At 37.2% G+C, this 230,686-nt stretch carries 213 protein-coding genes, 2 tRNA genes, 7 pseudogenes, 2 riboswitches and 3 other annotated features (2 of these 227 running past the window's edge); of the genes and pseudogenes, 26 read left to right on the forward strand and 196 right to left on the reverse strand.

Annotation, left to right across the window (positions count from 1 at the left end):
- Together secDF and OR571_RS14210 are read right to left on the reverse strand one after the other, a co-directional pair.
- On the reverse strand, positions 1-1,472 hold the 5' portion of the coding sequence (gene secDF / locus OR571_RS14205) for a protein translocase subunit SecDF (RefSeq protein ID WP_282243658.1). Its footprint begins 799 nt before the window's first position; only the first 1,472 of its 2,271 coding nucleotides appear in the window; its start codon is at positions 1,470-1,472; its stop codon lies beyond the left edge, outside the window.
- 75 nt (positions 1,473-1,547) lie between these two features.
- Positions 1,548-1,862, reverse strand: a complete 315-nt coding sequence (locus OR571_RS14210) for a post-transcriptional regulator (RefSeq protein ID WP_282243661.1) — start codon at positions 1,860-1,862, stop codon at positions 1,548-1,550.
- A gap of 91 nt (positions 1,863-1,953) precedes the next feature.
- On the opposite strand from OR571_RS14210, the gene OR571_RS14215 reads away from it, so the two are divergent.
- Positions 1,954-3,480 (forward strand): oligosaccharide flippase family protein, encoded by a 1,527-nt coding sequence (locus tag OR571_RS14215; RefSeq protein ID WP_282243663.1) that lies wholly within the window; start codon positions 1,954-1,956, stop codon positions 3,478-3,480.
- Here the strand turns inward: OR571_RS14215 and OR571_RS14220 are convergent.
- The 8 genes from OR571_RS14220 to OR571_RS14255 form a co-directional block, all read right to left on the reverse strand.
- Positions 3,464-4,102, reverse strand: coding sequence for a DUF421 domain-containing protein (locus OR571_RS14220; protein WP_282243667.1), 639 nt, complete (start codon positions 4,100-4,102; stop codon positions 3,464-3,466). The two genes, OR571_RS14215 and OR571_RS14220, sit on opposite strands and share 17 nt — an antisense overlap.
- Before the next feature lie 73 nt (positions 4,103-4,175).
- On the reverse strand, positions 4,176-4,439 hold the full coding sequence (gene yajC, locus OR571_RS14225; RefSeq protein WP_282243669.1) for a preprotein translocase subunit YajC: 264 nt from the start codon (positions 4,437-4,439) through the stop codon (positions 4,176-4,178).
- Between the two features lie 43 nt (positions 4,440-4,482).
- Positions 4,483-5,622: a tRNA guanosine(34) transglycosylase Tgt gene (gene tgt / locus OR571_RS14230; RefSeq protein WP_282243671.1), complete on the reverse strand. Its 1,140-nt coding sequence runs from the start codon at positions 5,620-5,622 to the stop codon at positions 4,483-4,485.
- Positions 5,623-6,663 (reverse strand): tRNA preQ1(34) S-adenosylmethionine ribosyltransferase-isomerase QueA, encoded by a 1,041-nt coding sequence (queA, locus tag OR571_RS14235; RefSeq protein WP_282243673.1) that lies wholly within the window; start codon positions 6,661-6,663, stop codon positions 5,623-5,625.
- Between the two features lie 17 nt (positions 6,664-6,680).
- Positions 6,681-7,691, reverse strand: a complete 1,011-nt coding sequence (gene ruvB / locus OR571_RS14240) for a Holliday junction branch migration DNA helicase RuvB (RefSeq protein ID WP_282243676.1) — start codon at positions 7,689-7,691, stop codon at positions 6,681-6,683.
- Between the two features lie 56 nt (positions 7,692-7,747).
- Positions 7,748-8,368, reverse strand: coding sequence for a Holliday junction branch migration protein RuvA (gene ruvA, locus OR571_RS14245; RefSeq protein ID WP_282243678.1), 621 nt, complete (start codon positions 8,366-8,368; stop codon positions 7,748-7,750).
- Between the two features lie 162 nt (positions 8,369-8,530).
- Positions 8,531-9,448, reverse strand: a complete 918-nt coding sequence (locus OR571_RS14250; protein ID WP_282243680.1) for an aminoglycoside phosphotransferase family protein — start codon at positions 9,446-9,448, stop codon at positions 8,531-8,533.
- Complete coding sequence (locus OR571_RS14255) at positions 9,382-10,188, reverse strand: LysM peptidoglycan-binding domain-containing protein (RefSeq protein WP_282243682.1); 807 nt, start codon at positions 10,186-10,188, stop codon at positions 9,382-9,384. The genes OR571_RS14250 and OR571_RS14255 overlap by 67 nt, the downstream gene beginning before the upstream one ends.
- 136 nt (positions 10,189-10,324) lie before the next feature.
- Here OR571_RS14255 and OR571_RS14260 point away from each other — a divergent pair, with 136 nt between their 5' ends.
- A complete protein-coding gene (locus tag OR571_RS14260; RefSeq protein ID WP_282243684.1) occupies positions 10,325-10,858 on the forward strand; it encodes a transcription repressor NadR in 534 nt (177 codons plus the stop codon).
- A 316-nt stretch (positions 10,859-11,174) separates the two neighbouring features.
- On the opposite strand, the gene pheA is transcribed toward OR571_RS14260, so the two are convergent.
- From pheA to OR571_RS14425, 33 genes are all read right to left on the reverse strand, one after another.
- Positions 11,175-12,047: a prephenate dehydratase gene (pheA, locus tag OR571_RS14265; RefSeq protein WP_282243686.1), complete on the reverse strand. Its 873-nt coding sequence runs from the start codon at positions 12,045-12,047 to the stop codon at positions 11,175-11,177.
- 160 nt (positions 12,048-12,207) lie between these two features.
- Positions 12,208-12,663 carry an ACT domain-containing protein gene (locus OR571_RS14270; protein WP_282243688.1) on the reverse strand — a complete coding sequence of 152 codons (456 nt, stop codon included), beginning with the start codon at positions 12,661-12,663 and terminating at the stop codon, positions 12,208-12,210.
- Between the two features lie 18 nt (positions 12,664-12,681).
- A complete protein-coding gene (obgE, locus tag OR571_RS14275; RefSeq protein WP_282243690.1) occupies positions 12,682-13,971 on the reverse strand; it encodes a GTPase ObgE in 1,290 nt (429 codons plus the stop codon).
- A 5-nt stretch (positions 13,972-13,976) separates the two neighbouring features.
- The gene (locus OR571_RS14280) at positions 13,977-14,510 is read right to left on the reverse strand and encodes a Spo0B domain-containing protein (protein WP_282243691.1); all 534 of its coding nucleotides are present in this window, start codon (positions 14,508-14,510) and stop codon (positions 13,977-13,979) included.
- Between the two features lie 106 nt (positions 14,511-14,616).
- The gene (gene rpmA, locus OR571_RS14285) at positions 14,617-14,907 is read right to left on the reverse strand and encodes a 50S ribosomal protein L27 (protein WP_142538627.1); all 291 of its coding nucleotides are present in this window, start codon (positions 14,905-14,907) and stop codon (positions 14,617-14,619) included.
- 12 nt (positions 14,908-14,919) lie between these two features.
- Entirely contained in the window at positions 14,920-15,255 is a 336-nt protein-coding gene (locus OR571_RS14290) for a ribosomal-processing cysteine protease Prp (protein ID WP_282243693.1), read from the reverse strand.
- Between the two features lies 1 nt (position 15,256).
- Entirely contained in the window at positions 15,257-15,565 is a 309-nt protein-coding gene (gene rplU, locus OR571_RS14295; RefSeq protein ID WP_142538629.1) for a 50S ribosomal protein L21, read from the reverse strand.
- 12 nt (positions 15,566-15,577) lie between these two features.
- Positions 15,578-15,656: a sequence feature (ribosomal protein L21 leader region), on the reverse strand.
- 51 nt (positions 15,657-15,707) lie between these two features.
- Positions 15,708-16,304 carry a metalloprotease gene (locus OR571_RS14300; RefSeq protein WP_282243702.1) on the reverse strand — a complete coding sequence of 199 codons (597 nt, stop codon included), beginning with the start codon at positions 16,302-16,304 and terminating at the stop codon, positions 15,708-15,710.
- On the reverse strand, positions 16,297-16,842 hold the full coding sequence (locus tag OR571_RS14305) for a hypothetical protein (RefSeq protein ID WP_282243703.1): 546 nt from the start codon (positions 16,840-16,842) through the stop codon (positions 16,297-16,299). The genes OR571_RS14300 and OR571_RS14305 overlap by 8 nt, the downstream gene beginning before the upstream one ends.
- Positions 16,843-17,133: 291 nt before the next feature.
- On the reverse strand, positions 17,134-17,934 hold the full coding sequence (gene minD, locus OR571_RS14310) for a septum site-determining protein MinD (RefSeq protein WP_142538632.1): 801 nt from the start codon (positions 17,932-17,934) through the stop codon (positions 17,134-17,136).
- Between the two features lies 1 nt (position 17,935).
- Positions 17,936-18,607 (reverse strand): septum site-determining protein MinC, encoded by a 672-nt coding sequence (minC, locus tag OR571_RS14315; protein WP_282243705.1) that lies wholly within the window; start codon positions 18,605-18,607, stop codon positions 17,936-17,938.
- A gap of 37 nt (positions 18,608-18,644) precedes the next feature.
- Positions 18,645-19,172 carry a rod shape-determining protein MreD gene (gene mreD / locus OR571_RS14320; RefSeq protein WP_282243706.1) on the reverse strand — a complete coding sequence of 176 codons (528 nt, stop codon included), beginning with the start codon at positions 19,170-19,172 and terminating at the stop codon, positions 18,645-18,647.
- Positions 19,169-20,071: a rod shape-determining protein MreC gene (gene mreC / locus OR571_RS14325; protein WP_282243707.1), complete on the reverse strand. Its 903-nt coding sequence runs from the start codon at positions 20,069-20,071 to the stop codon at positions 19,169-19,171. Before mreC ends, mreD begins: the two co-directional genes overlap by 4 nt.
- A gap of 13 nt (positions 20,072-20,084) precedes the next feature.
- Entirely contained in the window at positions 20,085-21,104 is a 1,020-nt protein-coding gene (locus tag OR571_RS14330) for a rod shape-determining protein (RefSeq protein ID WP_282243708.1), read from the reverse strand.
- Positions 21,105-21,198: 94 nt separating this feature from the next.
- Positions 21,199-21,897, reverse strand: a complete 699-nt coding sequence (gene radC, locus OR571_RS14335) for a RadC family protein (protein ID WP_282243709.1) — start codon at positions 21,895-21,897, stop codon at positions 21,199-21,201.
- Entirely contained in the window at positions 21,894-22,496 is a 603-nt protein-coding gene (locus OR571_RS14340) for a Maf family protein (protein ID WP_282243711.1), read from the reverse strand. The genes radC and OR571_RS14340 overlap by 4 nt, the downstream gene beginning before the upstream one ends.
- Before the next feature lie 94 nt (positions 22,497-22,590).
- Positions 22,591-23,229 (reverse strand): hypothetical protein, encoded by a 639-nt coding sequence (locus OR571_RS14345; RefSeq protein WP_282243713.1) that lies wholly within the window; start codon positions 23,227-23,229, stop codon positions 22,591-22,593.
- A gap of 86 nt (positions 23,230-23,315) precedes the next feature.
- Entirely contained in the window at positions 23,316-24,071 is a 756-nt protein-coding gene (locus OR571_RS14350) for a prepilin peptidase (RefSeq protein WP_282243715.1), read from the reverse strand.
- A complete protein-coding gene (locus OR571_RS14355) occupies positions 24,064-24,852 on the reverse strand; it encodes a hypothetical protein (RefSeq protein WP_282243716.1) in 789 nt (262 codons plus the stop codon). Before OR571_RS14355 ends, OR571_RS14350 begins: the two co-directional genes overlap by 8 nt.
- Positions 24,849-25,436, reverse strand: coding sequence for a hypothetical protein (locus OR571_RS14360; RefSeq protein WP_282243718.1), 588 nt, complete (start codon positions 25,434-25,436; stop codon positions 24,849-24,851). The genes OR571_RS14355 and OR571_RS14360 overlap by 4 nt, the downstream gene beginning before the upstream one ends.
- A gap of 2 nt (positions 25,437-25,438) precedes the next feature.
- A complete protein-coding gene (locus OR571_RS14365) occupies positions 25,439-25,597 on the reverse strand; it encodes a hypothetical protein (protein ID WP_282243719.1) in 159 nt (52 codons plus the stop codon).
- Between the two features lie 56 nt (positions 25,598-25,653).
- Positions 25,654-26,406, reverse strand: coding sequence for a type IV pilus biogenesis protein PilM (gene pilM, locus OR571_RS14370; protein ID WP_282243721.1), 753 nt, complete (start codon positions 26,404-26,406; stop codon positions 25,654-25,656).
- 114 nt (positions 26,407-26,520) lie between these two features.
- On the reverse strand, positions 26,521-27,060 hold the full coding sequence (locus OR571_RS14375) for a type II secretion system protein (RefSeq protein WP_481900393.1): 540 nt from the start codon (positions 27,058-27,060) through the stop codon (positions 26,521-26,523).
- 29 nt (positions 27,061-27,089) lie between these two features.
- On the reverse strand, positions 27,090-28,295 hold the full coding sequence (locus tag OR571_RS14380) for a type II secretion system F family protein (RefSeq protein WP_282243723.1): 1,206 nt from the start codon (positions 28,293-28,295) through the stop codon (positions 27,090-27,092).
- Positions 28,295-29,335 (reverse strand): type IV pilus twitching motility protein PilT, encoded by a 1,041-nt coding sequence (locus OR571_RS14385; RefSeq protein ID WP_282243725.1) that lies wholly within the window; start codon positions 29,333-29,335, stop codon positions 28,295-28,297. Before OR571_RS14385 ends, OR571_RS14380 begins: the two co-directional genes overlap by 1 nt.
- A 10-nt stretch (positions 29,336-29,345) precedes the next feature.
- On the reverse strand, positions 29,346-31,010 hold the full coding sequence (locus tag OR571_RS14390) for a GspE/PulE family protein (RefSeq protein ID WP_282243727.1): 1,665 nt from the start codon (positions 31,008-31,010) through the stop codon (positions 29,346-29,348).
- 28 nt (positions 31,011-31,038) lie between these two features.
- A complete protein-coding gene (locus OR571_RS14395) occupies positions 31,039-32,421 on the reverse strand; it encodes a VanW family protein (protein ID WP_282243730.1) in 1,383 nt (460 codons plus the stop codon).
- Between the two features lie 255 nt (positions 32,422-32,676).
- The gene (locus tag OR571_RS14400; RefSeq protein WP_282243732.1) at positions 32,677-34,326 is read right to left on the reverse strand and encodes a pilus assembly PilX N-terminal domain-containing protein; all 1,650 of its coding nucleotides are present in this window, start codon (positions 34,324-34,326) and stop codon (positions 32,677-32,679) included.
- Between the two features lie 2 nt (positions 34,327-34,328).
- A complete protein-coding gene (locus OR571_RS14405; RefSeq protein WP_282243734.1) occupies positions 34,329-34,760 on the reverse strand; it encodes a PilW family protein in 432 nt (143 codons plus the stop codon).
- A gap of 532 nt (positions 34,761-35,292) precedes the next feature.
- A complete protein-coding gene (locus OR571_RS14410) occupies positions 35,293-36,033 on the reverse strand; it encodes a sensor domain-containing diguanylate cyclase (RefSeq protein ID WP_282243736.1) in 741 nt (246 codons plus the stop codon).
- Positions 36,006-36,995 (reverse strand): hypothetical protein, encoded by a 990-nt coding sequence (locus OR571_RS14415; protein ID WP_282243738.1) that lies wholly within the window; start codon positions 36,993-36,995, stop codon positions 36,006-36,008. The genes OR571_RS14410 and OR571_RS14415 overlap by 28 nt, the downstream gene beginning before the upstream one ends.
- 96 nt (positions 36,996-37,091) lie before the next feature.
- Positions 37,092-37,670, reverse strand: a complete 579-nt coding sequence (locus tag OR571_RS14420) for a glutamate ligase domain-containing protein (RefSeq protein ID WP_282243740.1) — start codon at positions 37,668-37,670, stop codon at positions 37,092-37,094.
- A complete protein-coding gene (locus OR571_RS14425; protein WP_282243742.1) occupies positions 37,639-38,322 on the reverse strand; it encodes a bifunctional folylpolyglutamate synthase/dihydrofolate synthase in 684 nt (227 codons plus the stop codon). Before OR571_RS14425 ends, OR571_RS14420 begins: the two co-directional genes overlap by 32 nt.
- 88 nt (positions 38,323-38,410) lie before the next feature.
- On the opposite strand from OR571_RS14425, the gene OR571_RS14430 reads away from it, so the two are divergent.
- Together OR571_RS14430 and OR571_RS14435 are read left to right on the forward strand one after the other, a co-directional pair.
- A complete protein-coding gene (locus OR571_RS14430; RefSeq protein WP_282243744.1) occupies positions 38,411-39,289 on the forward strand; it encodes an ATP-grasp domain-containing protein in 879 nt (292 codons plus the stop codon).
- A complete protein-coding gene (locus tag OR571_RS14435) occupies positions 39,286-40,143 on the forward strand; it encodes an ATP-grasp domain-containing protein (RefSeq protein ID WP_282243746.1) in 858 nt (285 codons plus the stop codon). Before OR571_RS14430 ends, OR571_RS14435 begins: the two co-directional genes overlap by 4 nt.
- A 503-nt stretch (positions 40,144-40,646) precedes the next feature.
- Here OR571_RS14435 and OR571_RS14440 read toward each other — a convergent pair.
- The 17 genes and pseudogenes from OR571_RS14440 to OR571_RS14525 form a co-directional block, all read right to left on the reverse strand.
- Positions 40,647-43,289: a valine--tRNA ligase gene (locus tag OR571_RS14440; RefSeq protein ID WP_282243748.1), complete on the reverse strand. Its 2,643-nt coding sequence runs from the start codon at positions 43,287-43,289 to the stop codon at positions 40,647-40,649.
- A 43-nt stretch (positions 43,290-43,332) separates the two neighbouring features.
- Positions 43,333-43,561: a binding site (T-box leader), on the reverse strand.
- A gap of 223 nt (positions 43,562-43,784) precedes the next feature.
- Positions 43,785-44,420, reverse strand: coding sequence for a hypothetical protein (locus OR571_RS14450; protein WP_282243752.1), 636 nt, complete (start codon positions 44,418-44,420; stop codon positions 43,785-43,787).
- A gap of 70 nt (positions 44,421-44,490) precedes the next feature.
- Positions 44,491-45,069 (reverse strand): 5' nucleotidase, NT5C type, encoded by a 579-nt coding sequence (locus OR571_RS14455; protein WP_282243754.1) that lies wholly within the window; start codon positions 45,067-45,069, stop codon positions 44,491-44,493.
- A pseudogene (gene ribD, locus OR571_RS14460) lies at positions 45,066-46,171 on the reverse strand (bifunctional diaminohydroxyphosphoribosylaminopyrimidine deaminase/5-amino-6-(5-phosphoribosylamino)uracil reductase RibD). Before ribD ends, OR571_RS14455 begins: the two are co-directional and overlap by 4 nt.
- A complete protein-coding gene (locus OR571_RS14465; protein WP_282243756.1) occupies positions 46,164-46,922 on the reverse strand; it encodes a GTP cyclohydrolase II in 759 nt (252 codons plus the stop codon). Before OR571_RS14465 ends, ribD begins: the two are co-directional and overlap by 8 nt.
- A 1,024-nt stretch (positions 46,923-47,946) precedes the next feature.
- Complete coding sequence (gene hemL / locus OR571_RS14470) at positions 47,947-49,239, reverse strand: glutamate-1-semialdehyde 2,1-aminomutase (protein WP_282243758.1); 1,293 nt, start codon at positions 49,237-49,239, stop codon at positions 47,947-47,949.
- Positions 49,239-50,222, reverse strand: coding sequence for a porphobilinogen synthase (gene hemB / locus OR571_RS14475; protein WP_282243760.1), 984 nt, complete (start codon positions 50,220-50,222; stop codon positions 49,239-49,241). The genes hemL and hemB overlap by 1 nt, the downstream gene beginning before the upstream one ends.
- On the reverse strand, positions 50,219-50,983 hold the full coding sequence (locus tag OR571_RS14480) for a uroporphyrinogen-III synthase (protein WP_282243762.1): 765 nt from the start codon (positions 50,981-50,983) through the stop codon (positions 50,219-50,221). The genes hemB and OR571_RS14480 overlap by 4 nt, the downstream gene beginning before the upstream one ends.
- The gene (gene hemC / locus OR571_RS14485) at positions 50,976-51,905 is read right to left on the reverse strand and encodes a hydroxymethylbilane synthase (RefSeq protein ID WP_282243764.1); all 930 of its coding nucleotides are present in this window, start codon (positions 51,903-51,905) and stop codon (positions 50,976-50,978) included. The genes OR571_RS14480 and hemC overlap by 8 nt, the downstream gene beginning before the upstream one ends.
- A gap of 95 nt (positions 51,906-52,000) precedes the next feature.
- A complete protein-coding gene (locus OR571_RS14490; RefSeq protein ID WP_282243766.1) occupies positions 52,001-52,831 on the reverse strand; it encodes a cytochrome C assembly family protein in 831 nt (276 codons plus the stop codon).
- Between the two features lie 229 nt (positions 52,832-53,060).
- Positions 53,061-54,425: a glutamyl-tRNA reductase gene (gene hemA, locus OR571_RS14495; RefSeq protein WP_282243768.1), complete on the reverse strand. Its 1,365-nt coding sequence runs from the start codon at positions 54,423-54,425 to the stop codon at positions 53,061-53,063.
- Positions 54,426-54,849: 424 nt separating this feature from the next.
- A complete protein-coding gene (gene yihA, locus OR571_RS14500; RefSeq protein ID WP_282243770.1) occupies positions 54,850-55,434 on the reverse strand; it encodes a ribosome biogenesis GTP-binding protein YihA/YsxC in 585 nt (194 codons plus the stop codon).
- Positions 55,431-57,755 (reverse strand): endopeptidase La, encoded by a 2,325-nt coding sequence (lon, locus tag OR571_RS14505; protein WP_282243772.1) that lies wholly within the window; start codon positions 57,753-57,755, stop codon positions 55,431-55,433. Before lon ends, yihA begins: the two co-directional genes overlap by 4 nt.
- 177 nt (positions 57,756-57,932) lie before the next feature.
- Complete coding sequence (gene clpX, locus OR571_RS14510; RefSeq protein WP_282243773.1) at positions 57,933-59,201, reverse strand: ATP-dependent protease ATP-binding subunit ClpX; 1,269 nt, start codon at positions 59,199-59,201, stop codon at positions 57,933-57,935.
- A gap of 380 nt (positions 59,202-59,581) precedes the next feature.
- A complete protein-coding gene (gene tig, locus OR571_RS14515; protein WP_282244184.1) occupies positions 59,582-60,862 on the reverse strand; it encodes a trigger factor in 1,281 nt (426 codons plus the stop codon).
- Between the two features lie 136 nt (positions 60,863-60,998).
- The gene (locus tag OR571_RS14520) at positions 60,999-62,003 is read right to left on the reverse strand and encodes a hypothetical protein (protein ID WP_282243775.1); all 1,005 of its coding nucleotides are present in this window, start codon (positions 62,001-62,003) and stop codon (positions 60,999-61,001) included.
- Between the two features lie 73 nt (positions 62,004-62,076).
- Positions 62,077-63,261 (reverse strand): CDP-glycerol glycerophosphotransferase family protein, encoded by a 1,185-nt coding sequence (locus OR571_RS14525; RefSeq protein WP_282243777.1) that lies wholly within the window; start codon positions 63,259-63,261, stop codon positions 62,077-62,079.
- 150 nt (positions 63,262-63,411) lie between these two features.
- On the opposite strand from OR571_RS14525, the gene OR571_RS14530 reads away from it, so the two are divergent.
- The 3 genes from OR571_RS14530 to OR571_RS14540 are packed head-to-tail and all read left to right on the forward strand — an operon-like array spanning position 63,412 to position 65,750.
- Positions 63,412-64,635 (forward strand): glycosyltransferase, encoded by a 1,224-nt coding sequence (locus OR571_RS14530; protein ID WP_282243779.1) that lies wholly within the window; start codon positions 63,412-63,414, stop codon positions 64,633-64,635.
- The gene (locus tag OR571_RS14535; protein ID WP_282243781.1) at positions 64,604-65,374 is read left to right on the forward strand and encodes an HAD-IIB family hydrolase; all 771 of its coding nucleotides are present in this window, start codon (positions 64,604-64,606) and stop codon (positions 65,372-65,374) included. Before OR571_RS14530 ends, OR571_RS14535 begins: the two co-directional genes overlap by 32 nt.
- 37 nt (positions 65,375-65,411) lie before the next feature.
- Positions 65,412-65,750 carry a hypothetical protein gene (locus tag OR571_RS14540; RefSeq protein WP_282243783.1) on the forward strand — a complete coding sequence of 113 codons (339 nt, stop codon included), beginning with the start codon at positions 65,412-65,414 and terminating at the stop codon, positions 65,748-65,750.
- Positions 65,751-65,896: 146 nt separating this feature from the next.
- Here OR571_RS14540 and OR571_RS14545 read toward each other — a convergent pair whose 3' ends face one another.
- The 22 genes from OR571_RS14545 to OR571_RS14650 form a co-directional block, all read right to left on the reverse strand.
- On the reverse strand, positions 65,897-66,454 hold the full coding sequence (locus OR571_RS14545) for an integrase (protein ID WP_282243785.1): 558 nt from the start codon (positions 66,452-66,454) through the stop codon (positions 65,897-65,899).
- Between the two features lie 392 nt (positions 66,455-66,846).
- A complete protein-coding gene (locus OR571_RS14550; RefSeq protein ID WP_142538675.1) occupies positions 66,847-67,296 on the reverse strand; it encodes a KGG domain-containing protein in 450 nt (149 codons plus the stop codon).
- Between the two features lie 202 nt (positions 67,297-67,498).
- Complete coding sequence (locus OR571_RS14555) at positions 67,499-68,626, reverse strand: zinc-dependent alcohol dehydrogenase family protein (protein WP_282243789.1); 1,128 nt, start codon at positions 68,624-68,626, stop codon at positions 67,499-67,501.
- 208 nt (positions 68,627-68,834) lie between these two features.
- A complete protein-coding gene (locus tag OR571_RS14560; protein WP_282243791.1) occupies positions 68,835-70,286 on the reverse strand; it encodes an aldehyde dehydrogenase family protein in 1,452 nt (483 codons plus the stop codon).
- A 28-nt stretch (positions 70,287-70,314) separates the two neighbouring features.
- Positions 70,315-71,151 carry an AhlS family quorum-quenching N-acyl homoserine lactonase gene (gene ahlS, locus OR571_RS14565; protein WP_282243793.1) on the reverse strand — a complete coding sequence of 279 codons (837 nt, stop codon included), beginning with the start codon at positions 71,149-71,151 and terminating at the stop codon, positions 70,315-70,317.
- Between the two features lie 56 nt (positions 71,152-71,207).
- The gene (locus OR571_RS14570; RefSeq protein ID WP_282243794.1) at positions 71,208-72,302 is read right to left on the reverse strand and encodes a zinc-binding dehydrogenase; all 1,095 of its coding nucleotides are present in this window, start codon (positions 72,300-72,302) and stop codon (positions 71,208-71,210) included.
- A 224-nt stretch (positions 72,303-72,526) separates the two neighbouring features.
- Positions 72,527-72,709, reverse strand: coding sequence for a KGG domain-containing protein (locus OR571_RS14575; protein ID WP_142538679.1), 183 nt, complete (start codon positions 72,707-72,709; stop codon positions 72,527-72,529).
- Positions 72,710-72,796: 87 nt separating this feature from the next.
- A complete protein-coding gene (locus tag OR571_RS14580; protein WP_282243796.1) occupies positions 72,797-73,270 on the reverse strand; it encodes a VOC family protein in 474 nt (157 codons plus the stop codon).
- A 195-nt stretch (positions 73,271-73,465) separates the two neighbouring features.
- Entirely contained in the window at positions 73,466-74,932 is a 1,467-nt protein-coding gene (locus OR571_RS14585) for an alanine/glycine:cation symporter family protein (protein ID WP_282243798.1), read from the reverse strand.
- A gap of 51 nt (positions 74,933-74,983) precedes the next feature.
- Complete coding sequence (locus OR571_RS14590; protein WP_282243801.1) at positions 74,984-76,582, reverse strand: amidohydrolase; 1,599 nt, start codon at positions 76,580-76,582, stop codon at positions 74,984-74,986.
- Between the two features lie 274 nt (positions 76,583-76,856).
- A tRNA-Arg gene (locus OR571_RS14595) sits at positions 76,857-76,930 on the reverse strand.
- A gap of 230 nt (positions 76,931-77,160) precedes the next feature.
- Positions 77,161-77,234: transfer RNA gene (locus OR571_RS14600), tRNA-Arg, on the reverse strand.
- 171 nt (positions 77,235-77,405) lie between these two features.
- Positions 77,406-77,900 (reverse strand): metallophosphoesterase family protein, encoded by a 495-nt coding sequence (locus tag OR571_RS14605; RefSeq protein WP_282243802.1) that lies wholly within the window; start codon positions 77,898-77,900, stop codon positions 77,406-77,408.
- Positions 77,901-77,909: 9 nt separating this feature from the next.
- Positions 77,910-78,512, reverse strand: coding sequence for an XTP/dITP diphosphatase (locus OR571_RS14610; protein ID WP_282243803.1), 603 nt, complete (start codon positions 78,510-78,512; stop codon positions 77,910-77,912).
- Positions 78,509-79,267: a ribonuclease PH gene (gene rph / locus OR571_RS14615; protein ID WP_282244186.1), complete on the reverse strand. Its 759-nt coding sequence runs from the start codon at positions 79,265-79,267 to the stop codon at positions 78,509-78,511. The genes OR571_RS14610 and rph overlap by 4 nt, the downstream gene beginning before the upstream one ends.
- A 75-nt stretch (positions 79,268-79,342) precedes the next feature.
- Entirely contained in the window at positions 79,343-80,140 is a 798-nt protein-coding gene (racE, locus tag OR571_RS14620) for a glutamate racemase (protein ID WP_282243805.1), read from the reverse strand.
- A 9-nt stretch (positions 80,141-80,149) separates the two neighbouring features.
- Positions 80,150-80,608 (reverse strand): MarR family winged helix-turn-helix transcriptional regulator, encoded by a 459-nt coding sequence (locus OR571_RS14625; RefSeq protein WP_282243806.1) that lies wholly within the window; start codon positions 80,606-80,608, stop codon positions 80,150-80,152.
- A gap of 77 nt (positions 80,609-80,685) precedes the next feature.
- Positions 80,686-80,910: a helix-turn-helix domain-containing protein gene (locus tag OR571_RS14630; RefSeq protein WP_093266715.1), complete on the reverse strand. Its 225-nt coding sequence runs from the start codon at positions 80,908-80,910 to the stop codon at positions 80,686-80,688.
- 65 nt (positions 80,911-80,975) lie between these two features.
- Complete coding sequence (locus tag OR571_RS14635) at positions 80,976-81,425, reverse strand: acyl-CoA thioesterase (RefSeq protein ID WP_282243807.1); 450 nt, start codon at positions 81,423-81,425, stop codon at positions 80,976-80,978.
- Between the two features lie 296 nt (positions 81,426-81,721).
- Positions 81,722-82,498, reverse strand: coding sequence for a succinate dehydrogenase iron-sulfur subunit (gene sdhB, locus OR571_RS14640; protein WP_282243808.1), 777 nt, complete (start codon positions 82,496-82,498; stop codon positions 81,722-81,724).
- 2 nt (positions 82,499-82,500) lie between these two features.
- Positions 82,501-84,258 (reverse strand): succinate dehydrogenase flavoprotein subunit, encoded by a 1,758-nt coding sequence (gene sdhA / locus OR571_RS14645; protein ID WP_282243809.1) that lies wholly within the window; start codon positions 84,256-84,258, stop codon positions 82,501-82,503.
- Positions 84,259-84,306: 48 nt separating this feature from the next.
- Complete coding sequence (locus OR571_RS14650) at positions 84,307-84,918, reverse strand: succinate dehydrogenase cytochrome b558 subunit (RefSeq protein ID WP_282243810.1); 612 nt, start codon at positions 84,916-84,918, stop codon at positions 84,307-84,309.
- Between the two features lie 288 nt (positions 84,919-85,206).
- Between OR571_RS14650 and OR571_RS14655 the strand changes: the two genes are divergently transcribed.
- The gene (locus OR571_RS14655) at positions 85,207-85,620 is read left to right on the forward strand and encodes a YslB family protein (protein WP_282243812.1); all 414 of its coding nucleotides are present in this window, start codon (positions 85,207-85,209) and stop codon (positions 85,618-85,620) included.
- Positions 85,621-86,138: 518 nt separating this feature from the next.
- On the opposite strand, the gene OR571_RS14660 is transcribed toward OR571_RS14655, so the two are convergent.
- From OR571_RS14660 to zapA, 13 genes and pseudogenes are all read right to left on the reverse strand, one after another.
- Positions 86,139-87,359 (reverse strand): aspartate kinase, encoded by a 1,221-nt coding sequence (locus OR571_RS14660; RefSeq protein ID WP_282243813.1) that lies wholly within the window; start codon positions 87,357-87,359, stop codon positions 86,139-86,141.
- A 92-nt stretch (positions 87,360-87,451) separates the two neighbouring features.
- Positions 87,452-87,631, reverse strand: a riboswitch (Lysine riboswitch).
- Between the two features lie 57 nt (positions 87,632-87,688).
- Positions 87,689-89,464, reverse strand: a complete 1,776-nt coding sequence (uvrC, locus tag OR571_RS14665) for an excinuclease ABC subunit UvrC (protein ID WP_282243814.1) — start codon at positions 89,462-89,464, stop codon at positions 87,689-87,691.
- 50 nt (positions 89,465-89,514) lie between these two features.
- Positions 89,515-89,829, reverse strand: a complete 315-nt coding sequence (trxA, locus tag OR571_RS14670; RefSeq protein ID WP_142538709.1) for a thioredoxin — start codon at positions 89,827-89,829, stop codon at positions 89,515-89,517.
- A gap of 175 nt (positions 89,830-90,004) precedes the next feature.
- On the reverse strand, positions 90,005-90,982 hold the full coding sequence (locus tag OR571_RS14675; RefSeq protein ID WP_282243816.1) for an electron transfer flavoprotein subunit alpha/FixB family protein: 978 nt from the start codon (positions 90,980-90,982) through the stop codon (positions 90,005-90,007).
- A gap of 42 nt (positions 90,983-91,024) precedes the next feature.
- Positions 91,025-91,798 (reverse strand): electron transfer flavoprotein subunit beta/FixA family protein, encoded by a 774-nt coding sequence (locus OR571_RS14680; RefSeq protein WP_282243817.1) that lies wholly within the window; start codon positions 91,796-91,798, stop codon positions 91,025-91,027.
- Positions 91,799-91,823: 25 nt separating this feature from the next.
- Positions 91,824-92,597: an enoyl-CoA hydratase gene (locus OR571_RS14685; RefSeq protein WP_282243818.1), complete on the reverse strand. Its 774-nt coding sequence runs from the start codon at positions 92,595-92,597 to the stop codon at positions 91,824-91,826.
- Between the two features lie 18 nt (positions 92,598-92,615).
- Entirely contained in the window at positions 92,616-93,197 is a 582-nt protein-coding gene (locus OR571_RS14690) for a TetR/AcrR family transcriptional regulator (RefSeq protein ID WP_282243819.1), read from the reverse strand.
- A gap of 166 nt (positions 93,198-93,363) precedes the next feature.
- A complete protein-coding gene (locus OR571_RS14695) occupies positions 93,364-95,061 on the reverse strand; it encodes a long-chain-fatty-acid--CoA ligase (protein WP_282243820.1) in 1,698 nt (565 codons plus the stop codon).
- Positions 95,062-95,304: 243 nt separating this feature from the next.
- Positions 95,305-95,718, reverse strand: a complete 414-nt coding sequence (locus OR571_RS14700; protein ID WP_093266761.1) for a DUF350 domain-containing protein — start codon at positions 95,716-95,718, stop codon at positions 95,305-95,307.
- Between the two features lie 69 nt (positions 95,719-95,787).
- Positions 95,788-98,150: pseudogene (locus tag OR571_RS14705) on the reverse strand (endonuclease MutS2).
- A gap of 15 nt (positions 98,151-98,165) precedes the next feature.
- A complete protein-coding gene (gene polX / locus OR571_RS14710) occupies positions 98,166-99,869 on the reverse strand; it encodes a DNA polymerase/3'-5' exonuclease PolX (protein WP_282243821.1) in 1,704 nt (567 codons plus the stop codon).
- A 73-nt stretch (positions 99,870-99,942) separates the two neighbouring features.
- Entirely contained in the window at positions 99,943-100,485 is a 543-nt protein-coding gene (locus OR571_RS14715; RefSeq protein ID WP_282243822.1) for a CvpA family protein, read from the reverse strand.
- A gap of 4 nt (positions 100,486-100,489) precedes the next feature.
- The gene (gene zapA / locus OR571_RS14720) at positions 100,490-100,750 is read right to left on the reverse strand and encodes a cell division protein ZapA (RefSeq protein WP_282243823.1); all 261 of its coding nucleotides are present in this window, start codon (positions 100,748-100,750) and stop codon (positions 100,490-100,492) included.
- Between the two features lie 78 nt (positions 100,751-100,828).
- Between zapA and rnhC the strand changes: the two genes are divergently transcribed.
- Positions 100,829-101,770, forward strand: a complete 942-nt coding sequence (gene rnhC / locus OR571_RS14725) for a ribonuclease HIII (RefSeq protein ID WP_282243824.1) — start codon at positions 100,829-100,831, stop codon at positions 101,768-101,770.
- Between the two features lie 880 nt (positions 101,771-102,650).
- Here the strand turns inward: rnhC and OR571_RS14730 are convergent.
- The 5 genes from OR571_RS14730 to OR571_RS14750 form a co-directional block, all read right to left on the reverse strand.
- Entirely contained in the window at positions 102,651-103,088 is a 438-nt protein-coding gene (locus tag OR571_RS14730; RefSeq protein WP_481900394.1) for an SRPBCC family protein, read from the reverse strand.
- A 5-nt stretch (positions 103,089-103,093) separates the two neighbouring features.
- Complete coding sequence (locus OR571_RS14735) at positions 103,094-104,158, reverse strand: NAD(P)H-dependent flavin oxidoreductase (RefSeq protein ID WP_282243826.1); 1,065 nt, start codon at positions 104,156-104,158, stop codon at positions 103,094-103,096.
- A gap of 71 nt (positions 104,159-104,229) precedes the next feature.
- Positions 104,230-104,766 carry a GrpB family protein gene (locus OR571_RS14740; RefSeq protein ID WP_282243827.1) on the reverse strand — a complete coding sequence of 179 codons (537 nt, stop codon included), beginning with the start codon at positions 104,764-104,766 and terminating at the stop codon, positions 104,230-104,232.
- Positions 104,759-105,319: a ribonuclease FAU-1 family protein gene (locus OR571_RS14745; protein ID WP_282243828.1), complete on the reverse strand. Its 561-nt coding sequence runs from the start codon at positions 105,317-105,319 to the stop codon at positions 104,759-104,761. Before OR571_RS14745 ends, OR571_RS14740 begins: the two co-directional genes overlap by 8 nt.
- A gap of 16 nt (positions 105,320-105,335) precedes the next feature.
- Positions 105,336-105,569 carry a hypothetical protein gene (locus tag OR571_RS14750; RefSeq protein ID WP_282243829.1) on the reverse strand — a complete coding sequence of 78 codons (234 nt, stop codon included), beginning with the start codon at positions 105,567-105,569 and terminating at the stop codon, positions 105,336-105,338.
- A gap of 175 nt (positions 105,570-105,744) precedes the next feature.
- Between OR571_RS14750 and OR571_RS14755 the strand changes: the two genes are divergently transcribed.
- Positions 105,745-106,887: an MFS transporter gene (locus tag OR571_RS14755; protein ID WP_282243830.1), complete on the forward strand. Its 1,143-nt coding sequence runs from the start codon at positions 105,745-105,747 to the stop codon at positions 106,885-106,887.
- Positions 106,888-107,064: 177 nt separating this feature from the next.
- Positions 107,065-108,360, forward strand: a complete 1,296-nt coding sequence (gene rpoN / locus OR571_RS14760) for an RNA polymerase factor sigma-54 (protein ID WP_282243831.1) — start codon at positions 107,065-107,067, stop codon at positions 108,358-108,360.
- Between the two features lie 89 nt (positions 108,361-108,449).
- On the opposite strand, the gene hutH is transcribed toward rpoN, so the two are convergent.
- From hutH to hutU, 8 genes are all read right to left on the reverse strand, one after another.
- The gene (gene hutH / locus OR571_RS14765) at positions 108,450-109,988 is read right to left on the reverse strand and encodes a histidine ammonia-lyase (RefSeq protein WP_282243832.1); all 1,539 of its coding nucleotides are present in this window, start codon (positions 109,986-109,988) and stop codon (positions 108,450-108,452) included.
- Positions 109,989-110,010: 22 nt separating this feature from the next.
- Positions 110,011-111,180, reverse strand: a complete 1,170-nt coding sequence (locus OR571_RS14770) for a M20/M25/M40 family metallo-hydrolase (protein ID WP_282243833.1) — start codon at positions 111,178-111,180, stop codon at positions 110,011-110,013.
- A 27-nt stretch (positions 111,181-111,207) separates the two neighbouring features.
- Complete coding sequence (gene hutI / locus OR571_RS14775) at positions 111,208-112,461, reverse strand: imidazolonepropionase (protein WP_282243834.1); 1,254 nt, start codon at positions 112,459-112,461, stop codon at positions 111,208-111,210.
- Between the two features lie 59 nt (positions 112,462-112,520).
- Positions 112,521-113,870, reverse strand: coding sequence for a YjiH family protein (locus OR571_RS14780; protein ID WP_282243835.1), 1,350 nt, complete (start codon positions 113,868-113,870; stop codon positions 112,521-112,523).
- Positions 113,871-113,952: 82 nt separating this feature from the next.
- Positions 113,953-114,675, reverse strand: coding sequence for an amino acid ABC transporter ATP-binding protein (locus tag OR571_RS14785; protein ID WP_142606624.1), 723 nt, complete (start codon positions 114,673-114,675; stop codon positions 113,953-113,955).
- Entirely contained in the window at positions 114,672-115,328 is a 657-nt protein-coding gene (locus tag OR571_RS14790) for an amino acid ABC transporter permease (protein WP_282243836.1), read from the reverse strand. Before OR571_RS14790 ends, OR571_RS14785 begins: the two co-directional genes overlap by 4 nt.
- 71 nt (positions 115,329-115,399) lie before the next feature.
- Positions 115,400-116,215, reverse strand: a complete 816-nt coding sequence (locus tag OR571_RS14795; RefSeq protein WP_282243837.1) for a basic amino acid ABC transporter substrate-binding protein — start codon at positions 116,213-116,215, stop codon at positions 115,400-115,402.
- 107 nt (positions 116,216-116,322) lie between these two features.
- Positions 116,323-118,041, reverse strand: a complete 1,719-nt coding sequence (gene hutU, locus OR571_RS14800) for a urocanate hydratase (RefSeq protein ID WP_282243838.1) — start codon at positions 118,039-118,041, stop codon at positions 116,323-116,325.
- Between the two features lie 353 nt (positions 118,042-118,394).
- Here hutU and OR571_RS14805 point away from each other — a divergent pair, with 353 nt between their 5' ends.
- Positions 118,395-120,116 (forward strand): sigma-54 interaction domain-containing protein, encoded by a 1,722-nt coding sequence (locus tag OR571_RS14805; protein ID WP_282243839.1) that lies wholly within the window; start codon positions 118,395-118,397, stop codon positions 120,114-120,116.
- A 47-nt stretch (positions 120,117-120,163) separates the two neighbouring features.
- On the opposite strand, the gene OR571_RS14810 is transcribed toward OR571_RS14805, so the two are convergent.
- The 9 genes and pseudogenes from OR571_RS14810 to OR571_RS14850 form a co-directional block, all read right to left on the reverse strand.
- Positions 120,164-120,466, reverse strand: coding sequence for an AtuA-related protein (locus OR571_RS14810; protein WP_282243840.1), 303 nt, complete (start codon positions 120,464-120,466; stop codon positions 120,164-120,166).
- Positions 120,453-121,781: an acyclic terpene utilization AtuA family protein gene (locus OR571_RS14815; RefSeq protein ID WP_282243841.1), complete on the reverse strand. Its 1,329-nt coding sequence runs from the start codon at positions 121,779-121,781 to the stop codon at positions 120,453-120,455. Before OR571_RS14815 ends, OR571_RS14810 begins: the two co-directional genes overlap by 14 nt.
- 10 nt (positions 121,782-121,791) lie before the next feature.
- Positions 121,792-123,086 (reverse strand): annotated as a pseudogene (locus tag OR571_RS14820) (CitMHS family transporter).
- Between the two features lie 261 nt (positions 123,087-123,347).
- Positions 123,348-124,211 carry a sigma-54 interaction domain-containing protein gene (locus tag OR571_RS14825; protein ID WP_348775053.1) on the reverse strand — a complete coding sequence of 288 codons (864 nt, stop codon included), beginning with the start codon at positions 124,209-124,211 and terminating at the stop codon, positions 123,348-123,350.
- Positions 124,208-124,684 carry a PAS domain-containing protein gene (locus tag OR571_RS14830; RefSeq protein ID WP_282243842.1) on the reverse strand — a complete coding sequence of 159 codons (477 nt, stop codon included), beginning with the start codon at positions 124,682-124,684 and terminating at the stop codon, positions 124,208-124,210. The genes OR571_RS14825 and OR571_RS14830 overlap by 4 nt, the downstream gene beginning before the upstream one ends.
- Positions 124,685-125,015: 331 nt before the next feature.
- A complete protein-coding gene (locus tag OR571_RS14835; protein WP_282243843.1) occupies positions 125,016-126,467 on the reverse strand; it encodes an alanine/glycine:cation symporter family protein in 1,452 nt (483 codons plus the stop codon).
- Between the two features lie 481 nt (positions 126,468-126,948).
- Positions 126,949-128,106 carry a M20 aminoacylase family protein gene (locus OR571_RS14840; protein ID WP_282243844.1) on the reverse strand — a complete coding sequence of 386 codons (1,158 nt, stop codon included), beginning with the start codon at positions 128,104-128,106 and terminating at the stop codon, positions 126,949-126,951.
- Positions 128,107-128,182: 76 nt separating this feature from the next.
- Positions 128,183-129,409, reverse strand: coding sequence for a diaminopropionate ammonia-lyase (gene dpaL, locus OR571_RS14845; protein WP_282243845.1), 1,227 nt, complete (start codon positions 129,407-129,409; stop codon positions 128,183-128,185).
- 10 nt (positions 129,410-129,419) lie between these two features.
- Positions 129,420-129,800 (reverse strand): RidA family protein, encoded by a 381-nt coding sequence (locus tag OR571_RS14850; protein ID WP_282243846.1) that lies wholly within the window; start codon positions 129,798-129,800, stop codon positions 129,420-129,422.
- Between the two features lie 342 nt (positions 129,801-130,142).
- On the opposite strand from OR571_RS14850, the gene OR571_RS14855 reads away from it, so the two are divergent.
- Positions 130,143-130,805 (forward strand): GntR family transcriptional regulator, encoded by a 663-nt coding sequence (locus tag OR571_RS14855; RefSeq protein WP_481900395.1) that lies wholly within the window; start codon positions 130,143-130,145, stop codon positions 130,803-130,805.
- Between the two features lie 139 nt (positions 130,806-130,944).
- Here the strand turns inward: OR571_RS14855 and OR571_RS14860 are convergent, their stop codons facing one another.
- The gene (locus OR571_RS14860) at positions 130,945-131,829 is read right to left on the reverse strand and encodes an AraC family transcriptional regulator (RefSeq protein WP_282244195.1); all 885 of its coding nucleotides are present in this window, start codon (positions 131,827-131,829) and stop codon (positions 130,945-130,947) included.
- A gap of 114 nt (positions 131,830-131,943) precedes the next feature.
- Between OR571_RS14860 and OR571_RS14865 the strand changes: the two genes are divergently transcribed.
- Positions 131,944-133,191 (forward strand): Zn-dependent hydrolase, encoded by a 1,248-nt coding sequence (locus OR571_RS14865; protein WP_282243847.1) that lies wholly within the window; start codon positions 131,944-131,946, stop codon positions 133,189-133,191.
- A gap of 160 nt (positions 133,192-133,351) precedes the next feature.
- Here the strand turns inward: OR571_RS14865 and pheT are convergent, their stop codons facing one another.
- The 4 genes from pheT to OR571_RS14885 form a co-directional block, all read right to left on the reverse strand.
- Positions 133,352-135,763 carry a phenylalanine--tRNA ligase subunit beta gene (gene pheT, locus OR571_RS14870; protein ID WP_282243848.1) on the reverse strand — a complete coding sequence of 804 codons (2,412 nt, stop codon included), beginning with the start codon at positions 135,761-135,763 and terminating at the stop codon, positions 133,352-133,354.
- A gap of 12 nt (positions 135,764-135,775) precedes the next feature.
- On the reverse strand, positions 135,776-136,813 hold the full coding sequence (gene pheS / locus OR571_RS14875; protein WP_282243849.1) for a phenylalanine--tRNA ligase subunit alpha: 1,038 nt from the start codon (positions 136,811-136,813) through the stop codon (positions 135,776-135,778).
- Positions 136,814-136,991: 178 nt separating this feature from the next.
- Positions 136,992-137,227, reverse strand: a binding site (T-box leader).
- An 808-nt stretch (positions 137,228-138,035) separates the two neighbouring features.
- A complete protein-coding gene (locus OR571_RS14880) occupies positions 138,036-138,284 on the reverse strand; it encodes a DUF3006 domain-containing protein (protein ID WP_142540253.1) in 249 nt (82 codons plus the stop codon).
- The gene (locus OR571_RS14885; RefSeq protein WP_282243850.1) at positions 138,271-139,461 is read right to left on the reverse strand and encodes an MBL fold metallo-hydrolase; all 1,191 of its coding nucleotides are present in this window, start codon (positions 139,459-139,461) and stop codon (positions 138,271-138,273) included. The genes OR571_RS14880 and OR571_RS14885 overlap by 14 nt, the downstream gene beginning before the upstream one ends.
- A gap of 129 nt (positions 139,462-139,590) precedes the next feature.
- Positions 139,591-139,635, forward strand: a riboswitch (PreQ1 riboswitch).
- A 7-nt stretch (positions 139,636-139,642) separates the two neighbouring features.
- Between OR571_RS14885 and OR571_RS14890 the strand changes: the two genes are divergently transcribed.
- Positions 139,643-140,125 carry a QueT transporter family protein gene (locus OR571_RS14890; RefSeq protein ID WP_282243852.1) on the forward strand — a complete coding sequence of 161 codons (483 nt, stop codon included), beginning with the start codon at positions 139,643-139,645 and terminating at the stop codon, positions 140,123-140,125.
- A 40-nt stretch (positions 140,126-140,165) separates the two neighbouring features.
- On the opposite strand, the gene OR571_RS14895 is transcribed toward OR571_RS14890, so the two are convergent.
- From OR571_RS14895 to OR571_RS14930, 8 genes are all read right to left on the reverse strand, one after another.
- Complete coding sequence (locus OR571_RS14895) at positions 140,166-141,059, reverse strand: glycine betaine ABC transporter substrate-binding protein (RefSeq protein WP_282243854.1); 894 nt, start codon at positions 141,057-141,059, stop codon at positions 140,166-140,168.
- Positions 141,060-141,065: 6 nt separating this feature from the next.
- Positions 141,066-141,710: an ABC transporter permease gene (locus OR571_RS14900; RefSeq protein WP_282243855.1), complete on the reverse strand. Its 645-nt coding sequence runs from the start codon at positions 141,708-141,710 to the stop codon at positions 141,066-141,068.
- Complete coding sequence (locus OR571_RS14905) at positions 141,711-142,673, reverse strand: ABC transporter ATP-binding protein (protein WP_282243856.1); 963 nt, start codon at positions 142,671-142,673, stop codon at positions 141,711-141,713.
- Positions 142,674-142,789: 116 nt separating this feature from the next.
- Positions 142,790-143,803: an LLM class flavin-dependent oxidoreductase gene (locus tag OR571_RS14910; RefSeq protein WP_282243857.1), complete on the reverse strand. Its 1,014-nt coding sequence runs from the start codon at positions 143,801-143,803 to the stop codon at positions 142,790-142,792.
- 136 nt (positions 143,804-143,939) lie between these two features.
- Positions 143,940-145,673 carry a methyl-accepting chemotaxis protein gene (locus OR571_RS14915; protein WP_282243858.1) on the reverse strand — a complete coding sequence of 578 codons (1,734 nt, stop codon included), beginning with the start codon at positions 145,671-145,673 and terminating at the stop codon, positions 143,940-143,942.
- Between the two features lie 231 nt (positions 145,674-145,904).
- Entirely contained in the window at positions 145,905-146,882 is a 978-nt protein-coding gene (locus tag OR571_RS14920) for a ring-cleaving dioxygenase (RefSeq protein ID WP_282243859.1), read from the reverse strand.
- 162 nt (positions 146,883-147,044) lie between these two features.
- A complete protein-coding gene (locus tag OR571_RS14925; protein WP_282243860.1) occupies positions 147,045-148,028 on the reverse strand; it encodes an ornithine cyclodeaminase family protein in 984 nt (327 codons plus the stop codon).
- Between the two features lie 79 nt (positions 148,029-148,107).
- Complete coding sequence (locus OR571_RS14930) at positions 148,108-149,454, reverse strand: MFS transporter (RefSeq protein ID WP_282243861.1); 1,347 nt, start codon at positions 149,452-149,454, stop codon at positions 148,108-148,110.
- A gap of 167 nt (positions 149,455-149,621) precedes the next feature.
- On the opposite strand from OR571_RS14930, the gene OR571_RS14935 reads away from it, so the two are divergent.
- Complete coding sequence (locus OR571_RS14935; protein WP_282243862.1) at positions 149,622-150,134, forward strand: helix-turn-helix domain-containing protein; 513 nt, start codon at positions 149,622-149,624, stop codon at positions 150,132-150,134.
- 89 nt (positions 150,135-150,223) lie between these two features.
- Here OR571_RS14935 and OR571_RS14940 read toward each other — a convergent pair.
- Positions 150,224-151,818: pseudogene (locus OR571_RS14940) on the reverse strand (long-chain-fatty-acid--CoA ligase).
- Positions 151,819-151,835: 17 nt separating this feature from the next.
- Complete coding sequence (locus OR571_RS14945; RefSeq protein WP_282243863.1) at positions 151,836-153,044, reverse strand: CaiB/BaiF CoA transferase family protein; 1,209 nt, start codon at positions 153,042-153,044, stop codon at positions 151,836-151,838.
- A 180-nt stretch (positions 153,045-153,224) separates the two neighbouring features.
- Here OR571_RS14945 and OR571_RS14950 point away from each other — a divergent pair, with 180 nt between their 5' ends.
- Positions 153,225-154,661, forward strand: coding sequence for a phospholipase D family protein (locus OR571_RS14950; protein ID WP_282243864.1), 1,437 nt, complete (start codon positions 153,225-153,227; stop codon positions 154,659-154,661).
- Positions 154,662-154,718: 57 nt separating this feature from the next.
- On the opposite strand, the gene OR571_RS14955 is transcribed toward OR571_RS14950, so the two are convergent.
- The 11 genes from OR571_RS14955 to OR571_RS15005 form a co-directional block, all read right to left on the reverse strand.
- Positions 154,719-155,477, reverse strand: coding sequence for an alpha/beta hydrolase (locus OR571_RS14955; RefSeq protein WP_282243865.1), 759 nt, complete (start codon positions 155,475-155,477; stop codon positions 154,719-154,721).
- 12 nt (positions 155,478-155,489) lie between these two features.
- Entirely contained in the window at positions 155,490-156,374 is an 885-nt protein-coding gene (locus OR571_RS14960; RefSeq protein WP_282243867.1) for an alpha/beta hydrolase, read from the reverse strand.
- Positions 156,364-157,149: an ABC transporter ATP-binding protein gene (locus tag OR571_RS14965; protein ID WP_282243868.1), complete on the reverse strand. Its 786-nt coding sequence runs from the start codon at positions 157,147-157,149 to the stop codon at positions 156,364-156,366. The genes OR571_RS14960 and OR571_RS14965 overlap by 11 nt, the downstream gene beginning before the upstream one ends.
- A gap of 10 nt (positions 157,150-157,159) precedes the next feature.
- Positions 157,160-158,191: a FecCD family ABC transporter permease gene (locus OR571_RS14970; protein ID WP_481900396.1), complete on the reverse strand. Its 1,032-nt coding sequence runs from the start codon at positions 158,189-158,191 to the stop codon at positions 157,160-157,162.
- Positions 158,184-159,191 carry a FecCD family ABC transporter permease gene (locus OR571_RS14975; RefSeq protein ID WP_282243869.1) on the reverse strand — a complete coding sequence of 336 codons (1,008 nt, stop codon included), beginning with the start codon at positions 159,189-159,191 and terminating at the stop codon, positions 158,184-158,186. Before OR571_RS14975 ends, OR571_RS14970 begins: the two co-directional genes overlap by 8 nt.
- A 23-nt stretch (positions 159,192-159,214) precedes the next feature.
- Positions 159,215-160,213 (reverse strand): ABC transporter substrate-binding protein, encoded by a 999-nt coding sequence (locus tag OR571_RS14980; protein ID WP_282244198.1) that lies wholly within the window; start codon positions 160,211-160,213, stop codon positions 159,215-159,217.
- An 826-nt stretch (positions 160,214-161,039) separates the two neighbouring features.
- The gene (locus OR571_RS14985; RefSeq protein WP_282243870.1) at positions 161,040-161,591 is read right to left on the reverse strand and encodes a GNAT family N-acetyltransferase; all 552 of its coding nucleotides are present in this window, start codon (positions 161,589-161,591) and stop codon (positions 161,040-161,042) included.
- 21 nt (positions 161,592-161,612) lie between these two features.
- On the reverse strand, positions 161,613-161,939 hold the full coding sequence (locus OR571_RS14990) for a YnfA family protein (RefSeq protein WP_282243871.1): 327 nt from the start codon (positions 161,937-161,939) through the stop codon (positions 161,613-161,615).
- 33 nt (positions 161,940-161,972) lie between these two features.
- Positions 161,973-162,449, reverse strand: a complete 477-nt coding sequence (locus OR571_RS14995) for an NUDIX hydrolase (protein WP_282243872.1) — start codon at positions 162,447-162,449, stop codon at positions 161,973-161,975.
- Between the two features lie 2 nt (positions 162,450-162,451).
- The gene (locus OR571_RS15000; RefSeq protein ID WP_282243873.1) at positions 162,452-162,922 is read right to left on the reverse strand and encodes a YbaK/EbsC family protein; all 471 of its coding nucleotides are present in this window, start codon (positions 162,920-162,922) and stop codon (positions 162,452-162,454) included.
- A gap of 92 nt (positions 162,923-163,014) precedes the next feature.
- Positions 163,015-163,170 carry a DUF1540 domain-containing protein gene (locus OR571_RS15005; RefSeq protein WP_142540271.1) on the reverse strand — a complete coding sequence of 52 codons (156 nt, stop codon included), beginning with the start codon at positions 163,168-163,170 and terminating at the stop codon, positions 163,015-163,017.
- Between the two features lie 119 nt (positions 163,171-163,289).
- On the opposite strand from OR571_RS15005, the gene OR571_RS15010 reads away from it, so the two are divergent.
- Positions 163,290-163,667, forward strand: a complete 378-nt coding sequence (locus OR571_RS15010) for an SLAP domain-containing protein (RefSeq protein ID WP_282243874.1) — start codon at positions 163,290-163,292, stop codon at positions 163,665-163,667.
- Between the two features lie 428 nt (positions 163,668-164,095).
- Here the strand turns inward: OR571_RS15010 and OR571_RS15015 are convergent, their stop codons facing one another.
- Positions 164,096-166,303, reverse strand: coding sequence for a bifunctional diguanylate cyclase/phosphodiesterase (locus OR571_RS15015; RefSeq protein WP_282243875.1), 2,208 nt, complete (start codon positions 166,301-166,303; stop codon positions 164,096-164,098).
- Between the two features lie 179 nt (positions 166,304-166,482).
- A pseudogene (locus OR571_RS15025) lies at positions 166,483-167,372 on the reverse strand (phosphate/phosphite/phosphonate ABC transporter substrate-binding protein).
- A 229-nt stretch (positions 167,373-167,601) separates the two neighbouring features.
- On the opposite strand from OR571_RS15025, the gene OR571_RS15030 reads away from it, so the two are divergent.
- The gene (locus OR571_RS15030; protein WP_282243877.1) at positions 167,602-167,886 is read left to right on the forward strand and encodes a phospholipase; all 285 of its coding nucleotides are present in this window, start codon (positions 167,602-167,604) and stop codon (positions 167,884-167,886) included.
- A gap of 52 nt (positions 167,887-167,938) precedes the next feature.
- Here the strand turns inward: OR571_RS15030 and OR571_RS15035 are convergent, their stop codons facing one another.
- The 5 genes from OR571_RS15035 to OR571_RS15055 form a co-directional block, all read right to left on the reverse strand.
- Positions 167,939-168,136, reverse strand: coding sequence for a cysteine-rich CWC family protein (locus OR571_RS15035; RefSeq protein ID WP_282243878.1), 198 nt, complete (start codon positions 168,134-168,136; stop codon positions 167,939-167,941).
- 10 nt (positions 168,137-168,146) lie between these two features.
- Positions 168,147-168,740, reverse strand: coding sequence for a GGDEF domain-containing protein (locus tag OR571_RS15040; RefSeq protein ID WP_282243879.1), 594 nt, complete (start codon positions 168,738-168,740; stop codon positions 168,147-168,149).
- Between the two features lie 134 nt (positions 168,741-168,874).
- Positions 168,875-169,168, reverse strand: coding sequence for an RNA polymerase alpha subunit C-terminal domain-containing protein (locus OR571_RS15045; RefSeq protein WP_282244204.1), 294 nt, complete (start codon positions 169,166-169,168; stop codon positions 168,875-168,877).
- Positions 169,169-169,398: 230 nt separating this feature from the next.
- Positions 169,399-169,902, reverse strand: a complete 504-nt coding sequence (locus OR571_RS15050) for a GNAT family N-acetyltransferase (RefSeq protein ID WP_282243880.1) — start codon at positions 169,900-169,902, stop codon at positions 169,399-169,401.
- A 22-nt stretch (positions 169,903-169,924) separates the two neighbouring features.
- Positions 169,925-170,929 (reverse strand): glutathione S-transferase family protein, encoded by a 1,005-nt coding sequence (locus tag OR571_RS15055; RefSeq protein ID WP_282243881.1) that lies wholly within the window; start codon positions 170,927-170,929, stop codon positions 169,925-169,927.
- A 238-nt stretch (positions 170,930-171,167) separates the two neighbouring features.
- Between OR571_RS15055 and OR571_RS15060 the strand changes: the two are divergent.
- A pseudogene (locus OR571_RS15060) lies at positions 171,168-172,533 on the forward strand (PepSY-associated TM helix domain-containing protein).
- A 72-nt stretch (positions 172,534-172,605) separates the two neighbouring features.
- Here the strand turns inward: OR571_RS15060 and OR571_RS15065 are convergent.
- The 15 genes from OR571_RS15065 to OR571_RS15130 form a co-directional block, all read right to left on the reverse strand.
- On the reverse strand, positions 172,606-175,191 hold the full coding sequence (locus tag OR571_RS15065; protein ID WP_282243882.1) for a polynucleotide kinase-phosphatase: 2,586 nt from the start codon (positions 175,189-175,191) through the stop codon (positions 172,606-172,608).
- A complete protein-coding gene (locus tag OR571_RS15070) occupies positions 175,188-176,549 on the reverse strand; it encodes a 3' terminal RNA ribose 2'-O-methyltransferase Hen1 (protein ID WP_348775047.1) in 1,362 nt (453 codons plus the stop codon). The genes OR571_RS15065 and OR571_RS15070 overlap by 4 nt, the downstream gene beginning before the upstream one ends.
- 13 nt (positions 176,550-176,562) lie before the next feature.
- Positions 176,563-177,258, reverse strand: coding sequence for a DUF421 domain-containing protein (locus tag OR571_RS15075; protein ID WP_481900397.1), 696 nt, complete (start codon positions 177,256-177,258; stop codon positions 176,563-176,565).
- A 294-nt stretch (positions 177,259-177,552) separates the two neighbouring features.
- Complete coding sequence (locus OR571_RS15080; protein WP_282243884.1) at positions 177,553-179,010, reverse strand: GntP family permease; 1,458 nt, start codon at positions 179,008-179,010, stop codon at positions 177,553-177,555.
- A gap of 16 nt (positions 179,011-179,026) precedes the next feature.
- On the reverse strand, positions 179,027-179,467 hold the full coding sequence (locus OR571_RS15085) for a MaoC/PaaZ C-terminal domain-containing protein (protein WP_282243885.1): 441 nt from the start codon (positions 179,465-179,467) through the stop codon (positions 179,027-179,029).
- A gap of 152 nt (positions 179,468-179,619) precedes the next feature.
- Positions 179,620-181,158: an acyl-CoA carboxylase subunit beta gene (locus tag OR571_RS15090; RefSeq protein WP_282243886.1), complete on the reverse strand. Its 1,539-nt coding sequence runs from the start codon at positions 181,156-181,158 to the stop codon at positions 179,620-179,622.
- Between the two features lie 12 nt (positions 181,159-181,170).
- Entirely contained in the window at positions 181,171-181,965 is a 795-nt protein-coding gene (locus tag OR571_RS15095) for an enoyl-CoA hydratase (protein WP_282243887.1), read from the reverse strand.
- On the reverse strand, positions 181,958-182,878 hold the full coding sequence (locus OR571_RS15100; RefSeq protein WP_282243888.1) for a hydroxymethylglutaryl-CoA lyase: 921 nt from the start codon (positions 182,876-182,878) through the stop codon (positions 181,958-181,960). The genes OR571_RS15095 and OR571_RS15100 overlap by 8 nt, the downstream gene beginning before the upstream one ends.
- A 12-nt stretch (positions 182,879-182,890) precedes the next feature.
- Positions 182,891-183,103, reverse strand: coding sequence for an acetyl-CoA carboxylase biotin carboxyl carrier protein subunit (locus OR571_RS15105; RefSeq protein ID WP_282243889.1), 213 nt, complete (start codon positions 183,101-183,103; stop codon positions 182,891-182,893).
- Positions 183,104-183,116: 13 nt separating this feature from the next.
- Entirely contained in the window at positions 183,117-184,472 is a 1,356-nt protein-coding gene (locus OR571_RS15110) for an acetyl-CoA carboxylase biotin carboxylase subunit (RefSeq protein ID WP_282243890.1), read from the reverse strand.
- Between the two features lie 39 nt (positions 184,473-184,511).
- A complete protein-coding gene (locus OR571_RS15115) occupies positions 184,512-185,303 on the reverse strand; it encodes an enoyl-CoA hydratase (protein ID WP_282243891.1) in 792 nt (263 codons plus the stop codon).
- Between the two features lie 16 nt (positions 185,304-185,319).
- The gene (locus OR571_RS15120) at positions 185,320-186,876 is read right to left on the reverse strand and encodes an acyl-CoA synthetase (RefSeq protein WP_282243892.1); all 1,557 of its coding nucleotides are present in this window, start codon (positions 186,874-186,876) and stop codon (positions 185,320-185,322) included.
- Between the two features lie 226 nt (positions 186,877-187,102).
- Positions 187,103-187,441 (reverse strand): AAA-type ATPase lid domain-containing protein, encoded by a 339-nt coding sequence (locus OR571_RS22800; RefSeq protein ID WP_481900404.1) that lies wholly within the window; start codon positions 187,439-187,441, stop codon positions 187,103-187,105.
- The gene (locus tag OR571_RS15125; RefSeq protein ID WP_348775049.1) at positions 187,393-188,463 is read right to left on the reverse strand and encodes a sigma-54 interaction domain-containing protein; all 1,071 of its coding nucleotides are present in this window, start codon (positions 188,461-188,463) and stop codon (positions 187,393-187,395) included. The genes OR571_RS22800 and OR571_RS15125 overlap by 49 nt, the downstream gene beginning before the upstream one ends.
- A 947-nt stretch (positions 188,464-189,410) precedes the next feature.
- Positions 189,411-189,917, reverse strand: coding sequence for a YehS family protein (locus tag OR571_RS15130; RefSeq protein WP_282243893.1), 507 nt, complete (start codon positions 189,915-189,917; stop codon positions 189,411-189,413).
- 242 nt (positions 189,918-190,159) lie between these two features.
- Here OR571_RS15130 and OR571_RS15135 point away from each other — a divergent pair.
- Positions 190,160-190,653, forward strand: a pseudogene (locus tag OR571_RS15135) (L,D-transpeptidase family protein).
- Positions 190,654-190,718: 65 nt separating this feature from the next.
- Here the strand turns inward: OR571_RS15135 and phoU are convergent.
- The 8 genes from phoU to OR571_RS15175 all read right to left on the reverse strand — a co-directional run bounded on the left by phoU (position 190,719) and on the right by OR571_RS15175 (position 200,100).
- Positions 190,719-191,378, reverse strand: coding sequence for a phosphate signaling complex protein PhoU (gene phoU / locus OR571_RS15140; RefSeq protein ID WP_282243894.1), 660 nt, complete (start codon positions 191,376-191,378; stop codon positions 190,719-190,721).
- Positions 191,379-191,390: 12 nt separating this feature from the next.
- The gene (gene pstB / locus OR571_RS15145) at positions 191,391-192,161 is read right to left on the reverse strand and encodes a phosphate ABC transporter ATP-binding protein PstB (RefSeq protein ID WP_282243895.1); all 771 of its coding nucleotides are present in this window, start codon (positions 192,159-192,161) and stop codon (positions 191,391-191,393) included.
- 83 nt (positions 192,162-192,244) lie between these two features.
- Positions 192,245-193,072 (reverse strand): phosphate ABC transporter permease PstA, encoded by an 828-nt coding sequence (gene pstA / locus OR571_RS15150; protein ID WP_282243896.1) that lies wholly within the window; start codon positions 193,070-193,072, stop codon positions 192,245-192,247.
- A gap of 1 nt (position 193,073) precedes the next feature.
- Positions 193,074-193,988 carry a phosphate ABC transporter permease subunit PstC gene (gene pstC, locus OR571_RS15155; RefSeq protein WP_229677455.1) on the reverse strand — a complete coding sequence of 305 codons (915 nt, stop codon included), beginning with the start codon at positions 193,986-193,988 and terminating at the stop codon, positions 193,074-193,076.
- Positions 193,989-194,045: 57 nt separating this feature from the next.
- Positions 194,046-194,888, reverse strand: coding sequence for a phosphate ABC transporter substrate-binding protein (locus OR571_RS15160; protein ID WP_282243897.1), 843 nt, complete (start codon positions 194,886-194,888; stop codon positions 194,046-194,048).
- A gap of 1,012 nt (positions 194,889-195,900) precedes the next feature.
- Positions 195,901-198,258 (reverse strand): polyprenyl synthetase family protein, encoded by a 2,358-nt coding sequence (locus OR571_RS15165; protein ID WP_282243898.1) that lies wholly within the window; start codon positions 198,256-198,258, stop codon positions 195,901-195,903.
- 166 nt (positions 198,259-198,424) lie between these two features.
- On the reverse strand, positions 198,425-199,486 hold the full coding sequence (locus tag OR571_RS15170; protein WP_282243899.1) for an LLM class flavin-dependent oxidoreductase: 1,062 nt from the start codon (positions 199,484-199,486) through the stop codon (positions 198,425-198,427).
- 23 nt (positions 199,487-199,509) lie between these two features.
- Positions 199,510-200,100, reverse strand: a complete 591-nt coding sequence (locus tag OR571_RS15175; protein ID WP_282243900.1) for a TetR/AcrR family transcriptional regulator — start codon at positions 200,098-200,100, stop codon at positions 199,510-199,512.
- Positions 200,101-200,254: 154 nt separating this feature from the next.
- Here OR571_RS15175 and OR571_RS15180 point away from each other — a divergent pair, with 154 nt between their 5' ends.
- The gene (locus OR571_RS15180) at positions 200,255-201,025 is read left to right on the forward strand and encodes an SDR family NAD(P)-dependent oxidoreductase (protein ID WP_282243901.1); all 771 of its coding nucleotides are present in this window, start codon (positions 200,255-200,257) and stop codon (positions 201,023-201,025) included.
- Positions 201,026-201,147: 122 nt separating this feature from the next.
- On the opposite strand, the gene OR571_RS15185 is transcribed toward OR571_RS15180, so the two are convergent.
- From OR571_RS15185 to OR571_RS15205, 5 genes are all read right to left on the reverse strand, one after another.
- Positions 201,148-202,305, reverse strand: coding sequence for a glycosyltransferase family 2 protein (locus tag OR571_RS15185; protein WP_282243903.1), 1,158 nt, complete (start codon positions 202,303-202,305; stop codon positions 201,148-201,150).
- A gap of 749 nt (positions 202,306-203,054) precedes the next feature.
- Entirely contained in the window at positions 203,055-203,723 is a 669-nt protein-coding gene (locus tag OR571_RS15190; RefSeq protein WP_282243904.1) for a vWA domain-containing protein, read from the reverse strand.
- A 253-nt stretch (positions 203,724-203,976) separates the two neighbouring features.
- Complete coding sequence (locus OR571_RS15195) at positions 203,977-205,161, reverse strand: DHH family phosphoesterase (RefSeq protein WP_282243906.1); 1,185 nt, start codon at positions 205,159-205,161, stop codon at positions 203,977-203,979.
- A 204-nt stretch (positions 205,162-205,365) separates the two neighbouring features.
- On the reverse strand, positions 205,366-206,310 hold the full coding sequence (locus OR571_RS15200; RefSeq protein WP_282243907.1) for a DMT family transporter: 945 nt from the start codon (positions 206,308-206,310) through the stop codon (positions 205,366-205,368).
- 401 nt (positions 206,311-206,711) lie between these two features.
- A complete protein-coding gene (locus tag OR571_RS15205) occupies positions 206,712-207,611 on the reverse strand; it encodes a LysR family transcriptional regulator (RefSeq protein WP_282243908.1) in 900 nt (299 codons plus the stop codon).
- Between the two features lie 153 nt (positions 207,612-207,764).
- On the opposite strand from OR571_RS15205, the gene OR571_RS15210 reads away from it, so the two are divergent.
- Together OR571_RS15210 and OR571_RS15215 are read left to right on the forward strand one after the other, a co-directional pair.
- Positions 207,765-208,253 carry a PaaI family thioesterase gene (locus OR571_RS15210; RefSeq protein WP_282243909.1) on the forward strand — a complete coding sequence of 163 codons (489 nt, stop codon included), beginning with the start codon at positions 207,765-207,767 and terminating at the stop codon, positions 208,251-208,253.
- Between the two features lie 149 nt (positions 208,254-208,402).
- A complete protein-coding gene (locus OR571_RS15215; protein WP_282243910.1) occupies positions 208,403-209,680 on the forward strand; it encodes an MFS transporter in 1,278 nt (425 codons plus the stop codon).
- Between the two features lie 312 nt (positions 209,681-209,992).
- Here the strand turns inward: OR571_RS15215 and OR571_RS15220 are convergent, their stop codons facing one another.
- The 17 genes from OR571_RS15220 to OR571_RS15300 all read right to left on the reverse strand — a co-directional run bounded on the left by OR571_RS15220 (position 209,993) and on the right by OR571_RS15300 (position 230,024).
- On the reverse strand, positions 209,993-210,370 hold the full coding sequence (locus OR571_RS15220; RefSeq protein ID WP_282243912.1) for an SET domain-containing protein: 378 nt from the start codon (positions 210,368-210,370) through the stop codon (positions 209,993-209,995).
- A 213-nt stretch (positions 210,371-210,583) separates the two neighbouring features.
- Positions 210,584-211,948 carry an MFS transporter gene (locus OR571_RS15225; protein WP_282243913.1) on the reverse strand — a complete coding sequence of 455 codons (1,365 nt, stop codon included), beginning with the start codon at positions 211,946-211,948 and terminating at the stop codon, positions 210,584-210,586.
- 109 nt (positions 211,949-212,057) lie between these two features.
- Positions 212,058-212,975 carry a LysR family transcriptional regulator gene (locus OR571_RS15230; protein ID WP_282243915.1) on the reverse strand — a complete coding sequence of 306 codons (918 nt, stop codon included), beginning with the start codon at positions 212,973-212,975 and terminating at the stop codon, positions 212,058-212,060.
- An 879-nt stretch (positions 212,976-213,854) separates the two neighbouring features.
- Complete coding sequence (locus OR571_RS15235; protein WP_282243916.1) at positions 213,855-216,914, reverse strand: MMPL family transporter; 3,060 nt, start codon at positions 216,912-216,914, stop codon at positions 213,855-213,857.
- Positions 216,915-216,937: 23 nt separating this feature from the next.
- A complete protein-coding gene (locus tag OR571_RS15240; protein ID WP_282243917.1) occupies positions 216,938-217,441 on the reverse strand; it encodes a MarR family winged helix-turn-helix transcriptional regulator in 504 nt (167 codons plus the stop codon).
- A 181-nt stretch (positions 217,442-217,622) separates the two neighbouring features.
- A complete protein-coding gene (locus OR571_RS15245; protein WP_282243918.1) occupies positions 217,623-217,898 on the reverse strand; it encodes a DUF1450 domain-containing protein in 276 nt (91 codons plus the stop codon).
- Between the two features lie 475 nt (positions 217,899-218,373).
- Positions 218,374-219,618 carry a hypothetical protein gene (locus OR571_RS15250; RefSeq protein WP_282243919.1) on the reverse strand — a complete coding sequence of 415 codons (1,245 nt, stop codon included), beginning with the start codon at positions 219,616-219,618 and terminating at the stop codon, positions 218,374-218,376.
- Positions 219,608-220,147 carry an RNA polymerase sigma factor SigX gene (sigX, locus tag OR571_RS15255; protein WP_282243920.1) on the reverse strand — a complete coding sequence of 180 codons (540 nt, stop codon included), beginning with the start codon at positions 220,145-220,147 and terminating at the stop codon, positions 219,608-219,610. The genes OR571_RS15250 and sigX overlap by 11 nt, the downstream gene beginning before the upstream one ends.
- 52 nt (positions 220,148-220,199) lie before the next feature.
- A complete protein-coding gene (locus tag OR571_RS15260) occupies positions 220,200-221,978 on the reverse strand; it encodes an ATP-binding protein (RefSeq protein WP_282244208.1) in 1,779 nt (592 codons plus the stop codon).
- Complete coding sequence (locus OR571_RS15265) at positions 221,971-222,687, reverse strand: response regulator transcription factor (RefSeq protein ID WP_282243921.1); 717 nt, start codon at positions 222,685-222,687, stop codon at positions 221,971-221,973. The genes OR571_RS15260 and OR571_RS15265 overlap by 8 nt, the downstream gene beginning before the upstream one ends.
- Positions 222,688-222,857: 170 nt before the next feature.
- Positions 222,858-224,036 (reverse strand): c-type cytochrome biogenesis protein CcsB, encoded by a 1,179-nt coding sequence (gene ccsB / locus OR571_RS15270; protein WP_282243922.1) that lies wholly within the window; start codon positions 224,034-224,036, stop codon positions 222,858-222,860.
- A 3-nt stretch (positions 224,037-224,039) separates the two neighbouring features.
- Entirely contained in the window at positions 224,040-225,689 is a 1,650-nt protein-coding gene (gene resB / locus OR571_RS15275) for a cytochrome c biogenesis protein ResB (RefSeq protein ID WP_282243923.1), read from the reverse strand.
- Between the two features lie 13 nt (positions 225,690-225,702).
- A complete protein-coding gene (gene resA / locus OR571_RS15280; protein WP_282243924.1) occupies positions 225,703-226,239 on the reverse strand; it encodes a thiol-disulfide oxidoreductase ResA in 537 nt (178 codons plus the stop codon).
- Between the two features lie 98 nt (positions 226,240-226,337).
- Entirely contained in the window at positions 226,338-227,072 is a 735-nt protein-coding gene (locus OR571_RS15285) for a pseudouridine synthase (RefSeq protein ID WP_142537244.1), read from the reverse strand.
- Between the two features lie 601 nt (positions 227,073-227,673).
- A complete protein-coding gene (locus OR571_RS15290) occupies positions 227,674-228,612 on the reverse strand; it encodes a D-alanyl-D-alanine carboxypeptidase family protein (RefSeq protein WP_282243927.1) in 939 nt (312 codons plus the stop codon).
- A 73-nt stretch (positions 228,613-228,685) separates the two neighbouring features.
- Positions 228,686-229,273, reverse strand: coding sequence for an SMC-Scp complex subunit ScpB (gene scpB, locus OR571_RS15295; protein ID WP_481900398.1), 588 nt, complete (start codon positions 229,271-229,273; stop codon positions 228,686-228,688).
- The gene (locus tag OR571_RS15300; RefSeq protein ID WP_282243929.1) at positions 229,245-230,024 is read right to left on the reverse strand and encodes a segregation/condensation protein A; all 780 of its coding nucleotides are present in this window, start codon (positions 230,022-230,024) and stop codon (positions 229,245-229,247) included. Before OR571_RS15300 ends, scpB begins: the two co-directional genes overlap by 29 nt.
- Positions 230,025-230,078: 54 nt before the next feature.
- Here OR571_RS15300 and OR571_RS15305 point away from each other — a divergent pair, with 54 nt between their 5' ends.
- Both OR571_RS15305 and OR571_RS15310 read left to right on the forward strand, forming a co-directional pair.
- Positions 230,079-230,432 (forward strand): DUF309 domain-containing protein, encoded by a 354-nt coding sequence (locus tag OR571_RS15305; RefSeq protein ID WP_282243931.1) that lies wholly within the window; start codon positions 230,079-230,081, stop codon positions 230,430-230,432.
- Positions 230,432-230,584: a hypothetical protein gene (locus tag OR571_RS15310; protein WP_282243933.1), complete on the forward strand. Its 153-nt coding sequence runs from the start codon at positions 230,432-230,434 to the stop codon at positions 230,582-230,584. The genes OR571_RS15305 and OR571_RS15310 overlap by 1 nt, the downstream gene beginning before the upstream one ends.
- A gap of 1 nt (position 230,585) precedes the next feature.
- Here OR571_RS15310 and OR571_RS15315 read toward each other — a convergent pair whose 3' ends face one another.
- Positions 230,586-230,686, reverse strand: the final stretch of a protein-coding gene (locus tag OR571_RS15315; protein ID WP_142537249.1) for a GNAT family N-acetyltransferase. The gene runs 259 nt beyond the window's last position; the window shows 101 of its 360 coding nt (coding positions 260-360); its start codon lies beyond the right edge, outside the window — the gene reads right to left on this strand; it ends in the stop codon at positions 230,586-230,588.

Here is a 230,686-nt window from a genome sequence, read left to right on the forward strand (position 1 = left end):
TCTACTCGAGTACCTTTCGAGAAATCGATTCCTAAGTTCAATTTTAACGTACTTAAGAGAATAATCCCTGCAACCGTTAATGCAATCGATAAAATATAGAAAACTTTACGAGTGTGCACAAAATCTATACGGTCAAACTTAGTAGTTAAATCGAGTGTATCTACTTCCTCTTCAGGAGCATGTATTCGTTTCTTAGGAATACCAAACCAACCCGGCTTATTATCGAAGAAACCACTGTGTACAAGTAACCCCAATAATATTCTAGAAGCCCAAACTGCTGTAATGAAAACTACGATAATACTGATAATCAGTAAAGTTGCAAATCCCTTAACAGAGCTTGTCCCAAAATAGAATAATACTGCCGCTGCTAGTAGAGTAGTGATATTCGCATCAAAGATAGCTGTGAAAGCTTCTTTTGCTCCAGTATCAAAAGCTTTTTTGACAGATTTACCAACCCGTAACTCTTCCCTTATACGCTCATATGTGAGGATATTGGCATCTACAGCCATACCTACTCCTAGGACGATCGCTGCGATCCCTGGAAGTGTTAATACACCGTTAATCCAATCAAATACTACAAGGATTAAGAAAATGTAAACAACTAGTGAAATTACTGCTATTAAACCTGGTAGGCGGTAGTAGAAAAGCATGAAAATAAAGATTGCGGCAACCCCAATAATTCCAGCTAATATTGTACTACTTAATGCTTGTGACCCAAACTGCGCCCCAACTGATGTAGAATAGATTTCATCCAAATGTACAGGTAATGCTCCTGCATTTAGTATTCCAGCTAAATCTTTTGTTTCCTGTACAGTAAACGAACCAGAAATTTCTACGCTATCTGAACTAATTCGCTGAGAGACTCTTGGATTCGATGTAAATTTAGGTTTTTCTTTTAGCACTTCTTTTGCGTAAGAATCTACACCCTCTTCAAAATCCAACCAAATAACTAGAACATTATCTGGTGCAGGTTTTGCAGCTATTTCAGAAGTAACCTCTGCGAATTTATTAGCATCTTTTAATTCTAATGTAACAATCGGTTGCCCTTGTTGATTAAAAGCATCCTTTGCTCCACCTTCTTTTAAATCTGCCCCATCCAGCATAATATTATCTTCTGAATCACGGAAAGTTAGATTCGCCTGTGTAGAAAGAAGTTCCCTTGCCGAGTTCTGATCCTCCACTCCAGCAAGCTGAACGCGAATACGATGACCGTCTTCGATTTGAATACTAGGCTCACTTACACCTAATACATCAATTCGGTTCCTAAGAGCAGATGCAGTAGCTGTTACCACTTCATCCGTTATCTTTTGACCATCTTTTAAAGGCTCCACTTGATAAAGAACTTCAAATCCACCTTGTAAGTCCAATCCAAGTTTAATATTATTTAATACTCCACTAACAGTAGGACTGATTGTCCCTGCAAAAATAACTAAGAGTAATAAAAACGCAACTATACGCCCTCTAGTTTTCATATGTATGTTCCTCCTCAAAAAAACGCAACAAGTTTATTATGAAACACGATGCGCTCACTGTCAAATAACGGTTACTTATGCATCGACATTTTTTGGCTTTAATAATAGTTGAAGTTCTTCTTGATTGATCTCAGAGAACCAATTTTCCGTTTTAAAATGATCAATTTGTTCATACGTCATATATTCTGCTGGTGACACAGAAAGTATATCATTAACAATTTGGTATAAAGGCAATTTAGCAATGTCTTTTTTACGCCATTTTTTAGACACACAATATTTCCAAATATCATTTTCCAAAACTGTGGCATATTGATACACTTCAAATTCACTTTTTTTACTTTCTAAAGCAGGTAGCACGTGCGTATAAATATCTTCATATTTGTTTTCCAAAATACCGCACCCCTTTAACGAATAATATACGAGACTTGAAGCATATTGTTATTGTAAACTATGTTCCTGTATTTGAGAAGGAAGTGTTTATTTGTCGACTTTTTTAAAAGGTTCTCTCGTGTTAATGCTTTCCATTTTTTTGTCTAAGTTTCTAGGATTTATTTATCGAATGCAATTTGTCCGGTTAACGGGCGAAGAGGCAGTTGGGATTTATATGACTGCATACCCAGCTTTTATCTTTTTCTTGTCGCTCATTCAACTAGGAATCCCAATTGCCATTGCTAAAATAATTGCTGAATTACGTACGCGAAATGCAATTTCAAAGTATTTCACCGTCATGCGGACTTCTGTAATTATTACCGTTATTTCTATCCTAATTTTTACACCATTTTTTTTATTTGTCACGCCTTTTATTTCTGGTGAGTTATTGAAGAACGATGCTATTACGATGACTTTGTATGTATCGATTGCGATTGTACCATTCGCAGCTGCAAGTGGCGTTATTAAAGGATTTTTCCAGGGTATTGCTCGTTTAGAAGAAACAGCTGTAGCACAATTGTTGGAACAAATTATTCGAATTTTGCTCATCACCTTTTTGTTACCATTATTACTCACTTCCTCTACACCTCAAGAAGCAGCAGCCTATGCAATGTGTATGACATTACTTGCTGAAGTTGCTTCGTTACTCTATTTGCAATGGAAGTATAATAAATGGAAAGCAAAGCAACATTATGAAAAAGAGAAAAAGCATTATCCACTATCCCCAATATTCTCGATTGCTCTACCATCTTCAGGGAGTCGATTATTCGGATCTTTCACTTGGTTCTTAGAGCCGATTATTTTCATCAAAGCTCTCGCTGTAACAGGTGTTACAAGTATTGCCGCAACTACATTATATGGGGTCATTTCTGGAGTATTAATACCGTTATTACTGTTTCCTTCTTTCATTCCATATGCGCTTTCCATCGTATTAATACCAGCTGTAAGCGATGCATTTGCAAGAAGAGATCATTCTCTTTTAAAAGAACGAATACATTTATCGTTAAAATTTTCAACATTAACTGGCTGTTATGCTGCCACATTGTTTTATCTGCATGGTGGTGAGTTAGTATCGACTCTTTTTCATGTAGAGGATTCCACTGTTTACATGAAAATATTGGCACCAATTTTTTTCTTTTACTATATTCAAAGTCCGTTATTTTCTATCCTACAAGCATTAGATAATTCAAAAGCCGCCTTTTTAAATTCATTATATGGCGGCGTTGGTAAATTATTGTTATTGTTTTTTCTAGCATCACAGGTTTCTATTCAGGAAAAAGGGGCTATTGTTGCGATTGGTTTTGGCGTATTAATCACGTCGTTTTTACATATCGCTTCTTTGAAAGAAAAAAAAGAAGCACAAATTGGTTTCTCATTTTTTGTGCTACCTTACGCTGTTTTTTTAATCACTATTATTGCAAGACCACTTCTGTTTCCTATTGGCGATCAATCCTTGATAGTCGATTGCTTGTACACATTACTATTTTTAACAATTGGTTTAGTTTTATCTAGACAGATAAAGCGAAAAGAAATAGCCGTGATTCTTAAAATAGCTCGAACAACTAAAAGGAAGTTTTAAGCTGTATATAAAGCGCATCTTCTTCATAGCTGCAGTAAAATATCTTTTCTACACTTTTGATTGATTGCTTTTCTAGCTCTTCCATTAGCCATTTTTCACTTTTTCCGATTCTTTCTAAGTGCTCTTGCTGGACATCTCCATCTATAATAAGCGGAAAAACGTATTGTTCTTCTTCTTTTTTAAATACGGATAAATTTCCAGAAGGCTCTAAAAATGCATATGAAACAGATCGGATAGATCCAATTTGCTGTTCACGTAATTGTTGCAATAAATCATCTAAATTATATCGTTGCTTTCGCATTTCCTTTTCATTGATAATCCCTTCTTTCATAATAATCGAAGGTTCACCTTCCATAGCGTCTCGAAACTTTTTACTTTTTAATGAAAAATAAGAAACACCAATTTGTATAATCAATAAAATAACCATTGGCACTAACGCATGAATAAAGTTGCTATGTGGATCATCTAAAGCAAAGGCACCAACCTCGGCTATTAATAAAAAAACGACCAAATCGAAAATACTTAGCTCTCCGACTTCTCTTTTTCCCATTATTCGTAGAATACCTAGTATAATCCAATATAGCATAATCGTACGTAGCACGATGATAAGTATATCTTGCACATAATCACCTCATCCTTACTGTGCCCAGAAAAAAAAGAACTTACTCATATATTTTGAGTAAGTTCTTTTACTTTTATTTTGCTTCTGATACAACTCGTCCAACTGCAACGCGCTCGAATTGTAAACGAGTACCATCTGCAACTACTACGAAGATTGTTTGATCATCCACTGCATCTATCTTCCCGTGTAAACCACCAACTGTAATGATTTGATCTCCACGTTTTAGACTATTTTGCATTTGTGCTGTAGTTTTTTGACGTTTTTGTGCTGGGCGAATGATGAAAAACCACATCACTGCAAACATCGCAACTATCGGTAATAAGCCAACTAAATCCATAAATTAATTCCCCTCCTTCTTACCTCTTTCTAGTATACAAGAATCAGAAGTTTTTTGCATTTGGTTTATTATACCCATATTCTTCAAAAAATTCTTCTTTGAAATCTAGTAAACGATCTTCACGGATTGCTTGTCGTACATTTTCCATTAGTTTCATTAAGAAATGAAGATTATGGTACGAAGCTAAACGAAGTCCAAATGTTTCATCCGCTTTAAACAAATGGCGAATATACGCTCTTGAATAGTTTTTACAAGTGTAGCAATCACACTTTTCATCAATCGGTCCAAAGTCGCGAGCAAATGCCGCTCCTTTAATAACTAAACGACCTTTCGATGTCATAAATGTACCATTACGAGCTATACGAGTCGGTAACACACAGTCAAACATATCTACACCGCGAATAGAGCCATCTATTAACGAGTCCGGAGAACCAACCCCCATCAAATAACGCGGCTTGTTGTCAGGCATTAAAGGCGTGGTGAAGTCAAGCACACGATTCATCACATCTTTTGGCTCGCCGACCGATAACCCCCCAATCGCATATCCTGGGAAATCCATCGAAATTAAATCTTGTGCAGATTGGCGACGTAACTCCTCGTATTCCCCACCTTGGATAATTCCAAATAAACCTTGTTTATCCGTATTTGTATGCGCTGTTAAACAACGCTCGGCCCAACGAGATGTACGCTCTACAGATGCTTTCATATATTCAAAGCTAGCTGGATACGGCGGGCATTCATCAAATGCCATCATAATATCTGAACCTAATGCATTTTGAATTTCCATTGATTTTTCGGGACTTAAAAATAATTTATCCCCATTTAAATGATTGCGGAAGTGAACACCTTCTTCTTCAATTTTACGCATATCACTTAAACTAAATACTTGGAATCCACCAGAATCGGTTAAAATAGCGCGATCCCAGTTCATAAATTTATGCAGTCCGCCTGCTTCTCGAATGATATCATGTCCTGGACGAAGCCATAGGTGATACGTATTACTTAATATAATACCTGCTTTCATCTCTTTTATTTCTTCTGGTGCCATCGTCTTTACTGTAGCTTGTGTTCCTACAGGCATAAACGTTGGCGTTTCAAACGAACCATGTGGCGTATGCACGATACCTAGACGAGCGCCAGTTTGTTTATCTTTTTTTATTAATTCGTACGTAATTGCTGACATTTAATAATTCCTTCCTTTTATAAACATTGCATCTCCAAAACTAAAAAATCGGTAGCGCAAATCAACCGCTTCTTTGTATGCTGACAATATGAAGTCTCTTGAAGTAAGTGCGCTCACAAGCATTACAAGCGTTGACTTCGGCAAATGAAAATTAGTAATCATTCCATCAATACATTTAAATTCATATCCTGGATAGATGAATATAGATGTCCATCCACTATCTTCCTGCAATACTCCATCAAACTTAGTTGCAACTGTTTCAAGCGTTCTGGTAGAAGTAGTTCCTACTGCAACGATTTTTCCACCTGCTGCTCTCACTTCATTTATCGTATTTGCAGTTTCTTTCGACAGACGATAAAATTCCGAATGCATTTCATGATCATCGATAGAATCCACACTTACAGGACGGAAAGTTCCAAGTCCTACATGAAGTGTCACAAATGCTATTTTAACACCTTTTGCTTGAATTTCCTCTAATAAGTTTTCAGTAAAATGAAGTCCAGCTGTTGGTGCCGCGGCCGAACCTTGTTCTTTCGCATAAACTGTTTGATAACGATCTTTGTTTTCCAGCTTTTCATGAATATATGGTGGCAAAGGCATTTCACCAAGTTGGTCCAATACTTCAAAAAACACACCGTCATATTCAAAACGGAAAATACGTCCGCCATGCTCTTTTATCTCGGTACAGACTGCACGCAGTAGACCATCACCGAATACAATAGTCGTCCCTATCTTAACACGCTTTGCTGGTTTAACAAGCGTCTCCCAATGATCCCCTTCAATTTGTGTCAATAACAGTACTTCTACGTTTGCACCAGTCTCTTCCTTCACTCCCATTAAACGAGCAGGCATTACCTTCGTATCGTTTAACACGAGACAATCCCCTTCGTTTAACTCATCCAAGATAGCAGAGAAGTGGGTGTGCGTAAATGTCTTCTTGGGATAATCAGCGATTAATAGCTTGCTACTGGTCCGATCAAGTAATGGCGTTTGTGCAATCAGTTCTTCTGGTAAATCAAAATCAAAATCTTCTACTCTCATATGGCGTACATCCTTTATCAGTCGTTTCTTTCTATCGGTAACGGCATTCCTAAATGCTCGTAAGCAGATGGCGTTACTATTCTTCCCCTAGGAGATCGTTGTATAAACCCAATTTGCAATAAATAAGGCTCGTACACATCTTCTATCGTTGTCGATTCTTCTCCAATGCTTGCTGCAATCGTATCTAAGCCAACAGGGCCACCTCTGAACCTTTCAATCATAGCCATTAATAGCTTATGATCGATATGGTCTAATCCCCGTGGATCCACTTGAAGTAGCTCCAGTGCTTCTGTTGCTAGATTTAATGAAATATGACCATTGCCGCGTACTTGTGCATAATCACGGACCCGCTTTAATAAACGGTTTGCAATACGAGGCGTCCCTCTCGAGCGTCTTGCAATTTCACCAGCAGATTCATAGTCAATAGAAGCATTGAATAATTCTGCGCTTCTTTCAACAATCGACGTTAATGCATGTTCATCATAATAATCCAATCTCAGCAAAACACCGAAGCGGTCCCTAAGTGGAGCTGATAGTGAACCAGCTCTTGTTGTTGCACCGATTAGCGTAAATGGTGGCAAATCTAACCGAACACTTCTTGCCGCTGGACCTTTTCCTACTACAATATCTAAACAAAAATCCTCCATTGCAGGGTATAGCACTTCTTCAATGGAACGATTCAGCCGATGTATTTCATCGATAAATAATACATCTCCCGGTTCAAGCGAGCTAACGATAGCCGCTAAATCACCAGGTCGCTCAATTGCGGGCCCGCTTGTCATCCGAATTTGAACGTCCATTTCGTTCGCGATAACGGAGGCAAGTGTGGTTTTACCAAGTCCTGGAGGTCCATACAAAAGACAGTGATCCAAACTCTCGCTTCTCATTTTTGCTGCTTCAATGAAAATCTCTAGGTTATGTTTTATCTTATCTTGTCCAATATATTGTTTTAATAATTGTGGACGAAGCGATTGCTCATACGGTTCATCATAATTAGAAATCTCGCTCGAAATCACACGTTCCGTCATGCCAAGAATCTCCCTTCTTTATTATCCAGTTTTAGCGACATAGACTTGCGCCTTACTTATTTCCCAGAAAATAATAATTGCAATGCTTTTTTCATAAATTCATCAGTTGTTTGAAGTTCTTTGTTGTCTTTTAACTTCGGACGAACTTTGGATAATTCGCGTTCAGAATAGCCAAGTGCTGTAAGTGCAAGCATAGCTTCTTCTAGTTCATGGTCGGCAGTGCTATCCACAAATAATGTCGGTTCATCGTCTATAAATTCGATTTGCTCCAAATCGATGAGATCATGTAATTTTCCTTTTAAGTCTAAGATCATTTGACGAGCTGTTTTCTTTCCTACACCCGGGAACTTCACTAAAAATGTCTCATCTTCTCGTTCAATTGCGTGAATGACATGCGTCGGTTCACCACTTGCTAATATGGCAAGCGCTCCTTTAGGCCCAATTCCAGAAACGAGAATAAGCTTTCGAAACAACTCTCGCTGCGCTAAGTTTGAAAAACCCATTAACTGTTGCGCATCTTCTCGCACATGAAAATGAGTAAATACTTGAATTATTTCTTCACTCTTTCTAAAAGCAAATGGATTTGGCGTAAATAGCTGATATCCTATCCCTTGCTGCTCCAACACAACATACTCAGGCGTCACTCGTGTAACCTGTCCTTTTATGTAATCATACATACTTAAATCCCTCACAATCAATACATCTAGTATACCATAATGCTCCAAAGCAAAAGCCTTTGTCTTAGATGAACACATTCTACAGACTAGGTGCTGGAGTCAGAATGTACAAACAAAGAAGGCCGCTCTTAAAACGAGCGACCAACTCCAACTAGATTTGACTCAAAGCTTACTCAAATTATAGCATAAATTAGGCCATTCCGTTAACGCTTTGTTCGTATATGGTACTAACTGTTCGATAAACTTTTGTTTTCGTTCTACAGGTAACGCGAAGGCATATAACCACTCTCTATACAATTCATTCGGATACATCATCGCCTCTTTATGCTGACGCACGATTTTTTCGAGCATGGGGAATTCATTCATTAAAAAATGAATATCATAATCTATTTCCGATAAGACACGATGCATCCACAAAATACTTTCCATCTCTTTTGGTCCAATTACGGCAAGATCAAAATCAATTATTTTATAAGCAGAACCGTCCGATAAGAAGTTATGATGTACAACATCTCCATGCAATAATGTCCGGTCCCTCATGTCGAATGGTTTCATATCTTTTAACGCCATATCACCATACATCAATAGTATTTTCGTGTTGTTAACACCTATCAAGGATTCAACGAAAAAAGAAATTTCTTTCATTTTTAATAAACGATTTTGCCATTTAGATATTAAATTAAATGCATAAAGAACCTTGCTATCTTCCCAATCAATTATTTTTTTCGTTTCATGCAAACGAGTAAGAAGTGAGTATACGGCTTTCCGATCTTCCTCATTACTGTAATTTACAGTATGTGTCCCTTGAAACCATGGTTGTATAATGAAATCCAGTTGAGGAGATTCTACTACCGGCAAGACAAAAGGATCTTCTATATATTGTAATTTGTCGTGAATAAAACGAATTTTTTCCGCCTGTTGTTCCGAAGGATATTTCTTAACAGAAAATACCCCGTTTTCATTTCTCCATTTCCATACGTTTTTTTTAATTTGTTTAATATAATAACTCACTATTAAAAGTGGTGGTGATGGTGGTATGGTGGGCATGGATATACCGGTACATAACAAATCTGGACGCATGGGCAACCACCATAATGTGCTTGCATATGTGGGTGCATACCCGGATGCATTTGTGGGTACATACATGGGTACATATAGGAAAAATCTTGTTCTGGCGGGCATGGATACATTTCTTCGAATACAGGGGACGGCTCTTGCGCTATTGGTTGCGTTTGTTGAACTGGTGGTGCTGGCGGCGGCGGTGCTGGTTTTTCACGCTCCGTAAAATTTGCTTGAATATGAATAGATGTTGACTCCACTAGTCTCCAGCCTTGTGGAGATGGGGTCATATCTAAGTCTGGAACTGGCATCATGTGATATGGCAAAGAATAAGATGGAATCGGTTGCGGTCTAACAGGTGGTGCTGGCGGTGGTACAATTGGGACCGGTTGCACCGGTTGAGCTTTGGGTGGTACCTGTTGTGCTTTTGGCGGTACCGGCTGTGCCTTCGGTGGCATCTGTTGTGCTTTTGGCGGAACTTGTTGTGCCTTCGGTGGTACCTGTTGAGCTTTTGGTGGAACAGCGTGCGGCTTCATTTCCTCCTTCTTCACCATTTCTTTTTTAACTGGGCGATTCTCGCTATATGGATGATTGACGGATTCCATGTTTTTTGTATCTGGAATAAATATCTTCATACCCGGAACGATGTATTCCGGATTTGCGAGATGTGCATTTAATCTTTTTAATTCTTCAAAAGAAACACCGTAGCTTCGTGAAATTTTCCATAGCGTGTCACCTTTTTCGACAATATGAATTTGCACAGTCTTCCTCCTTCCCTTCTCCTTAAACTATGTGCAACTACCTAAATTGGACACAGATTTTTTAGAAAAGCACTTCCCTTCATGATAAACTTATGAATAGAAGCTAGGTCGTTATGCAAGTTGGGAGGAGTTATTATTGAAAAAATTAAAAGGTGCAGAACGAAGAAATTGGATACTTTCCTATTTAGTAGAACAAGAACAACCAGTTACGGGCTCAGATCTTGCCAAACAAGCAAATGTCAGTCGACAAGTGATTGTAAATGATATTACGCTGTTAAAAGCAACGAATGTTCCAATTGTTTCGACAAGTCAAGGATATATGCTAATGCAAAACAAAGAAGCTGGGGCATATGTTCAAAAAAAAGTGGCATGTAATCACCAATCAAAAGATTCAGAAGATGAGCTACAAACGCTTGTAGACGTTGGTGTGACAGTAGAAAGTGTAACAGTAGAACATCCAGTATACGGAGAAATTACTTCTTCAATAATGGTATCCAATCGCCATGATGTAGAGATGTTTTTAAAAAAAGTGAGAGAAACAGAAGCCTCATTTTTATTAGAACTTACTTCTGGTATACACCTACACCTACTTTCTGCCCCATCTGAGGAAGTATTAAATCGAGGTATAGAAGCACTTAGGAAGAAAGGGTATTTAATAGAAGAATCATAAAAACGGCAGTGCCTTGCCCACTGCCCCAATATGAGCACATACAAAGTCTGAAATGATGCACAAGGTACTGCGTCGCCCGGTGGTAACCGCTTGGATTTCCGCGGCACTATTACATATAAATCTAATAAATGGATTAGGGCAACCAACCAGTCATGGAAAGCAACTATTTCCGTATCGAAAGCAATTAAATCAGCATGAGAGCAACCAAATTGTCGATAAAAGCAACCAACTCTTAAAAAGCTTTACATTGTCTTATATTAAAAAACGCAAGGCAGAAAATGGATTATTTTCTACCTTGCGTTTTAACTATTGTATATTAGTCTGCAGATTCTTTTGTTTCATATGTATAGTAAGATCCAAGTGACTTCACTTCACATCCTAGAGCCGCTAACTCTTCCATAGCACCTCGCATCATAGGAACCTGATCATTTTCTAATATGTCCATAATAAAAAAGTATTGGCCCAGTCCTGTTTTCAATGGTCTTGACTCAATTTTACTTAAATTGAGCTTTCTCCATGCAAAAACAGAAAGCACTTGATGTAATGAGCCAGATCGATCATCTTTTGGCAATGTAAGCATGATAGTCGTTTTTACTTGTTCTGTATGACCTGCTCGTTCGATACTACCATTCTTTTTAGAGAGTACAAAAAATCTCGTATGATTAAAATGAAAATCATGAATATTGTGCTCCATAATTTGAAGGCCATATTCTGTTGCAGCAGAAGTATTTCCAATCGCCGCAATACAATTCTGTTTATTTTCCGAAACATACTTTGCAGCAGCTGCAGTCGAAGTCGATTGTTCAAGCGGAACTTTGCCAAATCGATAAGACAAATACTTATGACATTGCGCTAATGCATGTGGATGAGAATAGATTGTCTGAATGTCTTCCCATTTGTTTGCATTAGATGGATGCACCATTAAATGTTGTTGAATCGGTGCGAGTATTTCCGCAATAACTGAGACATTTGCTTCATGATATAAATAATCGATTGTAAGTGGTACGGTGCCTTCTAAAGCATTTTCAATCGGTACGACAGAAATATCAACTTTTCCACTTGTAACCGCTTCAATACATTCTGGTATCGTCCGCAGCGGTACTAGCTTGTCATGTTGAAATAAAACTTGCGATGCTAAATGGGTAAAAGAAGCTTCCGGTCCAAGGAAAGCCACTTGTTGAGTTGCCATTCAAAATCCCCCTTATGTCTAGCTCTAGCGCTTTTCTTTGTCTAGCTCCAGCGCCTTGCCTCTCGGGGTCAAATAACCTTTCCCCAATGAAGTCAAAGTGCAACTTCTTTGGGGAAAGAACATTTGCCTGTCGAGGCAGACATAGGCGCTTGCGCTTTTCTTATAATGCGCCGGAGCTAATCACTTCTGCTGATTCTACAAAATCTAGTCGCTTCATTTCATTTAAAAACTCATCTAATTCTTTCGTCATTGCGGTTACATCTAGAGATAATGTAACGCTAGCTCTTCCTTGAATCGGTATCGTTTGATGAATCGTAAGTATATTAATCGATGACCCTGCTACAAGTTGAAGTAACCTTGCAAGGGTTCCCTCTCGATCTTCTAACTGTAAAAATACCGTTAATATGCGTTCTTGAACAATCGAATGGAACGGAAAAACCGCATCACGATATTTGTAAAAAGCACTTCGGGATAAATCTACTTCCTTTACTGCATCCCAAATCGAAGATACTTTTCCAGATTGGAGAAGATGCTTTGCTTCCAAAGTTTTTTGCATTGCTTCGGTTAAAACATCCTCTCGTACTAAATAAAATCGCTGGCCAGTTACATCTTTCATGCGGTTCCCCTTCTTTCCCTACTCGATAAATTCAAATTCAAATTCTAATAGTCGTACCGTATCGCCATCTTTTGCACCGCGCTCGCGAAGTGCATCATCGATTCCCATTCCTCGAAGTTGTCTTGCGAATCTGCGGATTGAATCTTCTCTGCTGAAATCAGTCATTTTAAATAGTCTTTCTACTGATCCACCAGATAATACAAATGCCCCATCATCATCTCTTGAAATTTCGAAATTCTCTTTTGTAGATTCATGCTTGTACATAACAGATGTTTCCGATTCTTCCTCTGTTAAATGTTCTAATGGGAATTCTGGTGCCACTTCTAACAAGTCTGCTACAGCAAATAATAGCTCCTGCAATCCCTGACGAGAAATTGCTGAAATTGGGAACACTTTCAAATCTGGTCCCACTTTTTCTTTAAAAGCTTTTAAATTTTCTTCTGCATCAGGCATGTCCATTTTGTTTGCCACAATAATTTGAGGTCTTTCCGTTAAACGTAGATTATACTGCTTCAACTCTTCATTGATCGTTAAATAATCTTCGTATGGGTCTCGGCCTTCCATTCCCGACATATCGATTACGTGTACGATTACTCGTGTACGTTCTATATGACGAAGGAATTGATGTCCTAATCCTACTCCCTCAGACGCACCTTCGATTAGTCCTGGTAGATCGGCCATCGCAAAGCTACGATGATCCTCTGTTTCGACCATTCCTAAATTCGGAACAATTGTTGTAAAATGATATTCGGCAATTTTCGGTTTAGCTGCGGAAACAACGGATAATAAAGTGGATTTCCCAACGCTTGGAAAACCTACTAATCCAACATCCGCTAATACTTTTAGTTCTAATATAACATTTAACTCGAAGCCTGGCTCCCCTTTTTCAGAAAGCTCCGGAGCTGGATTAGCTGGCGTGGCAAATCGTGAATTTCCTCGACCGCCTCGTCCACCTCTTGCAATTATCGCTTTTTGTCCATGCTCGACCAAATCTGCAATAACAACTCCAGTTTCTTCGTCCGTTACTACAGTACCCGGTGGAACTTTTACAAATAAATCATCTGCATTTGCACCATGCATATTTTTACTCATTCCGTGTTCCCCACGAGTTGCTTTAAAATTACGTTTATAGCGGAAATCCATTAATGTACGTAAACCTTCATCTACAACAAAAACAACGTCTCCACCATTTCCTCCATCCCCACCAGCAGGACCGCCCATAGGAACATACTTTTCACGACGGAATCCTACCATTCCATCTCCGCCGTCTCCACCTTTTACATAAATCTTCACGTGATCTACAAACATTTATTTCACTCCAATCTTTCACTTGCAATTAACTTAAATTTAAGTTCGTTTTCTGTATTTACCTGCTTTTCTATTTGGAAAAGAGTCGTAAATGATTCTTCCATCCAAGCTTGGTAAGACCAATCACCTTGGACTTCTATTTGTATTTCTAGCTGTTCATCCATCTTAATATGAACTTTAAGTAATTGCTCTTGATATCCTCTAAGATTCGGGTAAATGGATTGAAGAAAACATTCTAAGTATTCCCGAAGTGCAGCATCATATTTATTTGCTCCGCTACTTAAAAGAGATGTTTGAACAACTAAAGTCATTTTATTATATCTCATACTAAACGTTTGTAACCATTCGTTTGTTTTGGATAAACCAATATTGTTGATATCAAAAAACTGATTACATTTGGAAGAATAATTACTTATTAAATTTTTGGCCTCTTCAACCCTGCCCATATCTAAATTCATTTGTATTAAATGTAAGCTATTTAGAAAATCATGCATAGAATGGCGCAGTACATTGTTTATTGTTATCTCTTTATCGTTCATTTTACCACGCTCCTATTATGCTGTTGTCTAATAGTATAACAGGAATAGCTTGTTATTGCTCTAACCTAAAAAAAAGGACCGCATAAATGCAGTCCTTTTCTTATCATCAAGCTTCTTGAGCTACAGGATATACACTTACTTTTTTCTTGTCGCGGCCGAAACGCTCAAAGCGCACTACACCGTCAACTTTCGCAAAAAGTGTGTCATCTCCACCACGTCCAACGTTTTCACCAGGGTGAATTTTAGTACCGCGTTGACGGTATAAAATAGATCCGCCTGATACGAATTGTCCGTCAGCACGTTTAGCGCCTAGACGTTTCGCTTGAGAGTCACGACCGTTACGAGTCGAACCTACTCCCTTTTTGGATGCGAAAAACTGAAGATCTAATCTTAACATATGTTCCACCTCCTACTTTTTGAAGGTTATTTTTATATACTTACCATAATCTTGCTCAATCGTTTGTAAAGAAACAATCATTGACTCTAAAATTAGCTGCACGTTCGCTGCCTTTTCAGAATTTGAAATGCTCGGTACTTCGACGTATAAATAGCCGCCGTCCCCTTTTTGCTTTAGTTTAGGTGTAATTTCTGTAAGTGCTATAATCGCATTCACTGCACCAAATGATACAGCAGAAGCTCCTGCACATACTAAATCTTTCCCATGTTCCGCAAAATCAGCATGTCCTTTCATTTCGAATGAATGAATCAGACCTGATTGATCTCTCATTATTATCACCTTAATCATCTTATAAACTAATAGATTCTACTACTAATTTAGTGTATGGTTGACGGTGACCTTGTTTTTTACGGTAATTCTTTTTCGCTTTGTATTTGAAAACGATGATTTTTTTAGCTTTGCCGTTTTTTACAACTTTCGCTGTAACTTTAGCACCTTCCACGAATGGAGCACCAACTTTAACATCATTTCCACCTACGAATAAAACTTTGTCGAAAGTTACAACTTCATCAGCGTTTACATCTAATTTTTCAATGTAGATTTCTTGCCCTTGTTCAACTTTGATTTGTTTACCACCAGTTTCAATAATTGCGTACATACTTGCACCTCCTCTTAGACTAAGACTCGCCCTCAATAGGTGACTCGATAAATCGAATACTTAAACCTTTTCAGTGCGGTTGTAGCAACGGGTGCTGCTACAAACAATAACATTTGAATATTATCATATATAAAACTCCGCGTCAAGTAGTTTTCGTTATTCTATCAAATGCTAACTTATACTTTCGAAATCTCCAATAAGTAATATTTTGCAAAACGATAAACAAAAAAATGAACGAAGCCGATACAGCTCTTGGAAAATAAGCTAAGCTAATGAAAAAAATTAGGCTACTAATCCAAATGGAATAGCCAATTAGCATCTCATACTTATCCGGAAAAAGCGCATCTAAAGCCCGTCCACCGTCTAGTGGATAAATGGGTAGCAAGTTTAAACCTAGAATAATTAATTGTGTCAAAAAAATAAGTCGATCTTGCGGAAAGTCGATGAAATAACTAAAAACCAATATTAAAAGGGTACAAAAGGGACCACCAAAAATAACGAAAAGCTGTCCACTTTTTGGCACTTTCGAAAATTGTTCCATCTTAATCTCTCCGCCATACGGTAATATGGTACAAGTACGGACTTTTACCCCTACTATCTTTGCTGCGATTAGATGTCCAACTTCATGAATGAGCAAGGAGCCGAATACGATTGAATAGATAGCGATTTCTCCTGACAAATAAAAAAAAAGGAAAAACGGAATCATAATAGGATGTACTTTATATACTGACTTATTCATAAGTCGCTGCTAGCCAATCAACAAGTTCGCTCATCTCTAATTTTTTTCCGTCTTTCACCACTTCAATATATAGTAATTCGTTCTCAACCGTCGCAAATATATCTCCAGGACTCACCGTTGTATAAGGGAGCTGATGAAATTCAGCTACAAAACCAAATGACGCCGTTTCCCCTGTATCATATAAAATAGACATCGTTTTACTTGTATCTTTTTTATATCCAGTAAAAATAATCAGTCCATTTTCTGAAGCATACAAATCCTGTGACTGTTCAACAGCTAAAATGGCTCCGTCACCAAAAGGTTGAATAGATTCATATTGGATTAAAGGAGGGTTCGCCACAGGTGCACTCACTTTAATTTTTTTATCCGATTGGTCCACCCATGCTCTAACTTTTTTATACATCTCAGCTGGCTTTTGAGGCTCTAATAACGTTGTTGTATAGTTGGTAGATAACGTATTATTATCCTCTAAATATGCCACTATAAAAAAGACTGATACAAACAGTAACGCAAGCGCCCATTTTCGTTTTGAAAGCATAACATTCCCCCTAGTAGGAATGTATGATGGCAAGTACAAAATCATGAACAAAAAAGTGGCGAACGCTAAATATATTAACCCGTTATTTTCACTTCTAAGCCTCTTTTCGCCTCGGAGGAAATAAATCCATCTCCCCTACCATTTAAGCGAAAAAACGCCTGATTTTAAAGCATATATATAAAGTATATACGCTCATTTAAGGAATAAAATAAATACCAGGTTGTTACTAGCACTGCTAGCCAACCTGGTATGAAAATATCAATAATTAAAGTTATTAAATTACACTTGCAATTATTTAGCAAATATAGATTTAAGCTTAGACATTACACCTTTTTTAGGCGTGTCCATAGACATTAATGGTACCGATTCGCCTAATATACGACGTGCAATATTTCGGTATCCGAGCGCTGCTCTATTGGATGGATCCATTACAACAGGCTCTCCCTTATTGGAGGAAGTGATGACACTTTCATCATCCGCTACGATACCTAATAGATCAATAGATAAATGCGTTGTGATTTCATTAATATCTAGCGCTTCGCCTTTTGTCATTAAATGCTGACGAATACGATTGATGATTAACTTCGGTGGATCGATAGCTTCTTCTTGTTCTAATAACCCAATAATACGATCCGCATCACGAACCGCTGAAATTTCCGGTGTCGTTACGACAATCGCTTTATCTGCACCCGCAATCGCATTTTTATAGCCTTGCTCAATGCCTGCCGGACAATCGATTAATACGTAATCATAATCTCGTTTCAGCTCATTTACAAGGTCTTTCATTTGCTCTGGATTTACCGCATTTTTATCCGTTGTTTGGGCAGCTGGTAATAAATATAATTTATCTTCAAAACGTTTATCTTTTACAAGTGCTTGATGTATTTTACAGCGGCCTTCCACAACATCTACTAAATCATAAATAATTCTATTTTCAAGCCCAAGAACAACATCTAAGTTACGTAACCCGATATCTGTATCCATTAAGCAAACTTTTTTTCCTTGTAGAGCCAATGCAGTTCCAAGATTTGCAGTTGTAGTCGTTTTACCGACCCCACCTTTCCCAGAAGTTATTACGATTGCTTCACCCACATTAGCTTCCTCCTTTAAATGTCGATAGATTTGGTCTTAATAAACGTAGTTCTTGCAGGCGATCAATTGCGATCGACCCATTTGTATGTAAGTAAGCACATTCCATTTCCGGTTGCTCGGAAAGAACGGTTAACTCGTCTGTCATCGTTTCTATGACATTATCAATTATCAAATGTGTTGCTTCTAACCACGAGGCAGCAATAACCGCATTTCGATTGCCATTTGCCCCTGCATGGGCAATTCCTTTTAGCCGTCCGAGCACAAATACATTCCCACCAGCAATAACTCGTCCATTTGGATTTACATCTCCTATGACGACCAGATCGCCAACGGCTGTAATTATTTGGCCAGATCTCACAATTCCTACATACGTCTCGGACTGATTTTCTAGTAATCTTCTATTACATTCTTCGACGGTCATTACATCACTTTGAATTTTCGTCACGCGAAGATGCTCCGTCTGCTGCACACAATTGATAATTTCTTTAGCCTGTTCATCATTGCAATACCGATATCCTAGATGCAATAGCACTTCTGCTTGACCTTCAAATCCTTCATCAGATACCTTTTTCACCAACTCTTCTAAAAGCTCTGTATATGAACACTGATCATCTAGACGTAATACAAGCCCTTCTTTTGTACCTTTAATCGATATTAACTGCTTTTTCGTCAATCAAGTCACCTCAGATCTACTGTCTAACCAAAAATGATTATTTTTGAAGCAGTAATAATTTTTGATTAAACCGATTTAGAAGAATATATTTAAACAACCATCCAAACATTAAGACAAATACACCATTAGCAATCATCGTTGGAATAAGATTAAATTGATAAAAATTCGCAAACGTCAGCGATTTAATCCCAATGGATGTATAAAATAAGAATAATATAATTTCCACTGCAGCTACTAGTAGAAGCGTCAAAACAGTCGCAACTAATAAGTGATGATGTATAAACCTTACGATAAAGCTAGCTACTAGACACATTAATGGAAAAATAAAAGAATATAATCCAATAATATCAATGAAAAAGACATCATACAAGAGTCCAAAAATCAACCCATAAAGCATTGCTCGTTTTCGATCATAATAAATAGCAATAAATATTAAATAGATAATTAAAAAACGAGGAACTAGCACATAAAAATGCCCGTTCAATTCAATAGGCGAAAAAAGTCCAAAAATCGGTTCCATATAAAACAATAGAACCGAAATAATCATTATTACATAACGAATCATGATTCTTCCCCTGCGCCTTCTGTTAAATCAGCTTCCGTATTTCCGCCATCTATCCCGTCTACAGGGTTAATAGTTCGCTTCGATATAATGACATGATCTAAAATAGAAAAGCTTGCAGCAGGTTTTACATACGCAAGTTGAGTTAAACCATAATCATCTGTTGTGACTTCTGTAACTTCACCGATTAAGATACCTTTAGGGAAAATTCCACCTAAACCAGAAGTAGTTACTTTTTGACCTTTTTTCACTTCAAATTCGGAATCTATTCTTTTTAGCACAAGTTCTTTACGCTCTATATCATATCCTTCAATTAATCCAAATACTTCCTGTTCATCTGCAATAACCGCTGAAACACGATAATTGGGATTTTGGGTAGATAAAAGTTCTACTGTAGATGTGTATGGAGTAGTTAAAATGACTTTCCCTATTAATCCTTGGGACGTCATTACTGCCATATTAACAGCTACACCGTGTATTTCCCCTTTATCAACAATAATCTTTTCTTCCCATTGATCCGGATTACGCGCGATTACAGTAGATTGGATCGGATTAAAGTCACGAATATTTTCTTCTTTATCGACAATTTCTCGCAATTCTTCATTTTCTAACTGCAAGTCATTTACACTAGCTTGTAAGGTGGCATAATCTTCTAATCTTGCTTTCAACCGTTTATTTTCATCATATGTATTAAGTAAAGATTCAACATTATTAAAAATCCCCGTAACATACTGGGTCGGCTTGGAAAACATAGTTTGTCCAAAACCGACCACATCTTTGATTAATTGCTCAGGCAAGGATGCATGATTTCGATCTCGCAAAGAAAAGCTGATGAGTGCCACAAGAAATATCATCCCTACAAGCAGCAAAACTAATCGCTTATTTGAAAAAAATTGTGGCATAGCTCAGTTCTCCTTAACTTTTAGTTTGTTGACGCTTTAATAAGCCCATATGATCAAGTGCTTTTCCTGTTCCGATAGCTACACAATCCAAAGGATCTTCTGCGATAAATACTGGCATATTTGTTTGATCACTAATTACTTTATCTAAATTTCTTAGTAATGCTCCCCCACCGGTTAGCATAATACCACGTTCCATTACATCCGCTGACAATTCTGGCGGAGTTTGTTCTAATGTTTTCTTAACGCCATCAATAATAGAAGCGATAGATTCACGCAATGCATTTGCAATTTCAGTTGATGTAATATCAATTGTTTTCGGTAATCCAGTTACTAAGTCACGTCCACGGATATCCATTTTTTCTTCTGCACCAGTTACTCTTGCAGAACCAATTTCCATTTTAATCGCCTCAGCTGTGCGTTCACCGATTGTTAGGTTATACGTTTTACGGACATAGCTAGTAATCGCTTGGTCCATTGCGTCTCCACCTACACGGACAGATTCACTTGTCACGATACCGCCAAGTGAAATAACTGCCACTTCAGTTGTTCCTCCACCTATATCAACGACCATACTTCCTGTAGGTTCCCAAACAGGTAAATTTGCACCGATTGCAGCTGCAAAAGGCTCCTCAATTGTTACCGCATCACGAGCTCCAGCTTGTTTCGCTGCATCGATCACTGCACGCTGTTCAACTGAAGTAATACCAAAAGGCACACAAATCATGACATTCGGCTTGCTCCATGACATACCAGATGCTTTAATCGCATTTTTTAAATAATATTCAATCATGGCAGAAGTCGTATCAAAATCAGCGATAACTCCGTCTTTCATCGGACGAATCGCTACGATCGAACCAGGCGTACGACCAATCATATTTCGTGCGTCATTACCTACCGCCACAATAGAACCATTTTGTACATTTTTCGCCACAACAGAAGGCTCTCTTAATACAATTCCTTTGCCTTTAATAAAAACAAGGGTATTCGCTGTTCCTAAGTCAATTCCTAAATCTCTAGCTCCAAATCCAAACACTATATTTACTCCCTTTCTATCTCAAACAAGTTTTACTTAATTGTTTTAAAGTCATAACTCTCATTATAACGGATAGAAAGAAAAATGCACAGTGTCACATGTACCCCTTTTCTTTAAGACTTATAAATTGATGATCACCAATGATCAAATGATCGATAATTTCGATGCCCATTATAAGCCCTGCTTCTATTAAACGTTTTGTCACATCAATGTCTTCAGGAGATGGCGAAGCGTTGCCACTAGGGTGATTGTGGGCGCAAATAATCGAGGCGGCAGAGCGTTTTACGGCTTCTCGAAACACCTCTCTTGGGTGTACGATGGAAGCATTAAGAGAGCCGATAAAAATAGTTTGTTTATGAAGGATTTGGTTTTTGACATTAAGGAAAAGAGCAACGAAATGTTCTTGTTTTAGTGAAGTCATATCTGGCATTAAATAATTTGCGGCATCTTTCGGAGAGCGTATTGTAAACTTTTCGTCTGTTTGTTGTAGAGATAATCTTCTACCTAATTCTACTGCTGCGAGAAGCTGTACAGCTTTTGCTTCTCCTATACCTTTTACAGACATTATTTCTTCTAATGTAGTGTTTTTAAGTTCTTGAATTTGTTCGATAAAGTTGAGGACTCGGTTAGCTAGATGGAGAACAGACTCTTGCTTCGTACCAGTACGAAGCAAGATTGCTATTAATTCTTGGTTGGATAGACTTTGTGCACCTTGTCTTACAAGTCTTTCACGAGGTCGATCGGCTATATGAACATCCCGAATCATTAAAGAGGATGGTACATCAAGAGTCATTTGCTCAACTCCTTTTCAAACGTGAGCACTTCAAGTGTCAGTAACGTTTGAAACAAACGACTAATCGGAAGGCCTACAACATTATTGTAATCGCCTTCGATTTTTTGGACGAATAATCCTCCCATCGTTTGAATACCATATGCACCTGCTTTGTCCATTGAATCTCCGGTAGCTACATAAGCATCTATTTGCTCATCTGTTAGTTCATAAAATGTCACAAGCGTGGTTTCTGCAAAACTGATACTTGTCCCTGCTCCTTGAATGGAAACGCCTGTCACTACATGATGTGTGCTTCCTGAAAGCTTTTGTAAATATTCTTTTGCTTGTTCTTTACTAGTCGGTTTCCCTAACACTTCTTCCTCTAAATAGACAATCGTGTCTGCTCCAATAACAATAGCATTTGGATTACTTTCAACAATCGGCACCGTTTTTTTATACGCAATAGAAATTGCCATGTCTTCCGGCGTAAGTTTTCCTTCTGCAACTTCTTCAATTTTTGCAGGCTGCACTTCGAAAGGAATAGCTAATTTACTAAATAACTCTTTTCTTCTTGGCGACTCACTCGCTAGTATAAATGAATAATCAGTTGTTAGTTTCAATTTAAATTCCTCCTTTTCCCTAGCATACAGAAAAATTGGAAAAAGGGAAATTGTTTTAAAAGTAGAACAATGAGAGAGTTGCTCTGTATTTTGCTTAGAAACTTAATTTTACACATGTGTTCTGTTCTGCATAATGGGTAAAAACATGTAATCTCATAACGGACGAAACATCGGAAAACGCTGATATAGCTTGCACTATAGTCATTAAATCATCCGGATAATCTTCTTTTTTGGCAATTGACTCAAAAAAGTTTTTCGAAATATTATCTTCTTGTAAAATATTAATAAGTTTTTTTACTTTTGGATTTTCACAACCGCTAGTAGAAACATGTACCGTTTTATTGAAACTAGGAAGAGACTCCGATTGTGGAGTAGGCACGTCATTTAAAAATAAATCACTCCACACAAAAAACTGGTTTTCAACCTGCACGATACCTGCTCTCTCTAACGAGGGCTGCGTTGCCATAAAGGAAATTGCACTATCTTTCGAAGAAAACATTCCATATTGTTTTACATGAAATGATAATACGCCATCTGCAGCAACCTCTACTTTTTCTTCTTGTGATTGAGCCCCCGCCGGTGTCGTATCTTCTTCCTTAGTAACCTCTACTTTTTTATCATTTGCTAAATTAAGTATAAAACCAAAAAGTAAAACACCGACAACCCCAAGGACAAGCCCTTGAACACCAGCTAATATTATCTTCTTTCTTGGATTTCGCCTTCTAATCGGCATAACATCACCTCTTTTTTCACAACCTTATCACGAACAACATAAAAAAAGACGAGACCTATGTCGGCTCGTCCTAAAAATTTATCGAGTTAAAAAAACAAATTCACATACCAATCGACAATCGATTCTCCGTAAAAATAAGAAATAATCGCGGCAATCGCAATCGATGGTCCAAATGGGATCGGAGTCTTCCGTCCTTTTTTCGCTTTTTTTAAAGCAATGACACCAAAAAAGGTTCCAATAAGAGAAGCTAAAAATAATGTCAATAAAGTCGGAACAAGCCCTAACACCATTCCAATTACAAAAAATAATTTAATATCTCCACCGCCCATACCGCCTTTTGACAGCACAGCGATTAAAAGCAATACTCCAAAACCAGCCACAGCACCCAACAAACTACCCCACCAAGGGGTTAACGGCGAAAAAATGCGGGCAATGATTAAAGGAATTAAAAAGAAAAGCAATATCTTATCCGGAATAAGCATATACGCTAAATCAGAAACAGTAATAATAACAAGCATAGAAATAAATAATATCGCAACAATTAGCTCTATAGAAAAGCCTAACTGACTATACGCAAACGCAAATAATAATCCAGTTACAAGTTCCATCACCGGATATATCCAATGAATCTTCGTGCCACACCCCCTACATTTTCCTCTCAAAAATAGATAAGAAAACACAGGAACTAGATCCACAGCAGTTAAGTTTCGGTCACAAACCGTACAATGCGAAGGCGGCTTTACAATCGATTCTCCTTTCGGTACACGGAGACCGACTACATTGAAAAAGGAACCGAATATTATGCCGTATATGAAAAATAATAACGTGTACACACTAGTCATTTCCATTCTCCGCTATTGTTGCTTGTTCGTCATGATAAAAAGTAGTCAGCTGTATCGTAGCAGCTATATCGTCCTCTTGATCCTCATCCAAAAGCTGTTCCTCACCAGGTGCTGACAAAATAATCTGATCAACGCGATATATTCGTTTCAAGTTCTCTACTTCTTCTACGAACAGAACAAGCTGATCATAATTTTTTGCCAAAATAGAAATATTAAAAGTAATTAATTTTAATTTTTCAGGAAGAACAATTTCAGAAACAGGAGAAACGGGCGGTTCTTCGGATGCTTCACCTGTAGTAGAGGTTGTTTCATCTGTCATTTCTTCCGTCGTTTCGTTCGTTTCTTCGGTTTTTGTGTCTTCTGTTGGTACATCATTGCCTTCTGCTTCAGTCTCCGCGTTTTCCTCTGAAGTCTCCGGTAACAACTGAGACTCTTCTAGCGTTCCATCATAATTATTAAACTCTACAGAAAGAATTTTTGAATCACTTAGTAATTCAACCTCTTCAATAGAACGAATAAGCTCATTTAATTCACGGGTCAATGGCACCTGGGTTTTTAAAAAGAATGTATTCTCTGAGGTATCTTCCTCCGACTGAGCAGAAGAATATTCTTCCTTCAAAGCAGCAACCTCACCCTGTAAAACCTGTACACTTATTTCTTTCGATGCCCTTTCATCTTTTAACGGTTGCAGGACAAAGTAGTAAACTGCCCCTAACAAAACGACCACAAGAGCAGCGATTAATATAAAGGCCGTTCTTTTATTGCTAACTAGTTCATTCATGGAGTGATACCTCCATTTTCCAAGTAAGTTTGATCAATATCTAAATTTAAAATTGCTGAGTAGCGTGGAATAATCTCATATTTTTTTTCTGTATTTTCCTCTGAATTGGAAAGCTCAAAGTTAGTGACACTCTCCACCTTTATATCTGAAAAATAATCGCTAATTAGTAGTTTATCCACGAATAAAGACAGACTCTTCATCGTTTCTACATCTACAGAGATATGGATACTTCTTTCTACAAATTCATATTGCCGTAAATATGTATGTGGCTCGAGTAATGCATTCACTTCTATAAGTAAAGGACTTACAGGATATGAAACACGTTCAGCAAAAGTCACAGAGGTCTGCAGATCCCCTTGTCCGGATACTTTTAAATCGGTTACTACCTGTGTGAGGTCATCTCTTTCTGCCGTCGAATAAATTTCATCAGCAGTAAGGGTTTCTATATCTCTCTTTACGGTTAAATATTGAATAAAGAACAACACAAGAATAGTGAGAATTAAAATTAAACTAATAACAAGCACTAAAATAGAATTGGACTTTTGCCGCTCCCTTTTAGGCAATAAATTTATCTCTGGAACCATCATCAAGCCTCCCTATATATAAGTCCAATAAGTGGAATATGCTTAGACTTCAAATTAGGATGATAATTTTGTAATTGAGAATCATCTATATATGTAACAGGTGTGACAAAATTCACCGTCATCTCAGAAGCAATATAATCCATTTCTGGCGAGTCTCCCAATGTAATTATTTCATCTACCGCTTTTTCTCCCTTATATAAAGAGAAACGATAAAAGTTTAGAATTCTTCAATCTCAGCAATTTGATCGATCAATTGCGCGCGATATTCCTCAATCTCTCCATCATAAACAAAACTGATTTCATCCTTTTCACTTTTACTTTGCCACTTTTCTTTAAATGTATCAATAGATTGATAGCGAAGGAATTCAACATTTCCTCCCGTATAAATGCTGATCGAAACACCTGAGATAGACCATTCACTTATTAAATAACTCTTATTTTCCTCCAAATCAATTGTCTTTTCTAAAAAGCGAATTGTGGCTAATGCTCTAACATCTGCTGTAACCGGCTCTAAATGTAAATCGTCTAATAACCCAGCTATTTTGTTAATTTCTTCGGAGGGTGCAGCAAACAAAACCGCCTCTCCATCATTAGCTTTAAAATCATAGACATCTATTAGCGGTTGAGAGAATGGCAAGTGAATTGTTTGTCCCAGCTCCATCTCCACATATCCTTTTAATTTCGCTGTCGTCACATCGGTAGGATGCTCAAAAGTTTTCATCATCACAGTACTGTCTGGCACAAAAAAGCGTACATCATAACGCTTAATACCCCACTCATGGATGAGTGTCTTCAACGTTTCATACAACGCCATTTCATCTTCTAAAATATCCCCATCAAAAATACCTTTCTCCAAAGGGTACTCATAAACAGCTGACTGCGCAATATCGTTACCAGTCATCACTATTGCTCTTAGTATGTATTCATTTAAATCTAAAGCAACATAGCGCTTTAGTTTCTTTTTAAACATATTCTTCTCCCCCATATTCGGCAGTAATTAGTTTTATGGTTCAGAAAATGAAGTATTCATTTGCTCAATAATAAAACTAAGGGACTACAGCAGCGGTGGGCTGCTGCAGAAAGATTATTGATTCATTGCTTTGTTAAGTGATTTTTCTTGGATTGAAGTTGTACCTACAGTATAAGCAGCTATACCATTAGCTGCATCTGCTGCTACTGAAAACTTAGTATTACTTACGTTTCCTAGTTTAGAATAAGTAACAGTCCATATTGCATCTGCACTACTAGTAGCTTCTGTTTTTACAACTTGGTCACCAGTTGCTAAAGTTATTCCTTCAACATATGGTTTTAGCTCATCTTTATCGCAAGTAAGGCCAGTTGTATCAGCAGCTGTTTTTTTACATGCCCCATCAGTCATAGCCAACTTTGCCGCTGACAGAATTGTTGAAGCATCAGCGAAAACCGCTTTATCCCTTGAATTTTGAATAATATTACCGATAGCTGGCACAGCAATTGCAGCAACAATTGCAAGAATTACGATTACCGCTAGTAACTCGATTAGCGTCAAACCTTTTTCATTTTTTAATAACTTTCTCATTTTTTTCATATGATTAGCTCCTTTATTTGTAATTTCATTTGGCTTTTTCATTTCATTCATCATCATATAATTTCACCTCCTTCTAATGGAAAATATTAAATTTGTTCATATATACTAAACATAGGTATCATAATGGCCATAACAATAGTTCCTATAATAGCAGCGAGGAAGACAATCATTAAAGGCTCGATTAATGATTTCAACGTATCTACAGTACGGTCAACATCATCCTCATAAAAATCCGCTATTTTTTCAAGCATATAATCGAGAGAGCCTGTAGATTCCCCGATGGAAGTCATTTGCGTAACTAAAGGAGGGAAAATCCAGCTTTTTGCTAGTGGAGCGGATAATGTACTCCCTTTTTCCAAGCTTGTCCGTGATTCCTTAACTACCTTACCTACGACTGGGTTTCCAATTACTTTTTCTACAATAGTTAGAGCCTGTAAAATAGGTACTGAACTGCTAAACAACGAGGATAGTGTTCTTGTCATACGAGCAATTGCTGACTTTTGTAGCAACTTTCCAAATACAGGTAGCTTTAAAAGTAATAAATGAACTGAATAATTAAATTGTTCATTTTTCTTATACAGGTAATTGAAAACAATAACTATAATTAAGAAAAGTATCGAATATATATACCAAGATGACTGTAGTGATTCACTTATCCCCATTACTACCCTTGTGATCGTTGGTAATTCTGCCCCCATATCCTCAAACATAGAAACAAATTGAGGAACAATTGTAAGCATCAAAAACACCGAAACAACTATCGTCAGAAATAGCAAAACAACAGGATAAGCTAACGTTGATTGAACTTTTTTCTTTAGGTTAAACTGTTTTTCATAAGAAAAAGCTAGTCTCTCTAGTGATTCATCCAAATTACCAGTCGCTTCACCAGCGCGGATCATATTTACAAACAAAGCTGGAAAGACTTTTGGGTTTTTAGCTGCTGCATCAGAAAAAGATAATCCTGACCGAACATCCTCTTCCACATCCTGCAGTCCTTTTTTTAATGGTTTACTAGACGTTTGCTCTGCTAAAATTTTTGTAGATTCTAGTATAGAAACCCCTGCTCTAATAAGCGTGGCAAATTGTCGACTATATATAACAAAGTCCTGATTTTTTACTTTACCACCTAAAGATAACTCTTTATGAAGAATACTTTTCGACTCTTCTATTTCTCGCGGATTTATACCTTGAGTACGTAGTCTTGAAATGGCCATCTGTTTATTGGTCGCGTCTATAATTCCTTTTTTTACCGTACCTCTAGAGGTTCTACCGACATATTTATAGACCACCATTAGTAGTCACCAACGTTCATATAAGGTCGGGCAGATTCTAGAGAAATCTTGCTTGTTGAGACTAATTGCTGAATAGATGATTCTAGTGTGTGCATCCCAAGAGCTCGACTCGTTTGCATGACATTTTGGATTTGATGTACTTTTTCATTTCGAATAAGATTGGCAACAGATGGTGTTTGCATCAGAATTTCTGTAGCAGCGACACGACCTTTTTCATCTTTTCGAATAAACAATCGTTGGGATACAATCCCTTGTAGTACATTTGCCAACTGTATTCTTATTTGCCCTTGCTGATATGGTGGAAACACATCAATTATTCTATCAATTGTAGTAGGCGCACTGCTCGTATGGAGTGTCGCCATTACTAGGTGTCCAGTCTCAGCAGCTGTAATTGCTGTGGAGATTGTCTCTAAGTCTCGCATTTCTCCAACAAGAATAACGTCTGGATCTTGTCGTAAAGCTGCTCTTAAACCATTTGAAAAACTTTGTGTATCCGAACCAACTTCGCGCTGATTGATAATAGACTTTTTATGGTTATGCACATATTCAATCGGATCTTCCAACGTAATAATATGCTTGGATGTAGTAGAGTTAATATAATCTATCATCGAAGCTAGTGTTGTTGATTTACCAGAACCAGTTGGGCCTGTCACTAAAATAAGCCCTTGAGGTTTATCTGCAAGTGTGTAAAGTACATTTGGCATACCTAACGCTTCAATAGAAGGAATTTTAGATTCGATCATTCTAATGGCAATTGCAATATTGTTTTGTTGATGATAAGCATTGATACGAAAGCGACAAAGCCCTGGCAAAGCGTAACTAAAATCGATTTCTCCTTTTAATTCGAACTCTTCCATTTTGGCAGGTGATAATAAGTCCTCTAGCATTCTTTTCGTATCTACTTCTTTTAATAAATACTCACCATAAGATTTAAGCTTTCCATTTACGCGAAAAACTGGCGTTACCCCTACTGTTAAATGAAGATCAGAAGCCTTATCATGAAAAGTTTTTTCTAATAATTGAATGATACTGATTTCCATTTATCTCACCTCAATTAACTGTAGCTACACGAAGTACTTCTTCTGTTGTCGTAAGTCCTTCTTTTACTTTTAGTAGTCCATCCTCTAGTAAATTTAAATACCCTGTTTCTTTCATATAATCTCTAAGATGAGCTGGACTTTTTCCAGTTAGAATTGTCTCTTTAACGACCTCGTCTACCATCAATACTTCATGAATAGCGATTCTTCCACGATATCCCGTCTTATTACAAGCTGGACAACCTTTTCCTCTTCGAACCTTCTCCACAGACATTCCATGCTCGGCGAAGATTTCTTTCTCTCGTTCATTTGGTTCTCTATTCTCTCCACAGTCTCTACATACTTTTCTAACTAAACGTTGTGCAACTATTCCAACCAACGAAGAAGAAAGCAAAAACGGTTCAATCCCCATATCTCTTAGTCTAGAAACAGATTCTACAGCACTGTTTGTATGAAGCGTACTTAATACTAAATGTCCTGTTAATGAAGCTCGCACGGCAATCTGTGCAGTTTCTAAATCACGTATCTCCCCTACCATTACAATATCTGGATCTTGACGTAAGATAGAACGAAGACCTGCAGCAAAAGTAAGATCAACTTCTTCCCTCACTTGAATCTGATTGATACCTTCCAATTGATATTCGACTGGATCTTCTACAGTGATAATATTGACGTTTTCATTATTTAGTTTATTTAAAGCAGCATATAGAGTGGAAGATTTACCGGATCCTGTTGGTCCTGTTAGTAACACAATTCCATTAGGATTTTCAATCATTTTATTGAATGCCAATAAATTTTTTTCATTAAAACCTAATTTATTTAAATCATTTAACGCACTACCCATATCTAGAATACGCATAACTACTTTTTCACCATAAATTGTGGGAAGTGTCGAAAGTCGGATATCGATTGCTCTCATATTTACCGTCGTTTTAATACGTCCATCTTGAGGTATTCTATTTTCTGTAATATTAAGGTTCCCCATAATCTTAATACGAGCAATTATGACATTTTGCATATATTTTGGTAGTGCACGTTCAGTCTTGAGCATACCATCAATACGATATCTAACCTTTAACTCTGTCTCTTGTGGGTCAAAATGGATATCACTCGACCTTTGCGCCACACCATTTGCGATTATCTGATTCACTAATCGAACGATTGGGGAATCTTCATCAGTAATTTGGTTGTCATTTTCTATTTCAGTTGGCGTCATATCTACCAAAGCTTGATCCATTGATTCTTGTAAATCATAATATTTAGTTATCGTTCGATATAAATCATCTTTTGCAGCAATACTAGTTTCAATTTGACAGCCTGTAGCCATCCGTACTTCTTCTATAGCAAAATAATCCATTGGATCAGCCATCGCTATCAAAAGTCTATTTTTATTTTTCTTAAGTGGCATTACATTTGCACGTTTTGCCAATTCTTTAGGAACTAATTGAATAAGCTCCGGTTCAATAGAATATTGATTCAGATTGACATGGGGGATACCTAGCTGAAACTCTAGTACCTCGATAAGCTGCTGTTCGGTGATTAGGTTTTCACTGATTAAATAATCTCCCAATTTTTCATTTTTATTTTTATGGGACAATGCAAATTGCAGTTGCTCATTGTCTATAATTCCTGATTCAACTAGTAGATCCCCAAGTAGTTTACGAGTATTAGTTTTCACGACGCCTCATCCTAACCATTTAATTCATTTATTTTGGTGTAATGATATTTCCTGCCTTATCATAATAGCTACCCTTTGGCAACGAATCTAAATCATCCTCTGAATAAGATTTTCCTGATTCTTCATCAGCGCTATTATTATCTGAGCTATTGTTACCAGGGTTATTATTATCAGATGTATTACTCTCGGAATTACCGTTTTCCATATCCGGCAAGCCATCAGCATTCAAATCAATTTCCAAATCTGGATCGACTACAGGGTTTGTTTCAGGTGTTAAAGAAGATTTCAATACTATTCGATGAGTCGGCGAATAATAATCTTGGCTTATAATTTCTTCTTTCTCAAAAGGTCCTTTTTTATCAGATATTATTCGATAAACAGTTACTCTCAATCCTGGGATACCTTCTTGAATAAGACTTTCTTCTCCGGCTTTTAAATCGGAGGAGTATCGATAAATTGTTCTTGGTTTTACAAGTTCACTTTCCCGTACTTCATACTTACCTACTGTTTCAACGGGAAGAGAGTATAACTCAACTAATAAGCTAGAATCCTTTGAACTCACCTTTAATACTGCAGGGTTACCCTTATTTAAAAACTTCAGGTCTTTGTTAGCATTTAGGTCGATATCTGCCTCAATTCCTGGCTCTAAATAATTTGGTACAGTTCCTTGAGAGTGTCGTTCCACAATTTCGAAATTAGTTTTTAAAATTACGCTGTATAATAACGAAGCGACAAAATCGGCAGTCTCATCGTTATATACAACACCTAATTCTTTAATTTTCTCAGAAAAAGAGAACACATCCCCTGTAGAAATAACCTGTTCATTCAATGTTGCAATAATTTCAGATAAACCAATCGCATTTACAGATACGTCTTCAAGTGAAAAAGCAATACGATCTGATTCTAAAGCTGTTAGGTCCACTAAAATGGCTTCGACAGGCCCTTTTGATAATTTGCCAACTTGTTCTTTAATGTTTTCTATAGTCTTCTCTTTATTCAATAGCGATTTTTTTTCAATTAGCTCTAATAACTCAGAATCTATTGTTAATTGAAGAGGAATATGTACGATGGAATCGGATTTCCAAAATGCATACCAAGGCTTTTGCGAAGCATTTAAGTATTGATTTACAGAAGCTTCTACATCAAAAACAAAGTAATTAGTATCTAATGTTAAATTTATTCCTTCACCTTCTAGCGCTAACTTACTATCTCGTTTCCAATCTTCAATAGCTATTTCTAAACGACTAGTTATTTCCTTTTTATTTAAATTTTCTATTTCTATTCCACCGATCGTAGAACCACCCGATTTTGCATCTACACTTAAAAATGCAATATTATTTTCTGGTAATAATAAATAAATAAAGAGCGTGATTAAACAGATAAGAGTAATAATTTTTGTAAGTATTTTCATCATCATTCCTCCGATCAAGACCATTTCTTCTATTGAATCCTAGTTTAAACACTGTAATTATAATACAATAATGCAACCTTCATTGTATACGACTTTTTTCATACGTTAACATAAAATTTATAAATAAATAAAATTCATTTAGAACTTTAGAAATATCAACAAACCAATATTCAGTCTTATAGACCTATTTTGTGTGTTTAATAGTTCCAATATATGTTTTATATTTTATAAAATAGATTCTTTATAATGATATGACTAAATTTCGATCAGAGGCTCTCTTTTAGTTAAATCGGGATTCGGAGCTTTGGTTGGCGGTGTTCCAGGCGTACTTGGTGTACCCGGAGTCCCAGGAACCCATGTATTATATTGTGGTTCTCCAAAATGTATTAAACCCTCTCCTTCCATGCTTATCGAATTACCAATAATTGTTCCTGTCACTTTCCCGCTATTTCTAACTTCAAAATGAGCATTAGGAGCAAAGTATAAAGAAGGACCAACTTTTCCTTCACCTCTTACAATAAATGAGGTGCCACCAGAGAGAATATTCCCATAAATTCTAGTACTAGAAGCAATTTCTACATTGGCTTTTTGGGCATATAGAGAAGCGTATATCTCTGCACCTCCTCCAAAGTTTTTCCCCAAAACTTCACTTCCTGAGTAAAAGATTTCTGTGTTTTTATTCGAAGATTGCACATTAAATTTTCCACTCCCTGTTACATAAAATTTATTTTTTACATACATAGTTAACTTACCGGTCCCTCTTACAATTACTTGAGCGCTACCACTAATCTCCAAATTATCTAGTACAATTTCTCTGTCGCTATCGCCTATATCTATTGTCAATATATGACTTCCCGATACTTTTAAAGTCCCCATTAAAGTATTGTTTTGCACTTTTAAAGAAGAAGATCCATCTTCTGGTGATATATAGTTACTCGAAAGCTTATAACTCGGAATGGATGGAAACGGTGGTAGATCTGGTAAGCTTCCCATCTTAGCACCATTTACTTGAGGGGAAAACCCCATAGAGGCCGGTTTCGTTAAAGCAGTCGCTTCTGAACCGCTAGGTACGAAAAATGAACCATTGATAGCAGGGACACCCCAGTCAATCGTTATACTTTTTGCTCCTGGTTTAAGAGTTGCAATATTTCCAGTTACTGTTGAACTTTTTATCATTACTTCATTTTTCACCATAATTGCTGTATTTTCGGGCAAACCTTCTACTAGGCCTCCCCCATGTCCTGGCGTTCCTGGGGTACCCGGTATCTCTGGAGTTCCAGGATCTCCAAGATTTCCAACTTTTAAATTGACGATCAATTTTTGTTTAACGGTTCGCTCTTTATTGCCGATTGAACCGACCGATGTGAGTTTATACTCAAGAGCATCACTAGTTTCCTTTTCTCTGGTGATGGTTACTGTTGCGATTTGATCGGTTCTAACATCACCTTCATCATAGTTCTCTTCAAAAATGAATCTATCTTTAAAGTCAATGCTATCCGATTTTACTATTCGGGATTTTGGCAAGTCTGTTTTTACCTTAGCTATATAGTATTTTTCTAATGTAGTTGCAAAGTCAAACTTAAACCCTGTTTGCTCTTTTAGGGGACGTTTATAATATTCATCTTCTGCTTTTTTATAGTCCTCTCTAGTTTTAAAGTATGCATAGTCGTATGCCAGTTGCAATTTATCCTCCATATCTTTTCTAGTTACAACAATCCCAGCTTCAGCTATATAGAAAGTGGATTGATCAGTACGTTCATTACCAGATAATTTTAAACTATTATTAGCCACCGCTAATATACTTACCCCTAAAACACTAAAAAGAACTAATATCATTAATACACCTAAAAGTGTAAAACCATTTGAATCTAAATTCCAAGCCTTTTTGAAACTTTTGAATTTCAAACTTACTCATCACCTTTCCTAAGATAGACTTCAGTTTTTTCAGTCTTTTCTACTCCTGCTCGATTAGAACTTTCTATTTCGATAAACCACTTATCGTTTTCGCTTGTCACTTGAAAGCGTTTAATGGAACTAGCTATGACAACACCATTTCTAGTAATTGTGTTACCATCAAGTGAGTAGTTGATACCATCTAACTTTATTTTGCTATTACTGATTATTTGAGGATTTTCTGTTTTTCTTATATCTTTTGTAATCATTTTTAAAGCATAAGAGATATCGGTTAGTTGATTGTTTTTCTCAAGTTGATTTTTGTATTGTTTGGTACCAGACATTAGCAAACTATAAACTAACAACATCACAATACTAGCAAGCACAATAGCTGCAAGAAGTTCTACTAGCGTGATGCCTTTTCCATTATTCAAGTGTTTGCGCATAATTTATGACTCCCATTCCAAAATCGTTTCCATTTTAGCTCTCGGTCGTTTCCCATTCTCCTGTTCAAAAACTTCTATTATAAGATAAGACATTCCTGGATAATAATGATTTTTTAATTTTAGATTAATGTATAACCCATTAGTCTTCTTTGAAAATATATATTCGTTTGGATTAGTTCGTTTGTAATTTAACCTATTTACTATTTCCCCAACTCCATTGTTTAAATCTCCCTTTTACTAATCTCGTATATTTTTTCCATTTCCGCTTGTGCTATATAAGTTGCATCTACCACCTCTTCAGAAGTTTTACCGGTTCTTGCAGACTGTATAAATAATGAAAAGAATGTAGTTATAATAATAGTAATTAAATGATAGATACTAGAATTTCAATAAGAGTTAATCCCTTTGTGTTTAAACGAACACTAAACTTCATTATTTTTTCATTCCTTTTTCCTAGGGTTTTCATTTATGGGTATTAAAAAAACCAATTAGCATAATCTAATTGGTTATTGGTTCTATTTCACTATAGCATTTACCTAACATACTCCGCAACTCGATTCCTACCCGCCTGCTTCGCACCCGTATACAACGCACGATCCGCATTTCGAAGAAGCGACATACCTTCGTCGCTGTCTTCAGGTGCGGTGGAAACACCGATACTTGCTGTGATGAAAATGATTTGCTCACCAGCCGTTTGGTCTAGGTCAGATTGGACGATGAACGGTGTTTGTTCTATTTTTAGACGAAGCTGTTCGGCGACATGGAATGCTTCTGTTTTCGTATAATTTGGAAGTAAAATGACAAATTCTTCTCCACCATATCTTGCAACCGTACCGCTACTACCTATTTCCCTTTTGATAATTTGGGCAAATTCTTTTAATATGAGATTTCCGCTATGATGGCCAAACGTATCATTGACTGTCTTGAATTTATCGATATCCATCATGATGAGTGACAAAGTACTATGCTGACCGAGCGATAATTTTTCCATATCTGATTCAAGTTGCCTATCCAGGTATCGGTAATTATGCAATTTTGTTAATTCACAACGTTCACTTTTAGCAAGTGCAGCTCTTACATATTTAGCCTTTTCTACAGAAACCGCAAAATAAGAACAGAGTAAATGAACGATTTTAAGTTGATATGCTTCAAATGAGTATTTGTTGCGAGATGCTAAGACTAAGACACCTTCTATTTTTTTATTTCGATAAACAGGCACACACATGACACTCTGCATCTCTAAACTTAAAATGGTGGTTTTATATGAATCCATTCACTTTGCTTATTATATAAGGTAGGAACCCCTTTTTCGTAAACAATTCCTGCCAGGCTCTGTTCCAGCTCTTCATGTGCAAAGTGTAGATCTTTGTTTTCTCCATCTTCAATTGCCCTTAAAATTTCAAAGCTTCCATATAAATCATCGACGATATAAGCAGCATCGATCGGAAACATATTAGCAATTCTTTCGATGAACATATCGATAATCTCTTTGCTGGTCATCCGCTCCGCTAGTTCATGTCCGAACTCACTAGCTTTGTTCAAATCACTATTCACTTTTTCCGAATCACTATAAAGCCTTATTAATATGGTGATTAATATAAAGGGTATCCCGAGCAGCCAAAACGCACTTGTTCCAACATAGCTTTGCAGAAAATATAAGCTTAAACCAAAAGGCAATGTCATCAATAATCCTATAAGGTCCCACCCAAAATCTTTCGTGAGAAATTTTGGCTTTAGACCTGTCACTACATCACGCACATATAAAAATAAATGATTAAGAAGTACGTATAAAGAAGCATAAATAGAACCGTAAATTAATATGTCTTTTACGACTAATGAGCCTAATTCAAACCCAAGAACATGAACAATTGTCCCACATAAAATAGACACTAAAAAAAACATAAAGGAACTATAAACAATTCGGTACACATTCTCTCGATTTGTTTTCATATGATAAGCAATTGGTATTAAACATAATTGCATCACAAGCAATTCCGCAAAGATACCATAATTCAAAAAGATTGCTAACGTAACCCACTGCACAAGAAACATCGTAGTTCCAGAAATAAAAAACGGAAAAATGGTCGTTAATAACCCCAAAAGGATTAATAAAGACAAAGTTCCCCAATCAATTTGTCGTGTCGGCGCGTATTCATAAGCTAAATATGTCCCAAGAGGCACTAATAATAGCCATAAAATATAAATATTCTTTTTTGCCTTATTCGAAATATTCATAGAACTATTTTCCACCTCGTTAGTATATTCTAACCATTCCAAATAGCACGTTTTTTCTTCACCTTCATTGTACACGAAATTTATAGAATATTTAAATTACCATTTAACTATTTTTGCTCTTATTTCTGTAAGGAAATATAGAGAACCTGTGACAATAGTTATATCGGAATTATCATTATTCTTTAAATGTATTTTACTTATATCTTTAGTAATACATTTTTCACTGTGTAAACTGTGTTTGTATAAAATGGAAGCCGATAGTGCTCGCTCATGATGAAAGTTCACAAATTGAAAAGAGGTTGCAACTTCCTCTAATTTTCTTAGCATATATATATAATCCTTGTCTTTCAAGATGCCAACGATAAAGTGGATATTTTTGTTCGGAAAAACATCTTTAATTGTTTCTACTAATGCATCTATACTTGCCTCGTTATGCGCACCATCAAAATAAACGTTTTCTTCTACTCTTTCCATTCTACCTAGTAAGCTTGCTTTTTTTACAGCTTGTTGAACAGCACTTTCCTTTAACAAAACTCCACTTTCTATAAGTGCAGTGATTGCTAAGGCCATATTGGATAATTGATGTTTGCCTAACATTTGAGGATATAAATCTGTGAATGTAGTAGTTTTTCCATATCTATACTTATTTTCGTGTATAGAAAAGTTTTTTTTCAAATTCCAAAATACTTGCGTTTTGTTCTCTAGCAACTTCATGAACAATATGTTTTGCACGCTCTGAAAGTGCACCTATTATTAATTTGCTGTTAGCTTTAATTATCCCTGCTTTATGCCAACTTATTTGTTCGATCGTATCTCCTAAGAAATTCGTATGATCGATAGATATGCTCGGAATTACGGCGATAGATTGTTCCATAACATTGGTACTGTCCAATCTTCCCCCCATGCCCGTCTCGATAAAAACTAAATCTAGTTGGATTTGTTCAAAAACGAGAAATGCAATGACAGTTAACAATTCAAAATCAGTTAACATGCCACTTAGCTCAGCCAATTGCATTTTTCGAAATGCCTCGTCCATCTGTTGCTCCGTTACGTTTTGTCCGTTTAGCTGAATTTGATCATGCACATCTATAATACTCGGGGAAGTAAAGGTTCCATAAGTAAGACCATGTTCTTTGGCAAGCGCACTTAAAAAGGCAATGGTCGATCCTTTTCCATTTGTACCAGCCACATGGATAACACGATGCTTATTTTGTATATCTCCTAGTTTTTTTAATGCTTTTTGTATGGATTTAAGCCCTGGTTTTATCACTGTTTCACTCTCTATATTCCACTTTTTTTTGTACATATTAAAATTTGTTATTTCCATGCACCTTACCCTACTTTCGTGTTTGTTCTTTTCGTGCTAAACTTCTTATGAACACCATTATAACACGCAATCGAAGGGGTCTTTCATTATGCAAACATGTTGGATTGTATACAACGGTAGTCTTACTCATGATAAATTTATCGAACAAGCGCTCCTCCTTCAAGAAGCTGCTGAAAAACAAGGAATCCAAGCAATATTAGTGAAGAACTATGAGCTGCTTATCAATGTCCAGGAATACTTATCAACGAGACCTGATTTTGTCGTCTTTCTCGATAAAGATATATTACTGGCCAAATATTTAAAAAACCAAGGCATTCCTGTTTTTAATGATCCGAATGTCATTGAAATTTGTGACAATAAAGCGCAGCAATATCTCGCTTTAGCTCAAGCATTAGTGCCAATGCCCTTAACAATTATTGCACCGAAAGTGTATCCCGAATTTTCGATTGTGCACACAGGTTATTATGAACAAGTGATAGAAAAATTGAAACTTCCTATGATTATAAAAGAAGCACACGGATCATTTGGAATGCGTGTCTATTTAATCGAAACTAGAGAGCAATTTTACGAGAAAGTAGAAGAACTTAGAGGGATTGAATACGTATTCCAACAATTTATTGAAAACAGTCGTGGACGAGATATACGCGTAAATGTTGTCGGCGGAGAAGTTGTCGCTTGCATGCATCGTCAATCTGAAACTGATTTTCGTGCCAATATAACAAACGGCGGATCTGCCTCCCCTATTATTTTGACGGAAAGACAAAAAGAAGTAGCCATTCAAGCTGCCGCTGCATTAAACGCTGAATTTGCGGGAGTCGATTTGTTATTTGGCGAGGATGAGGAACCATTAGTATGTGAAGTGAACGGCGTTGCCCATATTCGCAATCTTTATAATGTGACGGGTATCAATGTTGGAGACTATATGATTAGTTATATACTTTCTAAAGTTGGAGCAGTTACGATATGAACGGCTTATTGATTTATGAATTAAAAGAAATCGAGCGAAATAGAAGTTTTATAGATAGACTAATTACGGCCGCAAAGAGCCATGGAATCACTCTTACAGTTATAGAAGATCAAAACCCAGTAATTCCAGAAACTGATTTCATCTTTTTTAGAACTAGGCATCCTAAGCTTGCTAAGAAATTAGAGCAACTCGGGATTCCAATATTTAATCGGGCAGAAGTTAACGTGATAGCTAACAATAAATTAAAAGCCATTCAGCTAGTACAGCTACTAGGAATAGCCACTGTCCCAACAAAGAAAGTACAGAATATATATGATATCAGCGAATATCCAATAGTATTAAAAACGGTTGATGGATATGGTGGAACACAGGTAGAGCTTAGTCAAACAAAAGAAGATGCCCTACTCTTCCTAGAAAAACACGAAACGCAAACAATCATCGCACAAACATATATCGAAACAAACGCAACAGATGTACGCGTATTTATGTTAGGCGATGAAGTTGTTGGTGCTGTAAAACGCATCGGTGCTGAAAATAGCTTCAAATCTAACTTCACACTTGGCGGTACCGTCGAAAAATATATACTAAATAATGAGCAAGCTACAGATGTTCAAAAAATCGCTAAGGCTTTGAAGAGTGATTATATCGGAATAGACTTTCTTCTTCTTCCAGATGGAACTTGGTTATTCAATGAAATCGAAGATCCGGTTGGAGCAAGGTCCTATTTCGCAACGACTGGTGAAGACATTGCGATCCCGATTATGAATCATATAAATAAAAAATTAACTGAAAAAAGAGCGCGCCGATTGATAATTGGCCGCGCTCTTTTTTTACCAGAAATATGGATATTATAACTAAATGCGTTATTTTTACAACTAAATCATCCAAAATTCCAACTAAACCTCAAAATTTCCAACTAAAACCTCTTTTTTTTACAACTAAACTCGATTCTCTATCTAAAGTAGAATCTAGTCGGTTAATAAGTGGCTGTACTCATTTTAACGCGCGCTCTTTTTTTACCAGAAATATGGATATTACAACTAAATGCGCTATTTTTACAACTAAATCATCCAAAATTCCAACTAAACCTCAAAATTTTCCAACTAAAACCTCTTTTATTACAACTAAACTTGATTCCCTATCTAAAGTAGAATCTAGCCGGTTAATAAGTGGCTGTACTCATTTTAACGCGCGCTCTTTTTTCACCATAAATATGGATATTACAACTAAATGCGCTATTTTTACAACTAAATCATCCAAAATTCCAACTAAACCTCCAAATTTTCCAACTAAAACCCCCAAAATTCCAACTAAAAAGAGTGAGCGGGCATACTTTACGCCCACTCACTCTTTTTTCTCATAGATTTTTCAATTCTTCTAAACGCTTTAACACAGTTGCGTGTTTTTCTAGATAATCTTGTTCTTTTGCACGTTCTTCGGCGACAACTGCTTCTGGGGCTTTGGATACGAAGCGTTCATTGGATAGTTTTCCTTGAACTAGCTTCACTTCTTTTGCCCATTTTTCTAATTCTTTTTCTAGACGAGCTTTTTCTGCATCAATATCGATTAATCCTTGAAGTGGAAGGTATAAAACTGCTCCAGTTACAACAGCAGACATCGATTGTCCAGGTGCTTCTAAATCTTGCCCGATTACAAGCGGTTCTGGGTTACAGAAGCGCTCTAAATATTTTGCGTTTGCTTCAAGTACTGCTAGCGTATCTGTATCTTTTGCAGAAATGTATAACGGTACTTTTTTGCTCATTGGCGTTTGTACTTCTGAGCGGATATTACGTACTGCACGAATAATTTCTGCAAGTAATTTCATGCTAGCTGCTTCTTCTTTATTGGAAAGGGCTTCGTTTACAGTCGGCCAAGCTGCTAATGTAATAGACTCCCCTTCGTGCGGTAGGTTTTGCCAAATTTCTTCTGTGATAAATGGCATGAATGGGTGAAGAAGTCTCATTGTATTATCTAAAACATATGCTAATACAGAGCGAGTCATTTTCTTCGCTTCTTCATCGTCTCCGTTTAGTGGAAGCTTAGACATTTCAATATACCAGTCACAGAAATCATCCCAGATGAAGTTATATAGCGCACGGCCTACTTCACCGAATTCATATCTGTCTGAAAGTCTTGTTACTTGCTCGATCGTTTCGTTTAGACGTGTTAAAATCCATGCATCGGCAACTGATTTTTTGCCATCTAGATTGATTTCTTCAAATTTCAAACCGTCCATATTCATCAATGCAAAGCGAGATGCATTCCAGATTTTATTGGCAAAGTTCCAAACTGCTTCTACTTTTTCTGTAGAATATCGCAAATCTTGGCCTGGAGATGAACCTGTGCTTAAGAAATAACGTAGAGAATCGGCACCGTATTGGTCGATTACGTCCATTGGGTCTATACCGTTACCAAGCGATTTAGACATTTTCCGTCCATCTTCTGCACGAACAAGTCCGTGGATTAAAACGTCATCGAATGGACGAGTTCCTGTAAATTCAACCCCTTGGAAAATCATACGAGAAACCCAGAAGAATATAATATCATAACCGGTTACAAGTGCATTCGTTGGATAGTACTTTTTGAACTCTTCGTTTTCAGCGTTCGGCCAGCCGAGTGTGGAGAATGGCCATAGCGCAGAGGAGAACCAAGTATCTAGCACGTCTTCGTCTTGATCCCAGTTTTCTGCGTCAAGAGGAGCTTCGTGTCCAACATACACTTCGCCTGTTTCTTTATGGTACCAAGCTGGAATTCGATGACCCCACCATAATTGGCGAGAGATACACCAATCGTGAATATTTTCCATCCAGTTTAAATAAGTTTTTTCAAAGCGGTCAGGTACGAAGTTTACTTTTTCTTCAGCTTGTTGTAACTTAACTGCTTCTTCTGCAAGCGGCTGCATTTTAACGAACCATTGTAAGGATAAATACGGCTCTACAACTGCTCCACTACGCTCTGAATGCCCAACTGAGTGAAGATGTTCTTCAATTTTGAATAAAACACCTGCATCCTGTAAATCTTTGACGATTTGCTTACGACAATCAAAACGATCCATTCCGTCGTAGGATGCTGCGTTTTTATTCATCGTACCGTCTTCATTCATAACTAGGATTCGTTCTAAATTATGACGATTTCCAATTTCAAAGTCGTTCGGATCATGTGCAGGTGTAATTTTCACTGCTCCACTACCAAATTCCATATCTACGTAGTCGTCTCCAACGATTGGAATTTCACGGCCAACGATAGGTAGCTTAACTGTTTTACCGATTAAATGTTTATAGCGTTCATCTTCAGGATGTACGGCAACTGCAGTATCACCAAGCATCGTTTCTGGTCTAGTTGTTGCAATATCAATAGAACCAGTACCATCCGTTAGGGGGTAATGCATATGATAGAATGCACCCTGTACATCTTTATGAATTACTTCGATATCAGATAGTGCCGTTTTTGTTGCAGGATCCCAGTTAATAATGTATTCACCACGGTAAATTAGACCTTTGTTGTACAGCTTAACGAAAACTTCTTTTACAGCATTCGATAAACCTTCGTCTAATGTGAAACGCTCACGTGAATAGTCTAGACCAAGTCCGAGCTTTGCCCATTGCGAACGGATATGACCAGCATATTCTTCTTTCCATTTCCATGTTTCTTCGACGAACTTTTCACGACCTAAATCATAGCGAGAAATATTTTCTGAACGCAGTTTTTCTTCTACTTTTGCTTGTGTAGCAATACCTGCGTGGTCCATTCCTGGTAACCAAAGTGTATCGTACCCTTGCATACGTTTCATACGTGTCAGAATATCTTGTAGAGTAGTATCCCAAGCGTGGCCTAAATGTAATTTTCCAGTTACGTTTGGTGGTGGAATTACGATTGTATATGGTTTCTTATCACTTTCTGGGTGTGCTTCGAAGAATTTCCCTTCTAGCCACCACTCATATCGACCTTTTTCAATCGACTGAGGATCGTACTTTGTTGGCATCGTCGTTTCATTTGTCATAATTTTTCCTCCTAAAAAAGAATATAAAAAACTCCTGTCGTCATTAAAGGACGAAGGAGTTTGTTCGCGGTACCACCTTTATTCGCAGATGCCAAAAAATGCGCATCACGCTCTCAATTCGATAACGGCTTCAAACCGGCATTTGCTACTATTAGTTCACAAAGGCTGCTCATGGGCTACCTTCAAATGGTAGTTAACAGAAACATTTCAGCAAGTTGTTTCCTTTCTTTTGATAACCAAGTCATTTTACTCTTCCCATTCATTGCATCATTATTTAGATGTCAATATTGTACCTAATCTTATCATATGTCGTCAAGTCAAGTCTCGTGAAAGGAGAATATTATGAAAAGAAAAGGCTATAACCCTTATTTGTTACCTGATTGGTTGCGCAAAACACGTTTTTATTGCAAAGGTTTCATCATTCCTATTTGTGGTTTTCAGCTAATACGTGTATTAATCGTACCTACCACTTGGGATTTTCTATTACTTGTTTTGTTACTCCTCATCTGTTTTCTGTTTTACAGAGACATAATTTGATGGATAGGAAACCTTGGAGTAACCATCGGCTAAATCTAAAATGAATTGAAGTTCAGACTCTTCTCTTGTTGTGCTTTCGTTTTCATTCGTGTCTTCTGTATTTTTTTCTTTAACATCTTTTTCTTCCAGAATAGGTTCCAATTCTATTTTCTTTTCGATCTCAATTTCGATCTCTACTGCTTCCTCATTGGGACCTTCAAATTCGCAATTAACAGACCATGCAATTTCAATTGCTGCATGCTCTGTGGTTTTCGCATTTACATGTTGAACATTCAAAGTAGGTGAACTGCCTGCCCGTAATTTTTCTTTTGGAATATCTATACTCATTGGTACGGCATATTCAAAATAACCGACTTCGCCTTGTACATCTAAATCTTCAATTTCTGTAATTTCACTTGTTGCATGATGGGCATGTTCACCTTCTTCGAACTCAACATGACAGGTAATATGATAGATCCCCACTATTTGGATCGATTCTTCTGTTTCTTGTTGTTCAAATTGTGGAGTAACTGCCACCGTTCTTATATCTTTTGGCACACCGAAGCTTGCAGGAAAAAGAAACTGTTCTTTTACATCCCAATTTTTCACTTCCATTTGTCATCCTCCTTCATATAGGACAACTTATGAAAAAGAAGGTACGAATAGAACAGCGATTCTTTAGCAATTATCTTAAATTTTCAGCTTCCCCTATTAGCTGCTTCCATTCGGCCCAATCTGAAAATCTTGGAATGGTTAGATGCTCATTATAGGATTGAGTTTTCACAAATACTTTCGTGTCACAGTTAGCCAATGTATTTAATACATCTGGTTTGTCATCGAAATAATAATCTAACTGCAATTTTTTAATAATATTTACTTTTTCTTGATCTTTCATTCCACAATAGAAATTTTCATCTTTCACCGGAAAACCTTGTTCTTCTAGCCATTTTTTTGTTCGCTCCCCATGTTCAGGCGGGCGAGCAGTAATATAAAAAATATCATGTCCTTCTTTCGTTAATTGTTGCAACAATTCCACTGCACCTATATAAGGTGGACAGTTAGTATAATATATTTCTTCTAAAGAGCTGTTCCACATCTTGGAGCCTTCCTCTGCAGTCATACCAAAAGGCTCGTGTATTTCCACTTTATTTAACGCATGAAAAATTTCAAGAGCAATGTTTTGATTGAGTATTTTATTATAAACGTGGAAAGCGTGCTCCCGAAGGTTAATCAATGTATCGTCAATATCAAATCCAAATCTCATTCTGTTATCCCTCTTTTATAAACTGGATATCCGACAAACTTAAAATCTTTTCCGATTTTAACAACGTCCGTATCCACTAGTTCTACTGCATCGTTCATACTTTCGATGCCGGTACCTCCCATAAATGAAGGAGCATTAATCCCACCAATTAATTTTGGAGCAATATAAATAATTGCCTTATCGATTAATTTGTTTTCCAAAAATGCAGCATTAATTGTGCCTCCACCTTCTATAAGTAAAGAAGAAATCGATTTTTCTCCTAAAATGGTGACGACTTCAAGTGGATCTACATGCTTTGGAGTAGAAGTATGGAATATAGATATACCTATTTTTTCTAGAGCCTCTTTCTTTTTTTCATCATAGCTTGCACTAGTGAAAATCCAAGTATCTGCAAGCTTATCTGTAACTAATTTTGATTCTAGGGGTATTTTCAATGAAGAATCCAGTACAATTCGGAGTGGATTTCGTCCATTCGGGATACGAGTCGTTAACTCAGGATTGTCTGCAATAACCGTGTTAACCCCTACTAATATTGCCATATGCTCATTGCGTAGATGATGTACGTCGTGTCTAGCCTCTTCTGAAGTAATCCATTTACTATGGCCTGTATGAGAAGCTATTTTACCATCTAGAGTAATCCCCGATTTTAAAGTAACGAATGGTTTATTTTCTACGATGAATTTATTAAACACCTCATTCATCTTGCGTGAAGCCTCTTCTTCCACACCAACAATAACGTCAATACCCGCATCTTCCAAGATTTTGACTCCTCGTCCAGATACGATAGGATTCGGATCTAACGTTGCAATGACTACCGTTTGTATACCTGCTTTTACGATGGCCTCTGCACATGGGCCAGTTCGACCGTGATGAGAGCAAGGTTCGAGCGTTACATAGATAGTAGCCCCTTTTGTTTTATCTCCCGCCATTTGAATTGCATGAATTTCTGCATGAGGTTCGCCCGCCTTCATATGTGCCCCTACACCAACGATACGATTATCATTACAATCACCGCTCCAACGAGTGGATTCGGATCTGTTTGTCCTTTCATCGCTTGCGCATTTTGAAGCGCAAGATTCATATAAAACGCATGATTAGTCATGTAGGAATGTACCTGCTTCCTCCAAATGTCCAGAGCGGTTGATTTTCGTTTGTAAGTATGACTCATTATATTCCGATATATCACCCCATAAAGGAGTACGACCAGAAACGGGAAGTCCTGCGTCTTGCAATGCTTTTAACTTTTTCGGATTATTGGTGATCAATGTTACTGGTTTTGAACGCAATGCTTTTAGCACTTCAATTGCATCGCTATAATTTCTTGAATCATCGACAAAACCTAGTTTTTCGTTTGCTTCTACTGTATCGGAACCATTTTCTTGAAGGATATAAGCCATTGCCTTACTAAACAAGCCAATTCCTCTACCTTCGTGATTGGCTAAATAAAATAATGCTCCTGATCCATTGTCCACAATCATTTGCATCGATTGTTTCAATTGGAAGCCACAATCACATCGTTTGCTTCCAAAAATATCGCCAGTATGGCAAATGGAATGCATACGGATTAACGCCTCTTCATCCTGCTGGAAATCCCCATAAACGAGAACACTCGATTGTTGATATTCAGCCAAATTAGCAGAAGATAAGTTGTCTATAATTTGTCCGATATCCTCTGTTTCTTCCTTGCTATTTAACCAGCAATACCACTGGAAAATCACTGTTTCTCCATGTAAGTTAACAGGCAAGCGAATTGGTCCAACTAAGTAGATCGATCCTTCTGTAGCCTTAAGTACTTGTATTTTATCTTTTAAAACATTAATGGCATCGTTTGTAACGGTTTGAATATTAACCATGATTAATTCCTCTTTTCTTCGTAACTAAATTGCATTTTCATTTATAGTATTCTTCATTAATTACTTTTCGTAAGCAATTATATTTTAGTAATCATATTATGTCAAATATGTTTGACTAAAAAACTTAAAGGGCTTACTTTGTTTGGCATTATAGGGATAAAGTGTCTTAGAGGTTGAATGAAATGTCCGCTGGAATTTTCGCTACAGGATGGACGCTTTCTGCGGGTACGGCTTCCATCTCCTCGTCGCTCTGAAAACAAATGCTCCTGCTGTTACTCGTCGCAAAGACATTGGTCAAACAAAGTTCGACCAATGTCTTTCCTGCGGGGCTTTTAGCTCGTACTTTTCCCGCTGGAGTCGCCATCCTTTCGCTCCAATCCAGTAGAGTTTGCCACTTATTCAGAAATAATGCACTAAATCCAAACTTATCTCACATTTACTATAAGTAAAATCACATGCAAAGTTGAATGGGACAGACTATCAAGCAATGGATATCAAGTTATTGGAAGCTATTTCTTCTTAAATGACTAATAGTAACAATATGCTATATTGTTTTACTAAAACACTACCAGGTGGATGCTCCTAAACTTAGTGTGCTATTTATATACAAAGTAGTCTGCAAGTTCCATTGATTGAAGCGCAAGGCGGCGACACCTGTGGGATCAGCGGGACAGGTTAGACCCCGCAGGAAGCGCTAGCGACGAGGAGGCTCACCGCCCGCCCCACGGTAAGCGTCCGCCTGAAGCGCAAATCTTAGTATCTTTATAATGCAATATCCCCATAATATGAACTACCTCGTTGCACTATTATCCAGTTAATGACTAAGAGCAATCAATTCTATTCGGAATCAACTAAATCAGCATAAGAGCAACCAAATCACTAGTGAAAGCAACCATTTCATAAAATCAGAGTAAGATGAAGATGCAGATAATTACATTGCTGTATCCCTATATAATACCAGACCTTCTTCTTCCTATCCCCAAAAAGATAAAAAAGGACCTTGCATTTACAAGGCCCTTCGTTATTATCTTGCTAATTTTTCGAATACTGTATGGAATGCTTGTACTGTTTTTTCAATATGTGCTTCTGTATGGGCACTTGATAAGAACAAGCCTTCAAATTGAGAAGGTGGTAGATAAATACCTTCCTCTGCCATTAGACGGAAATACTTAGCGAATAGCTCCAGATCAGATGTTTTTGCTGTATCAAAATTAATTACGTTTTCATTTGTAAAGAAGAACCCAATCATTGAACCAGCACGATTTACTGTATGGGGAATATTATATTTGGTTGCTGCTTCTCGGAAGCCTTTTTCTAATTGGTCACCTAGTTTAATGAAATAGTCATATGTTTCCTCATTTAAACGAGAAAGTGTTTCGTACCCTGCTGTCATCGCAAGGGGATTCCCAGAAAGTGTACCAGCTTGATATACAGGACCGCTTGGTGCAATCATTTCCATGATTTCTCGCTTTCCACCAAAAGCACCAACAGGTAGACCGCCGCCGATTACTTTTCCAAGACAAGTCAAATCTGGTGTGATTCCAAAATAACCTTGTGCACAATTATAACCAACTCGGAATCCAGTCATTACTTCATCAAAGATTAACAAAGTTCCATTTTGCTCTGTTAACTGGCGAAGCTCTTCTAAAAAGCCTTCAACTGGTGGAACAACGCCCATATTTCCTGCTACAGGCTCTAAAATAACTGCTGCTAAATCATCACCAAAGTTCTCGAATACGTGACGAACACTTTCTAAGTCATTATAAGGTACCGCAATCGTGTTTTTCGCAATCGATTCAGGAACACCAGGACTATCAGGTAAACCAAGCGTAGCGACTCCAGAACCAGCTTTAATAAGGAGGCTATCTCCATGACCGTGATAACTACCTTCAAATTTCAATATTTTATTTCTACCTGTATATCCACGAGCTAAACGAAGTGCACTCATTGTCGCTTCTGTACCAGAAGAAACCATGCGAACCATCTCGATAGAAGGTACTCGGTCCATTACAAGTTTAGCAAGCTTGTTTTCGATTATTGTCGAAGCACCAAAGCTTGTACCAGTTTCCGCTACTTTTTGGATAGCTTTCACTACGTTCGGCTCTGTATGGCCTAAAATAAGGGGACCCCATGACAATACATAATCGATGTATTCATTGCCATCGATGTCTGTTAAAATGGCACCTTTACCACTTTCCATGAAAATTGGATCCATATCAACGGATTTAAATGCACGAACTGGGCTGTTTACGCCGCCTGGCATTAGTTCTTTTGCTTCTGTAAACGCTTGTTTAGATAAGTCATATGATTTTGTCATTATTTCTCCTCCAACCAACGTGCAACGTCTTTTGCATGATATGTTAAGATAATATCTGCTCCGGCACGTTTCATTCCTGTTAACGTTTCTAGTACTGTTTCTTTTTCGTTAATCCAGCCGTTAATCGCAGCTGCTTTGACCATTGCATATTCCCCGCTTACATTATAAGCAACGATCGGTAAGTCAAAGTTATTTTTCACATCACGGATAATATCTAAATAGGAAAGGGCTGGCTTCACGATTAACATATCCGCACCCTCTTCGATATCAGATGATGCTTCACGGATTGCTTCCATGCGATTAGAGTAATCCATTTGATACGTTTTGCGATCTCCGAATTTTGGCGCTCCATCAGCCGCTTCACGGAATGGGCCATAATACGCGGAAGCATATTTCACCGCATAAGACATAATTGGTACATCTGCGAATCCTGCAGCATCCAAACCGTGACGAATAGCCGTAACAAAGCCGTCCATCATATTCGAAGGGGCAATAATGTCTGCACCTGCTTCTGCTTGGCTTATTGCTGTTTTAGCTAATAAATCAAGAGAAGGATCATTCAAAATACGCTCATTTGCATCTACTACCCCACAATGTCCATGGTCTGTAAATTCACATAGACAAGTATCTGCGATGACTACCAAGTGAGGATGACGTTCTTTTATGAAACGGATTGCTTTTTGGACAATTCCGTGATCGTGATATGCTTGTGTTCCAACTGCATCTTTTTCTGCAGGAAGTCCAAATAGAATAACAGAAGGAATACCTAGTGATACTACTTCATCTATTTCCTCTGCTAGACGATCTAAAGAAAATTGGAAAACACCAGGCATAGAAGCTACTGCGTTTTTAATATTTTCCCCATCTATTACGAAAATCGGGTAGATTAAATCTTCTTTATGTAAATATGTTTCTTTGACCATTGCTCTTATACCAGCTGTTTTTCTTAAACGACGGTGACGTTGAAATACTAATTCTGTCATTGTGCTCTTCCTTTCCACTCTGCTAATTTATTTACTACATCTAATAACGTGTATGTCTTCGGCATGACTTGTACGGTCGCCCCTAATGATTCTAAATAGTTTTTCGTAATATGACCAATAGTACATATGGTGAATCGATCATAACCTGTATGAACTCCTATACTTCGATGAAATACACTTGCAGTAGACGGACTTGTGAAGATAATTGAACAACCCTCTCCACTTTCCAGTAGTGCTCGAACTTGTTCCGAGTTTTCATCTACTTCCACCGTTTCGTATATTGTCCATGTATCAATTACATTTGATAACCCATCAACTATGGTGTTTTTAGCCAGATTGCCTTTAAAGAACAGACAATTTTCATGTGCTGCAGAAACTGTTGGAAACTCTTGTACAAAAACATCTGCACTAAATACAGTAGGTGTAAAACTTACTTGAAAACCTAGGCTTTCTATGGCACATGCCGTTTTTGAACCAACAACTGCAATTTTAGATTTAAATGAAGATGCATCTAATTCATATTCTTTTATTTTTGAAAAGAATGCATGCACACTACTTTGACTCGTAAAAATCAACCAATCATATTCGTAACAAGCAAGTAATTTCTGTTTGTCATCTACCGCAACGATTTCCTGTGTCGTGATTAAAGGAGCAATTACTGGATTGCCTCCTAATCGCAACGTTAAATCGACTGCGTCCGAGGATCTTAGTATTCCAGTAAAAATGACATGCTCGCCTTTTAAGGGTTGCCCATTAGTCATTTAAATCTGCCTTTACTTGTTGGATTAAATCATATGCTCCTTGCTCTGTAACTAGGCGCGCTACTTCTTTTCCTACTGTTTCGGCATCCGTTCCCGTTACTACTTCTTTATACACGACAGATGCATCCGGCGCCGCAACTAGTCCGGTCATCGTTATTTTATCGCCATCAATAACCGCATGTCCTGCTATAGGCACTTGGCATCCTCCATCCATAGCAGCCAAAAATGCACGCTCCGCATGTACAGCATCCCAAGTTTCTTTATCCGAAAGCTTCGCAAGCTCTGCAAGCAATTCTGCATCATCTTCGCGACATTCGATTGCTAAAGAACCTTGTCCTACTGCAGGAACACAATCCTCGTGTGACAAATATTCCGTCACTACTTCGTCACTCCAGCCGAGGCGCTTCAGACCCGCTGCTGCTAAAATGATCGCATCATACTCGCCGTCTTGCAGCTTTTGAAGTCTTGTATCCACATTTCCACGAATCCATTTAATCTCGATATCTGGTCGCATTAATAGTAGTTGAGCACTTCTTCTTAAGCTGCTCGTCCCAACAACTGCTCCTGCAGGTAAATCTGCAAATTTCACATGATTTGTTGAGATAAATGCATCTCTTTCATCTACTCGTTTTGGTGTGCAACCCATTACCAATCCTGGTGGCAATACGGAAGGCATATCTTTCATGCTATGTACAGCAAAGTCGATTTCTTTGTCATATAATGCTTGTTCAATTTCTTTTACAAAAAGTCCTTTTCCACCAACTTTAGATAGCGTCACATCTAGAATTTGGTCTCCTTTTGTTACAATCTCTTTTACTTCAAACTCAAAAGGAGCACCCATATCTTTCATTTGCTGTATAAACCAGTTTGTTTGTGTTAAAGCTAACTTACTTCTTCTTGAACCTACAATAATTTTACGCATCTTTTCGCTACCTTTCTATCAATTACGCCTTGGCATAATTACGTCTAAATTTTAATGTGTTTATTGCGCTTGCGACAAGCTTTGGTTGCCCTTCGTTAATACCATAAATGGAATTGGGAGAATTGACTACCCAATAAAAAATTGATCAAAACAAATAAAAATGCATATATATGAACCCAAGCATAGTTTGTTCCAATAAATTTTGCTCGTTTTTTTATTATTAAAACGACAATATATACAACCAATAAGAAGAAAGAACTGATAATTTTAAAATCAGCGATAGAAAATACTTCTAGGGATACATATGCCCATTCTAACCCAAGAACCAAACTTACAAACAACAAAGGAATCCCTATTAAAATAGATAACGTCATTCCTGTTTCTGCTTGTTTTAAAGATGGCAATCTAGAAAACTGATTTGTCCATTTTTTCTTTTTCAGCACACGATATAAAATTAAGTATAATGTCGAAAAAACAAATGATAAAGAAAAAGCGACATATGCCAATAGAGCAAATGTAATATGAATAAATAATAGCTCTGATCGCAATGTGTCACCAACTGCTGACTGTTCAATCTGATTTGGCGCAAAGGTATGAATCGTCATAAAGATAAACCCAATCACATTCAAAAAGAACGCGGGTAAATCTAATCGGAATATAAGCTGCAACACTAAGGATAATAGGATGATTAACCACGCATAAAAATATATTCCTTCAAACAAAGATAGTATTGGAAACCGCTTCGTTTCGACTATGTACAACACTAAAAACACCGTTTGCAATATCCAAACAATAAAGAGCAGCCGCACCGCAATTCGGTGTGCATGACGATCTTTATTCAAATAATCGATAAAATAAAAAACAAGACTAACGGATTGGAGGACGACCATTATCTCGTGCAGCCTTGTCATCGTCAAATCTGCCATATCAAATCTCCCTCTACATAAGAAATGCCCTAGCGCCTAATGTAATCCTATGCGCAAGTCCACTAGCCATCACAAGCGATTTTCTTTTTGACGAGCTTGTGAAGGACAAGGTGCTAGAGCTAGATCGATACTAAGCAAAAAAGCTATTGCCTTTGTATCTACATATAAAAAAGGCGTTTAAAATATCTATTAGTTTCCATATAGATATAAAACGCCTCCTTTTACTTGGTTAAAATGATAAATTTTCTTTTAAATGTTGAGATTGGATAATTGTTTGCTTTAAGTTAATTTTCGCTTTTTCAGCTTGGTCAATGATTTCCTTTTGCACCTCTTCTTCAATCCCAAAAATTTGTTGGAATAATTGAAGTTGTTCCACCGAATCTTTAGCTGTGGATAATTCTTTCACTTGTAAAATCGGCTCTTTTAAAAGCTGATTAATAATAGATTTTGTATGCTTATTTAGAATTTTACGCTCACGCTCGGTTAAATCAGGCATTTTGTTTTCAATAGAAACCATTGTTTCGGTTTGTATTTTGTTTGCTTTTTGACGAAGTGCGGAAATAATTGGAACAACTCCAAGTGTAGCTATCCAATCGTTAAATTGTTCTACTTCGGTTCCGATCATTTTCTTAATTTGCCCTGCTGCTCGTTCGCGCTCTGCTAAATTCGCTTCCACAATACCTTGTAAATCATCGATATCATATAAAAAGACATTTGGTAAGTCACCAATACGTGGATCTAAATCACGTGGTACCGCGATATCTACCATAAATAATGGTTTGCCCTTACGTAAACGTTCTACAAATTGCATTAGTTCAAAGTCAATGACGAAATCTGTTGCACCTGTTGAGCTGATTAAAATATCCGCTTCTAACAAAGCACATTGTAGCTCGTCCATCGGTTTTGCATTTCCTTCGAATTTCTCTGCAAGCTCTTTCGCTTTTTCAAAAGTACGATTAATAACTGTTACTTTTTCTGCACCGCTACCGTGCAAGTTTTGAATAGCAAGCTCTCCCATTTTTCCAGCACCTAAAATAACTACATGTTTATGTTTTAACGTACCGAAAATTTTCTTTCCAAGCTCCACTGCAGCATAAGAAACGGAAACTGCATTTTCACCAATTGCTGTTTCAGAATGTGCACGTTTTGCAAATGTGACCGCTTGTTTAAATAATTGATTGAAAACTGTTCCTGTTGTACCATTTTCCTGACCATTTAAAAAGCTTTTTCTCACTTGACCTAATATTTGGGTTTCTCCAAGCACCATTGAATCTATACCTGCCGTAACTCGGAACAAATGATTATTAGCATCATTATCCTCATGGATAAATAAATAGTTAGATAAGTCTTCTAATGGGATATCAAACCAATTTGCTAAAAATTGCTTCACATAGTATTTGCCTGTATGTAATTGATCTACAGTCGCATATATTTCTGTACGGTTACAAGTAGATACAATGACATTTTCGAGTATGCTTTTTTGTCCTTGTAATGCTCGCATTGCATTCGGAAGCTCTGTTTCGACAAATGATAGCTTTTCTCGAATTTCAACTGGAGCAGTACGATAATTGACACCTACCACGATTGTATGCATGGAATCATGTCTCCCTTTCACGTTCATTTCATTAGTCCTATTATATCATAGCTTTTCCTCAGGTTTTTAGCCATTTGTGAACAAGCTATGAAATCTTATTTAGAATGATTATAAAATAATATTAACAAACAACTTGACCCATTACAAGGCAATAGCTTGAATGCGAAATATGCAGAAAATTAGCAAATTGAACACAACATAAAAAAGATTACGTAGAAATATATTACCCTACATAATCTTTTTTAATCACTTATTTAATCGTGTTGTGGTTATATAATATCCTATTTAATGAATAACCAAAAGTTCGCAGTATGAACTTTGTATTAATAAGCAAGGAACGCATGATAGAAAGCGATAAGGTGCCCGAAATTGCATCTTCGGGAACTTACTCTTTATATAAAAAGGTTGATCAACAGAAGTGATGTTATTGTATTCTGCTTTCAATCTCCGCCCAAGCCGTGTCATAACCTAGACCTGTTTCAGATGAGAAAACGACTAGCGGATCGCCTTTTTCCATCTGCAGCTCCTCTTTGACAATTTTTTTATGCTTGTCCCATTTGCCTTTAGGAATTTTATCGGCTTTTGTAGCAACTACGATACATGGAATATTATAATGCTTTAAAAAGTCATACATCATGCAATCATCCGCTGTTGGAGAATGACGCAAATCTACAAGTAGCACGACCGCTTTTAATACATCACGGGATGTGAAATATGTCTCAATCATTTTCCCCCATGCCGCACGTTCTGTCTTAGATACTTTCGCGTAACCATACCCAGGTACATCCACAAAAAGTAAATCTTCCTCTAATTTATAAAAATTTAATGTTTGCGTTTTTCCCGGCTTCGATGAAATCCGCGCCATACTTTTTCGACCAATCATTTTGTTGATAAAAGATGATTTCCCAACATTCGAACGTCCTGCTAACGCGAATTCTGGTAAGCCCCCTTCTGGATATTGCGCTGGTCTTACAGCACTTATAAGTAGCTCGACGTTATTAATTTTCATTTTTTTGTCTCCTCCAATGCTAATTGAAGCACCTCTTGAGCATCGGAAACAAAATGAAATGTTAATACTTCACGAACACTTTCTGGAATATCTTCAATATCACGCTCATTGTCTTTAGGGCAAATAATTGTTGTTAACCCTGCGCGATGTGCACTTAATGTTTTTTCTTTTAATCCACCAATTGGCAATACTCTACCTCTTAGTGTTACTTCCCCTGTCATGCCAATTTCACGTTTGATCGGACGTTTGGACAAAGCTGATACAAGTGCGGTAACAATTGTAATTCCCGCTGACGGTCCATCTTTTGGAACCGCTCCTTCAGGTACGTGAATATGAATATCTTTGTTTTCGTAGAAAGATGCATCAATACCAAATTCATCTGCTTTCGAGCGAACATAGGATAACGCTGTTTGCGCGGATTCTTTCATGACATCCCCGAGTTTACCAGTTAGTTGAAGTTTCCCGCTACCTGCAGATAAAGATACTTCAATTTGCAAGGTATCGCCACCAACCGTTGTATATGCTAGTCCAGTAGCTACACCTATTTGGTTTTCTGTTTCTGCTAGTCCGTATCTGAATTTTCGTTTACCGATTGTATCTTCTAAATTCTTCGGTGTAATAGTTATCCGTTTTTTGTCACCAGAAACAATTTGGAGTGCCGCTTTTCGGCAAACATTTGCTAGTACACGGTTTAAACCCCTTACCCCTGCTTCTCGTGTAAAATAGCGGATGATATCTATAATCGCATCATCCTTCAATTGAAGCTGAGACTTTGTTAGACCATGTTCTTTTATTTGCTTTGGCAATAAATGATTTTTGGCAATAGAAAGCTTTTCCAATTCCGTATAACCTGCAAGAGAAATAATCTCCATTCGATCTCGTAATGGTCCTGGAATCGTGCTTAAGTCATTCGCAGTAGCAATAAATAATACATTAGATAAATCATATGTTTCTTCAATATAATGGTCACTGAATGTATTATTTTGCTCTGGATCCAATACTTCTAGCATAGCAGCAGAAGGGTCTCCTCTAAAGTCGTTCGACATTTTATCGATTTCGTCTAACAAAAATAATGGATTTATAGTGCCTGCTTTTTTCATTCCTTGAATGATGCGTCCAGGCATGGAACCTACGTAAGTTCTACGATGCCCACGAATTTCTGATTCGTCTCGAACCCCACCCAACGAAATACGAACAAAATTACGGCCTAATGATTCAGCAATAGACTTTGCAAGTGAAGTTTTTCCAACACCAGGAGGTCCTGCTAAACAAAGAATTGGTCCCCGCAATGATTTCGTTAATTGGCGAACAGCCAAATATTCTAAAATTCTTTCCTTTACCGACTCTAATCCTTCATGGTCTCGATTTAATATTTGTTCAGAACGTTTAATATCTAATTGATCTTCTGTTGCTTTTGACCAAGGAATAGAAACAATCCAATCGATATAATTACGAATAACACCACTTTCTGGTGCTTGAGATGGTAATTTTTCATAACGATTTAACTCTTTTAATACATTTTTTTTAGTTGTTTCAGGTAGTCCGGCTTCATCAATCCGCTTTTTCAACTCTGCTACTTCACCAGTTTTACCTTCTTTTTCTCCCAGCTCGGTTTGGATGGCTTTCATTTGCTCACGCAGATAAAATTCTTTTTGTGTTCGTTCCATCGCATGTTTGACACGTGTATTAATCTTTTGTTCGAGGTTGAGTATTTCCTGCTCATTGTATAATCGGGCGATCAGTAACTCTAATCGCTCTTTTACATCCATTATTTCTAAAAGTTCTTGTTTGCCAGAAATTTTTAAAGGTAAATGAGACGCAACCATATCAGCCAATCGTCCTGGTTCTTCAATATCTAACACTGAATTATATGTTTCTTCTGATACGCTCTTGGATACCTTTGAATAATTTTCAAAATTATGTAGTAACGTACGCATAAGTGCTTCGTCTTCCTGATCTGCTTTTTCTGGTTCAATGTATGCAGACACAGTTACTTCATCGAACGTATCCGTTTTTTTATAATCATCCCAAATCGCACGCTGCAATCCTTCTACTAAAACACGCATCGTTCCATTTGGTAGCTTCACCATTTGTTTTACAATTGCAATAACCCCAACATCATATAAATCTTCCATCGTCGGTTGTTCAATCGTCATATCTCTTTGTGCAGATAAAAACAACTTTTCTTCACGTAACATCGCTTCATTTAAAGCCGCGATTGAACGTTCACGCCCTACATCGACATGAAGAATCATTGTTGGAAATACTAATAGCCCTCTAAGAGGTAATACTGGATAGTATGTCGTATTTTTGTTTGCCATTTCGGGAAGTCACCTCCAACTTATTCTGTCCGAATCGTATGAGAAAAATACGGTTCAATCTCTCTATTCCGCTCTTCCCTAATTTCACCAAAAGGAAACGTAAGAAGAAAAAGCTGACATCCTTGCTTGCGCTAAGCACGCGCAGGTTGGAAGCCAGCTTATATTATCAACATCAAGTTATGCAGATGTTTTTTCGTTATCTTTTTCTACTTCAGTGCCGTCTTCTAACAATAGTCTTGGACGAGCTTTTTCTGTAATAGCTTCTTTCGTGATGACACACTCTACAATATCTTCACGAGACGGTAACTCGTACATCACGTCTAACATGATATTTTCAATAATAGAACGAAGACCACGAGCTCCAGTTTTACGCTCAATCGCTTCTTTCGCAATTTCAATTAATGCATCATCTTCAAATGTTAGTTTTACATTATCTAACTCAATCATTTTTTGATATTGCTTAACAAGCGCATTTTTAGGCTCCGTTAAAATTTGTACAAGCGCTTGATTGTCTAACTGTTCTAAGCTTGCAAGTACAGGTAAACGACCGATAAACTCTGGAATTAACCCAAATTTCAATAAATCCTCTGGGATTAACTGGCTAAGGACAGAACCCGCCTCTATTTCCACTTTGTTTGGATCTGCGCCGAAACCAATTACTTTTTCACCTAGACGGCGTTTAATAATTTGTTCGATTCCGTCAAACGCACCGCCAACAATAAATAAAATATTCGTTGTATCAATTTGTATAAACTCTTGATGTGGATGCTTACGACCGCCTTGCGGTGGAACACTAGCAACAGTACCTTCTAATATTTTTAAAAGTGCTTGTTGAACACCTTCACCTGAAACATCTCTAGTAATAGAAGGATTTTCAGATTTACGCGCTACTTTATCTATTTCATCGATATAAATAATCCCTTTTTCTGCTTTTTCGATATCATAATCCGCAGATTGGATAAGTTTTAAAAGGATGTTTTCAACATCTTCCCCAACATAGCCCGCTTCTGTTAAAGAAGTCGCATCTGCAATAGCAAATGGTACGTTCAGTATACGTGCTAATGTTTGTGCTAGTAATGTTTTACCACTACCTGTAGGTCCAATCAGTACTATATTCGATTTAGATAATTCCACTTCATCGATCACGCTATTTGAATTGATGCGTTTGTAATGGTTATACACTGCAACTGCTAGTGATTTTTTTGCTCTTTCCTGCCCAATTACATACTCATCTAAAATAGTTAAAATTTCCTTTGGTTTTGGAACTTCTTTAAACTCTACTTCTTCTTCGATACCAAGCTCTTCTTCTACAATCTCAGAACATAAGTCGATACATTCATCACAAATATAGACTCCTGGTCCTGCAACTAGCTTGCGAACTTGTTCTTGTGGTTTTCCACAAAAAGAACATTTTAAGTTCCCTTTTTCATCATTGAATTTGAACAAAATATTCACCCCTATTCAAGCAATTATCTTACAAGATTCTCATTAAGTAATCAAATAATACGTTTATGTTTTATAACCGTGTAACCTATGTATGGTATAAAACAAGGCACAGACATTGCTGTACCTTGTTTTATATTATAACGCTTCCAGGTATGAATAAGAAAGTATAAACCCTTTTATCCATTATCTGATCAGTTCCAATGACTAGCCCCTCAGGGTCAAATACCCTTCACTCAAAGAATTAAAAGCACTTTTCTTAAGTGAAGAATATCCACCTGTCGCAGGTAAGCAGTGTGTAGGTCATGTAGTTAAAGCGCAACATTGTCGCTAACTTAAGCTATATGCTTACTACACTGGAACTTGCACATTTCTAATGTAAATTATGAAATTTTAGCGTTGTCTACTAAGAACTCAACTGTTTTTTGGAAACGAATGTCGTTTTCAAGCACTGCTGTACCACCAAGAGCTTTTTTAATATCTTCAGCAGACATATTGAATTGTGCAGCCATTTTTTCAAGTTCAGCATTTACATCTTCTTCTGTAGATTTCAATTCTTCTTGTTCAGCGATTGCTTCAAGTGTTAAAGAAACTTTTACGCGGCTGTTTGCATCTTCTTGCATTTGAGCACGTAATGCTGCTTCGTCTTGACCAGAGAATTGGTAATAAAGATCTAAGTTCATCCCTTGTTGTTCTAAGCGTTGACCAAATTCTTGAAGCATGCGATCTGTCTCAGACGCGATCATTGCTTCTGGAATGTCGATTGTTGCATTAGCTGCAGCTGCTTCTACTAAGTTGTCGCGAAGTGTTTGTGCTGCTAATTGTTTTTTCTCTTCAGCAGCAACTTCTTTTAGTTTTGCACGTAAAGCATCGATACCTTCTACTTCAGCATCGATTTCTTTTGCAAGTTCGTCGTTTAGTTCAGGAAGTTCTTTTCCTTTAACTTCTTTCACAGTTACTTTGAAAACTGCTTGTTTACCTGCTAGTTCAGCAGCATGGTATTCTTCTGGGAAAGTTACATCTACGTCTTTTGACTCGCCAGCTTTTACACCAACTAGTTGTTCCTCGAAGCCTGGGATGAAAGAGTTAGAACCGATTTCTAGTGGGTAGTCTGTTCCTGCTCCACCTTCAAATGCAACGTCATCAACGAAACCTTCAAAGTCGATTACAGCAGTATCGCCTTCTACGATTGCATCTTCTTTTACAACTAACTCAGCTAAACGAGTTTGTTGGCTTTTTAGTTGCTCTTCGATTTCTTCGTCTGTAACAGTTTCGTCTAATTTAGTTACTTCTAAACCTTTGTAATCACCTAAAGTTACTTCTGGTTTTACAACAACTTTTGCAGTGAATACTAAAGGTTGTCCTTTTTCCATCGTTACGATATCGATTTCAGGTTGATCTACTGGGTCAATACCAGCATCTTCAACAGCATGCCCATAAGCATGTGGAAGAATAACGTCTAGTGCATCTTGGAATAAAGATTCCACACCATACATTTTTTCGAACATTTGACGTGGCATTTTCCCTTTACGGAAACCAGGTACATTTATTTGTTTTACAACTTTTTTAAACGCTTGGTCTAAACCTTTTGAAACTTCTTCTGCAGCTACTTCTACAGTTAATAAACCATTATTGCCTTCTTGTTTTTCCCATTTTACTGACAAATCCATTGACATATATTCTACCTCCAAAAATTAATTTACAATAATTTAGCAGCCTGTATTTTTACATACAGGGCGATTATACACTAATTATATTGACAACTTGTATATTATAGCATAGTTGAATAGACTTTCAACATTATTCATCCACGATTACATCTGTTGATTCTTCCAATAATTTTATGAACTCATTCAACTCATTTGGCTGAACACTTTCGTTTCCGAATAAAGTTTCAACAAAATTTACATATTCTCGTGCAACATCTTCATCGCTATATGCTTCCCAGTCTAATGGAAATAATGCATATGCATGGCTATGTACTAATCCTGTAGTCAACTGCAATTTAGTAGGGTCTTTCTCTAAAATACTATTAATATGTTGAGTAACAGACTCTACTCGTTCCATCGCATTTGGGCTAGGTGGGGAAACTGGATTGACTATTTGTTTTAAACCAAACTTTTCAATTAGTATATTGGTTGTTACACCATTAGATCCTAGTAGTAAAAGAGCAAGCGTTTGAATAGTAGGAGACACTTTTTTACTTTGGATAATTTCAATAATATTAGTGATTACTTCTTTTATATCTTGGTGGAAAGCTTCTTGTATCAACGCTTCTTGCTTTGAAAAGTGTAACTTTTCAAACTCCTCAATCGCAAATTTCTCTTTGTCAGCGCTTGGGTTTGGCTCAGTGCTACTCCCAAGAAAGCTATCCTGCTCTTTAGCAAGTCGCCCACTTAATTCTTTTAACTGTAAAAAGTTTTTCTTTCTTTCATTCGTAAATCTTTTATCTACAAGTAATTTATTTAACACGCTGTCCACTTCATGATAAGCTTTTAAGTCGAGTAAGATAGTTAAGTAGAGTTCCACTATTTGTTCGAACAAAGGTGACTTTTTATTTAGTAGATCCTCACAAATAAGTTTTGCTTCTGGTTGACGATTAGTTTCTAATAGAGAAAGTATGTATACAATTAATATCGTGTCGTCTAGTTCAATATGTTCCTTTGCTTGATCAAAGCATTTAGCCGCTTCTATATGATTATTTACTTCTGCAAAAGCTAATCCGTCTTGTATTAGCTTTTCAACCATTCCCGGAAAGAAAATAATATTTTCTTTCGTTTTAGGAACATGTTGTTTCTTTTTCATTTTACTCGCCTACCTTTGTCTTAATATATACTTATTATACTATATCAGTTTATAGCTTTTTACTATATCCCGCTTACCTTTTTCTGAAAATTTCCACAGCAAGCCTCTTACAGTTATTTCTGTCGAAATAGTCTATGTAATTGGAAGCTATAGTGTAAAAGGGATTTTCTGTATGATTACGCTCAGTTATATGAGACATGAATTCTATCACTTCATCTATTGTATTGGCTTTATACCCATACAAGTCTTTATCCAAATCTAGATAAGAACCTCTCATTTTTAAAAATTCCTCTTGATCAAAAGTAAAAAAGATGATGGGCTTATTCATATATAAAAAATCCCATGAAATACTAGAATAATCAGTAAGTAACATATCTGCTTCTATAATCTCATCCCCAATAGATATTTCATCAAAGCTATAAAATTTCACTTCTCCTCCGCTAATATCAATATTCCTAAAAAGGTGTTCAAATTTCTTCATAAATGGGTGCAACATTACTTTAAGATGAAGCTGCCCAAAAGAGATAAGTGCTTCCATTCGTTTATCTTGAAAGATTTTCAATGTGGATTGAAAATAATTACTCGCTAAAAATTCCTCCTCTGATAAATCGAATAACGTTTCTCTCCAGGTGAACATTACCAGAATATGCTTTACCTTTTTTGAAGGCCTGTTTGGACCAAACCGGTCGAACCTTGCCATCCCTGTCACTATAAGTTTCTCTTCTGGTATCCCCCATTCGTGAAGCTTAATGTTTTTTTCGTATTGGGATGCACAGTTGAAGAAATTGCATCGGGCTAGTAAAGGTACGTCTTCTTTTTGAATAAGAATTTTTTTAAAGCATTCAATTCCATGACTAATATGAATCATTATCGTTTTCTTGTTTAAGAATATGTACTTGTCGATAGAAGGTGCAATGTCATAAGCAATCGAATGACCGTGAATCGAATAATTTGCCTTAAAAAAAAGCAAATAGTTCCGAAAGCTACCTAAAGCCACAGCATTTGGTATACGTTGCTCTTTTATATAAGTTGTTTTCGGATCATACATCCAATAGATATCCATCTCTTCACGATGATGTTCTATTAAATACCGATGAAACACAGAGGCGTTATCTTCATACTTCTCCCCTAAGTTCCCTCCGACTAAAACAATACTTTTTGTCTGCTTACCGAAAGACAATTTCGATAAAAGAAATGCTCCCAATACTTTTACAAATACTATTAACGGATCAAATGTCCCCTTAGTCTTCAATTCCATTGGTTTACTCCTTTCTTTCTAACACTATTTTTCCTAATCCTACAAAATAAAACATAAATACGTTTAAGTTTTCAGAATTCGGGAATAGTAATCTAATAACTTAATAACCTAATTTAGTAGTTTCAAAACATAGGAAAGGGGAAACAGTATATGAATAATAATATTTTATTTATCTCCGATCATGGAGATCCATTGGCGCCCTTAGGCAGCGAACAAGCTGGCGGGCAGAATAATTATGTGAAACAACTCGCTTTAGCTCTTCAAAATGAAGGAAACACTGTAGATGTGGTTACACATTGGAGTAATCCACTAGACCCTCCTATAGAAAACTTTGGCCATTCTTGTCGAGTTATCCGAATAGGTGCAGGAAACAGAAGTTTCGTTCCAAAAAATGAACTATATAATTTATTACCAGCTTTTTATGAAGAGATGACGACAATCCTACCAATTTCAACATATGATCTAATTCACACACACTATTGGCTCTCAGGATTGTTAGGCTCTTTTTTAAAGGCTGAATATCATATACCTTGGATTCATACAAATCATTCATTAGGAATTGCAAAAGAATCAGCAACGGGAATTGCGGAACCCTTAAGACTCTATACAGAAAAAATGATTTTAAGTTCTGCTGATTATATTGTTGCCACAACAAAAAGTGAAAAAAGCTTGATAAATAAATTTGTCGAAAATCCTTCCCCAGTTAAAATTATTCCTATTGGGGTTGATCGAGCTTTCCGTCCTTTTCATCTAAAAAAAGAGGAAATCCTGCATCCTTATTTTGCATTTGCGGGAAGATTGCAAACTACAAAAGGAATTTACACTTTAATAGATGCTTTCCGTCTGCTGGTGGAAAAATACGATATTCATCCGACTACTAAGCTTGTTATAGCAGGCGGTGAATCAAATTGTGTTGACTTTCGCAACAAATTACCTAAGGATAATAAGTTAAAAGCTGCAATTCGAGGTCTAGAGGATAGAATTGACTTTTTGGGAGCGAAATCTCAAAAACAACTCGCCTCTATATTTAATAGCGCTACTGCTGTAGTAGTTCCTTCTTTTTATGAATCATTTGGTATGGTTGCCGCCGAGGCACAAGCTTGTGGTTGCCCAGTTATCGCCTCAAAAGTAGGTGGTTTAACAGATATAGTAAAAAATCGAGTTACAGGTTTGCATGTTGAAAAAGGAAATGAAAATAATTTAGCACAGGCAATGAAAACAGTAATATCCAATAAAAATTATTCAAAAAAACTTGGAAAAAGTGCTGCTGTTTTTGCAAATCGAGAATTCAATTGGTCCATTCTAGCCAAACGGATGGATAGTTTATATGAGGTGGTAATTGGTGAAAGAAAAAGCTTTCGTGTTGGCAACTGACCTTGACGGGACACTGGTCGGTGATAACACCGCACTACACACACTACTAAGCTATTACGAGGAATCTAGTCTTGATATAGCTATTATTTATATTACAGGGAGGCATCTAGCCTCTTCCCTTTCCTTAATAACAGAGGAGAATTTACCACAACCAGACATTCTAATTACAGATGTCGGAACTGCTATCTATACATCTCTAAGTCTAACCGAAGAGGCGCTATGGACAGAAAAGATGCAAAGCGATTGGTATCCCCAAAAAATCATACGTATTGCTGAGAATTTCCCTCTTCTCAAAAGACAGGTTCTTCCAACCGATAATCGCATTTCCTATACTGTCCTTCAAAACGAGGAAGTGGTTAGAGAATTTAAACAAGCATTATGTGAAGAGAATATTCCTCACAAGCTCATTTTCAGTTCCAATCGCGATGTGGATATACTTCCTCCGAATAGCGGTAAAGGAGAAGCATTATTATATGTCCTTCAAAATTATTTTCACAAGGAAGTTCAAGTGCTCGTTGCAGGAGATTCGGGAAATGATGTAGAGATGCTCTCTCTCGGCTACCCATCTGTTATCGTAGGAAATGCCCAGCAAGAACTAATCGACATGACTAGCCATCCTCTTCTTTACCGAGCCTCTAAGCATTTCGCGGGAGGTATTCATGAGGCTTGGTTACATTTTTTTAATAAGAACAGCACAAGTGCCAATGTCGCCTGTAATAAGGAAACTGCGCGGTTGTGAGTTGAATGAAGTGTTCGCCATTTCCATGGGGTGAGCGATGAGCAATCCCCGCCGCTTAGTCGTACGTTGGGGTGACTCATTAGCCCATGTGGAACAAAGGTTAAGAACGCCAAATCGTGTGGCAACGCCTTTGAAATCAACATCCTGTTGCCCTCCACAGGAGTCGACGCCTGAGCGAAAATCAATTGTAATTGCTTATTTATTTATTATCGACTTGCTAAAAACAAAATCTCTAACAGTTATTGGACTGGGTAAATCCAATAAATGGCTAAGGGCAATCAAACAGCTGTCGAAAGCAACCAATTCTAGTCTGAAAGCAACCAAACGACTGTTGAGAGCAACTATTTCTAGTCTGAAAGCAACCAAATTCCTCTAGAGAGCGCAATCAATTTTCATAAAACAAGTTTACTTGGAGTGAGACGACGGTAACTACCACGCAGTTTCCCTAGACCAAGTTCGAACAAATTTCTTAAATACAAAAAAGCCAACCAGAAATGTAATATCCGGTTGGCAATATATTTTCTAAGCAATTTGTACACTTTGTAAAGCAACAAGCTCCTCGTATAAATGTAAATCCTCTTCATATAAGCTTTTATATGTTTCAAGGCTATGAGCTTTAACAGCTTCTAATATCTCCTCATCGACCAATTGAAAATCCTTATTAAGGTTCTGGGCATTTTCCCATGCTGTCTCTTCAAAAACGATATTCATCTCATGTTCCTCAATAAGCATGGCAAGTAAATCTATATTATTATAAAGCTCGTATAATGAATGGCTCTTCTTTGTATCAAAAATTTCGAGAGTCCGAGATAATGTATTTAATAATGCATCACGGTCAATTGCATGACCTAATTCATGCATAGTAATTATTTTAATATATAATTCAAGAGAAATCGGTGTTTGCATCTCTTTGCTTGCTTCTAGTAAACGATCCACGTCAAATCCAACATAATCACCAATAAAATTATAACTCATATTTATTCCAGAGTTATCTTGTTTCAATTCAACGTCCATTCCGACAGCTTGCATAGTGGATTTGATCAAACGTTGAATATATTTCTCGTTGTATTTATTTTTCATTTATTGATCTGCTTCTCCTCGCATCTGATATATAAAACCTTTTTATCCCGCATTAACGGGCAGTAAGACTCCCACTTCAAGATTTAGATTTAAAAAAAGCGATAAAGATAAGTGGGAGATCAACTGCCCGTAAAAGCCCGATTGGTTCAACTAACCATCAGTGGGGGATGAAGAAAACCCCCACTGATGGAAATTTCACTTTATAGTATATGATAAAAAGAATTATTTTTTTCAACAGAAATAAATATATAACAATATTATTTTTAATTCAACGAAGACGAACTGAGTTTTCAGAGTGAGAAGAAACAAGAAAAGACACGCTTTAATCAAAAATCGATTAAAGCGTGTCTTTTTTCATACTTATTAAGTTGTATTATATATCAATCTATTACTTAATCATTATCATCTTTGTTATTGCGTTGTTTACTCCGTGCTTCTCCGCCTTTACGTCCGGCTTCTTCTCTACTCATTTTGCCATCGTCATTATCATTGTTGTCGTTGTCGCGTTGATTACTCCGCGCTTCTCCGCCTTTTGATCCAATTTCTTCATAAAAATCTCGGTCATGGTTTTCCGAAGTAGCTTCTCCGCCCTTGCGGCCAATTTCTTCGTAAAAGTCTCGATCATGGTTTTCTGAGGTAGCTTCTCCGCCTTTACGACCGATTTCCTCGTAAAAGTCTCGGTCATGGTTTTCCGAAGTAGCTTCTCCACCTTTTCTTCCAATTTCTTCGTAGAATTCACGATCATGATTTCTGGAGGTAGCTTCTCCGCCTTTACGTCCCGCTTCTTCGACAGTCATTTTTTCATCATTGTTTCTGTTGCGATTGTTTTGCTTATTAGCCATTATTCAATTCCTCCTTTAGATTTTTATCAAGCTTGTAATCAAGCTTACTCTTTATATTCCCAGCTTCTATAAAGCTAAACATGTAGTTTTAAAATTTTCACGGTTGTTAGTTAACCTTATTTCATGAGTAAAAGCTCACAAAAAATGCGTAGGGATGCGATAAAAACTCATCCCTACGCATGAAGATTACGGATTCTTCCGCTCAATCCATTTTAATAATAATACGCGAGGCATCTCCTGTAGCAAGTAAATCAAATCCCTCATTAATCTCCTCTAAAGAAATTATATTAGAAAGAAGTCGATCGACTGGTAGTCGCCCTTGCTCCATTAAGTTGATATAATTTGGAATATCTCTTTTTGGAACACAGCTTCCTACGTACGATCCCTTTAACGTCCGTTCTTCAGCAGTCAAAGTAACATAAGGAAATGCAAATTTATGTTCAGGATGGGGTAGTCCAGTTGTCGTCGTTACTCCTCCGCGTTTTGTTACACCGTATGCAACTTCCATTGCAGCAACAACTCCTGCCGTTTCAAATGCATAATCTACTCCTCCATCCGTGTAAGCACGCACTTGCTCCACAACATCTGGATCATTCGAGTTAAATGTAGCAGTAGCTCCAAGCTCTTTTGCTTGTTCCAACTTCTTCTCATTAATGTCAATGGCAATGACCTCATTAGCCCCCGCTGCAATCGCCCCAAGTAATGCGCTCAATCCAATACCACCAAGTCCAATAACTGCCACTTTACTCCCTAAAGTAACTTCCGCCGTATTTACTACAGCACCTACTCCTGTTATTACTGCACAGCCGAATAAAGCCATTTTTTCGAAAGGCAAATCTCTATCTACTTTAACTAAGGAATTCTGCGCAACAACCGCATATTCGGAGAATGCGGAAACCCCAACATGGTGTCCAATGCTCTCTTCGCCATTATGAATACGCATACCGCCTCCGAGAAGCGTGCCCGCCCCATTTGCTTGGGCACCCGGTTCACATAACGCTGGTCGGCCTTCTGCACAGGGAATGCATTGACCACAGCTTGGTACAAATACGCAAATAACCTTGTCTCCAGGCAGGAAGTTTGTTACACCTTCCCCCGTTTCAACTACGACTCCTGCTGCTTCATGACCAAGCGCCATAGGAAGGGGGCGTGGCCTGCTACCATTTATCACGGACAAATCGGAATGACATAAGCTTGCGGCTTTTATTTGTATTAATACTTCTCCAGCTCCAGGAGAATCTAGGTCTACTTGCTCAATTTTAATGGGTCTACTAGATGCATAAGGTCGCTCTGCACCTGATTCACGTAAAATAGCAGATTTTACTTTCATAAAACTCACTCCTTTATGATAAAGTGAAACTTCAATCAGTGGGGGTTTTTCGACGCACAGGACGTGCTAGTGGGGACGGTGCGACATGGACGTCGCGCTTTTAGTCCTCGTCATCCCCCACTGATTGTTAGTTGAACCAATCGGGCTTTTACGGGCAGTTGATCTCCCACTTATCTTTTCGCTTTTATTATATCTTGAAGTGGGAATCTTACTGCCCGTTAATGCGGGATAAAATTTTCATTCCGATAAATTTAAGGTCCGTCATCTCTTCGATTGCATAATGAATTCCTTCTTTGCCGATACCACTTTCTTTTACCCCACCGTACGGAATATGATCGTATCGTTTAACAGAAGCTTCATTAATCCATACTCCCCCGGTTTCTAAGGATTCTGCTACTCTCATTGCCAGATTAATATTATTCGTAAATACTCCTGCCTGTAGCCCGTAGCGTGAATCGTTTGCATAACTAATTACTTCTTCTTCCGTCTCAAATGGCACTATAGCGATAATTGGAGCAAAAACTTCCTGACAAACAACCTTCATCTCCAAATTAACGTTTTCTAAAATCGTTGGTTCTAAGAAAGTACCGTTTCTTGTTCCACCCGTACGAATAACCGCTCCCGCTTCAACAGCTTCTTGAATCCATAATTCTGCCTTTTTGGCCGCCTCTTCGGTAATCATCGGTCCTAACTGAGTCGATTCTTCTTTAGGATCACCAATTCTCAGAGCAGCTACCTTCTCTGTAAGTTTATTTAAAAACTCGTCATAAACGGATTCATGAACAAAAATACGTTGTGCCGATACGCATGCTTGGCCTGCGAAAGTAAAGCCGCCCATCAGGATGGAAGATACGGCATTATCTATATTTGCGTCATCAAAAATAATATTTGGCGCATTGGACCCTAATTCAAGTGTCACTTTTTTCCCTTTAGCCATCTCATGGATTTTCCACCCCACTGCTCCACTACCAGTAAAAGTTACTTTTTTGACAAGTGGATGGGTCACAAGTGGCTCTACTAAATTCTGCCCTGGACCTTGAATGATGTTCAGCGCACCAGACGGTAACCCAGCCTCTAGAAATAATTTATATAAGGCAACGGTAGAAAATGGTGTTTTTTCCGCAGGCTTTATAACAATTGTATTTCCTGCGGCGATTGCAGGCGCAATTTTATGCAATGCCATATTTAATGGGAAATTAAAAGGCGTTATTGCAGCGACAACTCCAAGTGGAACACGCTTGGAAAAACCAAATTGTTGCTCTCCACCGATTGCATTATCAAGAACTATTTGCTCCCCGTGAAGATTTTTCGCTCCCTCTGCAGCAAAATGTAAAACTTGAATCGCCCTTGCTACCTCACCTCGAGCTTCTACGATTGGTTTACCAGCTTCTAATGTTAAAAGCTCTGCAAATGCTTCTTTTCTTAACTCTAACAAATCTGCCGTGTTGCGTAAGATTTGACTTCTTCTATGCGCCGGCATTTTCTTCATCGTATGCTGAAATACTTCATGCGCATTTTCCACCGCTTGGACTACTTCGTCCCTAGTAGCACAAAAAATATGTCCTATTTTTTCTTGATTGTATGGATTTAGAACATCGATTACATCTCTTTCACCTGCTATTAACTCCTCTGAATCTATGAAAGAACCGTTTATTAACATATGTTCCCTACCTCCTAAAATAAGATTATTATTCGTAGTACCCCTCCGTAGATTTAATCAATGTTTTGAATTGTTTTTCATCATGACCAAACCAAATGGTCGAGTTATTCTCTTTTGCGAAGCTTCTAATTCGTTCAACTGTGGAATTATAACCAACCGAATCATATAGAATTCCTGGTGGTTTAACCGGTGGTCCTAGACTTTCTGCCGTATACAAGGCGTCTGAAGCTAATAATAAATTCCCAGTGCCAGGCAATTCAATATGCAACCCTAGCATCCCATATGCATGCCCAGGCCCAAAGTTAATAATTTTAATCCCTTCCACTAAATCCACTTCTTTTTCATTTGGTTTAATCGTTTTCCAGCGTAGCTCATTTTTAATCCACGCCATAACATCTCCCCATATATAAGCGCCCATGTTACGGGTCATCGCAAATGTCTTCATCACATTTTGTAATTCGGAATCATGTACGATAATTTCTGCATTTGTAAACAGCTCTAAACAGCCAGCATGATCTAAATGCAAGTGAGAAGCTACTACATACTTAATATCTTCAGGACGTACCTTTAACTGTTCTAATCGGTTGATCAGATAACATTCTTCATTTTGAAACGCCGGGAAAAGTTGCTGAATCCCTTCAGGCCAACGCCCATCGTCCCCCATACCTTCCGGATTACATCCTGTATCAAACAAAATCTTCCCTTCCGGATGGTCGATTAATACAGCGAAAACCGGAAACTCCACAAATTCTGCTTTTGGACTCGGATTAGCTACACTCGCAGGGTTGTGCATGGAAATCATATAGTTTTTATCCATCTTCATCGTACCTGTATCCAGCACGTAAACTTTTTTAGAATTACACATTATATATTCCTCCAATATTTTATATTTCCTTCATTTAATTGAGAAAAAACTATATTTCAATTGTTGTGTTCAATTTCAATTGATGCTCTCGTCACTCCACGATTAAAGGAAGCATCTAGAGCTTTCGATAGATCCTCTAAGGTGAAATCACAAGCGAGAATCTCACTAAATGGATATTTGTCAATATTCGAGCTTAAGAACTTTAACGATTTATATAAATACCAAGGCTCATAACGAATTAAACCCAATATGGAAATATTCTTTCTTGTCATTAAACCCGGATCAAACTCAGTTAATTTGCCAGGTGAAATATTACCAATAGAAACATATTTTCCACCGGATTTAATGAGATGAATACCTTCTGATAGAGCCGCAGGAACCCCTGTAAGTTCCATCACAACATCCGCACCGACTCCGTTTGTTAGCGACAATATTTTTTCCACACGCTCCTCAACTGTTTTATACTTGTCCATCGATATTATTTCGTCAGCGCCGAATCTTTTTGCTAAGGCAAGACGATTAGGTACTGTATCAATAACAATCACTTTAGCCCCAAACATTTTTGCAACTGCCGTAGCATTTAATCCAAGTCCACCAGCACCTTGAATAACAACTGTATCTCCATATTTTAGCCCTGACTTTTCAATGCCAAAATATACTTGTGACAGGGCACAGTTTGCACCAGCTGCTACTTCATCTGGAACATTGTCTGGTACTTTATAAAAATATTGATTGGGATGAATATAATAATGCGTAGCAAATGACCCATGAAAATGTGGATACTCATGCGCCTCTTTGCTCCAATATTCATATGCATTTTCACATAAGTTCGCATATCCCTGTAAACAGTTTTTACATCTTTTACAAGTTAAAAAATATGCTGCTGCAATACGATCACCTACACGTACAGGTTGTCCTGCATAATCAGTAATAACACCCTCACCTAGCTCAACAATTTCACCCACCATTTCATGCCCCATAACGCCGGATTTTTTCGTAGGATGTAACCCTTTCCAAATATGCAATTCCGATCCACAAACATTCGTCCTTCTGACACGGACTAGAATGGAATCTTTTGCTGCCTTCGGTAATTCATATTCTTCAAAAATCATCTGTTCCGGCTCTGTCATTACTGCAACTTTTCCCTTCAACTAAAAACCCCCGATCTCATATTAAAAAATGGCCAAAACAAATAAGGAAAATTGGCTATTTCTTAATCTATTCAAAGACTTTCCAAAATATCTCTTCATTTCGAGAAAAGTTTTATGGAGAGATTTTTACATGCTACAAAGAAAAAACACTCTTTCGTCATTTTTTCATGACAAAAGAGTGTTTTTTCGTGTTGCTCCTATTTAAGGAATATTTTATTTACTGTTTAATTTTTGTCTTTATTATTGTCACGTTGTTTACTACGTGCTTCTCCGCCTTTACGACCTATCTCCTCGTAAAATTCGCGACCATGATTCTTAGAGGTAGCTTCTCCGCCTTTACGTCCCGCTTCTTCGACAGTCATATTTTGGTTGCTGTTTTTGTTGCGATTGTTTTGCTTATTAGCCATTACTAAATTCCTCCTCTAAATTTTAATCAGCTTGAAATCAAGCTTACTCTTTATATTCCCAGTCAAATTAGAAGTAAACATAGAAATTCAATCTTTGTTGGCATACATAGTTTCCGTACTATGATTATAAAGTTCAATTATATTCCCATAAGGATCTTCGCAGTATACTAAATAATAAGGCTTGCCTTTCCAGACATTCCATATATCGCTACATCTTTTACCACCCGAATTTTCTATTTTTTCAGCAAGTCGTTCAATATTATCTGTTAGTAGACAAATATGAAAGAAGCCTTCATATTCTTTTGCTTCTCTGTTTTTCATTCGGGGTTCTTGAAATTCAAACAGCTCGATTCCTACTTGATTACCCGTCATCATATGTGCATTTCTCATTTTCATAATATGGTCACCAAGTAAATCATTGGTCATATTATGCTTGTTTTCTTCTTCTGCATTAAAAGAATAAGGACCTGCTATTAACTTAAATTCCAAAATTTCTTCGTACCATTTAATTGCTTCTTCGATATCTGGCACGGACAAACCTATATGTGTAATTGCTATCATCAGTATCCCTCCTATTAAAAAGGTTCCCCTTCTAAGTAAAATGATAAACAAATGATTTTTGGACTGAGTTTTAGTGGCATAAATCTTATGAAAATATAAAAGATCTCATTCAAACTTCTTCCAAGTTTAAACGAGATCCTACAGACTTTTATCATTGTATCGGAACTTACTCTTTCTAACTAATAAATGAAGCCTCTAATTATCTTTACGATTCTTCCCTTTTTCTTCATAAAATACACTAAAATTCGGATCAATGGTGCCTATATTTAAATACCTTGCTTTATAGTCTCGAAGTAATTCAAAGAACTTTTTACTCAGTATTAAAATCACGACTAAGTTAATGAATGTGGGAATGGCTGTTGTAATATCCGCAAAATACCAAACTGCTTTTCCAGGAAGATTATACATAACTGCATAAACTACCATTAACAAGCCAGGGATCGGATATAGCCACTTGAATAAAGCAAGTATTTTATATTTTAACGTAATTTTCTTTTCATTTTTAAACAAATGCCTTAGCAAAATCTCATAGTACGTATACCATCCAGTAGAAGTTGTAAGACCAAATAGGAAGATGGAGACCGTTATAATGTAGCGCCCGATTTCCCCAATACCTATTTCAAATGCAGATAATGTTAATGCTGCCCCGTCTAAGCCGGATGACCAAACGCCAGTGATAATAATTGTAAAAGCGGTAATTGAGCAGACGATTATTGTATCAACAAAAACTTCGACAGCTCCCCACATTCCTTGTTTAATAGGATGAGTCGTTTTTGCAGTAGAATGAATCATTGGAGAAGTTCCCCAGCCAGCCTCATTGCTATACACTGCCCGTGCTACCCCCATACGAATTACTTGGGCAATAACTGCTCCAGTGAAACCTCCAACAGCTGCCATCCCAGAAAATGCACTATCAAAAATTAAAGAGAATACTGGAATAATTTCAGAGTAATTTTTGAGAATAATAAATAATCCTGCTAAAACATAAAACATACACATAAAAGGAACTAATCTACTTGCTATTTCTCCGATCCGTTTAATCCCACCATAGATAATGATATATATGAGTGTTAAATAAATAAATGATGCGGGTATCATTCCAATATCAAATGTGGAACTTAATGCCTCGGAAATTGTATAGTTTTGTAGTGTGATGAAAAACGTCGTAAAAATTCCGAATCCAAAAAGAATTGCAGGCACTTTCCAATACTTAAAATTCTTTTCCTCACCGAGCCCTTTTTCCATATAGTAGGTAGGCCCGCCATATGGATTTCCTTGTTCATCTGTATTTCGATAGTAAACGGACAATGTTACTTCTACGGTTTTAGTAATCATACCTAGAAACGCTGTAAGCCACATCCAAAATACAGCACCAGGGCCACCAATTGCAATGGCAGTTGCTACACCGCCGATATTTCCAACACCAACACTGCCTCCAATTGCTGTACTCACTGCCTGAAATGGTGTTAAAATTCCTTTTGAATCCTCTGATTTGTCTCTTTTGGAAAACACTTTTCCAAAAGTCTGTTTAAAAATGTGTGGTAAATAACCGAACTGAAATAGCTTGCTACCTATTGTGAAATATAAACCGACGAATAAAACAGTGAAAATAAGTGGTAATCCCCATAACCAGCCGACAATCGTTTCAAGTATGGCATCCACTTTCCTCTTCCTCCTTTATTTATTATTGTCACCGCTTTCATTAATCTCTTCTCATCCTCTTCGGTACTTCAATTCTCCACCAATTACCGTCATCTCTGCGTTCGTATTCAAAAGTTCATCTGCATCCTCCATTATAAAAGGATTTCGGGACAATACCGTCATATCACACAGCTTCCCTATTTCAAGAGTACCTTTTTCTTTCTCCTCGTTTGTTGCGTATGCACCTCCTAACGTAAATAGTTGAATAGCTTCGTACATCGATAATCTCTCATGTTCATTGTATCCGTTATGTGTTTCTCCTTTTTTTCTACGAGTAACAGCTGCATGAATACCAAGGAGAGGGTTTAATGGCTCGATTGGCGCATCTGAACCACCTGCACACCATACACCAGCCTGCAAAAGTTTTTTAAATGGATAAGAGTAATTAGCTCTCTCTTCTCCTAATCTCTCCGTAATCCAAGGGTAATCACTAGAGACAAACTTGGGTTGCACATCTGCAATGCGATGAGGGGTTTTCAATCTGCCGATTAGCTCCTCATTCAAAACGGATACATGTATAAGACGATCGCGTATTTTTGCTGGTTGGAATTGGTCTAGGTTGTCTAAAACATTTATTAATGCTTGATCACCAATGGTATGAACTGCAACTGGCATATCATTTTTTCTAATATCTTTGAAAATATGGTAGAGCTCCTCGTTTTCGTACATTGCATTTCCTGAATTATTAGTAGCGTCCTCATACGGACGTGAAAGTAGTGCAGTCCTTCCTCCTAAAGCACCATCTGCAAAAAGTTTTATAGCCCCAATCATTACTTTATTATTTCCGTATCCCGCATACATACCTAATGCAATCAGTTCTTCTAAATAATCGTAGTCGATCAAAAGGTTACTTCTAGGACCAATACCTTCTTTATTCACGAGTTCATCAAAAAGCTTGTATGTTTGAAACGCACCACCTAAATAATTCGGATCATTGGTATGAATTCCCGTCAATCCTAGAGATACTGCATCATGCAATGCAGTTTTTAAAGCATGTTTTAACTGGCTAAAGCTTTTTTTAGGTATATGGCTTGTTATGATTGTTGAAGCAGTTTCAAGTAACAGTCCAGTTGGTCTTTTAGTAGAAGGATCTAATACAACTGTGCCGCCATAAGGAATTGTTATTTCGGAATGATAGCCACTCAGCGTAAAGGCTCTACTATTGACTAAGGATGCATGTCCACATATTCTAGGTAAATAAAGCGGGGAAAATGGGGCTACATGATCCAATTCTTGTATAGTAGGTATTTGTTTATCCGGGAAAATATTTTCATCCCACCCGCGACCTAATATCCACTCACCTGGTTGCAATGAAATTGCCTTCTCTTTAATTGCTTTCAAAAGGGCATCTTTTGACTTTACACCAGTAAGATCTAACTCTTGCGAATTTATGCCAACACTAGAAATGTGTAGATGACTATCTATCAAACCCGGAATTACCGTTTTTCCTTCCAAATCGATAATGTTTGTCTCATTTCTTCCCCATTGGAGATTCATATTCTCATTCGTGCCCATGTCTACAATTCTTCCATCCTGTGCAACAATGGACTGCACTACAGGTTCATCAGAATTCATCGTATAAATATTGCCGTTAGTATAAATTGTCTTCATATTAAGGTAGGTCCCCTTTCCTTTTCTTTAAATAGTAGAATGACTATGTTTCATTTTCTGTAAAATGGATATTAGATTTCCGTATCTATATTATAAAGGAAATTTTAGCTATCTCACAATATATTTTGAATCTTCTAAACTTTTTGTTTTAAAAGAATATGAGGAATCAAATAGGAATAGAACCAAATGAGTTGGGTAGCGAGGCTACGAACATTTTCCAAAATAAAAAAAGCAGTAAATGTTGAATTACAACATTTACTGCTTTTTTCTTTTACGTCCCAGGAGAGATTCGAACTCCCGACCGACGCCTTAGAAGGGCGTTGCTCTATCCAGCTGAGCTACTGAGACTTATGTATTGCGAAAGTAATTAATCGAATAACCAAAATTACCTTCTTTTTTATTATAAAGGAAATTTATCAAAATTCAACCTTTAAATGAATTTTTTTATACCAAACTTACTATTTCTATATTAGGTAATCAAAATACCTGCGTCACTAATGTTTAAACCCTAAATGACTGAGGTTTTCCTTTATCTAAAAATCCCTTCTAATATAAATATTAGAAGGGATTTTCTAATACGTCCCAGGAGAGATTCGAACTCCCGACCGACGCCTTAGAAGGGCGTTGCTCTATCCAGCTGAGCTACTGAGACAAGTACTCCCCCACCACACAGATAGGAAAGACAAGATTTATTATATAATTATATTTGAACAAAGTCAACGTTTTCTAAAAAATTTATATAATTTTTTTATTTAAACTTAAGTCAATTTCGTTCAAGGGTTTTTGCGTCATCTTCTTAGGGGTATCCCTATGTTCAATAAAATCAAAAACTGATACTTTCTAGAACCTCATGCTCCGTAGAGTAAAAGTTTACAAGCCATGTATCTTCGACTTTTTCTACAATTGCATAACTTTTCTCTTTACGTCCACGAGGCATATGTAAGCTCCCTGGATTAATATATAAATGGCCGTTTTGTAACTCTGCTCCAAGCAAATGAGAATGTCCGAAGCAGACAACAGTGGCTTGCACTTCTTCACCACGATATTTAAGCGGCATGAGCGTTGTTTTTACTTGATGCTTATGACCATGAACAACTAATATTCTTTCGTTCCCAAGTTCAATTATTACTTCCTCCGGAAACTCCTCATCGAAATCACAATTTCCTCGTACAATATGAATTGGCTTACTTTCAAAATAAGAAGCAGGTAATTCACTATCTCCGCAATGAATTACAGCGTCCACTTCTTTCCAATGTTCTATTACTTGTTCCATTGTTGCTGTGTCACGATGCGTGTCACTCATCACTAATATTTTCATCGGTATATCTTACGCTTTCCCGACTAACTCATCTAAATTCGCTGCAAGTAATTGGAGCGCATTACCCCGGTGAGAAATAGCCCCTTTTTCTTCCGCTGTCAGTTCAGCCATCATCTTGTTTTCAGAAGGAACAAAAAAGATTGGATCGTAACCAAATCCATTCGTGCCTTTTCTTTCTGAAGCAATAACTCCTTCACAAGTTCCCCTTACAGTAAATGGTTCACTTGTTGGAGACACTACCGCAATGGCACAAACGAATCTTGCTGTTCTTTCTGATTCTTTGACGTCTCTCAGCTCTTCTAGTACTTTATCGATATTTGCCTCATCGCTCTTCTCTTCACCCGCATATCTGGCAGAATAGATGCCTGGGCGTCCGTCTAGGGCATCGATTTCAAGTCCACTGTCATCTGCTATAACCATTGTTTGTAAACGGTTAGAAAGGGCGGTAGCTTTTAGTAATGCGTTTTCTTCAAAAGTGGTTCCCGTTTCTTCTACATCCATGTCATCTGCCACATCATGGAGCGTTAGTACCTCGTATCCAAGTGGACCAAAGAGTGCTTCAAAATCTTTTGCTTTTCCTTTATTTTTCGTTGCAATAATTATTTTTTTCATGCTGTTTCCGTACCTCCCTCTCCAATTTTAGTTGCTAATTCTCCTAGAGCTGCTTGTTGGATGTCCATTAATCGTTTAATACCGATTTCTCCTAAATCCAGCATTTCCATTAATTGTTTCCGAGAAAATGTTGCTTCTTCTCCAGTACCTTGCAGTTCCACATATTCACCACTACTCGTTTGAACGATATTCATATCAACGGAAGCAGTAGAGTCTTCTTCGTAATTTAAATCTAGTACACCACCAACGTTTTCCAAAACCCCAACACTTGTTGCAGCTAAATATTCACGAACAGGAAAATAGGCTAGCTGCTTTTGTTCATTTAGTTTTCCTAGCGCAATCGTTAGTGCAACAAATGCACCTGTAATACTTGCAGTTCTTGTACCGCCATCTGCTTGAATGACGTCACAATCGATCCAAATTGTCTTTTCCCCAATTACTTCTAGATCGACAACCGAGCGGAGTGCTCGTCCAATTAGACGTTGGATTTCCATCGTACGGCCCGTCACTTTTCCTTTAGATGATTCTCTTTGGTTACGGGATTCTGTGGCGCGTGGCAGCATGGAATACTCTGCAGTAATCCATCCTTTCCCTTGTCCCCTTAAAAACGGTGGCACACGGTCTTCAATCGTCGCATTACAAATGACTTTTGTTCGTCCAACCGTTATTAATACAGAGCCTTCCGGATGAATTAAATAATCAGTTTCTATTTTTACATCTCTTAGTTCATTTACTTTTCTTCCATCAGTTCTAATCATAAATTTCTCCTTTAGTCCATTCCTTTACGCAAAAGAAGACCCCGTTATTTAAGTCGTCTCAAGCTAACAGGGTCATTTGAATGAAATTGTTCGTACATCTGCATTTTGTAACTCTAACCATTTTTCCACTATTGTTTTAAAAATCGGGACCGATCCCGTTGTATAAAAAACAGGTGTTTTTTTCTCCTCAATTGGATGATGCATATGATGATAATCTAAATACTCATTAACATCCTGGGCAGTTTCTTCGGCAGAGGAAAGTACTTTTACATGCGGGCCAACTGCCTCTTCAATGTGCTTTTGTAGTAACGGATAATGCGTACACCCGAGAATAACTGTATCGAATTGTTCCTTTTTTAACGGCAATAATGTCTCCATTACCATATTCCTTGCAAACTCGCCTTCATATTCATTACTTTCAACGAGTGGAACAAAGGTAGGGCAAGCAAGTGGAATAACTTTGCTAGAAGTATTTAAAGCTGCTATTGCTTCTTCATACGCTCCACTTTTAATCGTACCGCTTGTACCTAGCACTACGATTTCATTTTTCTTTGTTGCTTTGATCGCTGCCCTTGCTCCTGGAAAAATAACACCTATAACAGGAAAAGGCATTTTTTTACTCAATGAATTAAGTGCTACAGCCGTTGCCGTATTACAGGCAATAACGAGCATTTTTATATTCATTTTAGCAAGCGCAGTAGCGAGTTGCCATGTAAACTTGCGCACCTCTTCACTTGACCTTGGTCCATATGGACATCTTGCTGTATCTCCTATATAAATAATTTCCTCATTAGGTAGATGTCGCATAATTTCTTTTGCAACTGTTAAACCACCTACTCCAGAGTCTATAACACCAATTGGGGCTTTCACGTTAATTCCTCAGTTCTTTTTCATCTCTTGATGCAATTTTTCTAGTAAAATCGATAAATTTGCTACTTCTTTTTCGTTAAACTGACCAAGGATATCTTTTAAGTATTGCTGTCTTTTATCAATAACCTCTTCAATAATACGTTCACCTTCCGCAAGTAAATGTATACGCACTACACGGCGATCTTGTTCATCTCTCACTCGTTGAACTAGTTCACTTCTTTCCATACGATCGATTAAATCAGTCGTAGTACTAAAAGCTAGATACATTTTAGTGGAAAGATCACCGATAGTCATGTCTCCAAGCTCTAGCAGCCACTGAAGGGCAACAAACTGCGGTGGTGTGATTGTATATGCATTTAAAATTTGACGGCCTCTTTGTTTAATGATTCCTGATATATGTCGAAGCTCTTTTTCTAAAAAAGCAACATCTTCTTGATTATGTTCCGTATTTATTCTATCATCTGCCATATAATCCTTCACTCCTCAAAACAATTCTACATATTTATTATTGTGACGTGTTCTGAGGAAAATGGCAAGGATTCAGGTTAGTTCAACGATAGTTCGCCTAGTCTTAATAGTTCCACAATTGCTTGTGACCTTCCCGATACTCCTAATTTTTGTATCGTGTTAGAAATGTGATTTCTGACCGTCTTTTCACTAATTGATAACTGAATTGAAATTTCTTTTGTAGAATTATCTTCTACAAGTAACTGAAAAATTTGACGTTCTCTGTTCGTCAAGATTGATCGATGCTGATTGTTATCGTACAATGCCTTAGCCCCCTATCCACTCTCCTTCTAACGTATGTAGCACCGGGATAGTAGGTGACGGCTAGTTAGCACTGTTTTTGAAAAACTTCTCGTTCTTTTTCATTCCACTTGGAAGCTTTACCTGTTTTTTTGTCAATTTGAACGACAGAACCCCTGCCAGTAAAGACAATCTCACCTTTTTCATTTTTCGCCATGTAATGTATATCTACAGAAGAAGAACCTAGCGTATTTGCATTTACATATATCCGAAGTTTTTCGTCGAAGAATACTTGTTTGACATAATCACATTGTAAATCCGCAACAACTGGGATTTTTTCTCCCTTGGGATTCAACCAGTCGCTCATGAGATGGATATGTTTGAAATATTCAATTCGTGCATATTCAAAATAAGCAAACGTTACTGTATTATTCAAATGTCCATACATATCCGTTTCTGAAAAACGTACACTTACTTCCACAAAAAAAGAAAATTCCTGTTCCCAACTCGCAACATCTTCTATGTAATTAGCTCGCATAAAAACATTCCCCCATAAATGAATTTTTATTCATTTATTGTAACAGAGAAAGAAAAAATCTGCATAGAACATTTCATTCTACGCAGATTTTTCATGATGATTCAAGAGAAAGTGTTAACTTTCCTACTTAGTTATTGTCCAGCTGCAGCGCCTTACCCCTCGGGGTCAAATGTGAAAAAGCTGCTCCTGCGCAAAGCTCGTCGCAAACAAAATCGCTTGTGGTGGCTGAAGAGCTGCCTCCTCGCTTTTCCTCATTTGCCTGTCGGGGCAGACATAGACGCTTCCGCATTTCTATATTAGTCAACCATATGATCGCTTCCGAAGAAGTTTTTAAACATTTGAACTGTTGTATCACGGTTCAATGCAGCAATAGAAGTAGTTAAAGGAATACCTTTTGGACAAGCAACAACACAGTTTTGTGCGTTACCGCAGTTTGCAAGGCCTCCATCTCCCATAATAGCATTTAAGCGTTCATCTTTGTTCATCGAACCAGTTGGATGTGCATTAAATAAACGTACTTGTGATAGTGGAGCTGGTCCCATGAAAGATGCACCACTATTTACGTTTGGACAAGCTTCCAAACAAACACCACAAGTCATACATTTAGATAATTCATATGCCCATTGACGTTTACGTTCTGGCATACGTGGTCCTTCACCAAGATCATAAGATCCATCGATAGGAACCCAAGCTTTAACTTTTTTCAATGAATCAAACATACGAGTTCTGTCTACTTGAAGGTCACGAACTACAGGGAATGTTTTCATTGGCGCCAGTTTAATCGGTTGAACCAATTGATCGATTAATGCAGAACAAGATTGACGTGGTTTTCCATTGATAACCATCGAACAAGCTCCACACACTTCTTCTAAACAACTCATATCCCACGCTACTGGAGTAGTTGCTTTTCCATCGGCATTCACAGGATTTCGACGAATTTCCATTAGGGCTGAAATAACGTTCATATTAGGTCGATAATTCACTTCGAATTTTTCCCAATATGGTGTTGATTCCGGAGTATCTTGACGATAAACTTCAATTTGAACTTTTTTAGTTTCAGTTGCTGTTACCATGATTAATTTTCTCCCTTCGTAGAATAATCACGTTTACGAGGTGCAACAAGCGATACGTCAATTTCTTCATAATGAATAACTGGAGCTCCAGTTGCTGGATCAAATTTTGCCATAGTTGTTTTCATGAACTCTTCATCATTACGCTCAGGAAATTCAGGTTTGTAATGAGCTCCACGGCTTTCATTACGTTGAAGAGCACCTAGTGTAATTACACGAGCTAACACAAGCATATTTTTCAACTGGCGAGTAAAGGATGCACCTTGGTTAGACCATTGTTGTGTATCATCCATGTTAATATTTTCATATCGTTCAAGCAATTCTTGGATTTTTTTGTCTGTTTCTTCTAACTTATCATTGTAACGAACAACCGTTACGTTGTCAGTCATCCACTCACCTAATTCTTTATGAATTAAGTAAGCATTTTCTGTACCTTTCATCGCAAGCGTCTTATCCCATTTTTCTTGCTCAAGTTTCACTTCAGCTTCGAAAATGGAGTCGTCCATATCGATCGCATGAGTTTTTAATTTACTCATGTAATTAACTGCATTTGGTCCAGCAACGCTTCCGCCGAATACAGCTGATAGTAGAGAGTTTGCTCCTAGACGGTTCGCACCATGTTGAGAATAATCACATTCACCAGCAGCAAATAGACCTGGAATATTCGTCATTTGATCTTCATCTACCCAAAGTCCACCCATTGAATAGTGAACAGCAGGGAAAATCTTCATCGGAACTTTACGAGGGTCATCACCAGTGAACTTCTCATAGATTTCGATAATTCCACCTAGTTTAATGTCCAGTTCGTGTGGATCTTTATGTGAAAGATCCAGATAAACCATGTTTTCCCCGTTAATACCAAGTTTTTGGTTAACACATACGTCGAAAATTTCACGTGTTGCAATATCACGTGGCACTAGGTTACCGTATGCAGGATATTTTTCTTCTAGGAAGTACCAAGGTTTTCCGTCTTTGTATGTCCAAATACGTCCACCTTCACCACGTGCAGATTCTGACATTAAGCGTAGTTTATCGTCGCCAGGGATTGCAGTTGGGTGAATTTGAATAAATTCTCCATTTGCATAGTAAGCACCTTGTTGATAAACGATAGAAGCTGCAGAACCAGTATTGATGATAGAGTTAGTCGTTTTTCCGAAAATAATTCCAGGACCACCAGTTGCCATAATAACAGCATCTCCGCGGAATGCACGAATTTCCATTGTTTGAAGGTTTTGTGCTTTAATACCGCGACAAACCCCTTCGCTATCTTTTATAATTCCAAGGAATTCCCATCCTTCGAACTTCGTAACTAGACCATCTACTTCAAAACGACGCACTTGCTCGTCTAAAGCATATAGCAATTGTTGACCAGTCGTTGCACCAGAAAATGCTGTACGGTGCATTAATGTGCCACCGAAACGACGGAAATCTAATAAACCTTCTGGCGTACGGTTGAACATAACACCCATACGGTCAAATAAGCTAATAATTCCAGGAGCAGCATCAGTCATTGCTTTTACTGGTCTCTGGTTTGCTAGGAAGTCTCCACCATATACAGTATCATCTAAGTGTACTGCCGGTGAATCCCCTTCCCCTTTTGTATTTACAGCCCCGTTAATACCGCCTTGTGCACAAACAGAGTGTGAGCGTTTTACAGGAACTAATGAAAATAGATCTACGTGCGTGCCATCTTCGGCTGCTTTCATTGTTGCCATTAATCCAGCTAGACCACCGCCGACAACAATAAGTTTACTTTTTGCCATGCTATTCTCACTCCTCGATTTTATGGTAGTTGAATGTATATAAAGTTCTTATACAAATGCTAGAAGAGCTTGTACACCAACTACAGATAACGCTAAGAAGATTACTAATGTTACATATGTAGCAATTCGTTGTGATTGTGGTGATTGTGTAATTCCCCAACTAACTAAGAATGACCAAATACCGTTAGCTAAATGGAATGTTGCAGAAATAACCCCTACAATATAGAAGCCTAACATCCATGGATTTGATAAAATTTCAGCCATCATGTTAAAATTAACTTCTTTCGCACCAATCGCTGCTTGAAACCTTGTCTCAAAAACATGCCATGCGATGAAAACAACAAGAAAAATCCCAGTAATTCTTTGTAAAATAAATAAATAGTTTCGTAGCGTCCCGTATCTCTGTGGATTGTTTTTTGCGGTAAACGCAATATATATACCGTAAAAAGCATGGAACATTAATGGTAAATAAATGACGAAAATCTCCAACATTAATCTAAATGGAAGACTTTCCATAAAATGTGATGCACTGTTAAAAGCATCTTCTCCTCTAGTAGCAAAATGGTTTACTACTAAATGCTGCGCCACAAATAATCCAACTGGAATTATTCCTAATAGAGAATGTAAGCGGCGCCAATAAAATTCGCGATCTTTCGACAAAACAGTTACCCCCCTCAAATTTACATTTGCTCTGCATAAAAACTATTCTAGTAGAGTAGTTTTTATACGTGGTTCACATCATCATGTTACGAATTTATGACATATCTATTGTACTCTCATCATTTTAGAGCGTCAAGGCATCTTTAGACTTTTCAATATTCTTCTCGATTCATTTTTGAATAATAATTCGTTTATTTTTTCACAAACTATTCCATTACCACCAAGAAATTATTTATGATAAAATAGACGAGGACAATGATACTCACTTTTTGAAAGAAGGGTTGCTACTTGAATGATAAGGAACATTCACATGTAACTTCCTTTGGATATGAATTACTAAGAGACCACGTGCTTGCTTCTATTCTCGGAAAACATGAAAAAGATATTTTATATTGGGCTGGAAAAGATCTTGCTCGCAAGTTTCCACTTTACTCGATGGAAGAAGCCATTACATTCTTCCAACAAGCAGGTTGGGGAACATTAGAGTTAGAGAAAACAACAAAAGACTCTGCATTTTATACCTTACATACGTTTAATTTACCTCAAAGTGGAAAAATAAGAAGCCACCGATTAGAAGCAGGCTTTTTAGCCGAGCAACAACAGAAAATTGGCGGTTATTTAACAGAATGCTACGACGAAGAACCAAATAAAAACGGAACTGTTTCCTTTCAAGTAAAATGGGATGTAAAAGTTACTAAATAAGCATTGGATGGTTGGTGCCATCTAGTGCTTTTCTTTTTATCTCTATGTTAACAAGATTTAGCTGGTGGAGTTTTGCTTTCTCGCGGCGAGGGACTAGTCTTCTCGCAAGCGTCTCATGCCAAAATGATGTGGTTACTGAATAAGTAATTCCTAAAAATGGCTAAGAGCAACTAAGCGGAGTTGAAAGCAACCAATTTTTCATATTACAAATTTACTTGAAATGAGACAGTAATGATTATGACGTATTATTCTTACTCACTTTAATAGCGACTATAAGCACCCATAATATAGCAGAAAGAATCCGCTTGATTGGCTTTATCGTGTTGTAGTATGAAGCGTTCACAGTATGTCTTATTTCTCCCTGCCATTTATTAGACATTTCCTTATATATTTACCATAAACCAATTTAGATCAATCTAAGTCAATAGCTACTCTTTGGATCCGAGCGGACACTCCAAGCAAAGCAAACAAGGGCCATAACACTGTCACGACCCTTACACTCCTAGTTGTTTGATCTGTTATTGCTTGATCGCCAAATCGAATTCATCATGCAGAGCATTGGCTGCCTGGATCATAGAATCCTGAGGAACAACAACAGAAACTTTTATCTCGGATGTACTTACCATCTTCACCGGAATATTTTCTTTTCGAAGTCGATCGAACATTTGCGCGGCAACTCCTGGATTGGAGACCATTCCGGAACCAACAATGGAAACTTTCGCTAAGCCTACCTCAAAGTCCGCAAATGTAAAGCCGAGCGTTTTTTTGTGAGTTTCAAGAACCGTAATTGCTTCTGCTAACGACTCTTTTTTGATAGAGAATGAAACAGCAGGTCTTACACCATCTACAATGGATTGTACAATAATATCAACATTAATATGATTTTCTGCAAGAGTCGTAAAAATGGATGCTAGTGAACCATTAAATGGTACATCATACTCAATTGTTAATCGCACTATATCTGATTCAAATGCTACCCCACGTACTACTAAATTATTTTCCACATCTACTTCCTCCTTTAAAATTGTTCCTTCATTTTCTGAAGAGCTTGAACGTACTCTTAATGGTATTTTATAGTTTTTTGCAAATTCGACTGCTCTTGGATGAAGTACTCCAGCACCTAGATTAGCAAGCTCAAGCATTTCATCGTATTCTAATTGTTCTAGCTTTCTAGCATTTGTAACGTATCTTGGGTCCGATGTAAATACCCCTTCTACATCTGTATAAATATCACATACATCCGCTTCAATCGTTACTGCAATGGCAACTGCGGTTGTATCTGACCCACCTCTTCCCAGAGTTGTGATTTCTCCATCATTTGAAACCCCTTGAAAGCCAGCAACAATTACGATCTTATCTTCTTTCAATAAGTCGTTTAATTTAGAGCCATCCATTTTCTCTACTCTTGCATTTTTATGTACATTATCTGTCACGAGGCCTGCTTGCCAACCAGTTAGAGAAACGGCGTCTAGACCTAGTGCATTTAATTGGATCGCTAGTAATGACATGGTCACTTGTTCTCCAGTAGAGAGTAGCATGTCCATTTCGCGTTTAGATGGATTTTCTGTTATTTCATTCGCTAAATTTACCAATTCATCTGTTGCTTTGCCCATTGCTGATACGACTACAACAATATCATGCCCTTTTTCTTTCTCTTTACTGATTCTGTTTGCTACGCTCGCAATTTTTTCTGTAGTTGCTACAGAAGTACCACCGAATTTCATCACAATTTTACTCATGGATATTCTCTCCCTTGTTTATCTGTAAGGATTAAAAAATGCTTTCCACATATTGTGAAAAGCATTGTCTCATACACGGTCAAATAATGTCCATGTGAGATAGCCCTCCAGAATACTGAATTCTGACAATCCTACATTTCTTCAATGCAGAACCAACCTAGAACAGGAAAAGCTATACTAGGTTTCGGCAAATGACCCTTTCCTTTAGCGATTAACGGATCTTTTCATCCTCCCGCTAAGTACTCTTGTCAGTTTGCACCTCTATCTTCACTTCATGATAGTGAATATTAAATTGTATCAACCATAACACAAGAAAATTCAGAAGACAATTACTTTTTCTGAAAATGTTCCACCATTGTCTCTGCTAGCTTGCTAGAAAGCCCTGCTTCTATAAATTCTTCCTTCGTCGCTGCCTGCATTTTCTTGATTGATCCGAAATGCTTTAATAGTACTTTTTTTCGTTTCGGACCTATTCCTTCAATACCATCTAAAGAAGAAGCAATTGTATGTTTTCCTCTTTGTTGGCGATGGAATGTAATAGCAAAGCGGTGTACTTCGTCTTGAATACGCTGTAACAAATAAAACCCTTCACTCGTCCGCTTCATTGGAATTATATCAATAGGATTTCCGTATAGTAGCTGTGAAGTTTGGTGCTTTCCATCTTTTGCAAGCCCAGCAATAGGAATTTCTAAGCCTAACTCATCTTCTAAAATTTCTCGAGCAGCTTCTATTTGCCCTTTTCCTCCATCGATAATAATGAGATCTGGTAAAGGTAGATTTTCTTTCAACACGCGTGTGTATCTTCTGCGAATGACCTCTCGCATCGCTCCGTAATCATCATGTTTGGCAGCAGTTCTCGTCTTATATTTTCGATAGTCCTTTTTATATGCTTTACCATCTACAAAGACAACCATCGCTGAAACAGCGTCGGTTCCATGTATATGAGAATTATCAAATGCTTCAATTCGGTTTGGAGTGGCAATCCCCATTACATTACCTAATTCCTCCACTGCTCCAATCGTGCGCTCTTCTTGTCTTTCAATCAGTTGGAACTTCTCACTTAAAGCAAGTACTGCATTTTTCTTTGCAAGATCTACTAAGTTTTTTTTCAAGCCTTTTTGAGGAGTGAACACTTTCATCTCTAATAATTCAGAAGCTAAATGGACATCTGTATCATGAGGAACGAACACCTCTTTAGGTTTAATATGCTCTGGCTTTGCATAAAACTGACCTAAAAAAGTTAAAAACTCTTCTTCCGGATCACGATATAAAGGAAAAAGCGATACATCTCGTTCGATTAGTTTTCCTTGTCGGATAAAAAATACTTGGACACACATCCAGCCTTTATCGACGGCATAACCAAATATATCACGACTCGTAAAATCGTTGATTGTAATTTTTTGTTTTTCCATAACCATTTCAATATTAGATATTTGGTCTCTATACTCTTTTGCACGTTCGAATTCTAAGTTTTCTGCTGCCTCTGTCATTTTCTCCGTTAATTCTTTTTTTACATCTGTATAACCACCGTTTAAAAAGCTCGTAATTTCATCCGTTAACTTTTTATAAGTGGAATCCTCTATTTCCTTTACACATGGAGCTAGACATTGCCCTAAGTGGTAGTATAAGCAAACACGATCTGGTAATTTTGCACACTTTCTTAATGGGTATATTCGATCCAATAGTTTTTTTGTCTCAAAAGCTGCATGTGCATTTGGATAGGGACCAAAATATTTCCCTTTATCCTTTTTCACTTGTCTTGTAATGATTAATTTTGGATTTTTTTCTGCAGTTATTTTAATGTATGGATACGTTTTATCGTCCTTTAGCATAATATTATATTTTGGATCATGCTTTTTGATGAGATGAAGCTCTAGAATAAGGGCTTCTATCTCTGACGATGTGACGATATATTCAAAATCAACTATTTCTTGTACTAATCTTTGCGTTTTCCCATCATGTGAACCTGTAAAATAGGAACGTACACGATTTTTCAATACTTTTGCTTTGCCGACATAAATGATGGTTCCTTGGCGATCTTTCATCAAATAACACCCAGGATCACCTGGTAATATGGCACATTTTTGTTGTATCAAATCATTCATTTTATCACCCGTTTAAAAAAACCGGGCACCTTAGAGGACCCGGTTTTATATTATGCGTTTTTTTCTACAAATTGAACTAGTGCTTCTTTCGGTTGGAAACCAACAGCTTTGTCTACCGGTTGACCATCCTTGAATAATACTAGAGTCGGGATAGACATAATACCAAATTGACTAGCAGTTGCTTGGTTTTCATCTACATCCACTTTAACTATTTTTACTTTATCGCTCATCTCAGCGTCCATTTCTTCAAGTACAGGAGCAATCATTTTACAAGGCCCACACCATGTTGCCCAAAAATCTACTAATACTAAACCTTTCTCAATCTCTTGTGAGAAAGTCTGATCTGTTCCATGAACTATTGCCATTAAAAATTCCTCCTTTAGTTACCTATAAATAGATTATAGCAGACTCATATTGCTACATCTACATATTAGCTTGCACGAAAAGTGAAAGCTAATATGTCTGCCTCCGAGGGGCAAGGTGCTGGAGCTTTATCAATACAAGTAAAAACTCGGCTCCAAAAAAGAGCCGAGTCATTTATTAAGCATTTACTTTCAATTGTTTGAACTCTTCCGTAAGTAACGGGATAACTTCGAATAGATCGCCGACAATGCCGTAGTCCGCCACTTTGAAAATGTTTGCTTCTGGATCTTTGTTGATTGCCACAATAATTTTCGAGTTCGACATACCAGCCAAATGCTGTATAGCACCTGAAATACCTGCCGCTATATATAGATCCGGTGTTACTACTTTACCAGTTTGCCCAATTTGTAGGGAGTAATCACAGTAATCAGCATCACAAGCTCCACGAGAAGCCCCAACAGCACCACCTAGTACGTCCGCTAGCTCTTTTAATGGAGCAAAACCTTCTTCGCTCTTCACTCCACGTCCACCAGCGATGACCACTTTTGCTTCAGATAAATCTACGCCTTCAGATGATTTACGAACTACTTCTTTAATAATTGTACGAAGGTTTGTAATATCTACTGATAATGCAGATACATCTGCTGATTTGCTATCATCTTTTGCAAGTGGTGCAATGTTGTTTGGACGAATCGTCACGAATTCGATACCGTCTTTCACTTTCACTTTCTCGAATGCTTTACCGGAATAGATTGGACGGATGTAAACAGCAGCGTCGCCTTCTCCTTCGATTGCAGTTACATCTGATACTAAACCAATTTGCAATTTACTTGCGATTTTTGGAGAGATATCTTTCCCTAAAGCAGTATGTCCGAATACGATTGCTTGTGGGTTCTCTTGTTCAATTACAGCAAGCAATGCTTGTCCATAACCGTCTGATGTATATTGTTTTAAATGTGGATGTTCTACCGTGATTACACGATCTGCACCATATTTACCAAGTTCAGCTGTCAAACCTTGCACTGTATCTCCTAATAGAACACTAACAACTTCCCCGCCATTTGAAATTTGTTTTCCAGCAGCGATCGCTTCATAAGAAACATTACGTAGAGCACCTTCACGCGCTTCCGCAAGTACTAATACTTTTTTAGACATATTCTTTTCCTCCCGTTTTGTTGAGTATTAATTCAAATAACATTAAACGACTTTTGCTTCCGAATGAAGTAATTGAACTAACTCTTTTACTTGGTCAGCTAGCTCCCCTTCTAATACTTTTCCAGCTTCCTTTTTAGGAGGTAAATAAATTTCTAATGTTTCTGTTTTCGCTTCTACATCATCTTCATCTATATCTAAATCATCTAGCTCTACTTCTTCTAAAGGCTTTTTCTTCGCTTTCATGATTCCTGGTAAGGACGGATAACGAGGCTCGTTCAATCCTTGTTGTGCTGTAACAAGAAGTGGTAAGGAAGTTTCTAGAACCTCTGTATCTCCTTCTACATCACGCTTGATCGAAACAGTTGTCCCATCGATTTCAAGATTCGTGATAGTTGTTACATAGTTGATGCCTAGTAACTCTGCAACACGTGGTCCAACTTGTCCAGACCCACCGTCAATTGCAACATTTCCTGCTAAGATTAAATCTGGATTTTTATCTTTTAAGTATTCCGAAATGATTTGAGCAGCTGTGAACTGATCCAGCTCTTCTACATCATCTTCTATATTAATAAGAACAGCTTTGTCGGCTCCCATAGCAAGTGCTGTGCGAAGTTGTTTTTCCGCATCTTCTCCACCCAAAGTAAGAACCGTTACTTCTCCACCTTGTGCGTCGCGAACTTGAATTGCTTCTTCAATCGCATATTCATCATAAGGATTGATGATGAATTCTGCTCCGTCTTCTTGGATTTTACCGCCACTCACTACGATTTTTTCTTCTGTGTCAAATGTGCGTTTCACTAAAACATAAATATTCATTTAGTTATCCTCCCTTAGCATCTAATTACTTGCCTTTAAAAACAGGTTCTCTTTTTTCTAAAAATGCAGAAATACCTTCTTTTGCATCATCTGAAACAAAAACGCTTCCAAAAACATTCGCTTCTGCTCGCACACCTTCATAATAAGATGCTGACTTAACATATTGGAGCATGTCTAAGGCTGCTTTTACAGCGATCGGGCTTTTCTTTGCAATTTTGACTGCAAGTTCCTGCGCACGACTAAATAGCTCTTCTTCGGGATATGCATGATTAGCTAAACCAATTTTAGCTGCTTCTGTCCCGCTGATTGGGTCACTCGTTAACAGCATTTCTGCCGCTTTCGCAAATCCAACATAGCGTGGAAGACGCTGAGTTCCAGCAAATCCAGGTATTAAACCTAATTGTAATTCTGGAAGTCCAAGTTTAGCATTTTCTGAAACTAGTCGTATATGACAGCTCATCGCTAATTCTAGACCACCACCTAGAGCAGCACCATGAATCGCTGCGATGACCGGCTTCGAAAACCTTTCTAATCTTTCAAAGATCATCTGTCCGCTTTCAGCCAACTCGGAAAATTCTTCTCCTGTAGAAACAGAAGTAAATTCTTTAATATCCGCACCAGCAGAAAAGAATCTACCTTCACCTTTAAGCAAAAGAACACGAACTGCGTCATCATTTTCAACTGCATCTAAAAGGTCATTAATTTCTAGAATTACCCCTCTTGCAAGTGCATTTGCTGGTGGACGATTTAGTGTAACTGTAGCTACACCTTCTTCGATTTCCCATGACAAAAATCCCATTCAATCACTTCCCCTTTGTTATACTTTTATAGCATTTAATAATAGACGATGTACTTTAGGAGTTAAGTCTATAAGATTATATTTATATTCATTCATCACCCAAGTTGTTGTCGTCTCATCTATTGTACCAAAAATCATTTGTCTTGCTAACCGAATATCTATCTTTTCATTAAATTCTCCATTTTCAATACCTTCTTTTAAAATGGAATCTAATAGCACTAAATAATTTTTTAATATGGCATTAATCCGTAAACGTAGGGCCAAATTCGACTGCCTTAACTCTAATTGAGTAACGGTTGCTAAATGATGATCACTCGCAAGTACACTAAAATGATTTTCAATCATCTTGAATAATTTCTCTGAAGCACTCGCATCTATTTCAATTATTTGCTGTAGATTTTCTGCGAATACCTCCATCTTTTCTTCAAATACGGAGATTAATATGTCTTCTTTATTCTTAAAATATAAGTAGATCGTTCCATCTGCCACGCCTGCCTGTTTAGCAATTTTAGAAACCTGTGACTGATGATATCCATTTTCGGCAATGACGATTATGGCAGCATCTATAATTTGCTTATATTTCGGCTTATCTTTTTTCAATATGTTCACCACCAATACTCAATTACGTCGATAGGCAATACTTTCTTCGACCAAAGTTTTTAACATTCGATAAAAATAAAAATATGAATGATGATTCATTCATATTTTTATATTATATTTAATTTTCAGTAATGTCAATATGTGAATCTCTACTTTCATAATATATCTAGGATGTTTGTTCTTGTACTACTTGCTTTAATTTTTCTTCCTCTATTAAAGTTCTTCTTAATATTTTTCCAACCGCTGTTTTTGGTAGCTCTTTTCTAAACTCATAAATTCTTGGCACTTTAAAAGAGGCTAAATTTTCACGACAGAATGTATTTAACTCTTCTTCGGTGACAGACGCCCCTTCTTTTAATACGATATACGCCTTTACTGTCTCCCCGCGATATGCATCCGGTACTCCCGCTACTACACATTCTTGGATCGCTGGATGTTCATATAGTACTTCTTCCACATCACGCGGATAGATATTATAGCCACCTGCAATAATCATATCTTTTTTTCGATCTACGACATAAAAGTAACCGCTTTCATCCATATAGCCCAAATCACCCGTTAAAAGCCAACCATCGCGCATAGTCATCTCCGTTTCTTCCGGACGATTCCAATAGCCTTTCATGACCTGTGGACCTTTAACTGCTATTTCTCCAATCTCTCTAGGAGGAAGAGGAGTTGTTGACTCTAAACTGAAAATGGCTGCATCTGTATCCGGCCACGGTATACCGACTGAACCCTTCACTCGATTCTCGCTATAGATTAAATTGGCATGAGAGACAGGGGAGGTTTCTGTTAATCCATAACCCTCTACTAATCTACCACCCGTCACTTGTTCAAACTTTTCTTGCACTTCTAAAGGTAGCGCAGCAGATCCACTCAAGCAAGCTACAATAGAAGATAAATCATATTTTTCTACATCCGGATGATTCAATATGCCAATGTAAATGGTTGGTGCACCAGGAAATAGAGTCGGCTTTTGCTTGTCGATCGTTTTAAGGGCTGTTTCCACGTCAAACTTTGGCAATAATATCATTCTATTACCTAACATAACAGCCAATATTAAGACAGTCGTCATCCCATAAACATGGAAAAATGGCAAAATGCCCAGTATACTTTCTTCACCTTTCTTGCATTTATACAGCCATGCATCACACATCGATGCATTCGATATTAAATTTTTATGCGTTAACATAACTCCTTTTGGAAACCCGGTAGTTCCACCTGTATATTGTAAAAGGGCAATGTCCTCCTCAAAGTTAAAAGGCATATCAATTGGATTTGCTTTTGCTACTTTCATTATTTCAGGGAATAAATGGTTGATACCCCTATGCTCTACCTTTACACTAAATCCATATTGCTTCTTTTGGATAAAAGGATACACGAAATTTTTGGGGAAAGGAAGATAATCTTTAATGCCCGTCAGAATAATATTTTCGAGATTCGTATCTTTTATTACTTTAGAAATCCGAGGATATAGTATATCCAATGCTAAAATTACTTTCGCACCCGAATCTTTCATTTGGTATGAAATTTCTCGCTCTGTATATAACGGATTTGTTTGCACTACTATTGCCCCTGCATACAAAGCACCATAATAGCCAATAACCGCTTGCGGGCAATTTGGTAGCATAATAGCTACTCTGTCCCCTCTTTGAATGCCAAGCATTTGTAAATAGTTCGCAAATTTCAAGGAAGATTCATAGAGTTCCTTATAGGTCACATCTTTTCCCATGAAATGAATAGCTATTTTTTCCGGAAATTTGTGATACGTTCTTGTTAAGTATTCTTGGACTGGAATAGATTCGTAGGTAAGCGTATGTGGGATCTCAGGTGGATATTCGGAAAGCCAAATCTTCTCTGTCATTCTTATGCCCCCTTATTTCATAATCGTTCGAACATTCATATTTTCATTATAAAGAAAAATGAATGACAATTCAATTTATTTAGTATCAAAAAAAGACTGTTGTGATTATTTTATCTCAACAGTCTCTAAAATGAGCTGTTCACTCATTCTATTAATCCATTACCACATATATTATTCCGACAAGGACAAAAAGTATGCCTACAGCAATTAAAACTTTCGACAATTTTTCCATTACAATCGCTCCTATGAAATGCTCGCTCCGATAACAAATGATAGGCCAACGGAAATAATAAGGGAAATAAATCCGACGGAGCGATTATCATTTTCTATTTCTTTATCCACATTAAAACTTGGGGTTAAAAATTCAAATAGCCAGTATGCGATGATTAGCAAAGTAAAACCGAATAATCCCCAACCAATCATTTGAAAAAATGAATTATGCTGTTCTATTGAATACTTAAAAATATTGCACACTCCAAAGATTTTTCCGCCAGTTGCCATTGCAACAGCGACATTCCCTTTTTTAATTTCTTCCCAGTTTTTATACTTTGTAACAAGTTCAAATATAACCATGGAAACAACTAAACATAAAATAACGACACTAAAATAACCAGCTGACTCCACTAGTGGGTTTGCCCAAAAACCAGAAAGCAACATGCTAAAAACCCCTTTAAATTTTCCTTACTATACGTGTGAATAGATAAGAAGTTTCAAATTCTTTTTACTTTATTTTAATTCGACTACTGTAACTCCGTGACCGCCTTCTCCAGCTTCACCAAAACGGTAGTTTTTCACCCGCGAATGGTTTTTCAAATACTGCTGAATGGCTTGTCTTAATACGCCTGTTCCTTTTCCGTGAATAATAGAAACACGAGGATAATTTGCTAAAATGGCATCATCTAAATATTTTTCTGTTCGAATAAGCGCATCCTCATATCGTTCTCCACGAAGGTCAAGCTCCAATTTCACATGAGAATCTCTGCCACGAACTGCATTGACAGAAACGGTTTGTTTTTGCTTTTCCGGTTTAATATATTCTAAATCAGATTCATCTAACTTCATCTTTAGCATACCTATTTGCACTGACCATTCAGACTTCGAAAGTTTCTCTAATAAGGTACCTTTTTGTCCAAAGCTTAGTACTTTTACTTCGTCTCCAGCTTTTAACTCTTTTGCACGCTCGTTTAATTTCTTTTGTTTTTTTAATACCGGATTGGAAGGAAGTGCTGCGCCAATTTTTTTTTAGCTTCGATTAGTTCATGATCTTTTACTAATTTATGCGTATTTGCTTGCATTTTGCGAAGGTCACTGATAATTTCATCTGCTTCGCGTCTAGCGTCTTCTATAATCTTTTTGGCTTTGTCTTTTGCTTTTTGCTCTAATTGCTCTTTCTTTTGTTCTAGCTCTGCTAGCCTTTGTTCTAAATCCTCTTTTACTTGTTTTGCTTCTTCTAGCTGCTCTTCTGTTTCTTCTGCATCTCTTTCAGCTTGTCTTCTACTTGCTTCTAAAGAGGCAATCATCGAATTAACTTCACCACGATCTGCTCCTGTGTATGTTTTCGCTTGAGAAATAATATACGACGGTAGACCAAGTCGTTCAGAAATCTCAAAAGCATTACTGCGTCCAGGAACCCCTATTAGCAGTTTATAAGTTGGACTTAACGTTTCCACGTCGAACTCAACACTGGCATTCACAACACCTGGTCGGTTGTATCCATATGCTTTTAGTTCAGGATAATGAGTTGTAGCCATCACTCGTGCTCCAGTTCCATGCACTGCATCTAAAATAGAAATGGCAAGGGCTGCTCCCTCTTGTGGGTCAGTTCCTGCACCAAGCTCATCAAAAATAATTAAGGATTTTTCATCATATTTTTTCAAAATGTCTACAATATTCACCATATGAGATGAAAATGTACTTAAGCTTTGCTCAATCGACTGCTCATCACCTATGTCTGCAAATACCGATTCAAATAACGCTACTTCAGATCCATCTAGCGCCGGAATCGGAATTCCACTTTGCGCCATTAATGTACAAAGTCCAACTGTTTTTAAAGTTACTGTTTTACCACCAGTATTTGGTCCAGTTATAACGATTGAGGTGATATCCTTTCCAAATTCAATCGTATTCGTTACAGCAGTGTCCATCGGGATAAGTGGATGTCTTGCTTTTACTAAACGAATATAGCCCTCGTTATTAATCATTGGCATCGTACATTTCTCTGCTTGTCCATATTTAGCTTTTGCCAAAATCACGTCTATTTCACCTAAAATATTGACTAATAAGAAGATGTCATGGCCGACTATTTCTACTTCTGCTGTCAACTTGATCAATATGCGTTCGATCTCTTCTTGTTCTTTTACCTTTAAACTACGGATTTCATTATTTATTTGTACAACAGCTGACGGTTCGATAAATAAAGTTTGACCAGATGATGATTGGTCATGAATAATCCCACCATAATGACTGCGGTACTCTGACTTCACCGGGATTACATATCGATCATTTCGAATCGTTATGATAGAATCCGAAAGCATTTTCGATGCATTTGCACCTCTTGTATAGCTTTCTAATTTTTCTCGTACGCGACTTACTTGAATACGCAATTGTTGACGAATCGAACGCAGGCTACTACTTGCACTATCTAATACAGCACCGTTTTCATCGATACAATCATTTATCTCATGCTCAAGCGCGGTCAGTATAGGCATCGATTCTTTTTTCTCTAGAAAATGGGGAATCGCTACATCTTCTGACTCTGCTACATTTTCTAAAAACTGACGTAAAATTTTACTGGCACGAATAGTACTTGCCGTTTCCATTAACTCGATTGGGCTTAACATACCACCTATTTGCGCTCGTTTTGCATGTGGGCGGATATCTGTAATGCCTCCCATCGGTACATTGCCTCTAAGACGAAGAATAGACAATCCTTCATCCATTTCTTCTAAAAGCTTCGTTACTTCAGCAAAATCGACAGAAGGCACTAGCTTGTCTATATGGTCTTTACCTACAGAAGAAGTACAATATTTCGCCACTTCTTCTCGTATTTTATAATATTCTAACGTTTTCAGTGCTCTTTCAGCTATCACTGTGGCACCTCCTCATTATTTCTTTATAAATTGTTTAAACTTTTCTAACGTCCAAGTATTTACAATTGTTTCTTTGTGTAACCATGCTTTTTGTGCATAGCGTACACCAATATCCATATATTTTAATTGAGCGATATGATGGGCGTCTGTATTGATCGCGATAGGCACGCCTTTTTCTTGTGCTAGCTTTAAATATTCTGTTTGCAAGTCAAGTCGATACGGGTTTGCATTTAATTCTAATACTTTTCCGTTTTCCCTTGCCCATTCGATTAATGTCGGTACATCTGGATTATATCCATTTCGTTGCTCGATAATTCTTCCAGTTGGATGAGCAATCATGTGGACATATGGATTTGTGATTGCATTATATAGTCGTTCCATAATTTTTTCTTGCGGCTGACTAAAGCTTGAATGAATGGAAGCAATGACAAAATCCAATTGTTTTAATAACTCATCCTCAAAATCGAGCGATCCATCTGGAAGAATATCCATTTCAGTTCCAGCAAAAATTTCGATATCCGAGTATTTATTCTTTAATTCGTGAATCGTTTCGATTTGTTTCAATAACCGCTCTTTGGACAATCCATTAGCTACTTTTAAATAATCGGAGTGATCCGTAATTACGATATGCGAATATCCTTTTGCTCGACTAGCTTCCACCATTTCTTCGATAGAATGGGCACCATCCGACCAAGTGGAGTGCATATGAAAATCGCCTTTTATATCCTCTAATGTAACGAGTAATGGTAATTGGTCCAATTTTGAAAACTCCGAGCCATCTTCTCGAACAGTAGGTGGGATAAATGGCAAGTCGAAATATGCATAAAATTCCTCTTCAGAATTGAAATGCTGCATGGAACCATCTTCAAGTTCCACACCATATTCACTTATTTTCTTACCATGTTCTTTTGCAATTTGTCTCATTTTAATATTATGGTCTTTCGAGCCTGTAAAATGATTTAATGCAGAAGCATATTGATGCATTTCGACTAACCGGAAATCGACGTCGATTTCGTTCTCTCCATCTAGTGTAACAGAAACCTTCGTATCTCCCGCTGCAATTACTTTTAACACTGGTAGTTCGTTTAAAAGTACTTCTCTTACCTCTTGTGGGGATTTTGTAGCAATGATAAAATCAATATCTTTGCTTGCTTCCTTGACTCTTCGGTAGGAACCTGCAACCGAATATCTTTCAATCGCCTGTATAGCAGCTAGCTTGCTTTCGATCATTTCTACAATTGGTTCTAGTTGCCATACTGCAGTACGCTCTGGTTTAGATTGTAAGTTCTCAATTTCTGCGAGAATTTTCTTTTCTGTTTTCGCTGCAAATCCGGCTAATGTTTGCACTTTACATGCTTCACATGCTAATTTTAACGCATCCATCGAATCGATTTGTAATTCTTTATATAACTTCGCAATTTTTTTGCCACCAAGCCCTGGAATTTTCAGCATCGGCAGTAAACCACTAGGTACTGTTTGTTGAAGCTCTACTAGCAAGGAGGAAACTCCTGTATTTAATAAATCTTCAATAACTGCACCTGTGGAGGCACCTATTCCTTTTAACTTTAATATGTCATCCATCTCTGATAGGCTACGCGGATCTAGTTCTAACACTTGTGCTGCTTTTCGGAAAGCGGACACTTTAAAAGAATTTTCTCCTTGTAATTCCATATATAATGCAATTTTTTCTAATGTTTTAATGATTGTTTTTTTATCCATGACAATAGCTCCTTTTGAAAATCTATTACATCTACTGAATGAAGCTAAAAAAACTTCCCTCTAGTGAGAGAAGTCATTTTTCTATATAGATATACCACCAATTCTTCACTAATTCCGATAAAATCGGCGTGTGTTCCAACATCCACCCAGTTAAGATGGAATTTGATATTAAGTTTTGAATAAAATCGATTGGTAACAGGGCACACACATATAATAGAACAAACAAGATAAAGTAAAATTCGATAAAACCTAATACAGCCCCAACAAGATTACTTACAAAGCCAAGAATAGGCAAATATTTCAAGAAATCAAACATAGATGCAATCAACTGAAGCACCAATTTCACCGCTATAAAAATAAGAACAAAAGCAATAACACGATAAAAAGTTTGGTCCAATTCCAAATTCTCTACTGCAATTGTCAGCTTCGATCCAGCCGTAATTGCTGGAAATGGAATCCATAGAACAAATTTGTCTGCCAGTGGTTTATAATAAGTGTACGCAACGAAAAGTGCGATGATAAAACCAGTCATATGAATGAGTTGGACAATTAGCCCACGTTTTGCACCGGTAATCAAACCGGCAACCAATAAAATTAATATAAGAATATCTAACATTTTTTCAGTCCTTTAATTTTTTCAATTCAGCTTCTAGTAATTCTAATTGCTCTTTTACTTTTATGTAATCGTTTACGGCATTCACAGCAGTAAGTACCGCAAGTTTTGGAATATCTAGCTGCCTATTATGTGCTTGTATCTCTCGCATTTTATCATCCACCATGGAGGCTACAAGACGCATATGACCAGTAGTTTCGGAGCCTACCATTTTATAAGTTTGCCCATATATTTCAACAGAAATTCTCGTTTTTTGCTGTTCTGACAAAGTCATACCCTCCCCGCAAAAATCCTAATTACAATAATAACACGAAATAGATTACGATGTGAAGAAAGGAACAACCGAATGTCAAACGAAGTATTATTGATGAAACCCGAGGAAATCCAAAAAGTCAAAGTGCATTATGCCAAATATAAAGTAGAAAGATCAGCTCCTGGAGTTGTTTTTGCTGCTAAGTTAGCAGATACCGCAGTCACCGTCTATAAATCTGGTAAAGTCATGTTCCAGGGAAATGGTGCAGCTAGAGAGGCTTCGCTTTGGAGTGGAGTTTCAAATAAACAAGTGGAAAAAGTGTTCAGCGGGAATACAAAAGGAGATACATTACCTGAGCAATTTGAGAGCGCTTCTGTCGTTGGTTCCGACGAAACAGGAACTGGTGACTATTTCGGACCCATTACTGTTGCGGCTTGTTATGTTCGAGAAGATCAAGTAGAGCTAGTAAAAGAACTAGGCGTAAAAGATTCCAAAATGCTGACAGATGATATTATGCGAAAAATGGCCCCAGATTTAATGGTCACACTCTCACATAGTGTTTTAGTATTAAAAAACGAAAAATATAATGACATACAAAGTCGTGGATGGTCCCAAGGGAAAATAAAAGCACTTATGCATAACCAAGCGCTAAAACATCTATTAAAAAAAATGGCCCCTGAAAAACCAGCCTATATATTAATCGATCAGTTTGCAGAACGCGGTATTTACTATAATCATATTAAAGCGGAAAAAGAAATTATTCGTGAAAATGTACTATTTTCTACAAAAGCTGAGCAATTACATGTTTCCGTTGCAGCTGCTTCCATTATTGCAAGATATGCATTCTTAAAAGAAATGGATCGTCTGACAGAAATAGCTGGCACGACCATCCCTAAAGGAGCGAGCAGCAAAGTCGATGAAATTGCAGCGAAAATTTATTTGAAACATGGAGCCGATTTTTTGAAATCGATCACCAAGTGGCATTTTGCGAATACGGGGAAAGCGATGAAACTTGCTAATAAGAAAAGGTTTTAACTGTCTAAGGTCGATTTTTATTCATTAAAGCATAAAAGTGCTAAAGCTCCTGTCTCCGATCCAACTTAATTCAGGGGAACTATAAATTGAATATTGCACATAATAGGGAAACTGCGCGGTAAGATACTAAGATGTCCGCCATGATTTCCGCTCCAGGCGGACGCTTTCCGTGGGGCGAGCGGTGAGCCTCCTCCTCCGCTAACGCTACGTACGGGGTCTCACCTGACTCGCTAATCCCAAAGGAGTCGTCGCCTTGCACTCCAATCAATAGAACCTACTAATAATCCCTATAAAGTAAGTCTTATTCCATTAATCATATGTTTTTCCTATAGAAAAACAATATAGTACTAGATTTAGTGGATCATTTCTTAGTAATTAGCAGAGCTACTGGATTGTAGCGAAAGGGTGGCGACTCCAGCCGGAATAGCTTGAGCTGAAGACCCTGGACTGAGCGTAGCAAAATTTACTTTTGCGACGAGCTTGCGCAGGAGCAAAGGAAGCGGCTGAAGCCAAGCCGGCGGAAAGCGCCCGCCCTGCAGCGGAAATCCTGAGGACACTTTATTCAACTCACTATTTCGCTGTTTCCCTATAATGTGAAGTATCATGGTGCGCTATTCTTCTATAGTTTACTAACCAATAAAATCTTTTTTCCAACAGCTTAAAGAGAGGAAATTTTTTTTAATTGTTTTTTCCTTCTTTTTATAATTTGTACTTCTATTACTGGTGAAGAAAATAGTGTTTTTCATCATCTATTTGTTGCTTTATTTGCGACTGGAACTTTTGCCTTTGTTCATTGGACATTCTATTCAAGAAAAAACGCCGGAAGAAAATGACTTATTTTTCCTTCAGGCGTTTTCTTAATAGATTTATTTGTTTTTTATTACTTTGCCAATCCAGTTCTTAATGTACTCACACCAGACTCCAAATAGCCTTTTAAACAGGTTAGCATGAATACCCAACCTTCTTTATTGTCAATAAGCTGGTTGAGAAAATCTGAATCACCTTCTTTGAAACCTTCCTCGCTTACTTCCACTATCGTACTTAAGCCATCCTGTTCTGTTAGCGAAATCGTTACAGTACGTTCTTGTCCTGGTTCACCCCATTGAAACACGATTTTTTTATTGGCCATGATTTCCATTACTAGAATTTCAACAATTGCATCATATTCTTTATACTCTAGCGTAATTGTTCTGTCTTGTTTCCATCTTTCTGAGCTTGAAGAGAACCAAAAGTACCCTATTTTTGTTGGATCTACGAATGCTTCAAATACTTCACTTGCTGGCTTTGCTATCTTCATTTTTGTAAGGTTGTTAACCATCTAAATCATCCTTTTTCGGCGCGTTTAATAATTCGTTGTATGAGCATTTCTACTGTTTCATTTTTTGCTAGTGTTGGACTTTGACCTGACCAAAGCGACATAAAATCTTTATTATTTTGTGAGGATGAAGCTTTTCGAATCGATTGTGTGAATGTATTTTGGACTGGGAATGGCAGGATATCGGCCTCATGCTTTTGCATTTCGGTTGTAAATTTGTTTTGAATACCTCTTGCCCATTTACCAGAGAATGCACGGGTAAAAATTATATCTTCGTCTTTCGCTTGTAATATTGCTTCTTTGTGAACTGGATGCGCACCACTTTCCTCACAAGTTAAAAAGGCTGTACCCATTTGAACTGCTTTTGCTCCTAGGTATAAAGAAGCTAATAACCCTCTTCCATCCATTATACCTCCAGCCGCAATTACTGGTATTGAGACATGGTCTGAAACTTGTGGAATCAACGACATTAAACCAACTAAGCTTTCCTCATGATTACTTATAAAGTTACCCCTATGTCCCCCTGCTTCACTTCCTTGCACTACAACCGCATGCATCCCTAATTTTTCAATAGCTTTTGCCTCCACAACTGATGTAGCAGTACCTATTAAAATGATTCCATGTTGCTTTAATTGTGAAATAATTTCAACAGAAGGAACACCGAAAGTAAAGGAACAAATGGGTACTTTTTCTTCCATGATGACTTTAATTTGCTCATTGTATACTTCGAATGCATCATCCTTATTAGGAATCACGCTTTGTTCATTTTCAATGTTTAATTGGGCTTGGAATTTATGCAATAACTTACTTGCTACATCTATTTCATCTTCCGTTACCTGAAAATCGTTCGGCACAAATAAGTTAACCCCAAAGCTTTTGGATGTCAGTTCCTTTACTTCCCGAATTTGTTCCTGTAATTGGGTAGGACTTAAATATCCGGCCCCAATCATCCCAAGTGCTCCATTATTTGAAACAGCGGCTACTAATTTGGAAGTAGTAATTCCTCCTGCCATTGGCGCTTGAATGATAGGATAGTCTATCTTTAACAGTTTTGTGAGTAGATTCGTTAACATATTTACCTCCCGTTTAGCAATTCAATTGATAACTCGATTTCTTTTGATAACTAAAACATACGAACAAAAAATTATTGTGTTCGCTCACTTTTATCCGCAGATTTATACCATCTAAGTGCATCTCGTTCAATTTCCGATGCTAGTTGCTCTTTTCCATTAATATACGATTCAATATCGTATGGAAACTGCCTAGCTAATGCTTCTTTTAAATCTCCATACTTCTTTTTAACATTTGGATGTGTATTCAAGTAATCTCGAAAAGCAAGATGTCTTTCAATCCCGGGATTGCCAACTTCATACATGTGGACATGATGCGTCCGATCATTACCTCCCTTTTGAAAATACCTTCTGCCAGGAAGATCGTTTTCACCTTTTGGTTCATACCCATTAGCAATCATTGCCTTATTAAAGTGATCAATTTTTGAAATATCCCGTACTACTGGCATCATATCAATAATTGGTTTGGCACTCAATCCATCAACCGACGTGCTTCCAATATGATGAATCCGTTGAATTTCGGTTCCCAAAATCGTTTGAAGCAATAATGCTTCTTCCTCAAATCTAACCTTCCAATCTGCTGAATATGCTTCTACCACTACTTTACGCATGTTCATTTTCCGCCTTTTTCAACTGTCCTTCTAACACTTTTCTATGAATTTTTGAAAGGTCAAGTAGATTAAATTGATTTTCCTTTAAACAAGTAGTAATCCTAGCAGCTTCATGCTTTGCTAAATCATACATCTCCTGATTGATACTACCGCTTTCAAGCGCTTCCTCTAATTCCTCTTCATCTAATTGAAATACTTCTCCGGAAGGTAAAACAACAATATCTAGAATTAAATCATCCATCCAAGGAATATTATTCTCTAAACCTACTTCATGGCAGATATCGATATACCATTGCACGATTTCCCCCATAGCATCAAACATCGTAGTGACAGAATAATTTCTCCCCAACGGAAAATGCTGTAGCCACGTATAAGCATTATCTACTATACAAATTTTCTTTTCTCCGTATTGCACCCAAAGCGGCTCTGTAACTTGAAGTAGATTTAAAAGAGAAATGTATCCTGTAAAATCTTTTGACTCAACGTAAGATTGTGCATACTCCCTTTGAATAATTCGTTTCCAATCGGAACGATCCCCATATTTCCTAAACATCCTTATTCCACATCCTTTAGTCTCTTCGCTCATTTCCTCTTTTAAAGTTACCTGTTATTTTCGCTAATATTAATTGCTCCTCTTTTTCGTCCTCTGCATCTTCTATTCTAGTTAAAAATTTTTCTGCCTCCTTGCCTTTTAAAATTTTCACTCGTTTCCCATGAAATAAGATGAAGACTGTATCCTCTTTGGTAATTTGATAACTAAATGGATTCTCATTCAGTCGATTTCTTTTATCTATATTACTCATCGTGTACCTCCAAGATTTTCTTATTATTCATTTTCTCTATAAGGAAGGAATTTTCCTCTTTACGATTCTATAAGTTAGTTAAATATGCTATGATATCCCTTCTGAATATTTTATTCACTACCATAGTCAGATACAATTAAAGGAATCATTTTCGTACTAAGTAAGGAGAATTCATTTGAAAGTACATGTTTTATTAAAAGGATATAACTTTTTATTTTTCGGCTTGCTTGCACTCTTTATTCCTTTTTTACCAGTATATTTAGGACAACAAGGTTTATCGGCTAGTGAGATAGGTTTAATCGTTGGAACTGGAGGTTTTGTGACGCTAATTGCACAACCGCTATGGGGCTTTATAAGTGATAAAACGAAAACAATTCGTAAAGTAATGCTAGTGCTCGTTTGTTTTACTGCTGTTTCGGGTTATTTTTTGTTTAACGTAAATAGCTATGTATTACTTATCGTTTTTGCATTGCTCGTTTATTTTTTCCTCATGCCACTAGATCCACTGACCGAGAGTTTAAATTTCACGGTTTCTGAAATGGCGCGCATCAGCTACGGTTCCATTCGCACATACGGAGCACTCGGATATGCTGTGTTGTCGTTAATTGCAGGTTTTGCGATGGATTATTTTGGTATGAGCAGCATTGCGATACTATTTGTTTTGCTAGGCCTTATATCATTCGGCATTATTTGGTTTATGCCAAATGTTCAAGCTTCATCGAAACCAATCACAATGGCCGGACTTAAACGAGTATTATCAAATAAAGAAATGCTATTATTTTTACTCTTAGTATTTATTAGTTCCGTTCCAGCACGTATGAATGATACATTTTTAGGAATTCATATGCTAGCACTCGGTGGTGACGCTTCATTAGTAGGGGTTACTTTCTTCCTATCTGCCACTAGTGAAATTGTTATTTTTGCTTTAAGTTTCTGGTGGCTTCGAAAAGGTAAAGAGCTTGAGATGATTACGATTGCGACATTTTTCTATTTTGTCCGTTTCCTAGCATCTGCCTTTGTCAACAGTCCGCTGCTGCTAACCGCGGTTCAAATATTGCAAATGGTGACATTCCCTATTTTTTATACTGCCGCAATCCAATATTTATACCAAATAATGCCGAAAGAATGGAGAGCTACAGGCCAAACCGTTCTTGCGCTTTTGTTCTTTGGATTGTCCGGTATTATTGCGTCTTATGCTGGAGGATATATCTACCATGAACTAGGTGGTCATTCATTTTATTTCATAATTTCGAGCATGTCATTTATCGGTGTTTTGTTTGGTATTTTCTTAATGGTTCGTAAGCGTAAAAGAGGTTAATATGATTCTAATGGAGCTAGGCAAACAAAATCGCCTTGCTCCATTTTTTACACTACTATATCATACTATTAAAAATATTCTATTTTCGGATCGCCAATCAAACAAATCCGTAGTATAATAGGTAATAATTAAAAGAAAACGCTTTCAAACCATTAAGATTTTATGAGGGGGATAACTATGGAACTCGTTCTCAATCAAAGACAAGAACAAAGTTTAACAATGACTTTTCAGCTAAGGCAAGCCATTGAATTATTACAATACTCCACTTATGATCTTTATCAATATATAAAAGAAAAGGAATTAGAAAATCCACTAATAGAGCTTGAAGAACATTCGAAGGATTTTTCATCGGTTGAAAAGTCCACTAGAAACGTATCCTCCAGTTCGACTAAACAACTTATTGACTATGTAAAAGGCCGAGATATATGTAAGAGAGAAAAGCTATACCAGGAAGCTAAGTTATATTATAAAAAGAAAGAGGATCAGCAACTTCTTTACCATATCATTTATAATTTAGACGATAACGGCTATTTTCATATAACAGATCAAGACCCTTTTAACGAGAAAGCAATAGAAAGAGGTATTCATCTTCTCCAACAGATAGGACCAGTTGGAATTGGCGCTAGAAGCTTGCAGGAATGCTTGATGTTACAAGTAATATATGAGTTTCCAGAAGAAAAATTAGTTCAAACTTTACTTGAAAATCATTTTGTTTTATTAGCAAATAGAAAATGGAACGAAATTGCACGGCTTATGAAAATCTCTTTGGCAGATGTAAAGGAAATGTATGATTTCATTCAAGCACTTGATCCGAAGCCAAGTTTCAGTAGCTCTGATGATTCCATAGAATATGTAAATCCAGATATCATTGTGGAATATAAAGAAGGTAATTTCACGTATTATTTAAATGATGGTTACCTACCTGAAATTCACTTTAACAATGAATATGCAGGATTGCTTCAAGAAAAAGATGAAACGTCCAAATACATAAACAATCAATACACTCAATATAAATGGTTGTTAAGTAGCATTGAGCAACGGCGTTCAACGATATTAAAAATAGTGAAAGTCCTGCTAGAAAAACAAAAAAAGTTTTTTACAGAAGGATATAGTTCCTTAAAGCCCCTGACCTTAAAGGAAGTCGCAATGGAAATAGATATGCATGAATCCACTATAAGTCGTGCAACGATGCACAAAGTCATCCAGACACCACGTGGTTCATTTGATCTCAAGTCATTATTTACATCCAAGTTAGAAACGGCAGACGGAAGTTCTATTTCCCAAACCGAAGTAAAAGAGCTTTTAGCCAATTTCATAAAAAACGAAAACAAAACAAAGCCATTATCCGATCAAAAAATAGCCGATTATCTAAACACAGAAAACGGGATTAATATATCTAGACGAACAATCAGTAAATATCGTGAAGAACTCAATATTCCATCTTCTAGTTTGCGGAAGGAAATAAGTATTTGAATTTCATTGTTTTCTTATATTAAAAAGGGTCAATGGATTTTCCTCCATTGACCCTTCTTTTCATTTGCCACCATTTTTTAGAATGACAATTATTTTAAATCATCTGCTCGTAAAATAAATTGTGCTAGTTCCTCCATTTGGTCTGAAATTGCTCGGTCACTTTCTAACGGAGGGCATATTTTTCTTACCCTTTCTAGGTATTTTCTTGTCGACGTAGCCAGTTGGTTTTCAGCCTTTTCCAAATAAATGGCTTGTGAAGCACATATTAACTCTATAGCTATTACTCTTGCACTGTTATGAATAATTTCTCGAGCTTGCCTGGATCCGATTGTCCCCATACTAACATGGTCTTCTTGGTTTGCGGATGTCGGAATAGAGTCAACACTTGCGGGGTGAGCAAGTACTTTATTCTCGGAAACTAGTGCTGCTGCTGCATATTGTGCAACCATCAAACCGCATTCCAAGCCTGGATCCATTGCTAAGAAAGGTGATAAGCCACTTAACTGCGGATTAACAAGTCGCTCTGTCCTACGCTCGGAAATATTCGCCCACTCAGCTGCTCCTACTTTCAAGAAATCCATTGCTAGTGCAATTGGTTGACCATGGAAATGCCCGCCTGAAATGATTTCTCCACTTTCTAAAATAATTGGATTGTCCGTCGCCGAATTTATTTCCACTTTCAATCTATCTTCTACATAATTGAACGCTTGCCAAGAAGCCCCGTGTACTTGCGGTATGCAGCGAATGGAGTAGGCATCTTGCATACGCACTTCCCCTTGGTGCGTAATCCGTTTACTACCTTCCAACCATTTTCTCATTCGTGAAGCAACAAATTCCAATTCAGGATGCGGGCGCACTGCTAATAATTCCCTATCGAATGCAGAAATGATTCCTTGAAGCGCTTCCATTGTGAGACATGCAGCCATATCTGCAGCTAAGCCAACACGCTCTGCTTCATTTAGAGCAACTACGCCAACAGCAGACATTGCTTGGGTTCCATTAATTAAAGCAAGCCCTTCCTTTGCTTCTAGCTTAACTGGTTTTAACCCTGCACGCTTTAACGCTTCCTCGCCTGAAAGAACTTCCCCTTCGTACTCTGCTTTTCCTTCACCGATTAATACGATTGCAATATGAGATAACGGCGCCAAGTCACCGCTTGCACCAACGGAACCTTTACAAGGAACAACTGGATGAACACCTTTATTAATCATATCGACTAACAATAAAAGCGTGTCTTCTTTAATTCCTGAAAATCCTTTCGCTAGTGCATTGGCACGAAGCACCATCATCGCTCTTACTACTGGTTTTGGTAATGGTTCCCCAACACCTACTGCATCTGCACGAAGTAAATTCAACTGCAATTTCGCAATATCGTCTTTTTCAATTTCAATATCACTTAATTTGCCGAACCCAGTATTTACTCCGTAGATGACCTTCCCGTCTTTCAATTGTTTTTCAATTCGTTCACGGCTTGCTCTAACTCGAATTAAATCCGCTTCGGGTACGACCACTTTCGCATTTCCAAATACAACACTTTCTATTTTATGTCTATCTAACGTAATCCCATCTAGTTCTACTAATGTGTTTACTTGCGGTCTTTCTAGCTCAATTGTTTTTTCACTTTTCATCATTGTCCACTCCCTCTAATCGTTAAGCTTGTTTATGAGTTTCATACCATTGTTCTATTAGTGCTGCAGTAAGTCTGCCAGTGTTTATTAAATTTTCTATACTAATACATTCTCTAAATGAATGGATATTTTGAAATCCATTTCCTAACGTTAAACATGTCAAACCATTTTCGTTCAATACATTCGTATCAGCTCCACCAAGTGTTTCTGTCAGGTACGGTTTTACGTTTATATTATGAGAAGCCGATTCAACTGTTTTTGTTAGTACATGATCTTTCGGAATATCAAATCCACTATATTTCTTTTCAATTCTAATATTGACGTTACCGCCATTTTTCTCTGCTGCTTTTTGCATTGCTTCTTCCATTTGTTTTAGCTGTAGCTCCAATTTTTCTTTTGAAAAACTGCGAACCTCACCTGCTACTGTCACTGAACCAGGTATAATCGATGTTAACTCGCCACCTTCCATAATTCCTATATTCGCAAGTGTCTCTTCATCAATCGTACCAAGTTTCATGTTTAACAATCCTTCTGCAGCGATGAGAAATGCGCTGTTTCCTTCTTCCGCGTTTAGAGCAATATGTGCGGCATTCCCTTTCACTTCCATCCAAATTCGACTACTATATGGTCCTTTTAAAATGATTTGACCTACATCCCCACTACTATCAAAAATATAGCCAACTTTACTTCTTGCCTTACTATAATCCAGATGCGTAGCTCCGACAAGACCACGTTGCTCATTTACTGTTAATATTAGCTCAATCGGACCATGTGGAACACCACTTTCAATAATTGCACGAACGCCTTCTAAATAGGCTGCCAAAGCTGACCGGTCATCAGCCCCTAATATTGTCGTGCCATCTGAATAAATAACACCATCTTTAATAACCGGCTGTAGTTTTTCAGTAGGTAATACCGTGTCCATATGAGTAGAGAAAAATAATGGTGGAATCGATGAATCGGTCCCTTCTTTCCAAGCGATTAGATTACCGACTTCTCCATTATAATTATGGTGCGCATTATCAAACTCAAGTGTAAATCCTAGTTCGGTTAGAGCCTTCACTAAAAAATCCGCTACTGGTTGTTCCTTCATACTCGGACCATTTATTTTCGCAAGTTCCAGAAATAGAGTTAGTAATCGTTCCTCATTTACCTGTTCTGCAGCAGTAGTGGATAATTGATTTTTTGTCATTGTAATTCCTCCAATTTTTTGATAAATTTACCTTCTAACTACGACTTTGCCATCTTTAATAACTGTTTCCACAATATTTGTCCCAAGTTCATATGCAACATGCTTATAAGTTGGAATATCCCAAATTTGCAAGTCTGCTAATTTACCAACTTGAATCACTCCACGATCGTCTAAATTAAGGGCAAGCGCTCCACCATAAGTTGCGGCTTTTATCGCCTCTTCTACTGTGAACTTATATAATCGACAAGCAAGATTAATAACAAACTGCATAGATTCTGTATAACATGCCGGACAAAGATCTGTTGCGAGTGCTATATTCATACCTAAGTCGAGCATTTTCCTTGCTTCAAAGGGTTGCTTATGTCCAACTGCAAAATCAAGTGCCGGCATTAATACACCAGTTACTTCCGACTTTGCTAGCTTCTCCATCACATCGACAGGTGTGAAATTCAGATGATCTACAGAAACCATGTTCATCTCCACAGCTAGATCAGAACCACCAATATATGAATATGCATCAGCATGTAATTTCGGTTTCATCCCATGTTGTAATCCTGCTTGTAAGATTTTCTTAGACTCTTCTGCTGTAAAATATCCCTCATCACACCAAGCATCACAAAATTCAGCAAGTTTTAACTCTCCAACTTTTGGGATCATTTCATTGATAATGATTTCGAGATAATCACTTTTTGTCATACCTTCCGGGATACCATGGGCCCCCAAAAATGTATTTAATACGTCCACTGGTGTTTCCCTATTAAGCCTTCTTCCTACTTCAAGTATTTTAATTTCACTTTCCGTCGTCAAACCATATCCACTTTTACTTTCGATTGTCGTAATGCCATAATCTAACATTGATAACATTCTTTTTTTCGCTTGTTGAAATAATTCCTCTTCCGCTGCATGACGTGTTAATTCGATCGTTCTGTTCGGTCCAGTTGTAATTCCAAGTTCCTTCAAGTTCTCAGCAACATTGCCAGCTAGTTTTGCCGCATATTCTTCTACTCGCGAACCATTAAAAACAAGATGTGTATGACAATCAACAAACCCCGGTGCAACAACTTTTCCAGAAGCATTAATATTAGCTGAATTGTCTATGTCAAATTGGTTGTTTATCTCTTCTTCAGATCCAACCCCAACAATTTTGTCGTTTTTAATAGCTATCCATGCATTTTGAATAACTCCAATTTCTTGCATACCGTTTCCAGTGCAGGTAATTACTTCAGTTGCGTTACAAATGACTAAATCTACTTTTGTTTTAACTTTGGTTTCTGTATTCATTCAAATACCTCCATAAAAAATATTCAGAGACTTATTTAATCAACAGTGCGTATTAACTCTCAAAGGAACAAAAATGCAAGTGGTGTAACGATGATAAGTGTTAACACTGTTCTTAAAAACCAAATTGCCAGTATATGACTCATCTTGATCGGTATTTCCGTAGAAAGTATGCAAGGTATCAACGCTGAAAAGAAGAGTATGGTTGAAATAGATAGAGAGCCAATAATGAATTTAGTTTCTAAACTTGCTTGCAACACTACTAGCGACGGTAAGAACATGTCTATCAAGTTAATAGCCGCAGCTTTTGCAGCGAGAAATGGTTCCGGAATTTGAAGAACCCATGTTAATGGATAAAAAATATAACCAAGATAATCAAATACTGGTGTCTGATTGGCCAAGATTAAACCTAATAACCCAATGGACATAATGGATGGTAAAATACCCATCGCCATCACTAATCCATCTTTAACGTTTACATATATATTTTCTTTCAACTTTGGTGCATTATGAGCCGTAGTCATGGCTTGCTCCCACGCGTGCCTTATACGATTTTCCTTAATAATTTCTTCCGGAAATCCTTCTTCAGTATAATAATCATCACTTAGTTTATTAATCGGCCAGATCCTCACAGTAATAGCTGTCACTACAAAGGTAACTAAAAAAGTAAGCCAAAAATACAAATTCCAAATATGCATTATATCCAGAGTCTTAGCCACAACAATCATAAATGTCGCTGACACAGTAGAAAATCCGGTTGCAATGATGATTGCTTCTCTCTTCGTATACTTTCCTTCTTTATAAATCCGGTTCGTTATTAATAAACCTATCGAATAACTACCTACAAAAGAGGCTACTGCATCAATAGCTGATCTTCCTGGAGTTCGCCAAACTGGCCGCATAATCGGTTGCATGAAAATACCGATAAATTCCAGTAACCCATATCCGACAAGCATTGCTAGAAAAATCGCTCCAATTGGAACTAGAACCCCAATAGGAATAAGCAAACTATAGTACCAATAAGGTCCCATATCCTCGGCCATTAACCATGCTGGACCGATTTCAAACAGTACTAAAAATGCTGCAATGGCACCTAATACTTTAAAACCAGATAGCACCATCTCAACTTTACTTTTTCGCCAAGTTTTTTTGTAAAATGGGTAAACCGCTCCTAATAAGACAAGAATCATCGCATAGTATGCACTCGCAGTACTCGACAATGATCGAAGCCATGTAACTAGATGATCTAATGGAATAGAGCTTTTGTCGTTTAATTCAATAGGAATAAAAAACATAAAGATACCAATTGCACTGAAAAAGAAAAATCTGAAAATATTTCGAAACTGGTAAACACTTCTATCTTCTCTAGTGGCTATTGGAGAATTATCAATAGTTTCTTGAAGATTATTCATATTTTCACCCCATAGATTGTATTAGCTAATTTAGAAAGAGAGTACACATTTTCTTGTTTTTTCGAATAGTCAAACTTATAATTTATAAAACCTTACTTAAAAAAGATTTTGTTCGATCATGTTGCGGGTTTTCAAAAAGTTGTTTCGGTTCATTTTCTTCCACAATGTAACCGCCATCCATAAACAAAACACGATCACCGACTTCTCGTGCAAAACCCATCTCATGAGTCACAACCACCATCGTCATTCCTTCAAGTGCTAGTTGTTTCATAACTTCTAGTACTTCACCAACCATCTCAGGGTCAAGTGCTGAGGTTGGTTCATCAAAAAGCATAATTTTCGGCTCCATTGCAAGAGCTCTAGCAATTGCAACTCGCTGTTTTTGTCCTCCAGATAAGGAATCTGGGTAAGCATCTGCCTTCTCTTTCAATCCCACTTTTCGAAGAAGCTCTAAACCTTTTTCTCTAGCTTCTTCCGCAGATAACTTTCTTACTCTCATTGGGGCAAGCATAATATTATCAATCACGGTTTTATGTGGAAATAAATTAAATTGCTGAAAAACCATGCCTACCTCGGTTCTTACTTTATTAATATCTGTTTTCTTATCTGTAATATCAACACCTTCAATCGTAACGTGACCCGCTGTAATGGATTCAAGTAAATTAAGACATCTTAAGAAAGTAGACTTTCCTGATCCGGAAGGGCCAATAACTACCACTACTTCCTTTGGATTTATGAATGCGTTAATGTCCTTTAATACTTCGTTACTCCCAAATGATTTTTTCAAATTTTTTACTTCTATCATTCTGTCGCTAACCTTCTTTCAAGACGATTTAATAAGTAGCTTAAAGAGGTAGTTAACACTAGATATATAAGTGCAGCCGTGAGATATGGTTCCCATACTCGGAAATACTGGCTTCCTAACGCCCTCCCATAATACATAAGCTCAGGAGCCGCCACGAGAGATGCCAGTGAAGATTCTTTTATAAGAACGATGAATTCGTTCCCAAGGGGAGGAATCATTCTTTTAAAGGCCTGAGGCAAAATAACATCTTTCATAGACTGAACATGATTCATACCTAAAGAACGGGCTGCTTCCATTTGCCCCTTATCAATTGACTGTATGCCAGCCCTAAAAATTTCTGATATATATGCGCCAGCAATCAAGGAAAGTGCAATAATGCTTGCAAGTATCCCATTTGTATTTCCAGTTAACAAGGGCACTACACCAAAATGAATTAATAGTAATTGCACGTATAGTGGGGTTCCACGAAAAAAAGTAATATAACAACTACAAAGAAACGCAATCGGTTTATTTCGCATCATTTTCCCTAAACCGATTAATAATCCTAGTACTGTTCCAATCAAAATCCCAACCAATGATAACCCGATTGTCAGTAATGTCCCCTTCACAAAGAAAGGAATATATTCTACTAAGATGTCAAATCTAAAATCCATTGATTTCCCCCCTTATGTAAACCAAAATTGCGTAACTACTTATTAAGAGTTACGCAATTAGATTTATCCATTTACTCCTGTTCTGCTAATATCGTTTCTACATCAGGTTCAGCACCAAACCACTCTTCATAAATTTTTGCATAAGTTCCATTTTTGAGTACTTCAGTAACAGCTACATCAAAATCTGATTTAAGGTCACTACCTTTTGGAAACATAAGCCCATAAAATTCTTTTTCAAAACCTTCCTCATCTTTAATTATGGATAATTTTTTATCGGGATTGTTTTTTGCATATTCTTGAACTACTGCATTGTCAGCTACAACAGCATCTGCTCCGCCACTTAATAACTCCAAAATAGCTAGATTATTATTATCGAATTTCTTAATATCCTTATGGTTTTTGCCAAGAATGCCTTCAACCGCTTCCTGACCTGTAGTACCCCCTAGAACAGCTACAACTTTGCCCTTTAAATCAGCAGCACTTTTTATATCACTACCTTCGGGTACCAAAATTTCATTTGTTGATAAATAGTATGGAACAGAAAAATCATAGGTTTGTTCACGTTCGTCATTTATCGTAATTGCACATATACCTAAATCGGAAAGCTTATCTTTAACTTCGACAAATAATGGATCCCATCCAACATTTACAAGTTCAATTTCGTAGCCCGCTTCTACTGCAACAGCATTCATAAAATCCACGTCAAAACCTGTTATCTCCCCTTTATCTAAAAAAACAAATGGCGCATAGTTTGCTTCAGTCGCGATTTTAAGTTTTTTCTTTTCACCGCTTGTTCCATCGGCTTCAGCATTTGTCCCACTTGAACCACAGGCTGCAAGAATTAAAGAGATGATCATGACAATGATTAGAATAGAAAACTTTTTCATTCAATTGTCCCCTTATATTTAATAGTTTTCGATTACTGTTTGTGAGCCATTAAAAAAAGGTAGAGAAAATAATATTTACTTGTTCTCTACCTTTCCATTTTTCCTACTTACGCATTTACTTCTTTCTTCACATCTTTTGGTCCAAATGTTGCTTCTCGTTTCCACCACAATGGAATTTTGATACTTTCATTCGTTAGTTTTCCTTTACCGTTCGCAACATCCTGCGCAGTTTCATAGCCGGCTTGTGCATGTCGTACAACGCCAATCCCAGAGTCTACCGTCATTGCAACTTCCAGTCTCATATCAGATTCTGCCGTTCCATCTGCCACCATTGTTACACCTGTATGAACAGCTTCTCCCATTGAATAGTTTGCTTGAATTGCGATTAAATCACACATACCAACTGCGTTTAAAAGACCATTTAACATTGGCCAGTCAGAGATTAAATCACTGCCATCTTTCATATTTTCAGATTCAAAAGTTGGATTTACAATAGAACCAGAGTCTAAGTTGTCACGAGAGAATGCGACCGGACCAGACAATTCACCACGTCTAATCATGTCATTTACTTCAAGCGCAAATGCTTTACGTTGTCCGAATCCCATATAACAAATACGTGCAGGTAAAGCTTCAATTGGAATATGCTTTTTCGCTAATTTAATCCAACGTGTAACGAGCTTATCATCGCTAAATTTTTCTAAAATCATATCGTCAATTTTACGTAAATCTTCCGCCTCTCCAGATAAGCAAACCCAACGGAATGGTCCGCGCCCTTCGCAGAAAAGTGGTCGGATATATTCTGCTACGAAACCAGGAAGACGCTTTGCTTCTTTTTCATCCATACCAGCATCAATACATTCTTTGCGGTGACTTGTGCCGTATTCAAATGAATGAACACCTAAATCCATGAATTTAATAAGTGCTTTCAATTCACGAACCATCGTTTCACGTGCTTTTGCCAAGTACAATTCACGGTTCGTATCACGGAGCTCTTCTGCTTCTTGCACTGTGTATCCGGCTGGCAAATATGAAATTGGATCATGTCCAGGCGTCATCGATGTGGAAATATCCGGTAGCCATCCCTTCTCCAGGACTTCTTCATAAATGTCCGCTGCATTACCTACAACAGCAATACCAAGTGGTTTTCCAGCTGCTGCATATTCTTTTGCTTTTGTAATTGCTTCCTCTAGCGACCCAGCTAGCTCATCGATGAACCCCTTGTCTATACGACGTTGGATGATTTCCACATTCGAATCACAAAGAATAGCTACTCCACCGTGCATTGTCATTGCACGTGTCTGATTTCCTCCCATTCCCCCTGCACCTGCTGTTAAAAGAATTTTCCCAACAAGCGAATCATCATAATGTAAGCGTGCTATTGCAGAAAGTGTTTCAAAAGTACCTTGAATAACACCTTGCGTTCCGATGTATTCCCATGGAGCAGCTGTATAATTCGCGTAAATTGTTAAGTTTTTATCTTGTAGATCATAGAACGTCGGCCAATCAGCTTTCATAATATTCGTTGTAGCCATCACAACTGTTGGCGCATATTTGTGGGTTTTAAAAATTGCAACTGGCATTCCAGATTGCACTACAAGTGTCTCATCGTCTTCTAATTCTTTTAATGATTTCACAATTGCATGGTAAGATTCCCAGTTACGGGCAGCTTTTCCGATACCACCGTAGATTACAAGCTCTTCTGGTTTCTCGGCATTTTCCATATTATTTTCGAGCATTCGTAAAATCGATTCTTGTCTCCAACCTTTACAACGTAACTCCGGTCCCCTTTGTGCTTTTACGGAATATAAAATTTCTGGTGTTGTCATTAATAATTCCCCCTAAACTAATTTAATTGGTTTCACACTTTTATATAATGCAAGTCTCGTGCCAACTTTTAATTGAAAGGTGTAAAATTTAGTTTCATTGTAGGAATTCATAGTACTAACAACAATTCTGTGAAAGAAATATTTTTGAATTACTAATTTCGACTTCAACTATTACGATACAAAACAAAATTAATAGCAGATATTTTTTCAATCAGCAAATTAATTTGCAAATAAATAGTGCAAAATCCTTGAGTTTATTGGTTGTCCTATATGCAGATATATTTTGCATGCAGACTCTTCTAAATTATCAAAATCGTGATACAATAATCATAGTTTTATTTAGTGAAAGGAGTATGAGTAATTTGTCTGTCTCTTTAATCGGTTCATTCATAAGAAGTTTTGTAAATGGAATTATTGTATTAGATGAACAACACAAAATCCTTTGGCATGATATTGAAGGAGAAATGCCTTTTGAAGTCTCAGTAGGTACTTCGATTTCTAGTTATTTTAGCTTGGATAATATTAGCTTTAGTAATAACGAAACTTTTCCACTTTCGCTAAACGGAAAGCGTTTTTCAGTTGAAGTAAAACTCTTTTCATTGGAAACCACCTATATTTTTTTATGCTTCAAAGAATGGAAGACAAATTTAGTAGATTTAGAAGAACGATTATATTGTTTGGAAAGAATTATTGACTCACTTGATGAAGGGGTTATGATGAGTAACTCTGAAGGCGAGATTATTCTCTATAATGAAGCGCAGGAAAAAATGGAAGGATTAAATAGTCAGGATATTATAGGAAAACATTTGTGGTCTGTTTACAATTACAATCCACAATATTCTGAGCATAGGCACACATTTAAAACAGGTAAACCAATATACTCTAGATATCGGGCACACTCTACAATAAACGGAGTTCCGAAGTATGTTAATTATAGTACTTTTCCAATTCAAAAAGACGGGCATATCATTTCTGTTTTTTCATTAAGTACAAATGAATCAAAACTTAAAGATCGACTACACCAAACAATTGAGTCAAAAAGACAAGCAAATGTTACTGCACAAGAGAAAGTTTATGCAAAGAATGGCACGATATATACATTCAAAGATATTAAAGGGAAAAGTCACGCATTATTAAACCTTATGAGGGAAGCACAAAACATAGCCATACACAATACTGATACCTTAATAGTTGGCGAAACAGGTACAGGGAAAGAGCTGTTCGCACAAAGCATGCATAACCATAGTAAACGAGCAGATAAACCATTCGTTGCTATAAATTGCGCCGCAATTCCTGAAAACTTATTGGAAAGTACTTTGTTTGGTACTGTTAAGGGCGCATATACAGGCGCAACAGATCAGATTGGGCTATTCGAATATGCGCAAGATGGCACTTTATTCTTAGACGAAATTAACTCTATGCCTATGACGTTACAATCCAAGTTAATGCGAGTATTACAGGAACGTTTTGTACGAAGGGTAGGCTCTAATGAAATGACTTCTGTAAAGTGTACAGTCATTAGTGCATGCAATGAAGATCCCGAGCTACTAATTATTGAAAATAAAATGCGCCTTGACTTGTTTTATAGAATTGCCCATACAAGTCTTTACATCCCACCACTTAGAGAACGTACAGAAGATGTTCATTTTTTTATAAATTACTTTCTCACATATTATCAAACAAAGTTATCTAAGAAGGTTCCAGAGTTATCGGATATACTGCAGAAAAGTTTGCTACAGTATCCTTGGCCAGGTAATATTCGTGAACTGGAACATTTAATAGAAAACCTAATAATTCGTGTACCTGAAAATGCTGAGGAAATTGATGTAGATCATCTGCCTTCCTATATGCGCACAAAATTAATCCCATTGTATGCAATTGAATCATCACAACAATCTGAAGCAATTCAAAGACCACTAAAGAAAATTTTCAATAATACTGAAAAGCAGTTAATCGAATCGACTTTGAAACTAGTAAACTGGAATGTTTCCCAAGCCGCTAAAAAATTGGGAATCACCAGACAAAGCTTGCAATACCATATAAAAAAACATGAGCTTGAAAAACCAACTATTTAAAAAACCTCAACCCGAGAGTTTATAGTACAAACTTTCGGGTTGTGTGTTCAACCTATTTCTAACTCCAACAAAGCAAAGCTTAACGACTTCCCGTGTGTATCTAGTGTCAAAGAAGTAGTGACCCCTGTTACCAGAGCTTCGGAACAGACGAACTGGAGCGCCTGAATGTTCTTAACGTCGTATCTTTTTACTTCCCCTTCTACAATTCCTTTTAAATGCTGCTTTACAACATCTGCAGTCAATCTCTCTTTTAAGAATTCATAATTAGACTCTTCATAAGGGATGACAGATAACGTAATAGAGTTCCCTTTATCCCCTGTTCGACAATGTGCAATATCATAAAGTTTCATTTGCTACATACTCCTTCAACTGGGTTTGGAAGCGGACTTGTTCTCGATCTATAAAAGTAGAAACTACACCAATCACTTCATTTACCACTTTCCTCGCACCGCCACCACCTGCTGGGCCATTCGTATAAAGTGCTTCTACTTCTTCTCCTATTATTGCAGCTTCTGCCGTCGATTTTGCTTTTCCAACAACTCTTAAACGCACTTCATAAGGATCTGTCTCTCGAAAGCTCTTCCGGTGACAAGCATTCACTCCAATTAGATCAACTCTAAATTCCCCGAGTAAGTGTCCAATTCTTTCTTCAATAATATCTCCTGCAAGTCTCGCCCTTGCCGTTGCATTGGGACCTGCATAAGAGATTTCCCCTTCTCCAATATAACCAGCTTCATAGCCGATACTTACTTTTAGCTTTTGCGGCTTAGAAAGTCCTACTGCCCCATCTACTTTTATCCGCCCTTCGGATAATTCCTCTAGCTTAACCGAAGTAAAATCTGCGATAACATCAGGGGTAATATAGGCATTTGGATCAATCACTTCATATAGTAATTGCTCTTTTGCTGTACGAAGCGTGATTTGTCCCCCTGTATTCTCTACTTTACTGAATGTCGCCGAGCCGTCCGCTAATATATCCGCAAAGGGAAATCCTAAATTCGCCATATCCTTTATATCTTTTTTTCCAGGGTCTGCAAAATATCCACCTGTTAGTTGGCCAGCACATTCCAATAAATGTCCGATTACCGTTCCTTTAGCTAGTATGTCATAATCATCTAATGACCAGTTAAATTCATGAATCATGGGTGCCAAAAATAAGGACGGATCTGCAATTCGACCTGCAATAATAATTTGTGCATCTGACTTTAGGGCATCTAACAGGGCATCTACACCTATGTATGCATTAGCCGATACTATTGATCCGTGTTCTTTTAGAGGTTCTCCTGTTTCCCAAGCTAGATCATCCGGAGAAATTTTAGTCAGTACATCGTCTCCTGTTACAGCGGCAACTTTTACGGTTATATTCAACTCTTTCGCAATTTCTATTATTTTATTTGCTCCGGCTATCGGATTTGCAGCACCCATATTTGTAATAATCCTTACTTTTTTCCCCGAAATCTTTGGTATCAAAGATCTCATGCGTTTTTCTAACAGTACGTCATATCCAGAATGTGCATCTTGTTTTTTTCTTTTTTGTGCTAAAGCAATTGTTCTTTCTGCCAAACATTCTAATACTAAATAGTCTAAATTTGCATGCTCCACTAATATTTCTGCTGGTTCAATACGGTCCCCCGCAAAACCAGCACCTGATCCAATTCGTATCATTTCATTCACCTCAAATTGATATTGCGCCTGTAAGTAGTGCAACAATTGTCATGACAATCGTTGTACCAAACGCCCATTTAAATATAAATTTCTGATGTTCAAACAAGTCAACCTTCGTTAAACCAATTAATATAAATGTCGCTGCTGTTAAAGGACTTAATGGAAAACCAACAGTCATTTGACCAAGAATTGCTGCACGGCCAATCTCATGTGGATTAATCCCTAAATTTGAAGCAGTTTCACTAATGATTGGCAATACGCCAAAATAGTACGCATCCGGTGTGAAAACTAAACTTAAAGGCATACTCGTAATAGCTACAATAGTAGGTAAATAATTACCTAATGATTCTGGTATTAAACGAACAAGTGCGGAAGCCATCTCACCAATCATGCCAGTTCCATTTAATATTCCTGTGAAAATACCTGCTGCAAAAATCATTGATGCAACTAATAAAACATTACCTGCATGACTTAAAATACGTGCTTGCTGATCCGCATTTTTTGGATAATTCACCATTAACGCGACAATAAACCCTACGATAAATACAACAGGCATTGGAAGCCAAACTAGTAACAAAGCACAAAGCATTAGTAATGTAAGTAATAGATTAAAGTAAAATAGTTTAGGACGACGAATCCTTTTCGTTTCTTCATCTAGCTCCAAATTAAAATCTATTTTCTCTATATCAATAATGCCTAAACGTTTCCTCTCTTTCCGTCCGATTAAGTAACTCGCAACCAACACCCAAGCAATCCCTGCAACCATCGCTGGTATAACAGGATTAAAAATATCTACTGCTTCTGCATTTAATGTGGTCATCGCACGTGCAGTTGGCCCACCCCACGGAATTATATTCATAACTCCTGCTCCAAGCGCAACAACTCCTGCCAAAATAAGTCGATTCATTCCCAACTTTTCATATATAGGCAGCATAGCTGTAACAGTAATCATAAATGTGGCAGATCATTACCGTCCATGTGAACAATCATTGCTAAAAAAACCGTACCCATTACTACTTTTAGCGGATCTCCTTTTACGATTTGAATAATCTTTTTAATCATTGGATCAAATAAACCGACATCCATCATTAAACCAAAATACATAATTGCAAAAACTAACATAATTCCCGTTGGAGCTACTTGTATCAATCCATCAAGCATTAACCCTCCAATTTCTGCTCCAAATCCACCTATAAGTCCGAAAATGATTGGGATAATAACTAACGAAACGATGACAGATAGTTTTTTTGTAAAAATAGCTAATAAAAATACACCAATCGTCAAAAATCCTAATAAAGCTAACATCTAATTTCTCACTCCCTTATGTAATACACCCCTTCGTGCAATTTAGTGATATGCAAGTTCTGTGCCAACTCAGAAAACCTTTCGTCTTTGCTATTTTTCAATTTTTCGTCGTCTCGATATTCTAGTTTTTTAGAATGAAAGAATCACTTTATTGTCTCATCATAATAAAAGCGCAATTTCACTATGGAAATTACGCTTTTAAAACATCATTCTAAAATAATAGAATGATTACTATTTATTCTATTATTTTAGAATGAACTTTTAATCAAGTTCATATTTACGTATTTTATTATATAAACTCGCTAAAGAAATGCCTAAATTATTTGCCACTAATTTTCTACCTTCAATATTCTTTTCATATCGCTTAAGCATTTGCTTTATGTACCTAGCTTCTGCTGATGCAACTACTGATTTTAACGTCCCATCAGTTTGAATGTTATCTTCTATTATTTGATTTTTCATAACTTCAGGCAAATGATCCATTTCTATTATTCCATTATCCGCTAAGCAGGAAGCATAACTTAACATATTTTTTAATTCACGTACATTCCCCGGCCAACTATAGGACTGTAAAAACTGCATAACATCCTTACTTAAACGATAGTTGGGCGGTAAAAAGCGTTCTACTAGAAATGGGATATCTTCTCTTCGGTTACGTAAAGGAGGTATCGTTAAATGAGCAACATTTAATCTAAAATATAAATCTTGTCTAAATTTATTTTTCTGTGCCATTTGATTTAAGTCTTGATGTGTTGCGGCGATAATTCGAACATCTACATCTATCTCCGTTGAACCCCCTATTCTTCGTACGGTTCCTTCCTGTAATACGCGAAGTAAATTTGCTTGTACATTATAGGATAAGTCACCAATCTCATCTAAAAACAGTGTGCCTTTATTAGCCATTTCAAATAATCCCACTTTACCGCCTTTTTTCGCACCCGTAAAAGCCCCGTCTACATATCCAAACAATTCACTTTCAATAAGTGTGTCTGGAATTGTAGCACAGTTTACAGCAATGAAGGGATGATTTCTTCTATCACTGGCTTCATGAATAGATTGTGAAAACAGCTCTTTTCCTGTACCACTTTCTCCAATTAGTAATACTGGTAAATTGGAATTCGCTATTTTTTGGCAATATTTTTATTGTCGATCATCTCATCACTTTGCGTAATAATTTGGTCGAATGTATATTTTACACTAGATAGCGTTGAAATCTTTTCTTGTAATTCGATCACTTGCTTTACCTTCTGATTTAGTTCCTTAGATAGATCCTTTACTTCATTAATGCTTTTACAAACAGACACTGCTCCAATAATTTTACCGTTTTCTTCAATAGGAGCCATGTCCACTACGTATGCACGACCATTGATCTCACGATAAACACCAACTCTCGTTTTCCCGTCCTTCAGTGTTTCCGGTAATTGAGCGCCTTGTCTATATGCAGAAAGTAGCTTTCCTATTATTTCTTTCCCGACCCCTGTAATTCGGGAATATTCCGGGTTAATAAATAGAACTTTTTCAAACTCATCGATGACTAAAATTCCATCATTTATCGATGTAATTACTTGTTCCCACCATTTGTTTGAATAAATTCTCATGATTCCCCTCCTTACTGCAGTTAGATACTAGATAACTATAATATAGCATCTTTTTAGTATACCCGTTATTGCTTAGCCCCAGTTATTCGGGTAAAAAAACAGTACCAGTTTCTAACACACCTCCGATTTGTGTTAGAAACTGGTACCTAAAATTATTGCCTTCCATTATCGCGGATTTATGCCCCACAAAACAGGATTGTTCGTTAAATTATCAGTGGCGTCATCTTCAAGGTATCTAGTAATGATTTGGTAAATCTTTTGACGAAGCAACTACTCATTTGAATGAACATAAAAAAGTACGTGATTGGGATATTTAGATGGATAATTCAAATTATACTACTTTTTTATTTTTAGTCTCCACATCTGTTGATTCCTTATAATGAGGTTCATCTACATATGATAAATCAATTTTTGTAATATCTAAATCATAATTCCATCTAGGATTATCGTTGCCTTTTTCAACTTCTCTAAAATAATGTTGATAAATATATCTAACGTATTTAAAAAGAAGCAGTAAAGATATAACATTGATAAATACAATCATTCCTAAGATTAGATCGACAGCTGCCCAAATGACATTCAATTCTACAACACTTGCCATAACAAGGATAACAGCTAGTACGACTCTGTATGATAAAATAGGGTACTTCTTCTTATCTTTAAAAATATAAGTTAAATTGGATTCACCATAACGCATATCTGCTAATAGTGTCGTAAATCCGAATAAAAACATCGCCAAAAATACAATCCAACTTCCTAAATTCCCCAAAACAGAACCAAAAGCTGTTTGCAATAATAATATACCATCCTGGCCTGATTCTAATGATCCCGTCATCAAAATTGCTAATGCAGTAGCTGTACAAATAATAATGGTGGTGATAAAAGTACCAATCATCGCTAAAAATCCTTGGTCGACTGGATGTTTAACATCAGCAGAAGCATGCATCATTGCAGCAGAACCATTCCCTGCATCATTAGAAAACATTCCCCTAGCAACACCACTTCTAAATGCCTCTGCAACAGTCCACCCGACTACTCCACCAACTGCTGACTTCCCTGTGAATGCGCTTTCAAATATAGCATCAAAGATAGTTGGGATATAAGTAATGTTAATGATCACTATATAAAGCACAACTGAAAAGTAAACAAATACCATAAAAGGGACAATGAAAGTCGATACATTTACTAATCTTTTCATTCCCCCGATGGTTACTAAAAATGCCAAAATCACAACAATTATTCCAGGAATAATCGGATTAATATTAACGACGCCCGTAAAAGCGTTTGCAATTGAATTCGTCTGAATAGAAGCGATGGCAATACCTATACCAAACACATAAAGAAGTGAAATTAGAATAGCCAATGGCTTATTTCTCAAGCCTTTTTCAATGTAATAAGCCGGTCCCCCTTCGTAATTTCCGTCTTTATCTTTAATTCGAAAAGCTTGTCCTAGAACCGTTTCACTAAAACTTACAATCATACCAAACAACGCAGTCATCCACATCCAAAAAATGGCACCAGGACCACCTATAAATAATGCGCTACTCACACCCACTAGGCTCCCTGTACCTAATTGACCGCCGAGTGCAGCCATTAAAGTACCAAATCCAGATAGTCCACCTTCGTCACCTTTTAAACTCTTTTTCATGGTACTAAAAGCCCGAATAAAATGTTTTATCTGAGGGAAACCTAGTTTAATAGTGAAGTATAAACCAACACCTAGTAAAGTGTATCCGATTACATTTGCCCATAGCCAATCAGTTATAGTATAGATTATTTGCATAATTCCAACCCCTTCTATTTTCTACTTTATCCCACATTAACGGGCAGTAAGACTCCCACCTCAAGATTCAAGAAAAGCGATAAGATAAGTGAGAGATGAAGAAAACCCCCACTGATTGAAGTTTCACTTTATTGGACACAGAATCAAATGAAGATACAGCGTTGTAGATTTGCTGCATCACTTGTCATTGTCATAACGTTTATTAACAATTCTTCTTTCATATACTTGAGATACTGCAATAATAATGAATCTCGATGTGAAAGTTTTATACTCCCCACTATATTGATCATCTAGAGGTTTCCAATATTTTCAGATTAGTAATTCCCACAGTTTTACAATTATATTTGAACCCTTAACCAAGTCTATTTCATATATTATTAATTCATAATCGGGACAAGTAATACGAGAACCTTTAAGGAAGGAAAGAGGCTTACATAAACATAATGATTTGCAACCCCTTACATTCTTGTACAACGATACCTCAAATTGGTAATTTTAAACGAACGATTTCTGCAAAAAATTCTGCACCCAGAACTAAATTTTCATCTTTATAATCAAACTTAGCATGGTGAAGAGGATATACTTCTTCTCCCTCACGCTTACCACCTAGAAAGACATAGCATCCTGGTACTTTATCAATAAAATGCCCAAAATCCTCTGAACCCATCATCGGTAGTGCATTATCCACGACATTTTCTTCTCCAAGTACATTTATAGCTGCTTGCACGACTGTATGATGACATTCCTCCCAATTAATCGTTGGGGAAAAAGAGTTTCTATAAGTGAATTCGCAGGTTGCCCCGTTAGCTTCACAAATACTTTCACAAATGGCTTGCATTCTCTCTTTAATAAGAGATTGAACTTCTGGTTTGTAGCTTCTACAGTCACCAGTTATGACGACATTAGTAGGTATTACATTAACTGTCCCGTCAGTATGAATTTCAGTACAAGAAACAACCGCTGTGTCAGTCGGATCAATATTTCTTGCTACAATGGTTTGTAATGCTAGTATTATTTGGGAAGCGATCACCAATGAGTCTACCCCCATGTTCGGAGCAGAAGCATGTCCTCCTTTCCCTTTTATACGAATTTCGAAGTTATCTTCACTTGCACAAATTCCTCCAACTTTAGAATGGATTTGCCCCTCCGGTAAACCAGGCATATTATGTAACCCATAAAATTCATCAATTGGGAATCGCTCAAATAAGCCATCTTTAAGCATTGCAAGTGCCCCTTCACCATGTTCCTCCGCAGGTTGGAAAATGAAACGAACGGTTCCATTAAAGTTTTTTCGATCCGCAAGTAGTTTTGCTGCACCAAGTGCGGTGGCAACATGTCCATCGTGCCCGCAGGCATGCATCTTACCAGGATATTTCGAAGCATATGGTAGATTGGTTTCTTCCTGAATGTTTAAAGCATCCATATCCGCACGAATTCCGATAATTCCTGTGCCATTGCCGTTTTTTAATGTACCAACCACTCCGGTTTTTCCAATTCCCGCAACCACTTCATAGCCCATTTCTGATAATTTTTCTGCAACAAATTGAGATGTATTTTCTTCTTCAAAAGCAGTTTCAGGATGCGAGTGAAGATAGTGCCTCCAATTAATAAGCTGATCCTTTAAATTTTCATTGCTCATATTAACTACTCTCCCCTATGACTTTTTTGGTGATTAACTTTTACTAAAATCCTCTGTAAAGTCGCTCTTTCCTTACTTATATGGATGGACATGCCCCGTCCCATATTACTTTTCTAAAATGATCTGGATCCGTGTCACCTTCTGTGCTTATAATAAGAATTTTCGAATCCTCATTTAAATTCAATGCATTTTTCATATCATGGAGCATATCATTTTCAGCCAGTAGACTAGCTAAGCCCACACCAACTGCACCTGATTCTCCTGAAATAATATGCTGGTCACTACCTAATGGGTTTGCAAGAATTCTCATACCTCGTGCAGCTACGTAATCCGGACAAGAAACAAAGATCTCAGCATAATCTTTTAAAATACCCCAAGAAGTTGTACTCGGTTCCCCACATGCTAAACCAGCCATTATTGTAGACAAAGCGCCCGTTACTGAATGTGGCTCTCCATCCCCGACATCAATGGATTTGTATAAGCATGCTGCTGCATCCGGTTCGATGATAACCGTAGTAGGACGTTCATCTCCGAATCTATCTACTAAGTATCCAAGCATGCTACCAGCAAAGGATCCGACCCCAGCTTGTAAAAACACATGCGTAGGTTTGTCATCACCAGATTCAGCAACCTGATCTATAGCTTCATCCAGTAGAGTTACATACCCCTGCATTATCCAAGTTGGAACCTTTTCATATCCATCCCAAGCTGTGTCCTGTAGCAAAACCCAGCCATTTTCTTTAGCCTTCTGACTAGCCAGACGAACAGTATCATCATAGTTAAGATCTGTTATCGAAGCGTCTGATCCTTCTTTTCGTATATTGTTCAATCTTATTTCTGAAGACCCTTTTGGCATATATACGACTGATTTTTGTCCCAACTGGTTTGCAGCCCAAGCTATTCCTCTGCCATGATTTCCATCCGTTGCTGTTACAAAAGTAATCTCTCCAAGTTTCTCTTTTACTTCTTTACTTCTCAGTTTTTCAAAAGAAAGAGCTGAAATATCAACGTTTAATATTTCTGACAAATATTTACCAACAGCAAATGACCCTCCTAATACTTTAAAGGCATTCAGTCCAAATCTATAAGATTCGTCTTTCACCCAAATACGGCTAACTCCCAATTGTTTAGACAACTTATCTAAACTGTGAAGTGGAGTTACCTTATACTCTGGAAAGCTTTTGTGAAAGTTTCTTACCTTTTCAGCAATTTCACCACTCATAAATTCAACCGATGCTTTCTCGCTATCTGTTCTTTCTGCACTTTTATTGATAATATAGTTAATTTCCATTAAATTTTTCATTTTTAATCTCCTATTCTAAAATGGCAATGACTTCTATTTCTACACCGACATCTCTAGGTAACCTAGATACCTCAACACAGCTTCTCGCAGGATAATTTCCTTCAAAAAACTCTCCATATATTTCATTTACCGCAGAAAAATGAGATAAGTCTTTTAAAAACACTGTTGTTTTAACAACATTTTCTAAAGAAGCACCGGCTTTCTCTACTATTTCTTTCACATTTATTAAAGATTGTTTTGTTTGTTCTTTTATATCCTCCGAAATTTCACCTGTTTTCGGATTTACAGGAAGTTGACCAGATACAAAGATCAACTTATCCTTTTTTATCGCTTGGGAATACGGTCCAATAGCTCCCGGTGCATTTTCTGCGATAATTACTTCTTTTACCATAATTGAATTCCTCCTTTGGGTTTCTTATTATTGTCTAATCATATTAAGCTTCACACTTATCGTAAGAAAAGAGTTACTGACTGAAGCAAAAAATAACATTAGAATATATACGCTTCCAAATTGACTTTGCGTATTTTTTTCTCCAGCTATAATTTATTTTTATAAGAGTAATATATCACACTTCACATACTAGTCAACACAATTTTTTTCATTCGACAAAAAATTTAAATAATTTATTCTAATTGTATTCCCCTTCCCCTATTCTCCTTAAAGCTTATAAATTGAAAGCAAATTGTGGTATATTACATATTAAGAATGATTTTTCCAGCGAGGTGCTAGAAGGTGACAATTGAGAAGAATGAAACTAAATTAAAGCGGACGTTTATGAAGGATGAGGTATACAATAAGCTGCGAACGTGGATTGTAACTGGAGAACTTGAACCGGGCACAAAATTAAGAGATCAGGATTTATCTGAACAGCTAGGCATTAGCCGCACCCCTATCCGAGAAGCTTTACTTAGATTAGAAAGTGATGGGCTTGTGGTGACTAAGGCTAATAGGTGGACGTTAGTATCTCCAATTGATTTAAATGGAGCTAAAAGTATCTATTCCATTGTATGGACACTGGAGCGCTTAGCTTTGGAACAGGCCCTTCCTCATTTTTCTTCCATAGACATCGAAGAATTGGAGCATCTTAATGAAAGTTTTAAAACAGCCATTGCAACCGGAGATATTTATGCAATACTTCAGGCAGATAACAAATTTCATCATAAAATTATTCAGCTATCAAATAATTTAGAATTACCTCCATTACTCTCGAGTTTAAAAGTAAGGATTCAAAGAATAGAAATACATTATTTCAGTCATATCGATGCCAAGTACACATCCTATCATGAGCATCAACAAATAATTGATGCCATTAAAAAACAGGATTTACAACTTGCAATTGATACTATTAAAGCAAACTGGAAAAATAGCTTAGATCGTATTCAACTAGATAACTAAACAGGAAAAGTAGCTCCAAAATAGTTTTACTTTCTCTTTTTTATTTGTAAGGCTTTATTAAATTAGATTTTTCAACAAAAAGAGTGAGGATTTCTTCCATATGGTTATTATCACATGGTAAAATCCTCACTCCTTTTCACTATTGTCTATTAATTTTAGTATTTTTGTATTCTAGCGGAGTCATGTTTATAGAAGCTTTGAATTTATTAATAAAATAGCTTGTACTATTAAAGCCTACTTGATAAGCAACTTCAGTAATAGTAGCATCACCCTGCTGCAATAAATATAGACTTTTTTGAATACGATAATCTATAACATAATTTAATGGAGTACTTTTTAAAAACCGCTTGAAATACCGGCAGCATTCGGAACGGCTCAGCTGACCAGCCCTCGCAATATCTTCTAACATCATTTTTTCTGCATAATGCTCATGTATCCAACTTAACATTTGCTTCACTCGCTGATTTTTTAATATTTCTGTTTGAATATATTCTAATTTACAACCATTATTAATTAATTTTTTCCAAATTAAGGCTAGTTGAATCGTTATATCGATTTCATAGTATTGGAATTTTTGCTGCATACATTGATAGATTTCTAATATAGCGTCTAATATATTTTTCCCCCATAACTCATTTGCTTCAATGTACAAGTAAGGTAAATTAGTCGCTTGAATATAAGGCTTGACGTAAGTAGTATAGAGTTCTTGTGATAAAACAAAATTAGGAGAAAGATTTAAACATATATAGATGCAGCCTGAATGCTCCTTATCTTGTGCCATATGCAGGCTTCCGCTATTTATAAACAGTCCATCACCTTCTCGAACCTCTAACCAATCCTCATTAACTTGAAAGATTGCTTCTCCCTTTACGACTAAAACAAATTGAATTTCGTCATGCCAATGAAGTGGAATATAGCCATGAATATTTTGATCAATGGTGATTTTATAACATGCAAGGGGCATCACAACTGTATTATGCTTCGTTAGATCTTTTAAACTATCGTCAATAACAAAATTTTTCATTTGCATCATGAACACCTCAATATATTTCTATTATTCTATTCAATAATCGTATTATTCAAACAAATATTCCATTACTATAACATTATCATTTCATTTTTAAAAGGAGACTTAAACATGATCAATACTCAATACAATCTATCCATCAACTCCAAACGTCTATTCGGCCACCTTCAAGAGCTTGGGCTAATGGGGGTAGACAATGACAAGAAACGAACCAGATTAGCTGCTTCAGATACGGATAAAGCCGGACGTGACCTATTCGTCAATTGGTTGAAGGAAGCAGGATTGGAAGTTGAAATCGACAGAATCGGTAATATTTTTGGGATCTGGTATGGTAATGAAAATAGAAAGGAAGCACCACTATTATTAGGCTCGCATATCGATACAGTCATTAACGCAGGTATGTACGATGGATGCTATGGTGTACTTGCTGGTCTTGAAGTTATAACCACTTTAAAAGAAAAAGGTTTTATACCAACTCGTCCAATTGCAGTTGCAGCATTTACTAATGAAGAGGGAGTACGATATCAGCCCGACATGATGGGATCCCTCGTGTACGCTGGTGGGCTCTCAGTGGACGATGCACTTGCATCTAAAGGCACGGATGGCACACGATTAGGCAAGGAACTTGAACGTATTGGATATGCCGGTACGAAGGAGCCTGGCTTTTTAAAGCCACATGCTTATATTGAGCTTCATATTGAACAAGGACCAATTCTTGACAAAATGGGTATCCCAATCGGAGCTGTTGAGAATCTTCAAGGCATTACTTGGCAGCGTATCACGATAGAAGGTGTTGCAAACCACGCAGGTACTACACCGACTGATATGCGACGTGATGCAGGACTTGCTGCTGCGCGGGTAATAACATATTTACGCGATCTCGCGAACAATTCAAATGGATTGACGGTTGCAACAGTTGGAACTATTGATTTTAAGCCCAATGCTGTTAATGTCATCCCCTCTATGGCAACATTCACAGTTGATTTGCGTAATCCAAACGAACAGAGATTGCAAGAAGAGGAGCAAGCACTTGCAGGCTACCTAAAAGAACTAGCGACATCTGAAGGAGTTTCCATTAGATCCGAACAACTAGTACGTTTTAACCCTGTTACCTTTGACCAAACAATTGTTCAATTGATAGAGCAAGTTACTAGCGACCACGGCCTCCAGTCAAGACGAATGACATCAGGTGCAGGGCATGATGCCCAAATGATGGCTCGCATTTGCCCAACAGCTATGATTTTCGTCCCAAGTATTGATGGTATTAGTCATAATCCAAAGGAATATACAAGAGATTCAGACTTAATAGTTGGAGCTAATGTTTTACTTAACGTAGTTAGCCAGCTTACAGGCAAATAATCATTTATGTCCAGATTTTTCGAACGCACTTGAAAAGTCTGGACGTCTAGTGCTCAAATATAAATACGAATGTGCTGTAGTAGTATACGATGGACAAACAACGGGTCTAGTTGAACGAAAAAAAGGAACAACACCATTATCGGTGCTGCTCCTTTTTACATTATCCTCTAAGTTCTGCTCCTGCTTGTTCTGCAAGTGCTTTTAATACTTTGTTATGGGCATTTACCACTTCTTCATCCGTTAATGTACGTTCTGGATCGAAATAAGTTAGAGAGAATGCAACCGATTTTTTACCTGGCTCCATTTTTTCTCCTTCGTATAAATCGAATAGATGTACAGCTTTTAATAGACGTCCACCAGATAATTGGATGATTGCTTGGAGTTCTCCAGCCGCTTTTTCGCTGTCTACTACTAAAGCAATATCTCGTGTGATCGATGGGAATTTAGAAACTGGTGCATAGTATAAGGCTTCTACTTCTTTGTTTAATACTTTTGCTAAGTTTAGTTCTACTACATACGTATCTTTTAAATCACGTACTTTCTGTTCAGACGGATGCAATTGTCCGATTAAACCAATTCCTTCTCCTGCAAGTTTAATCGATGCAGTACGTCCCGGATGTAATCCTTCTACTACTGCACGTTCAAAAGTAAGTTCTTTTGAATGACCAAGTAGCTCCATTAATCCTTCGATGATTCCTTTTAGTACGAAGAAATCGACTGCTTTTTTCTCACCTTGCCAGCTGTGGTCCACCCATTTACCAGCAATTACTGCTGCTAAATGTTCTTGTTCATGAGGCAGACCCGATTCTGTTTCACCTAAGAAAACAGAACCAACTTCATAAAGAGCCACTGTATCTGCTTGGCGAGCAGTGTTATACGATACGGCATCTAGTAAATGCGGGATTAAACTTTGACGAAGCGTGCTGCGTTCTTCACTCATAGGCATTAATAGCTCTGTTACTGGTGCAGTTTCTAATGCAAATTTTTGAGACATTTCTTTTGAAGTTAATGAATAAGTGATTGCTTGATAAAGGCCTGCACCCTCTAAGTAAGCACGAACTTGACGACGTTTTGCTTGGTAAGACGTTAGTCCGCCTGGTTTAGATTCTTCTACTGGAAGTGTCATTGGGATTTCATCATACCCGTACATACGCGCGATTTCTTCTACAATGTCTTCTGGAATCTTAATATCTTGACGACGAGTCGGTGCATTAATGTATAAATAACCATTTGCCGCTTGGTGATCAAATTTTAATCTCGTTAGAATAGAAGTCATATCTTCTAATGAAATTTTCATCCCTAAACGATTGTTGATAAAGTCTGGAGATACAACAACTTCAACAGGTGTTTTGTCTAATTCATCTACCACAACAGACCCTGCTAGCACTTCTCCACCAGCTAGTTCAGCAAGTAGACTTGCCGCACGCTCTGCCGCTAAAATAACACGATTCGGATCAACACCTTTTTCAAAACGAGCGCTTGCATCACTGCGTAAATTTTGGTCTTTGGACGTTTGACGAACAGACCCTCCTGCAAAATAAGCAGATTCAATGGCAACCGTTGTTGTACCGTCATGCACTTCTGAATTCGCTCCACCCATTACCCCAGCGATAGCGACTGGCTCTTTACCATTTGTGATGACTAAATTATTCGATTTAAGCGTACGTTCTTGATCATCTAGTGTAACAATCTTTTCCCCTTCATTTGCAAGACGAATGACAAGTTCCTTTGTTTCTAGACGGTCATAGTCAAATGCATGAAGTGGTTGGCCGTATTCCATTAATACATAGTTTGTAATATCGACTACATTATTGTGTGGACGAACTCCAGCTGCCATTAGTCGGTGCTGTAACCAAAGTGGTGATTCTTTAATTTGTACATTTTTTACTACTTTTGCTACATACATCGGATTTTCTTCGATTGCATCTACACGCAAGCTTAAGTAATCCGAAGCTTTTTCATCGCTTTCTGTGTACGTTGCTTCTGGGTATTTCATATCTTCCGATAAAATAGCTCCAACTTCGTAAGCAACTCCAAGCATACTTAAAGCATCCGAACGGTTTGGTGTTAACCCAAGTTCAAGAATCGTGTCATCTAATCCAAGTAGTGGAAGTGCACTTTCCCCAGGAACGGCTGTTTCTGGAAGCACATAAATACCTTCTGCATAAGCTTTTGGTACGAGTCTTCCTTCAATGCCAAGCTCTTGAAGTGAACAAATCATACCATTCGATTCTTCTCCACGTAGTTTTGCTTTTTTTATTTTGATTCCACCAGGAAGTACTGCTCCTGGACGTGCAACGATTACTTTTTGCCCTTCTGCCACGTTTGGAGCTCCACAAATAATTTGTGTTGTTTCTTCTCCAACGTCTACTTGGCAAATATTGAGTTTGTCTGCTTCCGGATGTTTAACACATTCCTTCACATATCCTACTACTACATTTGTCATCCCTTGTGTACGGTCAATTACTGCATCCACTTCGATACCAGAGCGAGTAATTTTTTCCCCTAAATCTTTTGGATCAAGTCCTTGTGTATTCACATATTCTGCTAACCATTTCGTAGAAACTAACATGTCATTTCCTCCTTACACTTCTGTTCGGTGGAATTGCGATAAGAAACGCACATCATTTGTATAGAAATGACGAATATCTTCCACTCCATATTTCAACATTGCAATACGTTCTGGGCCCATACCAAATGCAAAGCCAGAAAGTTTTTTCGAATCATATCCAGCCATTTCTAAAACATTCGGATGCACCATACCAGCACCTAAAATTTCAATCCAGCCTGTTTTCTTACAAACATTACAACCACTGCCGCCACATTTGAAACAAGAGATATCCATTTCAACAGATGGTTCTGTGAATGGGAAGAAGCTTGGACGTAGGCGGATTTCACGATCTTCTCCAAACATTTTTTTCGCAAATACAGAAAGTGTTCCTTTTAAATCACTCATGCGAATATTTTCGCCAATAACAAGCCCTTCGATTTGTGTAAATTGGTGAGAATGCGTCGCATCATCGTTGTCACGGCGGTATACTTTCCCCGGGCAAATAATTTTAATTGGCTTTCCTTCTTTTGCTTCCATCGTACGAGCTTGCACTGGTGATGTGTGTGTGCGAAGCAGAATGTCCTCTGAGATGTAAAAAGAATCTTGCATATCACGAGCCGGGTGACCTTTTGGTAAGTTCAACGCTTCGAAATTGTAGTAATCTTTTTCTACTTCTGGACCTTCTGCGATTTCATAGCCCATGCTAATGAATAAATCTTCAATTTCTTCTACCACACGAGTTAGTGGATGATGATTTCCTGTTTTCACAGGGCGACCTGGTAATGTCACATCAAGTGATTCTTTTTCTAATTGCGCTTGAATCGCTTGTTCTTGTAGAAGAGTCATGCGAGCTTCTAGCACTTCTGTTACCTCTTCACGAACTACATTTACAAGAGCTCCCATTTTAGGACGTTCTTCTGCAGGAAGTTTACCCATTCCTTTTAATAGATCCGTAATCGGTCCTTTTTTCCCTAAATATGCAACACGCACATCATTTAATTCTTTGACATTCTGAGAAGCTTCAATTTTTTGTAATGCTTCTTCTTTTAACTGTTGAAGTTGTGCTTCCATGTTTTGTTGATCTCTCCTTCTCGTTCAAATTCGCCTTGGCGTATTTGTGTCTAGATTTTGCATCGAGCTCGCCTCGATGAACTCCTTTACAAAATCTATGACATCCGCCGGAGGCTGTCTCATTTCAATCAGCATGCCTTTAGCTGATTGAAATGAGACAAAAAAACCCCGCCCCTATAAAAGGGACGAGGACTAATTTCGCGGTACCACCCTGATTATTGCACTTTCAAATTTGTGCAATCACTCAATTCGACTAACGGCTCTACACCGGCACACCTTTACAGTCAATGACTGGTCCCGGTGGCAGCTAGCGGGGTGAACTTCTATATGCATTCTCTATTTACACTTTCAGTCAAGGTGTAAAATTCCTTTTTTCAAATCGGCATATATACTTTTCCCGATGACAGCTTTTATATATCAAGTTATATTCATTATACGAAGTTTTAAACGTTACTTCAAGTGTGATTTATTTTATATTGCGCATAATAGGGAAACTGTGCGGTAGTGAGTTGAATGATGTGGACGCTTGGATTTCCGCTACAGGGTGAACGCTTTCCGCGGGTACGGCTTCAATCTCCTCGGAGCTCCGTAAACAAATGCTCCTGCGGTTACTCGTCGCAAAGACATTGGTCAAACAAAGTTCGACCAATGTCTTTCCTGCGGGGCTTTCAGCTCGTACTGTTCCCGCTGGAGTCGCCACCCCTTCGCTACAATCCAATAGAGTTTGCTATTTACTCCATAAGGAGACACTAAATTTTCTATGGGTGAAAACCTTTGATTAGTTGAAAAGATATACTATCTAGCGATTGTTATCTATTGTTGGGAACCATTACTTGAATAGCTAATAGCTACTGTACATAAAATGATTTTAAATAAGAAACAGCTGGACAGTGGTAAATAAATTAAAGAGCTTTTTTGCATTTAATTATGGATTAGTCAGCAAGTTCTATTGATGGGAGCGCAAGGCGGCGACACCTGCGGGATCAGCGGGACAGGTGAGACCCCGCAGGAGCGTGCGACGAGGAGGCTCACCGCCCGCCCCGCGGTAAGCGTCCGCCTGGAGCGGAAATCAATTGCCTTTGCCGTATCTCTTACGTCGCAGTTTCCCTATAATGTTACTCGAAAAAAGTTATCCACATGCTAAGTCTTCTATAGTTTCCTAACCAACAAAAATACAGTTATGTTACCTGGTATCCGTAACATAACTGTATCAATAAAAAGTTTACTTTTGCTGATTCTTCAGCTTTTCTAATAAACCACGTACTTTTTCTCTTTGTTTCTCTGTGTCTGCTACTAATCTTTCCACTTTATATGTGTCATTTTCGATAGAGATAAGGACAATATCCCCCTCTTTTACTTCTTCATCAAGTTCAGAAATAGGAATGTGCAATCTTTCTGTCTCATTTGGGTATTTTAAAAATACTGCGAGCTCTCCTTCTACTCGATCAAGTGTGTATTTATTTGAGTTCACTCATCACTACCCCTTTCTCATTTAATAATTGCGCTGTATCTCCTTCGTTTCTCCACATTTGTCTATTCGTCCATTTCAAATGTATACCGTCTTCTTTTGCTTCAGGACCGCTTGTTACATATAAAGTTTCACCCGGCTGAATAGATATATCTGGAAAGTTATATACTTGATTGCCCGCTACGGAAACCAGCTGCCAACCTTCCATGTTCACTGCTGCATTTCCTTGGTTTGTAATACCAACGATTTCTTCCCGAACATCTTTCTCTGATATGAAAAGCGGTGTTTCTGCTACTGTTTCCTTTTCAGCAGGAAATGAATCCGCCGAAACATTATAATCTCTTCCATCTGTCTCCACTACAATGTTTCCTAATTCTGCTGTACTATAAATTTCTGCGTTCGCTTTTTTCAATCTCGTCACAACGATAGGAGTAGGGTGACCATACATATTATTTTCCCCATAACTTAAAATTGCTACTTCTGGTTGAACCTCACGGATAAAAGCGTCCGAACTACTTGTATCCGAACCATGATGTCCCGCTTTTAATACAGTAGATTTTAGGTCATATTTTTTTATCATGCTTTTCTCCACAGCTGCATCAGCGTCCCCAGTTAACAAGAACGACACGTCCTTATATTGGACCTTCAACACTATAGAAGCTTCATTATTTTCGTTGGCATCATCACTCGTATGCAAGACAGTTATTTCTACATCCGAATCTAAAGGAATTGTATCACCTATACTTGGTACAACAAATGGGATATGCTTGTCCAAAATAAGCTGTAGCATCTGTTCATACGTGTCTGTACTATGCTCTTTTCCTGAATCTACAAAGTTTTTAATGGAAACAGAGTTTAATACGGAGAGTAGTCCACCAATATGATCCGCATCTGGATGAGTTGCTACCACATAATCTAACTTCTCCACTCCCTGTTGCCGTAAATAATTCACTACGTCCTTTCCTTTTTCTTTTTTCCCTCCGTCAATAAGCATATTCTTCCCTGCAGGAGATTGAATGAGTATAGAATCTCCTTGTCCAACATCTATAAAATGAACGCTCATTTCTTTTTTGGCGTTTGTTTCTACGTTTTTTTCTTGGCTTTTATTTTGCATTTCCATCGTGCAGCCAAATGTTATGAAAATCAAAAAAGCACTTATGATTGATATTATATATTTCATTTTTTACCTTCCTTTTTTAGCCTTACTATTTTACCATAGAGATATTCATTGTTGGAACTCCACTTAATGAGTTTTAAAAATCCCTTGACAATCGCCCCATACTTGTCATATAATCATCAACTGTGATTATAAAATGTGGTTCGAGAACCTCCCACATAAAAAAACTAAGGAGAAATGAATAATGAAAACAAAAACACTAGCAATAAGTGGTATTATTGCGGCTTTATATGTTGCTGTTTCACTTCTAATTGCGCCTTTTGCATTTGGTCCGTTACAGTTTCGTATTGCTGAAATGTTCAACCACCTAATTGTCTTTAATAAAAAATACTTTTTTGGAATAGTATTAGGTGTAATCGTAACGAATATGTTTTCCCCTATGGCTGCATATGATCTAACTTTTGGGGTAGCACATTCAATCATTACGTTATCACTTACTATTTTTGCTTCGAAGTTTATTAATGGACATATGGCACGCATGATATTCAATACGTTAATCTTTACGTTCACGATGTTTATCATTGCATTCGAGTTAAAACTTGCATTTGATCTACCGTTTTTCTATACATGGTTAACAGTTGCAGCAGGTGAATTCGTAGTTTTAGCAGTAGGAATTCCTATTGTAGCTGCTTTAAACAAACGATTAAATTTCAAATCATTGATTTAAATAACGTGCACCCGATTCTAACTAGAACCGGGTGCTGTTTTTATTTTTGTATCAAACCTTTCTCCACTAAGAAATCATGCGCAACGTCTTCCGCTTTTTCTCCGTCCATATCTACTTTTGCATTCATCTTTAACATATCCTCTTCGGAAATTTTCCCTGCCAGTTCATTTAATACTTTTTCGAGTTCTGGAAACTTTTCCAACGCATCTAAACGAATAACTGGTGCAGCATCATACTTAGGGAAAAATCCTAAATCATCTTGTGTTGTCTGTAATTCAAAACGTTCAATGCGCCCATCTGTTGTAAATGCCGGAATCACATCGACTTCCCCATTTTTTACAGCCTCATACATAAGATTTGGATCGAGACTTTTCGTTTCCGTGAATGTGAAGGGATAAGAATTGATTAAATCATCAAAACCGTCTCCTTGTCGTTCATAAAAAGCATGAGGCGCCCCAAAGACCATATCCCCAAACCTAGAGACCTCTACAAGATCTGAATAAGTCTTTGCGTCATAATCTTTGTCTTTCGCATAGGCTAAAGTATACGTATTTTCAAATCCTAGTGGGGTTAACCAAGTTGCTTGGAATTTTTCTTCATACCCTTTTTTCACTCGCTCCAACACACTTTCGGAGCTTTCTCCAACCTCAGATTCTTCTTTTAGAACATCCTTTAAACCTGTACCTGTATATTCTACATATAAGTCTATATCGCCTTTCTCAAGAGCTGGTGTCATAATCGCCACTTCTCCAAGTCCTTCTTTATACTCCACTTGATAATCTGTATGCTCTTCAATATATTGTCCTAAAATTTGTGGCAGTATATATTGTTCCGTCCAAGGTTTTCCACCAATAACTAGTGTTTCCTCTGAATTCGTACAGGCACCCAATAAAAGAGTCGATGCAACCCCTATCGTAACGAACATTTTCTTCATACGTCATCATCTCCCAGTCTTTAATCCTTTTGGTGTCGCTTTTTTCTCAATCCACTTCAAGATAAGATCAAACAAAATGGCTAATATTGTAACAGGTAATGCCCCTGCTAAGACGAGCGCATTATTATATGATTGCAAACCTCTATAAATAACATCACCTAATCCACCTGCCCCAACAAAAGTAGCAAGTGTCGCAATACCCACCGTCAAAACGGTAGCTGTTCGAATTCCTGCCATGATAAAGGGTAAAGCTAGCGGAAACTCAATCTGACGCAACAATTGACCTGTCGTCATTCCCATTCCACGACCTGCTTCAATAATAGAATCATCGATTGTTGTAATGCCTGTATATGTATTTCGTAAAATAGGTAAAAGTGCATAAATGATTAAGGCAATCAGTGCAGTCATAGTGCCTATTCCAATGAGTGGTACTAGAAAACCAAACAACGCTAGACTAGGAATAGTTTGAAAAATAGCAGTCACTCCAATAATCGGTTCCGCAAGTCTTCGATACCTAGCTACAAAAATTCCTAGCGGTAATGCGATACCAATACCTATCGCTAAAGCAATAAAAGATAAATAAATATGTTGTAAAAATGCTTCTTGTATTAAATCACTTCTACTGAAAAATGTGTCTAAAAATGTTTGCATTTACGACACCTCTTCCTTTGTGAGCATTGCACGTAGAAGAGTGGATTGGTTTACAAAGCCTAATTCCTTATTTCCTTTTTTTACAAGCAAGCTTTCGATTCCTACGTTTTCTAATAAATTGATCGCTTCTTCTACTAATATGTTTGCTTCCACGATTAAATAGGAGGATTGTTCGCTTCGATTAAATGAAGGGATTAAATCTTGTAGCTCACGCTTTCCAATTGATTTTTTTTGATTGATACGCTCAATACCTATGAAGTCCTGAACAAATTGATTGATGGGGCTCTCTATTAGTTCAGTAGGTGTACCTGTCTGCTCAATTTGACCGTTTCTCATGATGACAATTGTATCTGCTATTTTTAATGCTTCATCCATATCATGTGTAACAAATACGATTGTTTTCTTCAGTTTTTTTTGTATATTTTTTATTTCCATTTGTAATTGCTCTCGACTAATAGGGTCTAATGCGCTAAACGGTTCATCCATCAAAACGATATCTGGATTTCCGGCTAACGCTCTTACTACTCCTATTCGCTGCTGTTGCCCTCCGCTCAGCTCTAGTGGATATTTAGACAAGTATTCCTTCGGATCGAGGCCAACCATTTGCATTAATTCATAAACCTGTTCCGTTTTTTTTGTTTTTGTCCATCCTTTTAAATTTGGTACAAGCGATGCATTTCTTTCAACAGACATATGTGGAAACAAGCCAATTCGTTGAATAACGTAGCCAATTGTTTTTCGAAGCTCCACTGCGTCCACTGAAGAAACATCTTTACCACCTACATATACTTCTCCGGAGGTTGGAATTTCTAGCCGATTTATCATTTTCATCAATGTTGTCTTTCCGCAACCACTTGGACCAATAAGGACCACTAACTCTTCTGTGGGAATCGTTAATGAGACATCCTTTAGAGCTTCTGTCCCATCCCCAAACACTTTCGTTACCTTGTCAAATTGGATCAACTAATCTTTCCCCCTTATTACACTATATTTAACTGTTATTATATATACCCTAAAATGTCTGTTTGAAGCATAAAAAAACCAGATTCTCAATGTTATAGAATCTGGTTTGGTTCTTATTATTTCATCCCTGTCACTTCTGCTACAATTTCATAGGATCTTAAGCGAGCTTGATGGTCATATATCGTTGAGTTAATAATTATTTCATCTGCTCCAGTTTCCTCTAAAAATGCTTGAAGCTTCTCTTTTACTTCTGCTGGATTTCCAACAATAGTCGATTTTAATTGATGAAGAATACTATCTTTTTCAAGTGGATTCCAAATCCCCTCCATTGTTTCTACTGGCGGTTGTATCTGACTAGGCATATTTCGAATAAGACTTAAAAACTGTTGTTGATGGGTTGTAGAAAGTATTTTTGCTTCTTCTGTTGTATCCGCTGCAATGACATTAACACCAACCATTGCATATGGTTTATCTAAGACTGCTGATGGCTCAAAATAATGACGATATCTTTCAAGCGCTGGCAATGTATTTTCCGGTGAAAAATGACTTGCAAATGAAAAAGGTAGGCCTAACTGACCAGCTAATGTGGCACTAAAGCCACTCGATCCAAGAAGCCAAATTGGTATATCCTGTCCTTCTCCTGGAATAGCTCGGACTCTATTGTGTTTAGAATTTGCATCTAAATAACCTCGAAGCTCCTCTAATTGCTGAGGAAACTCATGTCCGCTGCTTCTAGAATCACGTCGAAGAGCCATCGCGGTTGTCTGATCCGTTCCTGGAGCTCTACCTAATCCTAAATCTATTCTACCTGGGTACATAGCTTCAAGCGTTCCAAATTGCTCTGCTATAACAAGAGGTGCATGGTTTGGCAGCATAATACCACCTGATCCGACGCGGATTTTTTCTGTGGCTGCAGCTACATATCCCATCACGACAGAGGTTGCTGAACTTGCAATCCCCGGCATACTATGATGCTCCGCAAGCCAGACACGATTATATCCCCACTTCTCTGCATGCTGTGCTAAATCTTTCGTATTTTGAAAGGCTGCTGCTGGAGTAGCCCCTTGAATAATGGGCGCTAAATCTAATACAGAATATTTGATTTGATCTAATGTTTTAGTTGCACTCAATTATCTCGTCTCCTTACTTCTAATTCATCGTACTGCATTAACGATAGCGTACAACGAGATAAAAGAAAAATAATTGAACTTAAAAAGAGCAGATTCATACACCTTATCCTCGTGTAAAAAATCTGCTGCTTTTTGCTTAATTCAATTTAAAATCGGAAACTACATCTTGAAGTTTCTCAGACATTTCTGCTAAAGAACGGGATGCTGCTGTCATTTCAATCATGGATGCATATTGTTCTTCCGCTGCTGCAACAACATTTTGTGTGTAATCCGTAGATTTTTCTATAACATCTTTTGTATTGTTTACTTGTGTTACAAGAACTTCCGCATTACTATTTATTCCTTGAATTTCTGATGAAATAATAGATAATTTACTATTAATAGTATTTATGTCTTCGGCTATTTTTTCGAACGTTTCACCTGCGTTTGAAACGTACTTCATACCATTTTCTATTGTTATTTTTCCTTCATTTACGGTTTGGACAGTATGAGTTGTATCTATTTGAATCTCATTAATAAGCGAGGAAATATTTTTTGCTGCATTTCCTGATTCCTCTGCTAACTTTCTTACTTCATCAGCCACTACTGCAAAACCTTTACCATGCTCGCCTGCTCGAGCAGCTTCAATTGCAGCGTTCAGAGCTAGTAAATTCGTTTGCTCTGCAATGCTCGTAATTACATTAATAATTTCCCCAATTTCTTGAGATTTTCTTTCTAATACAATCATCGCTTCTGTTGTTACCGTACTTTGATTGTTAATTTGATTCATCTGTTCCACGGTTTGTTTAATCACTTCATTACCAGAAAGAGAAATTTTAGAAGTTTCAATGGATAGGTCATTTAACTCTTTAATATTGGTTGTTATTTCTGTAATGCTAGATGAAATTTGGGAAACAGAGTTTTTCGCTTCCTGCACTCCAAATAACTGACTTTCTTGTCCGGAAGAAATTTGTTGGATAGACTCCGTGATTTCCTCTGATGCTCTACTAGTTTGTTCACTGCTGGCAGTCAGTTCTTCAGAGGTAGCTGCTACTTGCTGTGCCGACATAGATACCGATTCAATTACTTCTCTTAGATTTGTTGTCATTGCATTTATTCCACTAGCTAGATTACCTAGCTCATCCTTATTTTTGACCTTTATATGCTCAATTGCTAAGTCTTGTTGAGCAATCAAATTTACACTATCAGCGATTAATTTAATTGGATTACCCAGATGTCTTGCGAACAATACAATGACGATTAAACCAATTATCGTACTTAAAACTAGTGTAGTCACAATAGTCATAAGTATGGAATTAATCCCCTTATTAAAATCTTCCATATATGTTCCTGCGCTTATGACCCATCCCCAATTTGGATCTATTGTATTATAGGTGATTTTTGTTGCCGCAGTTTCAGGCTGATTTGGTAAGTCCCATTTATAATAATAATAACCTCCTCCCGCTTCTGCAATTTTAATCATGTCCTGAACAATGTATTTCCCATCCATGTCTTTCGTTTCCCATCCATTGGTTCCTTCTATAGTAGGATGGGCAATTTCTTCTCCGTTCTTTCCATAAATCACAAAGTAACCATTTGCTCCTAAGTCTACTTTGCTCGTTATGGCCCGCTTCCCATCACTTTGTAATTCACCAATTAAATATTGCTTTACTTGTTCTTGCGCTTCTTCTAGCGTTAGATCACCGTTTTCAACGGCCTCATTTTTAGAATCAATTAGTATTAGTGCCATTTCTACGCCATTCTTAAGTGTTTTTTCTCCTAGCTCATCAAGATTTTTTTTAGCCGAAGTATAACCACTAACTCCTATTATTAAACTAGGTATCAATAACAGACATATAGAAATGATAAAAAGCTTTGAACGTATTTTCATTTGTTTTTCCCCTTTGATAAAATTATAAGCAATACATGGTAGTCCTTCTATTGCATCAAAATCTCAACAATTGTATGTATTTTTCGACTACAAGTAATTTATCGACAAAAAAATATAATCTTTAATACCTAACTCATAGTAAATGTAACCTATACAATTTTCCAGTTGATTTACAAATTTCAAACAAAAGAGATCATCCCTATTTAAAGGAAATGATCTCTTTTTTCACTCTTATTCTTTTACAAAATCAATTGTACTTCTTACCGTATCGATTGGACGAACTAAGCTTTCTATTTGTGCACGCTTTGGTTCTAAAAACGGTGGTAACGATAACTTTTCTCCAAGCGTTTCATAAGGTTCATCTCCCATAAACCCTGGACCATCTGTTGCAAATTCAAACAAAATGCCATTTGCAACTCTTGCATATAAACTTTGGAAGAAGAAACGATCCACAAAACCAGATGTTTGGAATCCAAAGCTCTCCATTCGATTCGTCCATTCATCTAAAACTGAACGATCTTCTACACGGAATGCTGCATGATGGACTGTTCCAAAACCTTGTCTACCAGGAGGGAGAATAATATTTTTCTCCACAATTACTTGAGCACCGTTTCCTCCTTCTCCAACTTCAAATAAATGCAAAGATCCTTCCTGTGCAATTTCTTTAAATAGCATTACTTTTTCTAACACTTCTTTCATATAATCGAACTCAGCAATTCGAATATGAATCGGTCCTAGTCCTGTAATAGCATACTCTAAAGGAATTGGTCCCTTTTGCCATGGTGTTCCAGATGCAATTCCTTCATTATTTTCATCTGACACTAATTGATATTGTTGGTCATCAAAGTCTACAAAAGAAAGAACCTTTACACCGAATTGTTCTTGAATTCCAGTATGCTTCACTTCTAACCGATCAAAACGCTTTACCCAGTAGTCTAGGGCAGCATCACTTGGCACGCGGAAACCTGTTTTATATATTTCATTTGTTCCATGAGTTCCTTTTGGGATACCTGGGAAATCGAAAAATGTCATATCTGTTCCTGCTCCACCTACATCATCGGCAAAAAACAGGTGGTATGTTTGAATATCATCTTGATTTACTGTTTTTTTAACTAAACGCATACCTAATGTATATGTGAAAAATTTATAGTTTTCTTCTGCACTACTTGTAATTGCAGTTACATGGTGCATACCTTTTAAATGATTCATATTAAATTCCTCCATTTTATATTACCTTTAATTAAAACTTCTCTAATTCGAAGTAATTTTAACATGATAAAAAATCCATGTCAAACAAATAGAAACTGTCCTCAAAACTTTAAAGCATTGGGACAGTTTCTAATGTTATTATGGTCATATTTATTAGAAACATTACACGTCTATTTCTGTTCCTATTTGTTGTTCTTTTGCTTTTGCATATACACCTTTTGCAACTGCCAAATCAAAATAAGCAGCTCCTACTGATTTGAAAAAGGTGATTTCTTCCTTATTCTCTCTACCTTTTATAGCACCAACGACAAGCTGACTAATTTCTCCATAGACTTGTTCAAAAGACCATTTACCTCGTTCTTCTGCATCTATAAGCTCTCCTGCTTCCTCTTTAACACCCGCTAAGTCATCCACAACAATTTTAGCTGCACGAGTTATTGTTGTGAGATCCACTTCATGCATATGCGGTAAATAGGAGCCAACACCATTCACATGGGCGCCAGCTTTCAAATCATCTCCATCAAAAACAGGTTCAATGGCACGAGTCGCACAGTTAATAATATCGGCTTGGCGAACAGCAGCTGCTACATCTTCTATTACCTCATAGGCTGTTTGCACTCCAAACGCTTTGAGTTTTTCGCCAAATGCTTTTGCTTTTTCTAAGTTTCGGTTCACGAGTAGAATGCGTTCGATTGGACGGACAGCAAGTACACCAAGCACCTGTTCAAATGCCATCGCACCTGTACCAATTACTGCCAGCACTTTTGCATCTTTTTTCGCTAAATAATTTGTTGCTATTCCACTTAATGCCCCTGTCCGAAGTCTTGTTAAATAAGAGGCATTTAACATAGCTAAATGTTCTCCATTGGAAGCATCTGAGAGTAAAATGACCCCTTGGGTTGTCGCTTTTCCGTTCGCCGGATTATGCGGAAAAATAGTAACAACCTTTACCGCCGCTACTTCTCCTACTAAGTCAGCACTTGGCATATATAACGCCGAGGCTTCATATGGCGGAAATTCGATTACTGTACGATGAGGGCTTGCAATCTTTTTGGCTTCCTTCCCTTTTAATACTTCCGTAACATCTTGAATGGCATCTTTCATAAGATATGTATTGATAATTTGTTGTTCATTTACTATTAACATGCAAAAACCTCCATTAATAAAAAAACTCGTCTTTCATTAACACGAGCGAAAGACGAGATATTTTCTATTATCGCTTTATTTATTGTGCTTTGCCCAATGTATTGGAAACCTTAGACTGTTCTTTTGTGCTTTCTGTATCTACTTTGCTAATGTCATCTAAATGCTCTTGACTACGATCTTTTACTGCCCATATTGCTAACAAAGAAATAACAGCAGTGAATATAATGTAGCAGGCAACTGGAATATATGAATCATTAAACTTCAACAGTAAACTTGCCGCAACGAGCGGTGCAGTACCACCAGCCACCGCTGCACCAATTTGGTACCCAAGCGTAATTCCTGTATATCGCACTTTTGCATCAAAAATCTCGGAAAACATCGTCCCTAATACTGCAGTAATCGGTGACCAAATGATACCTAATCCAATAATCGTCGCAATAACTAATAGTGCAACTGATTGCTGATGTAACATCCAGAAGTATGGGAAAGCAAATACAATCATTCCAATAGTTCCAGCGACGTATAGCTTTTTACGGCCTATTTTATCAGAAAGACTTCCCATAATCGGTATTAAAATCGTAGTAACTATTGTAGCTATCATAACGGAATTTAACACGGCTGTTCTTGAGAAACCTAGATTTGTTGTCCCGTAAGATACAACAAACGTACCGAATATATAGAATGGTGCTGTTTCTACTACTTTTGCACCGATTGCGATTAGTACTTCGCGCCAATGATACTTTAACGTATCTACTATTGGCAGTTTAGGAATTTCTCCTGATTGTTGTACCTTTTTGAAGGATGGTGTTTCGTCAATTCCTTTACGAATCCATAACCCAAAAACAACTAATAATGCACTAAAGATGAATGGAATACGCCAACCCCAAGTCATAAATGAACCTTCAGGCAGCAAGGTCATGATCGATAATGCAACAGTCCCTAGAACCATCCCTATAGTTACACCCATTTGAGGAATAGCGCCATATAATCCGCGTTTTTCTTTCGGCGCATACTCTACTGCAAGAAGTAAAGCTCCTCCCCATTCTCCTCCAATACCTAAGCCTTGAACGAGACGTAGCGTTATTAAAAGAATTGGAGCCCAAACACCTATCGCTTGATATGTAGGAAGTAATCCCATCCCAAATGTTGCAATCCCCATTAGACTTAACGTAAGAACAAGCGTCTTCTTCCGTCCAATTCTGTCGCCAATATGACTGAAGATAACTCCTCCGAATGGACGTATAAAGAAAGCCAGTGCAAATGATGCATAAGCAAGAATAGTTCCAACCGATGGATCTTCCGTAACAAAGAATAATTGGTTAAATACAAGGGCTGCTACCGTTCCATACAAAAAGTAATCAAACCATTCAATCGAACTTCCTACTAAACTAGCAATCCACACTTTCCTCATTTGTTTTGAATCCATTTTAACTCTCCCCTTTATTAAAATTGAAGTGACACTTTAATTCTCCCATTTTCATTGTAAGTAGTTTGAAATTTTCTGTCAATATACGTTACAAATTATTTGCAATGGGCGTTCCGTAAAAAGTAATGTATGATTTACTTAAGAGTATTATAAAAGGGGTATTAAATATGTCTTCACATTCAATAGGACAGATATTAAAACAATTACGAAAAGAACGGAAGCTTACTTTAAAAAGTCTAGCAGAACTCACGGGTGTCTCAATTAGCTTCTTATCCCAAGTAGAGCGCGGTAAATCGAGCGTCACCTTAGAATCCTTGAAAAAGATTGCAGATGCATTACAAGTAAATCCTACTATATTTTTTACCGATCATTCACAGACAGATGATTTAAATTCCATCAGACAGCAATTTTTTTACCAAGATTTATCGAATGGGATTCTTGATGCTTCCTATTTACCTATCTTAGTCACACTGCAGCCAGGGGAAAATGAAGGAAATGCCTTTGCTCATAGTGGCCATGAATTTTTATATGTTATTGAAGGTACTCTAACTGTAGTAGTAGACGAGAAAAAAGAAGAATTAGGGGAGCAACAATCTACCATGTTTGATGCAAACAAAACGCACTATTGGTATAACTTAACGAATAAACCGGTACGATTTTTAGTCGTATCCTCGAAGTAACATACATGCAAAAGGAGTGAGTACAAGAAACTCACTCCTTCTTAATATTTCAGTTTAACTAAGTTTCTTTACTCTGGGCAGTACACTTTTCAATTTACTTTTTTAACCCCATTCCAGTACATTTCTCGCAATAAGAATTTTTGGAGCTTCCCAGTTGCTGTTTTTGGTAATGTCTCTACGAATTCAAATGATTTTGGAACTTTGAAATGTGCCATAACGGATCTGCAATAGTCGATCATCTCTTGCTCCGTCACATTCTTTTCTTCACGAAGCACAACAATCGCTTTAGGGACCTCTCCCCATTTTTCATCTGGTACAGCATAACAGCTGTCTCTAAAACATCCGGATGCTTATATAATACCCCTTCAATTTCCGTAGATGAGATATTCTCCCCACCAGAAATAATCATGTCCTTTATACGATCTTGAATTTCGATATACCCATCTGGATGTGTTACTGCCAAATCACCCGTATGGAACCAACCGTCTACGATAGCTTCTGCTGTTTTTTCCGGATCTTTGTAATAGCCTTCCATGACGACATTCCCACGCGTGATTATTTCACCAATTTCCTTCCCATTCCAAGCAACTTCTTTTCCATCTTCCTGACTGACCACTTTTGTTTCCCCATTAAATGCTAGTTCAATACCTTGTCTAGCTTTTATCGTTGCTTGTTCATCCGGTGATTTATCATCGAATTCTTTTTTCCATTCGCTATATAGAATGAATGGAGATGTTTCGGTCAGTCCATAAACATGCATCATATTTAGTCCAAGAATCTCTTGCGCTTTCCCTATAAGTGCTGCCGCTGGTGGCGCTCCTGCAGTGCCCATTCGAGGATTTGTTGTAATCTTCACTTCTTTTGCTTTTGGTTCATTCACTAGCATATTTACAACGGTAGGTGCACCACATAATAAGCTTATTTTATGTTTTTCAAATAAATCCAAAATAAGCGGTGGATCTACCTTACGTAAGCACACATGTGTTGCTCCAGTGGCGGTAATTGCCCACACCCCACCCCAACCATTCGCATGGAACATCGGCAATGTATGAAGATACACATCATCATGCTTTACACTTAGATGATACATAAAGTTCGCTGCATTTAAATAATTACCTCGATGTGTTAGCATAACCCCTTTTGGTTTGGAAGTCGTACCACTTGTATAATTTAAAGTGAGCAATTGATTTTCATCTATATCCACTTTAGGAAGTGAAGCATCTCCAAAGTCCTGATTGATAAATTCTTCATAATAAATACCTTCCAATAAATTCGTATACCCTTCCACTGCAACGACTATTATTTGTTCTAATGACAAGCTATGGCGGATTCCTTCTATTAAATGACTATATTCTTCATCCACAATGAGTATTTTAGAATCACTATGTTTGATAATGTATTCTAAGTCTTCTGCATTTAATCGATAATTTAAAGGGACATGTACAGCGCCGAGCTGACAAATCCCATAAAAACTTTCTAACATATAATGGGTATTTGGCAACATGACTGCAATATGATCTCCTTTTTGAACTCCAGCCTTTGCTAAAGCAATAGATAGTCTATCCGTCCGTTCCCCAAACTCTTCATATGTAAACTTTTTCTCTCCATCGATTACCGCAGTTTTTTTCGGATAATATTTGATTGCTCTTCTTTTCCAATCTAATGGTGTTAATGCAGCAAACATTCCAACCAACTCCTCTTTTAGAATGAAATTTCTTTTTGTACGATTGATCCAAAGATCCCTTTTTGCTTAAGTGTGTCTATCGTATCTTTGTTATGACCCATTTCCTTTAAAATTTCTTCCGTGTCATTTCCTGTGTTCCCCCCTGCAAAACGGTAGTTTGCTTGTTGCGTGGAAAATTTAATAGGAAAAGCAATTTGACTCTGCGTACCTCCTTCTTTCTTCGGTACAGCAACTATCATTTCTCTTGCTTTTATTTGTGGATGATTAACAGCTTCCGAGAAACTCAATACTGGTTCAATGCACCCATCAAAGCCCTCTTCTAGAATACTTACCCATTCATATAAAGTTTTTTTCTTAATAGCTTTTACTAGAATTTCTTTAAAAGCCTGCTGTTCTTCTTTACGTATACTACTGCTTAATTTTATTAAACTAGGGTCGCCGATTAACTCACACAGCATCGCTTGAAATGGTGGCTCTAAACTACCAATAGAAAGATAACGTTTATCTTTCGTTTCATAGTAATCATAGAAAGAGCCTCCATTTAATAATAAGGATTCAGGCTCCGGCTCTTCCTTACCTACTAGATATCCAGGGCCATACATTGCATTCAGTGAAAAAGATACATCTGTAATGCTTATATCAATCCGCTGACCTTCTCCAGTTTTTTCACGGTGATAGACAGCCGCTAAAATCCCTATTACAGCAGGCATGGAACCTCCTGCAATGTCTGCTACCTGCACTCCTGCTGGTACAGGAAGCTGATCTTTTCTAAAGGAATAACTCGAAAGACCAGCCAATGATAAATAGTTAATGTCATGTCCTGCACGATTACGTAGAGGACCAGTTTGTCCGTATCCAGTAATGGAGCAAAAAATAATTTTAGGATTGGTTTCTTTTAACTTTTCATACCCTATTCCCAATTTGTCCATTACTCCTGGACGAAATTGTTCGATAATAATATCGTATTCTTGTATCAGTTGATAGATGATTTCTTTCGCTTCACTCTGTTTTAGATCCAATGCTAAAGAACGTTTAGAACGATTTAAATGTCCAAAAGTAGCGGATACTTCCCCATCGATTGGACCCAAATATTTTACTAAGTCCTCTCTATTTGGGGCCTCAACTTTCAACACTTCTGCTCCCATATCTGCTAACATCATAGTGGCAAATGGTCCAGGCAATAAGGTCGAAAAGTCTAAAACTTTCAACCCATTTAAGATTCCCAAGTACTCACACCTCCGCAATGTTTAATTTTTAGAAATTTACAAATTTTCTTTCTATTATTATATTGTAGTGATTATTGTATCCGTTTTCAATAGTCGTTGTATTAAAATTCTCTGATTGTTTTCTTTCTCTTATTTTCGGGAATATATATGTGGAAATGATGCAAGTAGGAGGAAACAAAGATGGTTAAAAAGCAAAAGAAGGGGATATTTATCGGATTTCTTTGTCTGTTCGCTCTTATCTATATAGCGGTTATTTTATGGCATACGTATAAACCTCTGCCAGAAGGGGTTTCCTTCGAAGGGAATATACATAAAACGAATCATGTAGAATTTATAACAGACCTTACCTATGCACAAGATCGGGAAGGAACTGGAATGATACATGAAAATCATATTTTTGAGGAAGTAAATACAATGATTAACGAGGCAAAAGAATTTGTCGTCGTCGATTTTTTCTTGTTTGATGGTTATTATGATGAAGATGAAGACTTCCCCAAAATTGCAGACAACTTATCTACTACCCTCGCGAATAAGAAAGAAGAGAATCCTAATATGCCAGTAGTATTCATTACTGATCCGCTCAATCGTGGTTACGGATCTTATGAAAATGAATGGTTCAAAAAAATGAGAGATGCTGGTGTAGAAATAGTATATACCGACTTGGATCCATTGCGAGACTCCACTCCAATTTACTCAGGCATTTATCGAATATTTTTTCAGTGGTTTGATATTGGCGGAAAGGGCTGGATAGCAAACGCGATGGCAAGTGATGCACCTAAAATGACAATTGCTTCGTATATGACATTACTGAATGTGAAGGCAAATCATCGAAAAGCAGTCATAACAGAAAAGGAAGCAATGGTGACGTCTTCCAATCCACATGATGCGAGCGGCTTTCATGGAAATATTGCATTAACAGTAGATGGTCCTATCATTAATGATATTTTAAAGTCAGAAGAGGTAGTATCTTTGTTCTCTGGTGGTCCTAAACTTCCGCGCATCGAAGCAGAAGAAGTAAAGGGAGAATATGAAGTGCAATATTTAACAGAGAAAAAGATTTTAGATAAGTTACTTGCAGATGTAGCAGTTACCAAAAAAGGAGACAAAATTTGGCTTGGTATGTTTTTTGTAGCAAAGCGGGATATTGTCAATGCATTAATCGATGCTGCAAACCGCGGAGTAGAAGTAAATCTAATACTTGATCCAAATGAAAACTCCTTTGGCCAAGAAAAATCAGGTTTACCAAATCGTCCCGTCGTCCAAGAAATGGTGGAAGATACAGATGGAAAAATGAACATCAGGTGGTATAACACCGTTATCGGCCAATATCACACGAAAGCAATTTGGATTCAAACGAAAGAGCACACAATCATTTCAAACGGGTCTGCTAACTACACAGAACGCACATTGGACAATTATAATTTAGAAAATAACTTGCGAGTTCTTGCACCAAATGATAGTGAGCTTGTCTTACAAATGGAAGATTATTTCGAACGACTTTGGAATAATGAAGACGCTATGTATACAGTAGATTTAGAGGAATTTCAGGATGAATTTACTTGGTGGCAACGATGGATATACTCACTACAAAAGCTATTAAAAATTACAACCTATTAAAGTAATAACCCCGAATCTAGCATTTATCATTACGCCTAAGATTCGGGGCTTTATTTGTTAGTCCTTCAGAGCAGGAAATAAAAACTTAATACTATTCGGAAAGTATTGAAGGAAGAAAGAGTCTTCATGCGTACCAAGTGGATTCGTTTCAAACTTTATGCTTTTGTTTGGATCTGAACTCACTTCCTGCAAAATATGATAAGCAATCTTATTGTTTGGAACCATACATTTCTGAGCATTAGACTTTTTCATACCTTCTCGTTCTCCAACGTACATATAAATATTCAAATCATCCGCCAACAGAGAGTCTTTCATGAATGGGATAAAATCTTTAAACCAGAGAGAAGCCGAGATTAATATAAAGTTTTTAAATATGTTTTCTGTCCTATACATTGCGTAAAGAGAGATTAATCCACCTAAAGACACACCACCCAACGCCATATTTCTAGCCTCCGACGAGATGCGAAAATGCTTTTGCACATATGGAACTATCGTTTGATAAATAGATTCCAAATACGCATCTCCTTTACCACCGAATGACCAGTTTCCGAATAGTGCTTCTTGTTCCCAAGGTGTATACTCATCATTTCTTTTTTCAGACTCTATTCCAACAAAAACAACCGGCTCCGTCACACCTGCTCTTACATTTTGTTCAATTACATTGATTGACTCTCTAAATAAAAAGTCTCCATCATGTAAAAAAACAACTGGAAAAATGCGTTCAGCACCTAACTTGTATTCAATAGGCAAGTACATAACTATTCTACGTTCCGTTACTTCTAACTCGATAAACTCTCCTTCAACCTTCGAAGTCACTAGCCTTCCTCCTTATTTATTCATATAGCGAAAGGCTCTACTCATAATGGTTGGAACCACAGAGGCATGGTTTTCATCTTCTGCAATATACAACTCAACTTCCAATTGTTCTGTTTTGTGCTCGCTCATTTTTGCATACAATTGCTTGGCATCATCGACCATAAAATCCTCTTCACTGCCAACCAACATTAACAACTTTCTATGGGCATGTGGCAAGCCTTCCTGAAAATATTGTTCTGCATGCATGAATAACTCATGCTCATTCCACCAAATAGAAGGACTAGTTGCTACATAATAAGGGAACAAATCTGGACGTTTAAATAAAGCCCAAACTACAAATAATCCACTTAATGAATGACCAAATAGTGTCTGTTTATCCCTATTAACCGCATATTTTTCATTAATAATCGGCATCAATTCTTGCTCGATAAACGCTAGAAGCTTTTCTGCTCCGCCATGATCCCAAATTTGTGTTCCATTGAAACGTTCTGGGTATTTATATGTTTCAGCGAAAGGTGTAAACTCATAAAATCTTCTTTTTCCTACGTCTTCTTTCGTACCTTTATGTCCGATTCCTACAACAATTGCAGGAGAGATGAGCGTTTTTGGACCATTTCCTGCTTGCAATCGTACAACATCGCGCCCCATCTGGAAATACCAATTCCCATCTAACATATAATAGATTGGAAACCCATTTTCTGGCGCTTCTTCCTTGGGAATGGACACTTTTATGTCATACGTATAATCCATTATGTTTGATTTCATTTCCCAAAACTCTGTGTCTTCTAGCCAAACTTTATCCATCATTTCTTCATCCTCCATTTTATCCCGCATTACGGGCAATACGACGCCCTGTGTGCCCTTCCCCACTGTTTGAAGTTTAACCTTAAATGTCATAGCCATAGCAAACAGGCGAGCCGTTCTCTTCATCTATCATTATTTTGGCGTCAATTTGAAAGACGCGCTTCATTACATCCTTCGTTAAAATTTCTGACGGTGTTCCAACTGTAATAATTTCTCCGCCTTTCATAGCAATAAGCTCATCTGAAAAGCGAGCAGCATGATTAATATCATGCAGTACCATCACAATTGTACATTGATGTTTTTTATTTAAATCGTCTACAATTTTAAGCATTTCCAATTGATGTGCCATATCTAAGTAAGTGGTAGGTTCATCAAGCAACAGAATGTCAGTCTCTTGTGCTAATGCCATAGCTAGCCATACTTTTTGGCGTTGCCCGCCTGACAACTGACTGATTTCTCTTTTTCGAAATTGGGTTGTCTTCGTCACTTCCATTGCCCATTCAATTACTTCGATGTCTTTTTTGGAAAGAGCTCCAACATTTTTTCGATGGGGATAACGACCATATGATATAAGCTCTTCCACTTTTAGTTGTGCAGGTGCTTCTGGATTTTGTGACAGCAGTGCAAGCTGCTTTGCTATTTCTTTTGTGGAGATTGCTTGCATATTTTGCTCTTGTAAATAGACGTTTCCGCTAGTCTGTTTTAAAATTCTTCCGATTGTCTTTAAAAGCGTAGATTTTCCGCATCCGTTTGGTCCGATAATCGTTGTGATCTTTCCTTCTTGAATAGATGTGCTCAAATTAGTAAAAACGGTTTGCTTTTCGTAACCTGAACATAAATCCTCTACTCGTAGTACACTGTTTACCATAAGAATCCTCCTATGCTTTAGATTTTACTAACAAATATAAAAAGTACGGAATTCCAATGATAGACACTACAATTCCTACTGGTAATTCGGAAGGCTCAAATACTGTCTTTGCAATATAATCCGAAAAAATGAGCAAAAACATACCAATCATTGCACTCATCGGTAGGACAAAACGATGTTGAATACCGACAAGTCGTTTGGCAATATGCGGTGCCATCAAACCGATAAATCCAATGCCTCCAGAAACGGAAACACAAGCACTAACTATACCAACACTGCTTAATAATAAAATAGACTTTTCCTTCTCTACAGAAATTCCAAGACTCTTTGCACTTGCCTCTTCTAGTTGAAAATAATCTAACAAATGACTTTTTCGATAAATGACATATCCCAAAATAACAATCCACGGTAACATCGATAAAACAAACGACCAGTTTGCACTATAAATACTACCTGCTATCCAAACTGCTGCCATCTCATAATCACTGGCATTCATTTTAAGTGATATATAGAGAGACAACGCGCCAAACCCACTACTTATCGCTATACCAGTTAAAATAAGCCGTTGCATATCCAATACGCCATTTCGCCAAGAAAAAAGATAGATTAAACCCGCTGCTACCGCCCCTCCAACAAAGCCAAAAAGTGGCATCATTAAAATAGAAGACCAACTATCATCCGTCAAGTTATTAGAAGACATTTGAAAAAAGAACATAAAAATAACTATAGATGCCCCAGCTCCTGCATTAATACCTAAAATACCCGGATCTGCTAAGCCATTTCTCGTTACTCCTTGAATAACAGTCCCTGCCATTCCTAAACCGATTCCTACTAATGCGGCAATAACAATACGGGGTAACCGAAACTCAAAAATAACTAAGTCATGTTTCTCATTGGGATCTATTCGTAGCATTGTCTTCACCACATCCATGACAGACATGTCAAATGCTCCATTTGTAATATGAAAATAAAAAGCAACGAATGTTAGCCCTATAAAAATGAGCATCAATGTTAAGAAGTGACCAAACTGCTCTTTACGCACGCTGTTCTCCTCCTCTCGTCCGAATTAAATAAAGGAAGAAAGGAACACCGATAATCGCTGTTACTACCCCAACAGGCGTTTCAAACGGAAAGTTAATAAATCTACTGATAACATCACAAAACGCTAAAAAAACTGCGCCAATAACGGCAGAGCAGGGGATGACAAAACGATAGTCCACTCCAACGATAAAGCGAGTTATATGTGGAATAACTAGACCAACAAATGCAATTTTTCCGACTAGTGCAACTGCAGTTCCCGTTAAACACACCACCGATAAAATACTAATCGCCTTCACCCATTTTGTTCGCTGTCCTAAATTGACTGCTATATCTTCTCCTAACGAAGAAATCGTTACCGATTTGGCGATACTCAGAGCAAGTATTAGCCCAACTAAACCAAAAGGAATGGATAGCACTAGCATATCGGGATTTACTGTATGTATTTTTGCGTTATACCAAACGCTGACACTTTGCGAAACTTGAAAATACATTGCTACCGCTGATGCTATGCTGCTAAGGAACGTTCCAATAACTGTCCCAATAATCGCTAGCCTAACTGGTGATAATCCACCTTTTATAAGCGATCCAAAGCCGAATACTAAACCTGCTCCAATGGCAGAACCAACCATTGATAGTAAAATCATTTGATAATTCGGTAATCCTGGAAAAAACACCATCGCCAACGTAATAACAAATGCCGAACCGTCATTTATACCCATAATGGAAGGGGATGCAAGATAATTTCGTGTGATGCCTTGCATCACAGAACCAGCAACTGCTAAAAATGCGCCAACTAATAAAGCAGCGATTACGCGCGGTAATCGAGATGTTCTAATAATGTTGTGATCCACATTATTAGCGTCGAATTGCGTAATCGCTTGCCATACAGTTAATGCACTAATATCCTTTGCACCATATAAAACGGATAAGACAATTGCTAGTACGATGAACACGGGAGAGGTTACCAGAATAGTAGTAGCTATCAAATTTGTCTTGTTCATTTACATTCATCGCACCTTATCTTTTACTTCAGTAAGTCTTCAATTGCCGCGTCTAAAAATTTCACTTTCGACCATGCAGTTCCACCTTGCGCTAATGGATCTACAGCATTCACAAATACATGGTTGTTTTTAGCAGCTTCTACGCTTTTGAAAATAGGGTTATTTAATAAATCGTCAAGCGCAGTTGCATTATCTGTATTTTCGCTCGTTTCAAATTGTAAGAAGATATAATCTGGATTAATCTCCGCTAAAGCTTCCAGTGAAAGTTCAGCCTGTGCCTCCGTTTTTGTAATTACTTCTGGAATAGTTACACCTAAATCTTCATAAATTACTGGGTTTAAATAAACGCCTGCTGGATAAACACACATGCTTCCTTGACGAATACGAACAACTAAAACACTTTTATCTTTTAAAGATTCTTGAATTTTCCCTTTCGCTTCAGAAGCCTTTGCATCATAATCTGTAATAATATTTTCTGCTTCAGCATCTTTTCCTGTTAATTGACCTAGTAATCTTAAATTTTCTTTCCAGTTAGTTGAAATATGAGAATAAGGAATCATTGTTTGGATTTTGTTTAAGGATGATACGACATCCTCACCATGTTTAGAGGAGCCTAAAATAACATCAGGATCTAACGCTAAAATCGACTCATTGTTGGGAGCAAATTTATCCCCAACTAATGATGCACCTTCTAGTTCTTTTGCTAAATAACCTGGAATTTCACCGGCAATTTCCAATACTCCCACTGGCTTTACCCCTAAAATTGCAGCGTCTTCCATTGACTCAAGACTAGCGGCCACAATATTATTCACCTGTGCTGGTAAGACATAATCTTCCCCTAAATATGTAATCGTTTGTTCTGTCGCAGCTTCTTCTTTAACCTCTGTTTTCGCTTCTTGTTCTACATCCGCAACCTCTTCCGTTTTCTCTTCTTTTGCAGTTGCTTCCCTTTCTTGATCACCGCATGCAGCTAAAGTTAAAGCTAGTAGTGCCGATGCACCAATAAACCAATACTTTCTCATTGTCATTTTATAACTAACTCCTTTTCATATTTATTAAACTAGGCCGAGTTTAATTGATAACGATTATCATTATCATGATACGTCATTAAAAAATAGAATTACAATACTATTTTTAAAAAAATTAGTACATTAAGAATAGATATTTTTTATTGAACAAAAGTGCTACTGAGTATATCTCAGCCGCGATATGGCGAATGGAAATGAGCAATAATATTGGGATGCCGCACATTATAGAGAAACTGTGCGGTAGTGAGTTGAATGAAGTGTCCGCTAGGATTTCCGCTACAGGGCGTACGCTTTCCGCCGGCTTGGCTGGAGTCCACGCCCTTTCGCTCCAATCCATCATAATAGCTAACAACTCAACTTTAACTCTTTCCATTAAAGGCAACAAACTAGTCGCTGAAAGTAACTAAATTAGCAGGAAAGCAATCAAATCGAAAAAGAACAAGTTTACTTCTAAAAGCGATAATTATTAAGCGATGCTATCCCAATAAATGGTTGAGGAATTCGAGCTTTATCCTGCTAAATGCGGATACTAAATGAGCAAGAAATTCCCATTGATTGTAGCGCAAGGCGGCGACACCTGCGGGATCAGCGGGACAGGTGAGACCCCGCAGGAGCGTGCAACGAGGAGGCTCACCGCCCGCCCCGCGGTAAGCGTCCTCCTGGAGCGGAAATCAATTGCCTTTGCCGTATCTCTTACGTCGCAGTTTCCCTATACTTATCGACAAGCCAAAGAGAGCTTATAATTCCCTAAGCCATAAAAACACCTAGCTCTGACACAATTTAACATTGTATCGAACTAGGTGTTCATAAATATTACTTATCAATTAATAAGCTCTCTTTTAGTATATTCGATTAACCAGCAATCTCGATATTCACCTTCGTGGAGCTCGTTTTTAGGCAAGAGCTTTACTTTCTTAAATCCACTTTTTTCATAACAGCGGATTGCTCTTTCATTCCATGTTTGAGGATCCATCACCACTCTGTCTGCTTGTTTTTGTTCAAGTAAAAACTTCACAGTAGAATTCACTAAGAGTGTTCCTATACCTTTATTCCAATAGGCAACTTCTCCAATGAATTGATCCATACCATATAAAACTTCAGTGATATCTGCATAACCATATAATTTTCGCTCATCACGATCCACAGGATAAAATTGAATATATCCAATTGGAACTTTGTCAAACACGACAATACACCTGACTACTTCATTTTCTCGGTTGTAAAATTTCTCCTGCACTTTATTGGTGTCAAAAGGGTTGTCTCTTCCCTCATAAAACTCAAGCACAGCTGGATCGGAAAGCCATTTGGCTAATAAAGAACTATCTTGTTGCTCTAATAATCGAACAGATAGCTTGTCATTTTGAAATAACATCTTCCACACTCCCCCTTTTAGTTAACTTCGAGGTGCAAACAGGATAACAGACACGCCAATTATGCATATGAAAGCCCCGATCCAATCATATGTATCTGGCACTTTTTTATCGACACCCCAGCCCCAAAGAACTGATAAAACAATAAATACGCCCCCATAGGCTGCATACACTCTACCGAAAGAAGGAAACATTTGAAATGTAGCGATCACACCATAAAGAGCCAATGCAATACCACCAATAAGCCCTAAATATGCAGACTTGCCTTCTCTCAGCCATTGCCAAATAAGATAGCCACCTCCTATTTCAGCTAAACCAGCAATCAAAAATAGTGCAATTACGGAAAACAAAATATACTCATCCTCTCGAACTAATACATACAATTATTTTGTTTCTACAATATGATTTACACTCATTGGTAAATCTAATATTCTCTCTTTTAGAAATAGAGGATATAAGCTCATATCTTTTAATTCTTCCAAGGCAATCCAATAATATGTATGTATTTTTCCGTTTTCATTTATGGTAAATTCATTTCCTCTGGTTAATAAGTCCTCGTTTTGCAACTCTACTAAATAGAAAAAACAAATTTCATGAAATTTCTCCTTCGACGTAGATTCTATAAAAAAGTTTTCATTTACCCATAACAGTCGTTTTACATTCACCTCTATGGAAAGCTCTTCTTCCATTTCACGTGTTACTGCCCTTTCACTTGTTTCGTTCAACATTACCCTACCACCTGGAACATAATAATACGATTGGTTTTCATCTTTCATGATGAGTAATTTACTGTCATGTATTAATAACCCTGCTACCCGGTAATTGAATCTGCCTTCTACTGTTTGAAATGAGATATCCATGTTTATACCCATCCTTTACAAACGTCTACCCATACCTGCCCGTTTGCATATGTAAATATCTCTTCACAAGTAAGTTCTATAGCACTATTACTGCTGCCACAAGCAGGAAAAACAGTTTCAAAACGTTTTAAGGACTCATCTAAATACACAGCTACATCGTTTGGAACACCAAACGGACAAACACCACCTACTGCATGTCCTACGTGTTCGAGTACTTCATCTGGAGTTAGCATTTTTGCTTTTACTCCAAAAGTCGCTTTGAATTTAGCATTATCGATTTTAGCGTCGCCTGCCGCTACTACCAAAATACATTTATCTTCTTTTTTAAAGGATAATGTTTTGGCTATACGTGCTCCTTCTACATTTAGAGCTTGAGCGGCTAACTCAACCGTTGCACTAGATGCCTCGTATTCCAAGATTCTTTCTTCGATTCCAAATTGTTTAAAATGATCTCTTACTACCTCAATTGCCATTAGTTACACCTCGTTTTTTTAATAGTTAAACTTCTCCTCTAATAGTACCATTAAATAAAAGGACAACCAAAAAGATGGTTGTCCTAGGTGTACTACGCTTCTGGTTCAAATGTTTTACAATCTGTTTCTTCACTATTGGAAGCTTGTTTCCCTTTATTACTTACAACATAAATAGCAGTAGCATTACACTTGTTTCCAGATCCCCAATACGTACAGTTGTTTACTTCACAAAGAACATCTTGAGCCATAGTTTCACACCTCCTCATTGCTAGCATGAACAATAGGATTATGATTAATACTAGTACAAACGAAGTGCGTATTAGTAGATGTGTTAAAATGAAATTATTTATATTGGGGGAATGAGTTAATGCAAAAGCTTATATTTGAATCAGCATGGGATAAAACGATATCCAATAAGGACCGCAAAGAAATTGAAGCAATCTTTCTCGAAACAAGCCAATCCGACAATCAAGGTATTCAGCTTACACCACTATGGCAAGCTTTCAATCATAAAGGTGAATTATTAGTAACCGTACTTATCCATAACTTCACCATGCATGCTTTTTCCTTTCAAAACACAAAACTAAGATATATTGAAGTAAATGATGTTCTCATCGAGCATTCCTTCACAATACCTTCGATTAGCATTCAAGCGAAAAGTAGTATGCCATGGACGTTTATTTTTCCAAATGAAAACTTAGACAAAAAAATTACCCTTGAAAATGGTCATTTAGAGATTGTTTAATGCTAATTTACAGTTGTAGGAATATGCTAACAAGCAAATTCTAAACAGTTCTTCGACTGTGTAAATCCAGTTAATAGCTAAGAGCAACCAACCAGTCGTTGAAAGCAATCAATTCTACTTGAAAAGCAACTAAATGAGCAGGAGAGCAACCAAATTACTAGTGAAAGCAACCATTTCTTAAAATAAAAAGTTTACTTGATGTGAGACGCCGATGATTATAACCAGTTATTTATAATCATTGCGCAATTGGATTACGGTGTTGCGAGTTTGAAGGGAAATGTTGTGCATTTTGCCTACCTCTTATTTCGCACTATCCCTATTATGCGCAACATCTCTTCTCATTTTCATACTAAAATAAAAAAGAAGTGCAGTTCCATCATTTGGTCTACCTTCTTTTTGATCTACAACTATTCATTCATACTGGTACGTTACGAAGGTTGTTCTAAAAGATTAACGATCTCTTTATAGCTCACTGGCTTACTTATATAATATCCTTGAATCAACTCACAATTATAGCTTTGGAGCATATCATATTGTTCCTTATGCTCCACACCTTCTGCCACAACACGTAAGCCTATTGTATGCGCTAGCTTAATAATCGTCTCTATAAATTTAGCGTCTTTTTCAGATTGAAGCATTCCGTCTACAAAGCTTTTATCAATCTTTACATGATTGATTGGTAAGCTATTTAAGTAGCTTAAAGAAGAATAGCCGGTTCCAAAATCATCAAGATGAATAGAAAATCCAAGTTTCTTTAGTTCCACTAGCTTTTGCTTGTTTAAATCAAATGATTTCATCATAGCAGTTTCTGTAATTTCGAGTTCTATCCAGTTAGGAGAAACGCCCGAAGATTCTACTATTTCTCTTATATTATCGACAAAATCTTGTTGCATAATATGCACTGGAGAAATGTTGACGGCTATGCTCACTGGACGTTTCCTATCTTTATTGATATCTTGAATTGTTCTACATGCTTGCTTTAATACCCATTTATCTATCTCTACTATTTGACCAGTCATTTCAGCGACTTGAATTATTTGTAAAATATTATAATTAGAAAGCGCTGGTGCGTTTGTTCTTAAAAGTGCTTCTATGCTAGCAATTCTTTCTTCATCCGGTTTAAATAATGGTTGGAAAAACAACTCAAATACATCTTTATCGAGACATTCTCGAATTCCATTTTCTATTTTAAATTTATCTTCTAGCTGCTTTTTCATTCCTTCATCAAATATTCTATATCCGTTTTTCCCTAAGCTTTTCGCTTGATACATTGCCATATCAGCAAGCTTTAATAATTCTTCCGACGTATTAGCATGAAGTGGATATAAGGAAACGCCAACACTTGCGGTAACATTTAAGATTCTAGAATCTACCATAAAAGGTATATCAAACTGATGGATGATTTCCTCCGCCAAGCTTTTTGCTTGTTCTACTGACTCCAAATCATGCATAACAACGATAAACTCATCACCACTTATGCGCGCAACTTCTTTATTTGCAGCTGATAATTCATTTAGCTTTTTGGCTATCTCTGCAATTAGCTTATCTCCAAAAGAGTGTCCAAGGGTATCGTTCACTGTTTTAAAATTATCTAAATCAACAAAAATAATTGCTTTTAAGTGCTCACTTAGATTGTTTTGTAAGGCTGCAGTTAGCGATTCTTGTAGGCTTCTTCTATTTAATAAACCCGTGAGCGAATCATAGGATGCTAAATGTTTTATCTTGTCCTCTCTCGTTTTTATAGCCAAAATCATACTGTTAAAGCCATTCGCAAGACGCTCTATTTCCTCATAATCATGTACTTTTGCCTGCACATCATAGTTTCCATTTTCAACGAAAATCATTAGTTTTCCAAGTTTTTTTAATGGTCGAACGCCTCTTAACGTAGCAAAATAAGCAATAACACCAAATAGTAGAAGACAAAATAGTCCGATCGCCAGTATAGGTTGATGCCTTTTTATAAGATTTCGAATTATTTCTTCTTTGCTTATCACGGTGACAATACTCATGTCATTTTCCACAATTGGATGAGACCGTACTATATAGTCCTTATTTTGTATAGTGTATGGAACATAACTTTTTTCTGTTTCTTTTACAATTTTGGCGTGTTCATTTCCAAAAAGCGTTTCACCAATCATATGATTATCACGATTAGCTAATATGGTGCCATTACTACTTAGTAATAAAACGAATCCATCTTCTCCAATTTTCGAATTACTTATTTGACTACTCATTTTTGGGAGATTCATATCTATCGCAATAACCCCTAGCGTTCCCCTCGGACTTTCGATAGACTTGGAAGCTGTAATTATAATCTCTTGTGTCACATAGTCCAGGTAAGGCTCCGTCCAACATACTTCTCCTGGATTTTGCATAGCAAGCTTGTACCAAAGCTGTTCTGCTGGATGATAATCGTCCGGAATTTCCTTATATTCTCCTCTGTAAAATTCACCATTCGCTAGGCCATACATCATTTTTCCATTCACAACAGAATTTTTTTGATATTCTTCTAACATGGATGCAATCTCAGCTTGACTACTAGAATAGTCATTTAACATTAGCAAGGAATGACTAAGCTGATTCAACGTATTCTCCACTGTTAAAAATTGATAACCAAAAGATAAAAAGGTTTGCATAAGGACAGATTCTGCTTCCTTTTTATACAGTTCTTCCAAACTTTCATTTAAATTTTTATATGACAATAAAATAAATAGAGACATTGTCACAATACACATTGACACAATCAAAGTTGTTATCCAAAATTTAATACTTCTTATTTTCAAAAGGTCCACCCATCTCCTGCAACCCATGTCTATTATTCGCCTTTTAAGAAATACTCGTACATATACTCTTTACCAAGAATGTTCGCTATATTTCTTATAGAGTGATAATATTTATTGTCTACTTCTATGTATTTCTCAATTGTATTATCAAAGCTATTCAAAGCATCTGGTTTTTCTGTATGTATTTCTAACATAGCTTTTGAAAAACGTTTTTGTATTTTCTTGTCTAAATCACTTCTTGCAACGTAGGGAGCTCCTGGAATATTTTCCGATTTCCAATGATGATCACATCTTCCGATCTTACTTCCCCTTTTGCTATTAAGTTTTCATACTGAACACTACTAATAGCTCCGGCATCTACTTCTTTTGAAAGAATTTTAGCTAGCACTTGATCATGTGAACCTGCATACTGGGTTTCGTTGAAGTACGTTTCGTATGCTATATTTCTACTCTTTAACAATGCGTAAGGAAGTACAAATCCACTTGTTGAACCAGAGTCAACGAATGCAAACTTCTTTTCTTTTAGTTCCTTAATGCTGCTAATACCTGAATCTTTCCTTGCTATAATTAGTGAATTATAGTAAATGTCTGTACCTTTTCTTTGTTGAACAATTAAAGGGGTAAGCTCCATTTCACTTTCAGCCGCAACATAAGAAAATGCTCCATACCATCCTATATCGATTGTTTCTTTTTTCATTCCTTCTATTAAGCTAACATAACTATCGGTTGCGTATACTTCGATAGGAATACCCAATTGTTCTTCTAGATACAGTCGAATAGGTTCAAACTCCATTTCCATTTCATTTACATTTTTTACAGGAATCATTCCGATTGTTAATTTTTTTGGAGTAGTAGCACAACTTGTTAAGATGAAGCTTATTACAAGAATACTTATTAAAAACGTGAATTTTCTCCTACTCATCGATATAAGCACCCCATCATAATAGTCCCGTTATTGTTAGTTACTATTATACTATAGCTGTGTTAAGTATTTGTTAATTTCTTATATAATTATGTATTTGAATGTCCTTCAATCGTCAGCATCAAAATATTTTTTATTATCCAGAAAAGAATAGGTAGTAGTTTATACATATGTGTTTTTTATTGAATAGCTTATAAGAGGTAAAAAATAATCAAAGGAGGTTATAAGATTGACACGTAGAAGAAATCCTCGTTTTTGTATATTTCCAGGATATAATTGGTGTGGACCTGGTTGTAGCGGCCCCGGTGCACCTATAAATGAAGTAGATGCAGCATGTAAAGCCCATGATGAATGTTATAGTAGAGGTAGAAATCGATGTGAATGTGACCGCGAGTTTCTCGAGCGTCTACGTCCAAATATAAACCCTTATACACAACAAGGAAGACATGCTCGACTTCTTTATAATTATATGAAATTGCAAGCAAGCTTTACTTGTAACTCTTTTAGAATATAAGATTAATCAAATTCTCTATAGAAAAAAATCTGAATACCACCGAAAACGGCATTCAGATTTTTTGCACTTCCTCTTTATATTTCGTTACGCAATTTTGACAAATACAATGCTTTCTTATACTTTCTTCGGGGACTAATTCAAAAATCCCTTTTGGAAATTTCTCTATCGTACACCAACATCCATTTGGCTCGGTTGCATCTACCATGCATTTGTTTTCCTCTCCGCAAAGCGGGCAATGGGTATTAGCCATTTCAATCCTCCTATTTTACATAAATCTTTAGTTGGTTCAGTCCGTTTATTTTTGCGTTATTTAACTCTTCACCAGCCATTACATACATACCATCCAAGCTATCAAACTGGTTGCACTGGCCCCATGCTCCCCCTACACTAATCGTTACAGTGTAAGCGTGTTGTTCCGAACAATAGAGTAAAGACATTTCCTCTACCGCAGTCCTCAATTCTTCTGCAATATGTTTTATTTCACTTTGTCTAATATGCTTCAAAAAAACAACGAACTCATCACCACCAAATCTTCCTACTACTCCTCCATGCTTTTCAATAATTTTCTTCATGCAAGCTGCTATTTGCTGTAAAGCACGGTCCCCTTCTATAGAACCATGAAAATCATTATATCGTTTAAAATAATCAAGATCTATAATTAGTAGAGCCACCCAGATATCTGCACTGCCTTCATCATTCCACAATTGTGAAAGAGTTTCGGTAAAATATTTCCGATTTGCTAGCTTTGTCAAATCATCGTAGAACTCTTCCACATTTAAATTTACATTCATTTGGTCCAGATTCTCTATTACTTTCTTTTGCTTAGTAAACTCTTTTTTCAAATGGTCACTCATTCTACCTATCCCCCATTTCATTCCAAATGAAAATTAGTTATCTTAATTGTATAACATTATATTCAGAGTATTCAATTAAAATAAGAAAGGTATCGGATTCTAATAAATTTCAGAATCTGATACCTTTAAATACTTCATTTTTTAAATGATAAGCCTTCCGCGTTTAGCGCAACTCTTAGCTTTGGTAAAGATGCCGGTCCCATACCGTGAAACTTTAGAATGTCTTTTTCGCTAAAGCTTGATAGTTGCTCCAATGAGGTGATTCCATTGTTTTCTAATGCACGTCTTGCAGGGGCGGAAAGTAGAGAAAGAAACCCAGTTGCAGGTTTTCGTTCCTGTTCACAAGTCGGACATGTAGGACAGTCGCTACTTTTGTAGTATTCGTGTCCTTTTTCGCATTTTCTTAAAGTTTTTGGGTTATTATTGATGGCTGATTTCTCCTTTTCTAAATATTTTTTCCGTAAAAAAACTATTACAACTATTCGTTCATATTTTACAACTAACTTTCCCTTTTCTCCAACTAAATCTACCTACTATACAACTAAACTTTTTTCTGATTCATTTACGAGTAAATCTAGATAGAGTGGATTCATACATAATAAAAACCAGCTATAGTGACCCATAAGTCGTTGTAGCCGGTTCTTTTGAAAATGTTTCACTAAAAACGAATGCGAAAAGCTTTTACGATAATACCATCATTTGCTGGTTCAAAGTCAAACTGAGGCAACCGTTCAAAACCTAAATGTTCATATAATTTTAAGGCATTTTCCATAAAATCTGCAGTATGAAGACCCATTTCCGAGAAACCCTTCTCCTTTGCTCGTTTAATACATTCATTAATGAGCAATGTTGCCACACCTTTTCCTCTAGCTTTAGAAGAGGTAGCAAGCATTCGTAACTCGGGATATCCAAGTTCGTCTTCCAAGAGACCTTCATATGCTTTTATATCAGGAGAAAACAAAGCAACACTTCCTAAAATTTCTCCGTCATCTTCTACTACTATTCGTTCCACACCAGTTTCAATATCTCCATCCGATAAGATGGATTTTCTTAAAGCCTGCCAATGGGCTTCTGGTATTTTTGCTGCATGCTCCTCATATGCAGCTAATCTTAGCTCTCTAATTGTAGAGAGCTCTGCTGGTACAGCATCTCGGATAATCACTGATTCTCCATCTCCTTACATCTTATTTACTTTCGTGAATGAGAAACTTTTCTTTATTTCCACTTAAATCTTCGCGGTTATGTGCAGAATGGAAGTTAGAAGTATCCGGACCTTTTGGTAAAATATTTAGGCTTTTTTGATCATCACTCGCGATATGATTAGATAAATGATAATGTATTTTAATCGCCTCAAAATCCGTTGTATCTCCAAAACCAGGTGTTTGGTATAAATCTCTTAAATATCCCCATAAATTCGGGAAGTCTACAATACGATTTCGATTCGTTTTAAAAGCAGAATAATACGCAACATCAAAGCGGACAAGCGTTGCATACAAACGAACATCAGAATCAGTTATAAAGTCTCCAAATAAAAAGCGCTCCGTGGATAAACGTTGTTCTAATTCATCCAATCGCTCAAACAACACATCATATGCCTCTTCATACGCTTCTTGTGAACGAGCAAATCCACATTTGTACACACCATTATTTACTTCATGGAAAATAACGTCACTTAATGCGTCGATTTCTTCGCGTAAATGCTCCGGATATAAATCTGGTGCATATTCCTTATGAAATGGAGCCCAAGCAGTTTCCAAATGATTGGTTAATCTAAAATAATCGTTATTCACTGCTTTTCCTTCTTTAATATCCACAATGACGGGCACAGTTGGTCTCCCCACATACTCTGGGTCTGCCTTTTTATATACTTCGCTTATATATTGAATACCTAAAACAGGGTCTACTCCGTCTTTATCTAAAGAAAATTCCCAATCTACGCGTTCGATATTAGGACGCATTGGACTTGCTGTACCTAAACTAATGACATTCTCTAAACCTAGTAAGCTTCTCACAATGACAGAGCGATGCGCCCATGGACAAACAGCAGCCCATAGAAGACGATATCGTCCTGCTTCTACCGGAAGTTCACCAGCGTTATTTCCAAAAGGGGTATTAAAGCGATTTTGTTGGCGATTAAATTTTCCTTTTTCATCCACTTCAGTTGGTGCTTTTTTCTGTTGCTTTTCCATTTTTATCATCCTCATCTATTTAATAATTTTTAAATACATAGTTTTCTTCTTGGTTTAATTAAGTTTATTGTGTTTTTATCTTGAAGTCAAGGTAATGATTTTAATTAAAATAGAAGCAGCATTTCGTTGCCAACTACAATCCAAATTTTTTTTACATAAGCTTTATATTTCAATCAAATTTCACAACCGTTTTATAAAATAAAATTCAGAACGCAAATTCAAATATGGGAGAACAAATTTGAAGAATAAAAAGCGCTTTTATAATATATTTTGGCGGTGGCATTTTTACGCGGGGATATTTATTGCCCCATTACTGATAACGTTAACAATTAGTGGTATCGGATATTTATTTTATACAAATGTGGAAAATCAATTGTATGATCATTTATTTTTTGGTAACAGCAACAAAGATGAAAGTGTCTCTATAGACAGAGCGATAGAAAATGCAGAAAGCAACTTTAACGGGTATAGTGTAGCAAAGATTAGCGTTTTGAATGATGATTATAATACAAGATTTACAATGACTAATACAGAAGGCGATCAGAAATATGTCTTTATTGATGATCATAATCAGATCGTAGGGAGTCAGAATACAGCAACTACTTATTCGAATGTGATGAGAGGTTTACATAGTTCTTTATTTGTAGGTGGCACCGTTGTAAACTATTTGGTTGAATTAGCAGCATGTTGGGCTATATTTTTACTTATTTCAGGAGTTTATATGTCATTTAAAGGAAAGGTCTTTAAAAGACAGAAAGGAACCAAAAATAAGAGACAAAAGCATAAAAAACTTCATGCTATTACTGGTACAATAATAGCCATTCCAATGGTTATTTTAATCTTTACTGGTTTACCTTGGTCAGCTCTTATGGGTGATGTCATATACTCAACGGCACAATCACATCCATCCATTGGTATTCCAGAATTACAACAAGTTCCACCCATATCAGAGATAAACGAAATCCCTTGGGCTACTCGTAAAAATGAAGCTCCTACTTCAGCCGATGCTCACGCTCACCATCATGGTATGGCTAGTAATATGGCCGATAACGAAAATATGATCAGCTTGCAACAACTGATGGAGAAAATTGACGAATCACATATCTCTAAACCATACTCTATCGTTTATCCAATGAGTGAAGATGGTGTATATACCGTTTCGAAAGGGAGCAATACGGGTGTCACTGGTCTAGATGTTAGTCCAAATGAAGAAGTGACTAGCTATTTTGATCAATAGTAGCGGCAAGTTGATATCAAAAGTTGGTTACGAAGATTATGGTATCTTAGGAAAATGGTATACTTGGGGTATCCCATTACATGAAGGACATTTATTTGGATGGCCAAATAAAATAATTAATCTACTCGTTTGTTTGGCATTTTTAACTATTATTATTTGGGGCTACAGGATGTGGGGAGATAGAAAAGTAAAAGGTCAATTATCAGCTCCACCCAAAACACCGATGGGTAAAAGTTTTGGAGGATTCATTGTTCTGTTAGTAATTCTCGGTATAATAATGCCACTCTTCGGCTTGTCGTTAATAGTGATTGCTTTAATTGAATTAATAGTTTCTCTACTTCAAAAGAATAAAAATAGTAGTGTGTAAAACATTTAAAAATAGTAGTACAAATCATTAATAAGATTTGTACTACTATTTTTATTCAATCCGATGATTTCTTTAAAGCCTAGGATCTACCGGATCTGATTCCAATGCCAGTGTGGCGAGTACACATTCATGTACACGTTCTATGGATTCGCCGTCAACAAAACGTCTTATACCTTCCAGCCCTAAGGAAAATTCTTTTAAAGCAAGCTTTTGTTTTTTGCCTGTATTTCTATTTTTTAAACGCTTCAAGTTTTCCGGGCTTAAATAATCCATTCCATAAATGATATGCAAATATTTGCGGCCTCTTACTTTAATGGCAGGTTGGATTAGCCTCCCTTTAAATGTAGAAGTGAAAATTTCAGGCTTGATGACAATTCCTTCATGCCCTTCTTTTGTCATTTCTTCCCACCATGCGATGACTTCCTTCTCACTATTACTATCCGAAATAATTTTAAATTCGGTTGTCACGAAAAGAGAGGAATCCTTTGCAAATTCCTTATTCATTTCCATATGCCAAGTGTGCGGTTTATGAAAGAATGTTTCTTCACTATGAGCCATTACGTGAAAAGGTGCAATTTGAATGGCCTCTGTTTCTTCTATATCCCAGCAATATTTTTGGAAAACTTCTTTAAAGATCTCTGCGTTATTTAATTTTTCATCATACTCCCTTATCCAATTCTCTACATTTATATCATTTGCAGACTTTAGCTTTTCCACGATTTTTTTCCGGTCTAACAATGCATTTTCCGATACATGTGCGTACTGGCTACTAATCAATTCTTTCGCTTTTAAATTCCATGGCATGATTTCAGCATCTAAAAGCACATAATCTGTTTGATATTTTTCAAAATAGCGTTTATGTGTGAGTTCTTCCGTTAACTTTCGTACCACTTCTTGCTCTGTTAATCTATCAAAAAATCTTCTGCCTGTTCTTGTATATATAACCCCATCTATTTCGAAGCCAATTTCTTTTTTAGCGACTGCTTGATTTTTAAATAGAAGTAGAACTGCTCGACTACCCATATGCTTTTTCTCGGCAACCATCGTTTCAACCCCATGATTCCGATAATATTCAATCGCTTCTTTTGGGTGTTCTAAGTAATCCAAAAGCGCAGATACCGATGGAGTCGGGCTCATTGTAGGTGGAATATAAAGTAACTGTTCAATCGGAACGGTGTAATGAGAAACCGTATCGATAGCAGATTTTGCAATATTTCCGTGAATCTTTACTTCCCCTAGTTGTTCCGTTTGTACAGAATATCCGTTTATAAACTTTTCAATATTAGGGGGAATTAGACGCTCTATTTCCCACTTTTTCAGCGGATTATCTGATGTTCCTGAATAATCTTTTAGAGCTTTGACAGAGACAAATTGTTGTTCCGGATACCTCATCGCCGTGAGCCTACCTCCAAAAGCAACCCCTTGATCAATATTAATCGTGTTATTTATACGAAGCGGCTGCGGCTTTGGATCATGCCCCCATACAATGGTTAAGCTACCTTTATGGTGAACATACCAGTCTTTACGAATCGGTTTTCCATCAGTATTTATTTCTTCCGTATCACCGTACCGACAGAAATCTTGAATAGTAGTAGATTGCTTCCCAATATACTCGTCCTTTATGCCGGCATGGGTGCAAACGGCTGTCTTTACCCCGTTTTTTTCTAGCACGTAATGGGAAGGAGCTTTAAGAAGAAATTTTTTTAATGTTTCTTTCAATTCTTCCACTTTAGATGAACCATGCTCTTTCTCGTACTGTTCAAACTCCTGCGCAACTTTCTCGTCCCCATGCTTTAGCTCAACATTCCGTCCATCCAGCCACCTAGCAATTTTCCAACCATGATTGCTGTCCGTCATATATGCTAAGCCCTGCTCCACATGTCGTTGAAAAAATTGCATCGTTTTTAATGACTCCGGTCCTCTGCTCATGATATCCCCAACAGACATAAACTTTCTGCCTTCTGGATGGATATAAAGTTCCTCCTCATTTTGTTCATACCCCATTTGTAATAAAAGAGACATCAATTCATCATAGCAGCCATGTACATCTCCTATAATATCAATCCCTTTTCCAACCTCCACAAGAAGCGGATTTTCTTTTCTTATCAGGTCAATATCATCGTCTTCCCGAATGAAATAAACAGATTTAAAGCCTTCTTTCTTAATAAATCGTAATTCCCTTTTCCAATTTTGAAACTGTTGCTTTACTCTTTTTTTCCCACGAGGATTCTTACGTAGTGCATCTCTTTCAAGAAGTATTTCTTGTGGGATATCTAACACAATTGCTGTAATCGGAACATGGTGTCTTTTGGCTAGTCCAATATAATGTTTTCGGTCTTCCGCATAAAGATGAGTTGCATCTACAAATGTTAATTTATTCAACCTACATCTTGCTTCTAAAGCATAATCTAACAAGCGAAAGGCTTCACGAGATAGCGCATGGTAATCATCTGAAAGACTATCCGCTTCATCTCTTGGCCGCTCCGCCCATTGTATAAATTCTGTATCTCCAACGACTGCACGATACTCGTCCGAACTAATGACTTCAGATGATAATATCAGCTGCTCATCTATCCACTTATTCAGAAGCGTAGTCTTACCACTATTGGATACACCAACGAGCAAAACAATTCCAGCGTTTGGTAGCGTAATTTTCATAGCTGATTCTCCTTCCTGATAAACGTGCACATTTGGGTTGGAGAACCGTACTGCATGTCTTCTTCCCCTATCCCTTCGAACGCTATCTCATATTGACCTGAGTGATTCATTTGCTCACACCACTCTCTAAACGCATGCCTTGTCCATTCAAAACGATGATCGCTATGTCGCATTTCATCTGACATTGCATATACACGATTATATTCTTTGTTTGGAGTAGTCACGATTAAGGCACTAGGTTGATAGTATGCTAGTATAAGCGCCATTATTTTAGGTAGTCTTTCTTCATCTATATGCTCAATCACTTCACATAAAATAATGACATCTTTGTTTTTCAAACGTTCATCAAAATAAAACAGGGATCCCCAAATCATAGTTGGCATGGTGAAGTCTTTTTGTTCCTTTAGCTTTTCAAAACGTTTCACCGCTTTTAACGTTTCAGATTCGGAAGGCTCCACTGCTAGTATTTCTTCTACCCCATTCACAAAGCCTAATTTAGCGGATAACTTTCCTTCTCCCGAACCAAAATCGACTACTTTACGTTTCTTTGGAAGAGCTGACACCTTGTCGACTATTTTTTCATAGCGCAACTCGTTTAACGGTAATTGCTTCGTACGAATTGGCTGCAGGTTTTCTTCTGGTTTTTCAAACTGATCATATAATTCTTTGAATCTTAATGCCTTGCGAATAATGAATTCTTTTTCTGGATGCGTATCGAGCCAGCCCTCTCCGTATCGTTTCAACTTTTCAATTTCTGTATCATCAATAAAATAATGCTTGTAGTTATCCAATACCGGGATGAGGACGAATAACTGGTGAAGTCCTTTTTGAAGCGTGCTCATTCCTGAGAGTGTAATATAGCAGGCTGAGCTTTTCTCTTTTATTTGAAATGAATAGTCCGTTTCTCCAAACTCGATGTTAACCTCATAGCCTAACGGTTCAAAAAGATTGCGAATCTCCTGTTCACTTAACTCCGTTGCCACAGGACCAAAACTAAAATGGAAAGAAAAAGAGTGCTCTACCCATTTTTCATAAGCTTCTTTTGGCTTGCCATTTAATGCAGTACTCAAAGCAGGACGAATAAGCGAAGTGAAAATACTACTCACCGCAAATTCCCTGTCATTTATGTAATGTGTGATGTCATAAGCACCAGACGACTGATTGATAAGAGAAAGTGGGTCAGGCGTAACAAAGATTGTCATCTCCATCTGTTTATCTGTAAATGTAGAAAAAAAGAGCCGTATTGCATGATCTTTATGTGTTCGCTCATATAAATTACTCGGATTTTTAGCAAGCAGATGGGAGAGAACTTGTACATTTTCACCTGTCGCTCTAATCGTTAGTTGCACTATATCCACCCTTTCCTGTTTTTCATTTTCTATCTAAATGAGAAGGCGTATCGCGAAGAAGTTGGACAAAAAGCCCATCTCCTTCTAACCATTCAGCGATGAGAATATCTTTATCGCTTGTAATCCCTTTCGCATGAAGCTGATCGGTTAGCCATGCCTCGTCAAAACCTAAGTCTTCTATTTCATCCCATAAAACTTTGCCATCTCTTATTAAGGTTACCGGCGCATAAACTGTTTTAGAAACTAGATTAAGATCCTCTTGAGTTGTTTTTTGATACTTGGATTTCTTTAAAATGCTTAACGATCCATTTGCTTCTAAATAACAATATGCGACCTCTCGAATAGAAAAGGTTTCACTTTGTCTAAGTAAGCTTTGAAGCTGATTCAAATTCATTCGGTTTTTCTTTAATTGTTCTCGGTCCACCACGCCATTTTTGATCAATGCGGATGGTTTCCCTTCAAAGATTCCACGTATAGCTAAAAACTTTTGTCCAAGAAATTCAACGATGAAAAGTAAAATACTCCATAATGCCATCGTATAGATAATATAAAATAACCCTTCATCATTATGATACAATCCATTTCCAAGTAATTCACCTAATACTATCGCAGCAATGAATGTAAAAGGGCTTATTTGTTTAATAATTTTCTTCCCTACAAACTTAACAATTAAAAAAAGAAGAAAAAAACCGACAATCAATTCTATAGTAATATTCATAATGTGCACTTACTTACAACCCCGTTCCACCTATTCTCCTATCAGTTATCTCCCAATGCCTGAAGATATAAAACTCCACTGAAGAAACTTGATGTTACTGGATTGTTCGTCACAATTTCACTTCCATAAAATTACTATTACAACTAAACCGATGATTTTTACAACTAAAAGCTCCATTTTTCTAACCAACTCTTCCATTATTCCAACTAAGCCCTCTAGTTTTCCAACTAAAAATTTCAGAAAAAAATAACCACCATTCCCTTAAGGATTGGCGGCTATTTCTAAATTTGATTCTTAAACAAGTCCAGTCAATAAATACACACCAATGACAAAGAAACAAGCTACTGTCTTAATAATCGTAATAGCAAAGATATCTTTATATGATTGGCGATGAGTGAGTCCACAAACCATTAGTAATGTAAGAACTGCTCCATTATGTGGTAAAGTATCCATCCCACCCGCTGCCATCGCAATAACACGGTGCATAACTTCTAAAGGAATACCGGCAGCATTTGCGGCCTCCACATACTTTTCCGCCATAATACCTAGCGAAATAGTTATCCCACCGGAACCAGATCCCGTCATCCCGGCAAGTGCATTTGTAAGCACAGCACCGTTGACTAGTGGATGCGTAAAGGTGTTAGCTAAGAAATTCTGAACGACAGCAAAGCCTGGCAAAGCTGCAATAACTCCTCCGAAACCAAACTCTGAAGCTGTATTCATAGTAGCAAGCAAAGCACCACTTATGCCGACACTTAAACTATCCTTGAAACTCAATTTTACTGCTTGGAAGTTCAAAGCAATTGCCGTAAAAATACCTACGAGAAGTGCAAGTTCCACTGACCAAAGTGAAAGCTGCTGATTCATATTAACGGTTCCGTATTGTTCTAGATTAATATTGGCAAAATCGAACCCATCTGCATACCATTTCGGAATATAAGTAGTAAATAGTTTGTTCATTACTCCAACTAGTATAAGTGGAAGAAACGCTAACCAATCTTTCACATCTATTTTAGCGTTTAGCATAGTAGTGCTAGGAGCAATCATCGCTTCGCTCGTAGCAGCCATTTCGCCAGCAGCCGGCGACTCACTAATCGCATTTTTCCCTATACCATAATAACCTTCACCATTCTTCGCTGCTTTTCGGCGACGGCTCTCTAGGTACAGCATACCTACTACAAAAATAAATAATGCACCGACTAAACCAAGATATTTTGCTGCATAGACACTTGTATTAAAAAAAGTAGTTGGAATAACATTTTGAATCTGTGGCGATCCAGGAATCGCATCCATCGAAAAAGTAAAAGCACTAAATGCAATGGTAGCCGGAATCAGTCGTTTCGGAATATTCGCTTCACGGAACAACTGATTAGCAAACGGATAAATCGCAAATACGGCTACGAATAAACTTACTCCGCTATAAGTTAAAATAACTCCCAATAACACGACAGTAAGAATGGCTTGTCTAACACCGATAAATCGAATAATTACTTTTGCAATTCTTGCTGCAATCCCAGACATCTCAATTACTTTACCGAAAATCGCTCCAAGTAAAAAAACAGGAAAATAAGATTTTATGAAGCCAACCATTTTTTCCATAAATATATTAGAAAAGAATGGCAAGACATGGCTCGGATCTGTCAAAAATACAGCGAGTAAAGCACATATCGGAGCAATGATAATAACGGAAAATCCTCGATAAGCTAAAAACATAAGTAGTCCTAGTGCTAATAGTATAATAATTAGATCCATAAATGTTCTCCCTTATTTAGTCTAAAGTTTTTTGATTCACTAAGAGCTTCATTTCAAAAACTGCCACTATCTCATCCGTTTGTTTCCTAACTTCTTGTAATACCGTTACAACCCCTTGGTTCGATCCTTTACTCTTCAAATCAATTACTTTCCCTGTGAGATGAATAGTATCTCCAATGAAAGTCGGAGCTGTAAATCTTACCTTATCCATTCCATAAAATGCCACAACAACCCCTGGTTCAAAATGTACCAATCCGGTCGTAATAGAAAGTACTAACATTCCATGAGCAATTCGTTGTTTATATTGAGTTTCTTTCGCATACTCAATATTCGTATGAAGAGGAAACCAATCCCCACTTAAAGCGGAGAACATAACGATATCGGATTCCGTTATCGTTCTTCCTTTCGACTCCCAAACATCCCCAAGTTGATACTTTTCAAAGTATTTATCGAACATTTCTACATCCCCTTTGCTTATAAATACTACTTGAATAATTATGCCTCAGCGGAGTTGCGTCCAGATTTGAATTGAACCTGTGCAATTCAAAATCTGTGTCATCCGCTGGAGGCTAACATGGCTCAGCAGAATGTTTTATCTGCTGGTCCAAGTTAAACTGGATACACCCCGTGCTTGCGATCAGTGAAAACTAAATACTTAGACATGTAAACATCTAAACGTGATGCAAGTTCTTCACGTAAACGATTCGGCTCGACCACATCGTCAATGATTAAATCAGATGCTAGACGATAAATATCAATGTCCTCGCGATATTCTTCACGCTTTTCAGCAATGAAAGCAGCTCTCTCTTCTTCTGGAAGAGAAGCAATTTTGTTTGCATATACTGCGTTTACTGCAGCTTCTGGTCCCATTACCGCAATGGAAGCTGTTGGAAGTGCAATACAGCAATCTGGTTCAAATGCTGGACCTGCCATTGCATACAACCCAGCACCATAAGCTTTGCGTACGATTACTGTCATTTTAGGAACAGTCGCTTCACTCATTGCCGAAATCATTTTAGCACCATGTCTAATGATCCCTGCTCTTTCTACATTCGTTCCAATCATGAAGCCCGGTACGTCTGCAAGGAATAGTAGTGGAATATGATAAGCGTCACAAAGATTAATGAATTTCGCTGCTTTATCCGCACTATCATGGAATAGTACCCCACCTTTAACGCGTGGTTGATTCGCAATAATTCCGACTGGTTGTCCGTTAATTCGTCCAAGACAAGTGATCAGTTCAGGGGCAAAAAGCTTCTTAATTTCACACATAGAATCTTCGTCGATAAGACGTTCGATCAGTTGATACATATCAAATGGCGCATTTTGGTTTTTCGGTATTAACTGCTCAATGCTTTTTTCAAAGAAAGCTGGTTCTTTCGCTTCTGCTTTAGCTGGTTTTTCCGTATAGTTTTCCGGAAAATACGTTAAATATTTGCGAGCGTACGCGATCGCTTCTTCTTCATTTGGAACGAGGACGTCTCCACATCCAGAAACGGAACAATGCATTTTCGCGCCGCCCATTTCTTCAAGAGACACTTTTTCACCGATAACCATTTCTGCCATACGAGGTGAGCCTAAATACATGGAAGCATTGCCATCCACCATTACAACGACGTCACAGAATGCAGGAATATATGCTCCGCCAGCCGCCGATGGTCCAAATAGAAGACAAATTTGTGGAACTTTACCTGACATTTTAACTTGGTTATAGAAAATTCGTCCCGCTCCTCTACGACCAGGGAACATTTCTAATTGATCTGTTATGCGAGCACCAGCAGAGTCAACAAGATACAACATTGGACAGCGTAGCTTTTCAGCTGTTTCTTGAATGCGGATAATTTTTTCTACAGTACGTTGTCCCCAAGAACCTGCTTTAATAGTAGAATCATTAGCCATCACACAAACCGTACGACCATGAATTTTACCAATACCAGTAACTACTCCATCAGCTGGAAGATCTCCTGCCAGTAAATTCGCAAACATTCCATCTTCTGCTTTTAAGCCATCGTCAAACAGCAAATTCAATCTATCACGAACAAACATTTTCGCCTGCTCTTGATTTTTCTTATGATATTTTTCCTGTCCACCTTGCAAGATGGCATCTTTTTTGATCTGATAATCTGTTTGTGAAACTGTCGACGTCATGTTGTTTCCTCCTTATTTGCCCGTATATTGTGGTGCGCGTTTTTCCGCAAATGCACGTAAGCCTTCTAATCTATCTTCCGTGGGCAGTAATTCGTTGTATGCAAGTTCTTCTATTTTCAGCCCTGTGTTTAGGTCTACTTCAATTCCATTATTAATGGCCGCTTTTGCTTGAATTAATGCAAGTGGGGCATTTTTCGCCATCGATGTAGCTATTTCGAGCGCTTTGTCTAGTAAATTTTCACGAGGGACTACATATTCTATTATCCCAAGTGCTTCTGCTTCCTCAGCTGTCAGTCGCTTGGCGCTATAAATGAGTTCTTTTGCCTTTCCAAGACCGATTAAACGAGGTAAACGCTGTGTTCCTCCTGCTCCAGGAATAATACCTAAGGAAGTTTCCGTTAAGCCTACTTTTGTTTCTAGGGCTCCAATACGGATATCACATGCCAAAGCTAATTCAAGCCCACCTCCAAACGCTACTCCATTTAGAGCAGCGATAACCGGTTGTGGAAGTGCAGCAACTTCGTTTACAACAGCTCCTATAGATCGAACAGCTTGTCTAACTTCATTTTCTGACATTGTCTTTCGCTCTTTTAAATCAGCACCTGCGCAAAAAGCTTTTTCTCCGGCACCGGTTAAAATGATCACACGGACTTCCCGATTATTTCTTAACTCAATAGCAACCGTTTTCAAATCATGAAGCATCTGCTTTGATAAAGCATTTGCTGCATCTGTTCTATTTAAAGTGATAATTGCTATTCCATCGCTGCGCTTTTCTACTTGTACATTAGTTAATACGTTTTCAACCATTGTAAACAGCCCCTTCTTCCGCATTCAAAATATCCATTTGGCGACTATTCAGCTTTTGCCCTCTTACTTTTTCAATAAGCTTGGCAGATTTCATTACCGCATTTATATCGATACCAGTTTCAATTCCCATCTCATGGAGCATATACAATAAATCCTCGGTCGCCACATTTCCAGATGCTCCTTTGGCGTAAGGACAGCCTCCTAATCCACCAAGCGCACTATCAAAGATAGTGATTCCCATTTCAAGTGATTTCACAATATTTGCAAGAGCAGTCCCTCTTGTATCATGGAAATGCATAGCTAACTTGCTAGCTTCAAAATGTGGTAGTAGTTCCTCTAGCAAACGTTCTACTTGATTTGGGACGCCAACGCCGATTGTGTCACCCAACGATAATTCATCTATTCCCATGGAAAATAAATGATCGCTCACTTTTCTTACTTGTGATGTCGCAATTGGCCCTTCATACGGACATGCAATCACAGTAGATATATAACCTCTTACCGTTTTTCCAGCTGCTTTCGCTTCCTTAACAACTTCACTTAAAATCGGGTATGTTTCTTCTATTGATTTATTAATATTATTTTTATTATGCGCTTCACTTGCTGACATGAAGACGCTCACTTCATCTACATTTGCTTCTAATGCACGCTCAAGTCCTCTTAAGTTAGGAACAAGGGCCGCATAAGTGACCCCTTTTTCCCGCTGAATTTTCCCAAGTACTTCCGATGCGTCTGCTAACTGCGGAATCCATTTCGGATGGACAAAAGAGCTCACTTCAATATAGGACAGACCCGTTTTAGATAGTGAGTCAATCCAAGTAATTTTATCTTCTGTTGAAATAGTTTGTTTTTCATTTTGTAACCCGTCTCTTGGTCCAACTTCTTTTATCTTTACACTTTTTGGCAGTTTCAAAGATTTAACCTCCTATTCAACCTCGAGTAATACATCGTCATCATTAACGAAATCGCCTTCATTAATATGAATTTTCTTTACAACGCCAGTTGTCTCAGCTGCAATCGGAATTTCCATTTTCATTGATTCAAGAATTACTACATCTTGCCCTTCTTTTACTTCTTCCCCTTCTGCCACTAATACTTTCCATACACTACCTGCCATACTTGCTACGATGTTTGTCATATTCATTTCCTCCTTAGTTGGTTGCTTTTTCAGCTAAATAATATTTATTTACAAAATCAGTTGTTGTATAACCGCTTAAAAATTGTTCGTGGCTGACTGTTTCGATAAGCATTGGGATATTCGTTTTAATACCTTCTACTTTGTAATTCTCAAGTGCTTCTTTCATTCTGGCGCATGCCTCACTACGAGTTTCTCCCCAAGTGATTAGTTTGCCAATCATTGGATCGTAGAATGGCGTCACTTGTGAGCCAGCTTCTATCGCACATTCGTTACGGACACCTTCTCCTTGCGGCAACTGAAACTCTGTTATCTTGCCAGGTGAAGGGAAAAATGTTTTAGGATCTTCTGCATAGATACGCACTTCAATCGCATGTCCTTTTCGCTCGACGTTTTCTCGTTTAATAGACAAACGTTCTCCATACGCTACTTTCAACTGTTGTTCTACTAGGTCGAGTCCCGTGATTTCTTCTGTAACTGGGTGCTCTACTTGTAGTCTTGTATTCATCTCTAAGAAGTAGAAATTTTGCTCACGATCCACTAAAAACTCAATCGTCCCAGCATTGGAATATCCGATATGTTTTGCCGCTTGAACTGCTGCATCGAGCATTTTTTGTCGCGTTTCTTCACTGATAAATGGAGAAGGTGCTTCTTCCACTACTTTTTGGTTTCGACGTTGGATAGAGCATTCTCTTTCCCAAAGTGGAATGACATTTCCATGCGTGTCGGCTAATATTTGTACTTCAATATGGTGAGGTTCTGCGATATATTTTTCTAAGAACATCGTTCCATCGCCGAAAAATGATTCTGCTCGTTTTTTATTTCCTTCGAAAGCTTTTACTAATTCTTCCTCAGAATTAACGAGTTGCATTCCGATTCCCCCGCCTCCAGCAGATGCCTTAAGCATAAGTGGATAGCCGATTTTTTTTCCTGCTTCTTTTGCTTGCTCTTCATTGTCTAAAGCAGTATCAATACCTTCAACAACCGGTACACCAGCTTCTTTCATCATTTTACGTGCCTCGATTTTACTTCCCATGGAAGCGATAATATCCGAGGAAGGTCCGATAAATACAAGCCCCGCCTCTACACATCTACGCGCAAATCCTGCGTTTTCTGATAAAAGTCCGTAGCCTGGATGCACAGCCTCTGCTCCACTTTCTTTTGCGATACGAATAATTTCGTCGATATTCAAATAACTTTGATTGACCGGTGGCTTTCCAACGCAGTACGCTTCATCAGCTTGTCGAACAAACAAAGAGTCAGCATCCGCTTCTGAATAGATGGCAACTGTTTGAATACCAAGGTTTTTACAAGTTCGGATAACTCTTAAAGCAATTTCTCCACGATTGGCAATTAATATTTTAGAAAACATATATCTCGCTCCTTCTTTAAAAAGTCTTTATAAAAACTCTTATTGATCTTGAAAATTAGGTTTCCTTTTTTGAATAAAAGCTTCCACGCCTTCTTGAACATCTTCCGTTTGAAAAACATGACCAAAATAGCTAGCTTCGATAACTAGTCCTTCATTAAGTGGTTGTTCATAACCTTCATCAATCGAATGCTTCGCAAAAGAAACTGGAATGGAGGAATGGTTACAAATTTTACTTGCAATCTCCAGTGCTTTTTCTAACGATTTTCCCTTTGGAACTACATGATTCACTAATCCAATTCTTTCTGCCTCTGCTGCTGATATAGATTCGCCAGTGAAAATCATTTCTTTCGCTCTTGCTTTGCCTATTAAGCGCGGTAGCCTTTGCGTTCCACCAGCCCCCGGAAATAATCCCAATTTAACTTCTGGAAGACCGATTTCTACATGTTCCTCCGCAACGCGGATATCACAGCTTAACGCTAGTTCGCAGCCTCCACCTAGAGCTAGGCCATTAATGGCTACAATAGTCGGGTGAGTTAGCTGTTCTATCTTATTCAGGGGCTCTTGAAGCCAAAGTGACTTTTGCTTCGCTTCTTCAACTCCTTTTCCAATCCATTCTGGAAATCCTTTAATATCCCCGCCTGCTACAAAAGCCTTTTCGCCTGCACCTGTTAAAACTACTACTTTTACTTTTGAATCTTTTTCGATTTCATCCACGGCTGTGTTCAACTGTTCAATAACATCTGCGCTTAAGACATTCACAGGTGGATTGTCGATGACAATTTGTGCAATGTTCTGTTGTAATGACCATGAAACTACTTGAACCTTCTGCATCCTTCCCACCCCCTTCTTATATTTTCACTTCGCTATAATCTTGTCTTAAAACAAATTTTTGTATTTTCCCAGAAGGTGTTCTTGGTAATTCATCGACGAAAATAACTTTTCTAGGCTTTTTATAGCTTGCTAGATTATTCACACAATGATTAATTACGTCCTCTTCTGTTAAGTTCGATCCTTCTTTTTTTACAACCACAGCACAAACAGCTTCGATGAATTTTGCATCCGGTATACCAATGATGGAAACTTCCTTTATCTCTTCATGACGGTATAAAACATCTTCAATTTCAGCGGAGTAAATATTTTCCCCACCACTACGAATCATGTCTTTCTTTCTGCCTGCAATCTTTAAGTAACCTTCTTGATCGAATACGCCTAAATCGCCAGTTTTACACCAACCATTTACAAACGTCTCCATTGTCGCTTCTGGTTTTCTCCAATAACCTACTGAAACAGCAGGACTTTTAATAGCAATTTCCCCTATTTCACCTACTGGTAGTGGAAGACCATCATCATCCAAAATGCTGATCTCGGTTAGTGGCATTGGTTTTCCGACAGTCTGTCCTTTAGTAAAAGCATCCTGTGGATCGAGAGAAGCTGCGATTGGTGTGCCTTCTGTCAATCCATATACTTGAACAACACCAACATTCGGGTATTTCTTCTTTAACTGTTCTAGTGCAGATGGCAATAATGGATCGCCCCCTGTATAAATAGTTTTTAAGTTTTTCAATTGATAGGAATCTAAGTCATCGTAATTCAACATTTCGTAAATCATAAATGGGAATAAGAAACAATCGGTCACATTTTCCTGTTCAATGACCGATAGGATTCTTCCAATTTGGAATCCTTGGCTTTTTGTGATGATCAGTGTTCCACCCATCAAAAGTATTGGAAGCCCTATGTCTTCCATCGCACCTACATGATAAAGGGGGCCTGTCGTCATGCCAATTTCCTGTCCCGTAAACTTCCATTTCAACGATTGCATAGAGGAAAACCAAAGTGTCATGTCATGTGTCCAAATAGCGCCTTTTGGTCTACCAGTTGTACCTGACGTATACATCAGCATGACAGGATCACTCAATTTAATATTATTATCTGGTACTTCATCCACAGCGCCACTTGCCAATAGGCTCCAAGGTTTAGACCAATCCGGAATTATGGCATCCTCATTTTCCAGGCATATGTACTGTTCAACGGAAACATGTGGGCGAACCTCCTCCAGTTCATTTGCCAAATTGGAATGGAAGCATAATATTTTCGTTTCGGAATCCTTTAATGCATATTCCAGTTCTGCACTCGAAAGTCGGAAATTAAGACGAACTGCAATTGCCCCGATTTTCGCAACAGCAAAATATACAGCGAAATATTCTAGGCAATTGTATAGCAGTACGCCAACTCGATCTCCTTTTTGGACTCCTAATTCAAGAAGCTTATTTGCATATGCATTTGATATTGTATGAAGCTCTTTATACGTCCAAGCTTTTCCCATTTCTTCTTGTATTGCTATTTTTTCTTGATGATTGTCATTTAACACATTTGCCATTTTCCTAGTAATAAGTCCAACGTCCAATTAAAGTTCCTCCTTTCGTTTCTCCTCTCTATATAAGCAAGATTCATGCCAAGTTTGAGATTCAAGAACTTTCAAGGCATTACTGTCTATTGAGCAATTTTTTATTATCTATTTTTTCCGAAGTATAGGAAGACCCTTTTTTCCGTTGTTTTAAAATAGTGCCATATTAGGCAAAATAAAAATCCAGAATTGCGGAGACTATTCCGATATTCTGGATTTTCTATACTTAAATAATATTATATTTTTTAATCTTCTCATATATGGTTGAATTGCTAATTCCAAGCGCTTCTGCGGCCATATTTTTATCGAATTTACAGTTCATGAGCATTTTTTCTATTTCTTTTTTTTCCGTTTCTTCTATTATTTCTTTTAACGTTTTCTTTTTGTTTTTTCCCGAATCTCTTTTAATATATTCCGGCAGATCTTCGATTTCCAATATATTCTCGTTTGCTAAATGTACACCTGCATCTATTACATTCTCCAATTCTCTTATGTTTCCAGGCCATTCATATTTGTTTAGAAGAGCGTAGACATCATCATGTATGGAATTGACTCGTTTGCCAATCCGTGCTTTCGATCTTTCAAAAAATGATGGATTAGAAGCGGGATATCCTCTGTTCTTTCCCTTAAAGGAGGACTGACTAATTGAATTGCGTTTATCCTATAATATAGGTCTTCTCGAAATTCCCTATTTTCCATCATTTTTTCTAATGGTCGATTAGTTGCCGCAATTACACGAACATTCACCTTTTTAGGGTGTGCTGCCCCTACAGGTTCGTATTCTCTCTCCTGCAAGACCCTTAGTAATTTGACTTGCATATGCTGGGGCATGTCTCCAATTTCATCTAGAAAAATAGTTCCACCTTCTGCACTTTGAAACTTCCCTACTTTCCCACCCTTTTTAGCACCCGTAAAGGCACCCTCTTCATAGCCGAACAGTTCCGACTCGATTAGATGCTCTGGAATCGACCCGCAATTTACACTAACAAATGGTTTAGTACTACGAGGACTCAGTTGATGAATACTTTGTGCGATTATTTCCTTCCCAGTTCCACTTTCGCCCCTTATCAATACAGAAATATCTCCACCAGCAACTCTTTTCACACGCGCTTTTAACTCATTCATTGCATGCGAGTCCCCGATCAAGTCATGTAAAGAGTATCTTGCCCCATTTCCTTGATCACCGTCGGGTGTATACAAATTATTTCGTGCTAATAAGTCTTTAATATGGCTATTCATTTTCTTCCAATCATCTAAATCTCTAAAAATAATGGTTCCTATTGCACCGATAATTTCTTTGTCATCGAAAATTGGGATACGATTTGTAATGACAAAGCTTCCTCTTAGAAACTGTAAATCTCCCATTTCTGATTTTCCTGTTTGAACAACAAGGTGTAATCTTGTATTTTCAATATAATCAACAATATATCCTCCTATCAAGGTTTCTCTTTTCACTTCCAAAAACTCGCAATACTTGTTGCTAATATATTGTATTTTTCCATTATTATCGATAATGATTGTCCCATAATTTGCATTTTCAAATACGACATCGAGTAATTTATGATTGAACAATTGTCCAGATACCATATTTAGATCCCCTTTCTCCCTTTTATCCCCTATCTTATATGATAACGGAATTTTCAAGAAACAGGTGTTTCATTTTTTATTTGGAGTTATTTAATAGAAAACTGCCAATGTAAATGAATGGTTCGTGCAATATAGGGAAGCTGCGCGGTAGTGAGTTGAATGAAGTGGACGCTTTCCGCGGGCACGGCTTCAATCTCCTCGGAGCTCCGAAAACAATGCTCCTGCGATTACTTGTCGCAAAGACATTGGTCAAACAAAGTTCTACCAATGTCTTTCCTGCGGGGCTTTCAGCTCGTACTGTTCCCGCCGGAGTCGCCACCCCTTCGCTACAATCCAATAGAGTTTGCTATTTACTCCATAAGGAGACACTAAATTTAGTACTAAGTTGCATTTTCTATGGGTGAATACCTTTGATTAGTGGAATAAGATAGACTATCTAGAGATTGTGATCAATTATTGGGAGCTACCATTGCTTGAATGGCTAATAGCAACCTTTCCTATAATTTATCCTGTACATAAAATGATTCTAAATAAGAAACTGCTGGACAGTTGTAAATAAATTAAATAGCATTTTGCATTTGTTTATGGATTAGTCAGCAAGTTCTATTGATTGAAGCGCAAGGCGGCGACACCTGCGGGGACAGGTGAGACCCCGCAGGAGCGTGCGACGAGGAGGCTCACCGCCCGCCCCGCGGTAAGCGTCCGCCTGGAGTGTGGAAATCAATTGCCTTTACAGTATCTCTATACTATGCAGTTTCCCTATACGGTGAAGTATTTCTTTGTGACGATAACAAATTATACACATTATTCCTTCGATGCTCTGAATAAAACAGTGATCTACTATTGTGGAGAGAATGATTTACAAACAACACAAATTTAATAATTTCTTCCATAGAACATAAAAAAACAGGATAAAGATTATTAATCTTACCTGTTTTTCCGCTTGCTTATTCTCGATGTTTCACAGCTAGTCCTCTTAAAAATTTACGTGCAAAATTATCACCGCACACTTTATAATTTCGATGTCCTTCTTTACGTAAAATAGCTCCTAACTCACCCTTTGAAACGACAATGCCACCTTCATCTAATATTTCTATCATATCTTCGGTTGTTAATTGTAACGCTACTTTCAATTTCTTAAGTAGCATGTTATTAGCGCTTCTTTCGGGAGGTGCAGGATTTTCAGGTTGACCAGGTTTTGGGTCTTGTTTACCTCGTTTAAAAGTAATAAAACCATTTAAAAAGGAATCCAACATCTTATGCGTACATTTTATTTGATCATCGGTTTCTTCCACATCTATGTCATCATAGAATTCATCTTTTGATTTTGTCAGTATTTTTGATAGTTCTTCTTTCGATACTTCTATACCACCAAGATTAAAAATCTCCATCATATCTTTGTCTTTTATATCTAAAGCATACCTTAGTCGTATTAATATATCGTTATTATCCATTTAAAAGCCTCCTACTATTATGACCAGCCATCTCATGTTGTGTTACTTGCTGAGTTGTTAGTTAATAAATTATAGCAGAGAAACTGTAAATACAGCTATTAAAACAGCTGAAACATGAATACAGTAATCAGCGGGAAGTTCTTCCTCCTACAGCAACTGACCTCCACCTTCTACAGATAAAGCACTTTTGATAATTAGCATATACTGTATTACTTCAACTAATAATAACGGAGGTGTTTATTCTGATTCATACTGTTCAACTAGGTGAAACACTGAGTCAAATAGCCAGAGACTATCGTACACCTCTATCCAAAATCATTAGTGCTAATCAATCCATAAATCCGAATGTACTTTTAATAGGTCAATCCATTGTTATACCTGGCTATCCAGACCCGAATACGCTTCCATATCGTATAGAGGTTTCCATAAACAATCGTCGACTACGATTACTAAGAGACGGTATTTTACAAAAAGAGTACCCGATTGCTGTTGAAGAATAGTATACAATACACCTGTAGGGGATTTTATCATTATTAATAAAGCGCCTAATCCTGGTGGACCATTCGGTACAATGTGGATGAGTTTATCAAAAGAGCACTACGGGATCCATGGCACCAATGATCCCAGTTCCATTGGTAAAGCAGTCTCACATGGCTGTATTCGCATGCACAATAAAGACGTGGAGGAATTAGCACGTATTATTCCAATAGGAACTCCGGTTTCTATCCGGCCATAATATAAAAAAACTGGAGGAGAAAATGATTCAGCTTCTACTCCAGTTTTTATTCAGTTTCCTAAGTGCTAGGAGTTAAAATCGTATATTTGACCTTTAATCAAATATGCTGTACTTTCAGCGATATTCGTTATATGGTCTGCTGTTCTTTCAAGAAAGCGATTAACAAATAATAATTGTACAAGCTGATTGGTTTCTTCTGGATGGTCACTTAGATAAGTGGTCAGTTTCTTATATGTTTCGCCACTATATTGATCCACTTCCTCCTCTAAGTCACCAACTTCTTTTGCATAGAGGATATTTTCCTCTAAAAAAGATTGTAGTGCTTTTCTAAGCATCTCAATCGATATATCTTTCATCTTCTCTAGATGCGTAATCTCCAATAAAGATGTTGTATTACCAATCTTAATAGTTGCTTTCGCAATGTTCACTGCAAAATCCGCAACTCGTTCAATTTCAGATGAAATTTTTAGGACACCAATAATTTCACGCAAATCTCTTGAAACAGGAGCTTCTTTAGCCATAAGCCATATGGCGAACTGATTAATATCCACTTCTAGATTATCAATAGTCGTATCTCCCTCAATAACTTTTAATGCAATCTCCACGTCTTGTGTTTTTAATGCAGTAAAAGCTCTTTCCAGAGCAACAACTGATAGTTTGCCCATTTCGGTGATTTTGCTTTTTAATTCCTCTAAATTATTCTCGAAGTTTACACGGACTCCCATTTGCTACCTCCATTATCCAAATCGGCCTGTTACATAATCTTCAGTTCGTTGATCTTGTGGTGTAGAGAAAATATTATCGGTATCATCATATTCAATAACCTCTCCATTTAAGAAAAATGCTGTTTTATCGGATACTCTTGCTGCTTGCTGCATGTTATGCGTAACTATAACAATCGTGTAATCTTTTTTCATATTAGTTATTAGTTCTTCTATTTTTAACGTAGAAATTGGGTCTAATGCCGATGTAGGCTCGTCCATTAATATAATATCTGGCTTCATCGCAATAGCACGAGCAATACACACACGTTGCTGCTGTCCGCCTGACAAACCTAGCGCTGATGTTTTAAGACGATCTTGTACTTCATCCCAAATAGCTGCACTGCGTAGACTCTCTTCCACAATTTTATTTAATTCTTTTTTATTTTTTATGCCTTGCATTCTTGGTCCGTAGGCAACATTGTCATAAATACTCATTGGGAATAAATTTGGTTTTTGAAATACCATTCCCACTTTTGTTCGTAGTTTGATCACATCATTCGTTTTATAAATATCTTCGTGGTCAATGATGATATCACCTGTAATTTTCACACCATCTATTAAATCATTCATCCGATTTAATGTGCGTAAAAAAGTCGATTTACCACAACCTGAAGGACCGATTAAAGCAGTTACCTCTTTTTCTAGGATAGCAAGGTCGACTCCAAATAAAGCTTGTTTCTCGCCATAAAATAAATTTAAATCTCTTACATTAATTATCGATGTACCTTCTTTACGTTGCTCCATCTGCTATAATACCTTCCCTACTTGAATTTTTTTGGTCACTAGCACAACATGATCTAAAGACTCAATTATCCTTTAACATACGCTTATTTATTAGTCGCTTTGTTAAATTTTTTCGAGATATACGTTGCTGAAAGATTGATCGCTAAAATTATTACGATTAAGACAATACCAACTGCTGCCGCAAGCTCAATATCCCCAGACTCTTGTGTTACTAAATAAGAATGAACGGTTAGTGTTCTAGCTGATGATAGAATGCTTTCTGGCATAGCTGCTACTGTCCCAGCAGTTAAGAATATTGCAGCTGATTCTCCCACAATTCGACCAACAGAAAGGATAATACCGGATAAGATTCCGGGCATAGAACTCGGTAAAATTACTTTATATAATGTTTGTAGCTTTGTTGTTCCAAGCGCTAAGGAACCTTCACGATAGGAACGTGGCACTGTTTTTAATGCTTCCTCTGTGGTTCGAATGATTACTGGCAATACGATAATCGTTAAGGTTAAGGAAGCTGCTAGTATCGACATTCCTAATTTTAACGTCGTTACAAAGAATACAGCTCCAAACAAACCATAAATGATAGAAGGAATTCCTGTTAAACTTTCTGTTGCAAAGCGTATGAGTCTAACTAATCGTCCTTGTTTAGCATATTCCTGCAAATAAACAGCTGCTAATATCCCTATAGGTGTTGCAATGACTAATGAAATAACGACTGTATATATAGTTGTGATAATCATTGGCCAAATACCACCATCACCAGATGGCGAATAATCTCCAAAGATGAAATCAAAGCTTATCAAACCAATTCCTTTGTAAAAGATAAATCCAACGATCATTACGAGGATGGCAACCGATAAGAATGCTGATAACCATAATAGCGCTCGTAATAAGCTATCTTTGAAATGTCTCATCTTAGTTGCCTCCCTTTGCACTTATTTTTGCTAGCACAAAATTCAAAATTAATATAAATGAGAATAAAACAATTCCTGTTGCAAATAACATTTCTTGGTGTGTACCAAACGCATAACCCATTTCTAATGCGATGTTTGTCGTTAGTGGACGAACACTGTCCGTTAGGCTGGTTGGAACGATTAAACTATTTCCGGCTACTAAGATTACTGCCATTGTTTCCCCTATTGCTCGGCCTAAACCTAATACGATTGCTGTCATAATACCTGATTTGGCTGCTGGTACAATAACTTTAAAGATGGTCCCAATTTGTGATACTCCTAAAGCATACGATCCTTCGCGATATGTTTGGGGTACTGCTCGAATTGCTGTCTCTGCTACAGTCACAATAGTTGGTAACATCATGATCGCTAACACAAGAATCACAGCTATCAAGCTTTGCCCTTTCACTAGACCAAACGTATTTTGTAAAAATGGAACGATGATCGCAAGTCCAAACACACCATATAATACGGATGGGATACCTGCTAGCAATTGAATTGCCGGTGAAATAATTTTGGCTAATCTTTTAGAGGCAATTTCCGCCAAGAAAATAGCTGTAAATAAGCCAATAGGAACGCCAATAATTAATGCTCCAATTGTTGCAAAAATGGATGCAACAATCATTGGGAATATACCGAATTTATCTTCACTCGGTACCCAGTCAGTACCAAATATAAAGTTTATAAAGCTATAGCCCTCAGCTACAAAAGGATGAGCTCCTTTATAAAATACAAATCCAATGATTAACAATAAAGTTATTACGGAGAGAAGTGCACAAATCAAGAAAATCCTTGAAGATAGCTTCTCTAGCATATACTTCCTTTTATTTGCTTTGCCGATTTCTACGGTTTGCTTGTTAGTTGTTGGGATAGACACCTTATACCTCCAAATTTAAGTCAAAAATTATGTTGTTGTCTTCCTTTTAATTGTGTTTTATTTTACTGGGATAGCTCCGGCTTCTTCTGCAATGAGCTGTCCGTCTTCACTTAAGATAAAATCTATAAATCGTTGTCCAGCGTCTGTTAATTGTCCTTCTTTATAGACAAACAAGAAAGGTCTAGATAAGCTGTATTTTTCTTGCAAAACATTTGCTGCATTCGCTTCTACCCCATTGATATCAATGGTTGAAATCGTTTCATCTATATATTCAAATGAAATAAAACCAACAGCATGTTTATTGTTCGCAACGGTTGTTTTAATATTTCCATTCCCACTTGCGATAATGGCGTTTCTTATTAATTCACCCGAGCTATAGTCAACGATTTCTTGAAATGCGTCACGTGAACCTGACCCATCCTCACGCGAGACAACTACGATTTCCATGTCATCTCCACCTAGTTCGCTCCAATTCGTTACTTCACCCGTAAAAATCTGTTTAACTTGCTCCATCGTAAGATTTTTCACTTTATTAGTGGGATGAGTCACGACTACAATGCCATCGTAAGCAATAATAACTTCATTCAAACCACTTGCTATTTCCTCTTCTTTTAAATCCCGAGAGGACATCCCTATTTCCGACACTCCGCTAATTGCATTGGTAATTCCGGCAGAAGAACCAATTTGATTTATCTCAATATTTGTATTATCTGTCTCTGAGTATTTCGCTGCTAATTTCTCAGCTAGTGGCCCTACAGATGTGGATCCTGAAATAGATACTGTAGCACCGCTCCCACCGTCTGACCCTGTTGAACCATTATCCTCATTTGTACATGCTGATAGGATCGTGAGTATAGCAACTATTAATAACGCCATTTTTGTATGTTTCCACTTGATCATTTCATACCTCCAAGAAATAGGTTAAAAACTTTCTATGTCGTTTTTTGTCTAATAGTAGAATAAATGCACAGTGTAAATTTTGTACCTGTTATTTGTAAAGGTTTTGTAAATTTTATTAAAAACAACTTGTTTAATGTTAAATATTTTTAAAATTTTGTGAACGGTAGATATATTAGGATGAGTTTAAATTTTTCAGATATGAATTTCTATTTATTAACAAAAATTTTAACTATTAAGCTCAACAAGAACAAAAGTGCTAAATACGATAAAATGGAATAACACACATTATAGGGAAACTGTGCGGTAGCAAGCTCTATTTAGGTGACCACTAGAATTTTCGCTGCAGGGCGGACGTTTTCCGCGGGCACGACTTCAATCTCCTCGGAGCTCCCGCTCCTGCGGGGCTTTCAGCTCGCGCTGTTCCCGCCGGAGTCGCCGCCCTTTCACTACAATCCAATAGAGTTTGCTATTTTCTCCATAATAAGACACTAAATTTAATACGATGTTGCATTTTCTATGGGTGAATACCTTTGATTAGTGGAATAAGATAGACTATCTAGCGATTGTGATCAATTATTGGGAGCTACCATTGCTTGAATGGCTAATAGCAACTTCCCTATAATTTATACTGTACATAAAATGATTCTAAATATTAAACTACTTGACAGTTGTAAATAAATTAAATAGCTTTTTTGCATTTAATTATGGATTAGTCAGCAAGTTCTATAGATTGAAGCGCAAGGCGGCGATACCTGCGGGATCAGCGGGACAGGTGAGACCCCGTAGGAGCGTGCAACGAGGAGGCTCACCGCCTGGAGCGAAAATCAATTGCCTTTGCCGTATCTCTTTACCGCGCAGTTTACCTATACCTGGATGAAATTAAAGATGCCGTTCCTTATGCTACTTGAAAAAAGTTATCCACCTGTCTAAATCTTCCATAGTTTCCTAACCAATAATAAAAGCTCGAAAATTCAAAGTTGAATTTTCGAGCTTTTAACGTTTTACTTTTCTCTTAATGATCACGATTTATTATATAGTCCAATAAATGTTTTAAGAATGGTACATTACGAGGTACTTCTTGCAAAGCTTCCATAGCTAGACAATAATTTTCCCACATCTCTTTTTCTGCATCTTCCTGCCCCAGTATCGATACGAAAGTAGAATTATTGTTTTCCGCGTCTTGGCCAACTGGTTTTCCGAGTATGCTAGTATCGCCATCTACGTCTAGGAGATCATCCTTTATCTGAAAAGCAATACCTGCATGACGGGCAAATTTTTTAAGAGCATCCATTTCCCCTTCATTTGCCTTTGAAAGAATTGCTGGCATGATCAACGAAGCTTCGAAGCCTATTCCTGTCTTATAAAAGCACATCATATTCAGCTGCTCCTGTGTCAATTGCTTCCCTTTAGATTCTAAGTCCATCGTTTGCCCTCTACACATATTTGCAGTAGTGTTGGCTGAATATTTTATGAGTTTTAGTACAGTACTCGAATCGAACTGTTGGAGAGAGGCTTGCTCCTCTACAGCCTTTTGGGTAAGAAATAGACCAGTTAATTCAGCAACGGCAACGCTTTGCATCTCATGGAGTGTTCGACGTCCTCTACGTGTGGAAGCATTATCCTGGGATGGAAGATCGTCAAATATTAAGGATGCAGTATGCATATATTCTAGTGATTTTAATAATGGCTCGATTGCTGATTTATTTAATCCATAAGCGTTTACACCCATTAACCAAGCTAGTATTGGTCTTAAACGCTTCCCTTCCCCATCTAGACTATAATTTGCACCATCGATAATTTGGTCTTCCATTATAAATATGTTTTCCTTTTTAGGAATATTTAGCATGTCATTTATTTCATGACGTAAGCATTTGATCGTATTTATAAATTCTTCTTTTTCTATTCGTTCATTTTTCAAAATAGTAATCATGTGATCGCGCAGCAGCTTATCGAAGAAATCTACGTCATCTGCTTTTCGGACCATATTTTGAATAAGCTTATTGAATGTAGGGTCTCCACCAGCAAATATCCCCATCACTTCGTTGTATCTTTTAGTCCCTACTCGTTCTTTATAACGTTTTAGTCCATTTATAGCTCGGTCCAATATAACCTCACAAGTCTTTCTATCTGAGTTATACACATTATGAATCAAATTAGAAATAACCGTCCAGTACAGTTCAAATGGATTGATTAGATCCGAACGTGTCTCGTGATATTTCAAATAATAGGTATAGGGAGTTACCGCACCATCCTTCAAATCATCAAACATATCAGCAAAATCATCCGCAAGCTGATTATAAATGCCATAAAAGAATGTTCGGCTATCCAATTCCTTATCTTCAGAAGCACCGATTACTGAACGAACAATTAATCGGGAAGAGGAAGATTTTAATATGACAGGTATATAAAGCTCTTCATTCGTATAATTTGGGTTGGATAAATCCTTTACTCGGTCTACTTCCTGGGAATGAAAAAACACATAGGATTGCTCAAAAAAACCTATTTTTGTCTCTTGTTGCTGATGGGCACTTATAAAGTCAAAGGCATCTCGAAGTTCCGAATGAATATACTTCATTAATTCTATATTGTTCCCAATCCACTTACCAAATTCTGGGACAATCCCAGTTGTAAGAGTGGTACGTATTAAATCCGTATATTGTTTTTCTTCTACATCCGATAATATCTTCGCATCGAGAAGATCATCAATAAATGGATAAGTTAGTCCATATGAGTAGCCAAGCCTAATAGCCTTATCAAGTCTTATAGTACGTTCCTTAGAGCTCGTATCCTCGTTCATCTCTTCTATTTCTTGCATAATTACACCAGCAATTATTTTAATAAGCTTTCTCTGGGCTTGCTCAGCATCCATCCCTTCAGGAATGTTCTCAGATACGGTCTTTAACTTGTTTAGTACCCAAATCAGTCCCGGTTCAACACCTTCTTTTTGGGCAAGGCGATACAGTCCTGCCATACTAAATGCCTTGTTTTTATTTTCTGTAGTAAGGTCAATCTTTAAATTATCTACTATGCTTTTGATTCTGTTTAGTGTATCAGGTGAATCAAGCGATTTGCCTAAATCACGCATAAAAATATAGGAAATGCTTCGATCGAGGTAATTTTCAAGTTTGCCTGTATAATTTAGCCATTGTATATAAGGATGATACTGACGAGGATCAGGTTTTCTTTTTCCACGTGAAAACAAGGAATAATAATGAATATGATTGCGTTTCCACAATCGAATATCTTCTGTTAAAGTTGAGACATAAATCTTTTGCTCCACTTGCTCATAAAGTGATTTAAAATAGTGTTCAGCTTTTTGCTCCGCCTGCCGATAGCAAGTATCAGCATTTATTAATAATTCCTTGATCATTCCACAACACACCTTCACTTTATGTTCTCACTTAACTATCACGAAAAATAGTTGCTAATTAACAATCTATTCTTTTAAGAATCTCAGAATTCCTTTTTTATATATAAAAATGCAAGGCCTGACTCCATTTCAATAGAATCAAGCCCTTATCATTTATTATTTCAACTTAAGACTTTCTTTGCTCTTCTGCTTCCCATCGCTCTATTTCACTTCGAACTAACGGTGCCACTTCTTTCCCAAGAAGTTCGATTGCTTTTAAAACTTCATGATGAGGCATTGATCCTACCGGTACATGAAGCATAAAGCGTGTGATACCCACGTTCTTACGAAGAAAAATAATTTTTTCAGCGACCGTTTGCGCATCTCCTACATATAAAGCTCCTTCTAGGCTACGGGCATTATCAAACGTCGCACGAGTATAAGGACCCCATCCGCGTTCTCTACCTAAAACATTCATAGCAGCTTGGGTCGATGGGAAAAATTTATCTGCTGCACTTTCGGTACTTTCTCCAACGAATCCATGTGAGTGCGACGCAACCGTCAGCTTTGAAACGTCGTGTCCTGCCTGCTCCGCCGCATTCTTATAAAGTTGCACAAGTGGTGCGAACTGAAGTGGACTACCACCTATAATAGCTAGAACTAGCGGTAATCCTAGAACACCCGCACGAACAACAGATTGTGGAGTTCCACCACTAGCAATCCAAACCGGTAGAGGATTCTGTACAGGTCGTGGATACACGCCTCGATTTTGAATCGGCGCTCGATGCTCTCCGCTCCAAGTAATCATTTCTGAATCTCGTATTTTCAACAATAAATCTAGCTTCTCATTGTATAATTCATCATAATCTTTTAAATCATACCCAAACAGAGGAAAAGATTCGATAAAAGAGCCACGTCCAGCCATAATCTCTGCACGACCATTGGAAATCGCATCTAACGTCGCAAATTCTTGGAATACTCGCACTGGATCGTCCGAGGACAAAACTGTTACCGCACTTGTCAATCTAATACGGCTTGTTTGAGATGCTGCTGCAGCTAGTATGACGGCAGGCGCAGAAGCAGCGTAATCTTTCCGATGATGTTCACCCACACCAAATACATCTAATCCAACTTGATCGGCCAATACAATTTCCTCTACTACTTCGCGAATACGTTCGGCATGACTAGATACTTTTCCTGTTTCCACATCTGACGTCGTTTCTACAAATGTTGTAATTCCGATTTCCATATGACTTCTCTCCCTTTTACTTACTAATCTTTCACATAAAAAATATCGGTTCCAGTAATCATCAAAGCAATGATCTGCTCTGCCATATATACTGGGGATTCTTGAAAACCATCTTCAATCCAACGTAAAATAACTGCTGCTACCCCATTGGCTCTATAAACGTACAACCATTTTTGTTCCAATTTAGTCTCTTCAGAAAACTCATATTGATACTCTGCTAAAAATAGCTTTTCAATTTGTTTCGCTAGCTTATACCGAAAATCTAAATGTATATTTTCACTAAGCAACGTATGAAAGAGTTCTTGGTTGTTCTTAAAATAATGAAATAAAGTAATGTTCTCTGCCTTCATTTCTCTCATATTCACTTTATCATGATTCTTATATGGTTTACGAATATGCCGCGTCATTTCTTCTAAAGTATCTTGAATAATCTCATCAAGTAATTCTTCCTTTGAGGCATAATGTGAATAAAATGTTCCTCGATTGTAATTAGCATCTTTTACAATTTCCGAGACAGTAATTTGAAGAAAATCCTTATCCTTTAATAATTTCACTAACGTTTCTTTCAGAGCTGTTTTGGAACGTTGTACACGCTTGTCTACGTATTCATGCATACCTTTTACTCCCAATGATTATTTAAATTTTATCGTACAAATTCAGACAGTTTGTTCAATATTGCACAATGCGATAACTGCTGTTTATTGTTTATTCTATTTTAAGATATACAATGAACTTATAACACAAATATGTATTATAGGAGGAATAAATATGACATTTCCAGTATTAGAAGGTAAAGTTGCTATTATCACAGGTGCTGCAATGGGAATGGGGAAAGCAACTGCTAAATTGTTTGCAGAAGCAAAGGCAAAAGTAGTTGTAGCCGACTTTAACGAAGAAAAAGGTCGCGAAGTTGTAGAAGAGATTAAAGCAAATGGTGGAGAAGCTACCTTCGTTAAAGTAGATATTTCAAACTCTGAATTAGTACAAAATATGATTAAAGAAACAGTTGCAACATATGGACGTTTAGATGTAGCTGTAAACAATGCTGCGCTTACACCAGATGACAAATTAGCCGCTGAGTTTGATGAAGATTACTTCAATAAATTAATTTCAATCGATTTAACTGGTACTGCACTCTGCTTAAAATATGAGTTACAGCAAATGCTTGCACAAGGTGAAGGCGGATCGATTATTAATATTTCATCTGTGAGTGGCTTCCGCCCGCAACCTAAAAACATTGCATACGTTGCAGCGAAACATGCAGTTGTTGGTATGACGAAAGTAGCTGCAATGGAAAATGGTCCACATAAGATTCGTGTTAACTCTGTTGCTCCAGGCGCAATTGATACACCAATGCTTCGAGGAGCATTAGAACAATTTGGTTTTACGGAAGAAGATTATGCTCCACAACTTAGCTTATTAAATCGTTTTGGACAACCAGAGGAAATTGCGCAAGCGTCTCTATGGTTAGCTTCCGATGCATCCAGTTATGTGACAGGTACTACTATTCACGCAGATGCAGGATATACATCTCGCTAATAATACAGTATTAAATGAGAGTAACCCCGATTGTTAGTTTCACGACTAGCAATCGGGGTTATTTTAGGGTGAATATTCAATTACTGTTTTATATGAGTCGCTCATCGAACGAAATGTAAATATTATCGTACCTCGTCAATGGATTTCACTACTGTGTGAGCAATTGGTTTCCATTCAACTTTCTTAAAAAGTGCAACGATAGAAATTGGAATATACGTAAACATAAAGAATGGAAAAGTGAAGGTATAAGCAATTTTTTTCCATGCTGAACAATGAATCTTTTTCCATTCCGTCACAGTTGTAATGAATCCAAGTGTAAACAGTATTCCATAATACCAACCAAAGGAGTTTAAGAAAACCTTGGTAGTAGTATGGATAATCTCTTTTCCGTCAAACACCCCCAGTATACCAGCTAAGTAAAATGATCCATTCACCATCATACTGACACTGGATATGAGCATGGCAGGCATAATCGTCATCGTCATATCAAAGCAAGAAAATTTGTTAAGTCTTCCTAGAAACATATTTCGTATCAGACCACTTCCATATTTAGCAAAGACTTGGTAAAACCCTTTTGCCCACCGTAATCTCTGATGCCAAGACTGTTCAAAAGTGACTGGTTGCTCATCATAGAACATGGCGTTTCTACAGTATCCAAACTTTTCCCCTTTAATAATCTGAGAAACAGAAAACTCAATGTCTTCTGTAAGAAGATGGTGAATCCATCCTCCATTTTCTTTGATCAAATTTGCATGTACTAGAAATCCAGTTCCAGAAACTGCACAACTAGAGTTAAGAACCATCCTTGGGAGATTGAGATATTCAGCTTCATGTAGGAACCAAAGTGCATATCCTGCAGAAATCCAATTTTGGTCATAGTTTTTAGAGTTTCTATAGCTGGTAATTACTCTATATCCTTTATTGAAAGTTTTGTTCATCTCTTTTATATAGTTCTCATCTAGGAGATTGTCTGCATCAAACACAAAATATCCTTTATATTCTTTGGCTGAATATTCGCTTTCGATGACTTTGATCATATAGTCAAGAGCATACCCCTTTCCAACATGAACCTTATTGAAGCGTTCTCTAACGATTGCCCCGGCTCTTTCTGCAACTTTGGCTGTGTTGTCAGTACAGTTGTCTGCTACAACAAAAATATCAATCAAATCCATAGGGTATTTCTGGTTCTTTATGCTTTTGATCAATTGTCCAATAACGAGTTCTTCATTTCGAGCTGCGATGATTACCGCATATTTGTTAGGATGATTATTCTCTAACATAGGTTTTTTATTTTTTTTAGTCTTAAATGCAACAAACATGTATACAATCTGATAGGAATACATTAATGCAAATAATAGAAACATAAACAAATTAAAATCATTAATAAAATTTAAGAGCTGCGATCCCAAAAGCCGATCCCCCCAATGGTGTTGTCATTTTATTTTTAACTTTTTTCGGCTTCTTTCCGTAAATTTATGCATATTCAAAAGGCGTCAATCTTATTTGACTACCCTTTAAAAAATAAGTATATTACATCAATTTACATATCGAATGAAGACTATGTTAAGTCTTCGTAAACTTTTAGTATTTTTTTGTTAAATCCCCGATTCTAAAATTGATGTTACTGTAAAATCTAGAAGCTAATATGATATACCCGACTACTTCATTTTATAAACAATTTGCAGAACGTTCAGTATATAGTTTATGGGTAGAATACATTATTCTCGAAACAGTTCACGCTCTAAGGGATAACGAAAGATATTAATGACAGTGTTATCATAAAAAGCAAAAACTAGTCATTGTCCTCCCATTCAATTTGCATTTGCTTGAAGAAGAACCTGGGGATGTGTCAAGTAGATTAGTTAATGAAGAGGCAGCAATGTTATGAGGCGTTGGATAGCGAAGGAGAATTATTGTATGCAGGAAGGAACGAAGCATTATAGTACATTGTTAAAAGAAAAAAGGTATCCGAGAGTTTATTAAAATCTCTCTGAATACCATTTCTCACTAGGAAAACCTAAGTATGCGATTATTTCAGTACCCTTTTTTCCCTAGCCTCCTTCAGCCACATCGGGAACTCATTTAGCAATTCATTATACAGATCATCATCAGACATTTTTTCTACTTCTAAAATGTGAAAGAAATTTGCATTATCAATAAAACGACCTTCCATTGCATCCAATTTTTTTAATACGTCAAAATTAGAATCCCCCACTCCGATGAATTGCCAGAATATCGGTTTGTCTGATGATTGCACGATTGGCTTTTTTATCCCTGGCTTACATCCTCCATCATTGATAAATACAAGGAATACTGGATCCTCACTTGAATCTTCTCTGATATATTTTTGAATGACGTCCTCCATAACTTTTGGCTCATCGTTTCTGCCGAATTTATGCACTGATTCATTGTTTAATATATATTGATCGACATATCCTTCAAAGTTCTTTTCCGTTGCTGCCGGAAGACGTGAAAATTCGTTGTCATACACCCAAACGTCTAATGCACCGTCATCATCGAATTGACTTGCTACCGCTAGTACACGTTCTACCACCTTTTGTACTTCCCCACTTTTATACAAGCTTCTCATCGAGCCTGATATATCTAAAACCAAGCCAACTCTCGCCTTTTCATTCGCTAGCTTTTTCTTTTCAAGAATAATGCCTACTCTCTCTTTCCTTAATGATATAGATGACATGTTAAATTTCCTCCTTCTATTTTTCTTAAAACAAATGTTTACATGGGCTTATTCCTTTTGCAATTATTATGAATATTACATCTATTAATCTTGTTTTAGTTTATCATAATATGAACTAGAGAACTGTTTGGAATACTCGTAATTCATTTTATTGATTACCTGTCGAAATAAAAAAATTCCTGAAATCTATTTAGATCTCAGGAATAAATTAAATATTTTCTAGTTCAATTAAGTGGATGGATAGTAACATGTATTAATACTTATCATGTTTTACTTCATTCATTAAATACTCGACAAACTGGTCATCTCTAACTAACCACGCTTCATAATTTCGTTTAAGAAATTGCTCGCTTTCTTCAAAACTGGTAAAGATTTGTTCCATTAAGGTTTTATTTTTTTCAATCAACCAGTGCTGCTCATTCGCTTGATATAGAAGAAAAATATCCTCCCTTCTATTTTTGTAAAGCGAACCAAACGAAGAATGCTTCAAATTATAACGGTTTCTTTTCGCGTCTTCTTGCATCGGCTCTAAATGGAAGGTGTCTAAGACAAACTGCTTATATGCTTCATCTGTTAATGAACAACCGGATGCTTTCTGATGTCCGCCACCACCAAAATACCCTGCAATTTCAGATACATCTATATGATCATGAATCGTTCGCAACGATATTCGTTTTCCTCCCATATTTAATATAGCGATATAATCGACATGAGGATATTCTTTCCCTAGTTCATTGCCTAGCTCGGAATGATAGGATTCTGCATAAACAATACCAGCAATATAATCTCCAGCGTTTGACTGTACGATTTCCCTTTTTTTCCGTCGAATATAACGTTCTATTTTATCCTCTTCCATGTCCAACATTTTCTTTTCAAATTCATCAAAATCAAAATGCTCACTTGTAAGAAGTCGGTCGATCATTTTTTCTTCAAAATCTTCAATAGATACTAAATAGAAGAGTGAATTTAGTGAATGAGCTTGATGATTTTCATTCTTTTCCCACTCCCAGGTATCATACTGTCGAACTAACTCTACAAATTCAGTAATAGCATCCTTTTCTTCCAAGAAGTTATGCTCAACGAGATATTGATAAAATAAGGACGTAGCTGAAGTAAGTTTGCCTTCCTCATCCTCCACTAACACAAAGCCCCACTCATACTCATTAAAATGTATAGCCGTTTTGTGATGATCAATTAATTGGACTTTCCCTTTCTTTTGATAAAACTCATGAAGCTTTTTTTCATTATCTTGATTGGGAGATAAATCAGTAATAAATAAAAACGTTTCTGGATGATCATTTTCTAAAAAAAATTCAATTTCCCGATTAAGCGACCCTATCGAATTATATCGCACCCACATTTGCTTACCAAAAGCAAGTTTGGCTAAAATACCACATCCGACACCATCCAAATCATTATGGGACAATAATTTATACATCCTCTTCACCTCCATTGTAGTATGGTTTTTCCATCATTAATTTATAATAAGAAAAAGGAATCCTCATGTATTGATAACATGCAGATTCCCTTATATCTTAACTAACTTAATAGCTTACACAAGCTTTTAACTAACTAGCTCAAACTGAGGCAGCCTCAATGTATATTGAGCACTTACGATTACTTTTTTGTTCTAATCATTTCTTTACTTTTTTAGGTTTCCTGATACGAGGATAGAACCTAAAAGTACGATGATCGCTCCTAAGACAAATTGAAAATTAACTGGGGTACCAATAAACACAATCTCGGTTACAATCGCCCAAAATACATACGTATTGTTCAGTGATTGCCCTCTAGCAGCACCGATTAAATTAATGGAGGAATAGTATAAGGAATAATTAGCAGTTCCTAAAAAACCGGCTATAACAATAATCCATAAGATATTAGATGTCGCTGCTTCAAATACTAAAGGATAACCATGAATAAACGGTATTATTATTATCCCATAACTAAGAGCAGAAGTTATTTGCCTTATATTAATTGCATATAGCGGAATGACATCTCTACCTCTCATTCCCCAAGCACCGATTACTCCTTCAATTCCCCAAAATATGGCTGCCCCTAATGCAAACAAAATTCCAATGATAAAGTTACTTTCAGCGTCAAACTTGGTTGGCACATAAGCTAATACAATAACCCCTACGATACTTAAAGCAACACCAAACCAGGTTCTTTTGATCATTTTTTCCTTCAAAAAAAAGAAGGCAAGCACTGCCCCTATTCCCGGAAATATAGAAGCAATACTCGCTGCATAAGTTACTCCGGCATATTGAATACCAAGAAAATAAAAACTCATCGCCAAAGGCCCACCAGATAGTGCTCCTAATACTAAAATCGCTCCACTCTTTGTTTTAAATAGCTTTAAGACATTTATAAATTCGCCCTTTACAATCATAAGTAAAGAGATCCACAGTGAGGAGAAAAAATCATGCATGAATGCGGCAATAATGGGAGCAAGTAAAACTTCTTCTTTAAATGGTGTACTAGCTATGATAAAACCAATGATTACTGAATCTACTCCCCATGCAATAGCGGAAGTGGCACCTAAGCCTATACCCTTCCTAACTTCTTTGACACTTTTATTAGTCATTTATCTCACCTTTTTATGAATATCTGTTTTTTAAAATGTTGCTAACGAGGAAAGATGAAATAATGTGAGCAGTCATCCATGCCCAATAGAAATACATAATTTGTACCGTCTTATAATTACAATTTATTTTTAATTTGCCTTTCTTGTGTAGAGATTATACGTCCAAACAAAATAGAATTAAATACACGCTCCCTCAATTTCCTTTTTCTCCTGACAGTTGAACAATGAAAGTAAATTTTCTTATTCATATTCATAATTAGAGATTGTACATAAAGGTAATTAAAATAGGGGCGAAACAGTTTATCTAATGCATTTTTCCAAATAAAAAAAGCTAAGAGAATTTCTCTTAGCTTAATCAAATGTTAGATTGATATCAATCACATTCTTCTAGTATTCTAAAACTATTTCTCGGAAATAAAGTATCTTTCCATAAAACGCAAAAAAGCCTTAGCGCACGGTGAAAGATAGCGCCCTTCCACATAAAATACAGAAACCACACGGGATAGTGGCGGATCCAATTGTAAAATAGATATAGTAGGACCTGGAGACTCCGCCATTAAACGTGGAAGCACTGAAACACCTAGCCCCTCTGCTACGAGAGTCCGCGGTGAGGCACACTCGTAGGTGATAAGTGGCTCGAATCCTTCCCTATTGCATGTCATGAGAAGTTGAGAACGAATTCCGGACCCCTCCTTAAAAGATACGAATGATTCATCTCTAAGCTCTCTGATAGAAATTGTTTTTCGCTTCTCCGATGAATGTCCTTGGGCGACGACCAGCACTAGTTCATCTTTATATAGTGGTTTTGAGTAAAGTCCCTTTGGTGGAATTAGCTCTGTATTTGAGTGAATAGCTTCCGAATGAGCCAGTGCAAGATCTAGTTCTCCCTTTTTAAGAGCATCCAACAATGGTTCAGTTGTATTCTCCCTTATAAACACTTTTATCCCGGGATGCTCCTTACTAAATGCCGTCAGTAAGCTTGGTAACCTAGTTTGTACTAAGGATTCTAATGCTCCTACCATAATTTTGCCCTGCGGGAAGTTTATAAATCCTTTAACAGAGTCCTTCGCCATTTGCGCCTCAGCTAGGGTCTTTTCAGCACCTATAAAGAATTGCTCTCCGGCCTCCGTCAGAGTTACGCCTCTTCCTGTTCGTTTAAAGAGCTTAATGCCGAGTTCTTGTTCTAATTTTCTTATCTGCTGAGAAAGCGCTGGTTGAGCTATTCTTAGCCGTTCTGCTGCTTTAGTAAAATTTTTTAGCCTTGCCACTTCAACAAAGTAAGCTAACTGTCTAAGCTCCATAGATTCAACGACCACCTATTTTCATGATATAAGTAAATCTTATGAGTACGATAACATAAATATCTTTTTCTTATCAATTACACAGGGCTATAATTTAATCAAGAAAGAGCAAAGCAAGGGAAATTTCACTATTTTAATTTAGGAGGTTTTTATATGGAGGAGAATGTAACGAAAGCAATTCAAGATGATTACCCAGATGATTTTGCATGGTGTTATGGTTGTGGTCGTTTAAATGAAAATGGTTACCATCTTCGAACAGGGTGGATTGGGGAAAAAACGATAACAATTTATACACCACGTCCTGAGCATTCAGGAGGAATTCCTGGCTTCATTTATGGTGGTTTACTAGCATCGTTAATCGATTGTCATGGAACTGGGTCAGCATCTATGTATCTGCACCGAAAGAATGGTCATGAAATTGGAGATGGGGTTAATCCTCCTAGATTTGTGACTGGCTCACTAAAAGTGGATTTCAAACATCCTACTCCTTTTGGAGAACCATTAAAAGCAATTGGTACAGTAGAAGAAATTCATCCTAAAAAATATAAAGTCTACACGGATGTATTTGCAGGAGACAACCTTGTCGTTACCGGTGAAGTAGTAGCTGTATTAATGCCAAAGACATTCAGGCAGGAAGCGTAATAAAAGTTATTCTGCGTTGTATTTTAGATGCTCTTAATACAAAAAGAGTTGGTTTTAAAGAGTGTCACCTATTAGTAGTAAGTATTTAATTCTAATTCCGAATACGTTTTTAGTGGGAAGTTAAGTGCCATAGAAAGAGGGTACATTCAATGATTCAAAAGCTTCGAGGTATTTATTTCGGTTGGTATATTATTATTGTAAGCATGATCATTACCATGTTAACGGTAGGACTTCGTTTAGGAATAGGCCCGTTTGTATTACCTATGATGGAAGATTTAAGCTTAACCCGAACATTTATATCCATGATAATTTCTGTGAGTATGATTATGTATGGAGTTGGCATGCCTTTAGCGGGATATCTATGTGGAAAATTTAGTACTAAATTTGTTCTCCTGCTAGGGCTTGTAATCATAGAGTTATCAGTTTTGGGAACGGTGTTAACTAACAATGTCTGGATTTTTTTCTTCATGTATGGTGTGTTACTATCGTTCGGTCTTGCATTTACTAGTCCAGTAGCAGTAACTCCACTTATTAGTCGTTGGTTTGTTCGTCAAAGGGGCAAGGCTTTATTTTCCCTATCAACTGGCTCGATGGCCGGCATAGCTATATTTAATCCATTGGCTACTTTTATGATCGAGGCTATTGGCTGGCGAAGCACCCTGTCTATTTTTGCTTTCATTTTTATCATAATAATAGTTCCTGCTGCAGTTCTCATTTTTAAAGAAGATGTTCCAGAGGGTGCTGATTTAAATGAAGATTCTTCAAGCGCTAAGTCCTCTACTGATGAGATAACACCTAAACTTACTTTAAGAGATGCTATTCGAACAAAAGCATATTGGCAAATTGTAGCGGGATTATTTGCTTGCGGGTTCAGTATGAACTTACTAGGCTCCCATGCAGTTCCAATGTTAATAGATCACCATTTTGAACCTTCTACTGCATCATTTGGAGTTGGAATGATTGGGCTTGTTGCTATATTTAGCACCCTGATTTTAGCCTCCATAGCCGATCGTTTTTCTAAACGTAAGCTGCTATTTATTATTTATTTTATACGTGGTTTAGGTTTTTTAGGCTTGGTATTTTCACAAAACACTTGGCAACTTTATTTAGTGGCAGCGTTGGGTGGATTAGTATGGTCTGGGAGTATTGCAATCTCCTCCGCTATTTTAGGAGAGCTTTTTGGCGTAAAACTACTTGGCGTGCTTTATGGTTGGGCATATCTTGGGCATCAAATAGGAGGTGCAATTTCTTCATTTCTTGGCGGGTGGGGCTATGAGGTCTTTGGAACACATGTTTTTTCATTCGGTTTAGCGTCATTCACCTTAATAATTGCAGGCATTATATCATACCTAATCCCTGAAAAAACCAACCTGCAAAATATAAAAGAATATAAGCTGATAGGCAGTGGAACAACATCTTCCTCATAATATGTGTGGTTCTTTTAAAGTAGTTGAATTCTTATATCTCGTTCCTTTGGGCGTTGAGTAGTACTTTGTCCCATCCTTTACATGTAATTGTTTAAGTAACAATAAAAAAGGAATCAGTACGTATTTATACATTCTGATTCCTTTAATGTGGTTTTCTTACCTACTCAAAAAAATTATCTAGCTATTTTAAGCATAAAAAAACGAGACAGCACACCGATTTTTTCAGGAGTTGCTTTATGTCTGTAAAACATAATAACGAATTATCAGTTACTTTCAACATTGGCAAATCGTCAAGAACCATATCCATACTTTTTATTCCTCATTAAACCACAGCGGATCATGATCATCAACATCACCATTATAATTGATCAGAATTTCATCACCAGCTTTTATATCAGTATAAGCATAAAAATCAAATGTATGATTTTCAAAATTAATCTCATATATTGCATTAGGTTCGTATGAATGATTAAACAACATTCCATAACCAAGGAGGATAGCAGATTTATCTATCCCATATTCGAAAGCGTAATCAGCGAGTATGGTTTTCTCAATGTATTGATGCTGGTCGTTTGGATAAGAAATGACAGGTGCTTCATGTATGAGCTCACTTTTTTTAATATCACATGTCGCAAATACCCCTCTATTGAATTCTCCATTACTTAATAGAGATGTTTTTACCTCTAGCATATCTCTTCGCCTACTGACTTTTAAAATTTTCTTTCTTACTGTAACATTAATTTCGTATAAAGGGAAAAGTAATAATAATTCTCATTTCTTCGCTGTTCCAGCACAGAAATCATCCATACAAATATTCATCATTATCTCATCGCAAAGTAATTACCGCCAGTAATAATAATTAAAGAACCGCACAATAAAATGTGCGATTCTTTTTTTAACGTCTTATAATCTATTCGTAGTAGATTTTAACACCGTGACTTTTTTAGATGTTACTTGCTTCTCTCCTGCATAATCTGCACGATCTTCACGAATAAAGCTCATAGCTAGTGCACCAAAAATTGCAGCAATACCAATTGCAAAAAAGTTAAATTGTGGTTGGAGATTAAACGTTAATAGAATGCCCATATAAGTTGGAGCAACAATGGAACCGATTCTTCCAAATGCCATTGTGCTACCGAGAGCTGCTGCTCGAACATCAACTGAATAATACTCTGCCACATAGGCATTAGACATATTTTGCAAACCTACTGTAGCAGCCCCTATAACTGCAATTAGCCCATACGCTATATAAATATTTTTCGAGTAGCCGATCATCACCAATGCCACAGCTCCTACTATATAAAGCGGAATAAGCACACGTTTGAAACCAACAAATCGAATAAGAGTTCCGAACATCATTGTCCCAATAATAGCGCCTATTTGCAGTACTGCTACAAATAATAGACTTGATTTTAAATCATAGCCAGCATGCATCATTAAAGTTGGAAGCCATGTATTTAAAGAATACATCAAAATGAATGTACAGAAGCAAGAGAGCCAGAACATCATCGTACTTAAAGCTAGCTTATTTTTAAAAAGATCACGAACCGATGATTTTTGTAGCTGCTCCTGTTGGTCGTATGTAAATTGGACATCTTTTGAAAGCGTTGGTTCTATTTTTCGCAGTATAATGACAAGACGTTTTGTATCCTTTTGTCTCATTAAAGAACTAATTGATTCTGGAAGGATACGTATAACAAATGGCAGTAAAAGTAGTGGTAATCCACCAATCCAATAGACTGGCTGCCAACCCAATTTTTCGAGAAACATTTGCCCACTAAATGAGGCAGTAATGGCACCAATACAATAGCCGCAAAAAATAAATGAAATAATGGCAGCACGGTATTTGGCTGGAGCGTATTCTGAGATTAAAGCAGCGATATTAGGCATAACCCCTCCAAATCCTAACCCTGCAATAACACGACAGATAACAAAAAATATAGGCGTCGGTGCAAAACCAGATAATAATGTAAAGAAACTAAATAAGAAGGTCGTAAAAATAATAATACGTTTTTTCCCAAATCTATCTGCATATAGCCCAAACAAAACAGCACCAATTGCCGTACCAATTGTCGTATAACTACCAATCGACCCGGCTACTATATCTGTAATTCCCCAATCTGCTTTTAACAAAGGAATAGTCGCACCATAAATAACAACATCGTAGCCATCGAACATCATGATAAAAAATAAACAAAGAATCACTATGTAATGAAAAGCTTTTAATCTACTATTATTAACTATTTCAATGGGGTTCACCGTATTCATGACAACCTCTCCTGTGCAAATATATTTGATTTGTATTGTAAAGAGATTGTAGCATGATAAAACTGCTCATATATAACACATAAAATGTATCACTAGCTATAGTATAAAGCTATAGCCGGACTTGTTCTTCCGCAATCGTTTCTTTTAAATACTCAATATAAATACTCGCTAATGGACTTTGTTTTACATTTTTATGTGTAATATATCCAACCGTAATTCGTTCATCTACAAGTAAAGGAATGGATACGATATCTTTACTATTTAATTCATGACTAATCACACCTGTTGAAATTGTATAACCATTTAATCCGATCAATAAATTAAAGAGCGTAGCCCGATCACTTACAGTAATATTTTTTGGTCTAGAAATAGTACTTAAAATTTCCTCCGAAAAGTAAAAAGAATTATAATCCCCTTGTTCAAATGAAAGATACGGATAAGGAAGTAAATCTGTTAATGTCACAAAATCTTGCTCGGCAAGTGGATTTCGTGAGCTAATAAATACATGTGGCTTTGCTTCAAATAGCTTTTGAAACAGGAGGTTACCTTCCCTAAGAAATTTATGAATTACTTTTTTATTGAAATCATTTACATATAAAATCCCAATTTCACTACGCAGATTTTTCACATCTTCAATTATTTCATAGGTCTTTGTTTCTCTTAATGTGAATTCATACTCATCTCGATTGTATTCTTTTAGCAAGCGCACGAATGCACTTACCGCAAACGCATAATGCTGAGCCGATACGGAAAAGTGCTGTTGCAATGATTGCGTATTGGAATATCGATTTTCCAATAGTTCCGCTTGTTCAACTACTTGCCTGGCATAACCTAAAAACTCTGCCCCTTCCGTTGTTATGATGATTCCTTTATTCGTTCGAATAAAAATCATAATTCCTATTTCAGTCTCTAACTCTTTCAGTGCATTCGAAAGACTCGGCTGGCTAATAAATAAATTTTGTGCAGCTTTACTGATAGAACGACTTCTTGCTACTTCAATCACATATTTTAACTGTTGTAATGTCATTTTTTAATGCCTCTTTCTCGTATGTTCATTCGAAATTGTATTAATATTCAATGTACTGAAATACTATAACTCTTGCAACCTAAAAAACACTTAAAGAGTTTGATAGAGCTCTTTAAACAGAACAATAGTGAAAGCACCTGTCACTAAGTGACATGATATGCTAAATAATAAAAATAATGGACATTATAGAGTTAGTGTGTCATAAAGATACTAAGATGTCCGCTACGATTTCCGCTCCAGGCGGACGCTTATCGTGGGGCGGGCGGTGAGCCTCCTCATCGCTTTCGCTTCTTGCGGGGTCTCACCTGTCCCGCTGATCCCACAGGTGTCGCCGCCTTGCGCTTCAATTAATGGAACTTGCTGACTACTTTGTATATAAATAAATAGCGCATTAAGTTTCTGAGCATCCACCTAGCAGTGTCTTAGTTAAAACAATATAAATTAAGCATATTGTTACTATTAGCCATTTAAGGGAAAATAGCTTCCAATAACTTGATCTCAATTGCTATAAGTAAAATCACTTTCAACTTTGCATGTGATTTCTTATAGCAATTGAGACATAAGTTTGGATTTAGTTCATTATTTCTGAATAAGTAGCAAACTTTACTGGATTGTAGCGAAAGGGTGGCGACTCCAGCGGGAAAAGCACGAGCTGAAAGCCCCGCAGGAGCGTGAGTGACGAGGAGATTGAAGCTGTGCCCGCGGAAAGCGTCTACCCTGTAGCGAAAATCCCAGCGGACACTTCATCAACTCCTTACTACGCAGTTTTCCTATAATGCACATGAAACTTATACCATAGTTTTTATTATTTCCTAAAACAAAAAAAGAAGGGAAACAATCATTTGGTGTAAATGATTAATCCCCTTCTTTATTACAATCTTATATTTTCTTTTTTTCCTTAGAAAATAAATTTGCTAGTGCATCAGGTAAAGCCATCAATGCTGGTACAAAGAGTGGCAATAAGATAAAGCACAGAACAATTAGCCCTGTAATGACCGCAATCGCCAACTCTGTTAACAGGATAATTCCGGCTGGCATTAATGTTGCAAATGTACCACCGAGTATGATCACTGCCGAGATGATGACACCACCAGTATGCTTAGATGCTAACACAATTGCTTCTTTTGGAGATAGGTCCGGATATTCCTTAAAGCGCATCATTAAGAAGATACTATAATCTACTCCCAGAGCCACAATAATAATAAAGGAGAAGAACGGAACAAAGGATGATATTCCCGCGTATCCTAACAGATTTAGGAAAATGAAATTGATGATAAACATCGCTGTATAATACGCTCCAACAAGGGATGCTGTAATAAATACCGGTGTCCAGAATGAACGAATCACCAAGAATAAAACAAGCAATACACCGATAATAACGATTACCGTAGTTCTGCTTAAGTCTCTGGATAAAACATCGTTCATATCATTCGTAGTCGCACTTGTACCTACGGTTCCACTTTTCGCATCTGAAAGTACAGTGCCTTTTAATCCATCGGAAAGTGTATCATTGATTTGATTGATCGTTGCTAATGCTTCGTCAGAATATGGGTCATCCTTTAAAACAATTGTCATTTTAGTGATTTTACGATCTTCCGACATGAAGGCATCTAACGATTTTTTGAATTCCTCGTTCGTCAATGCTTCCTCTGGGATAAAAAATGTCTTATTGGAATTTAGCTGCGTTAAGTAACCATTTGTTTGCTCTAGTCCATTAGAAATACCTTGCAGCCCATCGTTTACATCTGTTAATTTTTTACCGAATTCACCGAATCCATTTAGACCTTCTAATAGTTGCTGTTGACCAGCTTTCATTTCACCGAGTCCAGTGTTTACAGAATTCATATTTGTGACTATTGTGTTGATGCCTGAAGATGCTTGCCCAAGTCCATCTTCTAACTTTTTCAACCCATTAGCCATCTGCATTAAACCGTTACTCATGTTCGCAAGATTTTTGTTTGCAGTAGTAAAACCAGCAGTGACCGTATTATAATTTTCATTTAATGCAGCTATGCTTTCGGGTGTAATTTGGTTTAACGATGCTGATAGCTGATCGATCGTTTGTTTCAACGCTTGGAAATTTGCATCGCTACTAGACTCTGCATAACTACTACCTAATGCATCTGTCATCGATTTCATCTGTGTCAGCGCATCTTTAACTCCAAGTAAGGCCCTTGCTGCATCCTGATAATGCGTTCCCATTTGAGCGTAACCAGCTTGCATTTTTTCATAGCTTTCGGCTAATACTCCTACACCGCTACTCATAGCAGTAAGATTGGTTTCGATTGTAGACAATCCGTTATTAATCGTTTGGGGATTACTTGTACCATCATCGATTCCTGCTTGGATTTGCTTTAATCCATTTGTTAGTGCTGTCATGCCATCTTGAAGCTTGGCAGTGCCATCGACCATTTGATTTACTTCAGAAAAGTCGGCGGATTCAAGTCCCTTTTGAGCTTCTGTTAATCCACTATAAATTTGGTCTACTCCGTTTTGCGTTTGGGAAATCCCTTCTGTAACACTTCCCATTTGACTGTCGACATAAAACACTGCAATTTGCTCGCCTTGAGGCTGTGTGACCGAGGAGACCATCTTCACACCTTTTAACGCCTTCAATCTTTCTGTGATGTTATCAACTACAGCAAGCGTTTCATTTTGATCAAGCGCTTCATCATTTTCAATAACTACCGTCGCAGGCATTGCCTGACCTTTTCCAAAATGCTCAGCTACTAGATTAATAGCTTTTGAGGAAGGATAGCTATCTCCAAGTTCCCCAACCGTATCAAAGTTCAATTTTTCTTCATGCAAGAAAATCATCGGACCAATGATTAAGAGAATAATCACTGTGATAAGAATGGGATGCTTTATACCAAAGGAAGATGTTTTCTCCCAGAACTTATTTTCTTCATGTCCTCCAGCATTTTTGGATGGCCAGAAAATTTTCTTACCTAACACTTTCATAATAAAAGGGGTTAATGTCAAAATTTGAAGCAATAATATAGTGACGCCAATGACAACGACAACACCGGATTTATAAATTGGTGACTCTGAGAAAACTAGCGCTAGGAATGCAATGAATACAGTAAGAATACTATATGCAATTGTTTTACCTGCTGTTTTATACGTATTGATGATAGAGTCATCTACTGAATTGCCATGCGACAATTCTTCCTTAAATCTATTGAATAAAAGAATATTATAATCTGTCCCAATCCCAAAAAGAATCAGTACTAACAGCATTTGTGTAAGACTCGTTATTGGGAAACCTGCTTTATCAATTAACTGTGCGGCAATCCCCATCGAAACAAGATAAGAAAACGCCACTGCTATTAGAGAGATAAATGGTGTAACAACGGATCTAAAAGCAATGATTAATACTACCAAAATAAAGATTACAGTTAATGCAGCACTTTTTTCTACCCCAGCTTGCGATGCCTTTAGATAGTCATTATTAATAAAATCTTCGCCACTAAGATAGTAATCAACTGGTAAACCTTCCAATTTACTTTCAAATTGTTCTTTTATGTCGTCTATTTCACGATCTTTTTTATCAAGCTTATAGCTTACCATTAAGGTTGTACCATCTTCAGAGACCAAAGCACTTTTGGCGTCTGGCATACTGAATGGGTCGATCATCTCGTTGACGCCAAGTTCTGCACTGCTATCACGGATTGACTCTACTGACTCCCCTATTTGCGTCATGTCTTCGTCTGATATTTTGTTTTTATCATAAAAAACAATTAGATTGTCTGCACCTTCCGTAGTATTCATTTTGTCTAAAATATCCCCTGCGATTACAGATGGGCTCTCACTACTTGTACCTTCCTGTCCTTGTTGCCGTAAAATCGCATTTATGTCAGGCTGAATGACTGTTAGCAATATTGTTGCAATGAGCCAAATGGCAAAAATAGCCCAACGTCCTTTTATAATACTTTTCACCTTATATCCCCCACTTATAAATGTTATTTCCCACGTTTGTCCTTTTCGGAGAAGTATAAGATGTCGATGAAATTGTGGTTATCCATACCCTCAGCAAGCATTTTTTCTTTAACCGCTGAAACTAACAATTTCATTCCTTTCTCCACCGCTTCCTGTTCGCTAGGATCTAAAAGATCTAATACTGCAACCAGTGACTGATTTGTCAGTTCCGCGATACTTTCATCAATATCTTCAGCCAATCTAGGAGACAACGAAATATCTACTAGGCGTTTATCCTTTTGATTTGGCGTTTTTACTAGTAATTTTTTAGCTATTAGCCTATCTACAATATCTGAAACTGTACTTTGCGTCATTTTCAAATTTTGAGACAGTTGCTTAATGCTAACGGTTTTATGGGCATATACGTCACCGATTACCCTTATTTGTGGAATCGTTACTCCATGCTCCTCCGCAGTTTTCTGTAGACTTTTCATCGTATATTTATGGAGAAAATCAATAGACTCTCCTATAAACTCAGCTCTTTTCAAAATTAAATCCCCTTTCACAATTAAATCGCACACGATACATCGTGCACGATTTATTTTATTTTAATAAGTTTACTTTGTCAATAAAGAAGCAAGCAAAAAATAGCGCCCACCTATTAAACGGGGAGCGCTAGTATTGTAGATTTTAAGTATATATAATATGATGACACTTAGTTTCGTATATTTAATAAATGATCGAATTTTGTTCTAACTCCTCATCAATTTTCTCTAATAATTCCGGAGCACTATCTGCACACAATACTTCCCCATTTACGATTGCATAATAGCCAATATCACAAACTTCACATTGTGAATTGCAACCTACCTCGTTAAGTTCAATATCCTCACGATTTAATAATGTATCAATCTCTTCACTATCATAAATTCGATTTGACACACATAACTCTATTTGGTTTTTAAATTGTGGTTGTTGTGATTTTTGAAATAGCTTTTTAAACATCCCTACACCTCTTTATATTTTATCTACTCAATTTTAAAATTCATTTCTTGTAGAATAAATACGACTATTGAATGAGATAAGCTTATCATTATTCAGCTAATATTAATCAACCCGTTGAATACCGGTTTCTAAACTCATTATCTATAATAAAAACCATCCATATTTTTATGGATGGTTTTGGTTTGGACTGACTTAAAATAGAAGGGCCACCCCATTATCACCTAATGTAAAGTAGCTCGCTACACTATTTTCTTGTTGATGGTTAAGAGCAACCATTCCTTAATATAAAGAGTTTACTTGAAGTGAGACACAGATAAATACCACACAGTATCTCTATAACACGTACTCCCCAAAAATGACATATCTGATATTAATTGAAAAAAGTTATCAGATGTCTAATTTCCACAAATACTTAAGCATAGAAAAATGCGTGGAAGAAATGACCAGGTCACCCTTCCACGCATTCAAAACAAAATTATTCACTCATAATAAACCCATTCGGTCCAAGCGGTACTGGTAAAGGTTTTGTTAAATCGAATTCTGCCCACTGCTCTTGTACTACATGTTCAAGCATTACTTCTTCACCGAAGCTTGCAGCTGTTAGAGCAAATGCTTCGATTAACCTCGTTGCTGCAAACTGATCTAACGCTTCTAAATCGAGTTGCTCATTAAAACGGACGACTGGTATACCATTCTGCTCCGAATATGAGTATGAAACATTGGAAGGAATAACCGATGTATAAAAATCATTTTCTACATCATTCATTGCCAGCAACGCTTCAGAAAGCGAGTTATACGTATTTCCAAAACTAGGAGTTAAATAATCATCGCCGTTACTTGCATGATAGATATAATAATTGTAGTGACCTGAAGAACCAGGCAACTTCCTCGGCTCCTTTTTCTCACCGGCTTGATCCCACTCTATTGTCGTACCGTCTTCATTTACGGGTAAAATAGAATCAAAATCAGTAAATATTTCATTCAATGATTGCTCATAAGTTGTCGTAGACCCTGATGCTCTATCGTATCCATGGTCCTTAGGTAGATAATGCTTTAACACATTTCCTTCCACTACGAAATATCCTTTATACGGATGATACTCCATAAACCCCAATGCTTCTTCATCAATCTGAGCTGCATATCGTTCATACAACTGCAAACTGGTTGGTGCTCCAGCTGGGAAATCTGCTTCCATACGTTCTTTTGGAATAATGATTGAAATAGGAATGGTTAATGCATTCTCTACTAATGAAAAATGGAAAACGGTACCTCCATTTATATTATCTTCATAAACAGAAGTTGTTTTATGGAGTGGGATCAACTCTATAGGAGTATCCAGCATCTTCGTCATGGCCGTCATTTCATTTGCCTGTTGGGGCGCTGCATCTTCTTCCGTTACTGTTTTGTTTTCTTCTTTTGCGTCCATAGTTCTTAGATTCTCTGATTGTTCAGTGCTGTCGTTGGACATCGATTTTTCTTCTTGGTTCGTATAGGAAGAAACAAGGAATGTTAAGAGGAGAATCGCTGCAACGGAAACTATAAAAGGCATCCATTTTGAAAATGACATGACTATTGTTTTTCTTTTTTCTTCTTTGACTTGAGCTTCTATTTCCATTTTTACCCGATTATACACCTCTTCTTTGGAACGATGATCTGTAAATTTGGGCATATTTTGTAGAAGCTCATCAATTGATGACTCTTCTTTTTTTCTATCGCTCATGATGAACTGTACCCTCCTTTTCTTGCACAGATAATCGTTCTCGAAGTGCTTTGATCGCACGATGTTGCGTTGTCTTCACTTTCCCTTCTGTCCAACTTAATACTTGTGCTGTTTCTGCTATGGAAAGCTCTTGAAAATAACGCATAATGATGACCATTTTTTGATCACCTGTGCAATCGTCAAGAGCTACGAGTAATGCTTTCATTTCATCATTAAGCTGTACCGAATCCTCTGGTAGCATTTCGTTTGATGTGAGCTGCATTGTCTCCCAATCAAATGATTCAAATAATCTTTTCTTGCGCACTGCTTGTTTCCTAAAATGATCAATCGCCACATTTTTGGCGATGGAAAATAACCAAGTTTTTTCCGAACTCTTTCCTTCGAATTTACTATAAGCCCTTATTACCCGTACATATACTTCTTGGACCAAGTCTTCCGCAGTTTGCCTATTTTTCACTAAATAAATAAGAAACTGAAAAACGTCTTGATGATAACTATCATACAAGCGGTGGAAAACGGAGTCATTCATAAGCTCCCCCCGTTCTTCTAATTAGTCGTTTCATGTACCGTTTTGTTTCACTTTATTCGCTTAAAGGTAATTTAATAATGAATGTTGTTCCCACCTCAACTTCACTTTCTACGGATAAACTACCGTCATGCCGTTCGACAATATTTTTGGCAATCGCAAGTCCAAGACCTGTTCCACTTTTCCCTCTAGTTCTCGCTTTATCCGCTTTATAAAAACGTTCGAACACATATGGTAAATCTTCTTTTGGAATCCCATATCCAGTGTCTTTTACTTGAATTACTATCTGCCCGGCTGTTTTAGATAAGTTTACCGTCACTGAGCCGTCTTTAGGAGTATGTCGAAGGGCATTATCGATTAAATTAGTAAGTACTTGTTCCATTCGATCCTCATCCAGTTGCAAATGAATACTCTCTGATAATGTATGCTCAAAATATAGACCGATATTTTTTTCTTTAGCAATTTGATCAAATTTTTGCGTAATACGCTCAATTGTTGGCACGACAGAAACGTCTTCCTTATAAATGCTTAGGTAACCCGATTCTAAACGTGCTAAATCTAGTAATTCTGTTACTAATCTTCCCATTCGTTTAGATTCGTCATAAATAACGCGAATCATTTCATTTTTGTCTTCTTCGGTTGTTACTACGTCATCAATAATCGCTTCACTATACCCTTGAAGCATCGAAATAGGTGTTCTTAGCTCGTGGGAAACATTTGCGATAAAGTCTGAACGCATTTTATCTAAACGGTGCTGCTCGGTCATATCTCGCAAAACAACAACTGCACCTCGGACCGCTTCTTTACTGTAAAGAAGGCTGATAGAAACGGAAAAATAGGAGCCTTTTATTTCTAATTCTTCATCAATCTCTTCTTCTAAATGAAATACATGGTCAAGCAAGTGGTATAACTCTGCTGGCAGGTTAGAGTTGTCTGCTGTTTCATTGTTTGCATACCACTTTTGAATCAGCTGATCGGCTTGTGGATTACTAACAAGAATGGTCAAATCTTTATTAAATGTGATAACCGCATCTGTCATAGACGTAAGAATACTTGAAAGCTGTTCTTTTTCCTGGCTGATCACTTCTACATGGTGTTTTAGCTGACTTCCCATTCGATTAAACGCAGAACTCAGCTCACCAATTTCATCCCTTTGTACATAAGTAACTTTCGTTTCGAAATTTCCTTTTGCAAGCTCGGATGCTGCTTCTCGCATCGATCTAAGAGGAGCGGTAATTCTGGAAGATAAGAAGAATGAGAACATGGTCGTAAGTAATAATGCAATAAATCCAGATAAAAAGACAATGCGCGTAGTATGATTGGAAGTCTTATTAACTACTTCTAAGCTTTGATAAATAAAGACCGCACCGTGTATTTCCTTATCGGATTCTAAAGGAGAGGCAAGGATAATATAGTTCTCCATTCTATCTTCCTCGGACATGGAAGGCATAAGCATCTTTTTAATAATCGTGTTATTTGCTGTATAGATATTCGCTAGGTCTTCATCTTTTAATAATTTTTCTTGAAAAACCTCTTTGTTTAACCCTTCATGTACCGATAAAAATACAGACTCCGGATTTCGTACGATTAAAGCACTTGTTTCTGCTCCAAGAATATTTTGAATAATTTGCATGGAGTCTTCTATTTGATCGTATTGCTGCACTATTTTCCCTATTGTTGCAGCTTCCTGTCTAAGCGACTCCTCCGCTTGTTCTGTATGGAAGTTTTCCAAAAACTCTAACATTAAGACAGTGACGATAAACAGCACAAATAAGACGAGAAGCAATATGGTTAACCATAGCTTCCCGACAACACTATTCCAAATTCTATTCATTGATAACTTCAAACTTGTAGCCTACCCCCCACACAGTCACAATCATCTTCGCAGACTTTTCAGATACTCTATTTAACTTTTCGCGTAATCGTTTTACATGTGTGTCGACCGTTCTTAAATCACCAAAGAAATCATAATGCCATACTTCTTTTAATAACTGCTCTCGATCAAATACTTTATCAGGCGCCTTTGCTAAAAAGTATAGTAGTTCATATTCTTTTGGTGTCAAACTCACTTCCACACCATCAGCAGTAACACGATGTGCATCATGATCGATTGTAAGATGCGGGAATACAACGATATCTTTTGATGTGGACAGGCCTTGTACAGGTGAAAGTGCAGCTGATCGTTTTAAAAGTGCCTTCACACGGAGCACCACTTCTCTTGGGCTAAAAGGTTTCACTATATAGTCGTCTGCTCCCAGTTCAAAGCCTTCTACACGGTTAGCCTCTTCCCCTTTTGCTGTTAACAAAATGATAGGAGTTTCTTTATGTGTGCGTAACTCTGTCATCGTTTCTATCCCGTCTTTTTCGGGCATCATAATATCTAATAGGATGCAATTATAATCATATTCTAGCGCAAGTTGTAGAGCGACTTCTCCATTCTCTGCTTCTTCTACTTCATAGCCTTCTCTTTCTAAATACATTTTCAATAAACGACGGATTCTTTCCTCATCGTCCACTACTAATAGTTTAATCATTTCAGACATAATATCAGACCCTTCTATCAACTTCTAATCTATATTGTACAATTAGTATCACCAAATGGAAAGAAAAGCCCTTACCTCTTTAATGGGAGATAAGAGCTTTTCAATTAGTTTAGCTTTCTCACATAGTTTACTGACAATACTCTACTTCCATAGGTACCTACGCTTTCTTATTAAGCATATGAATGAAGTCCAGCAATAATCAGGTTAACCGCTACTAAGTTGAACATGATGATGATAAACCCGATTAATGCCAACCATGCAGATTTCTTCCCTTCCCACCCTTTTGATAAACGAAGGTGAAGGAATGCTGCATAGAATAGCCAAGTAATAAGCGCCCAAACTTCTTTTGGATCCCAGCCCCAAAATCTAGACCAAGCTTCATGTGCCCAAATCATCGCGAAAATAAGTGCTCCTAGAGTGAAAACAGGGAAACCGATCAATACCGAACGATAACCGATTTCATCCATAAATTGAGAGTTCGCTTTTTTCGTAAATGGTTGTAAAACTGCTGCAATTCGTTTTCTCAAGATTAAACGAAGCAAGATATATAATATGGTTCCAAAGATAACAGACCATGTTACGATAGTCAGTTTTTTCGCATTTACTAGAGGCGGCATCTCCATTAACGGTTGCATTCTATTTTCGGTAATAGCTTCCGACTCATTCATCCCAAAAATTGGTGGCATATGATATTCCATTTTTAATACTTGTTCTTCCTTATTTACATAGTTAAATTCTGCTTTATAACCTGCTAATGTGAAAGAAGTTGTAGCCACAATAAAACCTAATACTAATACAACTACAAACATAACGGCCTCAATCCAAAATCGTTGCTTTGACTTTTTAGTCATATCAATATTTTTAAGCAAATAGATTAGACCTGCCACCGCACTAATCGCTAATATTGCTTCTCCGAGTGCCGCAGTTATAACGTGAACCGTTAACCAATAGCTTTTAAGCGCCGGTATTAATGGCGTAATTTCTTTTGGAAACATACTCGCATAACCAATGATGATGATAGCAATCGGCAATGCAAAAAGTCCAAGTGCTGTAATTCTATAAATAAAGTAAATTAAAATAAACGCACCAACAACCAACATTCCAAAAGCGGTTGTAAACTCAAACAAGTTACTGACAGGAGCATGTCCAGCTGCTATCCAACGAGTGATAAAGTAACCAATATTGGATAAAAATCCGATAATTGTAACAGTAATGGCTAATTTACCCCAGCGTTCATAAGATTTCGAAGCTTTAGAGCTCGAACTCTTTACAGCGCCTCCAAATAAAAAGGTTGCTACTAAATACGCAACGAACGCAATAAATAATAAAGTACTACTTACTTCTACCATTAATTAAACCCCTTCCTCTTTCTCCGCTTTAGAATCCTCATCTTGTTGATCTTCGTATTTCGGAAGATTTGCAACTTCAGAAACTGCATCCATATCTTTCTTGATGCTGAGCCAGTTTTTATTCGTATGCGCTGCAACTACGACTTGCCCATCCTCTAATTGCTGTATCCAAATACGTCGATGATTCCAATACGACCCCTGTGCTACCCCAATCATGAAGATAACACCGCCAAGCATAAGAATAGGAAGTGTTAAATCTTTACGAACAGTTAAACCAGAAACGTCTCTAGTTTCGACACTTTGGAAAGCAAGTTTATGTTGATTTTCTCCAAGCGGTTCCAGCGTTTCTTTAATCATTACAAAGCTTGTTTCTCCTTTTGGAAACTCCGGAGTATACATTTTCACTAGAAATGCTGGATTGTTAGGAAGCGGTGATTGAGATTGTGGCACTCCATCTTCAAATCCAGTAAAATCTGCGTAGTAATCTAAAATTTCCACTTTGGCGTCTTCTGATAATTCATAGACCGGTTTTGGATCCGCCAAATTAATCGTAAACTCACCGAAGCTTTCGGCTGTTTCTTTATCTTGCAGTTGGAATGTCATAGATGCCAATTCATCTAAGCGAAAATCCATTTGGAAAACAGAAAAATTGTCAAACTTCAGCGGTTTATTCACTTGAATAGCCGCTTCTTTTTCAAAAGTTAAATCATCTAAATGGCCAGCAACTGCTCCTTCTGGTCCTTTATGTAATACGACATTTGTTTGATAATTTTTAGCAATAGTTCCAACACGATCAATAGCATCTCCAAATACTTCTTCCGATTCTTCCTTTGAATATGTTTCATAGATAAATTCTTTACTTTCTAAGAAGTAACCTTCCGTTTTTGGAATATATAGCGTTTCTCCTTCACGTAACCACATCGTCTCATCGACATAAAAACCTGGTAACGCACGAAGCATGACACCAAATAAGAACAAAATAAGACCTAAATGATTAATATAAGGACCCCAACGAGAGAAGCGACCTCTTTCAGCGAGTAACGCATTACCTTCGCGTTTCACGTTATAACGCATAGTCTTTAGCTTTTCTTCCGCTTTTTTAATAGATTCTTCCCCATTTTCGATGTTTCCAATCCCATAAATGCGTTGACGTTTCAAAAAGCTAAAATGTCTCTTCGTTTTTTGTTTCTTGAGGGATTTATAAAGTGGAATAACCCGATCTAGACTCGCGATGATCAAGGAAATCCCGAGCATCCCAATAAGCCCTTGGAACCACCAAGAACTATATAAGTCCGACAATCCTAACTTATAATATAATGTTCCAAATGTGCCGTAAATTCGTTCATAGTAAGCAGCTATATCTTCTTCCGTTGTCGCCGGAACGTAAAAAACCTGCGGAAGGATGGTTCCGATTGATGCAGCAACAAGAATAAGGACAATTAGCCACACACCGACTTTGACACTCGAAAAGAAGTTCCATACTTTATCTATAATCGTTTTATTGTATGTTTGGGAACGTCTTGCCGAGCCTTCATAACGCATATCTACTAATTTCTTCTCTGCTGTCTCTTTATTTAATGGTCGTCCACAGCTTTCACATAACAATGTCCCAGCCGGGTTCACATTACCACATGTACAAACTATCTTGTCCATCTATAAAACTCCTTTAGGATGGTTTAATTTGCTCCATAAAATCTGCAATATCCTGCTCCGTCATTTCCCCTTTTATGATTTTTTCAATCCGGCCATCCGGATTTATCAAAAAAGTAGTTGGTAAAGGGGCAATATTATAAGACTGCATTACACTCTTATTTTGGTCTATTGCAATAGGAAACGTTAAACCATGACTATTTTTAAAGCTATTCACCTTTAATTGGGATTCTCCGATGTTAATAGCTAGTGTTTGAACACCTTGATCTTTATAGACATGATATTGGTTGTCCATTGCGGGCATTTCCGTTGCACATGGTTTACACCAAGTACCCCAAAAGTTTAAGAAAACGCCTTCACCTTTGTAGTCAGAAAGTCGATGTTCGTTCCCTTCCAAATCCACTAAAGCAAAATCAGGTGCTTTGTCCCCTTCACGAAGGACAGCATTTTTTTCTTTCGTTACGTTTGAGTATATTGTAAAGACGATGGCTATCGTCAGTACTGCTAAAATAGCAGTTCGAATATAAAATCTTTTCTTTTTAGATTGCGCCATCATTGCTCCTCCATTCCTAAGCATCGTCGACATATATTATACCAAAATATACATTTTAAAATGGACCGACATTTGAATGGTTTGTGAACATTCAAGTATTAGTTACCTATTTTTCCAGTTTCAGCTAAAACGCGTAATTGCTTAATTTCATGCGTTGTTAGCTCTCTCCATTCACCGGCATTTAAACCATGTAATGTTAAAAACCCAAATCGTTCCCGTTTTAACTTTTGGACCGGAAAACCGATTGCATCGAACATACGACGAACTTGTCTATTTTTACCTTCATGAATAGTTATTTCGACAATCGCTTTATTTGTTTTTCGCTCACTCGATAATAATTTAACTCGTGCAGGTGCAGTCTTTCCATCTTCTAATACTACTCCGCGTTCCAAGGGTCTTAATTGTTCTTTCAATGGAATTCCTTTTACTCTTGCGACATAAGTTTTGTCTACTTTAAATTTAGGATGCGTTAGAGCATACGAAAAGTCTCCGTCATTTGTTAGGAGTAGCAATCCAGAGGTTTCATAATCTAATCTTCCGACCGGATATAGTCGCTCTTTTACATGTGGCAATAAATCAGTAACCGTTTTTCTGCCTTTATCATCTGTAACTGCAGAAATAACGCCTCTTGGTTTATAAAGTAAGTAGTATACTTTTTGTTCTTTTTCGAGTTTTACCCCTTCTACTTCCACTGTATCCGAATTCGAAACTTTTGTACCAAGCTCTGTCACAACTTTCCCATTCACTTTTACTTTTCCTTGGAGAATCAATTCTTCTGCTTTTCTTCTAGAAGCGACACCTGCGTGTGCTAATACTTTTTGTAGTCTTTCCAATTCTTTCACCTCGTCCAATCTTTCCATACATATGAGTGAATTATGTCACACTTTTAGACAAAATAAAAGAAGACAGTCTTTTAGAAAAACTGTCTTCCATATTGATCCAATATAGAGAGTGTTATACACAATGCCGGTTTCCCAATAGCGTACATCCAATAAATGGCTAAGAGCAACCAATTGGGTATTGAAAGCAACTAGTTTTAGTCTTAAAGCAACCAATTCAGCACGAGAGCAACCAGATTACTCGTAAAAGCAACGGATTATCCGACATTACGTTACAAATCGCTAACTTATCAATACCGATCCGCTAAGGAATGGGTATTTAATCTGGTTCCCCCTCTCGTGCATCCAGTAAATGGCTAAGAGCAACCAAATTACTCATGAAAGCAACCAATTCGTCAAATACCAGGTTTACTTGGGCTGAGATAAAGACGTTTCTGGTTCATTTTCTTATTCGTTGCGCAGATGCCTCCGAATGTTGCGCATATGTACATTAACGTTGCGAGTAACCTATGCTAAGTTGCTCTTTTATTAATAGACATATGTGATCACAAACAAGGGGGTGTGACAAAGTCACACCCCCAAATAGTAAAGCCGTTTAATTAATTTTGTTCACACTAAATCGCAAGGCAATTTGATCGTCGATTGTTACATTCCATAAATATGGATTGGTTGCTGTTGTTTTTCGGGGGATTAGTAAAACGTTTTTTAGTTTTTTTCGTTCTTCCTTACTTAACAATAGATATTGATCGTCTTCCACTTCAATGACTTCTTTTTGAAACACTCGATACTTGCCTTTTTTCACGACTTTCACAGAATCATAGTTGGCAAATACTTGTTCAGCAAGCGAAGTATGATATGCCCAGTCATTGGAGTGATTCAAAGTTACGACTACAATTTCTTTGTCATCTTCTTTGAAATAAGTAACAAGCGTTCTTCCTGCTCTTTTCGTGTATCCTGTTTTACCAGCGATCGCTATTTCTTTATCATGTATTAAGCGATGCTTATTACTCCAACGAACATTTCGCTCTTTCGGTTGAAAGCTTTTCGCTGAGGAAATTTCTTTAAATTGCTCGTTTTGAAGCGCTAGTCGAAACATGTTTGCCATATCATAGGCAGATGCAAAATGGTCATCGCTATGGAGTCCCGAAGGATTTGTAAAATGGGAGTTCTTTAACCCTGCCACTTGAAATTTTTCATTCATCAGATGTGTAAAACCATCTATGGAACCACCTACATGTTCTGCTAATGCGTACGCTGCATCATTTCCGGACTGGAGCATAAGCCCATGCAATAAGGAATTCACTGTCCACACTTCGCCAGGCTTTAAATATAAAGAGGAACCTTCTTGTGTGGCAGCGGCTTGGGAGATGGTGATTTCATCCTCTAAAGAAGCATTGTCCAAAACCGTTAAGGCAGTCCATACTTTCGTCAAACTTGCTATTGGTAATTCCTCATACTCATTACTACCTTCTAACAGTCTCCCCGTTTGTACATCAATTACAGCATAGGAAGAGGAAGCTTCTACGTTCCCCACTTGCCAAAATAGAAAAAACAGAAAAAATAAAGTTATTTTTTTATAAATAAAAATACTCCTCTTTAAATTATTTCTATCCTTCAAATGTTTCTTGAAACTTGGTTAAGAACAAGTCCGAGTCTTCCATCTCATCCACCGAGATATCTTCTGGAAGCGGAGGTAATGCACGAATATCCTGTAATCCAAAGTATTGAAGAAATTCCGTTGTTGTTCCATACAATATAGCTCTCCCTGTACCATCTGCACGCCCAACTTCTTTCACCAGGCCTTTTAAGGATAACGTATGTATTGGTCGTTCTGATTTTACCCCTCGTATCTCTTCAATTTCTACTCTTGTAATTGGTTGTTTATATGCAATGATCGCTAAAACTTCGAGTGATGCCTGCGATAGAGATTGTGTAGTAGGGTTTTCTACTAGCTTTTGAATACTATTTGCATTTCCTTGCTTGGTCACTAATTGGAAAGTACCAGCAAGCTGCTTAATCTCAATTCCTCGGTCTTCACTTTTTTCATATGCCTCCATCATCGCTTCAAGCGTTACGGAAATTTGTTCTTCTGTTTCATTTGTTAAAAAAGCTAATTGTTTTTTCGTTAAGCCATCTTCCCCACTTACAAACAATAGACTTTCAATATTACTCATCAATTTCATCTTCGAATTCACTTTCTAAATCTTCCTTTCGCAAAAGAACAAATAAATCATCAAAATTGTTATTTTGCTCTACTTGCACAATTTGGCGTTTCATAAGCTCTAAAATGGATAAAAATGTCGTCACGATCGTGGTTTTATCCCTTGTTGGAAACAGCTCATAAAAAGATAGCCTACCTTTGTTTTGCTTTAAGGTTGAAATAACGCTTTTCATTTGATCTTTGATCGATATTTCTTGTTTACTTACTCGTGTGTGTAGTGGTGCATTCAACTGTTTTCTACGTAGCATTTTTTGGAATGCACCAAGCATGTCGTATACATTTACGTCATGCTCAAACAAAGCAAGCTGCTTACTATTTTGCAATTCACTTAAATCTGTTGGTGGTCTTGTGTAAAATAGATTACGAGTTTCCTCCATTTCTTGCAAACTAACTGCCGCTTCTTTGTATTTCTTGTATTCTATTAGCTTTAGTACTAACTCGTCCCTTGGGTCATTTACATTAATATCAAAATCATCTTCCATCTCATCATCTTGATGGATAGGAAGAAGCATTTTACTTTTAATAGATAGTAGTGTAGCTGCCATTACTAAATATTCACTAGCTTCATTTAGCTCCAAAACACTCATTGCATGCACATGCTCCATATATTGTGCTGTGATTTCCGCCATTTTAATATCATATATATCTATTTCCAAACGATTTATTAAATGTAATAATAAATCAAGGGGTCCTTCAAATGCTTCTGTTTTTACTTCATAAGACATATTACTCCACCTATTATCGGTTTTTAACATCATTATAGAGGAAAGGTGATTACATTGCATCCTACATTCCATCCTAATTTTGTCCAATTTATAAAAGAATTTAATGGTACGAAAGATTATTTTGAGTGCCATGAACTACTAGAAGACTACTGGAAGGAAGTTCCGCAAGCCGGTAAAAATCACCCACTAACAGCGTTCATCCTATTGTCCACATCTATGTACCACTGGCGTAGGGGCAATATTACGGGAGCGATTAAAACAATGAATGGAAGTATAAAACGATTCGTCGAAACTTCTCCATCTGTCTATTATGATACAATCAACTACACTAAACTTATGCAAGATACTACCCATTCTATTAGTTTATTGAAAGAAAAAAAGCATTTCAGCAATTTACGATTGAACTAATGAATGAGCAATTAGAAAGATTAGTTGATGCACTTGGAATAACAACTGAAGAGGATTTACACTTTCTTACTCATAAGCATATGCTCAGAGACCGTTCCGAAATACTAATCGAGCGAGAAAGACAGAAAAAAAGAAGAGATGACTTAAAATAAGTCAATCCTCTTCTTTTTCTATTTGGCATTTTTCGAAGAAAGACTTAATCTCTTCGGTTGGTTGGATAGACGATGTATGTAAAATTGATGGGAGACTTTGAA

Origin of the sequence: Psychrobacillus sp. NEAU-3TGS (genome assembly GCF_029955155.1) — a bacterium.
GTDB lineage: Bacteria > Bacillota > Bacilli > Bacillales_A > Planococcaceae > Psychrobacillus.

Bases quoted from the DNA above. Each gene is read 5' to 3' on its own strand.
- OR571_RS14660 (WP_282243813.1), bottom strand. From the start codon at position 87,359: ATGAGTAAAATTGTGATGAAATTCGGTGGTACTTCTGTAGCAACTACA.
- radC (WP_282243709.1), bottom strand. From the start codon at position 21,897: ATGACTCTTGATGTACCATCCTCTTTAATGATTCGGGATGTTCATATA.
- OR571_RS14930 (WP_282243861.1), bottom strand. From the start codon at position 149,454: ATGGATTCAAAACAAATGAGGAAAGTGTGGATTGCTAGTTTAGTAGGA.
- OR571_RS15165 (WP_282243898.1), bottom strand. From the start codon at position 198,258: ATGATCAAGGAATTATTAATAAATGCTGATACTTGCTATCGGCAGGCG.
- sigX (WP_282243920.1), bottom strand. From the start codon at position 220,147: ATGAATGACTCCGTTTTCCACCGCTTGTATGATAGTTATCATCAAGAC.
- OR571_RS14410 (WP_282243736.1), bottom strand. From the start codon at position 36,033: ATGGATTCATATAAAACCACCATTTTAAGTTTAGAGATGCAGAGTGTC.
- ruvB (WP_282243676.1), bottom strand. From the start codon at position 7,691: ATGACGGAACGTGTGATTTCGAGCGAGATTTCTAATTATGATGAACCG.
- OR571_RS15040 (WP_282243879.1), bottom strand. From the start codon at position 168,740: ATGAGTGACCATTTGAAAAAAGAGTTTACTAAGCAAAAGAAAGTAATA.
- OR571_RS14345 (WP_282243713.1), bottom strand. From the start codon at position 23,229: ATGCCGATTAGAAGGCGAAATCCAAGAAAGAAGATAATATTAGCTGGT.
- OR571_RS14435 (WP_282243746.1), top strand. From the start codon at position 39,286: ATGAACGGCTTATTGATTTATGAATTAAAAGAAATCGAGCGAAATAGA.
- OR571_RS14530 (WP_282243779.1), top strand. From the start codon at position 63,412: ATGAATAATAATATTTTATTTATCTCCGATCATGGAGATCCATTGGCG.
- OR571_RS14405 (WP_282243734.1), bottom strand. From the start codon at position 34,760: ATGCGCAAACACTTGAATAATGGAAAAGGCATCACGCTAGTAGAACTT.
- resB (WP_282243923.1), bottom strand. From the start codon at position 225,689: ATGGACAAGATAGTTTGTACATGTGGTAATGTGAACCCGGCTGGGACA.
- OR571_RS15220 (WP_282243912.1), bottom strand. From the start codon at position 210,370: ATGCTAGAGGTAAAAACATCTCTATTAAGTAATGGAGAATTCAATAGA.
- OR571_RS14695 (WP_282243820.1), bottom strand. From the start codon at position 95,061: ATGACAGAGAAGATTTGGCTTTCCGAATATCCACCTGAGATCCCACAT.
- OR571_RS15250 (WP_282243919.1), bottom strand. From the start codon at position 219,618: ATGAGCGATAGAAAAAAAGAAGAGTCATCAATTGATGAGCTTCTACAA.
- hutI (WP_282243834.1), bottom strand. From the start codon at position 112,461: ATGAATACAGAAACCAAAGTTAAAACAAAAGTAGATTTAGTCATTTGT.
- OR571_RS15005 (WP_142540271.1), bottom strand. From the start codon at position 163,170: ATGGCTCAAGATGTTCTTTGTGAAGTAAACAACTGTACGTATTGGGGA.
- OR571_RS15170 (WP_282243899.1), bottom strand. From the start codon at position 199,486: ATGGAAATCGGAATTACAACATTTGTAGAAACGACGTCAGATGTGGAA.
- OR571_RS14555 (WP_282243789.1), bottom strand. From the start codon at position 68,626: ATGAAAGTAAAATCTGCTATTTTACGTGAATCAGGTGCAGAGCGACCT.
- OR571_RS14925 (WP_282243860.1), bottom strand. From the start codon at position 148,028: ATGTTAATAGTAAATGAACAACAAATTATCAATACATATCTTATGAAA.
- OR571_RS15180 (WP_282243901.1), top strand. From the start codon at position 200,255: ATGACATTTCCAGTATTAGAAGGTAAAGTTGCTATTATCACAGGTGCT.
- OR571_RS15035 (WP_282243878.1), bottom strand. From the start codon at position 168,136: ATGGCTAATACCCATTGCCCGCTTTGCGGAGAGGAAAACAAATGCATG.
- OR571_RS14815 (WP_282243841.1), bottom strand. From the start codon at position 121,781: ATGATACGAATTGGATCAGGTGCTGGTTTTGCGGGGGACCGTATTGAA.
- OR571_RS14525 (WP_282243777.1), bottom strand. From the start codon at position 63,261: ATGGAATTGAAGACTAAGGGGACATTTGATCCGTTAATAGTATTTGTA.
- OR571_RS14465 (WP_282243756.1), bottom strand. From the start codon at position 46,922: ATGGTTAATATTCAAACCGTTACAAACGATGCCATTAATGTTTTAAAA.
- OR571_RS14580 (WP_282243796.1), bottom strand. From the start codon at position 73,270: ATGATAGCAATTACACATATAGGTTTGTCCGTGCCAGATATCGAAGAA.
- rnhC (WP_282243824.1), top strand. From the start codon at position 100,829: ATGTCAAACGAAGTATTATTGATGAAACCCGAGGAAATCCAAAAAGTC.
- uvrC (WP_282243814.1), bottom strand. From the start codon at position 89,464: ATGAATGATTTGATACAACAAAAATGTGCCATATTACCAGGTGATCCT.
- OR571_RS15075 (WP_481900397.1), bottom strand. From the start codon at position 177,258: ATGAATATTACTATAGAATTGATTGTCGGTTTTTTTCTTCTTTTTTTA.
- tgt (WP_282243671.1), bottom strand. From the start codon at position 5,622: ATGTCAGCAATTACGTACGAATTAATAAAAAAAGATAAACAAACTGGC.
- OR571_RS14810 (WP_282243840.1), bottom strand. From the start codon at position 120,466: ATGAAACTTTATGATATTGCACATTGTCGAACAGGGGATAAAGGGAAC.
- OR571_RS14795 (WP_282243837.1), bottom strand. From the start codon at position 116,215: ATGAAAAAGTTTTCTATTCTAATCATTGTCATGATCATCTCTTTAATT.
- OR571_RS15110 (WP_282243890.1), bottom strand. From the start codon at position 184,472: ATGTTTTCTAAAATATTAATTGCCAATCGTGGAGAAATTGCTTTAAGA.
- OR571_RS14395 (WP_282243730.1), bottom strand. From the start codon at position 32,421: ATGAAAATACTTACAAAAATTATTACTCTTATCTGTTTAATCACGCTC.
- dpaL (WP_282243845.1), bottom strand. From the start codon at position 129,409: ATGAAAAATTTAATGGAAATTAACTATATTATCAATAAAAGTGCAGAA.
- OR571_RS14455 (WP_282243754.1), bottom strand. From the start codon at position 45,069: ATGAGATTTGGATTTGATATTGACGATACATTGATTAACCTTCGGGAG.
- queA (WP_282243673.1), bottom strand. From the start codon at position 6,663: ATGAGAGTAGAAGATTTTGATTTTGATTTACCAGAAGAACTGATTGCA.
- OR571_RS14975 (WP_282243869.1), bottom strand. From the start codon at position 159,191: ATGAACAAGACAAATTTGATAGCTACTACTATTCTGGTAACCTCTCCC.
- OR571_RS14305 (WP_282243703.1), bottom strand. From the start codon at position 16,842: ATGCTTTCAAAACGAAAATGGGCGCTTGCGTTACTGTTTGTATCAGTC.
- OR571_RS15185 (WP_282243903.1), bottom strand. From the start codon at position 202,305: ATGTTAGAGAATAATCATCCTAACAAATATGCGGTAATCATCGCAGCT.
- OR571_RS15215 (WP_282243910.1), top strand. From the start codon at position 208,403: ATGATTCAAAAGCTTCGAGGTATTTATTTCGGTTGGTATATTATTATT.
- OR571_RS15085 (WP_282243885.1), bottom strand. From the start codon at position 179,467: ATGTTCGATAAATACTTTGAAAAGTATCAACTTGGGGATGTTTGGGAG.
- OR571_RS14540 (WP_282243783.1), top strand. From the start codon at position 65,412: ATGAGCAATCCCCGCCGCTTAGTCGTACGTTGGGGTGACTCATTAGCC.
- OR571_RS14360 (WP_282243718.1), bottom strand. From the start codon at position 25,436: ATGGTTCCAGAGATAAATTTATTGCCTAAAAGGGAGCGGCAAAAGTCC.
- hemL (WP_282243758.1), bottom strand. From the start codon at position 49,239: ATGACAAAATCATATGACTTATCTAAACAAGCGTTTACAGAAGCAAAA.
- OR571_RS14805 (WP_282243839.1), top strand. From the start codon at position 118,395: ATGAGTAATTTGTCTGTCTCTTTAATCGGTTCATTCATAAGAAGTTTT.
- OR571_RS14895 (WP_282243854.1), bottom strand. From the start codon at position 141,059: ATGAAGAAAATGTTCGTTACGATAGGGGTTGCATCGACTCTTTTATTG.
- OR571_RS15160 (WP_282243897.1), bottom strand. From the start codon at position 194,888: ATGATCAAGTGGAAACATACAAAAATGGCGTTATTAATAGTTGCTATA.
- OR571_RS14550 (WP_142538675.1), bottom strand. From the start codon at position 67,296: ATGGCTAATAAGCAAAACAATCGCAACAGAAACAATGATGAAAAAATG.
- OR571_RS14890 (WP_282243852.1), top strand. From the start codon at position 139,643: ATGAAAACAAAAACACTAGCAATAAGTGGTATTATTGCGGCTTTATAT.
- OR571_RS14560 (WP_282243791.1), bottom strand. From the start codon at position 70,286: ATGTTAATAAACGGTTCTTTCATAGATTCAGAGGAGTTAATAGCAGGT.
- OR571_RS14415 (WP_282243738.1), bottom strand. From the start codon at position 36,995: ATGAATATTTCGAATAAGGCAAAAAAGAATATTTATATTTTATGGCTA.
- OR571_RS15230 (WP_282243915.1), bottom strand. From the start codon at position 212,975: ATGACATTACAACAGTTAAAATATGTGATTGAAGTAGCAAGAAGTCGT.
- OR571_RS14770 (WP_282243833.1), bottom strand. From the start codon at position 111,180: ATGACAAAAAATCAATTATCCACTACTGCTGCAGAACAGGTAAATGAG.
- hemC (WP_282243764.1), bottom strand. From the start codon at position 51,905: ATGCGTAAAATTATTGTAGGTTCAAGAAGAAGTAAGTTAGCTTTAACA.
- mreD (WP_282243706.1), bottom strand. From the start codon at position 19,172: ATGATTCGTTATGTAATAATGATTATTTCGGTTCTATTGTTTTATATG.
- sdhB (WP_282243808.1), bottom strand. From the start codon at position 82,498: ATGGTAACAGCAACTGAAACTAAAAAAGTTCAAATTGAAGTTTATCGT.
- OR571_RS14745 (WP_282243828.1), bottom strand. From the start codon at position 105,319: ATGTTTAGGAAATATGGGGATCGTTCCGATTGGAAACGAATTATTCAA.
- OR571_RS15265 (WP_282243921.1), bottom strand. From the start codon at position 222,687: ATGTCTGAAATGATTAAACTATTAGTAGTGGACGATGAGGAAAGAATC.
- OR571_RS14840 (WP_282243844.1), bottom strand. From the start codon at position 128,106: ATGAGCAATGAAAATTTAAAGGATCAGCTTATTAATTGGAGGCACTAT.
- ruvA (WP_282243678.1), bottom strand. From the start codon at position 8,368: ATGTATGATTACATAAAAGGACAGGTTACACGAGTGACGCCTGAGTAT.
- OR571_RS15260 (WP_282244208.1), bottom strand. From the start codon at position 221,978: ATGAATAGAATTTGGAATAGTGTTGTCGGGAAGCTATGGTTAACCATA.
- pilM (WP_282243721.1), bottom strand. From the start codon at position 26,406: ATGTTTAAAAAGAAACTAAAGCGCTATGTTGCTTTAGATTTAAATGAA.
- OR571_RS14730 (WP_481900394.1), bottom strand. From the start codon at position 103,088: ATGGTTAACAACCTTACAAAAATGAAGATAGCAAAGCCAGCAAGTGAA.
- hutU (WP_282243838.1), bottom strand. From the start codon at position 118,041: ATGACAACACCAGAAATTTTATATTCCGTAAAAGCACAAAGGGGACCG.
- OR571_RS14885 (WP_282243850.1), bottom strand. From the start codon at position 139,461: ATGAAATATATAATATCAATCATAAGTGCTTTTTTGATTTTCATAACA.
- trxA (WP_142538709.1), bottom strand. From the start codon at position 89,829: ATGGCAATAGTTCATGGAACAGATCAGACTTTCTCACAAGAGATTGAG.
- rplU (WP_142538629.1), bottom strand. From the start codon at position 15,565: ATGTACGCAATTATTGAAACTGGTGGTAAACAAATCAAAGTTGAACAA.
- OR571_RS14545 (WP_282243785.1), bottom strand. From the start codon at position 66,454: ATGAAAAATAAATACAACGAGAAATATATTCAACGTTTGATCAAATCC.
- OR571_RS14995 (WP_282243872.1), bottom strand. From the start codon at position 162,449: ATGGATATCTCATTTCAAACAGTAGAAGGCAGATTCAATTACCGGGTA.
- OR571_RS14625 (WP_282243806.1), bottom strand. From the start codon at position 80,608: ATGGCAGATGATAGAATAAATACGGAACATAATCAAGAAGATGTTGCT.
- OR571_RS14610 (WP_282243803.1), bottom strand. From the start codon at position 78,512: ATGAAAAAAATAATTATTGCAACGAAAAATAAAGGAAAAGCAAAAGAT.
- OR571_RS15095 (WP_282243887.1), bottom strand. From the start codon at position 181,965: ATGGTTGAAAACGTATTAACTAATGTACAAGTAGAAAAGCGCAGCGAT.
- OR571_RS15000 (WP_282243873.1), bottom strand. From the start codon at position 162,922: ATGGCAATTGAGGTAGTAAGAGATCATTTTAAACAATTTGGAATCGAA.
- pheA (WP_282243686.1), bottom strand. From the start codon at position 12,047: ATGGCAACTCAACAAGTGGCTTTCCTTGGACCGGAAGCTTCTTTTACC.
- OR571_RS14480 (WP_282243762.1), bottom strand. From the start codon at position 50,983: ATGACTAATGGGCAACCCTTAAAAGGCGAGCATGTCATTTTTACTGGA.
- OR571_RS15115 (WP_282243891.1), bottom strand. From the start codon at position 185,303: ATGCAGAAGGTTCAAGTAGTTTCATGGTCATTACAACAGAACATTGCA.
- OR571_RS14440 (WP_282243748.1), bottom strand. From the start codon at position 43,289: ATGACAAATGAAACGACGATGCCAACAAAGTACGATCCTCAGTCGATT.
- OR571_RS14520 (WP_282243775.1), bottom strand. From the start codon at position 62,003: ATGAAAAAGAAACAACATGTTCCTAAAACGAAAGAAAATATTATTTTC.
- ccsB (WP_282243922.1), bottom strand. From the start codon at position 224,036: ATGGTAGAAGTAAGTAGTACTTTATTATTTATTGCGTTCGTTGCGTAT.
- OR571_RS14900 (WP_282243855.1), bottom strand. From the start codon at position 141,710: ATGCAAACATTTTTAGACACATTTTTCAGTAGAAGTGATTTAATACAA.
- OR571_RS14680 (WP_282243817.1), bottom strand. From the start codon at position 91,798: ATGAATATTTATGTTTTAGTGAAACGCACATTTGACACAGAAGAAAAA.
- pstB (WP_282243895.1), bottom strand. From the start codon at position 192,161: ATGGAGCAACGTAAAGAAGGTACATCGATAATTAATGTAAGAGATTTA.
- OR571_RS14355 (WP_282243716.1), bottom strand. From the start codon at position 24,852: ATGAATGAACTAGTTAGCAATAAAAGAACGGCCTTTATATTAATCGCT.
- OR571_RS14290 (WP_282243693.1), bottom strand. From the start codon at position 15,255: ATGATTAAGGTGATAATAATGAGAGATCAATCAGGTCTGATTCATTCA.
- yajC (WP_282243669.1), bottom strand. From the start codon at position 4,439: ATGGATTTAGTTGGCTTATTACCGATAGTTGCGATGTTTGCAGTGATG.
- OR571_RS14685 (WP_282243818.1), bottom strand. From the start codon at position 92,597: ATGGGATTTTTGTCATGGGAAATCGAAGAAGGTGTAGCTACAGTTACA.
- rpmA (WP_142538627.1), bottom strand. From the start codon at position 14,907: ATGTTAAGATTAGATCTTCAGTTTTTCGCATCCAAAAAGGGAGTAGGT.
- OR571_RS15010 (WP_282243874.1), top strand. From the start codon at position 163,290: ATGCAAAAGCTTATATTTGAATCAGCATGGGATAAAACGATATCCAAT.
- phoU (WP_282243894.1), bottom strand. From the start codon at position 191,378: ATGGGAGTCCGTGTAAACTTCGAGAATAATTTAGAGGAATTAAAAAGC.
- OR571_RS14835 (WP_282243843.1), bottom strand. From the start codon at position 126,467: ATGCAAATAATCTATACTATAACTGATTGGCTATGGGCAAATGTAATC.
- OR571_RS15200 (WP_282243907.1), bottom strand. From the start codon at position 206,310: ATGACTAATAAAAGTGTCAAAGAAGTTAGGAAGGGTATAGGCTTAGGT.
- OR571_RS14280 (WP_282243691.1), bottom strand. From the start codon at position 14,510: ATGAACGATAAAGAGATAACAATAAACAATGTACTGCGCCATTCTATG.
- OR571_RS15245 (WP_282243918.1), bottom strand. From the start codon at position 217,898: ATGTTTAAAAAGCTATTTCAAAAATCACAACAACCACAATTTAAAAAC.
- OR571_RS14865 (WP_282243847.1), top strand. From the start codon at position 131,944: ATGATCAATACTCAATACAATCTATCCATCAACTCCAAACGTCTATTC.
- OR571_RS15210 (WP_282243909.1), top strand. From the start codon at position 207,765: ATGGAGGAGAATGTAACGAAAGCAATTCAAGATGATTACCCAGATGAT.
- OR571_RS14750 (WP_282243829.1), bottom strand. From the start codon at position 105,569: ATGAGTAATATAGATAAAAGAAATCGACTGAATGAGAATCCATTTAGT.
- OR571_RS15015 (WP_282243875.1), bottom strand. From the start codon at position 166,303: ATGCAAACCTTTTTATCTTTTGGTTATCAATTTTTAACAGTGGAGAAT.
- mreC (WP_282243707.1), bottom strand. From the start codon at position 20,071: ATGCCACAATTTTTTTCAAATAAGCGATTAGTTTTGCTGCTTGTAGGG.
- OR571_RS14850 (WP_282243846.1), bottom strand. From the start codon at position 129,800: ATGGTAAAAGAAGTAATTATCGCAGAAAATGCACCGGGAGCTATTGGA.
- OR571_RS15310 (WP_282243933.1), top strand. From the start codon at position 230,432: ATGAATGAGCAATTAGAAAGATTAGTTGATGCACTTGGAATAACAACT.
- OR571_RS14985 (WP_282243870.1), bottom strand. From the start codon at position 161,591: ATGTTATTTCAAAATGACAAGCTATCTGTTCGATTATTAGAGCAACAA.
- OR571_RS14950 (WP_282243864.1), top strand. From the start codon at position 153,225: ATGGTTAAAAAGCAAAAGAAGGGGATATTTATCGGATTTCTTTGTCTG.
- OR571_RS14700 (WP_093266761.1), bottom strand. From the start codon at position 95,718: ATGTTGCTTTCTGGTTTTTGGGCAAACCCACTAGTGGAGTCAGCTGGT.
- OR571_RS15175 (WP_282243900.1), bottom strand. From the start codon at position 200,100: ATGCATGAATACGTAGACAAGCGTGTACAACGTTCCAAAACAGCTCTG.
- OR571_RS14980 (WP_282244198.1), bottom strand. From the start codon at position 160,213: ATGAGAAAGTATTGGTTTATTGGTGCATCGGCACTACTAGCTTTAACT.
- lon (WP_282243772.1), bottom strand. From the start codon at position 57,755: ATGGCAAACAAAAATACGACATACTATCCAGTATTACCTCTTAGAGGG.
- OR571_RS14785 (WP_142606624.1), bottom strand. From the start codon at position 114,675: ATGATAGAAGTAAAAAATTTGAAAAAATCATTTGGGAGTAACGAAGTA.
- OR571_RS14935 (WP_282243862.1), top strand. From the start codon at position 149,622: ATGTCTTCACATTCAATAGGACAGATATTAAAACAATTACGAAAAGAA.
- OR571_RS14860 (WP_282244195.1), bottom strand. From the start codon at position 131,829: ATGAAAAATTTTGTTATTGACGATAGTTTAAAAGATCTAACGAAGCAT.
- OR571_RS15125 (WP_348775049.1), bottom strand. From the start codon at position 188,463: ATGGTATCTGGACAATTGTTCAATCATAAATTACTCGATGTCGTATTT.
- ahlS (WP_282243793.1), bottom strand. From the start codon at position 71,151: ATGTGTAATTCTAAAAAAGTTTACGTGCTGGATACAGGTACGATGAAG.
- OR571_RS14575 (WP_142538679.1), bottom strand. From the start codon at position 72,709: ATGGCTAATAAGCAAAACAATCGCAACAAAAACAGCAACCAAAATATG.
- OR571_RS15065 (WP_282243882.1), bottom strand. From the start codon at position 175,191: ATGAAAATTACGCTACCAAACGCTGGAATTGTTTTGCTCGTTGGTGTA.
- OR571_RS15080 (WP_282243884.1), bottom strand. From the start codon at position 179,010: ATGGATCTAATTATTATACTATTAGCACTAGGACTACTTATGTTTTTA.
- OR571_RS14920 (WP_282243859.1), bottom strand. From the start codon at position 146,882: ATGAATCATTTAAAAGGTATGCACCATGTAACTGCAATTACAAGTAGT.
- OR571_RS14715 (WP_282243822.1), bottom strand. From the start codon at position 100,485: ATGTTAGATATTCTTATATTAATTTTATTGGTTGCCGGTTTGATTACC.
- OR571_RS14450 (WP_282243752.1), bottom strand. From the start codon at position 44,420: ATGGAAGTGAAAAATTGGGATGTAAAAGAACAGTTTCTTTTTCCTGCA.
- OR571_RS14350 (WP_282243715.1), bottom strand. From the start codon at position 24,071: ATGACTAGTGTGTACACGTTATTATTTTTCATATACGGCATAATATTC.
- OR571_RS14675 (WP_282243816.1), bottom strand. From the start codon at position 90,982: ATGTCTAAAAAAGTATTAGTACTTGCGGAAGCGCGTGAAGGTGCTCTA.
- OR571_RS15055 (WP_282243881.1), bottom strand. From the start codon at position 170,929: ATGGAAAAGCAACAGAAAAAAGCACCAACTGAAGTGGATGAAAAAGGA.
- polX (WP_282243821.1), bottom strand. From the start codon at position 99,869: ATGGATAAAAAAACAATCATTAAAACATTAGAAAAAATTGCATTATAT.
- OR571_RS14490 (WP_282243766.1), bottom strand. From the start codon at position 52,831: ATGGCAGATTTGACGATGACAAGGCTGCACGAGATAATGGTCGTCCTC.
- hemA (WP_282243768.1), bottom strand. From the start codon at position 54,425: ATGCATACAATCGTGGTAGGTGTCAATTATCGTACTGCTCCAGTTGAA.
- OR571_RS15225 (WP_282243913.1), bottom strand. From the start codon at position 211,948: ATGAATACGGTGAACCCCATTGAAATAGTTAATAATAGTAGATTAAAA.
- OR571_RS14780 (WP_282243835.1), bottom strand. From the start codon at position 113,870: ATGAATAATCTTCAAGAAACTATTGATAATTCTCCAATAGCCACTAGA.
- OR571_RS14735 (WP_282243826.1), bottom strand. From the start codon at position 104,158: ATGTTAACGAATCTACTCACAAAACTGTTAAAGATAGACTATCCTATC.
- OR571_RS14425 (WP_282243742.1), bottom strand. From the start codon at position 38,322: ATGGAAATAACAAATTTTAATATGTACAAAAAAAAGTGGAATATAGAG.
- pstA (WP_282243896.1), bottom strand. From the start codon at position 193,072: ATGAGACATTTCAAAGATAGCTTATTACGAGCGCTATTATGGTTATCA.
- OR571_RS14915 (WP_282243858.1), bottom strand. From the start codon at position 145,673: ATGAAAATACGTTCAAAGCTTTTTATCATTTCTATATGTCTGTTATTG.
- OR571_RS14430 (WP_282243744.1), top strand. From the start codon at position 38,411: ATGCAAACATGTTGGATTGTATACAACGGTAGTCTTACTCATGATAAA.
- OR571_RS15195 (WP_282243906.1), bottom strand. From the start codon at position 205,161: ATGTATAAATTATTGTCCCATAATGATTTGGATGGTGTCGGATGTGGT.
- hemB (WP_282243760.1), bottom strand. From the start codon at position 50,222: ATGACAGAATTAGTATTTCAACGTCACCGTCGTTTAAGAAAAACAGCT.
- pheT (WP_282243848.1), bottom strand. From the start codon at position 135,763: ATGTTAGTTTCTACGAAATGGTTAGCAGAATATGTGAATACACAAGGA.
- OR571_RS14250 (WP_282243680.1), bottom strand. From the start codon at position 9,448: ATGCGTCCAGATTTGTTATGTACCGGTATATCCATGCCCACCATACCA.
- resA (WP_282243924.1), bottom strand. From the start codon at position 226,239: ATGGCGCAATCTAAAAAGAAAAGATTTTATATTCGAACTGCTATTTTA.
- obgE (WP_282243690.1), bottom strand. From the start codon at position 13,971: ATGTTTGTAGATCACGTGAAGATTTATGTAAAAGGTGGAGACGGCGGA.
- rpoN (WP_282243831.1), top strand. From the start codon at position 107,065: ATGGAACTCGTTCTCAATCAAAGACAAGAACAAAGTTTAACAATGACT.
- OR571_RS14960 (WP_282243867.1), bottom strand. From the start codon at position 156,374: ATGACATTTAAGGTTAAACTTCAAACAGTGGGGAAGGGCACACAGGGC.
- OR571_RS15205 (WP_282243908.1), bottom strand. From the start codon at position 207,611: ATGGAGCTTAGACAGTTAGCTTACTTTGTTGAAGTGGCAAGGCTAAAA.
- OR571_RS14380 (WP_282243723.1), bottom strand. From the start codon at position 28,295: ATGGTGGTCTATAAATATGTCGGTAGAACCTCTAGAGGTACGGTAAAA.
- OR571_RS14830 (WP_282243842.1), bottom strand. From the start codon at position 124,684: ATGAGAATTTATTCAAACAAATGGTGGGAACAAGTAATTACATCGATA.
- hutH (WP_282243832.1), bottom strand. From the start codon at position 109,988: ATGAAAAGTGAAAAAACAATTGAGCTAGAAAGACCGCAAGTAAACACA.
- OR571_RS15300 (WP_282243929.1), bottom strand. From the start codon at position 230,024: ATGTCTTATGAAGTAAAAACAGAAGCATTTGAAGGACCCCTTGATTTA.
- OR571_RS15105 (WP_282243889.1), bottom strand. From the start codon at position 183,103: ATGACAAACATCGTAGCAAGTATGGCAGGTAGTGTATGGAAAGTATTA.
- OR571_RS14270 (WP_282243688.1), bottom strand. From the start codon at position 12,663: ATGAAAGATGTAACTGGCCAGCGATTTTATTTAGTACGAGAGGATGTT.
- OR571_RS14385 (WP_282243725.1), bottom strand. From the start codon at position 29,335: ATGGAAATCAGTATCATTCAATTATTAGAAAAAACTTTTCATGATAAG.
- OR571_RS14590 (WP_282243801.1), bottom strand. From the start codon at position 76,582: ATGAAGACAATTTATACTAACGGCAATATTTATACGATGAATTCTGAT.
- OR571_RS14300 (WP_282243702.1), bottom strand. From the start codon at position 16,304: ATGAATAAGTCAGTATATAAAGTACATCCTATTATGATTCCGTTTTTC.
- OR571_RS15090 (WP_282243886.1), bottom strand. From the start codon at position 181,158: ATGACGTCGACAGTTTCACAAACAGATTATCAGATCAAAAAAGATGCC.
- OR571_RS14790 (WP_282243836.1), bottom strand. From the start codon at position 115,328: ATGGATTTTAGATTTGACATCTTAGTAGAATATATTCCTTTCTTTGTG.
- yihA (WP_282243770.1), bottom strand. From the start codon at position 55,434: ATGAAAATTAATAACGTCGAGCTACTTATAAGTGCTGTAAGACCAGCG.
- OR571_RS14605 (WP_282243802.1), bottom strand. From the start codon at position 77,900: ATGAAAATATTAGTGATGAGTGACACGCATCGTGACACAGCAACAATG.
- sdhA (WP_282243809.1), bottom strand. From the start codon at position 84,258: ATGGCAAAAAGTAAACTTATTGTTGTCGGCGGTGGTCTAGCTGGATTA.
- pheS (WP_282243849.1), bottom strand. From the start codon at position 136,813: ATGGAAGCACAACTTCAACAGTTAAAAGAAGAAGCATTACAAAAAATT.
- OR571_RS15190 (WP_282243904.1), bottom strand. From the start codon at position 203,723: ATGTCATCTATATCATTAAGGAAAGAGAGAGTAGGCATTATTCTTGAA.
- OR571_RS14965 (WP_282243868.1), bottom strand. From the start codon at position 157,149: ATGGTAAACAGTGTACTACGAGTAGAGGATTTATGTTCAGGTTACGAA.
- OR571_RS15130 (WP_282243893.1), bottom strand. From the start codon at position 189,917: ATGGATAATAACGATATATTAATACGACTAAGGTATGCTTTAGATATA.
- OR571_RS14635 (WP_282243807.1), bottom strand. From the start codon at position 81,425: ATGCGAGCTAATTACATAGAAGATGTTGCGAGTTGGGAACAGGAATTT.
- OR571_RS14375 (WP_481900393.1), bottom strand. From the start codon at position 27,060: ATGATGATGAATGAAATGAAAAAGCCAAATGAAATTACAAATAAAGGA.
- OR571_RS14740 (WP_282243827.1), bottom strand. From the start codon at position 104,766: ATGCGTAAAGTAGTGGTAGAAGCATATTCAGCAGATTGGAAGGTTAGA.